This is a genomic window from Prochlorococcus sp. MIT2308 (assembly GCF_059772345.1).
Genome location: NZ_CM186283.1, coordinates 452,757 through 665,038 on the forward strand (window position 1 = coordinate 452,757; position 212,282 = coordinate 665,038).

Consider the following 212,282-nt stretch of genomic DNA (forward strand, 5'->3'; position numbering starts at 1 on the left):
TAGGAGGCCTTTTGATCAAAGGTGGCTCAGCTCCATACCCGATCCATATAAAACCAATTATTTCCTCCTCAGATGGACTTATTTCTACAATTTGATAAGTATTAGGGTCTTTTGTGATTTTACCTGTTGACCACTTGCAACCGACATAATCTGCAACAAGTGAGAGCGATAGGTTTTGGATTGCGCAAGCACAAGCAGCATAATCTTCAAGTTTTTGAACTTGATTATCTGTACATATTTGAGTGGCAATAAGCAAATGGGAGGGATTGAACATTTTGTCCCTTATTTTTTTTAAACTAGATTCATCTGTTGGCTTACAACCAAACTTCAGAGTTAGCTGTAGTTGATATAAAAGTTCTCGTTTTTTTATTCCAATGTTCGTAAAACGCCATGGAAAAGTTCTTCTATGGCAGGGCGCTTGATTGGCTGCATCTATTGATTTTTCAACAACTTCATTAGGAACACTTTTTTTAGAAAAAACATGAATTGTCCTTCGTTTTTGAATTGCTTGAGTTATTTCCATGATTTTTATTGACGTAATTAACTATGGTGTTCCAAGCATGAGCTTCTAAAAGGAAGCTGATTAGAGGCTTGAATAAATAAACGATGATTAGTCTTTCCACTTACTTGAATTTTACCTCGATAGAAAAACAAGATATGTAAAAATATCACCTGTTAAGCAACTTGATCAAAAAACACATTTGATGGTCTGGAGAACAAAGAGACTACTTGGCCTTTAGGTGTCTTGAACACGCGTTCAACTATTTTCCCGTCATTGATAATCACTTTTGTATTCAGGGATCCAGCAGGTAAATTTTTAGCTCTATATTTTAAAATATTTTCGAGTTCTGGATAATGATCGTTAGGTTTCAGAGCCTCTATTAAATCAGGGTGCCTATCGAAGATTGCGTCATCAAAGGCCCTTAGTTTTTTGGTTAAAACCATTCTTGCAGATAGCTGTTACTTTGACTTTTAACCTACTAATCTCACGACGTAAAGAGTATTTAAACTAAGATCGAATAAAAAGTTAATAAGAAAACAACAAAATTATTCACGTAAGAAAAAATAAACTTAAATACTTTTCCAAGCTCAAAGCGGAAATGTAGTTATTATTTTTTAGAAGCATCAATCACTCGCTTTGTATGGTAAGAAATTGGCGTTACGTCGGTACTCCTGTCATTAAATACTGACTGTGTAAAAACAGTAATGGCAGCAATACTTGGTGTAATAGGTAAAAACATAAATAGAGCTAACAATGTACTGTTAGGTTTGAACGATTTTTTCATTGATTATTAAATTCCTATTTTCATTCTCAACAACTTTTTAGTGAGGTGCGTGTAGGGTTTTCCCAGAAAAAGCTGTTAATTTGACCTGTAATAAGACCTAAACACTTTTGGCCTCTTCCATAGCATTGAATAAATAGCTTCAAGTGCCTTTTGAGTTTTTGGAAGCTTACAACTTGGCCATGACTGTTCAGTAATCATTGTGATTATTTCGGAGTCAATACTATTTCTACATCGGAAACCACCCATAAAACCAGAGTAATAGAACTCAAGCAAAAATACATATTTGAAGACTACTATTAATTTAGATATTTACTGTAGAAATAAACATAAAAAAAGGGGGTGATTAAACCCCCTAAAAAACTCCCTTAATTTACTTTTGGTATGAGTTACCTCTGTAAGTCAAGGATTCTTGCATTTGCTTCTTAGCTTCTGCTTGCCTAGATGTGTAGACGTTACGTCTGTAACTAAGTTCTACAACTTTTTTTGGAGTAGCCTCTTTATGTTGAAGATACTCTTTTCCTCTGTAAGTAAGAACAGTCATCGTTCTTTCCCGTAGTGCTCAAGACCCCGTTCCATGTCTCGAGTCTTACTGCAGCTAAAAATAGCTGAACGTTGAACCAAAATAACAGAAATTATCCACTAATGATGTTCCTAGTGATACATAAAAGAAGGAATTTTGTAGTATTAACCGAAATAGTTGAGTTTCCAACTAAAAAGAACCATTTACTAAAAAAGAAAAAATAATTTTTCCTGATCATTTACTGTTTTAAATTTTAAATAACCTACCTCTTTGTTCCTATTCTTAAACAAGATATTCAATAAAAATCTGATCAGATAATGACCTGAATGTCAATGAAGTTGAAAGTTATTCCAAATAAAAAACTATTTTAAAAATCAAATAAAATGCTTCAGGAACACTTTATGAAGGTAAGCCATTTAGGAGCCACACAAAAGCTTCGTTATTTAAAATCCAGTTTCTGAGTACTGTTATCACTATTAGATTTATAAAGAGAAGAACTAAAAAACGAAACTTAGGATCATCCATACCGTTAGGTGAATGAGAATTTAATTTTTTTAGCAACACCTATTAAAAAATTTTAACAGTGATGCGTTTATGGGAAAATTGAAATTAGCTAAAAGAATTTGCTTGAAGTTATCACATTACCTATTGTTTTCAATCTCTTTTGAAAGGCTTACCACCTTTACTTAAATAATCTAGATACCTATCAGACTCTCTGAGGTAATAATTCCTGCTTTGACCTATATATTTTGCTTCAATTAATAGGTCGGTAACTTGAGGCCAAAAAGATTCCGGAACCAACTCGAGTGGGTTAATTGCCTTTGGGTTCCAATTTAACTCAGTCAAGAATAGAAACCAAATAGACTTGCACTTGTTGAAGTCAGACAAAGGATCTGAATGAATGTTATTCATTTATGAATTGTATTGATTGAGCTGCTTTATCCGCTTTGATTCTTGCTTCACCAATTGTTGAAGCCTTTGCTACAGCTACTCCCATTCGACGACCTTCGGTTGAGGTGGGTTTACCAAATATAAACACATTTGTATTCGCTTGACTTAAAGCTTCTTCAAGTCCCTTGTAACATATGTTTGTTGTTTTTTTTGAAGCCAAAATTACTCGGCTCGCAGAAGCTTCGGTACACACTATTTCTGGTATTGGTATACCTAAAACAGCTCTAAGGTGTAATTCAAACTCATTTAAATTTTGACTTATCAAAGTTACCAAGCCAGTATCATGTGGCCTTGGTGAAAGCTCTGAAAAAATCACTTCCTCACCCTTGATAAAGAATTCAACCCCAAACAAACCCACTCCTCCAAGATTATCAGTGACACATTTAGCAATCTGTTGAGCCTTCGCTAATACACTTTCAGCTAATTCAGCTGGTTGCCAACTACATTGATAATCTCCATTATTTTGCTCATGTCCTATGGGCGCACAGAATAATGTTTTACCGTTAAGTTGTCTAATAGTTAATAAAGTAATTTCCAAATCAAAATCAATAAATTCTTCTAATATAACTTTATTAGATTTACCTCTTGATTTTTCAATGGCCAAAGTCCAAGCCAGGTCAAGTTCATTTTTATTTTTAACTAAACTTTGTCCTTTTCCTGAAGAACTCATAACCGGCTTAATTAATAAAGGATAACCAATCTTCTCTGCATGAAAATCTAGCTCAGATTGATTCATCGCGTAACTGAATTTTGCAGTTCTTATATTTAATTCATTTGAAGCCAAATCCCTAATTTTGTCTCTGTTCATAGTTATTGCTGTAGCTCTAGCGTTAGGAATTACTGTTATCTTTTGTTCGATTTCCTTTAAGACATCGACTGCTAATGCCTCGATTTCAGGAATAATAATATCGGGTTTACAATTAGATATAGATTCTATTAGTTCATTATCGTTATTCATATTTAACACCTCGAATTGATCAGCTACCTGCATAGCAGGAGCATTATTATATCTATCACAGGCAATAACATAGCAACCTAATCTTTTCGCAGCTATTGCCACCTCTTTACCTAATTCTCCACTACCTAAAAGCATTATCTTCTTTGGGAAAAAATCCATAATCTTATTTATAGGTTAAGAAAATATATAAATATAATAAGCATAAAAATCTTAAATAGATTAAATTAATATAAAAAGAAGTAGAAGTTAACAAGTATTTTTAATTCAAGATAAACTTTTTTCTAGATAAAGAATTAAAAAGACTCCTAAGGAGTTGAATGTTCTCATTAAATAGAGCACTTTTAATTTTTGGTTAGGAGTAACTGGTTATCATAAGGTATCTCTTCTAATCAAGAAAACAGAAAAATGATATTTAAACTAGCTCAGTAGTTTTGATTACTACTTTTAGTAATTAAATGATGTTAATTGTTGACATTAGGTACAACCTATTTGACAACAACAATAATGAAACTATTAGAAGAAAACAAATTGATTCATTTTAATATCATCGCTATAGCTAGTTTAGATTATGTATTTTGGGAATAAGCCTACATATACAAACCATAAAGGCAACCTAAATAAAGACGTAAAAAAATGGCAAAATTTACAAGCACTTCTGCTGATTTTTAAAACTTGTAATTAGGATGGATGTGATTAGTCAAATATTTCACCTGAATACAATAATAATGTGATTAGCTTTGTAAGCTCTTTACGAGTGAAGCAAAGTTAGTTAAAAGAAAGAACAACTTCGACTCATTCATTAATGGTTTCCAAGAAAAAAGTTAAAGACTTCAAGAACTTGGATCAGTTCCCAAATTTAAAAGAAGCTGTTGTACCAGCTATCAAGACATTACCCTCAGGATCAATGAACACTAAAGTAATCATTAATGAAGGTGAAATTGTAGAGAGAGTGTATGAGACACCAAAAGGTGACATCATATCACTATTTCCAAATCAATCTTCAAAAGAAGCTGCGTAAAAATCTATTTTTTACGCAACTTCTTTTGTATTTTCAAGTTGGATGGATTTATTATTTTCAACACAGCAAGAAAAGATGTCCAAGTAAACATCTGATATTGTTGAAATATGTAATTCTTAATTTATTATTTTTAACCTGTTAATGTCTTCTAAAGAAGAAATCATCTCAATCCTAAAGGCATTTGCTTCTTCAGAGAGAATGGGATCATTCTTTATAGACAATGCAACTCCAGACTTTTTGTTTATTAAACCAAGTGGTAAACCTATTGATGCAAAAGGTTTTCAGGACATGTAGTCAACAGGTGATCTTGTATTAGAAAGCGCAGAAATCACAAAGGTAGATAATTTTAAAATCTAGAAACAAATGCTGCTATGTGCGATTTAACTCAGGATCAAAGTTTACTTACAAGTGGGCTCAAAATAACGACCTGCAAACAGTCACTTCGATTTAAAAAAAATTGACGAAAAATGGAAAGTAGCATGGATTCAAAGATCCTCAGGCCAATTAGATATGACTTTATGGAACGACTAATTTAAGTTTATTTATCAATGGTTAATTGATAAGTAAATTGATTATTTCTGCATACCTCTGAAGAATTATTCAACATAAGATGATTAAAAAAAGAAGCAAATAAATAAACATATAAATGTGATAATAATCAATATTACTAATCTATTTAAGAGCGTTTGTCATAAGGTTATTGACCAAAGAAACAAAAAAACCCCTACTGTAATGACAGAGAAGAGGCCTTTCTGATCAGATTTTTAAAATAGAATCAAACAATACCTGGAACGATCCAGCCTGTTATTCCATAGTTAATGACTGCTGCAAAAAAACCCATCATCGCTAGACGGCCATTCATTTGCTCTGCTGTTTTCCAGTAGCTAGTTTCCTTATTCATTAAACAAGACCTGGGATGATTTGACCGGTTGTTAGATAAGCGCCGACAAGGGCTAGGCAACCAATAGATGCAGCTAGACCATTGAGTCTTTCTGCAAAAAATTTGCCCTCTTCGAGCCTTGGAGTTTCAGCGGTTGAGTTTTTCATTAAACGACACCTGGGATAAGTTGACCGGTTGTTAGGTAAATACCTGTTAGTAGAACGAATGCCATCATGGCTGGTCTGCCGATGCTTCTTTCTAGGATTGTTTTATTAGATGGTTGCATTGTTATTAGTTGTTGTTGGTTTAGAAAATTCCAGGAATGATTTGACCTGTTGTGAAATAAGCACCTAGTAGAGCTATCATTCCGATCATTGCCCAACGGCCATTTGTCTTTTCTGCTTCTTCTGGATAGCTGGTGTAGTCCTCTACAAGCTGAGGTTGTGTTTCACGAGCAAAGATGTTTTGCTTACCGTACTCAGTGATTACCTGAGATGAAGATGACGATGTCATTACTGAAGTTACATTGATGTGAAGTAATGTAAAGTATAGATTTTCTAAAGGATAGATACGGTTAGGTACGGCTTGCTCACTTTATTGACAAATTTATATTGAGACTTGTCAAAAAAACCACGAGGTGAGGTTAGAGAATTAAATATAGAATTGCTAAATCCTGATTAGATTCTGCAACTTTTCTTCTTAAAAAAATCAATGCCTCATCGTTCATATGTGACTCGGCAATCATTTTTTCTGCTTCATTAATACCATGCTCAAGATTTTTTATTTTTAATTGAAGAATTTCCCTATCTTTTTTGCACTGCTCAAGTGTGAAGTCGTCAATCATTTTTGTAAATATTCAAACCGCTAAAATTTTTACCTAGTTTAATAAGTCAAACAAAACGTTTAAAAATTTTAATCTGGATTGTAGCGTTTTACTAGCAAATTCTTTTTGTTGTTGTTTGATAATGGCTTGCCCGTCTACCCCTAATGCTGAAGAAATAAATTTCTGATCTTCTGAAATCCACGTTTTAACCATTTCATCGACTATCTCAACATGAAATTGTATCCCATATGCTAACGAACCAATACTAAATAATTGCTCCTTACATCTACTACTACTAGCAATGAGCTCTGCAATATTAGGCAATATAATTCTGTCTCCATGCCAATGCAAAACAGGGAAAGGTTGACTTAAAAATGCTGTCAGTTTGCTTTTATTTTCTAGTGATTGCGGAAAAATACAGTCCCACCCTATTTCAGCTAATGGTTGACGAGATGTCTCCTCCTGAAGCAGTTCGACATCACCACCAGCTGCATAAGCCAAGAGCTGAGCTCCCAAGCATACTCCGATTAATCCAACACCTTGATTTAACGCTTCTTTTATTAAGCGAACTTCTTCGATAAGCCATGGATAAGTTGGAGTTCCAATGTCTCTAATACCCATAGGTCCACCCAATACCAAAAGTAAATCTCCATTTCTAAGTTCAGGAAGAGAGTCTCCTAAATCCAAACGGAAAATGGAGACACTAAGACCTCTTTCCTTAGCAATATTTACAAAAAGTCCAGGCCCCTCGCGTTCTAAATGCTGAAGAACAAGTAAACGACTCATAAATAAATTAAAATTCTACATTTTCATTTGGAGTAAAAACAGAACAATACAATTTGATGAATAGCTCTGCCTCCTTCTTATCTTTACCATCATATTTAAGTTTTAGGTCTTCTATTGCGACTAATGCAGTTTTCTCTTTCAACCTATATCTTGCACAAGTATCTAGAACTTTAAACATTCGAGTAGTAACTGCTACCGATGGAGTGCTTATACCCAACAAGAAAGTAACAAGTAATAGATATTTCATATAAATAATTCAATCATCTTTTTTAGATTAAGCCATAGAGCTATGGAATCATTTATTAGATTTATACAAAAGGACAAAAATCCTAGAAAAAAGAAAAGAAGTAAGAGCTTCTAAATAAATAAAGAAATGATCATTCAAATACATATTTTTTTCTTGAGATTTGATTAAATTTGCTTTAATTCCTCATCTGTTAATGAGCAAAAACCTCTTGAACATCTCTCAGGTTTATTTAAATCTGCAACAGACTCCGACCCACCGATAATTAAATTATGTTTTGATATTTTATAAAACTTCTCGTGAACAGAATCAGTAAACTTGTTTTCCTTCTCATACTCTAACTCGCATGGATCTATGTTGTTATCAAACCATTCATCATATTGAATATAATTTGGCTTTGCATAATATGTCATATGACTAGAGTAGTACGACATAGGAATAAATACCACCAATTAAGGTCAAGGCTCTTTGGGTTGTTTATCAAGAATTTTCTTAAGATATTTCTTTTTGAGTAGCTTTTTTCTTTCGTTCAAGAATTTTTTTAATTGTTGCAACTTCAAATCAGCAGTAACTATATTCAGTACTGATTAAATGTACCTCAAAGTTAGCTTGATGGGGTGCATTTTGGAGAACCATTATTTCCATCGAGCTTTTGAATTTTGGATATGTCTAAATCGGATATCTCCAGCCCATAAAGTTCAGCGATCTTAGCCATCGCCAAACCCTCTGCACCTGTCCATGCTTCAGCTAATACCGACCAAGTCTTTTGACTAAATTCAACTCCGAGATTTTCGTTGATAGCTCTTTTTTTATCTATCTCCACTACTTTCTCTAGCCCCTGCTTAGATAGGTGACTTTTAATCCTTAAGAAAACAACCTCCAACATAGAATAATAGAACTTTTCCATTGCTTTGTTATATGCCCATTCAGCTTCTTTCTGTGCCTTTTTTGCACATTCGGTTGTAATCTCCATATCCATTTATTGTTTTAGAAAGTGTTTTTATATATTATAGTTTTAGAAATAAACCATTAAAGATGGAATCTGAAAGTCAGCTCATAAATAAATAATTTAAATAGATGCTATCGTCCTAATCAAATAACTTTTTTACAGAAAGCCTTTTTCATTAAACCCACGGATTTGTCCATTAGAGTAAATTAAAAATGTCTTTAGAACTTACAGAATTAGTCAAGGATTTTATAGCAACGAAACTCCTCTCGAAAGTTGAACTGGATTTCTTAGAGAGTGAACTATGGGAAACCCTCGAACATATAGATGAAATAACTTCCTTAACAGCAGCTCCAGTAGATGTTTCTAAAGAATTGAAATTAAAAGATGGTTCCTCATGGCAATTATGTTGTGCAGTAGTACTTGATGAGGCCAGACCACAAAAAACCCCTCGTTCAGAAAATCTTATCAAATTAATAGAAAAATTTTCTCTCCAATGACACTACTCATATAGTTTTGAGATTCTAATTTTAAAATAATTCAACAAAAATTTAGATCTCACTTATTTAATAAAAATATCTTTCTAAATTTATAAAAAAACATTCCCGTTTTCTCATAAAGATGATTTGGTTCTTTTTTTAGCTCTAATTCATATGGATTAATAAAAATAGTCAACAATATTCTAAAGGCAGTATAAAAATTTTTACTAGACTTAATATCCTGGTATTTTTCGGTTCTCAATTTAGAAATTAAATGCTTATCTAACAAAGCTTCAAGAGAGTGAAGGACTATATCTTTCTCCTTTTGACTGATTGTAGATAATAAAACCATCAACGCTTTTATTGATGATTCATCTCCACTGATAACATTCCTAAGAACGCTTTGATAGAGATTCTCCCATTTGTAGGGTTCATTCCTAAAAAGATTAGAAGCAGGTTCATCTGGATTAAGCTTTAAAAGTCGTTTATATTCATCATTCTCTTCTTGCGCAGAATTCCAATATTCATACAATGGTGATGATTGAGCGATATTCATATGTATTTATTGAAAAAAATAGATTAAAGGAAAACTGCAATCACACAATTCTTGGTAACCATCTTAGAGTAGATATTAATGCTTTGACTTCTCTGCTATTTGTTCCACTTACAGCTGAGAAGATTGCTTTAAAAGAAAACAACATACCAAACATTTTTGAGGTTAATCTTGATAGTATAAAGAGGTTGCTATCACAAGTAAAAATTTACTGAGCCTAATATAAAGAATTATTTAGTTGTGGTAGATATAAAAAAGTAAAAACGAATCAAAAACTAAGCGCAAAATATTTTTGCGGTATTAGTTAACCCTATTGAATAATCATCAATACTTAAATCTAAGGCCTCTAGGGTTTTGAGGGCATCTATTTTTCCAGCGGCAAAACTTTCACAAACAGAATTAAGTTTATAAGTTCTTGATGCTTGCGTTTTTGTAGGAAATAAAAAACACAAGGATAGAGGTAAAACAAAAAAGAATTTCATTTCGATCCTAACTATTTTGAAAAGCTTTTTCCAATGAACTGATATGAGCTCGATATGCATCACCTTCAGAACCGCACAACTTCTCATGTTCCGTTAACGGAATCCAAGACCAATCAAGTCTTAGAGCTAAAGACCAAAACATTACGACGTGACCAATTAAAAGGATTGGCCAATCAAGGCCTATGACATCAGAATGAAAAATAGGGTGCATTGATCGTTAAAAATTAGATTACTAACTTGACTTAAGTCATCAAGGGTGGAAAGACCCGAAGCCTTCATGTGTACGAACAACGCTCGTGGGGGAAGACGATAAGACCAAAATCATACTCAAATGAATATAACTACTAATACTCTTGCCAATTTGATGGCTAAGGTGGGGACAACCAGTAAGAGTGATGTAAAGCAAAAAGAAAAAAAACCTTAAAAACTTATGCTTATGCTCGATTTCATCCTAAATAAATAAAAATAAAAATTTTATTGAATTAATGAGCGGAGACAATTTGCTCGGAGAGCAACCTCTAAAGTTTTACTCTGAAGAGGTAACTAAAACCAAAATCGAACTAGTTCATCGTTTACTAATACTTAATGCTCAAAAAAATTCCATAGTAGATTTAGATAGAAAGCACAAAGAATGGGGAAATGAATTAGCAAGTTAAAAAAATAATAAAAAAATGCTTTGATAGCTTTAATTTGTATATTTTATCCATAATTCTTTTTTTACCTTGATATTGATAAATTTCAAAAAAACCTATGGGTACAGAACATTAATTTTTTAGCTAAAATAGATTTATTTTAATTGTATTTAAATTAATTTAACTAGATCTTTTTGATAAATGATTAACCGATTTCTAACTTTCTTCTTTTCAATTCTATTTGTTGTCACCATCGTCCCCCATAGAGCAAATGCAACAACAACTGAACTGCCAGATTGTATTGTCATTACTCACTGCGTGAGAGAAGACTTTAAAGTAAATGACTTAGAAAATGCATTTAAGAAAGCAACCAAAATAGTCTCTGAAACAGCAAGAACAAAAATAGTTGAAAAGACTGATTCATTCATTCATGCTGAAGCAAAGACCAAATGGAGGAGATACACCGATGATCTTCTATTAAAAGCAATTCCAGAAAAAGGTATTATTCAAGTCAGATCTGAATCAAGAGTAGGAGTTGGAGATAATGGAGTGAATCAGAAGAGGGTTGATGACTTTGCTTATCGTCTAATGACAGAGACAGTCATCGCTAATTAACCCTCAAGAAAAAATTCAATCTTAACTACCCTGTAAAGTCATTGATTTTGAACAAACTAAATTTTTCGATTAAGTTTGTTTGCGAAAGTATGGCTTAGGGATAAAAAGTAAGTGATTTTTTATACAAATTGCTTTTCTTTTTATGCTTCTATCAGCATTTGAACCTGGTAGAGAAATGGCCATCGCCAACTTTTTCCTAGCCATTTTTTGTCTGTTTACCGTTGCATTACCTTTCCTACTTATCACCCGTGGGGACAAAACAGAGGCTAATCGGGACTTCATTGCAGCAACGGTTAACCCATGGTCTCAAGTTGTTAAAGAAGCTAAGTTGGCTCAAGTAGTTCTATCTGAGATCAAATCATCAGTAGAAATGGATCCCAATCTGGAAACAGCATCCGAGCAAAATGTCGAAGCGGATTATGAATCAAAAGGTATTATATCTCTTGAAATCAAGGCAAGTGATGATCTAGATGAGACAACAACTCAAACATTCCCCACCGAAGATGAAATATTAGTTGCCTGAGAGATCTAAACACAATAAATGATCCGATTATTAAATGAATATCTAGGAAAATTAAAAAGCACCTAGATATTCATTTAACTTTTGTACTTGATCAGATTCACATAAAGAACATGGGGATGTTTATTTCCAACTTCATTTGCTTCTAACCATTCTTTATATTCCGCTCTTAATGCCTCACTGTCTTTGTTACCTAATTCTTCAATCTTTAGGTAAATTTCTTTCATGGTCACGTCAAGTGATCTTTTTAGACTTATTGAAGGGCTCCTCATACTAAATTTCCCACAATAGAATTAGAAATGAAAGTACAAGCCACAAATGCAAATGTCATTGCCAATGGTTTTTGAAATAATTCATTAGGTGTTTTCATATAAATAATATTCAGCAAGTGAAGCATGCTAATGAAGAACAATAAATAAAAAGCAAAATCATCTCTAATGGTTTGCGTGTGAAAATCGAGAGGTAAAATTGAGAAGATTTCATTCATAAATGATCTAAACATTTGATACGTTTTGCGTGTTCGGGTTCCCCATATGACATTGCAAAAAAAATAGTTGTGAAAATTAGGAAGATCGCCATTATAAAAACATGAAAAGTTTATTTCTTTTATTACTGATACCTCTTATTCTCTTATTTTTTTCTGTTATACCAGTTAATGCTGAGTCAGAATTCGAGATGTATCTAAGTGATTTTTATCAAAAACAAGAGAAGGCAAGCAAAATACTTGAAGAAATTGAGATAGATCTAAAAGATGGATCAAGAGACAGAATTTGTGCAAAGCAAAGAGAAGCTGCAACTTATGGAATAGAAGCTACAAATTCTTTGATTAAAGCATTTAAAATAAATGGTACTACAAGTCAAATGAAGAATCTTCAAGCAGGACTAGATAAGTGGAGAGAGTTGCGAGACTATTGCTAACAATTTATTGCATACCAAATAAATGAATCTATTAGTTATTGTATTTTTTATTGCCACAATTTGTTTAATAAGAAAATTGGCATGGAATCTAGAAGAGGGAACCAATGAACAAAGAGAACGGAATCCAGAGTTAAACACAAAAAACTTCGATATGCATGAAAGAAGACTTGAACAATTTTCAAAGTCTAAGTACAAAAATCGTATGTTCTATATCGGAGCTGATGGTACTTACTACTATTACTCAGCTACTGGAAGGAAAATTTTTTGCTAATCGATAAAATATCTAAAAGGGTATTGCTGCTTTAATTGGAACATCTATTGGCAACTTGTTGGCTTGGTTTAATACATCCGGTTCTGACTTCAAAAAAGGGTTTGAACCAAAAAGCAAAAGGAGGAAAAAGAAAAAATAAATTGCATCCTTTAGAAAATCAAAAAGCTTTGCGCAGATACCTGGTAGAACTCAAGTAAACGAGAAGCAAGAAGCATTTGGCATATTACCAAAAAAATAACAATGAAAATAATCAATCTACAAAAAAAATAAATAGGTAAATTATTAAAACGAATAAGCACTTAAAATATTCTTTAATGGTGGATTTTTAGCATTTTTACTTACCAACTCCAGTAAAAACAAACCCATTTTGAATACAAAAATCATAAGCGAAAATCTTGAGATGTTCAGGGATCTCAGTCCATTTCATCTCCTCAACTTTATTTACTTGCTCTAAACATAAGTTCTCTGCTTTAGCATAGGCCTCAATCATCTTTGACCAACTGTCAGAATAAATATCTACGTAAAATGCCTTTTGGTTTTGATCAAAGAAATTAATTTTGTCTTGCTTAGTACTAACCTTTTTAGAAAGCTGCTTATAGTATTCAATGTCTGATGTCATGATTACGTGCTTCTTTGAAAATCTAACTTAATAAATTTACTTTTAAATAGTGAAGTGATGTTCAAATCTATACATTAAGTAGTCTGTGAATCAAACGACTTGATTACTTTTTTGTAGAGTAAAGATAAAATACAAGAACTAAATTAATTTGGACTGCATAAATACTTTCTTATTTTGTTCGTCAATCCCATTGCGGATCAACACGTCTCCATCCAGTTGATAATAATTGCTTCCAAAGTTTAATTGCAATTGTTCGTCTCATCTTCTTGCGATTCTTTAGAAGTGGAGGTCCATTTACTTCAAGCCTTCCTTTCTCTATCAAAACTTTTGGGTTTTGATCCCAACTATGCCAGTCATACCGAAACCTCAGTATCCATAAACCATTTACGTCAGTAACCCAACCATCTCGCTTCATACAATCCTATACTTGGATAATACAAGAGTACCACTAATAGTTGTTGGCTTTATCAATGTGTATTTTTTGATGTAGCTTTAATTTTTCGTTTTGGAAGAGCTGTCATATCTGCTTTTGGAATGCTGAATGGAGTAAACAACTTCATTATGTTAAAAAATCTATTAACTGTATGTGTTCTAGGTCATGTGAAAGTTCAATGCATGGGTGAAACTACTCTAAAACATTCTCATTGAACTATAAAATGGGATATTTGGGAGTAGCTAATTTTTACATAAGATAAGACAAACTAGATTTAAAAGTTATAAAATTATTTTTGACTAGAAAACTTTTTAAGCAAAGCAAGTCCAGTCAAGATTTCGATGATTTGTTAAAAATGGAGCTGGGGTACAAACCTTCTCACCATCTGGTGTTACGTAGCATCTCTCAATGCCCCAACTTCGTTCAATGATTTTCACCTCAGTTGAGCCTTTTAGTAAAGGAGGTGCCGTAATTTGAACCCTCGTCATATGAATATGCAACTACACATTTTTAGCTAATGAAAAAGCTTTATCAATCGGCAAATAAATCCATTGACATTGAATCAAGTACAAAACATACAAACTTAATAAAGATAAACATGAAAGCTTTAAGGTCGCTCAAGCTTTTATTTTCTATTGATTAGACAGAAAGTTGACGTTGTAATCGAGATATCAAACTTTAAAACCGACTCAAAGAAAGCGTATAAAAGTAATGCTTCTCATGAAGACATTCACTAAGCAACTAATTCATCAATTTAAATGCAAATGTTCCAACTACAATAAAATTCCCAAAACAACCAAAGAATTGGCTTTTGCTTAAATCGCGAAGAATCGAAGTCTATTCAAAAGAAAACTTCATGTTATGAGGTGAAAGTAACATGTCACTTCACCTCCTGTAGCATTAGTCAGAGAGTGAATCAGAAGTTTTTTTACAAAGAAACGAAATGAAAAGAATAAACCTCAATCAAGAATCTAAGGAAATTGGAAATATTTATAAAGTGGCCGCAACATCTTTAACAGTTTGACCAAATACAATTGTCCATACTTGATTCTTTCTCTTTTCAGGGATGACGAAATAAATTATCTAAAAAACATATAGTTCAAACAAGAAGTAATCAGAGTATCAACAAACCAATGGAAGCGAACTAATAAAACTTATGTCACACAAAGTAATAACTTTATTTACTTTACTGAGTATATTTTTTACATACAAATCACAAAGAAGTTAGCAGAAAGAAAATATGCGTTTTTTTTTTATATGGTTCAGAAATAAATCACGAAGTAAAAATGCAAGTAGATCTAAATGAACTAGCAAATTCATACGAGGTCGTTCCCGTATCTCTTAGTGATCCTTTTAAATCTTTAGTTGCAGAACCTTCCACGATGGAAGTACTTAAATTCTTACCCATCATTGCTTTCATTGCTTTAATAATTACAGCCATATGGAGACAGGGCAAGAAGTTCCCAGTAAAAGCTATTGGCAATTTAAACAAAGATAGAAAACAAGATTAAATGAATTAAGGGATTTAAAAGATTTTCTAGTAATTCTTAATTGGTCCAGGAATAATTAAATATAATTAAGGTCAAATAACAGCTACAGAAAATTAGAGGTTAGATGAGGAATTAGCTAATTTATTCGTCAACTCAATTAATTTTTTAGATATTCCAATCTCTTTCATTGAGTGTCCTGCACTATCGATTACATAAAGTTTTGAAGAGGGCAATGATTTATTAAGATCCCATGCACTTCGCATCGGACAAACCACGTCATATCTTCCCTGAACAATTGAAACTGGAATATCTTTTAGCTTATTAATGTTATTTAAAATATAATTTTCCTCTAAAAAAATGTTATTAACAAAATAATGACATTCTATACGAGCAAAAGAATCTGAGAAATTATCATTTGCAGCTTTTTTAATGGATAATTTTTTTTGAATAAGAAAGCTTGTTGACATTTCCCATCTCGTCCAAGCATGTGCCGCTTTGGATCTTTCAGACCTATTTTGACTGGTTAATCTCTTATAGAAAGCATTAATCAAATCACCTCTCTCATTTTCCGGAATAACAGACTGATAAAGTTCAAATTCTTCAGGGAAAATCTCACTTGCACCTTTTTGATAGAACCAACTTAATTCGGTTTTTCTGCACAAAAATATACCCCTAAGAGTAAGACTTAAAACTTTTTTTGTGTGTTGAATGGCATAAATCAAGCTTAATGTTGAGCCCCACGAGCCCCCAAAGACATGCCATGATTTAATTTTTAAGAGTTGTCTTAGTTTTTCAATATCATCAATTAAATGATGTGTCGTATTTTCTTTTAACTCAGAATGAGGAGAAGATCTACCACATCCTCTTTGATCAAATTGAACAATATTGAATTTCTTTGGGTCAAAATATCTTCTATAAGAAGGACTACTCCCACCACCTGGACCGCCATGAACAATTAGAACAGAAGATCCATTTGGATTGCCGCTTCTTTCCCAGTAGATTGTGTGTAGAGGGCTCACTTTTAATATCCCTTGTTCCTTAGGTTCTATTTCTGGAAATAACATTTTTAATTAAATTTTCGTCTTTTGCCTTTGAGACATTCAACCAACCCAAGCATACATACCAAAATTAGCTATAAATTATTAAAAAAGAAATTACCTATGCCTAAGAAAAACTGGCTAAAAAGCTCACGATTAAATATTCATGCACCTAAAACAGGTTTTGCCTTAATGATCTTGGCTTTAACTCAGGTACCAGTAGGAATAAAAAATGCAGCCGAAGTTGCTTGTATTGGTCAAACATCAAATAAGATTTGGAAATCAGAAAAGAATCATGCGGATGCAAATATGCTTGCAGTTCAAAGATGCAATGGAAAAAATTAACTAGAATTATGTTTTCGTCTACAAGCAAAATAAGATAAAAAAGCCAAAAAATGTAACGTTGGCCTAGAACTTAATTTTTAACACGATAAAAAGGTGAATATTTGAATATTCTTCTTTTTTATGACTTCAACGCTAAAAATAATCGATCAAGAACTAGCTCAGTTTGGGTGGGTTGAGCCAATAGCAATTAATTCAATAAGTGAATTCACGTCACTCAAGACAAGTGTTGAAGAACAAACAACTAATGAAAAAGAATCTGATCTCATAGACACATTCATATGTCATCTTATTTTCTATATGGTTTTTTGCTATTCCCTATTTCTATATATTTTTATTGATTTGGGTTTTGGTTCCTTTTTAAAGAATAAAGTAAATACATTATTTAAACTCCAAAAAAAGTTTGAACCGCCTTCCTTTATCATTGCTCACTCCAATTAATACAGACTAAGCTTTTCCTTAAACAAATTATTTGGGTATTCCTTACTATCGCACTAACTAAAATAATGTATTTAGATAGGAAAGAAGTAATTCACTAACGGTCTGAGTCTGCACAGACCGTTTTTTTTATTTAAATGCAAAATTTTTTAGCCAAACTATCAAAATATTTTTATGGAATTGAAGTTGGTCAATTCTATGAAGAGCCCATAGGAGACGATTACTTATATCCAGATTGGTAAATAGACGTCAAATGCTTTTATTATCGTTCAATCCAAGATTATTCATTACTAAACAACCATTTAGAAAATGAGACAATCAATTGATTTTTAACTAATAATAACCACTGACTATATTTTTAACTTGGTAAGGCTTTAAGCATAGCCTCTAATCCTATAATTCATATCTTTGATTCGTTAATTAACTAATAGTTAATTCTACTTAAGTAAAAGACGAGGTGTATAAATTTAACAAGATCGATTAGAACATCTATATACCGATACGGAGGATTATGAAACTAAAAACTCCTTTGAACATAATCAAAAATGCATTAAGTGATATTCGAACAATGCATGACTTCTCTTATACGGTTCCCAATGAAACTAGAGATGAGTTTTGGGAAAAAGAATGTAGTAATCATCCAACAGCATCTACTTGCAAAGTTTATGAGGGCTAACAAAAATAAACTTTGTAGGAGTTAATATCTGTTTAACCAAACAGGAATTATCTAAGTAAAAAAAAGGCCCTGCCAAGCAGGGCCTCATAAAAAGAGTTAACAAACTAATGTTGATAGCGATGACCGCGATAAGCCAATTGAGAATTTAGCTCAGACTTAGCTTCGCTTCTGCATGTGTTGTAGTGATTACGCCTGTAAGTCAGCTCAACACAATCCTTTTGAGCTTTTTGCTCTTTGTGTTGGACATAGCTTTGTCCACGATATAGAAGAGTTGTCATCATCCATACTCCGAATGTTGATTTAAGTCCCCGTTCCTTGGCTTAAATCGAAATGCGGCTCGCTTTGTAACGAGTTGAACGTTTTGGTAGCGGTTGCTACAAAAACTATTATGTTATGAATTGATGGCACATGTAGTTCATCTGGATACAAAATTATCTAGTGATATATACTCAAATTTCATAATCTTTTATTCTTAAATATCAACTTAAAAAGGATCGTGGTAATTTTTTTTAAGCTTTAAGAGGTTTCCCATAAAGGTTTCTCAGAGACTTCCCATTCTGTTTCCACTGACGACCTCCATAGGTCTCTTGCTTTTTCATAAGTTAGCTTTTCACTTTCATGTAATTGAACATGAGGAGTAATGCCGTGTAGGAATCCGAGCCTGCAGCTAGCGTAGTGAACCCTTATGTATGTAGTTCCGTCTTCATCAGGGTGATTATCTTTTAAAAACCTCATTGCCCAGACTCGATCTTTTTTCACAAGCCAACTTTCATTTCGCATTTTCAGTAGTAGCTTGGATTATCTCTTTTATGTTGCCTAGCCTTAGAATGACAACTATCTGGTGACCAACGATTTTTAACAACTTCAAGGAAATCACATATGAATTCATCTGGGCAATCAAGCTCATCCTGCAATTCAGCTAACTCATCAATAAAAAATTCGAATGTTCTACTTATTAAACCTGACTTTTGCTTTTGGGACGGAATCCATTTGGCCATAACTAGAAACAATAATTAGCTAAAATAATAACTAAACTATTACTGCAGAACCTATTTGGTAAACACCTGCTATTACAAGCAAAACAGGAAGGTTTATTAAAATTAAAAGCTTAGCGGCAGTAATTTTATTAATTGCTGTCATTGCTAAATGTTTTTAAAATTTGAGTCAATCATTGGGAATATAACCAGGAATAATCTATCCCTAAAGGTCGGTTCAGGTAGGGCTAACCAGTTCGGGTACAAAAAGAGAAAATACCCCCAAAAACGTGAATTAATTCTGGATAGAGTTGGACATTAGAAGAAGATCTATGAAACGCAATTTATTATTTTTGTCATCGGCTATGTTTTTGACAAGCATGAATGCACAAGCCGAAATTTTTTGGTTGATCCTTCAAAACAGTACTTACGGAATAGAAAAAATAGAAATGAAAAACATGTCTCAATGCGAGGAGCAAGGCAAGCAGTACACAAAAAGTTCGAGTATTCCTCGTTACTTATGCTTAATAGGCAAATAAAAAAGTATCAAACAAAGTACCTTATTGGTACAAATGGATAGTTACTTGCTGACTTTTAATTAGTAGACGAATTGAAGGTGGTTTAACAACAATCACAATTTTGTCTCCTATTAATGAACTTTCTTCAAAAGTATCAACAATATCTCCAAGCATTAGTGCGATAAATGAAGGAGTATATTGGATTCTACTGAAATACTTATCTTATTGCTGTGCAGTTCCCTGCATTGCTGGAATAATGATGTTATCGATTTGTCTTCAGTGGATGACCACTTAATTTCACATTTTTCAGTCAGAGTTTACAGTCACCTAACAACAAAAATATAAATGTGTTTTGCATGGAGTTAATATTGTAAATCCATTTACCACTTGCTTAAGCATTTGATCAAACGACACCCAATTTCATTCCACTTTTCACCTTCGCAAGAATCTTATCGTCTAAATCATTGTCTGTTTGAAGAACTAGCCACTCAATTGCACTGATAATAAAAGCTTTCATTTGCTTCTTGAAAAATTTTTTTAACATCAAAAAGAGTACTGGCTTTAGTATTAAGAAAAGGAAACTAACCATTTCATTCCATTTATTCAATATGGTTTTACCTCATACTCTCAAATATTGGTGTAACCACCCCAAAAATCTTCGCATTGCACTACAACATCGGCTTAATTAGTTGGTTATTTTAGTAAGGAGTTTTTTTTTTAACATGCTTACTCCATATCACATAATTTTATTTGGGATACTTTTAGTTGCTAGTTCTGCTTCAATTTTTCAAATGTCCACTGCAGAGCAAAGTTGATGACATCATTTTTTATAATTGCAATGGCTGGTTATTTCTATTTGATGGCCTGCTTATGGAGAGATTTAAGAAGAACCAAAACAAGTTGAAATTCACTTAATATTTTTATTTTTAAAATTGCTTGTTAACTTCAAGAAGAACCAAACAAATCTTCTTCATTATCTAGCAAAAGAATGCAAAGCCTTACAAGATTTTCAATATTTGGTATACCCGCAACCATAGCAATAGGAATTGCCTGGATTGGTAATCGAATTGTTAAAAATGAAAAAGGTCTCAAAGATCGTGAATTAGAACTTAAGCTTCAACTAAACAATAAATTTCATTGGACATCTCTAATCAGAAGAAAAACTCAATGATGAATAATATTGGCCTAATTTTATTTGATATAGATGGGGTTATTCGTGACGTAACAAACAGCTATCGATTGGCTATCCAGGAAACTGTAAATTTTTTTAGTGGGTGGAGGCCCTCAATAGAAGATATTGACTCTATAAAAAGTGAAGGCTGTTGGAACAATGATTGGGATTTGAGCCTAGAAATGATTAATAGACATGTACAAACAAACAATCTTTCTTTTTCAGCTCCGTCTAGAAAAATATTAATTGAATGCTTTAAAAACTTTTATTTTGGTGGAGATCCAAACCATGACTCTAGTGAATGGTCAGGTTTTATTAAAGATGAAACGTTATTAGTCAAACAAACACTTTTTAAGGAATTAACTCAGCGAAGAATTGGTTGGGGTTTCGTAAGTGGAGCTGAATTACCATCAGCTAAATTCGTCTTAGAGCAGAGGCTTGGCTTAGCCTATGCTCCATTAATTGCAATGGGTGAAGCTCCTGAAAAACCTGATCCAACAGGTTTTATTTCACTATCCTCTAAACTTTCAAAAAAACCTTTAGGCCTTTCCAACACTCCAATTGCTTATATTGGAGATACTGTTGCAGATGTTAAAACAGTAATAAATGCTCGAATTAAGATCCCAGATCAGAAATTTATCAGTATTGCTATTGCCCCCCCACATTTACATGTAGATTCAAGTCGAGAGAAACGTCTAAGTTATGAGGCAGAGTTGAGAAAAGCAGGTGCAGACCTGATTATTAAATCGATGGACAATTTAAAAAATGAGATTCTAAATTTGTTTATAAACCAATAAATAATCCGATAATCTAATTTTTATTTCTCATAATTATTCAGTTGAATAATAAAAAATATACATAAGATAATTTGTTAGAAGGGTGCTTAAACAATTGGAAATATAAGTAATTAACCATCTTTAGCACGTAACTGCAAAACGAAATCAAACTGAAACTGCTTCAGCATTAATTACATCATCGTTGGACATGTTTACTTCATCATCCTTTGATTTCTTATTTTGAAGAATGTAGTAAGCAGCTCCACCCGCAACTGTTGATGAGACAATTAATCCAGAAATAAGTGTAAGTGCAACGAGTCCGCCTATCAGTCCACCTTTCAAACGAAGAAGGTTTGATTTAATTAAAAGAAGTAAAAGTAACGTTGAAGTTGCTTTTAATGAAGCGATTCTTAAAGCTGTTAAAGGCCAAAATGGATTAAAGAAAAACATTTAAAAATTTCTTTCTTCAAATGTAGAGGCTTTTTTGTCTTATTGAGGAAAAAAAAATTGAAAATGGTGAAATTGCTTATAGTTCCTTTAGGTGTAACAAAGTCTTGTACAACTTTTTCGCTCATAGATTCAGTTGGATAGGAGATCACATTCTTTGCTGTGAATGCTTCATAAATGGAAACCAAACCAATCACAAAAATCCATTTAGATCTTTCACTTGAAATAAGTCTGTTAATCATTTACGAAAAATGATTAATTTTTATTCTGTCAAGCAGTCTGAGAATTGGGTCAAAAAGATATTGATCGAGAGTTTTATCAGCGTTTTGAGAAGTCATTACCCAATAAATAAAAGCCCCAATACAGTGAAGAGTTAATATTTCAGGTCAAAAGTTTTCTGGTAATTCGAATCGGAGTTGAAGTGATTTTCTTTTCTCATTACCTCCAACATATACGTTCTGGATGATCTTTTTCAATTTTCCTAACTAGCAAAACCAAACCCACAAGACTCAATGGTCCAATGACATGTGCAACTTGCATAAAGGTTTATTAAAGGATCTAAAACCGCAAAAAAATTCATTATCTCAACAACTGTCGCCACCATTACAACCAATAATCTTGAAAGTGAGTCTGGAGGAATTAAGAACATATCCTCTTACTGATTTACTTGTTGCTTTTATCTTAGTATTAGCTTGAATTTAGAAATTCATTTTAATTATTTTTGGAATGTGCGGTCAATGTCCAAATATTCGCCTAATCCGTCCTCGGGTTTCCTCTGTTAAACAACTAACCGGTTTCAATCATTGGTAAGTTTCTTTAAAAAATATTAGTTCTTGTATTAGGAAGTTTTCAATAAAGTTGCTAATTTCGTATTAGCTCCAAATTAACTTAATTGACCTTCATATCATTATTGTTATTAGCACATCTACAAGCATTTCTCATCCCTATCCTTATTGGAATTAAGTCCATAAACAGATTCAAGCAAATTAGATTTCCTCTGCTACCCCCTTTTGCCTTTATCTCACTAGGCCTTGCTTCAATGTTTGAGATGTTCGATCATACGACTACGGATTGGATATATGTAGATCACTCTTCAATATATAATTGGCTGTTTTATTCATTTCTTTCTATTGGATTATCGTTCTTTACTATTTCAGTAGCTAAAAAAAAGTCGATCATAACTAGCAATATTTTGTTATTAATTGCCGCGGTTTTTTCTTATTGGTTACTAGACAAGTCAACAACTCTTTTAATTCAAGTATTAATAAGTGTTCTACTTATATCGCAATGGTGGAACCGATTTAAAGATTGGGTCTTCTTGATTTATCCCATCACAGGAGTAATCTTTACTACATTCTTTGGGATTCTACTTTCAAGTTCAGGCGAACAAATATGGCATGTATTTATAGGTCCATCTGGAACGATAAGTGTCTTAGCTTTTTACGCAGTTTTAAATAGATCAAGAAAAAAAGAAATCATTTCTGCTTAATAAGATATTGATCAACTTCAAGATCGCTATGACTAATTAAAATTACATCTGCAGTTATCATCTTAGGCAAGATGATTCATCCCATTACGTTGATTAATGTTTAAAAGCTAATGACTCTGAGTTCTCATAGACAACACAAAATTTATATTGCTGCAAAGATGGAGTATGGACTTGGTTCTGAAGATCCAGAAGAATTAGCGCTTTATGAGTTGATCAAAAAAGAAATAGAAAAAGACTGCAAAAACAGAAATATGGGCATTAAAAGAATTGATTAGACTCTCATTTCATAAAGTGTCTAAAGATAGAGTAAACATTTAACTTCGCTAACTTAAAGATCTGCGGGTGTAGTTCAGTGGTAGAACGTCAGCTTCCCAAGCTGAATGTCGCCAGTTCGAGTCTGGTCATCCGCTTGAAAAAAATCGAAACTAAATTTTAATTGTGTGGTGTAACTCACAACAGCAAGTTCAGTCCACAGAAAACCACTGATGTCGAGATAATTTGATTTTAGATATTTACATGGATAACCCCTCTAAGGAACAAATTCTTGCTGCATCCAGTGGATGGGTTGCTACAACATTAAATTTCCTTCCTGGCTTAGGCGCTGGATACCTTTACCAACGTCGCTGGATTCCTTACTTTGCAACTGCAGGAGCAGCTACAGCTTGGTTCGTTCTAGGAGCCATCTTAAATGGTGATACAGAGCCAACAAAAGCCGAACAATTAATTGGAATAGGAGGCTTATTTTTGATATCAATCACAACAATGGTTGAATCTAAAATTGCTCATAAGAAAGCAAGATTAGTCGTAGAAGAACAACAGCTTCAGGCAAAGACTCCAAAGAAAAAAGGAGGTCTTTTTAGATAATCAGTCATTTATGAAATTAATAATCATGACAGTAAAAAATCATAATTTTGTTAGGAGAGGTTGAAGATATGATTAATGAGACAGATTTTTATATAAATATAGTAGTGCTCTTTTTGCTTCATAATCATCTAATCAAATAAGTGGCTATAGAAAAAACGTATTCAGCTTTAAGATTACTATTCCGTTTGAACAATTGGCAGCTGTATATGACAGTGTAGAAAACAAACAACTTGTGAAAGAAGAAAAAATTGTTTGTCTTTATGGAGGGATAAATAAAGAGTATCGAAGTAGTGCCGTTGTTATAGAGCAAGCTGAAGAAGATAAATCAATCGCAATGTTTTCCAATCCTAAAGTAAGACCTTTAATTGAGGAAGCTGGACAAATTAATGTTTCAACCGTCATCACTAGTTACTTACAAAGTTAATTAAAAGATGAATTACTTTCTTTGTCTTGTTGTATTTGCTGTATTTATAAGTGGCATTCCAAGAACACTTCTCGAGTCAGTTCCTTAAAACCAAATATAATCTCTGAGAATCAGAGACAAAGAGATCTTTGCCTAGATTAGTATCCTTACATAATTCAAACTGCTAAAGCAATTTCAGACCTAATTCTCAAAAAAGAAAAAGAGTCGGATTTAATTGTTTATTGTGAGATCTTTAAAAATATAGCTGATACAAATTAACTTTTTACATGGAATTGAATTAGCCCTGTAGTTTTATATCTTGAAACTTTCTCAAGGATACAGCCCAATAAAAATATTTTATTCTCCATTTCTAGACTTATCGGCAAGTTCTATACAAAAATTTAAGAACATTAAAGCTTCGAATCTATGCTAGAAATATAAATGAAAGAATCATCAAATTAAAGACTTGACCAACTACAAAAAGATCTAAATGAGCAGTACTAAAGCTATGCAGAAAACTAGAACTTTTTCTGAGTTTGCAAAACAAGCTGACTACTCATTCATGGATTCTCTTAAACCTGATCCTCAGGCAACAGATGATGGTGATGACCACCTAACAAGAGAGGTCTTTTCTGGTCACTATGTACCTGTCACTCCAACAGCAATTCCAAAACCAGAATATGTCGCTCACAGTAAAATATTATTTAACGAATTAGGCTTGAATCAGGAACTTGCTCTAGATGAGCTTTTTCGTCGTCTATTCTCCGGTGACATAAGTGTTGCAACAACACCGATGCGACCATTTGGTTGGGCTACCGGTTACGCATTATCTATCTATGGAACTGAATATACTCAGCAGTGTCCATTTGGGACAGGCAACGGCTATGGAGATGGGAGAGCTATTTCAGTATTTGAAGGTCTCTTTAATGGCAAAAGATGGGAGATGCAACTTAAAGGAGGAGGGCCAACACCTTACTGTAGAGGAGCTGATGGACGAGCAGTGCTTCGTTCAAGTGTTCGTGAGTTTTTAGCGCAGGAATATATGCAGTCAGTCGGAGTACCAACATCACGATCTCTCACACTATATGTCTCTAAATCTGAAACAGTCCGCAGGCCTTGGTATACAAAAGACTCCAATACAATTGATCCAGACATATTAGTAGAAACACCAGCGGCAATCTCAACACGAGTCGCACCTTCATTTTTACGGGTAGGTCAGATAGAACTCTTTGCACGTCGAGTACGCAACTATGAGCATCAGGATGCAATGAAAGAGCTCGAGATGATTGTGAAGCACTTAATAATAAGAAATTACAAGGAAGAAATTGATCCTAATCTTAGCTTTAGCAATCAAATCGTTGAACTAGCAAATTCATTCCGAGAACGACTCACATCATTAGTAGCTAATTGGATGCGGATCGGCTATTGCCAAGGAAATTTTAACAGTGACAACTGCGCTGCAGGAGGTTTCACTCTCGATTATGGTCCATTTGGATTTTGCGAACTCTTCGATCCTAGATTCCAACCGTGGACAGGAGGTGGTGAACATTTTTCATTCTTTAATCAACAAGTTGCTGCCGAGGCAAATTATCATATGTTCTTGAGAGCGCTTCAACCAATGCTTACCGGCCACGCAGAGGCTCTGGACAGGCTAGATAGCATCCGTGATGGATTTACTACAGTAATGAATCAGAAAATGGAGAACATGTGGACAAAGAAACTAGGCCTAGTCACCTATGACGCACCTCTAGTTGATGAAATGCTTAAGCTCATGATTCACACAAAGGTAGATTACACAATCTTTTTCCGAAAACTTTCTAGTATTCCAAAAACACTTAACGTCTTAAAAGATAGTTTTTATCAACCAATTTCAGAAGAGATTGAGACAAAATGGATCAGTTGGCTACAAAGGTGGCGGAAGCAAGTAATTAACAAAGGTGATCAAATTGAAATATCAGCAAAAATGAAACGCGTTAATCCAAAATACACATGGCGGGAATGGCTCATCACACCTGCATACGAAATGGCAGAAAAAGGAGACTATGGTCTCATAAAGGAACTACAAGCAGTTTTAGAAAACCCTTACGAAGAGCAATCAATAGAGGTACAAAAAAAATACGACAGACTCAAGCCCAAGAAATTCTTTGGAGCCGGTGGGGTTTCGCATTACAGTTGTTCATCTTGAATCAAGATGAACATTTAAATTTAGTGATATTGGGACTAGCAATTTAAAAATAACCGCTCAAAAAAAATAAAAAATAAAATAAAAAGACTTTTTTCCCTTTTTTGTATACAGGTAACCGAACTAAATATTCTCTCGATATTCTAAGAATTTGAGGATGATTTAAAGACATATCTAAATCCATGTCAGAAGAAACAAAATCTAAAATTAGAATTTTTCTTCCATTTAGTTGGTTCATTCCCGCAGTAATTTCTTTTGGAGTGATTAATTATCATCAATTATCTGCTGGCATTCCACCCATAGCTATTTGATTAATGTCATCACACACCCCCGAATACTACGAAGCTATCGTTGAAGCTTCAAAAAGAGGTGAGTTGTGGGGACTAGATCAATTTACTAACAACTCAAAGCAACTTGAGATTAATTTTGACGACTCTGTTTATAAATAATGGCAGATTTCGACAAGATAAATTCTCTAAACATTGAAGGTAGAAAGTTAACTTTGAGTTGAATTCCATGTACGATCTCTGAGATTTAGTGACAAAACTTACTCAAGATTGAAAGTATTAATTTTTTTTAAACCCTAGATATACAATTAGCCAATATATCATTCCTCTTAGACGATCAAACTTAAACCATTTCAACTATTAATTTTATTCCAAATAATCTCAGCATCTCTAAGAAGGTAGAGAGCTTCTTTTCTACCTACAGCTCTTTCAGCATCATCCATCAACTTAATGTATCTTTCCCTCAAGGCCTGCTTTTCCAGAACTATTTTAGTGAACATGTGAAGCTTTTCTGCTCGATCTTCAACATTGCAATTCTGAACTGTCTTGATAAGTCCATGCGGAAGCCTCGCTCTGACACGAACGTTGTGCCTACTCATTACTGAATTTTTTTCATAAATTTTATTCAAATATTCTGTGAAGGCCTTTAGTTAACTGCGTGTAGGGTTAACCTCCAATCCTTTGTTTTCCACTATGAAATTTTCGGTAATTCAATTCCATAGTCTCTTGCTAGTTGAATCAACTCATTCATTGATAAGTCAACGAGGTAACTTCGTATACATTGATAAGCATGAAAACTCTCAACACTTTTTCTCTCATTGAACATTGAACGAGAGATTCTTAGAGCTAATGCTTCTTTAGTGAAAATTGGACAAGTGTGATTATTTAAATATTATTCAACTCTTAGGGATATTTGTGTATGTGGCTTCTTAAAAAAAACAAAAAAATGCATCAAAACTCTCACCCATAAAGTCACAATCTCAAAATTGACCTTTTAGTATTTTTATTTATTTAAATAACCATGGGTGAATCTAAAAAAGGTAAAAAAAATGGATTTCTCCCCAAAACGTTAAAGACTTCAGAAAAAAAAGAGGTAATTAGAGAACCCAAAGGAAGACTAATCTCATGGTCTCCCTGGCCTCCTGCTAATTTCAAAACTCGTTACCCAGCATTCCCTTTAGTTACGACTGTTTTGATATTAATAATTTTACGCTGGCTAACCTCGGCTAATTAACTTAATTAAGTACTAGTAAATAGTTGAACTTATATAATGAAAGTTGTTTTTTAAAAATGAAAATAAGGTATTTCTCTTGGGGGGGCTGAACCCGTAGAACAAATACCAAATTGCAAGCACTCCATCACATCATCATCATATTTTGGCTTGTAATTAGCAAACAAATCAGACATTTCATTTCCTTGAATAGAAACCCCAGAAAAATTTCGAAATAATTGCTTTGAGAATGGCATGGTTAGATACCTAAACAACCTGCTTAATTTCTACTCATATTGGTTTAAGAAAGCTATGGGGAGGAACACTCAAGTATTTATACATTAAGAGAAAACAATTCAATACATAGAGACAATTTCCAAGGCTCAACTAGTGCATTTCTTGAAAGACATTTTTTTAAGAGGCAATTTTTCTCAAAGCTTTATTTTGCGTTGCTCGATAATAAAGTTCCATTATTTTGATTTTTATCTCTGACTAAAGCCATCCGGAGACTGAAGATAGGAAGTTTGGCCTAAATAGGGATCTTCGCCAAAAAGATCGTTCATTTGCTTTTCTGTCATTTGATTAGGACCTTGAACGGTTTCAATAGGATCTGATTCTATAAGCGATGCATCTATTTCATCAGCATTAACAGACGCAGGATAAAGATTCAGGAGAAGACAAAGAGAGAAAGAAACAAGTCGAATTAGCAATGTGCTAGTCATTTTCTTGAAATTAACTATCGGTAGAATCGGAACCATCAACTTGCTCAACCGTCTCATCTTGACTTGTTTTGTTCTCATTAGATAAAGAGCATCCACCTTCACCCCATGCAAAAACAGGAGCTATCGTAAAAGAAAAGGCGAATACTAAAGGTAGAATTTTATTCATAAGAAAAATTGGAAGCAAAGCAATATTAAAGCCTTTTAAGAAAGTTCGTTTAACTGACTTAATTCATATCCATTCCTGTTTCCATTTCATTAATAGACAACTCCCTTTGATCACTATCTAATGGTCCTAAAGTAATTTCATGGGAAGTTTCTTCGATTACTTCAGGCAAGGATGGTTCAATAAATATCCCGAGAGGATTTTCACCATTGTCTTCCAGAATTGACAGGTCATCAAATAGAGACATCTCTTCTTGATCTGTCAGTAATTCTGATTCTGATTCTGATTCTGTTAAAAGGTTATTATCCTCACTAGATATTCTTTGACTTGTATCGTTTATTAGTAATTTCGAAAGATCGACAATATCTATAATTACCGACTTCTGATTTTTAATCATATCTTGAATCACATTAATTATTTCATCAGATTTTGTAGGTTGAGAAATAAAAGCGAAACAAGTCCAACCAGTCAGAATAATTGAAATTAAGACAATAGAAATAAATGCAGAATAGATTGCTTTTATTATTGTTTTAATCATTCGAAAACCTTAGATATTGATAAATCTAGGCACATCATTTAATACTTAAAACGGGCTCTTCACACCCTGTAAACGCGTATAAATACTTTGGGGGTTGTTCTCTATTTTTTCTACACGAACAGAGCAGAAGAGTAAAAGAGTATTTAGGGAGCTTAATTATGTCCTTTAATCAATTCAAACCTTTAATTAAAACTATAGAAAAGCATTCCTCACGTATGTTTCATGAAGCATCATAGAAACGTTGTGGATTTGAAATGCCTGCAGTATGGTGTTTGTTCTATTTAAACCAAATCAGTTAGAACAGAAGAGTTGCTTTTGGGATAAAACTAATCTTGAGTAACCAACTTCAGGAATTTATTCAATAAATTTATCTAATTCACTAAGTTTCGTTCTAAATATCTTTTTTGTTTCAGTCATTTCTCCTGAATAAAATTTTATTGGTAAATTAGAAATTGGATTCTCAGAACTCATAAAAAGGTCAACTGAATTTTTTCATCTATAAAAAAACAAATATTTAAAAGCTAATCAATAAAACTATAAAAATGTTGTATTTCTCGCTCTAAAAAATGTTTGAAAGGCTTGCACTGAAATAAGTATCTACATATCCAATATTAAAGTTACTAATCAGCTATTAATAGACAGTATAAATACTTGAGTGTTTACTCTCTAGGTTTCATTACCCCAATAGGAGTAGAAATGAAATATGGATCTTCACCTCCTATGTCTTACGGAAATCGCTTTGCTCAATTGACTACTGAAGCTGCTGAAAATGCGGCTCGACTAGTTCTTAGACAACTTTCTGAAAGACTTAATTTTTCAAAGCTCCAATCAAAAAATGATGAAGAAATGGAGTGCTTGCAATTTGGCATCTGTTCTTATCAAGCTCAACCACAAAGAGTAATTCAATAAGATTAATCAGATGAAATACATTGATCTAATTTTGATATTTTCTTCATTATCAATGACATTTTTAGGTTTCTCTTTTCTTACTATTTAGTGAATGAAGAAAAGGCTGAGAGAATTAGACAAAGCTGTCGCAAAGTTGGTAATTTAATAAACTCATTTGTTATCAGAGTCTTCTAAGAGATCTGAATATTCTGATGAATATGAAATTGGCAACTCAGACGCGCTATTTGTTGATCTCACTAACAAAGCAGTTAATTCAGCTGTCCGTTTATTGTTAATGACATTGCTACCGTGCGCTGATATCGCAGCTCCAGCAACAAGGGCAGAGATTGGCTTCCACAAAGATAAAGATTTTAAATCGTTCTTTTTAACTTCAGCCAATAAGAAACCAAGCCCAAATAAAATACCAAACAAAGCTCCTGACCATTGGCATATTTTGCCTGAAATAGATTTCGCGTTTTCGGCAGCATTAATTTGATCTTCCATTGTGTAAGTTTTTGAAAACTAAGTATGTAATTACTCAATCATTATAAAAGCATTCTCTAAACTTGATGCAAATAAGTAATTAATCCAGTAGAAGTAATCTAATCAGCAAGAAAAAAAAAAGATCTAATAAAAAATAAGTAAAGAGATGCCTAGGAACGAAAATGACAGTGAGAAAAATATCAAAAGTAATTCCGTCGTTTTCATAGCCACTCAGAATCTTCTAATAGGTTTGAATATTGTTCATAATTAAAGAAAATGTCTTCTTCTAATACTTCTTCCAGGCAAATTCTCTTAAAGTATGTCATTTTAATTAAATAAGAGGATTTTTTAATCATCTAAAAAAATAGTCAAAATCGTGAGTTATTGACATTCGGTTTACATGGTTCGGTATGTTTTCTTAATTAACCAACTAATTTCATACAAAGTTCAGGCTTGAAAAATCCCTGAATAAAAAAATATACTGATAAAAAACAGATAAAAAGTCTTCATCGAAGAAGTAATTATTGATAAACGCTACCTTATCAACTTAAGTGAAACACTTTATCGCTAAGTACAAAAATCAAAAGTCCTATGGAAGTCATAGCCAACAAAATTCCACCAAAAATTAAAGTATTGTTTTTTTCAGTTTTTTGCTCAAGAACTTTTTGAACTTTTAGAGAATTAGCTTTTCTTTCCTCTCTCTTACTCATGAGTTTCAAAGTTGAATGGATAATAGATTGACCTTATACACATAAAATCATTTTATAGCTTTAGAGGGTTTTGATAACATTTTCTCTACACTTTCATTGTGCAAGATAGATACTTTTAATTTTTAATGATTTTGACTTGACCCATTTTAAGACCACTGATTTGAGATAAATTCTTTTTAAGTTTTTTGGAGGTTTTCCTACTAAGCAATCTAAAACTTTGAGCAACCGTTCTTCCATTAGAGTTTTGACCAACAACTGAGAATAAGAAATTTTTTCCTTTGCCTACTTGAGAGCCCAAGCGTCCTCCTCCATATACGCCTCCAAGCAGAGCCGGAACACACAGAATCCCAGCACTTGCACCACATATTGCAAAACCCACAAATGCTCCTGTATATGTACCGCCAGCAGCACCGACAACACCAAGAAGAAGATTATCTTCTTGTCGAACCGAATACCACTGAGAAATATTATCTTTAGGGATAAAATCATTTGGTCCTGAGAACCCCTCCTCTGTAAGAGTTATTTGACAATTAGAAACCTCAATACTTTCGTCGTCGTCATTAGAGGAGGATTGAGTAACATCACAAAGAGCATTGTAAACTTCGGCTCTTGTAGCAACTGGATACAATAATCCTATTATTAGTAAAGGTGTAATTAACAATTTTGACATATAAGACGTGAGTCGAAGTCACGATGTTTTTTAGATTCTGTTTGATATTACCGAAAGTTGTTCATCCGACAAACAATAATCAAAGAAATATCAAAGTAGCATTTTGAAGTGTATCTCACTCTATAACTACAGGGTTTAGCACGAACAAGGCATAATTATTTATTCGTTCAATATCGCAAAAAAAAAGGAAGATGGAACCAATATAATGTTAAAGAAAAATCCCTACAAATTGGTTTAGATACATTCCTATTTTTTAACATTCTGGATTTAAAGTTCATACGTCACACTTATTTGAGATATTAACTTTCATTAAGACATCATAAACTTGCGTGTAAGTTGAAATCTATTTCAGGAGGAGACAGTCTAATTAGTAGCAAAAGCTCTAAAACCCCTCAATAATTTTTGCTAAGACAATATTACAAATTTAATAATCTCATATAGATTCTGGCTGCCCAAAGTAAAAAAAAATGCAGATTACAACATTAGCTTTAGCTTTCTCAGAGTGGGGTATTGGAAGATTTCCATTGGATTTAATTATTTTCCTTTGTGTAGTACTAATCTTTGCATTACCAGCAGGTATCAATAGAAAAAAGATTTTTGTTGAAGGTGATGCTTTTACGACTAGGTTGAAAAAACAATAAAAAGGCGGCTTTAAACCCCTTTAAATCTTTGGTGAGTATTCTATTTCTGTTTAGTAGCCATTTAAGCAAGGAAGCATTGGGAAAGCTAATAAATTTCCTTGTTTATGATCTTTTCCATCAGCAATAAAATACGTCATAATATTTCAATCAAATCAATTTTATCGGCTTTTAGTTGAAGTCATTATTTTTACGATTGAACATTATTGCGCCGACGAAAATAAAATAAAAGCTTATTTCCTCTGATGTGGTTTTTCTGTCTGGGGCTAAGCGTGAGAGACATAACTCTTTGTAGGATCTAAAAAGATGAACTTGGTATCAACTAGTAATAAGGTTTAGTTGTTTGTTTTTATTAACCATGACAAATACATTTACCTCCCTTCCAGGAAGAACATTTCTTTTTTTTGCATTTCTTCTTTTTTTTCTTATCTCCCATAAGAAATAAATTCTACATTTTGATTTTTATAGAGCGGAAATTGACTTGTTGGATGATCAACTTTAAAAATTTCCATCCACAAAATCATTTTTCAACTTTATCAGCCATAAGCAAACCATTATTATATTTAAGTTGAATTCAGTTTTTATTGGTTGTAATACCTAACCAAATCAACAATCAAAAAAATCACAAACCCGACAGCTAGAATGACTGGCAATATTTGATTCCTACGAAGCTTTTGAATGATATTAGGACTATCGTCCTTCTTTTCTTTTTTTATTGTCTTAGGAGGCAACCCCTGTTCTTTTCTCCTTTTAGCTTCACCCATATTTATGTAAAAGTTCCTCCACTTCAATAATGGCGTTTCTATTGCAAAATTTCTCATATCTTAAGATAAAAGAAATTATCTACATATTTAATAAAAGCTATAACAAGGCTTATGACTGAAAAAGTTCACATCGCGAAATTAAATAAAATCTATTCCGAATTTTTGAGGGATCATTTTATCCATCGACATAATGGTTATGAGCAAAAAACACACATATAGGTACGCATTTACTTTATTGAAAATGAAGAACGTTGAAGGTAGAAATGAATATATGGATTTAGCAAAAGAAGCAATCTCTTATGGCTTCAAATTTTAAGGCAAAAAGCTAAAAAAATTCACCGAATTAACTTTCAAGCATAATTCTTTATTACTTGGTTGTTGTTGATTAAGCGAAAGCAGGACTTTTCTCAACAAGATAATTCCTTGTCAACTTAATCAAATAAAAAATTGTCTTTTTAATCAAAGGACCAATACCTATATCAATAATTATGTGCAAAACAAGGGAAATGCAAAAGAAGGCATAAAAAATTAAATGGCAAATAAAAGTATTTATAAAATCATCTTTTTCTTTTTCAGTAATATCTTCTTTTTGAATGAGTTTTGATGGCAAGAAATCAGCAAATGAATTTACGCTTGCTGATTCAACTAGTCCAGATGAAATCAGTTCCTGTTTATTTACTGTTGGAGCAGCAGTGGAATTCATAACGGAAGCCTTAATTAAATCCACCCTACTTTCTTAGTGATAAGTTTGGCTTATGTCTTCATCTTTTCGTCTTAAATCTTGTTCAAATAAGCCATTGTTTCCAAATCTTTCTGTAACATGATTGGTACTTTCTGAACATCAAACCTGTTCTTTATTTTTAATATCTTTTTTTTAAAAAAATTAATCATAACCTTAAAGCTATATAAGTTTTTTTATTAAATCTATAATTTACAATAATTCAATCCGTAAGAATCACTAAAAGAAGGTGCTAGCGCACCTATTGAAGTTAGCTTTCAAGTTTTAAAGTCTACTTTTTAAAAAGAGAGCTCTTTACCCCAGCTTGTTCCCACTTTTTTATTGTTGGTCTTAAGAAAGACATGGGGAGGGCAGTCAAAACTGCAAATGAGACAACAAGTATCAGATCAGTAGTGAAATGATTAACCCCAAAATCAGTGCCAGCAAGCCATAGCCATGGGAAAGCAGTAGAAAATAAACCAGTCAGCATAAATTCTCTTTCAATTAAAGAAGAGCATATAAGAATATTGTGATCAATGATTCTTTTCTTAGTAAAAATTATTAGTCTCTTTTATTTTTTTTTTTTTTTTGAGTTAATTAACAATCACAAATTAGTTTGGAATTAATTAGATCTACTTTATGTACCTATCAAATATCAATGGGAATACAAAACTGGATTTGCTAGAAGAAAAATTCAAGAAAGAGGTCTTGAAGCAGCAGCAACAAAAATATTTGTATTTTTTGAGTTGAATACAGAAAAAATCTATAAGAATGGTATTAAAAACTAACTTGCCTAACAAATCTTTTCTATCAGATTCAAAAACTCATACGGAGTTCTAAATAAGATTAAAAAGCAAATACCGTATTTCATGCGTCAAAAACTTCGTCAACCCACTAGCAAAAAGCAAAATTTCCTATGAAACAGATGCAGTAATGATTCACTATGAATTTCAAGTAGCTATGAAGAATTTATCAAATATGAAGTGTAAAATCCTTAGATTTTAAGTATGGTCTTGATTCTTATTCCTTTGTATTATCCATCGCCTAGTTTGCCTGATAAATGAGATTTTTTGTTCTAGATCTAAATAAGGTTGAATAGTTATATCCTGTAATTTCCTCTAAGGGTGCCACAATTTCCATGTCGATTCTAACGAATCTGCCTAACGACACAGTGCCCTGAACTATCTTCAATCATAAACAAACCTCATATTAGGTTTCTGGCCTATTCTTGACTCCTTCTGATTCGTACCATTCGACTAACATCTTCCCACCAGCTTCTTGATCTTCTCCATCAATAAATTAATAAGAAATAGAATTACGCTATATAACTCTTAGAAAACTAATAAACAGAACTACATTGAATAAAATTATTATATTTAAAAAATATTGTCTTGCTAAAACTTTGTCATAGAGTAGCTAGAATTAAAAGAAAATATAATTATTGTATTTTTATTTAAAAGGTAATTAGTAAGAACAACTATTAATAATAGTTTTCTTGATTAACTTATCATTTAATGGAGTTTTCCAGTCTTTTACTTGCTTAATGTCTCCAGTTACAGGAAGTTTGCTATATAATCTATTTTCACAATCAATAGCCATTAAAAAAGAATCAGTATTAATAATTTTTTGATCCTCAGGATCAACTTCAGATTGTTTTGTTATAACTGAAAGAAAGCCTCTATTATCATAATTAATTGAACTAGGCTCTATAAATATTACTTCATTATTTGTCTTAGACACTTCTAGCCATTTGATCTCCTGAGCTGAAAGCACTATAGGAAAAAAGAACACTATTAAAACAATCGAAAAGGTAAACGATAATAGCTGTTTTATATAATTCTTATGAATTATCATTATTTATAGATTACAAATATGTACTTTATAGTAGAGTCGACAAATAAGAAAAAACATCTACATCTTATAGTAAATACACATAAATTATCTTTTCTTAAACAATGACATTATTACATTATCGCACACACCATAATTATTTTTAATCTATATACTGTGATTATGAAAGGTGGTATGTTAAAAAATTAGGCCCGCTGTATAAAAAAATAAAACTATTGGCTATTTACCTTGATATTAATGGTCACTTGTAAAGATGGTCATATGCTAAATGTTGCTCCATTTCTCTACCTAAAGAAAAAAGAATTTCATTAACTCGTTTCAACTTTTTCTCTAATTCACTTCTCTTAAATTGTAGATCAACAAATTTTCTCTGCAACTCAGCTTGATGCCTTTTTCTTAAATCATCATTTTGATTACTTGGAGTTGATGAAATTTGATTTTTCATAGTTATGACCATTGATATTTAGATAGGGAAACTAGAGAAAGAACATGAGTTTTAATAGTTTTGGTTTTACTTCAATAAATGATCTACTAGAAGTAGCCGCTAACTGTAAATCCGTCTTAATGCTGGAGTATTATGACCTCAGCTTTCTTACCTCAGCATTTATTACGTCTATAATCACAGAAGTATATTGTCTATAATTAAATACGAACGACACAAAAGATGATTCTGAGTACGGCAGATGAGCAATTATTTTTCAATTTACTAAACTGATATCCTCAGAAAGCCGTTATGTATATCTTCATATTGTTAATTTATGAGTAGTTATCAAAAGAAAATTAAAAAACCATTTTCAATAGTATAATATTTAAATTTGAGAATCAAAAAATTATCACTCTAAATATATTAATTGCTTATGTGATATATTTTTTCCTTAAAGCCGTAACATAATAGACGTAATAGCTTTAACCTAGATTAAATAGGTAGTTATGGGAGGGTTATTATTAGAAAATGTTCTTTTATTGGTGAGTTTATTGATTGAAATCAAGGCCAAGTCGTAAGAAGATAAACCAACTTCATATTCAAAAGAGAATTGTTTATCAATGGTATTTGGATTGGTAATTATGACTTTTGAACTATTCATTCTAATCTTTCATAGATATAAGCTCAGTAAAAGCTAGCCATATAAATTATCAAGTGAAGCAAAGACACTTTAATAAGTGTTCATTATGAGTAATTACAATTTCTAAATGATCTGGTTGAGTATTGGCAATTTATCACTCAACAAAAAGGAAAGTATCTAGTTGGATTCCTCAGAAATCGATTGAGGCTTTGGTCTCTTCTTCTTTGGTTTTTGAAGCTTATAACCAAATTCAATAAGTTGATGATATGTCAATTTAGCTTGTAAAGCACTTAAGGATAGACGTTTTTCATTATCTTTCTGAAGATAAAAATTTCCTTTATTATTATTATTAGTCTCAATAGTGATAAATTCCTTTCCTTTCTTAAGAATCCAAGGTTCTTTTAGATAATTATCGTCTCCAACATTTAAATCCCATGGAACTTGAACTGGCTTTTTCTTTGATGGCATTGTTTAAAATTTACATACCATAATTTTTATTTTACATATAATTCTTACGATAATCAATTTAATGCAACTAATGATCAAAACTGTTGTGATGATTAAGCGTATCGAGAAAAAATAGAATTTGAATTTTAATCAGGCTTAACTGGAGGCTTGCTTAAACTGCTCTTTTGCTTAGTTGCAATTAATTGAGATGCAATTGGGTTGACTCTGTTTTCATACTTCCTAGATCTATAGATTTTAAATTTGCAAATATCATCTCCACTAAGGAAACAATCATCAATAAAATCATCTAATACTCGTGACGTCATGGTACAAAATAAATAATAAGTTAATTAATGCGTCATTAGCGACAACAATCAAGTGCGTCTTAACACCTAATTCTTTCTTGAGGCTAATTAAGATTTCTCACATGAATTTATAAACTGAATCAAACAATATCTTTTTGGGGTAAATGAAGAGAGTCAACACATATATGTCATTTTCTCATTAGTGAAACAAAAGAAAATTAAGAACATAAGTCTTATTACATTCATACAACTAAACATTGAGATTTAATTCAATGATAAAAAAAGTTCCTAAAACCGAACAAACCCTAAGCGCACTAATAAAGAAGGCAAGTAAAATAATTAAAAGTGGTATTTTTCAACTTGAGACATTAGGGATTTCCAAATATCATCCTTTCTTTTTCTCGCCACCAATTCAATTAAATGGTTATCAATGAGTAGTCATCAAAACTTAAATCAAAATTTCTCAAACTCACCCTACAATAATAAAGTTTCTCTTAACGAGATCGATCGAGAGATAAAAATGGGAGAACTAAGACTTAGATATGTAAAGCTAATGAGAGATTTCCATACCTCTCTCAGTGAAGAAGATGCTAATGATTTAATAAAAGAATCTATTGATATTTGGGAAAAACTCAGTATGCAAAATAAGATTTAAAATGTCAAACTCAAATTAATCACTCATTATTTTAAATTATTCTATTCTGTTTAATAACATAGATTAATAAAACTGAATTATGTGATTATGAAACTCTTAGATTATCTCAGGCTTTTATTTTACAGGTATTTTAAGGAGAAAGAGCAAAAGAGAAGAGAAATGAAAAGAATTTTCCAATGGAGAAGGTATCTAGAATGGAATGATTTAAGCCATGAAGAGAAACTTTCAGCTAAAAGATTCTTATTAATTCCTGTATTTGCTTATCTAATTATTGGAATTCTTAACCAGAATTTGTTTTTGATAGTTCTACTCCTTATTGGCTCTGTGCTTTATAAGAAATTTGAGAGAGGAAGAATTGAAAAAAAATGATTTACATAGCTCATTTAAAGATCCTTTTGCCATTTTTACACTTACGAGGAGTACAAGAGAAAAATAGGTCTATTTTTAATCAGTGTTGACTATATAGTCATATTTATCTAACTATATATAAAAGACATTACAGGTTAATTAAGGAATAACTGCTACAAATGATCTTATTTAAAACTCAATTCTATGAATATAACTAATTTCCTGTTAATAGACTCAGTATTATTAATTGCAGCAATACCACTTTTGTTTTTGCTTCAAAGAGATAAAAAAAATATCACCCCACGAAAAAATTCAAATAAAGAAGAATTATTGAGACAGACTTCAATTAAACTCCCTGACAAAGAAAAGCTTATAAAACTGGAAAAACATGCAAAAAGTCAAGGAAGCGGAATTGGATTGAATTCGCTTATTGGAAACTGGAAGTTTGTATCAATATGGAAAAAAGATAAGGATGAAAAAGATTCTCTGTTCAGTTCAATGCTTAGACTCTTCTCTGCAAATATAGAGTTCAAAAAGGACACCTCAACCGAGGATTTATATAAATTTTCTATTATCACATCTATTAAATTTGGAATCTTGACAATAACGTTTTCAGGATCTGGTTTTTTAAATGGAGAACAACCTAAATTACTGTATTTTTTTAACGTAATTGAACTCAATTCTGGTTCAAATGTTTTGTTGAGAAAATCTCTTGGAGAACCTATAGAGGAGGAGAAGTCAGTTTTCGCCCTAATTGCATTAGAAGAAAGTGGTGAATGGCTTTCAGCAAGAAGCCAAGGAGGTGAGCTCGTACTCTGGTTGAAAGGTTGAGATCAAAAAATGGGAACCTCATATTTACCTTGATATAAATCAAATAATTTACATTAAGAACTAGCTAGCTATCGAAGGGAAAACTCAATATCAGTGAAGTTAAAAAAGCTAGCGATTTCGAGGAGGAGATTATTCATGGAATTTGCAAACCTTCTTGATGGCACATTTTAATTGAATAGAACCTATGATGTTATTTTTATATGCCTGAAGGACCAGAGATTAGACGCGCTGCAGATAGGATAAGTAAAGTTTTAGTTGGCAAAGAAATTATTGAAAGCAATTTTTACTACGAACGTATAAGAAAGAACGAGGAAATAGTCAAAAACACAAATATCAAAGACATAACAACTATAGGGAAGGCAATGCTTATCCGATTTAAGAATGATTGGTCAATGTATAGTCATAATCAACTATACGGAAGGTGGACAGTCAATTTAAATACGACAAAAATCACCTCAAGAAGAGCACTAAGAGTAGTTTTCAAAACAAATAAACATACTGTCAGATTGTGGTCAGCAACAGATATTGATTTATTACCAACATCTCAAGAAAATGAACATCCTTTCTTAAAGAAAATCGGGCCCGATGTCCTAAATGAATCTTGTAGTTTTGAGATAATAGAGAAAAGGTTAATGTCGAAAAGGTTCCAGAAAAAGAAAGCCTCAACTTTGATGCTTGATCAGGCAGTCTTCGCCGGTTTAGGGAACTATCTTCGTTCAGAAATTTTATTCGATGCAAAGATACATCCAGACGATAGACCATTTGACCTTGATAAAACGAGAATTTACCAATGGGCAAAATCAATCAAAAACATCTCACGTTTAGCTTATAGAACAGGAGGATTTACAGTCTCAAAATCATTAGCAGATATAAACAAAGCTAATGGAGAGCCAAGAAGATCTTATAGACATGCAGTATTCATGAGACACAAATATGAATGTTTAAATTGCAAGAGGGTTATAGAGAGAAAATGGTATGGAAAAAGGAAACTTGATTATTGCCCAAGTTGTCAAATTAAAAGGGGTATAATTAAATCTGCAAAATAAAAATTATATATTGTGAACCTGGATAACAATGCTAAATATAAGACAACATGGTTTTTGATAAACGCATAAAAAAGAGATGTATTTAATTATCGATTGACTTAAAAAAAGTTAGAAATTGATAGATCGTCTCTTGTTAATAATGCAAAAGTTGTCCCCTTATAACCTGTGCATACTTGCAATTTATTAGTTATTAATATTGTATCTAGCCAACCTTTTTGAGTGTTATTTATTTCTAAAAAAAGGCCTGTATCATTACCTAGTAACTGTGGGCCTATTATAACTACCTTTTTAAAGGCGACGTTTATACATTTCTGATCAATAATATCCAATTCAGCAAAAATATTGGTCGTGATAAATTTGCCCAAAAAACCTTTAGGGATCAAAAAATTAAGTCCTATAATCGTTTTTATAGACATCAAACTAATACAAAAACAGGGATCCTAGTTATCTTGAACAAAAGTATGATGCAACATTCCTGATTGTGTAATTAAACACCCTTTTTAGTTTAAGTGACAGGTAAAAAATATTCTTGAACTTTATGCTGCTTAACTTGAATACGTGCAAAATGAATGAAGGTTGTTTAAACAGCGTATGTCATTAATTTTCATCATTAGCGCTCTCCATTGAATATTATTTAAAAAATCGTTGTATTGGAAGACCACCTCATCAGGCTCTTCTAAAATAAGTATATTAACTTCTAAGAAAGCTCAGATTTTCAAGTAGAGGCCTTAAAAACAAAAAAATACAAGAACAAAAAGTTACTTTTCTATTGGATGTTGAAGGAGAAAGATATCTGACATATACGATTTAGAACCCTGGAATGGACATTTTCATTATCAACCGTACAGCGTTAATACTTAATTTTTTTTTTACATAGACAAAGTGTGTGTTTAGTTGCAATGATATTTATAAGTCCTTACTTCGACTATGGATTCTTATAAAAAAGATACTCATAGGTACGCTTTTGAACTCGTTAAAGCTGCAAGGTCAATGCCAGTCGATCTAGCCGAAAAGCTGCAACATATAAAGCAGTTGAGATTTAACTATCAACTAAAGGCTTTAAGAAAAAGAATAAATAAAAGAATCACATAAATAGCACTTATAGCTTTTTCATTATTGTTCCTGTAAAGGTTTTATGAAGTCCTATCTTTAAATTGATAGGGTATTGGAAAATCTTCTCGTATTTGTTTTAAACGTTTTCTGTAAATAGTTTCATAATTAGGATCACGACTTTTATAAGCATTGTAATTTTGCCCTTCAAAATCCTCTTCTTTGATTAATACTTCTACTTACTTAATAAGACCTCTATAAATATCTGCTCCTATAATCTGCTCTTTCGTAAGTTCATCTCCATGAGAATCAGCGTATTGAATAATCCCTTTGTAAGTAAAAAGCCATTGCCTCCTTGCTAGTGGATCTAATGAGATAACCTCTTTAACTATAAAGCCTTTACAAAGTTTCAACTTTAATTCTAAATCGTTAGTTTCAATCACAAAGGAAGGAGTATATCTCCCTTAAATTGTAGATAACTATTATGGAAATTATTCATAAGTTTGAATCCCTCGAGAGAAACGGTTTTGATTTAGTTATCAGTTGAGTAATTTTGTTTCATTTATTTTGCATCTCCGAATTATTCGCCAAGAGGAAACTCCGAAGTTAAGCAATAAATGGGAAAAGGGTTTTTATAGTTTTCATTATTTATTTCCAGTAGAAACTATCTTTTGAACTTCAAGTTGATTAACTTGTTCAATAAGATTAAGAAGATTAACAGTATTTTTGTAGTTATTTCTTTTTTCGAACTCTTTAGCTTTATCCCTTTCTAATGATACTCATACCTGCTGTCTTAAATACATGTCTTTGGATTGTTTAATTAATTTTTCATTGAATCTTCAATGATAGAAATCTCTCTGGTGTTTCTTCTATTCAGTCCACGAAGGTCTAATTGAAAGCGTATAACCTCCAATGCAAGCTTGTTAAATTTAAAGGTAGCTTGTACATATCCATGTGAGTAATCAGATTCAAAATACCCAAAACCTTTCAAGTCTTTTACGATTAGATAACTATCAAAGATTTTGCTATACCATCTAATCAGCATACTGTTATCCATAATGTCCGCTATAGCTATACGGGATATAGTCTTAGTCCTTACAGCAAAGTAATCATTAAGATCTTGGTAAATCGGTAAAAAGAATTTCATTAACCCTTTCTAGCTGATCTTTCTCAACTCAGCCTCTTGCTCTAAGCAAAGTAACTTTAAAAAAAGCAAAGGCAAAAAAAGGATACATATGAGTAAAAATAAATCGGGAAAATTCACACCATCAGTTAGATCTCCGTCCATTCTGATCTTTATCTCATGACAAACATAATGGGTAATCTCTTTTTTGAGGCTATAAAAATCATAGGAAGCTAATGAGCTTCAACTAATCACTAGGACTATTGATCGATGGTTTCATTTGCTAGGGCAAGAACAAGATCATTGCTATCAAGGCTGTGGCCAATAAAAGCAAAACCTCTAAACAATCAAAAAATTGAGTTGCAAAAGTCAGAAAATTTGATTGAGGGTATTAAGGAACAAAACAAGTGTTTCCTAGAAGCAAGCAAGGATGGTGGAATGTGGTTTTCTTAGTGCATTGACTTAAAGGCAGAATGGGAGATTTCCCTAAATGATCATAGTGTGAGTATTAAGACCTGAGATCAAATACTCCAAAATACTAGAAGTTAGTTATGGGGAAATATATTTAATTTGAAAAAAAAAAAAAAAAAAACTAGAAGATAAAAATAAAATACATATATTTAGGTCATTGTTTAAATTAAGACAAGAACTGAAACTAAAATTTTGGATTCATTAAAAGGCAATTAAATTATAAAAAAATATTGTTTATTTACATAGCTTGTTCTTCAATGTATTTCTTAAGGGTATAACCATGACAATCGAAAGGATATTCTGCCCTAGTCATCTCGCTTGCCTGAGTCTTATCAGCATCATTACCTCTAAATTTTCGACAATCACATATGAAATCCATCTTGGTACCATCTTTATAATCTTTCACTCTCGCATCGAGCCATTTCCTTGCTTGCGCTGGCATCTCATTACAAGCAATCCATGAGGCCCAGAACAACGCATCAAACATTTGTATTGCTTCTGCTCTTTTATTTGGCCCTGCCAAGTCCTCACAAAAATTTCTTACTGGACAGTCTTTTCTACTTATATAGAACTTTTTAGCTTGATTCTCATAACCTCTGACATATGTTTTTTTATTATTTACTGCATCTAAAGCAGCATTTAATTGATCTCCGTCAAATGTATTAGTTATTCGCACTTTATCAATTGAGATCGGACCGGTTTGTCCTTTTTCACTTTCAGTAGCGACATTACCTCTCCTGACATCAAATTGTCCAAGCACTTCAATTAGTTCTGTCATATGGATGCAACTCTTCTTCGATTAGATTCAATGATTTTAATCTAATTTATACAAAAAGTATCCACGGCTGAAAGAAAAAAGTCATTTAAATGTATTGCATCCAATTACTACCGAGATCATCTAATCCATGGTTGTTAAATTCTTTAACTTCAATTGAAATGTTGAAAAAACCAAGCAAAAAAAAGAATTCATATGGTGCCTTAAGTTAAGCGCAATTTAAAGTAAAACTTGTATATCGACTCATTTATTGAACAGATTGTTCTTTAAAATCCATCAAAATGCTGAATAATCGGCCTAAAAGTATTCAATTCCATTTTTTTAAAACCATTCCTGAATAGCCAACTTGGAATGCACTAGCCAAGAAAAGTAATGCTGGAAGATTCCAAATTACTAAGATTTTTAGGGCAGTTTTTTTTAAGTGGTAGTAGTCTTTGTACTTGTAGGAGTTTGCTATTTTTTTGTGATTGATTTTTTACGGATAAAAAAAAATCTGGTTTAACTGAAGTTCGGTTGAGGTAGGGCTAAACGCGAAATTATTTTTTTTTATAGATTTACAAAGTGATTAATCTGTGATCACATAAGATGTGTCATGAATCGTGTCTTTAAACTCATACATAAAAAATTTCTTGTTTCAAATTTGACTTTGGATTGAGATCATATGAGACCTAAACTCCCAAAAGTAAAACCAACTCCGCAGAAGAAAGCAAATTCAGCTAAATCTCTGCATCCTGATGGGATTGAATTTAATGCAACGTTGATTCGTTGAGCCATTTGACCTTGTACTCGCAGGTGAATGTGGAAAGATACATCAAAACTAAGGACAAATATTCAAACACGTGACAGTTTCGAGGTGGGGTTTTCAATAATTAGTTAAACTAATGAATCAGAGTCTCATTAACTTCAACGTAATCGGGAAGAAACTAGCAAAGAAAGCGTTCAAGAAATAATGAATCATAAAGCGACTCCTTTTAGGCTCTTTCCAGTTATTTTTCATTGATATAAATAAAAATCGAACGAGAATCAACTTTTAACCCAAATTATTCATCATAAATTTTTAGTTCTCATACCTTGTGAGTAGCTGTTACGGCTATAAGAATAGATCTCATACAAGTATTAATGCTCTAAAAGCTGTGAGGTGCTTAATTCAATGGATTTCTTTAGCTAAATATTCAATATAATTTTTCAAAGTAAAACCATGAGAATCATTATTCCCTTTTACAAAATCAATATCATCAATAAGATCTAAATTATGTCCAGCCATTAACTCCTTTACTCTGGCATTAAACCAATCCTTGAGAGGTTTTTCTATTGCATCTTTTTGATGTAGTGACCATAGATAAGTATCAAAAGCTTTTACGGCATCCTCTCTGCTCCACTTTGGTAGGCCAAGAAAATGATTTTTAACAGGACAATCTTTCCTATTGATGTAATGTTTTTTCGCATTCTTAGACATTCCTCTTACATACCGTTCTTTTGAATGTGCATTTTTAACTAACAACTGACCTGCCGTGTTTTCATCTTTAACTTGAACCTCTCTCCTAAGATCATTTTGGCCTAAGACTTGTATTGGATCCATAACTAGTTGTCTTTTTTAGGATCACTGAATTTCGACTTTAAATTATTGACTACATTTTTCCAATAATTAATCACAGAATCAGGAATTGGTTTATTTAGGGGCATTTATTAAGGAGAGGTTCAAACATTATTTTTAGCCGCGATTCACGTTTAGACAAAATTTGTTTCATTTACTGACCATGAAAAAACTTGATTTTGCCTGAATAAACGTTTTCGAGATGAAAGGTGGGTAGAAACTTGTTAACTTGCTTCTCAAAAAATGAGGTAAATATTGCAATCTCATTTTCGCCAATAAAAAAACAGAATCACAAGTATTAACTTATAGAATTTAAGATTCATTCAACTTTTTCTTTTTTCCCGTTTCTGATCAATGGGTTTTTTGGGAAAAAGAACGTGACTAATCGACCAAAGAAAAAACTTCCCAATAAAATGAAACCACCTCCACCAACATAGATTAGAAGGTTAGATTGTGTAGAGGATGCGATGATTTGAATCATTTTTTTTCCTTGTGTTTAAGAGAAATATAGTGCCCCTGATTCAAGAATATTATCAACAAGCAAGTGAAAGTAGATATACATTCTTATTTAAGAAAAGTTAGAAATTTGCTGAAGGTTGCAGGAAATTATCCAATGACCATAGCAACGCACCAACAAAAAACAGCCATAATCGCACCATCTAATAAAAGATCTTTTCAGTTATATTTCATAAACCAATCATATAAATCTTACTATTGGATTTTTATAAAATTAAAGAACAGTTGTAACGACTGAAGAGAATCTTGCCTAAGTGTCAAACTCACCCTCGATTCTGCAAGCTATGGTGATTTCTTAAAGCAAGAACCTATGGTGATCACCCATACCATCAAGTGGGTAGTCGTTAGAAGACTGTGCAACAACTTTAGTTGAAATATTAAATTTACTAATTAAGTTAGAGATCCTTTTGTTAATCAAACGAGAAATGAAAGCCATAAAACTTTTCAAGTTGTGCTAGTTATACCTACAGTCCAGACACTTTCAAGTAATAAATACGGAAAAGAACGTTTATTGAATTACAAGAAAAAGAAGAAGGTGAGAGGATTTACAGCTATTATTGGGTAATGATCTTTTCGTTAGACGAGCATTCATGTATGGACTAGCATCTAGACTCTTGCCTAGATTATTATTCTCCCTCTGAAAGTGTTACGGAGATGTTCAACTTATTGAACGGTGGAGATAATTTTGCATCTGATTGGAATACATTTTTTCTTAGTCAGCCAGGAATTCTCATTACTGGTAGTTTTTATGGCCAAATAGTGAGTAGTATTGCTGGACAATTGAACCCAAAAAATGTGTAATTACTAGAGAGTGTTCTAAGACTTAATTAATTGATAACCTTTAACGAGAATATATAGCCCCCAAACAAAAGCTCCAAGTACAAGGCCATAAAAAACAAATGGAACAATTGGATTCTTATACAAAAAAGACCTAACTTTTTTTTGAATATTTTCTTTATCAAGCACAGGCAACTTTAACTCAACTTTTTTCTGTCTTGGAGGGAGTCCCAATTCTTTTCTTCTTTTAGCTTCTCCCATAAAAAAAGAGGACGTAATACTCTAAAGATAAATCGGAGTTGGTCTTGGGCTTAAAAAGATATAGACGGTTTAATAAAAAAAATAATTCATTGCGCATGACTGAAAAAGTAGACCCAAAAGAATATGAGGTGCATGGGAAACTGTTTTAGATTGCGTAGATGGGATGAAAGAAGAGTTCATTTGAGCAAAAGACGTAATTGCCAAATGCTTAGAGAACTTGCTGAGAAAATATAAAGTGAAGAGGACTAAAAAAAATAGACCATACTCAGCAAATCAAGTTAATGACTTAGCACAGCTAGCAACTGCTAGCTAAGGTCTAAGAAGCAAAAGAACCTACTTTGAAAGAAGGTTTTTATGCGGATACTGCTCTGATTGCTTATGTAAGTTGACAATCTCTGTAATTTCCGCAGCATGAACCAAACCTTTTTCTCCCGTATCCAAATATGAATCATATGGATATTTAGAGACACAAATTCATTTAATTAGAAAATTTGATACATTCTAAATACATTATGTGAATACTATTGAAGTCAAACAAATAATTAATTCTAGAAAGGAATAAATAATTTATGAACAAATGGGACAGGAGCTTAATCATCAAGAGATAGCAAGAAATTTAGCAAAGGCTATGGCAAATAAAGCAAATGAGAAGGAGCTTAGAAGGTTGTACGAAGAGACAATGTTTCAACAGTTCATCTCTATGGAAAAAAACGAATTATCTGAGCTTTTATGGCATGGATAATCAATCGCACACCTCTAAGTTTTAAAATTTGAATAAAAGAATTTTCACTTTCAAATCATGCAATATTTTTTTAGTCTTACTCTTTCTGAAATGGGAATAAACCCTCTTTTACTCACCATAATAATTTCATTTAGTATTTTATTTATCGTTGCCTTTGGCTTGAGCTCAAGGAATATGGATAGTGACGGAATTATGAATTGGATGATGAAAAAGCCTGAAGACTGGATAGGGAATAAAAAGTCATAAATCATCATTCAAATTAAAAGGTAATCATTAACCTCTGTTCCGGTTTAATTATTTATCAACATCTTTAAATAAGTAGATGATGAAATAAAAATCAATTGCAAATTGCAAGCAAATTTCTAGAAATTTAAGAAGTTCATAAAAAAATCTAGAAACTTCACATCCAACGCTATGAATAAGCTAGCAAATTAATGTTTTGACATTCCATAATGTAAAGTCAACGACCTTATCTTTAATTCCTTCTCTAGATGAAAATATTATCCATTCAAATTCTTCAACAATAAGGAAGAAAAAAATAAAGGTCAAAATAAAATTAACAACTATAAATCTTACTGCCTCTAATAAAATCTTAAGATCAAAAATACTTCTATCTCTATATCTGTATGACGTCGCAATGGTCATCCTATAAAAAAATGATTAGTTATACACCAAGAATAAGAACTTCTTATTACGAGTCAAGAAAAACACTTCAACTTAAAACACTACGTTTCATTATTAACAAGCTTGGTTAAAGAATAAAAAGAAATTCTTTAACCAATGATTAGAGCTTAAAAAAAACGACTTTTAATCTAATGGAAGTAAATTTCTTTCTTTACGTTCTACCAGAGTTGCTTCAGTAGCAGAAATCCAGGCTCTGCGAAAAGCATCGCTTCTCTCTTTCGCTCCAAAACAATCAGAAATACCAGAGGATACTACGTAGTCAGTAAGTTTGGTCATCATATTTAAGTTTGCATGAGCGACGATTTCTTCGTAAACCGACGACGAATGTAGTGCAAAGGGCATTCCTGCATCAAAAAGTACACTAAATGTAGTGGACTGAGCCAAAAATACTATTCAGCGTTACATAGAGAATCATGAATTGCTAACAGGTATCAGAGACAGTTAGAAGAAATTATGCATACCCAAAAACAATAGGAATTAAAAAAGAAATATATACTTACCTAAGAGGTTGAAAAGAGTTATTAATTATTAGTTAAAGTTCTTGATGATCGAAGCTTTGAACAGTAAGAAAAAGTCTTGATTTTGTTATTTTGCTGTGCATGTGATCAATTCATAAGAGAGTAATTAGCCCCCTGATTGAAAAACCGTCAAATTTAGCCTGTTGAGATCAATGAAACAGACTTGCCGCAAATCCAAATCAGAATAATTCATTCTTTTCTGGTAGCTTTATAAGTGTTAATTGTAACGAGTACGGCAGCTAATTTGAATTAAACCTCTATCTAATAGTCTACCCAGTTTCAAAGCTGTTGCTTCTTCAACTCGTGAAAAATTAGGTTGATTTGATGCCACCCAATTCATCTCATCTGAAGTGATAACTCCAGTTGAAATCGATTTAAGAAAAAGAAATCCAAGATTCATAGAAATTGTTTAAGAATTAAAAATCAAGCATCAATTTGAATACCGATGCTTGAACATTTATCAAAAAAAGACTGAGACCCATCACCCAGTCAATGAAACATTAGGAAGAACTCAGGAAATTTCAAATTCTTATAACGCCATATACAGATTTATTTTACAAAACTTTAATAATAGACCCTAGATATGGAGGAGGGTGATGCATTAAAAAGCAAGAGGTAAAACTAAATTCACCATCACCTAGATAAACAGGGCACCATCCCTAGGGTCTTTTTTATTAAAAAAGACGTGCATTGGCAAGGTTTAATCAATATTTTTTCTTCTGTGGATAACACTTAATTTTTAACTGGAAATTAATAAAAAAATCTCATTCTCGCTTTCATTATCCCAATACTGATAAATGGTTACCTATTTGTCATTAATGCAAGGGGTAATAGCTTCCCGCTTGCTCCATAACGTATCTAAGAACACAGTTCTGTTTGGACATACCTAACAAACACTATGACACTTTTCTAATTATTTAAAGCTTGTCTTCTAGTTAGATCGGATCTTTAACTTATTTTTGCTCTCAACACTTAAACCACATAACTCCATCAAAGCTCTTTTATTACATTAGACCAAACTGTTAACTCAAAATTCATAACAGGTACATAAATAAATGGATATTGAAGGAGGTTATTGCAACTTTTTATAATGTCTACCCGACAACGATCAGAAAGTTACCTATATCTAAATAAATACTTTTTCAAAAATGGAAAAAACATTTCGTGTTAATGCCGGATTTGATAATCCTGATGTAAGCCGGACATTTTTGTGGATTCAATTTGGGGTCTTTACTGGGTTAAATGTCCTTTTCTTAGTTATTTTCCTTCTCTATAGATTTAATCCTGCTATACACAGCTTAATAACGGGCAGATCTATATAGATTCTCCTCTAAAAGGGTACGAGTGAACCTAATAATGAAAGAACACACAAAAATTTAAGTTCGTAATAGAGGCAGAAAGATTGCTGATGTATTCATTTATTAAAAGTAAGATGAAATATTCTGGCATAAAAAATTCAACGAAAGAAAAACAGTTCAAAGGCTTTCGAAGAAAATCAAACGTTAAATTTAAACTGTAGTTGATTTCTTTAAGAGATCCTAATTCACGACAAAATTAACTGTTAGAAATCAATCAGAGTGAATAGACAAGATGAAAAATTACAGTGCAGAAGATTCAATCTGGCGTATCAAATATCACTCTGTCTTTAAGAACGTAATCAAGGCTAGTAGTAAAGTTCTTTTGCACCTTTAAATGGTTCAGCATCTTGCAAGGTTCAATTGAAGTAATGGCAACAAGGAAGAATAAAAAAAAGACATATTCGTCTAGTCCATTTTGGGTCTCTTCGATTTTGTGTTCTGGAACATCAATTCGAGTCCATGTCATTGCCCCCAACCGTAACAAATAAATATTTAGTTAGCACTAAAAATTAATTGGTTACCTATTAATAAATTAACGGAAAGTTCAATCATAAGATTCAATACTTTGAGTTAAAATTGAAAAAAATGAAGTTTTTCTCTAAAAAATATTTGACTGTTTATGGCACAGGATATGAGGCTATACGAATAGCCCAAACCGCCATCCTGGTCAAGAAATTTGGAATAATGACCAATATCTAGACATATATAATTTTGCTGGCATGACATTAATACAATCTAAAAGAATGATTAGCCATTGGCGAATAAGAAAGTATAAAACAAAAACAAATAGCCAACTGGGTAAAGTGGAAAATGCTGGCGATGCCCAAAGAACTAAATTAAGTCGCAGAAATGTTATTGACAGAATAAAAAGAATTTTCCATAGAAAAAACGAACTAAATGCCTACTGCGTATCCAATCAAACTAATGGTGATAGAAGTTATAAAGTACCTAAACAAATTGCAGATAAGATTTTTCGAAAATTAGATGTTCTTGTATTGAGCTATTAAAAATTCCAATCATAAGATCTAACTAGGGCTTATTAAGAAACCTCACTATTAATCAAAGGGACATTTTGATTCGTAAGAAATGTTAAATTCACAATTTGGGTAAGCACTACTCTAATCTGATCACAAAAAAAGTAGGTGCCTTTTGTTATAAAAAATGTTATTGGAACCTCATCAAATAAATTGTTCAATTCAATTCAATTCAATTTTTAAAAACTAATAAAAAATAAACTATGGTTCATGAATTTCGGCTTTTTATTCTTTTGATGTTGCATTTGTAAATAGTTCTCCTGTAATTAACTAAACATTATGAAATCAATCTTAAAAATATTTCGCTCTAGATGGTTTAGATCTACACCAGTAATTGTATCAATATTTTTGTCGTTTACTGCTACAAACATCATTGTGTAATTATTTTTTCCAAGATCCTCATTCCACCCAATGACATATAAGTGAATAAATCTATTCAATTCTTTTTTACATTAAAGATAACCATATTTTTTATCATTTCTTATTAAGGTGTTATTGCTTAAATCAAAAATCGTCTCTTATAGATATTTTCGTTGGTTTAATTAAGTGAAGATGTCTAACATGTATGTAGCGTAAAAATTATTTAGTACTAACTGTGAAAAACATTCTCAATAATGCCTTGCTAATTTCAATTATATTAATTACAGTTACAATCAAAGTTTATGCGACCGAAGAGGAGTCTATCCCAAATGGATCACAAATAACAATTGCGAACAAATATGCAGAGAGATTTTGCAATGCTAAAGAAGATCATTTTTTTGATGGATTAGACAACGAAAAAACTCTTAAATATTCATACTTTAAATATATAGGTTTACAAAGTGAAGAAATCACTCCAACGAATATATACCAAACCTTACTTAAACAAATAAAAGAAAAGTGCATTATCACAATTGAAGAGGAGAATGAGCTAAATAAATTTCTACTAAATGGTAACTAGTAAAAGCTAAATTTGATAGGTAGATTTCCATTTATAAAAATAAGAATTTAAATGTATTTGCTTACTTTAGTTGTTTAAGAAGTAATTAATCTGGAGACGTAGTAGAAATTGCTATTTTCAAACTGTTAATACTTCTAAGCTCATCTAAAACATTAATAACATCGCCGTGTGATGCATTCTTATCAGCATGGAGTACAACAAGATTCTTACTTTCTACAGTCAAATTGGGAATCAAATCAGAGATCTCATCTATCACTATTTTCTTTTGATTTAAATAAATAACACCAGTTTTATCAATAAAAATATTAATAAATTTCTTATCTTGTCTTAAAGATGATTTCGCTTCTGGCAAATCTATAGAAATAGTGTCAACTTTCGAAAGATAAAGACTAGAAATAATTAAAAAAGATAAAATAGCAAATATGATGTCAATCATTGGTAAGATATCAATTTTGTTATTACTGCTAATATCATTTTTATAATAAATCATAATTATTATTTAAGTAGATTATTTTTGTAAAGCATCTCAAACTTTCCGCAGTACTGATTTAATATTGAGTTTTGTTTTTTCCATAAACTATTAAAATAGTTAGAGAAAATTAATGTAACTATAGCAATAATTAAGCCGCTTGCTGTTGAAATCAAAGCCTCGCTTATTCCACCAGTTACTTCGAGAGCATTAACTCCAGAATCTCCAAGTCTTATAAAAGTAAAAGATTCTATAAGTCCTAATACTGTACCCAAAAGTCCAAGTAAGGGAGATACAGAAATTATTGTAGAAAACAAATTACTAAACTTACCAAACTCCGATTGGATTGACTGAATTGATATCTCTAAAGCTAATTTAATATCAAGACCACTACTTCCATCTAAATGACTTTGGTCAATAATTTTTAATGAATCAAACAAAACCTTTTCAAGATGAGTCGAATTAGTATTGATTTTTAAAAGTTGATTCATAGAATTAATCCTTGAAAAATTTTCTACTACTCTATTGAGTTGACTATGTTTTATTAATGTTGATTTTTTCCAATATGCTAGTCTTTCAAATATGCATGCTAAAGAAGTAATTGAAAGAACTAATAATGGCCACATAACAATGCCACCAGATTGAAAAAGATCGAACAAGAAAACTTACGATAAATACTATAATCATAATACTAATTGAAAAAGATTCATAAATTTGATATTCGCATAAAAATGAAAAAATTAAGAAGAAAAATGCATAGTATAAAAAAGTTAAATTATTACATTATATTGTCATTATTGCTTCATTTATCGTTACTTGCAGTTTCATATAAAAAGCAAGAAACAGCACTTGGAGACAAGCTAATTCCAGTAGAAGTATTAGATATTAGTTCAATAATTGGCAAAGGTGACTATATTTTCAAGCCAGTAAGAGGAAATACAAAGCCTAGTAATCAAAAGAAGGAACAAATAATAAATAAAAAGACTCAAGATGAAATTTTAAAAAAAGAGAGCCCAAACAAAATTCAAAAAATAAAGAAAGCAAAAGGAAAAAAGAGGTTAGCTTTTCCAATTAGTGATCCTAAAAAAAATAGAGTTGTTGGGAATGAAGGTGAAGAAATAACAAATCAAGTAGAGAAAGGAAGTCTAAAAGGGAAAGGAAAAGAAAAAATAATTTGTTTATCTTGTGTAAAGCCTGAATATCCTAAAATTGCTTTAAGAGGAGGATTTGAAGGTATCCTGAAACTTAAAATATGGATTGCTACAAATGGAGAGGTTATTGAGGCAAAAATTATAAAATCTTCAGGTTACGAAATTATAGACAAAACTGGAATTAAAGCAGCTCTAAATTCAAAGTTTTATCCACTTACTCAGAAAAGAACGATAAATATAGAATATAATCTGAAGCTAAATAGATGATAATTTCTTGCATGCAGAATTTATGCTTTTTAAACTTCCTGGATTAATTAAACCGTAATACTCAAAGTTATAAATCTTTTCTTCTTCAATTGCTTTTAGATTTCTCCAAAATGGAAGGGTCTGCAAACTTGTTTTACTTCGAGAAGGATAATTTACTATTATTATTTTTGAAGGATTTTTGGTTATAAGCCATTCAGGAGAGAGATTTACATATCCTCTAAATGCGCTTTTTGAATCAAGATCAGCGGTTAAATTATTAAAGTTAAATCTTTTTAGCAGACTGCCTGACCAACTCTTGGAATTAGGGGAAACAAGAGGTTTTAAAGTTGCAAGAACAACAATTTCATCACTACTTCTCTTAATTTTAGGATAACAATAATCCAGTAAGGTATTCAATTTATTTGAATCTTTACCAACAAAGTTAGTCAGTTTATTATTCAAATTTTCTAAATCATCCCAATTTCTAATCTCTGTATAAATAGTTTTAATGCCTAGGGAATTTAATTTATTTAAGGCTTTATCATGAAAACCTTTAGCACCGATTACTAATGTTGGATTAAGAGAAAGTATTTTTTCAAGGTCTGGCGGGTTTCTGCCCTCAGTTACAAATTCTTTATTCTCAAAATCTTTATTGTTTTTAATTAACTTACTACCTGATACTCCAATTAATGATTCAGGTGAAATTTCATTAACCAGATCTGTACTAAGTGAAGTCAGCGTGACTATTCTTTGTTGTGTATCCGCTTTGGATTTTATGTTTATTAATAAAAAAGAGAGGATAAATATTTGAAACCAAATATAATGTTTTATTGAATTCATGAGAAAGAAATTGAACCTATTAAATATAAGGAATTAAAGTTGATTTAATTTAAAAACTAAATTTGAATCCTGCCTTTAAATTTCTTCCAGGTTGAGAATAAGAGTCAATAAAATCAGCAGATGAAGATGCTGAAACTGTTCTCACGTCTGAATATTCAAAATATTTATTATCAATTAGGTTGTAGATCCCAAGATTAACATCAAAATAATCATTAAATTTATATTTATTAACTAAATCAAGCACTGTTTGCGCCTTAGGTACATACGTTGTTGAGGAGGAACTTACTCGCGCCTTGCCTGTGTGTGTTGCTGTTAGTTCAGATCTCCATTTTTTATTATTTGATAAGTACTTCAATCCCGTGACCAATTTAAACGGGTTAATTGAAGCAAGGGGTACATCCTTTGTGTCATCATCTCCTTGAGATAAAGCAGCACTATAAATAACACTCAAACCGGTTGCCTCAGGAAGTCTGTATTCTCCACCTAATTCAATTCCATAAATCGTAGCCTTGCTGGTATTTGTATATTGTAATTGCGTGACACTATTTGTACTGAAACCGCCAATAAAACTTGGCGGACACCCAGGTACAAAAGTTAAGCATCTAGAACCAGTAGTTTCAAAAGAGATGAAATCCTCATACTTATTGTAATAGGCACTTAAATTAACATCCCATTTTGGAGAGGATTTTTTAATTCCTATTTCATAGCTATTGCTTGTTTCTGCCTCTAGATCAGCATTTGGTAAAGTTTCATATTTAAAAAATCTACCAGCAATATTTGTAAAACCATTATTTATTTCGTTGTAATTTGGTGGTCTAAAGCCTCTGGAATATTGTCCATAAATTGAAGTTTCATCATTAATATTGTATATCAATGCGACTTTTGGACTAAGTGCTGTTGAATCATATGAGGCACTTTGACTTGGGAAAAGACTACTTGCCTCAGGTTCCAAGTCATAAGAGTCATACCTTAAGCCAGCAATAAGTTCAAAATTACTGCCAAAAGTAATCTCATCTTGTAAGAAAATACCTAGTCTTTTTGTATCAGAATCTGGAAAATCAAGGGTTGGAGTTGAACTAATTCCAGCAGTCCTTACTCCTGTATCAAGATCAGTTTCAAACTTTGATCTCGGTCTTTCATTTTTTGTTTTTGAATAACTTCCGCCATATGAAAATCTGTGGTTTGCGTTTGATATTTCATTATTTTTAACTAACTGAAAATCAAATCCAGTTACTTTTTCATTAAATTCATATATGTCTTCCCTAAAATAATTTGTAATTCCCGAAGGTCTTGTGCCATATTCAAATCTATTATCATCTACCTCTGCATTTTGATGATAAATTCTCGCTGAAGCACCATCAAAAAAATCAGAGTTATTTATATTTTCATGCTCATATTTAAAAACCAACTTTGATTTATCAACATCATTATCGTAAACATATTTTGACTGAGTTCTTCCACTTACAACTCCTAAATTTCCAGAACCCTCTGTTGTTTCTGACTCTCTGTAGAGATTTTCAACCGATAAACTTATAGATTTATTGTCATCAAAATCATAACTGAAATTTCCATAGATTATTTGCCCTTCATTTTCTTGGTCGTTTGTAAATGCTTCTGAGGCTTTTGTATCCGATTCACTACTTTTTTCCGTTGTATACGATAACAGCAATTTAGCTCTTCCAGCATCTTCCGCCCACCTAATAGTTCCAGTGCTTCCATCATTGCTTCCATCAAATGCCATGGGGAACTCAAACCTTCTTGTCTCTCCTTCTTTAAGTAAATCACTAGCTTCTAGTGACCTGAAAGAAACAACACCTCCCAAGGCATCACTTCCATAAAGACTTGAAGCCGGGCCTCGCAAAACCTCTAAATTATTGATCGACGAGGAATCTATATATTGCCCCCTGCCAACGTTGTAAGGGCCAAAAGTATAAAGAGTCGGAACTCTTACACCGTCATGTTCGATAAGAACTCTGTTACCCTCCATTCCTCTAATATTTATTTCTTGCAATCCATGGAAAATATTATTCTTAGTAGAAACACCAGTTTCATATTTCAACAAATCTCTAATATCACTTCCTTGGTCATCCTGAACATTTTCAAAAACAGAAACAGTTGCAGGCAAATCTTCAACTCTTCTGGGAGTTTTCGTACCAGAAACAGTTATTTTTATAGTTTGAGAATCTTCAATGTCTTGATTGTTTGTTGACAATTCTCCCGATACGTCAGCAAAGCCTGGATTAGCTAACAAAGTAGCAGTAGCTGCTGGTACTACCAACAACTTCTTAAAAAATTTCACTCTTGCCTCACACAACAAGATATTTACTCTCTTTTTATAAAGCAAATAATAAATTTCAACTTTTAAATGCCGTATAAATCTATACAGATGAACTAGCAAAAATACTCAACAAGAAGGTACATCCAGAAAAAAGTATTTATTTGGTTATGGCCTGGTATAAAAAATGACAAGATTTAAGAGCTACTCTGTTTAGCTTTTATTGTGCAGCCTTAATTGTGCAAATTTGAAGACCAATAGGTGTCTCTATTTGACATGTCTCAACTTGGAATGCTTTTTTAATTAGGTGGTTATTAAGTGCTTTCTTTGGTGAATCAATAGCTAATAATTTTCCCTCTTTAAGTACTGCAATCCGATCGCAGTATCTTGCTGCTAAGTTCAAGTCATGTATAACAGTTATAATTGAAATTTCTTGTTCTTGATTAATTTTCTTTAGTAGATCTAAGAATTGAAGTTGATATCGAAGATCTAAAAAAGTCGTCGGTTCATCCAATAAAAGTGTTTTTGCATTTTGAGCGAGAGCTAAGGAAAGGAAAGCCCTTTGCCTTTGCCCTCCAGATAACATATCAATAGGTTTATCCTTAAAATCAGTCATATCAGTTAATTCGATGGATCTTACAACTTTAGAATGATCATTTTCATTAAGATCTAATTCCCACCATTTCTTATGGGGTGAACGTCCAAGGCAAACCAATTCATAGACAGTTAGAGTTAAATTAGATCTTTGATGCTGAGGTAAGATAGAAATCTTTTTTGCAATTTCTTTTGTGGAAGAATGATGAATATCATGCCCGTCTAAATATGCAGTACCTGAATGTGCATCAAGTATACGACTAATCCCTTTTAAGAAAGTGGATTTACCTGATCCATTAGCTCCAACAATTCCTAGCCATTCTGACTTCTGCAATGAAAGACTGATAGATTTAATAATATTATTTTCTTCATAACCGGTAGAGAAATCATTTGTTATAAGTGTCATTACGTCTATCTCAAAGTAGATAAAGATTTTTGTCTTTTATACAATAAGACTATAAAAATCGGAGCACCTAATAGTGATGTAATGATTCCCACAGGCAATTCAATAGTCCCTGATCTTGCAATTAAATCAGCTGAGCTGAGTGTTAAAGCACCTAACAATGCAGAGAATGGAAGAACGACTCTATAGTCTGTTCCAAATAAAAATCGTACGGCATGGGGGACAATCAGACCTACAAAACCTATCAACCCACCAACACTAACTGAACTTGCAGCCAAAAGAGTTGCCGATGCACCAATCAAACATCTTGAACGAAATAAAGAATTCCCCAACCCTACTGACAATTCATCTCCCAAACCTAATAAATTTAATGGCCTAGAGAGTAACAAACCCACAACTAAAGCAAATGCAATTGGTGGAGCAGCCAACTTAATTTCAGCCCAACCTCTTGAATTAAGACTACCTATCAACCAAGTTAAAGCAGCTTGAACTCGTCCATCTTCAGTTTGTAGAAGTAGCATTGACTGAATAGACCCAAAAAGGCTACTTAGAGCAACCCCTCCAAGAATCAATCTTTCCACCGATATAGAAGTACCTGATTTTGCTAAAAAATAGACAATCAATGTAGTAAAAATAGCTCCAATCCAAGCAGCAATTGGGATCCAAGAGAGCCATAAACCCATGCTAATCAACAAAACAATTACTAAACCAGAACCTGCAGAAATCCCAAGCAAATAAGGACTTGCCAAGCCATTTCTAAGCATTCCCTGCAAGAGAGCACCCGACATGCCTAACGCAGAGCCAACTAATAATGAGGCTATTAATCTAGGTAGCCGAAGTTCCCAAAAAATGATCTGATTAGTTATGTCGCCTTGTCGTAAAAAAGCCTTGAAAATTTCTTCACTAGTAAGGTCAATGGAACCTCTACTTAAGGACAAGACTATGACTAAACCAATAAATGCTAAAAGAACTGTGCCGTTCAACCAATTCTTTTCTTTAAATAAATTTAAAAGCTTTTTATAAAACACCTGAAAAATTTATTACAATTATACGATAGGCATTAAGATATTTATGCAATGTACAAATATTACATATTCAATAAATATAGCTTAAAGGACTTAATGAAAATGAACCTAGTGCAAGAATTTAAAGGCAAATATTTTTTAGTATATTCTTACTATATGGAATATTAAATTAATGCTTAAAAAAACAATAAGTATTAGAAAAATCCGTTCTGATCAATACTTCCTTTTAGATTATCAAAAGGATCTTCTGTTAGAGCTGCAACACAAATTCTTTTGGCAGTCTCCAATTGCTCATGTATGTGGCAATACTCCAAGCATTTAAAATATCTATCTTAGGCTGATTTCGTTTTATAAATATGTTTAAGCTAAATTTATCCTTGATGGAATCAATTATAAGTTTATTAAATAATGATTCAAATTAATCAATCAAAGAGTAAAATATGATAGGTATAAACTTATTAAATAAAACTATTAAAGAACAAAATATTATTGATACAGAATTAATGCTAAAATTTAAAAGATTGTAAACTAAAATAAAAAAATAAAATAAAAATAATTTCATGAACCCGCAAATTTTATTTAATTTTTCTCTAACACTCGTAACTGCAGGTTTGATTTTATTATTTAAAGGATTATTTATATTAGGTTTTGGTAGTTTAATAATTGCGATTGGGACTGCAATAATTTGGCTTATGTCTGGTTTCTTTGGAAAGTTTGAATATAACCCTATGGAATCCAATACAGCAGAGGAAAAAGATGAGGAAGGAAAAGGAGTCTTAAAACCGTTCTAAATCAGTTTTACAAATCACATTTTTAGTGATTTGTAAAATAATGTACAATCAAAGAAATCAATACACCGGTCCAAATACCTTTAAAGAAAATTCTATACTCCCCTGTGTTTAAAGAGTTATTAGTTGTTTGTGGATTTATTAATTCATCCATGTCAGTATTTTTTAATTTAATATACTTGATATCAATATGTTTTCTCGAACAATTTATACCCTACAAGTTTCAGTTTATACAAATTCAACAAAAACAGCTGTTTCTTTATTTCTACATATTTAACTTGCATAGCGTTTATGTACAAAAGCACTCGACATAAAGGGGGAAGAAATAGCTAGAAATATATTTAAATTTTGTATTACATCAGCCTTATCTATTGTTTTATCATCTAAATCAATATAATAATTTTGTAATTTACAATTTCATTAAACTCAAAATACACTTAATAAATAAACCAAATTTCTGTATCATCGCTTAAAGAAAATTTTGGAATATTTTTATATATAATTTAAGTCGAAAAATGATACATTAGAATTTCTTTCTTGTAAATTTCTATTTTTTTATCCTTGCATAAAAAATGTAGGAAATTAACTTTTAATATATTTTTCGGTGAAAAGATTAATTTTATTAAAGTGTTTTGGCAATTTTTGCTAATGAATTTATAGTCAAATACTTTTTATTATGAATAGCTGAAATAGTTTGTTCTTTTATCATTGATAGAAATTTTTTATTTTCACAATTAAATTGACTGCATTCGAGGCCCTGTAAAAGGTTTTTATCAATATCTTTAAAATCAGTCTCGCTTTTTATCCTTGAGAAGATCTCGTATGCTTTCATCAATTCAAAGATTAAAAAATAATATTGTCATCATCAAGTAAATATCTACTAGAGTGAAATCACCTAATTCAAAATCAAAACATGCTTTATGTATTAAATTTACTCCTCAAATGAATCTTTTTTTATGGGTTTATCTGAGTTTTTTTATAATATTTTAATAGGTGATTATTTAATTGATGTATTTAGCTGAAACTTTGGGATTACAATTTCTTGCTCCGCAGAGTGTATTAGGAATCCTGATCTTAGTAACAGGGTTCATTTTCTCAATGATGATGTTCTATGTAGGATATATCTCAATTCGAGAGATGTATTCAAATAAATCTCTTTCGTCAACAGATAAAAAATTTAAGGAGCAAAAAGAAAAGATAGCTAGGCTTTACCCGCAATCATAAAATTAACTTATAGAAAGTCTCTATCAGGAAATTTAATGTCATATTTTTTCGACAAACAAACCTGATAAAAAGCAAACCATTAACATTTTTATTGAATTAACATGCTATGTATTTACGGCTTGATTCAGTAGTAATGAGTCTGCTGCCAGCACTTAATGAAAAGAACCTACCTTGGATCGATGTAATTCATCCAATAATTGTTCACTTTGTTATTGCAATGACTTTAATAGCAGTTGTTTTTGATATTATTGGCATTCTTACGAAAAGATCTAATCTTTTTGAGGTTAGTTTTCTTAATTTAATAGTTGCTACGATAGCAATTTTTATTGCTATAATTTTCGGTCAAATTGAAGCTGGATTGGCAAATCCTTATGGATCTTCAAAAGATATTTTGAACTATCACAGTACGATTGGTTGGTCATTAGCAGCTATTCTCTCAATAATAACTGGCTGGCGTTATGTCTCACGGCAAAATAACCCTAATAATCTATCAATAGGTTTTTTATTTGTAGACATAATGCTTGGTTTTCTTGTATGTATTCAAGTTTATTTAGGTGATAAACTTGTTTGGATTTATGGATTACATACTGTTCCAGTAGTTAATGCAATAAGAGATGGAATAATATAATGATTATTAATAATGTTTTAATTAAAATTACATCACCAATCACAGAGATACAGAGTTCATTAGGTCCTAATGACCTTCCCTATAAAATACCAATTCATCCCAACTTGGTTCATTTAACTATTGGATTATTTGCTATTGCTATAGCTTTTGATTTCGCAGGAGCATTTTATCCTTTTGAGAAGAGAATACTGAGATTTCTAGCTTTTCCGGTTACTAGAGTGGGGTTTCATGATGTTGGTTGGTATAACATACTTGCAGCTTCCTTTATTACATTTTTTACAGTTGCTACAGGCTTCTTTGAAATGCTTTTAGCTGTGCCTATAGGGGGGATAAAAAGTATTATTGGACAAGGAGCTATTACTACTATGCTTTGGCATGGGGTAGGAGGAGTTTTAATATTATTTATTTTAATTACTATGACAGTTTGGAGAGGTTATCAGAGATTTGTTTTTAGAAAAGATTTTGGAAGACAGGTATCATGGTCTTATTTATTTTCAGGTACTATCATTTTATTAATTATGGGATTACATGGTAGTTTAGGTGCATGGTTGGCAAGTGATTTTGGTGTCCATATTACAGCGGATCAACTTTTAGTTAAAGGAATTGATCTTACAAGTATTTTATAATGAATACGTTAGTAAAAAAAATTTTTAATCCGAAGTTTATATCTATTGTTGGCATATCAATAGCAATATTTATAGATTTGCTTATTAGTAAATTAATGGCAAATTGGTCATATTCTTGGCTTCCAGTACAAGCATCAGCAGCAGCTCCATATGTAGATAATCTTTTTGCCTTTGAGACAGGAATTGGAACTTTTATTTTTCTTGGCTGCTCAGGTGTAATTGGTTGGGTATTAATATTTAATAGAGCTCCAAAATATGATGAAAGTTTTGGAGAGCCCATAGAGGGAAATACAAATTTAGAAATTGTTTGGACAGTAATTCCTCTTTTGCTTGTTATTGCAATTGCAATTTACTCAACTAATGTTAATAGCACCCTTAAGAATTTAGGATCCAAATCAAAATATGATCCACAAAAGAATTTAATTGAAAATTCTGAACTTGGACTAAAACTTAATGATGCTCCCATTGATGTAATAGCAAGACAATGGAACTGGGAGTTTGTATATCCTGAAGGCTTTTCCAGCTCAGAGTTACATTTACCAATCAATAAAAAGATTAACTTTAGATTAATTTCTAAGGACGTACTACATGGTTTCTATATTCCTGCTTTTCGATTAAAACAGGATATTATTCCAGGCAGTGTAATCGAATATAGCCTCACACCAACAAGATCTGGTGTTTATCGTCTTAGAGATTCGATGTTTAGTGGAACATATTTTTCTGAAAATCAAACTAATGTAATTGTTGAATCAAAAGATTCTTACCAAAAATGGATAAATAAGACTGTAAAAAAAGTACCTGTTAGTGGTTTAAATCAAGCTGGTATTCTTTACAAAAAACGATTAGAAAAAGGAAATAGAGGCTGGGCAACTGTACCTCCAAAATCAGCACCTCTAGTTAATGAGCCTGGAGATTATCAGCAACAACATGAAGGATAGATTTGATTTATGACAATAACTAATTACGACGAACGTGTTTTAAAAGCTACCCATCCAGTACCTGGAGCTCCAAATAATTGGAAAAGATTTTTTGGATTTAATACAGATGCGAAGGTTATTGGAATCCAATACATAGTAACCGCTCTTTTCTTCTTGTTATTAGGTGGGTTACTCGGAATGTTAGTAAGAGGTGAATTGATCACACCACCATCAGATCTTTTTGATCCAAGTGTTTATAACGGTCTGTACACAATGCACGGAACAGTAATGCTCTTTCTGTTCTTGTTTCCAGTACTTAGTGGACTAACAAATCTATTGGTACCACCAATGATTGGAGCACCGGATATGGCATTTCCAAAATTAAATGCGCTTGCCTTTTGGCTAGTGCCAGTTTTCTCAATTGTATTACTTGCAAGCTTTTTTGTTCCCGGAGGTCCAGCTTCCTCTGGGTGGTGGTCTTACCCACCAGTAAGCATTCAAAATCCGCTTGGTATTTTCTTTAATGGTGAGATGTTATGGATAACAGCAATTGGTTTGTCGGGCGTTTCCTCAATTATTGGTGCCCTTAATTTTGTGACAACGATTATTCGAATGAGAGCACCAGGAATGTCGTTTTTTCGAATGCCTATTTTTATTTGGACTGTATTGGCTGCACAAATTCTTCAACTACTTGGGCTACCAGCACTTACAGGTGCAGCAATAATGCTCTTTTTTGATCTTAATTTTGGAACAAGCTTTTTTAATCCTGAAACAGGTGGGGATCCAGTTTTATTTCAACATTTTTTTTGGTTCTATTCTCATCCCGCTGTATACGTAATGGTTTTACCAGTATTTGGTATATTTTCAGAATTGTTCCCAGTTTATTCTCGTAAACCATTATTTGGCTATAAATTTGTAGCCGTAGCTTCCTTTGGCATAACGATATTATCTCTAGTCGTTTGGGTACATCATATGTTTTATACCGGTACACCAATGTGGATGAGAAATATTTTTATGTTTACAACAATGTTAATTGCTGTACCTACTGGGGTTAAAGTTTTTGCATGGATAGCAACTCTTTGGGGTGGCAATTTAAGATTGAATACACCTATGCTGTTCTGTTTAGGGGGACTTTTTAATTTTATATTTGGAGGCATTACTGGTGTAATGCTTGCAACAGTACCAATTGACATACACGTTGGGAACACATACTTTGTTGTTGCTCATTTTCATTACATAATTTTCAATACAATTGCATTTGGAATATTTGCAGGAATATATCACTGGTTCCCAAAATTTACTGGTCGTATGTTTTATGAAGGGCTGGGCAAGGTTCACTTTACTTTAACTTTTATTGGAGCAACACTTAATTGGTTGCCATTGCATTGGGCTGGCTTACTAGGTATGCCAAGAAGAGTTGCTTCTTATGATCCAGAGTTTGCTATTTGGAATGTTATTGCGAGTATCGGAGCCTTCATGCTTGGTGTCGCGTCTATTCCATTTATTTTAAATATGGTTAGTTCATGGTCTAGAGGTAAAAAAGCACCTCCAAATCCTTGGAATGCTATTGGACTTGAATGGTTATTACCATCACCACCTGCTCATGAGAACTTTGAAGAAGATATTCCAACTGTACTTAATGAACCTTACTGTTATGGGTTAAACAAACCTTTTGTTGTTGATGAGGAATTTTATGTTAAAAAAGCCCTAGATGAAACCTAAATGACTTCAACAGAATCGGAATCACTACTTCACACACCTGGTCATGTTAAACATGATGGACATAATTTGACAGGTTTTATTATTTTTCTGTGCTCAGAAAGTATTATTTTCTTTGCTTTTTTTGTTGGCTATGCTGTCTTAAAAATTTCAGCACCGACTTGGTATCCTGACGGCGTAAGAGGTATAGCGGTAAGAGAACCATTAATCAACACAGTCGTTTTAGTTGGCTCAAGTTTCGTTATATATTTTGCTGAAAGATACTTACATAAAAAGAATTATTGGGGATTTAGGATCGTTTGGTTAATTACAATGTTAATGGGATCATATTTTGTCTATGGTCAATATGTTGAATGGTCTGAATTGACATTCAGCCTTAGTAGTGGTGTATTTGGTAGTTTATTTTATTTACTAACTGGTTTCCATGGTTTACATGTTATTACAGGAATATTACTAATGGGTTTAATGTTATTTCGTTCATTTATTCCTGGAAATTATGAAAAGGGTGAAATGGGAGTTGAATCAATAAGTTTATTTTGGCACTTCGTAGATGTAATTTGGATTATATTATTTGTATTAATTTATGTGTGGCAATAATTTTCATTTGTATATGCAGATTCAAAAAAAATATCGAAAATAATGTTTATAGATGATCATCATTATGACTGTATAATTGTTGGGAGTGGGGCGGGAGGCTCTACTCTTGCCAGTGAGTTAAGTAGACAAGGTAAATGGGTACTACTACTTGAACGTGGAGGTCAATTGCCTCTTGAAGATCAAAATATAAAAGGTACTGATTTATTTAGAAAAACAAAATATCACCCTTTAGGAGAAAAGTGGTTTGGTCCAGATGGCGATCCTTTCGCTCCTCAAACTGCCTATTCACTTGGAGGTAATACAAAGATTTGGGGTGCAGTTCTACAACGAATGAGGGAAAAAGATTTTATTTCATCGCCTTTACAAGAGGGAATATCTCCATCTTGGCCTTTTAGCTATGAAGACCTTGAACCATACTACGAATATGCCGAAAAATTATTTAATGTTCATGGTAAAGAAGGTTTAGACCCAACAGATCCCCCTCGGAAAAGAAAATACAATAATGCTCCAAGAAAATTAGAAGATTTTTTAGAGTCACTCAGAGAGTCACTTATTAGGAATGGATGCCACCCATATGACTTGCCAATAAGCTGGCCTGACTCATTAAAAGAGGATAATGATAATTATGAAAATTGTTCTTTTTTCCCTAGAGGAGATGCTCAATTATTTGGTTTATATGCTTCCGATAAGAACAGACTAGAAGTAAAAACTAATGCCAATGTCTTAAAATTGCATGTCAATCCAAGTGGTAAAGCAATTAAAGGTGTAGAGGTAAAATTAGAAGAAGATGTATGGTTGTTTTCATCAGATATTGTTGTCTTGGCTGCTGGTGCTATAAATACACCAGTGATAATGTTGAACTCTAGGACAGCAAATCATCCTAATGGATTAAGTAATAGCTCAGGTCAAGTAGGACGAAATTTGATGAATCTTCAACTAACTTGTATTTTGCAAAGAGCTAGTGAGCCAAATAATGGTCTTTTCAACAGATCATTTGGTATTAATGACTATTACTGGGGAGACAAAAATGTAAATTTCCCTCTTGGGCATATTCAATCTGGTGGCGGAGTCTTGAAAGATGCATTGTTTGCCGAATCTCCACCAGTACTATCATTGATTACAAAATTAATACCAGATTTTGGGCTTAAACGGCTAGCTTCTAGGTCTATTACTTGGTGGGCAATGACGGAGGTATTACCGGACCCTGAAAATAGAGTATGGGTTGACGATAATAAGATCAGAATTAACTATTTACATAATAATCTTGAAGCACATGATCGACTTGTTTATAGATGGTTAGATACTTTAAATAAGGTCGAGCGGGACACAAAAACAGCTGTAGTAACAAGAACCCCTACTCACCCAAGAGGCGCAGCCCCTCTAAGTGTTGTTGGATATGCATGTGGTACTTGTCGAATGGGAACATCACCCAATTCCTCGGTTGTAGATCTAAATGGCAAATGCCATGATCTAGAAAATTTATATATTGTTGATTCAAGTATTTTCCCAAGCTGTCCAAGTGTTGGTCATGGCCTGACGATTATTGCTTTAGCACTACGTATGGCAGATAAATTAACGACAGGTATCAATCCCCAGATCACATGCTGGGGTGGATCGTGATTTCCTCTAAATCAATAGGAAGGAACTAAATGTACAAAATTTTGTTCTCATGGTTAAATTCTACTACTATAGTTGTATCTTATAAGTTAATTAAATCCGAATAATAGGATATACTCCAAAAAATTTTTTCTAATCATGTGGGAATCAATTATTTATCTGCTAATTGGAAAAAATGAAAAATCAAATACACAGTCAAATTATAATTATCAGATTAAGGATTAAAACTATTTATCTAGATTTTCTTGTTCTATTTTCCTTAACTTTTGGTTTATATCATTCAATCTATTCTCAGCCATAGCAATATATTCTTCTGCACCGTACCTACCTTCAAAAGTTTTAGTATCTCCTTTAAGAAAATCTTTGTACATGTTTATATCACTCTGCCATTGATTTCTGGCATCGATTAAAGATTGATATTGACTACTCATTTTAATATTCTTGAACTATTTTGATCAACGTTAGAAACGAAAAAATATGAAATAAAAGAAATTATATTTGCACTCAAGCGACCCATAGGGTTTGAGATTGATAAGGATCTTTCAAAATTCTTAATGAGATCTGACCTTGACTGCCTAATACTCTTTTCGCCTCTACTATTTAAAATATTCTCAATTATTTCATGAATTTGCTGGTGCATAGGGTGTGAATTGTTAATACTCCAATATTGATCTAAGGCATGAAGCTTACTATTGCTAAAACATTCCGCTCGATTCTTAAAGAATATAGAATCGGCCGATGATAAAAACATATGTTTTCTTAGACTTCTAATATATGTTTTAGATTTTCGCTCCTATAGCCCAAAAAAGTCTAGAAGAAATGAAACAAAATATTGTTTCATATTTACCTTACAGTATCTCAAATCTATAAGCCAAGGGGATCAAAGCAATTGCTGTTAAAATCAATTAATTTGATTATTTACAACCCAAATATCCTCCTCTTTGGCCACACCATGAATCCATTCTTTAAACTCTTGAGAAATTGCAATTTGATCTTCTCTCTCTAGAGATAATGATCTTTTTAAAACTTCCTTCAGAGAACGAGTAATTAAATCTTCAATATTCTTTCTATTTTTCATTATAGAAAAGTTCATCTACTAACAATTTATTAAAACAACAAGATAAGAACAAAAAATAAACATATTCTCTTCATTATTAAAGTAAGATTTTAAAGATGGTTTTGTATCAATTATTTCTACTATATAGTAGAGTCTAAATCTTAGCTATCAATCCAGTAAGAATATCTTTCACATCACTCTGAATGATCTCTTTTGTTAAATAAATCAAAGAGCTCGTTTTAAAAATTACTAGTGGTATTGCAATAATCAAAATTAACCCTAACGAAATTATCATAGAAGAAGAAATTCGGATTAACCATTTAGTAATTGGATCTAATTCCATATCATGAAAACAAATTAATACTATAGTTTTTTTTAATCTCTTTGTTTGATTAATTGCTACATATTAAGTGTATTTATGTTCTTAATTTATATGTCTTTAGGCAATATTCAGATAAGCAAAGAAAAAATATTATTTAAATTACCCCAATCTCATTCCAATGATTTATTCAGCCATTCTTCAACTTTATTTTTAGAGCCATACCAATCTTTACCAAAAGCTTTTCCATGTGCTGTTTCTTTCATCACTATCTGTTTTGAGCCAATTAGCAATGCTGAATCTCTAGGAACTAGTCCATCTCCAATAACGTCTCCATTCCCATTCAATGCTCTATAGGATGACCTACTCAACCTTAGTGAGGTTTTTGTAGCAATAGGTCCGTTCAAGTCTAATTCACCAGCAACAGATACATAACAAACATCAGCGCTGTAGAAACTACCTGGCAATTTAGAGCTTACAAAATTACGCAGATGCGTAGCTCTTTTAGCTTGGTTAGGACTTCCTAGGGTAATTAGGCAATTAGCGTAATCCTTCCCATTGTATATCTTTCCACTAAATAAAAGATCTGATAAATATAATCTTAGGATCATTCCTCCAGAGCTATGACCGATTAAAGTGACTTTGTTTTTTGGTGATTCTTTCGATAATTCTTTAACAATTTTATCAACTTTATCAAGAATAATCTTCCAACCAAATGACCAATTAGTGCTAAGCCATTCTATTTTATTTACTGGAACTATTACTACCTTGTTATTTGATCGACTTTTAATATATTCTGTCATATCCCCATAAGAACTCCCCTCGATCAAGAAACCACCAAGGATAATTATTGGCTGTTCAATATATTTATTCATGATTTAGTAGAAAACCTGAAAAGAATTAATTTAAAAACTATTTTAATGATTAAATCATTTATATTTTTAAAATACATAATTTTAGTCACCTAACTAATTGACATGAATTCTTAGATCATTCCTACTAGTAATAGCGATTACATGTCGATGTATTTAATATCTTCACAAAAGACTCTCTCATGAAGGCATCTAAAATAAAAACAAAGTAATTGGAAAATGTTGCAATCCATTGTTAACGGTGTTGGCGAAAAAATTATTCCAGAAAAAAGGGCGTATAAAAAGTAATGATGTTGAAGGAGGAGGGTTTATTTCAGATTTAATAATCCTGACGCATTTTTGTCAGATAATTTCATGAAAAATCAAGGAATGTATTTAAATACGAAAAAGGGAGAATAACTACTCGATTTCTAAATATTGCTGTTTCAAAAAAAATGGTAAATCTACTTCTATAGAGTCTGTTTACTCTTGAGGATCACAAAGGGATTTTTATAGATTCATGCGTTTCGCAAATAAACATGCCAAACCCTTGCTTATAAAGCGAATAATGACAAGTCATTAAAAACAAAGATTATAATCTAAACCTTCAGTTTTCTAATCACCATTGATTGTTCTTTCTCTCATAAACATAAAAGCACCAAATGAGAAAGCTAATGAAATCAGAAAAGTAAGAGGGAAGTAAATACCCCACAATTTCATTTGCAGTCTTTTCCCCTCGGCAGCATAGAACGCAAATATTGCAATTAATAAAACTGCTGTATCAGCAGAAACGAATCCAGATGTTGGTGTTGCCCAGGCACCATCAATGAAAGTATTAGCTATTTCGATAACTGAGCTTCCAACAGAACCACTTTGTACTTGACTGACAAATTTCGCTATAAAGTAAAAAGGCCAAATCAATCCAGCTAGTGTCGTTACGCCATAAATAGAAAGACGAATGTTAGACCACATTAGGTTTAAAATAAAAATCATTTATAGCTAAAAAGGATAATCTCTTGATGTATAAAAAATCAACAAAATACAGAAGTCACTGTTTTCTTAAAGTTATCGCTAAATATAGAAGGTAAAAAGTTAAGTTGAATACCAATTAATCTTGTTATTAATATCAGCCATTAGCTAGTTAGGAGCTGAAATAAATAGACAATTATTGATCAGCCAAGGTTGTTATGAAAATGATCAGTATATTTAGTGATTATTTTCCCATCTTTATTGGAGTGGATTAAATCCAAGCAAGTCGCTACTACTAAGAACCAATTAGCCCCTTCTTCCAAGTCAATCTCCCGACAAATCCATGCTGGGGCATAAACTATCACACTTACAACGCCTCTCATATCATCTCTTAGATTTTGATAATGTTGTTCTTTTAGGATTTCAATCTTTTCTTCTGAAAGGGTTCTGCTTGGATAGCAATAAATCCACTCTTCAATAATTTGCTCAATAATTTTTAGCTTTGACAGTTGAAACACAATGAAGAACAAGACAAATCAAAAAAATACTAACTAAGCACGTGTAAAAGGGTTAGCCAATAACGTACACAACCTGGTAATAATATGCACTAACCTTAGTTTTTTTAATTGCTAAAAAGGTTTAGGACTTAATTCATAAATTTGAGCAATCTTTTCGAAATCCACTTATTACTCTGGTTTGTATAAATAATTAGCCATTTAAGCGAATTACTCTTTATGCTCTTACGAACAAAAAATTTTCTTTTACAGCGTGACTGAAATCAACTCTGAAGAAGTTACTCATTCAGAAAAATCTATAGAGCTTAAACCTACAAAAACACAAGAAGGTTTTTTATCTAGAATATTTTCTCTTATGAATAAGAACCCAAACTACAAAATGTTGGGAGCACTTGGAATGATGCTAGTGAATTTTTCTGTCTGTGTGACAATCGCCAATTGGTTAAAACATTCAACTCTAGTTTCCTAAGGGTAAAGGTACAGGCTTCGTCATAATGAGCGTATGACTATAGATCAACTAAAGGCTTTTCTTTCAGAGCTTCAAAGAAATAAAGAGTTACTCAATGCCATAAGAGTTGCTGCTACTGCAAATGAAATTGCAGAAATAGCCTCAGAATTTGGTTATAAATTCACTGGCGATGAATTAAAAGCAGCATCAAAAGTGAATATTGCTGGTGTAAAAATCAAAAAACAAGATACATCTCCATCCTATAGCTTCGGTGAAAGTGGAATAGACCCAAATGAGACAAATTATAAAAGTACTAACTAATGGGATTTGTAATAACCAAACCATTAAAAAACTTTGCGATCCAAAACACCAAATCGAGCGACGTAATTTTAGAGAACATACATCATTATTATTATCATATCGATGTCTTATTACGTAGGCATAATCAATTAGAGTATGGAATAGTAGGTAAAATCCTGTCCTTAGTTCGCCAAGTTAGTGAAAGGAAGTCTATCCTCATACTGCATAACTAAAGATTTGAGATATTGAACCTCTTTTCTTCGAAAAAATCCTCGAAATATATTTAGTGAACTCTCCATAACAAAAGAGTTTTCTTTTGTCTTATATTCTTCTTAACAAGAGGAATGAAATAATTTATTTTTACATGTTTTTTTTACTTTCTGCTGATGAATGAACTTGGAATAATCAAAAACGAGATGGATGATAGATACCAAGAAAAATCAATGCTTACAGATCTTTTTACTAAGCATAAGTTTTTGGGATGGGGTGGACTTCTTTTAATCTTCGTGACGATTTGCGCAATCTTATATTTCCAATTTCAAGTATGGGAACAAGAAAACCAAGATCAAAAATAAAATGACTATTTAGCCATAGACCAGATGCGCTTAGCAGTTGTACTTCCCCCATATATTCCAATAATCATTTCATTAGCTCAAACCTTGTCTACTATGATTGTTGATTTTAGTCCTCTTGGTATCCAACTCCCAGATAAACAGCCTTTGTTAAAAATGAAAATTTAAACTTTTTTAACGCTAGTTATACAAATCCTTTTGTCACTCATAAGTTAAAAATTGTTATTCATAACTTTGTTTATCATTTTGTCTTCACGAACTGATTCTTCATTAACTTCAGGAATCACCTCAGGCCCCGTAAGCACAGTCCATAAAAACAAAATAGTTACAGGGCAGAGGGCTAGCTGAACTAGAGGAGCAAAATATTTGAGCGAGTTGAGTTTCTTTTTCACATTTAGTTGCCCCTCGCATTGCGCTTGGCATATATATAGGTTATACCGAATGGGATGGATCTTTCATAACTTTGATAATGCACTTCTCTGGTGTAATTCATAGCAGCGATAGATGTTAGTCAATGGAATATCAGCTACATGAGAAGGCTTTGCATAACGATGCTTAAGGGTATAAGTTACAACACCTGAATTATCATTTTTGCCAGTAAAATAGATCATTCCATACATTTTTTTTAGTTACGTCTTAGATGTCGTTAAAAGTAAGAGAAACAATCAGAACAACAACCTCAGACTCTTATCAGAAAAGTTTATATATCCACAATGATGATTTTAAAAGAGCATTGAGAAGTTGACATCTCCAGATTCAATCACACAGAGATAAGACAATGTACTTTAAGCAAATCCAATACTGAAGAAACATCAAAAAAAAAAAAAAAAAAAATGGAGGTATCATCATTACTCCTCATCATAAAAAGGGTGATATTTAAACAAGCCTCGAAAATGAACATAACCAGCGGCGAAGAGAGGTTGTACTGACAAAGGTAGATGAGGCTAAAAATATTGCGAAAGATGGATTTTCAGGATTAAAGATCAGCTCAAGAAAAGATGTAATGCCCCAAAGAACTTAAGCTGCCAGGAATAAAAAATCTGTATATTTTTGATAAAATTATCTAATGACTCTTAATAAAGGGAAAGTTCTAGTAACTGGTGCTTCAGGCTTTATTGCTCTGCACTGCATCCTAGAATTATTAAATAATGGATATGAAGTAAAAGGATCTCTAAGAGATCCTAATCGTGAGGAAGAAGTAAGAAAATCCCTAGGAACAAAAATTAGCATTAACAATCTTGAATTTTGTAAGTTAAATTTACTTAATGATGAGGGCTGGGACGATGCGGCCTCAGATTGTGATTATCTTTTTCATATCGCTTCTCCGTGCATTGTCGAAGAGCCAAAGAATGAAAATGATTTAATTACTCCTGCATTGGAGGGAACACTAAGGGCATTAAAAGCTGCGTATAAATCAAAAGTTAAAAAGGTAGTGCTAACTTCATCAATAGGTGCAATAGCCTACGGACATAACAAGAGTTACTGCAACCCTAATGATTGGACTGATACATCAAAGAACATAGGGGCTTATATAAAAAGCAAAACCATCGCAGAAAAAGCAGCTTGGGATTTTGTTGACAGCTATAGAGACGACTCGTTTTCAATGACTACTATTCATCCTGGAATGGTTTTTGGACCCTTACTTAGCAATGATATAGAGGGTATATCAGCAAGTTTAATTACAAAAATGATTACTGGTAAATTCCCTGCTTTGCCAGATATTTATTTTACTGTGGTGGATGTTAGAGATGTCGCGAAATTACATGTTCAAGCATTAACGAATCGCCATAGTGATCATAAAAGGATAATTGCAACGTCTCAAAAAAGTATACCGTTTCTAGAAATTTCAGAAATATTAAGAGAACTTGGATTTAATAAATCTCCAAAGAGCTTAGTTCCTACTCAATTAATAAACACTCTTGGAATTTTCAATAGAGAGATGAGAAACACTTCCAGTATGATAAAAAGGGGGCGATATGGAGCAGATATATCCGAAACCATTTCAATTTTCGATTGGGAGCCAACCCACTTTAAAAAAACATTAGAAGATATGACTGTTTCTCTAATGACAATTTTAAATTAAAACTTTTTATATGAATTTTTATTAATTGATTAAATGATTAATTGATTTTGAATTTTAGTCCTCAATATTATATTTTAATTAACATAAGGAAATAAGTTAAATGTCAATCTATCTTTTACTGATAATGCCCAAGAGGTCCAGGACCAGATCCTATCTTGTAGGATTTTTCTAAAGATTTCTCAATAAAATACTTTGCCTTTTTAATTGACTCAATTAGGTTAAATCCTAAAGCAACATAACTACAAATAGCAGCACTTAGTGTACATCCACTACCATGTGTATTTGAGGTATTAATAAATTTATTGATTAACCAATCTCTATTGCCATCTTTATCAATGTAAAAATCTTTACCTTTCAAGGAATTTAATCCTCCTCCTTTTATTAATACAGCTTTAGGACCAATTTTTAAAATTTCTTGGGCTGATTTTTCTATATCTTCTTCATTTTTAATCTGTACACATGAAAGTAAATTAGCTTCATAAATATTTGGAGTTACTATTTCTGCTACGGGAAAAAGGAACTTCTTATAAGCATTAATTGCACTGTCTTCGATTAATTTCGCACCAGTCCTTGAAACCATCACCGGGTCAATAATTTTAGGTATGGAGTATTCCTGCAGTTTTGTCCCAGTATTTGTAATTATTCTCTCGTTTAATAGCATTCCAGTTTTCAAAGACTGTATCTCGAAATCTGAGAACAAAGTATCAATCTGATTGATTAACATATGACTTTCAACAGCTGCTACACCAGTTACTCCCATACTATTTTGTGCTGTAATACATGTAATGGCTGTGCAACCATGGACTTTAATAGACATAAAAGTCCTTAGATCTGCCTGAATTCCTGCACCACCACTAGAATCACTACCACCGATGGAAAGAACAATTTTAGAATACATAATTACTCCTTAAAAGATAAATCTGTGAAAATTTAAGAGAAAGAAGAATAGGCATTGAAAAATTCTAGTTCCAATTCCATAGCTCTTTTATATAGAAAATTAACTTGGTGAATATCATAATCATCATTATATTCATCTATTAGATATTCTAGTGATTTTGAAAGATAGTCAAAACTTTTATCAGAGTAAGTTAAGATCCATTCTTTATAAGGATTACCGGAAATCATATTTAATAAATTTTTTCCAAGCCAAGAATATAGCCGCATACATGGTGTCATTGCACTCATTATTTCAATTAAACTTAAGTTTAAGGAGACTTCTTCTAAAAAATCAGTATATTTTTTGGTGGCATGTTCTATTAGATTAGTAGTCAAATCTATATCCCATTCCTTTGCATATGTTTCATGCAGAATCAACTCATCAGATACTCCTGATAATAGTACGCTCAAAGTTTTGATATTTTTTTTATTTCTTGACTTGGAAACTGCTAATCCATATGCACGAGCGAAACTTTCTAAAAAAAAATAATCTTGAGCTAAATATTCTTGGAATTTTGTTTTAGGAAGATCTCCATTTTTTATCCCCTGGACGAATTTAGTATTAAGGCTTAGTAATGCAAGATCATAATTGCTTTCCCATAATTTTTGTGTTAAAGACATTGATTTTATATTTTATGTATACACATCATGCCTCATTTCCTGCTTATAACACTAGAAATCAAATCTAGAACAATAGAGAGGAGTCAGTCGAAATCTATCATATAGCAATCTTCTTAAGAGAACCAAGTCTTATTATTTTTCTTGGGTCCCTCAATAAACTCAAATGAAAAATTTAACTCTTTCCTCCTGTTGGAAGTTGTCGTTGGGACTCCTTCGAAGAATAGAAGAAAACAATGATCAAAAGTAACCATATCCCTCCTGCTAAGAGGCAAATAGGGGCATCGTTGAACTACTCAAGGAAAAAAATGCTTCTTGCTGTTGGTATTAAAACTACAGAGACAAAGGTGATTACTTAAAGGTATGCAAGTTGAGATTTATTCATCTTACCCGTCTATTATAAATAGATTATTTTTCTGTTAATTGATTTGAAGTTGATATTTCTGTCTTTTATAGAAGTATTACTTTGATCCTCTTTTAATCTGGTAATACCAAAATCATCTTTACCAAAAGCAAAAAATGCAATTCCTAGAATGAAGAATGCGGCAATGGCTATTAATGGAAACATTTAATTTTTTAAAATATCTATTATTTATATAAAGACTTTCTTTTTAAGTTAGTCCTTTATTCTTATAACTTTATATTGATGCAATTTATAATTATATTTTTGCACTTTATTTACATTTCTCGTTTTCATAAATAATCTAAGAGGTGTCGAATTATAACAATCTCGTGATCCCATAATTACTTATCTTGTGATTGATATTATATATATAGTAATCATACAAAAAGCATTTATTTCCTATTAAACACGAATAGCTCGTTAAAACAATTTATTATATTCATAGAATTTAGACTATAGTCATCATATTTAGTTAAGTTTTTACATGTCATGTCCAATATCTTTTTAATTAAAGTTTGGTATAACAAGAGTTTTTTTCATAACGTTTTTAATTTTAAAAAGCATCTTTTTTTACATTGACCTTAATCTTTCCACCCTTCTCAAATTGTTAAACTATTATAAATTGCAAGTAAATTATTAAAACGAAATCTATTCCTATGTCTTTAGCGATTTTTTATTGCTTATCAACTTTGCTTTTATTTCTGACCTTTTTTAGTTATACATCAACTTATTTTGCAAGAAGGAAGCAAAAGTTTGTTCATATGATTCAAGTAGAGATGGTCAAGACAAATTTAGAGAATGCATACAATTTGAATACTTTTAAAGACTCAGTGCATCAATAAAAAAAGCTATAAATACTTAAAATCAAGATATATTTTACATAATAATACAGTTTAGTTAAACTTTCATTTTCAGGATTTTTTCTAGCCTCTCTTTCTGTTCTGTTAGGGAGACTTCTTTTTCTATGATTTCTGTTTTATTAATATAGAGTTGATTATTTGAGGCATTATGTTCTTCTATATTTTTTTTTAAAAATAATCTTCGAGAGATCAATATCTGATTACCAAAAAAATAAAATAATTTACTGAGTCCATGAAACATTCCTTCACTGAAAATCAAAATCAATAAACCTACCCCTGCGAATGATAAGAGAGCTCCTATCATTGCGATTGATGTGGACGTTGAAGTGAGATTATAATAAAGTCCCATTTTTTAAATCTAGCAGAATCAACAAAACCATAATGATAATTTTTTACTCAAGAAGAATATTTTTGAACTCTAATTGGTAGTCAATGCCTCTTTCTCAACTCCTAATTGATTAATCATATAAGGTGTAATCTTTGGGACATTAAAAAAACTAATAATGCTTGAGATTTTTTTTTGAATTACTTTAGAAATAAACACCATAAATAATTTTTCTTGTCGTTAGTTGTGATGACAACAGTAAGAGTTCTTGTTGTTCTCAGACTTACTGGTGAGTTGTCGTAAGCGAAGAAGCTCTTTACTCTATATATTTTTTAGCATTTCTTTAATCTAATAACATCCCTCTCGAGCACGACAGTGATTCTTTGTGGCGAAGATTGTAACTCTTGATTATATTTGCCTGTGCATTAGATACAAAAATAAAAGGATCCAAAGTATTTAAATTGTCGATTAAATTGAAAAAGATTGATTCTCTTCATACATAAATCTGATTATGCAAGGGAGCATTGTGCTAAGGCTTAGAAATTTTGTGGATAGTCTTAGCAGATTTTTTTAAAATTTTTTGTGCCTCTTTTCTTGAAATACAAGCTTCTGCTTTAGCTTGAAGTTTTAAAAGCTTGGCATGGTGCTTTTCTAAATTCATGCAACACCAGGAATAATTTGCCCAGTTACCAAATAGCTGCTTGCCATAAAAACGAAAGCCAACATTGAAGTTCTTCCAAGAAAAGTCATAGTCGTACAAGAAAAACAGGATCTACTTTAACAACCAAATTCTTTACCTGAGAGATTAATGCTCGAAAGGTTTCCAACTTTGTATATTTTGAAGCCTCCCTTTAAAAAAAGTTATCTAGTTCATCGAAATCGCCAATTCAGACAATTTTTTAACAGATGAAAATGTCTATCTAGTCTTGCAAGAAATACCGGTTAATATTCCGATCAATTGAGAGACTTTCGAAAAAAAGCTTTATAGGTTTTTAATATCACTATTTCATAATTAATTGATCCATATGTTTCATAAGCTACAAAACAGTTAAACCCAGTTAGATTTTTATTACAAATGATCCTGGTAAAACCTTTAGACTTCTAGCCAAATGACTCAAAGCATTAACACTTAATATTGCAAAAAGATTTAGTATCAAAAAAACCGATCTAGAAATTTTTAACTGATTATCAGTTTAAGACAATCTAAGTATCATTTTAAATTCAAATGAATACTTAGATTGTGTTTATTAGGTGACTATTTAGCCAAAATCACCTATTCATTGAAATAAGTTGAGCCAAATGAAGCCTTTTCTCGTGCTCCCGTTTTTTTGCCAAGTGGATGTTTAGCTGCGATGAACTGGAGGTCCCTTTAGAAGCTAGATTCAATTCGGACTGATGTATTGCTTTTCTTTTGGACTTTTGCCTGAGGTATCGAACATTTAATTCCTTTGGACTTGAGTGACTTGGTCTGGAAGATAAAAACAACTCAGCTTTGTGGAGTGAGTTTTTCTTACAGATGCTTTTTCTGATTAAAGGAAGGTGATTCATCACGTTTCTCAGCAGAGGCAACCCCGTTCCATGTTGCCCAAACATGCATTCCCCTAAGGAAATCGAACGTATTCGAATTGTAGCGGTTGATACCATTTTTTGAGAATAGAAGAAATTACTCAATTACAAAAATTACAAATCTAAGCTAATTTTCATCCATTAATTACTTTTGCATAAAGCAAAGACAAGTAAAAAGGAGATTAATCACTGATTGATCACTAAGTCTCATTAAAAAGACAGGCAAGAACAACTGTCTTAGACGAATCTAATTATATAAGGATTCTAAAGAGCGAACCTAGGGCTCTAAAGCAAAAAAAGAATTTACTCAATGGCAAAGAGGAGGCAATCTACTTAGATTTGAAAGTTAGGACTTTACGTTAATGAATGATCCAACTTGTTAAGTAGTAATAAATTACTACAGGAAAGAACCCTGTCATCACGGTGCGAATGTTTTTTTATTCTTTATTTGAACAGTAGCTAGTTTCTCTAGAAAAGAAAGTGACAAACAAATTAAAAACTTCAATTGCACCAACCCAATTGCTACCACAAAAATTAGATTGAATAACTTGGTACGTAGAGATTACGAAGATCGGAATAATGGCAAAACAATTTCAAATAAAAAAGGCAGTAGGTTCACTCAATTAGAGTTTAAAAAACAAAAGTCGAAAAGAAATATTTTAAAATTTGTCGGATAACTTTCCCAAGTCAATTTCAATAGTTTGTCCAATTCGCTTTCGGACATTCTTTTCATATTTGCATATATGTAAAAAGCATCATCAATATCCTTCGGTACATCTTTATCTAATGATAGATTTTCAACTGCTATGCCAGGAAAAAAAGCAGCTTGATATCTGTCGAAGAAATCTACTTTTTGTTCGTCAGTAATACATTCTTTGATTAATTTATCAAAATTAGACCTCTTGGTTGATCGAATCACTAGTTGGAGCTATGTGAAAGAATTAAATGAATCTCTAAAGGCGTTAAATCAGTATTATCGATTCCCCAAAGTTCACCTTTAGCTGAAGCTTCTAGTATTGCTTTGTAGAATTCATCGGAAAATTTTGGCATTGGTTGGTTAAAAAAATGCGAAAGATTTGGGGAGAAGAGTTATTGTGAAAAAGAAATGGATTAATTAATACAAAACATTTCCGAACCAGTTGAAAAGGCTTTTACGAGCTAATTATATTTAAAGTTTCAAACAAAAGTAGTCGGTATAGGTAGGGCTAACTAGTTACGGTCAGGTACGGCTTCTTCTAATACTCAAGACCTTTAAGGCTTAAACACCAACGATAACAAATAATACAAGAGATATCTATTAAATGATTAGATCTGTTGATGACTCTAATAAGTATAAATAGCCCGAACTGGTTAGCCCTACTTCAACCGTCCTAAAGGAATTGAGGAAATCTATCTATAATTTTGTAAACTTTTGAGGGTCTAACTTTCAGTAATGCTTGCAATTAACAAATCTATTGCCGCAAAACTAATTGTTCTATGGAATCTCCCTGCATTGCTTCTATTAGCTAGTGCTTATAAAGTTGGTAATTTCGTATTTACTTGATTAAAAATGACATCATCAAATAAGAGCCCAAAGAATTGGTCCGAGTGGAACAACAAAAAACACTTCACTGATTATTCAAGAGACTCAGGTACGGGAAAGCTTGTACGTTTTACTATTGCTACCTTGCTCTTTGTTCCAGTTGGCTTCCTTGCTTACATGACTACTATCTAAGAATTAAATGATTTCAACAAACACTTTGAAAACACCAATAGATTTAGGAAAGTTATTGCCTTCGGCCTAACTGCAAAATTATTGATCTTTTCGATTTTCTCTTTACATGATGAGGTGGTAACCATGACAAGACAAGAAAAAATCAAAGCAGCTGAAGAAAGAATCAAAGAACTAGAAACTCTCATAAAACATTTTAAAAAGTAAAACTTAATCTTTTTAAGGATTTGTAGTGGCTATCGCTAAATTACTTTTTCTAAATTCTTCAATCTTTCAGTTACTTCTAAATGAGGTTGAGATATTTATATAGATGAAAGTTGTAACCCAAGTAGTATTTATAATAGGGTCTAGTGGTGAAAACTTTAACTATATTTATTTAAGTAGTGCTATGTAATGAAATTGGTAAGGCAAAGTTGTAGCGACACTAAATACGATCAAAAACATACTGGTTTTAGTCAATCGTTTCATGACTTGATTTGAATAAATACTCTTGATCAACTTAATTGTCATAAATAAAAACCGTGATATTCAAAATAATGATTGTATAAATTGATTTTTAATTTAACCAGAAAAACCTTGTGCAATGCCGCCTACTAATCCATTCAATAAAACCAGAACAAACCAAACGCCACCTAGAGCTTCTATTTTTCTTATATTTGCGTTTCTATTGTCCTCCGGACTATCTTGAGTCATGTAAAAGACCGGAACACCTACCACTAACAGCAACGATGAGAACAAAAGTGCATTAGCAAGTATGCCTGCAAAAATAAACATTTTTGGATAATCTAAAGGTCAATTTCTGAAGCCGAAGTATCTCTAACAATTAACACGAAGGGCGAACTATCTACAACAGGCTTAGAGGAAAAAAATTCAACTAAACTTATTACATTGATTTTCAACGAATCTACTGTTCATCCTTAATGGTTATTTATCTCTATAAAGTTGAACTGCTAGAGTCCTTTTTTATCCTAGTTAGTAGGTATACTTTTTCCGCAAGCTTCAAAAAATGGTTGTCCAATGAATTATTCGGGAACATTCCTAAACTTTGGATAGTCGAAAATTAATTTTGGCTTGTGTAAGCTAGAAAAAGATTTAAATTCAAACTAAATAAACTGCACATTGCCGTAAAGATAATTCTATGTGAGATTGATAAGTGAAAAAATCTAGAGGGATATTCAATATAATTTAGATGCCAGACTAGAAAGAAGTAGCAACCGATCTTGGTAGTAGAGACCGTATATAATTTTCAGTTCATAATAATGTTTAATTAAAAACGTCGAGCCAAAATAGATATACTCGTAAGAATGACTGTAATGAATTACACATTACTTGAAGCAGTATTCGTTGATTACTTCTTCTGTCCTATGAGAACAGTTTACCTTGTCTCTAATAGTCAGTTATAAGAAATCAAGCCAAACCAAAGAGAAGAAGAACTTGAAAGCATCAAAGATTCTCTCAAAAGGTTGGGAAAGGATTATCAATCTCAAGTAAAAGTACTAGATGAGGGTAGGCAAGAGCTCCAAGAAGAGTTCAAAACTTTAACTCCAGTGAAAAGAGAAAAGTAACTGAAAAATCAATTCTTAGATCTATTATTTAAATTCCTTTACAGGGATAGGTTTGATATGGTTTTCGACTGACGGCTTTTGATTCATTTGTTTCCAGATTATCGAATTACTAGCCAAGAAGAAAACTCCAATAGCAGCGATAATAGGGAATAGATTTTTAAAATGCTTCATTGTTGCTGTTGTTATATCTGCTGTATTTTTCATAAACAGTAGAAGGCTTTTTAATTGTTGTCCAATATTTACAAACTATCTCGCTAACTTCCTCACAATGAACCCAGCGGATTTTTCCAGAATCTAAATTTACGATTTGAGAGAGTGTGGGTGCATCTTGATCTCTTGAACCACCCATAAATGTTAGAACTTTTCCTATTTGATCCGCTTCATATAGAAAGGCATCACCCGGTCTAACTTTTAAAAATAAAGGATGATTCATAAGTCATTTTGTCAATATATATCAAGTAAGAGAAGTATCCTTTTTGACCAATTTCTAATTCCGTTAAATCCCTTTTTCTGAATTATTTATGGGTACTTTTTGGGCAACCCTGAAAATTGAGATTAATATAAACAGGCTAAATAATCTTCCTCAGATTGATCGGGACGAAAGTATGAAGTGTTTTTCTTGACTAGAAAAGTAGCAAGTCAGATTCTTGATTAGGACCCTACACTTTGGAACTCAGAAAAAGTCATCCCATCGTCATCATCAAAACCAGAGATTAAAACCCATATACCTCCCAGTATAGGCAAACCTGCTATGCAAATCACAATTACTTGGCTTGACATGACAGATTTTCAGATTTTGTTTAATAGGTGTTCAAAGTCGGATTTTGATTCACTATGCTTAACTGGAATTGGACTATTTGCTGAAGAATTATCTATTGAGGAAGCTTGAAAGATAACACCAGCCCCACCTGTTAATAAAACTGCGAACATAATTGCGTGACAAGAACCAAACATTTACCAACTATATATATTTATAAAATCTAATAAATTGTGATAAGGCGGTGATGTAGTACAAAGCGAAAGATTCTGGGGTTTTTTTCTAATACTTCTAAGAGGTAGTCTATGGCTTGAAGACTAGGCAAAGGAAACCACTCTTTTTGCAGAGGATTAACTAAAAACTGTGTGAGAATGATTTTGAAGGAAAGAGATTGAACAATTAGCCCCTTCGATTTCTCAAAAAAAGTGCAAACATAATGAACTTTTAATGAATTCGCGAAGAGAGAACATGATTTCGACTACCGTCCTCCGACCATGATTGATGATGCTTCCGTATTACGACATCAATTGGGACATACTCCAAAAGACTTATCTAATCATGATGTTCCGTTCATTAAATGGAAGCCTATCTTTTTTTCTTTTTCTTATTGTAATCTCTTTTAGTTGAAACCTTGTTACCACGCCAGTCAGTTTCTCCTACATACATTTCCTCTCCAAATAAATCGTTTAGTTGCTTTTCCGTCATTGGCTCAAGGGCAGGTGCCTCAGATATTTCATCTTGGGGCATTAATTCAACCTCTTCTGCTTTTACTGTTAAAGGACTGAAAAATAATAGAAGGCCAAGAACAAACGAAAAGAGCTTTTTCATCTCCCTGAATTGTCTGCTTCTGTCTATTAAAAACCAATACTCTCTTTTGAAGCTATCAGCATTAATGCCTTTTCAAAAGAGTTTTTGGTATGAATATGTCTAAAATAAAATTGATGATGTTTTTCTAGTCAACGCAAATATGAAAAATATTGACCGAAGACGAACTTATTGTTTTCTATATTTAGAAATAAGATTTGGATGTAACTATAATTAAAATATCATCACTTTCAGAAGAAACTTTATGAGACTTATAATATCCCTTTCCATCAAAACTATTTAAATAAGCATTATTGTCTTGAACAATAAAAAATGTGTATATCCCAGGCTTAAGGCGAAAAGTAAATATTCCATCGGAATTTGTGTGAGTAATTAATTTCTTATTAGATAATCTTTTTATAGGTATCAAACCATTAGTTGATTTTGCCTTTACTTTGCCATTTACAATAATAATTTTGGATTCTTTTATAGGTACCGAGGTAAAACTATTTAAACCAAATTCTTGTGTATTAGAAACTAAATATTCTGCACGACCTTGAACTTTAATTAATAAATGACTCTCAAACAAATCAATTTTAAAAAAAATAAATAGAACAATAGATATGCTTAATAATAAAGATAAACTTTCTTTTGTTCTCATCTAAAATCCAGTCATTTCAGAAAATAATATTTTATTCTCTGTAGACTCTGCAAATCCTAAAAGGAGTTCATATTTGGTTTCGAGTCCATTATTTAATTGGCCCATCCAATAATCTAAGCCTGATTGATCTGGTAATCTACCAAGAATATTATTATATAAAGTTTCTACAAATTGTTGATTTGTAACTGATTCACCATACAAGGATTTAAACTCTTCGGATATTAAAAATGATTCAGCAATTACTCTTTTACTATTCTCTCCAGAACTATTTTTTGATATCCAATATTCCAAACCATCAGCATCAGGAAATCTCTTAAATGCTGCATTATATAAGCGAAACATTTCACCTGTTACATTATCTTTCCCTGTAACTTGATCAAACGTCCCCTTGATATCTGCAATAGCACTTATAGTTTGATCGGAGAACTGTAATGTAGGCAATCCAGTAATATCATCAACTCCATTTTCAGTAAGAATCTGATAATCACCATTTTGTAAGTTATAAAATTTATAGTCTCTAAAATCACCATCATATATTCTTATTAAATCAACTTTAGATTCCTCAACTATTTGATCAGCAAACTGTAGATATTCTATATTTTCTAAGCTATCAATTCCATCATTAAAACCTGAACGATTATCTACAACTTCTAATTCATTTAAACTTACATTATTTCCATTACCGAAAGTAATAAGCCTAACTATTGAATAATCTTCGAAATCTCCTGAGAATATAACTGTATCTGAGCCATTACCTCCATCAATCTCGTCATAACCACCATTACCAGTTATTAAATCATCACCACTGCCTCCATTAATTTCATTATCATCATTTCCTCCAGATAAAATATCATTTTGAGTAGTCCCCTGAATCAAATTATTTGTAGATGATATTGTGAGGGAAGTTATGTTCTGATTAGTATTAGCTGTGAAACTTTGATTACTTGCAGTAGAAGTTAAAAGATTTTTTATCTCATCAACTGTTAATGTTGAGTCATAACTTCTCAACAAAGCAACAATCCCAGCGACATGTGGTGCAGCCATTGATGTCCCAGGGGAATATTTATATCCCCCATCATTCCAAGCAGAGAAAATACCTTGGGAAAATGTACCTCCAGGTGCAGTCACGTAATTAAGAGTTGTATTTCCTGCTTTATCTGAATAGTCTGTAATTGCTTTATATATACTATCTGCGCCTACAGCCACTCCATAATCTGTTGCGTATCTAGCAGGGTAGCCAGGGCTTGTTCTATACCCATTACCTGCTGCCATTACACAAACTACATTATTTTGTTCTGCATACTGTAAGGCACTTAAATATTGTGTATCAGGAGAAGAACTACCAAGAGATAAATTAATTACATCTGCACCATTATCAGTGGCATATCTAATTGCTTCACAAACATAAGAAGTTCTAGCACCCCAATCCCATTGACCTAGCAAAGAATCCCAATGTTTTTCAAATACATCTAAAGGCATTATATTTGCATCATAAGCCACACCAGTTACACCAATATTGTCAGCAGCAGCTGCTGCTGTACCAGCAACATGGGTTCCATGTCCCATATCATCTTCAACATCTGAATTATTATCTACAAAATCCCAAGGATTAACGATTCTTCCTACAAATTCTCTATGGTCAGTATCAATACCTGAATCTATAATTGCAATGGTTGTATTACTACCAGTAACACCAGAAAAATTTCCAGTCCCCATCCAAACTTCTCTGGCTCCTATATGATCTAAATTCCATAAATCCCCACCAAAATCTGGTCTTGATAGTAAATCAATTCCTAAAAGTTGTTCAAATGCATGTTCCGCATTAACAGCTCCATATCCATTTTGTGAAGAAAATGTTGCTGATGAAGATGATATCTGCTGTGCATAAAGTTGATATGAACCTGTATTATTATTTCCGACGTCTCCAACCTCTAAAAAGTATTTACCTGAATTTGTTGCATCAAAACTCAGCCTGGGGTCATCACCTATTCCACCATTGTCATCATAATCAAGACTGATACCATTAATATCTCTTATACGTAAATATGAATCAATTTCGTTTGATTCTATACAGTCAAACTGATATCTATTACCACTCTGAAGTGTAATTGCAAACCAATCACTATCACCAGTAAATTCTAAATTAGCAGATATAGAACCTCCAAGTGATGCATTCCCATTAGTAAATATATTTCCACTAAAATCATCAACAGAAGAATCAAAGCGTACCGTAGTATTAATTTCATAAGAACCGATATCATTATTACCAACATCACTCATCTCAATAAAGTATGTATCAGTAGAGCTGGCTGTATATATTATTTTTGCGTTGCTATTATCTCCACTATTATCATCTGAAGTTAAGAGATTACCTTGACTATCACGAAGTGAAATAAATGGATCAATTGAATTAAATGAAATCGCATCAAAAATATATGTAGTCCCTTGAATTAGTGAAAGACTAAACCAGTCATGATCAGAATTAGAATCTAAAGCTGCTGTAATTTTCCCTCCAATATTTATATTCCCAGTGGTATTAATATCCTCGCTATAATCATCTGTAGATGTAATGGATGAGAAATGAACATCATAGTCTCCAGTATGATTATCTCCTAAATCTCCGATATCTAAAAAATAAATTCCTGTATTATTAGCAGAAAAGGTTATACGAGGGTCATCATAGTCACTTCCTCCATCATCATTATAATCAATATAATTTCCTTGATCATCCAGTAAATACATGTATGTATCCAGAGAATTATTTTCAGTACAATCAAATTGATAGGTTTGTCCCTGAACTAATAAAACTTTAAACCAATCTCTATCTGATAGATAGTCAATTTTGCCTGAGGTTTTACCTCCTAAAGATATTGTTCCAATAGTATTTATATCTGCACTAAAATCATCCGTATTTAGTAATTTAGCCTTAACTGTATAGTAACCAATGTTGGTATCACTATAATCACTTACATCAAGAAAATAATTACCGGTGCTATTAGCAGTATAAATTATCTTCGCATCATCACCACTTCCACTATCATCATCGTAGCCAATAATACTACCTTGACTATTTCTTAGATATAAATAAGGATCGATAACTCCTGAATCAATGCAATCAAATTGATAGGTCTGTCCCTGTACTAAAGAAATTTTAAACCAATCACTATCTGCCACGAAATCTAAAAATGCCGAAGTCTCTGAACCTACAGATAATATGCCTGCTGTATTTATATCAGAACTATAGTCATCAGAATTTAATAACGCTGCTTTTAATGTATATTCACCAATATCATTATTTCCATAATCACTTACATCAAGAAAGTAATTTCCTGTGCTTGTAGCAGTATAAATTATTCTTGAATCATCACCACTTCCACTATCATTATCATAACTAATAGCATTTCCTTGACTATCTCTTAAGACAAGATATGGATCTATTAAATTATAGTCAATATAATCAAATTGATAGGTTTGTCCTTTAATTAGAGAAATTTCAAACCAGTCGCTATCTGAATTAAAGTTAAGCTGTGCAACTACTTGCCCTCCTATAGCAATTGTCCCCAATGTGTTTATATTTCCTTGATAATCATCATTAGCAGTTAACAAGATTGCGGATAAACTATAGCTTCCAATATTGCTATCAGTGTAATCACTTACATCTAGAAAATAATTTCCAGTATGAGATGCTGTATAAGATATTTTAGAGTCATCACTATCACTACCCCCATCATCATCGTAGGTAATAATATTCCCTTGGCTATCTCTTAAGTACAGGTATGGATCAATTGGTCCCGATTCAGTACAATCAAATTGATATGTATAACCCTGAACAAGAGAAACCTTGAACCAATCATAATCTGAAATAAAATCTATATTTGCATTTATTGATGAATCAATTGGGACAACACCTGAAGTATTTATATTGGCACTATAGTCATCTAATGCTGTTAAAGATTTAGCAGATATCAAATACTGGCCAATATCATTATCTCCATAATCACCTACATCTAGATAGTATATTCCAGTGCTACTAGCTGTATAAATTATTCTTGCATCATCACCGTCGCTTCCCCCATCATCATCATAAATAAGACTATTTCCTTGACTATCTCTTAAATAAAGATATGGATCAACTAAATTAGATTCCGTACAATCAAATTGATATGTATAGCCTTGAATTAGAGAAATTTTAAACCAGTCGCTATCTCCAGCAAAATCGAGCTCTGCAGATGTACTTCCATTAATTAATACGGCGCCAGATGTATAAACACTTGCACTATAATCATCTGTATTAAATTGTTTGGCTTCAACTTTATATTGACCTGTTTCATATAACCAATAATCAGCAATATCTAAATAATGATACCCTGTATATGTTGCTGTGTATCTAATCCTTGGATCGTCAGTAGTTCCATAATCATCTCCATATGCAAGCGAGAGACCATTGGTATCTCTTAAATACATATCTAAATCTAAACTATTCGATTCAGTTGCATCAAACTGATAGGTATTGCCTCTAGTAAGATAAACTTTGAACCAATCAATATCACCCACTGTCTCAATATTTCCATTAATAGATCCACCTAATGAGACTATTCCAGTAGTATTTACATCATCGCTAAAATCATCAACTATTAGTGCTTTTGCTTCAACCACATAAGAACCTGTATCGATACCCAAATAATCTGAAACATCTAAATAATAACAACCTGTATAGGATGCTGTATGTGTAATTCTTGGGTCATCAGAAGCTCCAACATTTTCTCCATAAGCAAGATAATATCCGTAATTATCTCTTAGATACATCTCCAAATCTAAGGAATAATCATGTTCGGTAGCGTCAAACTCATAAGTATTTCCACTAGTCAAATAAACACGAAACCAATCACTATCATAAAAGTTTCCAATATTACCGCTAATGGAACCACATATCGCTACAGATCCAGTTGTAAATGCATCGGCCCTATGGTCATCAAGAAACAATGTATTACTGTGGTCTAAAGATTTAAGCAAAAAAGATAAGTTATCTGAAACCATTTTATAATTACGAAGATGTATTTTTAAAATCTATATATTCGTAACAACTCAGGAATCTATGATAGACATTAAGAACAAAAGCCAAGAATTTCATATTTCCTCTTAAGTAAAATATCCAACCGCTCCAATAAACTAAACACAAGAGATTAGATTTGGAGCTATTCCACCAATGATCTGATCTTCTCAAAAAGTCAGAAAAGCAATCACAACACATGCCCTTGCCAAATCATATGGGAAGTTCATCCCTCCATCATGACTCACTTTAGGTAAGACCTGAGAAGAAGAAATACCAAATAAAAACAATGGCATTCAAGCCAAAAGTCAATGAAATTCCAATGATCTTGAATTTCATCCCCACATCATCTGACCCAGAATTTAATTTCACATCAGGCATCGTTTCTCTCCTTTGATTGATTTGAGGGATTTTCAAAAAATTCGAAGAATTCGTTTTGTTTGGCTTAAGTTCCTCGTTCTCTTACTTTCCTCTGCTCGACATTTTCTGAAGTTTTTTTACCATGCCAGTAATCTTCAAGCATGCCAATGGAACAAATATGAGAACTGAAAATAGTAAGGCTATTTGATAATCATCCACAACCTATAAACGCTCAACACCATTAGCAATAATATCTCCAAAGACAGGATCAGCAACTCCAAGCTCAGGCGATAGCTCCTTCATAAATCCTCTGACTTCATCCAAGTGTGTAGTGTATCTGTCGGATAAACCTTCGCAAAGGAATTTCCCGTGAACTTCAAAATATTAATCTACGCATTCAGGCTTCAACTTAAAACGAAGAACGTTCATGAATTTAGGTAATGTCATTTGGTTAATTAATATCCTTTGAAGAATGACATAAGTTTTGGTGGCTTCTGAAGAGAGGTCCATCTCGTTGGACTCTGCTGACAAAAGAAAACGCAGACCATCGAGAATTAACTAAAAAATTATGCGTGGAAATTTTTGAAAGGGAATTACCATTTATCTATTCGGATTTCAAAAAAGTGCTGACCTACTTTTTATGAGTTAGGGAGTAAAGACATAGGTTTCGACGACTGTCCACTTCTCTCTCTGGAGCTTAATCGGGAAATAGCTTTGAGCACAGATACTTGATTTAGCAATGAAACAATAAAAGTAAATTCTCTAAAACTTAAGTTCGGTTGAGGTAAGGCTAATCATTTCGGCTTCTTTCGCCCTCGTCTCTGAGCATTGGGAATGGAGTAAGACAAAATTGCTTGATTGAACACAACTTAAAATGTTCCTCAAAAAAGGGGAGGAAAGCTCTTGCTTCAATCTTCATGTTGTTAATTAGTTGGCCTGTTGAATTAGATCAATTTGTCGAAGGCAATAATGTAAAAAGTATTTCTGCAATTATTGGTTCGACGGTGACAGCCATATTGTTTTTATTTGATTTGGGTTTAAAAGGTTCTTACACCGGCGTTGTTCTGATAATTAGCGTATTTTAATATTCGCGGGTAGTTTCCAAGCTTGTAAAAAACTACTTAAAATCACACGAACTTTCGTTAATGCATATGATTAAATTAAACGCCTACTAGTCGCATAGATAATAATTAGAATTACTACTCCTGTTAATGCTGCAATCTACTACTACCACTCTGATCAGGACGACGGTATAGGGCTCCCTTCAAAAAAGGTAATCATAGCCAATATATAGAAATCACTACGTCTGGTAGAGAGCAAAAATTCAAAGGACAAGGAGAAGATCAATAATCTTGGCCTATATCTTATTTATTCCCAGAAGTCCAAATGTATTGCTTAGAGTGGAATTGGATGAAACATTTTCTACTCGCACATTTACAAAAGCTAAAAATTTGAGGCTTATGGAATCCGTCCATGAGCCTGAAGCTCTTCCGTAAATCCAAAACCTAGTGGACTGATAAGACGGTCAGGGAACAGTACACCATTCAAGTGATCATTTTCATGCTGAGCGACTCGTGCTTGGAAATCTTGCAACTCTTCTGAGTGGAAAGCACCTTCTCGATCTTGCCATTTTATCTGAATACGTTTCCAACGATTCACCTGACCGCGCAAACCAGGAACACTAAGGCAACCCTCCCAACCAGTGATTAAATCATTTCCAATTGATTTGATGACAGGATTGATAAGTACACGCTCTGGCAAAGGATCTGCATCAGGGTATCGAGGGTTATGGTCCATGCCAATCACGAAAATCCTCCAGGGTTCATTGATCTGCGGTGACGCTAGACCTGCTCCAGAACAATACAATTTTGTATCGAACAGATCGTCTATTATCTGCTGTAGACGTTGACTGCCGAACCAGGAATCAGGGACCTTTGCCGCGCATGTGCGCAATGCTGGATCCCCAATTCGAAGAACATTCCTAATCCCCATATACCAATCATGATGTCATTAATAGCTTACATCGACCCAACGCAGGAGAATGGCATTTGTTTAAAAAATGACTGATCTAACAGAAGACCCCCAATTTTATTTGAATATTTTTGAGACCTTGAAAAAGGTGACTTCATGAAGAACCACTCTAAGAGGAGTATCCAGAATCGTAGATTCAAAGCTCAGTTGACAGTCGATCTATCTTGGGGTAATTGGCCAGCATTTTTATGGATCAAATTACTGATTCAACAACTACAGTCTTGGATCCAAAGACAACAAAAAGAAAATATCCAGAAGCAAGGATAAAAGTTCTTGATGACAATTTTAATTCGTTTGAACATGTAGCAAATTGTCTTGTGCTAATTATCCCAGGAATGAGTAAAAAAAGATCTTGGGAACTTGCTGTCGAAGTAGATAGAGAGGGGGCTGCAGAAGTTTGGAGGGGCCCCCTTGAACAGGCAGAGCTATATCATCATCAGCTGGTCAGTAAAGGATTAACAATGGCACCAATTGAAAAAACATAAAATTTCTTATCCATATAGAAATTATCAGGAAAACAATGAAAAACTTCTTTTCTTTTTTTCTTTGTCTTCTTTTATTTATTTGCCCTCTTGCCGCTCAAGTAGATCATGTCGAGCCAATTCCTCAAGAGGAAATTATTGAAGCACCTTCACCTGATCCAATGTCGAATTAGGCAATTAGATATTTACAAGTTGAGGACATGTATCAAGGCACTCTTAGTTGGCAAGGCAACCAAGCTTCTACCAAATTTAATTACAATATGAAAAAAAAAGATGGCAATATTCGCAGTTATTGTTCTCATTGGATTTGTCCTGTCTTGGTACTTCCGGAGCTGGGGAGTTTTCACTCGGATTCTTGGCTATGGGGTAATTCTTACCGCAATTCCTTTAGGACTGAAATTTGCTTCGGCAGCTGGTTTAAATCCAATAGCAGTTTTCTTTATTTACCTGACTGTCTTTTGGATTGTTTATTTCTTTATTTACAGAAGGAACCGTTAAATATCCAAAACTCTTTAGGGTGAGTTAATTAGTAATTTATTTTTGAATGCCTAGTCCTTTTTTTGCAGTACCGCTCAATATGGGAACAGGTACTTGGATTGTGACGATTGTTGCTGGTTTAAGTTTTATCGTGATGTTTGGTATTGCCTCTGCCTTTGGCGACTTCCAAGGCTTGATTAATACAACATTAGAAAACGATTCAAATTCTAGAGAAAGAAGGAAGAGACAATAGCCAATCGCACCAAGGAATAGTACAAAAGCAATAAGGTTAGGAACTATTCCACTAATTTTTTTGAGCTATTGCAAATAGAATCATTTTTATTGGTGTGGAGGTACTTTTTCTCCTCGTCTAACTTTTGCTTTTCTGGTTTGATCGAAATAAATAACCACCCACAAAAAAATGCTAATCTAATCAAGTTAAGAATAATCTCATCTATTGTTTCAAACTCATCAATAACTCCATTTGTATTTTATCGACTACGATTTATCATATTTAAATTTGAGTCTAAAAAAGCAATTTCTTAGTCTTGCTCATTTTCTTCGTTGTTGAATTTGAAACAACATTCTTCTGTCATTCCTCTTCAGTTTATTGCTGAAATAACGGACTTCTAAAATGGATACATAACTTATCTAGAAATAGCAATTCTTTTTTCTCTTTGCTTCTCCCACCGATTATTTGGATAAAAACAATTAATAAGAGTTCCTCAATCAGATTGATAGAAAACAACGTTGATTCGAGATTATTTTGATGTGGCGGCCCCTATATGAAGGCTTTAACTTTCAGGCGGTGGCTATTGCTTAGTAACGTGCGTAAAAAACAAACAAAAGTAAACCAATTAATTCACCAAGGTCAAATTTGGATTTTTTCTTCGTTACGGTTTGAGAAGCAGTCATTTATTTTTGATCTTCAAATAAAGTCGTTTCCATCACCCATTTACCAAAGAGAAGCTCCACCAGAAATGAGCATTATTCCAAACATTACTTCGTGATAGAGAGTGAACAAACAACTGACCAATTATATAAAACCTAACTAATTTCCCAAAAATCTGTTGTAGCAAAAGTATTCAGCGATACTAGAAAACCCTCTTTTTAGGGAGGGTTTGCCAGCCTTAATAGTTACTCAAAGCTCCTAATCTAAGATTGAAGAGGGTTATGCCTGGTAAGTAGGAAATGCAAGGCTAACCATGAGTTTTTGTTTACCCAAAAAAGTGCAGACCAAATGAACTTTTAATGAGTTAAAGAGCTAAGGGACAGGATTTCGACAACTGTCCCCTTCTCTGACTAGAGCTTGAACGCAACACAGCCTTGAACCCAGTTACTCGCTCTTGCTTTTGTAATTGTAAAAGCAAATTCTTTGAAACTGAAGTTCGGTTGAGGTAGGGCTTTCCAATCTTTGCTTAACCTCTTGTTCGTATGTGGAAACTATTTCTCTTACTTCCTCTCCATGCACAAATTTAATTTCACCTGTATCGACATTTGCGACTTGAAAAAGTGTGGGAGCAAGTGGATCTCTTGCACCTCCAACAAATGAGAGAACTTTGCAAATTTCATCCTCACCAACTAAAACGGTATCTCTGGATTTGACCTTGAGAAATACAGGCTCTTCTTCTATTTCGTGAATCATTCGTTGCTATCAGAAAAATTTGTAAGGCAACTACCCATTTTACTTTTTGCCCAGTTATGTTCTTTGAGTAATGACTCGGCAAGCTCTTTCATGGATTCCAAAGCATCTTCAATATTATCAATTCTTTTTGAGAAAGGTTGACTGAATTTTTTCCCATAACAGAAATTACTAATTATTAATTACTCACTACAAGTCAGTCGAAGTGCTGTATTTCATATATACCCAAAAAAATAGAGGGCAGTTAGCCCCCTAAAAAATCGACTGTCAACCGAGATATAAATCTACCAATCGGGATAATCCCCTTGAACTGGTTCCTCGTAGAAATCACCTTTTTTTATACCAGCAAAATATTCAGTTAAAAATTCTTCCTGGTTGGCTTGGTCTTCCAACTTAAGCGTCAGTTTTTTTATTTGCTCAGTTTTTGTTTCTTGGTTTGTTTTGTCTTTTGAATAAGACCAGCCACCTTCACCCCAACCCCATGAAAGAGATGGACTTCCAATAACTGAAACAGCAAAAACCAATGAAATAACCTTTTTCTTAATGAGTTACTCCGCCATCAATGATGGTGATATTGGTATCTGTTGAATTTGCCCAACGTAATTTGCTTAGTTCTTGATATTCCGAACTATGGAAAGCATCAAGTGCTGCTTGCTTTGATGGGAACTCAATAATCACACCTAATTTTCCACCTTTCCCTTCAACAGTTTCAGCCTCCATATCTTTTGCATAAACTGAACCACCTACTGATTGAACCCATCGTTGAAAGGCTTCAACATATTCAGCAAAAGCTGGACTCGTAACTGTTGTAGTAACAAGCCAAAGACCCTTAGCCATCAAAAAAAATCAATTCCAAAGAGTTTCACATACACCATCTACTTTGTATAGAAATATTAGAGAACCCAATAACTTCCCTTACTTCATCTGAATTTTGAGTTTAGCTTTGATCTCATTCCTGACACATATCTACCACAAACAGCTATGCCTGGCCAAAGCTATTAACAAAACAGGATGGGAAACCTGTTTCTGACTGAATATTTAATAACTAATTTTAGAGTGACTAGCTAAAAATTCAATATATTTTTTCAATGTATAGCCATGACAATCACAAGGGTACTTAGCTTGTAGACCTAAAGCGTCATCTTGACCTCTAAATCTTCGACAATTGCAAACAAGATCAATATTTGTTCCAGATTCAAACTCTTTCACTCTTGCTTCAAACCACTTTTTAGCTGCTTTTGGAATAATTCCATCTTCATGCCAACTCTGCCAAACCAAATTATCAAACATTTTAATTCCCTCTTCTCTTACAACTCCATCGATTCTATCGAAGGGGTTTCTTACAGGACATTTTGGTTCATTAATAAAGAATCTCTTTGATGAGTTTGGACCATGGATCCATGAACGCTTCTCCATGGAACCAAACACCTCTATTTGGTCAAAATATTTCTTTGGATGGACTTCAGGTTCACACATAATGGAAAGACTAGCGAATCACTAGCCCTAAATATTCTCTACATTTTTTTTCGATTACGTAGTTTTAATTGGTGGTGGCTGGTGATACTGTTTCCAAATTGGCGGCCATAAATGGAGAGTAGGCGCCCTCCATTATTTGCAGTTGCACGATTCAAGCTGTTTATATTTTGTAGTTTTTTTTTTCTAGTGAAATTAGAAAGCTCTTATATGGACTGTGAGATCTATCTCTTGTCCTATTGCCGCATAACTTATAGATAATTGAAAGCCTTCCAATGATAATTTGGAAGCAGTTAGCAGTTGGTCCTAAAAATCAATAAATTGGCAGCTTTACTCTCGTCGAAATCAAACGGCCTATTAGAGAACATATAAAAAAGAGCGTCTAGTCCACTTTTTTATTGCTTTCCCTCTGTAATACGGAAGTTCCAATCTGTATGTGAAGCTCGAATAGCTTTTTAACCTTTGATACCCATCAGATTCATAGCATTTGATAGCTGCATCCTTACCCTTTGGATGTCTTGCAATAACTGTTATATAACCACCATCTTCTATTTTATTACCTTCTAGAATATTTGTATTTCGATCAAGCACCAGGGTAGTAAATCCACATTCTTTTGAGAATTCATTAATGCTTTAGAAATACTCTTTAGCTGCCTCTCTATTTTTTGTCGTCCCTGTAATGACTGCATGACCCGCAGTTCCAGATTTAGGAAGTTGTGAACATACTAATAGACCTATTGCAGAAGTACCAATTCCAACAATCGCAGTTATTTTCATATTGAATTTTTTAAAATCTTTTTGAGGTTAACTGGTAGCTAATTAACTGCCTAACCAATAATTGTTCTTGCCAACTCAGATGGTACTCGAGGCTATCTAATAATAAAGAGATATGAGCTAGCCATTGATTTTAAAAAATGCTTATATGTCTAATGAGAACTAACAATCACTTTTACTTCGACAAAGAATTTTTATTTATGGATTTTAAAAAAGCACTAAATCTTAACAGCTATGAATGGTGGAGAAACCATAGAAGAGTAGTTACTTTTGGTGGATTCTTAGTTCTATTCGGATGTTGGTTCAATCCTGTTATTCAAGAATCAAGGAATAAGAATTCCTGCATACGTACTTATTCAGAGCTATATACCGTGCCTGAAGTTCTTGAAAAATTTAATGCTAAACAATTAGAAGAATTTGGACTCGATACAAAGGATTTTGCCAAGGCTTTGGCATATCAAACTTGTACGAGTCAAAAAGCTATTGGCAAATAAATAAAATAAAAACAATCCTAAAAGCTGTTGAATCTCTCCACTTGTTATTGGGCGTAGTTCAAATAATAATGTTTATTTTTTCTGTTAATACCATTGACCCCAGTCTCATCAGAAACATTGTTATTTGTGAGAGGCTTTGCTGAAGTTGCTGCAGGTCAGTCAAAAATAAAATCAAATCTTTGCTTATGAGTGTTTTTTTAAAAGGTTATCTAAAAAGTGTTTTTAAACTGCTTTTTCTCTTCTTGTTGTTAATTCTGCAAAAGTAGCAGTTTTCCTTTTTAGGAATGGTGAAGGGAGTGAATAGTCTCATAAAGACCTCCTCTTGCTGCATCTTTGATTTACTCCTTCTGCTTTTAATCAGGGAGTGGGAAAGCCCTACCTCAACCGAACATCAGGACTTAACAAGTTTTTTTTATTGTAGACAGATATTGATGATGTGATACAAAGCATCATCAAACTAGATCGGGGGACGGTAGTCGAAATCCCAGTCCCCTCTTCGCTAATTCATAAAAAGTTCATCAGGTCTGCACTTTTTTTGTAATCAAAACCATTAGTTAACCCTTCAACGTGGGGGGTTCTTTATCAGTAATCGTTTAGTATTAAAAAAATGGACATGAATCCTTTCAAGCCTTTACTCCAACATTGTGAAGAGTTCTACGTAAAAGTACTTTCAATGAAAGAGTCATTAAATAATTTCTATTTAAAACTACGATTAAGCAAAGCTAACGCCAACGCTTAAAATCATGTACGGAATAAACGAAGCAACAATCATTGCCAGCGTGGCTATTCCTGCGGGTCTGTTCATTGGTTTTTCAACTATCCTTGTTAACAGACTTCGCCAGTGCATGTAATGACCACATCTACTCCAGTTCAACCAAAGAATAAATCATGGTTCGGACTAGGTGAGTTTATTGGTAGAATTCTGTTTGATCTTTATGCTCGTTACTAAGCAATAGACCACCACCAAACATTGGTAGGTCTTACTCCATAGATTTTGCAATCTTGCTCCATGTCCAGCCGTAACATCTACATTTGTTAATCCTGGTTCTATTGATACTTAACGCCCAGAGAAAGAGTATTACAGGAGCAACAGTGCGACACAAAGCCACACTAATTCGTATGTAAAGTCATTCATTTTAATTTTTAAAATTCTTGGCTAACGTCGAGTGAAAACCAATAACTTCTGCGCCTACGTCTAACAGATTTTATATATGAAAATAAAAACGATTCTAAAAAACTCTTGGATCTCTTCAAATTGTATTGGGTGTAATACTGATCCCTATGTTGATTTTCTCAGTTGATACAATTGCCCCATCAGTCTCAGCTAAACAATGTTATTTATGTGAGACTTTGTCGATATTGTCGCTGCAAGCAATATAGGTATTGGATTTTTATTGATAGTTGCAAGTTCCATAAGAGAACATGAATCTGCTCGGAAAGTTTATTAGGTGAGACGAGCTTAATGTTTTGCTTATGGATTCATTTACCACCATTACATTGAATAATCGCCACGACTGCAGAATTATATTTCTGACCTAGCTTTTCCATACAATAAATTTCCGCTGTGGTTTTAATAGCTACTGGCACTTGAGTTAGAGCTAATAACATCAGTGCAAATCCCGTTCCTGGTGCATGAATATTTAATTTAAAACCACTCATCCATGTTCTTTTAGGCATGCGTATCAATCATTTACTCTTTTTTTATAGCTATGCCTGGGCGATAGTTAATGCTTGTATTAATTTTTACCTTTATCAAAATCAAAGTCATGAAAGCAGGATGAATTAACTCAACAATCATTTTTTAAGTTAAAAATATCCTGCAAAATAAATTCACAATGGCCTCTAACTTTTATATCGTTCATCACGAATTCAGAGCTGGTACTTCCGCCAAGTGGTGGGAAACTGCTTATGCAGCAATGGCTCCTGGTGGAGGATGGGATGAAGCTGTAGCAGCCAACAAAGAAAAAGGGTTTTTCAACCATTCAGCTAATGCTATTACTGCAAATGGTCCTATCTACTGTATTTGGGAAACAAAAGAAGGGATTTCTATAGAAAAATTCCAGGAATTCATTGATGGTCCTACAGGGCCTGGTTTTGGACTGAGTGCATTAATGAATATCTGCAAGCCAATAGACACAACATTAATGAACGGACAAACTCCATACCCAAGAGTTTTTTCCTAAACCTGTCAAAATAAAAAAGCTCGACAGCCGATTTCTATCGGAACCTTGGGACTGACTCAGGTCAGTCCGTTCTTATTTACTAGCCAAGTTAACAATTGAGTTCGAAACCCCACATTAGAAATATCAAACCTAGGGCCATAGTCACAATTGGAGAATAAGGATATCGACTCATTTGATATTTAGTAGGCCAAGGTGACCAAGAGAAAACCCTTTCTTCTCTATTTATATTTTTCTGCTTTGAAGATTTTGGTGGTAATCCAAATACTTTTCTTCTCTTTGCTTCTCCCATCGATTATTTAGATAAAAACAAAAATAATAAGAGTTCTTCAATTAATTTGATGAAAAAATTCTTTTTTCGAGATTATGAGGCGTTCTCGTTTGAGGTTTTAGCCTTCAGGCGATAGTCTTTGGTTTAGTTTTTATCCTTTGATTGATTAGAGGCCTTCTCAAGAAACTCCACAAACTCTTTTTGTTTAGCAGTAAGTTTCTCTTGTTCTTGATCTTCTTGCTCCCACGCTTGAAATTGAAAATAAAATATTGCTGCTAACGCTACGAAAATCAAAAGAAGTCCAGTCCAACCCCAAAATTTATGTTCAGTAAAAAGATTGGTCAAGGATGACTGTTCTACATATCTTGCATCCATCTCGCTTTGAATACGCCCAATCCATGGGTCAGCAGTAATTATAAAATTTCCAATTAAATTACTCATAGCTGCTACATTCGGTTGAAAAAAGTTAGAGTTGCCCCAAGTGCGAAATAAACAAAGCAGCAAATGTTATTTTTCCCGAGATTAGAAAAGGAAGGAACTTAAAAGCCTTCTTTTCGAATGCTGTTTTATTTGTTGAAGTCATACAAGAAAGAAGACCCTAAGGAAGAAAATTCTTTATGAGAAAAGGGAAGAAATCTCGAAACTTTCGATCCTCAAATTTGAACTTTACTCGCAACAGTTCAATAAAAGTCGTTACTCGATCTAGCGAAAGTAGAGACTGCTATGCAATAGAGTCCCAATTCTAACTAATGGTGTTTCGCATAACACAACTAATACAACAATCATAGAGAGTAATTATATAAATCATGGATCGGTTGATGTAGGGGTTTCCAATCTTTGCTTGTTTTATAGCCTGATTTCACCTAAATAAATGAATGGGGACAAACCCATCAAGACATAATTGACTTTATATAGTTCGAGTCGATTAATAACCCCTTTAGTTATTGGAATTTCTAGAGGGGTTTCTTGTTGGTTATTGGTACTGCTGAATTTGATCGTAAAGAGAGGAAGGCCTTTTGATTGTTGTCCGATATTCGCAAACTATGTCAGTAACTTCTTGACGATGAATCCAGCGGATTTCGACAGAATCTACGTTAGCGATTTGAGAGAGTGAGGGTGCATCAGGATCACGAGAGCCGCCAACAAAAGTAAGAACTTTTCCAATTTGGTCCTTTTCATATAGAACAGTGTCACCCGGTCTGACGTTTAAAAATAGATACTCATCCATAATTACATTTTGTCCAAATTCATCAACCAAGAGAAGTATCCTTTTAGACCAATTTTAAATTCGTTGGTATTGACCTTATTGTTTAACTCTTTCAATTTTATTTCCTTGTCATTCGATACGTGATGTAGAAAAACAATCCAAGTATTGCAAGATTTGCTATGGCATATGTGATTGCTATTACCATTAGCTATCAGCCTTATTTTTTCTAAGAAAATAAACCCAAGTAAAAAAGCCAATTAATAAGGTCGCATCAAGCGCAAGATGCCAAGGGGTTAAAAGGTTATAGACAAGTTCGTTCATTATTAGTTATCTATATCAATGAAAACTCGTGTGACTTTAATTAGTTTTTTACAAGCTTGAAAACTACCTGCCAAGGTCAAAAGCACCGCAATTATTAGAACAACTCCAGTGTAATAACCTTTTAAACCCAAACCATACAAAAACAATAAGGCTGTCACCGTCCAACCAATAATTGTAGAAATACCTTTTTCATTCTTTCCTTCAAAAAATTGATCTAGTCCAACAGGCCAACCAATTATCAACATGAGTATTGAAGCAAGAGCCTTTTTCTCTTTTTTTCTGAGCATTTTTATAAGAGTTTTAAACCATATTGCCTGTTTTTTTTAAGCCCTACAACTGATAGGCGAGCCTACAGAAATGAGTAAAATTAAACGATAAAAGAAAAGCTTTGAAAACAAGTATTTATAAACAGTGTAGGAAATCATTGGCTCATATTATTTATCCAAGGTGAGATGACTAATCTTTAGTTGGTAGCGAAATAACCTTGTCGAACTAGTTCATCAAATACAATTGCACGTTTTGCTTTTTTATCAATCAATTGTGGCGAGCACTTATATAAAACATCCGCTAAACAAGTGATCCAAGCACTGCCTTCGCAAACATGTGCAGCCTGGCAAATGTGTTTCGATGAAATTTTTAGACAATCTTGAGTACGAGAAACTTTAATACTTTCTATCTGAGTATCTAGCTCTATCTCCAGCATCTGTAATTCATCCTTTGTCATCTCTGAGCCTGATGAATAGCATTCAAGTAATAATTGATAATTCATTTATTTTTTTCTTCTCTGTTTTCTGCTCAAAGCCATCCTTAAAATCAGAGCCTGATTTGTTTAACCAAGCGAATAATGATGCTTTTGGAAGCCCTATTAAGAGAGCTACTAGCCATTGAGAAGTATCTTCTATTAAGTAATTTTAAACTCTACCGACTGAAGTAATACTTTCTTTCATTACTATAAATTTACTAGGAAGTAGTACTTGAGTAAATGCCGAGGTGTTAAAAGCAAAGGGAATCAAGTAGAACAGATTAATACGAATAGGAGGTTTATGAAACTAAGAACTCCACTTTCTATGATCAAAAATGCACTAAATGATATTCGAGTAATGCATGATTTTAATTACGAAATCCCAGCTGAAACTAGAGAGGAGTTTTGGGAAGAAGAATATGAAATCCATCCAACTTCGTCAACATGTAAAGTTTATGACGACTAATAAAAAAAAGATTTAATGGATCCTTTCGATCCTGCTCTTCAAAGTACAGCTGTAACAGGAGTTAAGCCTTTATTAACTCTGGCAATTTTTGCTGGAGTAGGCTCTTTTTTCCTTGGAGCACTTGTCACTGCTATCAGAAGAGGAATGAAAGAAGACGGTTGGTTCAAGTTCAACAAAGAACAAAAAGAGCAAGACTAAGCAATTTCATTTTTAAGTCTAAAATCTGAACAAAACAAAATGTAGCAGCTGTTAAATAAACTTATGCTCTCCTTTTTAATAGAGCAATACCTTCTTAAAAGAGCCAAATAGTTAATCTCCTTTTTTATTATACTCACCTGAATAAGTTTGAGTCCCTATATCTGGTGGTGGATTATTACCAAAGTCATCAACCAAAGCATCTGCTTCGCTGGTGAATAATTTGCTGAACCATTGCTTGGTTGCAATGATGGCAGTCCAAATTTTGTCTCTTTTTCTACTCATGAAAATATTCTTTTTATAGTTTCTTCATTATAAGACAGATGTTTTTTCTTATTCTCACCTGTTCCAACAGGGTTTAAAAATAGATTAAGAGACAGGGCACGGTAGGTAGAAAAAATATGTGCCTGTCTCAAAGGGGGCGACAAAAATCTCGTCCCCTTCTTTATGTCTTTTTTTCTTTGAATTAGTAAAAAGCAAACTTGCCAATAATGAGTTCTTCGCGCTAACTAGATATGAAATATCTATCCATTATCTGCTATGAGATTTGCAGTCACAATGGTTAATTCAAAAGGAAAGACACACGAAGAGACCGTCATTGCCAACAATAAACAATAGGCAATGTGGCAGGCACAGGATTGCAATCCATTCTCAAAAATTATTGAAGCCAATTGGGTTTACAATTAAGAGAATTCCTTAAAGGAAATCTTCCTCGCATGTTGAATCATTCAACCATGTCGACATGATCAAAAACAGCTAGAGAATCTTTTAATGACTTTAACTTTTTAATTTTATTTGTTATGGTATGCCATACGTTCGTCTGGTTATAACTGGACGCATTACATGGAAATAGGGAACGGGATTTCCATTAACAGATAAGGGTTATGAACAACCTAGCTTTAACTAAAAAGCGTATTGAGAAAGCAGAAAGGCTTCACGCCGCTCAACTTGTCGCGACGCAAAATGGAATGCTTATTTCTTATAGGCGTTCTGCTTTTGAAGAAAGGCAAAAACAAGCTCGTAGAGAAGTCGCAGCGATGGATTTTTAATTGAGAATCCATTGCTGAAAATGATAGCTAGGGGGCAATTAGCTCCCTTTTTTATTTACACCTCTAACCTTTATTACCCAATTCAGATAAGCATATATCCGATTTAGTGGATAAATAGATAGACCAAAAGCTATAAAGGCTCAAACTTTCATATCTAGGATTTTTTCTAGCCTCTCTTTTTGTTCTGTTAGAGAGAGTTCTTTGTGGGTGATATCTGTTTGTTTTATATAAAGTTGATTATTTGAGGCTTTATTTTCTTCTATATATTTTATAGAAAACAATCTTCGAGATCGAAGTATCTGATTGCCAAAAAAGTAAATTAGTTTGCTAAGTCCATGGAACATTCTTTCACTAAGAATTAAAATCAACAAGCCAACTCCTGCGAATGAGAAGAGAGCTCCTATCATTGCAATTGATGTTGACGTTGAAGCAAAATTAAAATAAAATTCCATTTTTTAAACTTAGAAAAATCAAGAAGGCCAGAGTAATTTTTTTTACTTAAAGATGAATAGTTTTAAACTCTAATTGGTAGACGTTGCTTCTTTCTTTACTCCTAATTGGTTAATCATATGAGGTGGAATCTTTGGGACATCAAATCTGCTTATTAATTTTGAAATTCTTTTTTTAATTGTTTTAGAAATAAAAGCCATAAATCTTTTAGTCGTGGTTATTTTAACGACACTCCAAGTACTTTCTATTCTCAGCTAACTGTTGAATTGTCATAAATTTATGGTGTGTCTTTTTGACTTTTTAGCATTTTTATAGATGAATGACACACATTACATTCTTAATAGCAGGGCTTTGTATCACAATATTGTTACCAGTGATGTTATTTATCTGAGCATTAGATACAAAAACGAAGGCTGATAGATATGAAAGTTATGCCTAGATTTAGAGTTTGATGAGTTTACTTTACTTTGTCCTACTGGATAATTCCTTTTGCCTTAAGCATTGGTGTATAGGGGCAATCATCTCTACTGAGCAATTCAAGTACTGAGGTTATAGAGCTTCTAGATCCATCTCTTAAAACTTTTTCTAAGTAGTCACATATTTCAAGAAGTTCAACTTCTGTAGGAGATTGTCTAGACATCTATCTGAAATCCTAAGTGATTAAAACTAACATATACTTAAATAAATTCTAACTATTTCTTCTTGTTGGAAATTGTCGTTGGGACTCCTTCGAGGAATATAAGAAAATAATGATCAATAGTAACCATATACCTCCTGCTAAAAAGAAAATAGGCGCATCATTAAACGACTCAACAGAAAAAATGCTTCTTGCAGTTGGTATTAAGCCCATAAAGACAAAGGTGATTCCTGAAAGGTAGGCAAGTTGAGATTTAGTCACGATTTAATCAGAAGTATTACTATCTGAGTCAATCTCCGATGAACTTTCTGCACTTACTAATTCCTTCTTCTCTTCTATTGACTCATCGTTTGGAGCTGACTCAGGATTTACAACCTCCTTTCTTTTGACAGAGGTATCATTAGAAACTTCTTTTACTCGTTTAATTCCAAAATCATCCTTACCAATAACAAAGAATGCTATGCCTAAGATAAAAAATGCTGCAATAGCTATTAATGGAAACATGTCATTTATAATTATGAGTTATGTATATATATATATATTGATTTTTAATTTCCTTACCCGCTGGGATTTAAATATTTATATTGATGTTCATTCGAAAGGCATATTAATTACTTTCATTACAATTCTATGTTAAAAAAATAGCGGAAATGCATCAATGAGTAAGTCAGAGCTTTTTTAGCATTTCATTAATTTGAGCTTAGAGACAATCAAATCAAAAACCTTTGGTTTCTCCTCATCGGATATAGATTGAACTTGAAAAAAGTCCTATTACAATAAAATGTCATACCAATATCTTTTTAATTTGTTGAGTTCCTGCTAATCGGATATTATCTCTTTTTCAAACATAATTGTAATTTCATTAGGTATTATTTTGTAGCCTTTTTACTTAAAAAAAGCTCTCGCTATACACACCACTTAATTCTTCAATCCATTTAAAATTATTCAAGTAATATTATTTTCAAAAAAAATTCATAAGAATAAACTTTATTTCAATGCCATTAGCTTTATTTTACTGCTTATCAATTATACTTTTTTTTGTGATATTTTTTACTTATACTTCAGCTTTTCTAGCAAAAAGGAAGCCAAAATTTATTCATAATATTCAGGTAGAAATGATCAAAACCCATTTAGAGCAGGCTTATAAATTAAATCCTTATCAAGACTCATTCCATAAATAATTAACTTTCTTAGGTCTACTAACTTGTCAATTTTAGAAATACTATGAAAAAGTTTTTTTTTCAATTCAAATAGATTAGACATTGATTTAATTCTTGCTATTTTTTACTTACTCTTAAAAAAAAAGGATTTTGTTTTATCTGATTTTACGCTACACCTACAAGCAATCAAAGTACCATTGAAAAGATTATTTTTTATCTCTAATTCGTATTCCCTTGCTTGACTTTTATTATCAGAATCTCTAGAGGAATTGAATTTTCAATCAGACTTCAATTATATGAATCAATTAATCAGAGAATCATTGCCAATTCCGACAGGCTGGCTAGTCTCACCGACCAGAGACTTATGTATGTTTTTTATTCGTGATCCGAAATCACTCTTGAGTTATCCAAGCGTGATGACTCAACTTTGGCACTGTACAGAAGAAGGAATACCTACCAAATTTAAAAGCACAAGAAGATTGGAATATAAAAATGCACTAGAAACATGGCATGAGCTTCAATCGGACGGTTGGCAATTAATAGAACGTCAAATCAATGATGATGCTGCCTAATTCTTCACTTTTCATTTATTCCATCAACACTTTTCGGCTGACTTGTCTGCAAAATTAATTTCTAGACTTTGCTGCTTTTTCGGCATATTAAAATTTATCTACATGAACAATTTCTTTGATATCCATCCCTCCAATGAAACAAGAAACCTCGACTTTCATTGTTGACCCCCTCATGGTTAGGAATAAAGGGTTCATTTTTAAGAATTATCCATATGAAAACTTATTTAACAATCTCAAGCAAAAGCAATAAATGGGTTAAAGGCTGTGTTGCGTTCAACAAGCTCAAGCTAGATCAGGGGACAGTTGGTGAAATCCTGTCGTCTCTTCGCAAAACATCCTCACTAAGTTTTTGAAACCCATCCTCAGAGTGGCGTTTCTTTTGACTATTTATAAGCAACCCTCTTCTCAAGGGAGAAAGTAAACCACTACATCAACCGAAATGCAGGATTAAATATTTTTTTTCTTAGACTTTTATATTTGTGTCTATCCGAATTTCTACTAATCAGAGTTAAGGGGCTGTACTAGGTAGCAGTTCCCTCTCCTCGCAATATCGAGGATGGGGCGGAATGTTAAAACTATTCACTTCAAAAATTGAGCAAACCCCCTTTTGGGCTCATTAGATGGTTTTTTTTATTTATGGAGTACTTTTGCTACAACAGAAGCTTGGAAAATTAGTTAGGTTCACAAAGATTGCTTATTGGTTTGTTCACTCCCTATCACGCAATAGTTTTTGGAATAATGCTCATTTCCGGTGGAGCTGTACTGTGGCAAATGGGTGATGTAAACGACTTTATTAAAGATTAAAAATAATGACTGACTCGCAACCCAAAACAAAAAAAAAATACAGGTTCAACTTCGGTGAATTAATCGGTCAACTTTTGTTCGATTTTTACGCTCGTTATTAAGCTGTAGTATATCGTCTAACAGTTGTAGGTCTCTTACCATAAGATTAAGAGGAGAAAATTTACTCCTATTATTATTTTCTGTAAATCCTTTCAAGCTGATTTTATTCTTAGGTTTGAACTTTTTTATCCGATGAATTGTTTTGTCTAACAATTGGAATGATCCACCATGCCTGTAGACCGTTAAAAATAAGTCCGAAAATTATTAGATCAACTATTCCAGGCTGCATTTTTCACTAGATTGTAGTCATGTAAGCAAGTAGTCCAACGGGATTAAAAAGCAAAGTAGCAATCGTAAAGCGAACGAATTTACCTTTCCCAGAGTATCTTGAATAATCACTATAGTGCTTTGTTTTGTTCCACTCGGACCAATTCTTTGGACTGTTATTAGAAGATGCCATTGTTAGCTAAGTGAATAAGGTAGTACCAAATTCATAAGCACTAATGAATAGAAGTAGTGCAGGAAGATTCCAGAGAAAGATAAGTTTTGCAGCAGTTGTTTTATTTATTGCAAACATGCCTTTAGTTTGTTCTGACAATTTTAAAAGGAAGGAAAAACAAAGGTAGCACTCAATAGGAGTAGGACGGTTGAGGTAGGGCTAACCAGTTCGGGCTATTCATACTTATTAGAGTGATCAATTGATCTAATCATTGGATCAATATCTCTCTGATTAGTTGCTGTCGTTGGTGTTTGAGACTTATTTCTGTTGATTATTAGAAGAAGCCGTACCCGACCGTATCTTTGATTAACTAATTTAATACTTTATGTTTATCACATCAAAGAAATTTCAGTAATGACAACTTCTACCAACACAGCTTCATCTCAAGTTATCACTGAGTACGGCAAACAAAACATCTTTGGCCGCGAAACACAGCCTCAGCTTGTAGAGGACTACACCAGCTATCCAGAAGAAGCAGAAAAGACAAATGGCCGTTGGGCAATGATCGGCATGGTCAGCCTTTTAGTCTCTTACTTCTCAACCGGGCAAATCGTCCCAGGAATCTTTTGAGTTCTGAATCACCTTCAGCATCTGGCAACTATGTCAATGTAGTTGAGAAGTTCAAACCAGAAGACGCTGAGAAAACGAATGGCCGTTGGGCAATGATCGGAATGATAGCTCTACTAGGTGCTTATTTCACAACAGGTCAAATCATTCCTGGAATTTTCTAAACCAACAACAACTAATAACAATGCAACCATCTAATAAAACAATCCTAGAAAGAAGCATCGGCAGACCAGCCATGATGGCATTCGTTCTACTAACAGGTATTTACCTAACAACCGGTCAACTTATCCCAGGTGTCGTTTGATGACTGCTCAGAACAATAGCAACAACAGCAGAAACATTGATCCTGAAAAGGTAACCGCTGAAAGACTTAACGGTTATGCAGCATTGTTTGGATGCATTGCTCTTGTAGGGGCTTATGCAACAACAGGTCAAATCATTCCAGGTTTCGTGTAATGAACAAATCAACTAATTATTGGAAAACAGCAGAGCAAATGAATGGTCGTCTAGCAATGATGGGTTTTTTTGCAGCTGTTATTAACTACGGAATAACAGGCTGGATCATCCCAGGGATTGTGTAGATCAAACTATCAAATCTTAAAAAGGCCTCTTCTCTGTCATTACGGAAGAAGCCTTTTTTTAGTGCGTTATAGATTATGAGTAACTAAAACCGGAGATATCTGCTTGTAAAACACTTCTTCTACAATTGTTTTAATTAGCAAAACTACAGAATAGTCATATAAAAGGAATTACCTGACCCCCCTAGTTGTTTAGATGAGTAATTAGCTAGCAACTAATATTACTTTCTTTCATAGGAGTCGAGTTTATATTGGATTCTAAATTTGCTCTTAGATTTCCCTAAAGTTTACTAAGAACTTTTTCCTTAGATTGAAATGGATATAACTTAATCCTTTTAATCTGATCTTTTTCCCAAACCCAGTAGACAGGATTTTTCTTTTGAGCTTTTTGCAGATCTTTTCTGTCTCTTAAACTAACTGGTATAAATTCATTTTCAGGATTAAATTTTTCATCTCTTACGGCTTGGTTTAGAACAATACTTCCTTCTTTATTAGAGATTGATCGATGATATGTTCCGACAGGAATTTGAAGTGCGCCCATGGCTCGATTTAAATAAATAATGTGATGAGGTTCCTCCCATTCAGGATTGATCAAAGTAAAAACACGACTACCTTCAATGACTAAATTGTGATCAATTTGATGTCGATGTACGTAATACTGTTCAAAATCGCCATCGTTTGGAGGTGAGATGGCATTGCCATGATGAATGACGACATCAGAGCCATTACATCCTTTTACTCCTGCATCGAAGAAAGATACTTGAGGTGTCTCACGGAAAACATGAGTAGGAACAAAATTTAAACGCATTTCAAATCCTCCTTTACTGTTGTGTTCAAGGTCAGTCAAAAACGAAATCAAACCTATCCCTGTAAAGGAATTTAAATAATTGATCTAAAAATCGATTTTCAGTTGCTTCTCTTTTATTAGTTTTAATCCTGCAAAGGTCGCAGTTTTCCTTTTTGGGGATAGTGAAGGGAGTGAATAGTCTCATAAGACCTCCTTCTTCTTACACCTTTGTTCTACTTCTTCTTTTGGCCTGTAGGAAGTAGGAAAACACTACAGAAATGTAAATAAAAAGTTAAAGTAAGAGATTGGTTGACAGTCGATTTATTCTGAGGCCATTAGGCCCTCTTTTTTGTGCCAAACTCTACCTCTTAACAGTTGTAGGACTGCCGAAAGTGAGTTAAAACAAAGTTAGTCAGCATTAACTGATGATGGATATTAAAGAATATGATTGGATTTTTGTTTATAAGATTCGTGATTCAGGTGACGTAATTTATAAAGTCACTATTCCAGCAAAACGAAAACAAGATGCAGTTGACATATTTAATAGAGAACATCCAGATGGATTAATCTGTAGTGGTATCAGGAGAGGTGATTTTAAATTGATACCATTCAAGGAACTAACTTCACATGATCCTTGGGAAGAGATTGCTTCGTAATAAAGTAAATGCACGGTTGACAGTCGATTTGTTAGGGGAGCAAATGCTCCCTTTTTTTTATTCAAGCGTATGTTTCAACTAAGCCATTACGAAATAGTAACGGCAATTTTTCGATCAATAACATTAATCCTCTAATTTTTTACGTGGATTTACTTTGGATGAAAACAAAGACCTACTCTCAAGGGGGGTTCATTACATGCAAAGCAATCAAAAGATTCCTAGAAGTCCATATCGATGGAATTACTCAAAAGTGGGAAAAACTTTTATGGCTGTCAATAAAATTTTTAAGCCATAGACCACCTCCTATCTATTGTTGAACTTACTTCATAAATACTGGAGTGATCTCCCTCATGTCTCTCAGCAAGCGGTAGGAGTAGACAGGGTCGGGAAGATTACCTGGGGACATTATTCTTAGAGGTGAGAACTCAACTTTCTATTTACCAGTCGTTAGCTGTATTGCAACTAGCCTGGTTCTTACAGTCTTTTTTAATTTGTTCCGATCGTCCTAGTATCTGCCATAACTAAAGTGACTAATTAAAATAAATCTTTTTCCATAACCAATTTGATAAATAGGGAGTAATACTTTAGTAAAAACCGAGCTATATAAATTAGAAAAAGTCAATTAGAACAATGGTATCCGAATGGGAGGCTTATGAAACTAAAAACTCCGTTCTCTATCATAAAAAATGTGTTGAGTGATATTCAAGTGATGCATGATTTCAATTACGAAATTCCTACTGAAACAAGAGAAGAGTTTTTGGTAAATGAATGTGATCTACACCCAACAAACTCAACTAGTAAGACATATGAAGTGTAAACAAAATCATTTGTACATATCTTGGAGATCTAAAAACAGAGTCTCTTCATCAACAATCTGGTTCAGTCTTACGAACTGATGCCCCCCAAGATCATGAAGGGAAAGGTCGAGATTTCTGTCCTACAGATCTAGTAGCGACAGCATTAGGGACTTGTCTACTAACAGTAATGGGTATCAAAGCGAAAAAGGAAAGGTGGTCATTAGATGGTCTTAAACTAGAAGTTCACAAACAGATGTCTAAGCTTGGTCCCAGGAAAATCGATACTTTGATTATTAATATTTTCACCCCATCAAATCTGACCACTGATCAATTGAATGGATTAAAAAAAGAAATAAAAGATTGCCCTGTATTGAGGAATATTGAAAGTTCTACAAATATTAATCTTCTATGGACACAACAGTAAAGGAGGATTTGAAATGCGTTTAAATTTTGTTCCTACTCATGTTTTCCGTGAGACACCTCAAGTATCTTTCTTCGATGCAGGAGTAAAAGGATGTAATGGCTCTGATGTCGTCATTCATCATGGCAATGCCATCTCACCTCCAAACGATGGCGATTTTGAACAGTATTACGTACATCGACATCAAATTGATCACAATTTAGTCATTGAAGGTAGTCGTGTTTTTACTTTGATCAATCCTGAATGGGAGGAACCTCATCACATTATTTATTTAAATCGAGCCATGGGCGCACTTCAAATTCCTGTCGGAACATATCATCGATCAATCTCTAATAAAGAAGGAAGTATTGTTCTAAACCAAGCCGTAAGAGATGAAAAATTTAATCCTGAAAATGAATTTATACCAGTTAGTTTAAGAGACAGAAAAGATCTGCAAAAAGCTCAAAAGAAAAATCCTGTCTACTGGGTTTGGGAAAAAGATCAGATTAAAAGGATTAAGTTATATCCATTTCAATCTAAGGAAAAAGTTCTTAGTAAACTTTAGGGAAATCTAAGAGCAAATTTAGAATCCAATATAAACTCGACTCCTATGAAAGAAAGTAATATTAGTTGCTAGCTAATTACTCATCTAATTGAAGATCCATATTCATTTCTACTCCCGAAGCTATTAAAATCTATATGGACACCACTAAAGTATTTACTATTGTCGTTGCTTATTGCTATCGAAGTTAGAGGGAGGGAGACTCATCAGCAAAGTCCTTAAAAAAAAGAGTGATCTATTAAAGTCACACTAAGAAAAAGCATCTTTTATTATCTTCTTTTTACTAGATCAGAATGGGAGAAGCGAAAAGACGAAGAGAACTTGGTTTACCTCCAAAAGCCAAAAAAGAAAAGAAAACAAGAACTAACAAAAGTCAGTTCTCATGGTCACAATTTTCGATTAACAAATTAAAGAGTCAATACCCGGCTGCACCCTTTGTAACCACTGCTTTGGTTTTAATAGTTTTACAATGGGGTTTCTCGATAAATAGCTGAATACCTAAATGGAATTCTTTGATGAGTTCGAAATAATTGGTGGAATCATCCCAAATTTTATTGGTTTAGCGGTTTTCTGCGGTGTGGTTATTTATTTTGATCAAACTAGAAAAGCAAAAATCAGACGCGGAGAGAAAGTACCTCCTCATCAATAAATGATTCTCTTCGCTAAAGCTCAAATTATTGGTGGAATCGTTCCCAATCTGATTGCTTTTTTTTCCCTTGGAGCGATTGGATACTTTACTTCAACTGGGAAAAAGGCTGAGATGTTCCGCTGGAAAAATAAGAATTAAAAGGTATAGAAAATACCGATGGAGTTAGAAAAAGATTGCTGGTATTTACGGCGTTAGTCCTACTACTTTCAGGCGGTGTTCTATGGCTCGAAGGAGTGAGCAAAAGAAAACCTCCTTTCTAGGGGAGGCTCTCTAATTCTTAACCTGAGCTAGCAGTTGCTAGCAGAGCTAAGCCTTGACTTGATTATATTATTATAACCTTCCCTTCAAAATTTTTGCGAGAAAGGGAACTGCTATGCAGTACAGCCTCCGACTCTGATTAGTAGAAATTCCGATAACTACCAACGTGATAAAAATCTAAGAAAAAAAAATATTTAATCCTGAAGTTCGGTTGAGGTAGGGCTTTCCAATCTTTGCTTAACCTCTTGTTCGTATGTGGAAACTATTTCTCTTACTTCCTCTCCATGCACAAATTTAATTTCACCTGTATCGACATTTGCGACTTGAAAAAGTGTGGGAGCAAGTGGATCTCTTGCACCTCCAACAAATGAGAGAACTTTGCAAATTTCATCCTCACCAACTAAAACGGTATCTCTGGATTTGACCTTGAGAAATACAGGCTCTTCTTCTATTTCGTGAATCATTCGTTGCTATCAGAAAAATTTGTAAGGCAACTACCCATTTTACTTTTTGCCCAGTTATGTTCTTTGAGTAATGACTCGGCAAGCTCTTTCATGGATTCCAAAGCATCTTCAATATTATCAATTCTTTTTGAGAAAGGTTGACTGAATTTTTTCCCATAACAGAAATTACTAATTATTAATTACTCACTACAAGTCAGTCGAAGTGCTGTATTTCATATATACCCAAAAAAATAGAGGGCAGTTAGCCCCCTAAAAAATCGACTGTCAACCGAGATATAAATCTACCAATCGGGATAATCCCCTTGAACTGGTTCCTCGTAGAAATCACCTTTTTTTATACCAGCAAAATATTCAGTTAAAAATTCTTCCTGGTTGGCTTGGTCTTCCAACTTAAGCGTCAGTTTTTTTATTTGCTCAGTTTTTGTTTCTTGGTTTGTTTTGTCTTTTGAATAAGACCAGCCACCTTCACCCCAACCCCATGAAAGAGATGGACTTCCAATAACTGAAACAGCAAAAACCAATGAAATAACCTTTTTCTTAATGAGTTACTCCGCCATCAATGATGGTGATATTGGTATCTGTTGAATTTGCCCAACGTAATTTGCTTAGTTCTTGATATTCCGAACTATGGAAAGCATCAAGTGCTGCTTGCTTTGATGGGAACTCAATAATCACACCTAATTTTCCACCTTTCCCTTCAACAGTTTCAGCCTCCATATCTTTTGCATAAACTGAACCACCTACTGATTGAACCCATCGTTGAAAGGCTTCAACATATTCAGCAAAAGCTGGACTCGTAACTGTTGTAGTAACAAGCCAAAGACCCTTAGCCATCAAAAAAAATCAATTCCAAAGAGTTTCACATACACCATCTACTTTGTATAGAAATATTAGAGAACCCAATAACTTCCCTTACTTCATCTGAATTTTGAGTTTAGCTTTGATCTCATTCCTGACACATATCTACCACAAACAGCTATGCCTGGCCAAAGCTATTAACAAAACAGGATGGGAAACCTGTTTCTGACTGATCGAGAGAACGCTGAGCAATTAAAAGAAATCAAAGAATCATTATCAGCATTAGAAGGTGGGAGAATTTTAGATATTTGATAGTTAAGGCTGTGATGATTAATTCAAAGAGGTTATCTTTTTAAACACTATGCCAAACTTTATTTACTCTTGGTTGTAGGCCCTATAAAAGCAAGCATGATGGAAGAGTAAATCCATTAATAAATAGATGACTGAAGAATGCCAAGTGAGGTGGGAAGCAACCGAAGAACAAATTGAGACCATTATTATTCCTGCAATGAAAAATATTGCTCAACAATGCGCTGGATACGGGGAAAAGCTTCAATGTCCTTCTGCTTTTATTGCTGTAATGCTTAGAGATATTGCAGATGCCTTTGATGAAAAACCACCAGAAGGCGAAAGTAGTTGTGGGTGTTGCTAACAATCAGCTCAATATGTAATTGAAGTTTTACACTCCAGTAGAAATTAATTAGTAAAAGCGAAATCATGATGGAAATAACTTTTTAGTAGAAATGGTATTAATGAGATTGATAAAGACTGATAAGCGATTAGCCGAGCGTATACAGAAAAAATTAAATTTCAGCAACTATCAAATACTTTGCCTAAGTTGGGAAATTGGCTTAGTAATGGGTGTAGCTATAGCTATTCTCTTTTTTTTAAATCAGCGTGGCCAAAAACAATACGTTCAAATGGTTCGTACTCACTTACTTAGCAATTCCAATCTTTCTGATAATTACTGTATACGGATATTTAATTCTTAAGTAATTGGATTTTTTATTTTTATACCTAGCAGCTTAAGTTCTCTGGGTCATAACCTCTCTTCTTCATTTGATCTTTAATCCTGGTAATCCGACTTTCGCAATATCTTTTAGTTTCTTTATCCTCATTTAGATCAAGCTCTCTTATCCACTGATTGAGTTCGTTTTCCAAGCTTGACCAACGATCTCCATGTTCAGTATCAGGAATATTGATAATACTTCCATCTTTATTTCTTCTTTGATGCTTTCTTAGCGTTGGGAGAGCTAGAAGAAGATTGTCATATCTCTGCGTTATTAAATCTAGTTGAATCATTTTTGCCAATGTATTCTTAAAACCATCATGATATAGAGATGAACTTTGCAGATAAACGGGCAAGCATTATCGTTTTGGTGATCCAAAAGTGATCGATAATGAAAAGTATCGGTTTATACACATATGCTAAAAATGTTCAATATGAACTTTTCTTGGTTGAAATAAATAGCGATTATGTTTCACATTGAACATTTTTTTATTTTGCTGCGAACTCGTATTGGAAGGTTTGGAATAGCGCTACTTGCTGTTCCTGCAATTCAGCTCATAAGTGCTGCATTTTTTCCTGCACATGCAACTGAATCAAATTTCTCAGCTGCAGACAATACTTTGATTTTGACTTCATCGGCTTTGGTTTTGTTAATGACACCAGGCTTAGCTTTTTTTTATGGAGGCTTTACTCAAGCTAAAAATGTGCTCAACACAATGGCAATGAGCTTTGTCATGATGGGAATAGCTACTATTGTGTGGACATCAGTAGGTTTTAGTCTGGCCTTCTCGGATGGAGGAACCTCTAATGCTTTTATAGGTAATCCACTAACATATGCATTTTTTGAAAATCTTCCAAGCAATTGGGAGGGTCTTAAAATACCAGGAATGAGTTTTGCACTTTTCCAAGGTATGTTCGCAATAATTACTCCGGCTTTAATTTCAGGAGCATTGGTAGAAAGAATTAGTTTTCGTTTTTGGTGTTTATTCACGCCTATATGGATTTTATTTGTTTACGCACCTCTTGCTCACATGGTTTGGGGTGGTGGGTTACTTGGCAAAGATTTGGATTTTGCTGGAGGAACAGTTGTTCACATCAGTTCAGGAGTATCAGCTCTAGTACTCGCAGGATTAATAGGTTCACGTAGTAATTGGCCTAAAGGTATCAAGCCTCCCCACGACATTACTCAGATTCTTATAGGAACAGGTTTATTATGGTTTGGCTGGTTTGGATTTAATGGAGGAAGTCAACTAAGTGTTGGAGGTGCAGAACTTCCCTTTACTACAACTCATGTTTCAGCAGCAGCTGGATTGGTAACTTGGGCGTTGATTGAAACATTTAGAGATGGGAAAGCAACTGCGGTAGGAATGGCTACTGGAGCTGTTGCTGGCTTGGTAGGTATCACGCCAGCAGCTGGCTTCGTAAGTCCAGCTAGTGGAATTTTGATTGGTGCTATTACATCTTCTTTATGCTACATCTCAGTTAGGGTTAAAATTAAATTATCTTTTGACGACTCATTAGATACCTTTGCTGTCCACGGTGTCGGTGGAACTGTGGGAGCTCTCCTTACGGGATTATTTGCTAAACCAGAATTAATTTCATCTCATCCTGCTGGATTAGTTCTTGCAGAGCAAGGTCGTATTGGATTGGTTTTAGGACAATTTCAAGCAGTTTTAATTGCATATGGAATTGCCGCATTTGGAACTTTGATAATCGCTTTTTTATTGAAATCACTTGGCTGTAATTATAGAGTTGAAAAAGCCGAAGAAGATACTGGCTTAGATATTTCTGAGCATGGTGAAGAGGCTTATGTGGAGAGAACTGGTTCTCCTAACGCCATATATTAGAAAATCCAGGATCTTATTCCTTCCATGATTTTTGTTAACCCTCCTTAAAAAGAGGGTTTTCTTTTTGTTTTTTTCTTTTTAATTGAACAGCTTATTCATTTGGAGGATGAGAAAGTTGGCGAGAAATCTAACAATTAGGGCAAGTATTAATCCAGCAAGTAATAGTCGTTGGTTCATAAATATGCCCCGAAGCCTCTACTATTGGTTTTGTCTCTGGCTTGGTAAAGATGTCATATAAAAAATTTTCAGGTCTCTCAACCATAACGGTTGCTCTTTTTGGATCGTCTTTGCATTGGCCTATATAAAAAGTCTTCACACCCATTTCCTTGAACATTGCTTGTTGTTCAGGATCCTTCAAATGAGTGCAGTATTCTTCAAATGTATTGCTCAACTTGAAGTCTAAAACGGTGATTTCAGTTGTCATTAAATCCAAAATTTTTGAGCTTAAAGCACAGAGCCTATCTACTTTACTGTTGAAGAAATAACAAAAAGAAGCATGATTTAGTTATGAACTTTTCTGATAACTGGGCTAGGGTTTTTGTTGTGATTACTTTTCTTACTTTTGGAGAAGCTCAAATCATTGGTGGAATCGTTCCCAATCTCATTGCTTTTGTTCTATTCCTTGGAGCAATTGGATACTTTGCTTCAACCGGCAAAATGGCTGAGATGTTTGGCTGGAAAAATAAGAAATAACAGATATAAAAGTTATGGCTGGAGTTAAAAAGATTGCCGAAATTTATGGAGTATGTCCAATTACTGCTAGGCGGTGGTCCATGAGTCGAAGACTAAGCAAAAGAAAATATTGTTACTATTTTTAGCTAAAAATTCAATATATTTTTTCAATGTATAGCCATGACAATCACAAGGGTACTTAGCTTGTAGACCTAAAGCGTCATCTTGACCTCTAAATCTTCGACAATTGCAAACAAGATCAATATTTGTTCCAGATTCAAACTCTTTCACTCTTGCTTCAAACCACTTTTTAGCTGCTTTTGGAATAATTCCATCTTCATGCCAACTCTGCCAAACCAAATTATCAAACATTTTAATTCCCTCTTCTCTTACAACTCCATCGATTCTATCGAAGGGGTTTCTTACAGGACATTTTGGTTCATTAATAAAGAATCTCTTTGATGAGTTTGGACCATGGATCCATGAACGCTTCTCCATGGAGCAGAAACACCTCTGTGCGGTTAAAGTATTTCTTACGGTGGACTTTAGGTTCAGTCATATTGCGCTTTTATCAGTATTTTGATCCATAAAAATGGGGGCCAATGCCCCCAAAATTAATCTACTGTCAACAATTCAATTCTGGATTAAGAATCCATTGCTGCAACTTCTTCACGAGCTTGGTTTTGTCTATCTTCAAAAACTGAAAGTTTGTAAGAAGTAAATACTCCTTTCTTAAATGTTGCAAGTTGAGCTGCGTGAAGCCTTTCTGCTTTTTCTATACGCTTTTTTGTTAAAGCTAGGTTGTTCATGACCTGTTGAATTACTGGAAATCCCGTTCCCTACTTCCATCTCATGCACCCCATAGTGTTTGAGGCGAACGTTTATAAATACTAACAAATAAGAATAAGTAATTAAGCCGGCATTACGACAATTTTAGTAGTGTTTTCCCACTCCCATGGAAATAGGGTTGCTTAAAAAAAGGCAAAAGAAAACGCTCGCTGTGGAGGGTTTCAAAACTTAATTGAGAAGAGACGACAGGGTTTCATCAACTGTCCTCCGATTTAGCTTGAGCTTGTTTAACGAAACACAGCCTTCAACCCAGTTACTCGTTCTTACTTGGTACTTAATAAAAGTAAGTTCTTTAAAACTAAAGTTGGGTTGGGTTGGGGCTTTCCAATCTATGCATAACCTCAGCAATAAAAAGAGAGGCTATTTTCCCCTCTTCTGATTATTCCTTTTAATCCTGCAAAGGTCGCAGTTTTCCTTTTGGGGACAGTGAAGGGAGTGAATAGTCTCATAAGACATCCTTTCTATCAACTCTGTGATAATCAACATTTTTATGGGTCGGGAGGAAGAGAGCACTACGTTTCTTTTCCTTAAACCGAACCTTTTTAATCCTTTTTTTCAGACAGGACTAACAGCGAAATGTATGGGACAAAGTGTTGGTGAGCATGTAAAAACTTATCTTCGTTATCTAAAGCAAAAAAGATATTGCTGAAATCGCTGCAATATTAAGTTGAAAAATGTAAAGCCAAGAGCAATAAGCATTAGTTAATAATTGATTAATGTTCTTTGCAGAATATCTTAATAAGCAATGAACACAGTATTGACAGCTTTTTAATAGATTACAAAGTGTTAAGCCAAAAGTAATTCTTTGAAGAAACCAAGTGAAATTTTGCTGCTTTTTATGACGATGCCTTTGGCAATGTTAGGAACTTTTATTGGTTGTTTTGCTATTGCTACTTTAATTAATTTTTAAATCTCTGAAACCATTCAAAGACAAAACCATTGTTCAAATAAAAAAATTTAGCTATTGGTATATATGATCCAAGCTTCGACCAATGGATTTCCTAAATAGATTACTTATTCGCAAGGACACTCATAAATACGCAATTGAGCTGCTCAAAGCGGCAAAGAAGATGCCTATGGATGTAGCAGAAAGGTTGCCCCACATAAAAAAAATTAGATCTAATTATCAAAAAAGTTTTTTAAAAAATAGATCTAATCAAATATTCAACTAGACAAAAGAAAACCCTCTTTTTAAGGAGGGTTAAATAATTTCTTAGTAAATTAACCAGAGAATGGGCAAGCTCCAGACATTGCACTTGCAAGGAAATTCTTGAAGATCGATGCTTGGCCTAATCCATACAGGAAGAAGGTAGAGAAAGTCAAAGTAAGAGCCATCTTGGATACTCTGTTTAACTTGATGCCTTCGCCTCCTCTAGTAAGAGATGAATTCATTTTCTTTGTGAAAAGTCCTAGAAACTTAATGGGTTATAAAGTTTCTGTAGTAAAAGAAGATACGTTGACATATAAAAAAGTGGAAGCTAACAGTCCGTCAGCTATAGATATTTAGACAAAAGAGAACCCTCACGATGGTGGGTTAACTAAAATTAGTGGAAAAACTTTATTTTTCAGTCTTTCAACGCAACAGTTGGAATTATATTTGGATTATCAATTTCTAAGTTGGGAATAATGTAAAGCATCGGCCAAACAACTGCATTAAAGCCAATAACAACAGACCAAAATCTTGAGACTTTGTTCTGAAGATTTCTTATCTTCCTGTATTTTTGCAGATCTGAGAGTGAATTATCTTCAAAGATTCTTTTGTATTCTGATTTCTTTTTACTCATAGACAGAATGTGTGAGGAAGTTTTTAGAAGGGAAAAATGTGAACATTTCACAACTCAGGTTCTCAAAGAAAATTGCAGACCTAAGGACCTTTTTAATTTGCGAAGAGGGACTGGATTTCGACGACCTTAACCTGATCTGGCTTGATGATACTTCCGTTTAAGTCATCAACCTGAAGTAATTTAAGAAGAACTGTTCCAGAATTGATGTTCGGTTGGGGTAGTGCTTCCCTACTCCCATCCAATCAAAAGAAGGATTAGACCAATGTGTTAGTAAAGTTGGTTCTAAAAAACTCCTATCGCTTCATTCATATTTTTACAAAAACTCCATAAACTCAAAAACTTCCAAACAAGAGGATAATATTTTTTGGAATTATTCTTGAAATTTGATTTATCCAAAGACATTACAACTTGAATCTGGAAGTGATCTTCTTAATAGTCTCCAGACTCTGGCAATAAAAGAGAATAAATTTGGATATGTTTTGAGTGTAGTAGGTAATTTATCTATAGCTAAATTTCAATGTCCAGGGAAAAGAGAAGCAACTACAGTTGAGAATCATCTAGAAATAATAGCTTTAAATGGAACAATATCTCCAAACAAATGTCATCTTCATATAAGTCTTTCAGATGCAGAATGCAAGGTATGGGCCGGTCACCTAGAGGAGGGAACGATAATACTTAAAGGCGCTGACTTATTAATAGGATTTCTTGATGAGGCTATAAATGTAAAAGAAGCCAATACTAATCAACAAACAGTTGAAATTTTTATACTTCCAGATTGTCCATGGTCCTCGAGAGCTGTTCGGATGCTGAGAACATTACAAATACCACATGAAATAACAGTGATCGAAAATGATGATGATTTTAATACCCTTCGTAAAAGAAGTAATTATTCGAGCTTTCCTCAGATTTTTATAGATGAAGAATTTATCGGTGGTTACTCAGAATTAGCTGAACTGCACGCTTCTGGCAAATTAAGCAGTTAGTCAGTTATTAAACTCATTATCTACTTTTAAGTAATTCGATATGTGACATAAAAGAACAATCCAAGTATTGCAGGATTTGTTATGGCATAAGTGATTGCTATTCCCATGACCTAAAAAGAATTACCTTCCTCGTACTTAAGAAATAGCTCGCATTCATATCCCAGAGCTTGCATCCTCTCCACCCAAGCAAGTTCATCTAAAGGACCATAATCATCCCCCTTTTGTTCATTTAATCTTTTCCATAAAGGCCTAAAATTCCTCCAATTAAAAGCTACTCTTTGTTGCTCCTCCTCTTCCATATTGAAACTGCTGCATGACCTGATGTTATCAATATCCCATTCGTTTCGATTCTCCCAAATCATACCATCCAAAAAATTTGCCTCAATATGAGAACTTAAATCTTTCCAATCTTCCATTCCCAATAATTCTTTAGTCTTACCTTCCTTAGGAATTGAACGTCTACGAAATAAATTTTTTTGATTCTATTTTTAATTCTCTCTGCAAGAAGAAATCTATGATAAGTTTCTCTACGAGATTTGATTATTAGGGAATAATTCTTTTTTTGGCTCAAGAGGATAATTTCTTTGTGGATTCATTGGCTGTAAATCCCGTGGAAAACCATAATTAAAAAATTCTCTTATGTTTAATTGATCTAAAGATTCTCTTTCAGGAATAACAAATGTATCTCGAATCAAGTTCACCTCAATTTTTTTTCTTTTACCTTTTTCGTTAGTTCTACCAATGACTAATTTAATTGGCTTATCTTTAGGACCTTTGATTAATTTAATTGCCTCCTTTAAACCCATTCCTTTCGTAGACTTTCCATCTATCTTTAGGATTACATCACCCGATTCTATATTGGCATCACTGGCAGGAGAGCTATTAATAACTGATTGAATTGTTAATTCTGCTGTATCACCATTCAGAAAAAGCGTTATACCAATACCAGTCATTTCCTTTTTGTTTTTTTTGGTTGTCCTCTCGTTAGTTTTTACACACCCAGAGTAATCTCTAGCTTCTAGGCAACGTTTGTGAATCTCTTCTGAGACTTCAGCCTTTACAGTGATCGGTAATACGAAAGCAGAAACAAGGGCAAGTAGTAAGTGTTTCATTCTTGAATGCTCCCTACACTAAAATTAAGCGATATTCGCTATCAATTTCTAATATATCTCGTCCATTTGATTTATAGCTACTCCTATTTTCAAAAGCTCTCTGAAATTTAAATATGACTCGTTAAAAATGAAAATACGGAATATCTTTCAGCCGAGGAGGATTAGAGGAGCAAATACCAAATTGCATGCATTCAATCACATCATCATCATATTTGGGTTTGGAAGTAGAAAACAACTCATGATCTAAAAAAGAACCTTTGACATTCTTTAATAGATGATTAAATGGATTTCCACAAGACATAATGAGTCCTCCTGAAATTGTTGGGGAGGCATTCCATCCAATATGACTTTGAATGCCTTCCCCTCTACTATCAGAACCGAGTCTTAAGATAAAAGTTCTGATAATTCTTTTCTAATCAAAGTGATCTAAAAATCAAATCAGTATAAATTACTGTTTTTTCTTGTTTTTTTTTTGCGGGAGGCATCTAAACCTCCCTAAAGCCTGAGCCATTAATCAAAGTGTAGGCAGAGACCCTGGGAAAGGTTTAATTGAAAACGTAATAATTGAAAAGGGTGCTATCACCCAAGTATTAGTACAGTTGGGTGAATTAATAACTAATAATGCAAAGGATACTAATTTCACTTGGACTTGTAATCGCTTCGATTGGCGTTCTATATCCTTACTTAAAACAAATAGGCTTGGGAAAGTTACCTGGGGACATCATCCTTCGAGGTGAGAATTCAACTTTTTATTTCCCAGTCGTTAGCTGTATTGCCATTAGTCTGCTTCTTACAGTCATTTTTAATTTATTTCGAACTTCCTAGTATTTGCCATGACTCAAAAGGCTGATTCAAATCAATCTTTTCTATGACTAATCTGATGAGAAGAGAGTAGGAAAGCACTACTTAAATTGTCGTAATGGCGGCTTTTCCTTCTTATTGTTATTTGTTATGGTTAACAGACGTTTGCTCTAAATTATGGGGTGCATGAGATGAAAGTAGGGAACGGGTTTCCAGTAATTGAATAGGTCATGAACAACCTAGTTTTAACTAAAAAGCGTATTAAGCAAGCAAAAAAGCTTCACGCTGCTCAACTTGCAACATTCAAGAAAGGAGTATTTACTTCTTACAAACCTTCAGTTTTTGAAGAGAGACAAAAGCAAGCTTGTGAAGAAGTTGCTGCAAAGGATTCTTAATTCAGAATCTTATCGTTGCCAGTCGATAGCTAGAGGGCAATTAGCCCCCTTTTTTTAGGCCATAGACTACTGTCTAGAAGGTGTAGGACTATCGCTGTAAATATCAGCGTAACTTTGTTTACAGCAAGAAGATGAGTTGAACTAGATCTGGAATATTTAAAAGCTTGTTCCTACTTTTAATTTGTATGCATTCTCAGGTTCTGGATCAGACAAATCGTGATAGATATTCTCATAACCCAAAGCTGTAAATAGTTTTGAATTTACATCCGGATAAAACTTTAATTCTAATTCTAATCGATTGCTAGATATAGCTCTATCTCCTTCGCCGTTTGCATTTGTATAGGTATTATTTAAATCAAATTCGAGATGTTTAGTTATTAACCATCCAAATGTTGCACCTAGATTAGTTGCATAGATCAAGTCCCCACAACTTGTAGTAATTGAACAGTCTTCTCCTCCTTCTGTCCAAATCAATGCGGGACCTAATGAAATTTGCAATTCTGAACTTTCATTTTTTAAAAGATAATAACCTAATCCAACAGATCCTTCTATATCATGCTTGCCGGCGTGACTTTGAGAATCAAAATAATAATCAGATGATGTATATACTGAAAATTTATCAGTTAAAAGATAGTCATTTCTAGCAATTAAAGCGGCGTCATAACTACTAAGTTTTTCTCCAGTTCCTTTATCTTTTTCACTTCCGTAATTAAATTCTACCTCAAAATATGATAAATTCCTTTCTCCTTCATATTCAACCTCAGATTCAATTGAAAAGTCGGAATTTTTATAATAATCATTATGATTACCATCTAAGCCAATGAGGACATCTCCAGACCATAACTTCTGATCTGTCGGTAATTCATCTTCATAAATACTATCAACATCAATCTCTAATCTTCCTAATATTGGATGATATATAATTTTTTTACTATTAGTACTCTCTTCCTCTATTAATTCACCACTAATTGTATCTCCATTTTTTAGCTCAAAAAAAACTTCTTCTGCTTTTATAGAAGGTCCTGTCGTTAAAACTATTGAATTACAAATTAAAAGGAATTGTAAAAGTTTTTTTTTCACTTAATTATCAACTAAGAGTGCTCATTGAATTAATAAAAGCACTTCTTTTAAAAAGATCAACATATCAATGTAACGGTTGTCCAGCTGTTTTTGAATTTTCTACTAAAGTCGATATTGAATCAGATTGTTGTAACTTCGACTTAATTATTTCATGCGCAGTTTAGCATCCCTTGCTGCTGCTTCTCTTGCTTTTATCGCAATATCTGAGTCAACCTATGCTAAAGAAGCCTTACCGTCAAGGCCGGACTTTGATCGTAGGAATGATAAGACTCCAGAAAATCGTTGGTGATATGTGAAACGGGAAATCAAATGCGCACTCGGCCTGTGCCAAGACAAGTGTAAAAGAAAGACAGAAGATAGTCGCAATTGCGGCAACACTAGAAGGGGGCGGGGTGGGGTGGTTGGCGTTCGAAAGCCATAATTAATATCTGCCTGAGAGATAAGTAGGTTCTTTTTGGGGCTGCCCATGTGGGTCATCCAAAGGTTGGTTTGTTGTTTAGCGTCAACCTCTCAAACTAGTAGACAATTTACTTTCGCGTCCATATATTTCATCTTTCTGATTGGGTTACTTGGTCGCCATTGCAAGATTCCTTTGAGATATTGATCTAATGGTGAGTGACCTCGTGGATGAAATCAAGATATTTTCTACCGTCAATACTGACTTCATAGTGCTTCAACCAGCCATCGTTACGAACCTTATACAAAGTCGATCGACTGGAATATCCAAGGATTCGTTCGGATTCGCTATGAGTGCAATAAGGCATAGATTTGAAAGTTTTGGACAGTTAAGTGGATTAAGACTTGACTTCTTTGATCCAATGTCAATACAAGACTAATAGCGTTAAATAGTCCTCTTTAACCGTTAACTGTCCACACTTTCAGGAGTAGACCCTACAAGTAATTTGAGCAAAGAATCTACCCATGTGTTCATCGCTAGGAAGGACCCAAATGATTCACTTTTGTTTCTTTAAATTCATTCATTAATAATTGCCAGCCAAGTGTGGAGGCTTTGGGGCTAAAGCTTGCTCGTTGTTCACACATAAATCCATGATCAGCATCTTCGATTTCTACATAACTCAATCTGATTTCAGAAGGATCTTCTTCTATTAAAGCCTGTTGGATAGATGTTCGATCAGTCTCAGGTATTAATGGATCACCAGTTCCACAAATACAAGTTAATTTCCCTGAGGTTTTGCCTAATAATTCCAAACTCGGAGGGCCTCCTCCTGGGCTAGTTGTTGCTACACCAGCGCCATAAAAATCAAAAGTTCTATCGACGTCTGGGAGTGTTGATGTAATTAAAGCTGCATGACCACCAAAGCAAAATCCAACAACCGTTATCTTTGATTGGCTGTATTGCTGTTTTAACCAATTCAAAGCAGTAGACGCATCATCGAGGATTTGCTGTGTTGTCGTTTGTTCTTTATGCCGACGTCCTTCGACCAAGTCATCTTCGTTATATCCAAGATCTAATTCGGGGGCTGTTCTTGCAAAAAGTGGCATTGCTAAAGCGGGAATCCCTTTTTCAGCAAGTCGATCAACAACACTCTTTACCCAACTATTAATACCAAAGACTTCTGGTAGAACAAGAACGACATGCGTACTTTCTTTCTGAGGATTATTCCACCAGCAACGTAATGGCACTGGACCTTGTTCTATATGTACCCAACGTCCCTTCATATCTCAAATAAATAAAATTCTTACTTGAGCATGAATGAAAGTAGAGAAATAACAAGTATTCAAAAAGCAATTGCTACAGGTTCAATCCCGATCAGCATCGGGTAACTGAAAAAGACGATCTAGCTGACCCCTTTTGCGATTCAAAGCAAACATTCAACTTGCCGGATTAGCTAACGTTCTTAATACAGCTCAAGAGGAAAGAGTACTATTTAATAGAGTGCGTTGATTATTAATTAAGCACTTTTGTTTTTAGCTGAAACTTTTCGGGCTTCGGTTCGTTCAAGAGTAGCCTCAACTTGAGCAAGTAATTTATCTAGCTCATCATTTTTTATTAATGTTTTTTCAGCCATTAATCTGAGTTTTTTAAGTTCTTCAGAAGCTGATTTCATATCATCTCTTTGCAATAAGTTTTGATGTTAAAGGGGTGTCAATAAATAAATAAGTAAAAGTTAAGGTAAAAAAGGCTAGCAATGCACTTAAAAATAAAAAAAGTATGAATAAACCTGTGCTTGATTGAATATGTAAAAAATCAGCAGCCTTTATTAGTTCGTTGCCAGTAAAACCCATTACAAAATAATCTAACTTCTTATAAGAATAATCATTTTAAAAATATACGAAGTAATTAAAAGTTGATTAGACAGACTAAAAATACATATTTCAATGTGACTTATAATCCAGTTCTAACTTCCAAATGCTCATTGAATAGAAAGTCTAGTTATTTATATTCAAAAAACGTCCTCTCTATGGGCTAGAGAGAACGAAAAATATTTATTAATCTCATTATAAATATGATTAGAATAAGAGCTCCTTTTCATATGGAATGAACATATCAAAATATACATAATAAATAAATTTTAAATACTTAATTATGTAAGCATTAAAAATTCAGTTGATTAAATTTTTAGATTAATCATCTTTCTTTGGTTGGCTTTTCCCAATCGCTGGAGCATTTACAACATTAAAATTAGGACCAACTATTACTCCCACAATCGCAAAAAGTGCTATCGAAACAACACCCGCCAAGACTGCCGTCGGAGCAGGTGTGCCAACTAATGAAGCAATAATCATAAGTCAATAAAATAATTAGAAAGAAGCTATTTAGCAAAAGCTTTTTAGTACTAGAAACAAGAGTTAGGTAATTAATATGTATTAAAATGATTTTAAAAATGTAACCAATAATAGATTGATGACTCTTTTTTGTATAGATAAATCTATTAGAAATGGATTTAGATCAATTTTATAGGAGCCATTATTCAAGAGCCGAACTAATGAATATAAATACTTAAGAGTAAGCCGATCTATTATTTTTTATTTAGTTAATTTACCTTTAATCAAATTTTTTCATTTATTGATGGGTCAAATTCAAACATTTCAAGAAAGCTTATCCGTTTTTCATTTGCTTCTATTATGTTTTAGTCCTTTGCTTCCTTTTTTATATTTTGAATTAGTTTCCAAATTACTAAAGAAAGACGATGACGATGATGATGATAGAGGTAGTGGAATCAATGTCTTAGCTTATCAAGCTTAAATAAACTAAGTAAAATCATTCTTATCTTTATCACCATTCTCCAAGAGCAATAGGTATATTTGCTGTGATCTTTCTTTCTCTCTAGTTGACAATTTGATACCAAATAATATGTTATAAAAACACAAGTATTAATTAAGTAAAGGTTCAACCTAGCAATAGTAATTCATAAGATAAGATTTCGATTCATCTAATCTATATTAATGAAATCAGCTCAAGATAGATATTTTTACTGCTTGGAAAATTGTCACCACCATGAGCAAATTGAGACTCCAAAAAGGATTTGTTTAGCAGTGTTAACAGATGATCCTTTTGACAATCCAAAAGTAAGTATTGTTCAACCTTAAATTTATCAAACCTAAATATATGGCTTTTGAATTAAAAACTGTAATTGAAGATTATTGTGGAACAGGAAAACTCTCAGAAGAACAAGTTGACTTCTTAGAGAGGGAGCACATTAAAACAATGAGTACAATTAGTGAAATAATATCTCCTTCAATTGCCCATTGGAATATTTGCGAAGCTTGTAATCTTGAACAAGGAAGTTACTGGATTACTTGCAATGCCTCAATCCTTGATAGGATTCGTCCAGTTAGGATGGGAAAGCCAAGAGCTTACAAATTATTTGATGCTCTTTGTCAATATAAGCTTTATGGACAAAATACATAATTCAATTAATAAGAAAGTGTTAATGGTTGAAAATGATTTTTAATTAACCTATACATGCTTAGTACAGGATGAAGTAGATAATCTAAAGAAAAAATAATCACTTACATTTTTGATGAAAATATGAACTATTCAAATTTTCAAATGGATGTAGTTTGTTAAAAATACAAGTTTAATAATTATGCTTTCTAGAGAAAATGCTCATGAAGCAGTAGTAATTATGTTCGAACAAGCAGTAAAGCGTATGGAAGAACTAAATGAACCTGGCAGAAGGTGCCTTTACGAAGAATATAAAGAATGGATAGAAGGTCTTGGAGATAAAGGGGAAGAACAAGATGCGATGATCTTTAAATATATCGGCAAACCCCAAATCAACTAAACATTTATTTCACCCAAGCAATTTGAATTAAGGAATGAATCCTATAAATTCTTTCAAAAAATGGTTGCTAAATATATTAATTCCTTATATAGAGGGAAAAAGGAAGCAAAAAGGAAGGGATAAAGAATGAATGATCCTTGGAAAAAATTAGAAGGCTGAAATATATGCATGACTAAGATCAATTTTTTAGAAGTTTGAGGCGGTAACTTTAGAAAGTAAATAGGTTTTCGAATGACCTGCCTGAATTACTAGGCAAAGAACATAGCTTGGTTTAATATTTTTATTAGAAGATGACAACCCTGAAGCTTTTTAAGCATTCCTGCAATTTTGAAGATTCCTAAGGGAAATAAAACAAAAATCGAAAAATACTGCAAATTTATAGTCATCCATGGAGAAGAAATTCTAGTTAGCCATCATAAAAAATATAAAAGCAACACCAATAATTATTTTTGCGGCGATACCAAAAGCAATTATTTTCCCAAATCTATTTTTTAATTTAAGTTTGGTGGTATTAGTTTTGGCTGGATTGGTGGCATTTATTTTAGAGGTTTTTCCAAAAAGTGTTTGCATGATTATCGATCGAAACTATCTAAAAAAACTAACAACTTTTTAACTTGGTTGAGATAAAGGTAACTAGCATCGAACTACTTTTATCTAATTTTGTAAAATAATGTAGTCTTATTTAGTAGTTTTTTTATTTGCATAGGTCTCTCTTTTTACAGGTAAAGTAATTCATCAACCCATTCCAATTGTTTTTACTATATTTAACTATAAAAATTCTTCTAGACTTTACTCACATGTCATTTATATTCTTTTACTTCTTATCAATTTCACTTCTATTTATAATAGTTTTTACTTTTATATCAACTTTTATCGCAAAAAGAAAACCTACATTTGTTCATCACATTCAAGTAGAAATAGTTAAAAATAATTTAGAACAAATATACAATCTGAATACCCTTAGAGACTCAGTGCAACAATAATCGAATTTTAGCAGAGGCAAGTCTAAAGTTCACTTTTTTTATACTAATATGGATAAATAATATCTAATAAGTATTTATATAAAATTCCTGGATTATTTGATAAGCTTAAAAAACATCTTTAATTGTAAATTTAATCCATTTTAAAAAAGAAAGTGGATTTAATAAGTATTTAATTTCTCTATTACCGGTCAATACAAAGTCTATTTTAAGAAAATCTTTAATACGTTTAAGTAGTCCTGAAGAAATTGTATCATCAGAAAAATAATAATTTTTTGTACATTCAGAAAGTTCATTTTCAGAAACTTTTATTTCAATATTAGAACGCAGTTTTATAATCAGAAATTCACCTGAAAGTTCACTAATATAATCAGTAACTATACCCTCGGGCATCAATGCTATTTCTCTATTTGACTCATCTTTTAAATTATATTTACTTTTAACAGTATCAATAATCACTGGAGAACCTAACGGTATTTTCTTTTTTTCAGTCAATTTATCTTAAAATATATATTCGAAATCTTAAGAAGAATAACTAGCTCTTGTAGCACTGTTAATTACAAATGATCGTAGAAATAATCACCAAGATCTTGAGTATAAGATCACTTTAATATGGTTCATTTAGGCAATAGATGCCAAGAAAATAAAAATTAATAAGTATATAAAACACTTGTGGAGCTGGAGAAAGATTGCTGATATTTATGGGGTGAGTCCTACTACTATCAGGTGGTTGAGTATGACTTAGCTCCCCTCATATGAAAGACCATATTTCTTTGCATATCTATTAGCAAATCTCATGAATCTATTGAAATCTCTTTCTGTCCTCCAGCTGTAAATAGCCTCAATAGCCGTATATTTCCCATTTTTTCTAGATACAGCTATATGTATTTCTCTAATAGTAATTTGTCCTTCCTCATCTAGTAAATACATTCCCTGTATTTCTTTGAAATCATCTGATAACAATGCTTCTGGATTCTCAAATCTAAAATAAGCTTGACCTGCTTGCCCTGAATTGCTTTTGATAAGTCTTATTTGAGGTACAACTTTTTCGTCAATGCCATTAAAAAATTGTATTGCAACAGCCGCCATGTTCATATTCTGCTAGTGATTTTTACTTTATTAATTATTTGCAATAAGGATTTTTAAAGCCTCATTTCATACTTCGATATGTAGCTGATATACACTTCGTTAGCGCCTCAAAAGTTAGGCGGTGGTATTTGGGTTAAGTCCTAACAAAGAGGAAATTCATTAGTTATCTAATCCTTCTTTCCATACTTAATCATTGCAACAGGAAGTCCAACAGTAAAAGCAACCCCGATAACAAGAATTAAAATTCCTAATGGAGAAAAGATTTCAACACCAAGTCCATTTTGAGCAAAAAGCATTACTTAAATACTCCTGCAGTAATTAGAGACATTCCCTTCTTCGTTACGAATAAACTTTTTTTGAATCTTTTCGCTAGCAAGTAATTCCTTTTTTGAGTCTTTTAGCGAATAATATTCAGCACATAAAAGTTTTGCTTTATTTACTTTGAATTGAGGAATTAATCCGACAACAATCGCAACCAAAGCTGCAGTTGAGGTTATGACGCAATACCTAATTATTTGAGGACCTTTATGTGGTGACATAAAAAAGTAGTTAACTCCCTCCAAAATATATCGATTTCAACCGAGAATATATAATGTGTTAATAGATAATAATGAAATTTGTATTTATATCCTTTGTAAAATAGGAATCATTTTCCCCCCATCAAAATCATCATCATCATTATCATTATCATTAAAAAATCTCATTCCAAAATCCCAACCTAGATAGCCTAAGAATGTGAAAAATAAGATTTTCAAAAGTATTCCATGAGAAATATATGTCGCTAGTCCAATAATTATTCCAAAACAGATTATTAATATTTCCAAGCGTTTTATTAAAAATTGGATGCTAACAAAGCAATTTTATTTTTGATGTCTCTTATTTTTATATAAGTATTGATATTAAAGACATAAAAATAGTTCATTTAATCCTGGCATAACCATTATTTGTCAGACGAGGTCTATTTCTTCTGAATGATTCCTTTTGCTTTAAGAATAGGTGTGTATGGGCAATTATCTGCTAAGCAATTCAAGAGCGGATGCAATATAGCTTCTTGATCCATCTCTTAAACTTTTTCAAAATATTCACACATTTCAAGAAGTTCAACTTCAGTGGGGGCTTCTCTCGACATCTATCTGAAATCTTCAGTGAACTCAATAACGTCTCTGCTTATTCCAAGCTTCATCGCTTCTTCTTCCAAAGTTAAATGACTTTGTTCGATGTCTTTTCTATAATTCATCACTCTTTTACTTTCGTTCCCTGAAGGAGGGATTCCATCAATGACATCAAAAAAAATACTTTTTCTTAGTTTTAATTCCATAAAAAAGTAATCTCTTTTTTATTTATGACTAATAATTCGTCTTCGGGAAATGATTTTTTAAACCATTCTTTGTATCAAATGGATAGTTAAATCGATTGTTGAAATATACGGTCTTAGTCCTACAGCTATTAGGAGGTGGAATGCAGCTTAATCCCTCCACTCGGCCTCCCAAGATGTTTCATTTTTTTATCTTTTTAAATTTAAAGATACCCATTATTCGTTCACCGAATGAACTCCAAAATATGACAACAAATGGGCTTAATGCTATTAGTACAGTGACGAAACGAAAGCTTTCACCAATTCCAAATACTATTAAACATAAGACTAAGGCCCCAACGATTAAGGCGCTTTTTCTTTTCTTAAATAAGTCTCTAAATCTTTGCTCTTTAGATAAATCCTTCTTTCTCTTGTTAGGGCCTTCGAGGTATGGCATTCCTTCTATGTAAGGCACCAAGATATTTAATAACCATCTCTTGGAAGCATTTATAGGATTCATTTCAAAGCCAAAGCCCAATTAGGTGTTTTTGAATTTACGCCAAGCTTCCCCTTGACTTCACATGAGTTAATCTTGACGACTAATCCGTCACAAGGAAGATTCTCAAATAATTCACCAGCCAACCATTCCTTATGCCATCTCTTCACTTGGCGAGGATCAGCAGTTCTGTTTGTAGGAGGAATTTCAAAGAACCAACTTTCTAGCTTTTTTATATCTTCAATTTCATTTCTAGTTGATCCAAGAATTTCATAAGCCACAAAACTAAGTCCAGCCCCAGTTGGATTTTTCTTCCTTAAATGTCCAGAAGCTAATGCTTGAGATTTAGTTCTACTTAAATTTGGACCATATAATTCTCCACGGATCTCAAGTGGTTCTTCTGAAACTGCAATTCCATCTTCTGGAAGTTCTACAGGAAGATTGCAAACAGTTCTAGCAGCTTCAAGTACATCTTTCCCCGAACGAGTAAAGGCTCCTACTAATCTTCCCGATTGGTATCTCAAACCCAAAGCACAACCATCAAATTTTGGTTGAACAATCATGGTTTCATTTCTGGCTTTATCCGCCCACCATTCGCTAAAGCAATAATTGTCTAAACTGAGCAACTTCATTTTCTGCTGGAAATGTGAGTTCTGAGGATCTATTTCCTTAAGCCTATTTTCTAATTGATCAAATTGCATATCACTTACTTGGGCATTACCCGATCTGTGAGCTACATCTAGCTTTTCAACCAAGATCAAAAGATCTTTTTATGCATCTACAAACATGTTTTATTTATGAGCTGGCAGAGCTGGAGACATTAACGACTAAAAAGGCCGTAGGAGAAGTAAAAGGGTTGTTATCAAGTTCAATCGATACATTTAGCCCCGCTTATGGTCGCAATGTAATTAGGGCCCCACGACCCAGTGTGATGGTTGGGACAGTGAATGAAGATTTTTTTCTTATTGACTCAACTGGTAGCCGTAGATTCTGGGTTATTCCTCTACCTCAAATTGAAGGTCAAAAGATTGATATTCAAAAAGTCAAATTGCAATTTCTCAAGAGTTTAAAGAATGGATTAATGGATAAAACCATTGGAAGATATATTGGTAATAGGTAATCTAATCAAATATTTAGTCCTCTAAGTGAAGTTTTTTTAGGTGGTTTTTAAAGCGTTTTATAAATAAATTATGAGTCTTTTGTTGTTTTTATTGTTTTTAGATTGTTTTTATAGGCTTTATAAGCCAACAGTGGTGCGGTGTATAAAGTTGTTAATAGAATGGGAGTTACAGGGATTGCCGTTAAAATAATGAATGACTGTAATGCATCAATACTGGTTTGCCCACTGCTATCTGCTCCAATTCTTAAAAGTGATATTGTCAACAAACCGATTAAAATAGCCCAAAACAACCTTTGTTTCTTGGGAGGGACTTCTTCACCACTTAAGACAATTGCTGCTGCGTAGCTAATCGAATCAGCACTTGTCGACATAAACAAAATGATCAACAGTAGTCCAACAAAAATAAGAAACCTGGATATTGGCAAATTGTTCAAAATAGCAAAAAATACTGCAGCAGAACCCCCAGCATTAAATTCAGAAGTTATGAGACCGGGATTATTTAACTCTAAATAGATACCATTTCCACCCAGAATCATGAACCATAAATTTGTTATTAATGGACAAGCAATGGCTACCACTATTACAAGTTCCCTTATACTTCTACCTTTACTTATTCCTGCAGTGAACAAACCCATCAAGGGTGCATAACCTAAAAACCATCCCCAATAAAATATTGTCCACCCTTGAACCCAAGAATCATTTTGGTCAGGAAGCGACATAATAGGAAAGTTTTTAAGATATAAACTCATACTTGAAGCAAAATGTTTGAAAATCCAAAGTGTTGGACCTAATAATGTCAATGAAAGTGCCAAAATTATTGTCAGCCAAATGTTTAATTTTGAGAGGAATTTGATACCTCTTTGTATACCGCTAAAAGTGGAGATAGAGAAAATGATTGTCAAAGAAATTACTATGCCTACCTGTAAAAGCAAAGAATCTGAAACCCATGTCAATCGTCCTGCAGCATTACTGAGTTGCAAGCTCAAGAATCCAAGTGGTCCAACAGTACCGGCAATGGCTGCGACAACACATAATCCATCTGCAAAGTCTCCTATTAAACCGTTGGAGAATTTTTCTGAACTTAAAGGAATTAATAAACTTCTGGGTCTTAGTGAAAAACCTTTTTGAGATAAAAGAGAAAAAGTTATTGCGATTGTTGAACCTACTAAAGCCCAAGCCAGAAAACCCCAGTGTAGAAAGCTTACTGCAAAAGCTTGATCGATTGCAGAATTCGTATTCCCCTCATAATTTGAGAAATATGTTGCGGGTGTCAGGAAGTGAATTAGAGGCTCAGCTGCGGACCAAAAGACACCGCCGCCGGCAAGTAAAGTACAAATTAAAACTGAGCACCATTCAAAAATACCTAATGAGGGTCTAGAATTTTCTCCACCAAGTTTTATTAATCCAATTGGACTTATTGCTAAACAAATAGCTACTACGAATATACTTACTACCATCCATAACCAGATTCCACCAAGCCTGTTAAGAGCAAATTGCTTAGCAACTTCTGTTATGTTTTTAGCTATGTTTAAGTCTATTTGAGCAAGAATAATAAATATCAGCAAGGGTAAGGCTGCAACAATTAGAGACATATTTTTCTTGAATAACAAAAATATGGCGTTGTTTTGATGATGATTCATTTGTTTAATCAGGAAAAACTCAAGGTAAAATATATTGATTTAATTGATCGTTGAGCGGTCTTTCCCCCAACAACTAATGTCGGCTAAGGGAGGATTTTTGATTGCTAAATTCGCAAGCGATTCACCTATGAGTGGAGCAAACTTGTAAGCCTGTCCAGAACCACCGCTAAAAATACAAATATTCTCAGATAGGCGGTCAAGAATAAAATTTACATCTTTAGTCATAGAATATGGACTCATAAATTTGTCAAAACGTTTCTTTATACCCTTTATATTCTCATAAATGAAGTCGTCCAGAAAATTAATGAGTTTATCAGGTGGTATTGATGGAAATGAGTCAGAATTATTCAAAATTAATTCTGGTAATGTCCAATCCAATCCGACTTTTATTAAAGGAGCACCGCTAGGAGTATAACTTAATACTGGAAATCCATAATAAAGACCACCGTCAACACCTCTAGACTTCTGAAAACAAAACCACTGAGGATAATCTGCAGCATATTTCTCTTCAACTACGTAATGTCCCCATAGCATAGGCCATATTTTGTAATTGAGAGAATAACCAATAGATTCTAATAGTTTATTAGTCCACATGCCAGCTGTAATTATAATTTGATCACATCTTATTGATCTATCTTTAATATTAACCAAAACTCTCTTTGAATCTATGGATTCAACTTTAATATTTTCAACTATTTGATGACCATTATTTAAGGCATTTTTCACCCAGAAATCAATTGCATCTTCACAATTAATTGAACCTGCCATGGGTTCAAATAGTCCTGTAAAGTTTTCTTTTGCTTTCAGAGGAAATCTATTATTTATTTTCTGATGGTCTAATTCTTCAAAAGGTATATTTTGCTCTTCCATTACTTTTTTTGCTCCTGGGATTGATCCTTCAATTGTTTCTTCATCCCAGCTTTCACCATAAAATAGTAGTCCATGATGAGTCTGTAATTTTTTACCTGAGAGAGATTCATCCTCTCTCCACAATCTGTTCGAGTGCTTTGACAATTGACATAGTTGCGAATCAGAATACATTTCTCTAAACATTCTAGATCGACCGTAGCTACTAGATTTTTTATGACTAATAGTATTAGCTTCTATAACCAGAACGTCTTCTATTCCGATTTTTGCTAACGCGGAGGCACAGCTCAAGCCAGCCATGCCGGCACCAATAATTATGATTTGATATTTATCTTTAATAGACATGGTTTCTCTCATTTTCACCTCTCAGAAAAACTTAAGCCAATAGGTTGACTCGATTTCGTTTCTATTATTTTTTCAATGATGTTCTCAACAGATAGACCTTTTTCCATAAGGTTCAAAAAAATTGAGGTGTGGTCGAACACGCATCCTCTTACAAACTTGTATATTTCACTAGGATCAGAGTCATTCCATGAGTCTGGATCAAACAATTCAATAGAATCTGCGATAACAGCACCAGCATTGACTATTGGATCTGGAATCACGACAATATTTTTTTTCCTCAAAATATCTATATTTGAAGGATTTGAAAAAGGTGCATTTGCTGCAGGAATTACTGCACGAGCTCCAAGCGACTTTACGATGTTTTCAGTAAGTAAGCCAGATATTGAACAGGGGATTAAAACGTCAAAATTCTCATTCCACCATTCTGAAGATGCATCTAAAGCTAATGCTCCATCAATATGGCTTTTAAATGGATCTATATCAACAGTCAAAACCTTCCATGACATTTTGATCAATAATTCAGCAACAACTCGCCCAACAGCACCACAGCCATGAACTAAAGCTGTTTTCTGTTTTCTCTTCAGAGGTTTTAAACTTTTTTGGTATGCATCTAATGCACCAATAACACCGTATGCAGTTGCTGTACTAGCGTCAACATCACTTCCAACAGCAGCCAAAACATGAGGGGTTAGTTGTTGAAGTTGCTCCATATCATTAATGGTCGTATTTAAATCACACCCTGTAATCATTTTTCCATCAAGAGACTCAAGTAATTCAGCAGTAATTGTTATTAATTTTCGTTTTATTGATAGGGGATTATTTGCTCTTGCAACAACTTTGCCTCCAGAAAAACCAGTCGAGTAGATATCGTGTTTATATTTCATAAGATTCGCCAACCTTAATCCGTCATTAATGCATTCCTCATCAGATGGATAACATAACAACCTCAGACCACCATTTGCTGGTTTGTTTTCTTGAATTTTTTCACCAACAATAAAAACTGATAAATCATCTGATTTATGCTCAGCAAGAATACATAATTCTTTACTTGAAGATATCTTATTGACCATGACTATACCTTCTCTATGATTAGATGATGCTCTACATAATCAAGACTCCAATTCTCAGGATTTTTATGAATTCTTTCTTTAAGTCTTTGATATAAAAGATCAACAGGATTTAAATCAGAAATATTTGTTTTTTTTATTGCAGATTTAAAGCTATGCATACTCCAACTTCGTATTGTCTCCATTAGTTGTGTCGAAAATAATTCATCATCTTTGTTTTTTAGCCATCTATCTCTATATGGACAATCAATATAGACAGTTCTCTCTTTTACCAACCTTAATCCAGATTTATACACACGTGACTCTTTGTTTATCAAAGGCGTAATAAATTCATCTGGTGATTTATAAAAATTCTGAACAGTACCTGCTTCGTATTCTTGAGAATCAATTATTTTTTCTTCCAAAAGTTCATACCATATTTCATGTATTTGATCGTGAACATTTAATGTTTTACCACCATTATTCCCAAGGTAATTATTATTTGAATCTCTTGATAAATTAACAGCCAAAAATTTTCCACCTTTAATTATTTCATTACTTCTTTGCATCAAAATTAATTCCCAGTCTGCTAATGCCTGGTCACGGAATTTTTCGAAATTTTCATTATCACTACTTGCTTGAATATGAGTGTGATTTTTTAATTCCAAATGTCGACTAAGCCAATGCATCGCTGTAGCTGAGAAACCAAAACTAATACTGCCTGAGGCCGATAATTGATCGTAAAAGCTTCTAGCACAAAGGTATGTATTGATACTTTTATCAATTTCATATTGATAATTTAAAGAATTTACTAATGCTTGATTATCATTTGTGGGAAGATCATTCCCAATAAGAGTCAATTCCGATCTAGGAAATAAAATCTTAGCTTTTGAAAGGAGCGCACTCCAGAAATTCCTAGCAGTTCCTCCATCTGCAGCACCGTAATCAATAAAAACATGTTGGTCTATCCCTGGAAGGGAGGAAACGCAATCAAGCGCCCAGTCTTTGGCAGCTTCAATACACAACATAGCCCCCTCTGTCTGCTCGCTATAACCCGCAGCCATGGATATGGACATAAAATATAAAGAAAATATAAAGAAAATATAGTGAAACTTTTTTACGGGTGTGAGTCTTTGGCTTGTAAGCACCTTTGAAGCTGAATTAAAGAATTCTTGTATAGCTCTCTTAGCCCCCCCACTAGCCCTTATCTATAGGGGCTTTTAATATAAAAATTTGTTTTTCACAGGAGAACTTCAAAGTGATTTTTGAAAGGGTATTTGATAAAAATGATTAATCTGGCTGGTCTTATTTGATATGAGCCAAAAAACGCAGACAAGTTGGAAAGCCCTACTTCAACCGAACTTCAGTCTTTAGGAGCTAACTTTTACCCTTAACGTCTCTAGACCGAGTAACTGGGCTCAAGGCTGTGTTGCTTTGAGCTCTAGAAAGAGAAGGGGACAGTCGCCGAAATCCTGTCCCTTAGCTCTACATCTAAAAAAAAGTAGGTCTGCACTTTTTTAGTAAGAGAAGAGGTGGAATGTTCAACCTTTTCCCTTCAAAACTTCCTCACACAATTTTTATTTAACCCTCCGCTGCGAGGGTTTTCTTATTTAGTGAGACTTAAAATATGTTTTCCTGATACAACGACTCAAGAAGAAATATGTAAAGCTTGATTCAATTGAATTAAATTAATCTAATAAAGACAAATACTCCATTATCATTATTGCTCGTATCCAAGTTAAACCAGACAAAGTTCAGGAATATCTTTTACTTGCCGCCAAAACTGATACAGGAGTTGACTCCTTAGAGCCAGAGATGTTGCACCATACTTTCGATCAAGATCCTGAGAATCCACTACGTTTTGTTTGGTCTGAAGTTTAAAAAAATGATGAAGCATTTATTGCTCATATAGCTAATCCAGCAGTAGGCGAATATTTACAAGAGCATCCAAGCAACAAAGGGTTCCTCAAGATCAATTACAACGTCTACCGCAATCTGCATGGCAATAAGAATTAAATCCATTAACTCTAATCGACTCAACAGATCTTTAGGGCAAAAGCAACTCGTCATCGAGTTGCTGCAACGATATGATCTGCTTTGCTAAGCATTGAGAAAGGCCCCCTCCCCCGTTGTTCGAGGAAAGAGGCCAAGGAAGAAATCATTGCTTTAAAGAACGCTCTAACGATACTTATCAAGCAGTGACTTTCTCTTTCTCCTTCTTGGCTGGAGCAAGAGCTTTGATCTCTTCTTGTAGTTCGTGCTCACGCTCATCAAGAACTTTGACTCTAGCTTGATAACTCTCCTCTAGTCTCTTACGAGAAGCCTCGATATTATCAAGTTCTTCTTGTCGTTGATTACGCTTGATTTCTTCTAGCTGACTATCAGAAACGACATAAACTGTTCTCATAGGAGAGAAGAAAGAGTCAGCGAATACTGCATCAAATAAAGAGGAATACATTACATTCATCTCAAAGGACATATCTACTTTGACTCGACTATATTGAATTGAAAATGTTGTAAACCGAAAAATCATATACGGCCTCTACGACCAAGATCGGTTGCTAATACTTATGTTTCGTAGAAACCGATAAATGCTAAAGAAATACAATCATTTTCTTTTTGCATTTAATCAAGTAGAAAAATAGATATTTCCAAAAAGTTTATACACCAGATTCTTGAACCCCAGTTGTCGCATTAATTAGATAAGTTGTGTTGTAGAATCTCTGATTTAAATTTGACTAAAGCGAAGCTTACGTTACCTGTTAATGTTGGTTGCCCTCTTTGCTTAAGAGAGGTCAAATTCCTAAGCTCTAGAGATACAAATAAATATTAGCTTTGTAGATATTGATTCATCAGATTATGAGCCAGATCTTTATTCAGGAATAAGTTACAAAGATGCAATGGGTAGAATTCATGCAATTAATGAATCAGTTGAAATTCTTAGAGATGTCACTGTTTTCAGAGAAGCATATCAATTAGTTGGACTGGGGTGGATATACGCTCGAACAATATGGCCAGTATTAGGTCAAATGATAAATCAATTTTATAAAGTATGATCAGAATGACTTCTACTTCTGACTAAACGTCCATATCTAGAGCAACTTTGTAAAAAAAAGAATTTTGCAAAAGGAATTAGACGAATATCGACAGTTCCTCATGGGGATCAGTTTAAAAAACATAAAAAAGGCTACTTTCCATAATTACAGATAAGGAGCCTTTATTTTGATTTTAAAAATCTGATTTAGACAATTCCTGGAATGATCCAGCCTGTTATTCCGTAATTAATGACAGCTGCAAAGAAACCCATCATCGCAAGGCGACCATTCATTTGCTCTGCAGTTTTCCAGTAGTTCGTTTCTTTACTCATTACACAAATCCTGGAATGATTTGACCGGTAGTTAGGTATGCGCCAATAAGAGCTAAACAGCCAACAGAAGCAGCTAGACCATTGAGTCGTTCAGCAAACACTTTGCCTTCTTCGACTCTTGATGTTTCAGTGGTTTGATTCTTCATTACACAAAACCTGGAATAATTTGACCGGTTGTTGCATAGGCACCGACTAGAGCAATGCATCCAAATAATGCTGCATAGCCGTTAAGTCTTTCAGCAGTTACTTTTTCAGGATCAATTTTCCTACTGTTGCTATCGTTTCGAGTAGTCATTAAACGATACCAGGGATAATTTGACCAGTTGTAAGATAAGCACCGATGAGTGCCCAGCATCCAACAAATGCTGCGTAGCCGTTGAGTCTTTCAGCAATTACTTTGCCTTCTTCGACCCTTGGAGTTTCAACAGTTGAATTTTTCACTAAACGACACCTGGGATAAGTTGGCCTGTTGTTAGGTAGATACCTGTTAATAGAACGAATGCCATCATGGCTGGTCTGCCGATGCTTCTTTCTAGGATTGTTTTGTTAGATGGTTGCATTGTTATGAATGTGTTATTGGGTTAGAAAATACCAGGAATGATTTGACCTGTTGTTGCGTATGCACCGAAGGCTGCAACGAAGCCAAGCATTGCTGCCCAACCGTTAAACTTTTCCGCTTCTGGAGTCATGAATTGAATTGCGTTGTTGTGAATAAATGTAAAATATCAATTTTCTAAATGGAAGATATGCCCGGGTACGGCTTCTTCTAATCCTTAATAGCTTTAAACTTCAAACACCAACTACATCAACTAATTAGAGAGATATTGATCCAATGATTAGATCTATTGATAACCCTCATAAGTATAAATAGCCCGAACTGGTTAGCCCTACTTCAACCGTCCTACTTCTAATGAGAGCTTCCTATACAATTGTTGTATTTTTTTGAATCATCCAGACCAAGCCCTTAGACATGCTTGCAATCAAGAAAACCACTGTTGCAAAATTAATCGTTCTCTGGAATCTTCCTGCACTTCTATTATTAGCTGTTGCTTCTGAAGTCGATTCAACAGTATTTTCTTAATCAACAATGATATCAACGAACAATATTAAAAACAACAAAAGATTCGGGAAGGTGATTGCCTACGGCATAGCTGCTAAATTATCAATCTTTTCTGTATTTCTTATTTATATGATGAGGGGTTAAATCATGAAAATACAAGAAAAAATAAAAGCCGCTGAAGAGGGGATTAAAGAATTAAAGCCAAATACCGACGACTGTGAAGAAAACAATGATTGCTTTATTCAATTTCAAAAGCTTGATATTGCAAAAACCGAACTTAAGCTTAATTACAAAAATAGGCAGGAGCAAATAACACTACTAACCCAATCTCTTACTTCTTCATCACGAATGGACAGATGGATTTCGAGTATTAAAGCAATATTTAAATAATTTCAAAATATCTAGTTAATGATTTTTACCAATTGACTATACTAATACAATTTACTTATATTGTGATGGCTTCTGAGCTAGCAAATTTATAAAACAATGAAAATATTGTTTAACTTTGCTCTGCCGTAGAAATTTGAAAAATCGAAGCAGATCTGACTATCAAAAGGATTCCAAACAATAATACGAGATAAGGAGTAAACACAGTGACAGAACATCAATTGCATTAGGCAGATTTGATGATCAAATATTGTAGTGCAACTACTACTTTTATTAGGGGTTTCTACACGTCTAGAGGAGCATGTAAATGCTTTAGAACTTTAGTGTTCTACAGGAGAATTTATGAAATTGTTTACTCCTTTCAGCATTCCAAAACCAGAGATGAATGAGCTTTGCCGAATTCAAAAAGCAGCAAAGAAAAAAACAATCAGACATTTTAGCTAACACAATGAAATCACCAAGTTTCTACCTTTCATTTTTTAGTCGTAGACCACTAGAAATGAGTTTATTTTTTATTTATTGCGGAGCTCTAGCTTGTTTCGTTACCTCAATTGGTCACTACTAATAAAATCCAATGAACTCCTCTAATGATTTATTTCAAAAACCACTGGCGATGACTTTCGCTTTTGTTGTTTGCACTTTTTTAGCTGACTCTCTGATTGGTAGCTTTGTATGAAAATTCCAACTATCAGCTTAAAAAGAATTCTTGAAGTAACTATGAATAATGCATCAAAGAGAATAATGGAACTTGATGGGCTTGATAAAAAAGCTCTAAAAGAAGAGTACAAAGAATGGATTCAAGCAAGTGAGGGTAGTAAAGATCAGCCACACGTTCTTTATACCAACCAGATAAATATTGAACAACTGTAGGTTTTAATCAAATAATAATCATGAATGCAATTACAAAATTGATAGATGTTCTTGAACATACCCCTAAATCAAATCAGATCGCAAAGCTCATAAAACTAGCTGAAAGAGAGACCTCTGTAGACATAACAAGGCACATTGATCTGCTCACAGGTGTATGGGAACTCAAATGGAGTACTTCTAATTCTCCTTTTTTAAATTATTCACCGCTATTAGATAACTTACAGATACTTGAGCCAAAGAGAAATAGAGGACTGAATTTATTAAGGCCCAAAGGTTTCGCAGGAAAGCTATTTTCTACTAATATTCTTGCGAGCTTAGAAATTGTTGATCAGAAACGTATAAACGTTAGGTTTAAAAAAGCAGGAATAACAGGTCCAAAGTTTCTAGGTAAAAAGATTAGTTTCTTATCAGAAATAAAAAAGACTCAAAAAGGTTGGCTAGATACAACTGTATTATCTCCCGACTTACGTATATGCAAAGGTTACAAGGGTACAACTTTTGCTTTGTTAAAAAGAAATGATTTATCACTTAGTGAGTTTTTTAATCCTTAGCCTTTGTCGTATTAAGCGTAAAAAATTGTCGTACAAGCCTCAATCAGTAAGTATGCAGATGCAATAGAACATAATAGTCACCTTTAATATCATTATGACTTCAATTCCTACTTATGATTTTCCTTCATTCTCGCCAATCCTAGTTGTAGGTTTTTTAGGGATCGCTGTATCTCTTTACACACTTTATACAGTCAACAAGGCTTATTACAACTCACCTTTTCGAAGTGAAGCATGACTTATTTCCACAGAATCACTCTGGAAGAAGTATTAGAGGAAGACCTATTCTTTGATTACAATGAGTATTCTAGTATTCTAGAAGACTCTGATTGGTAAAAAAATAATCGACTACGTTCATATTTTTTTATTGAAAAAATAACTAGAAAAATTGTTAAAAGCTGAATATTTTTAGATATCTTATCGACTTGTAATTGGTTATAAATAGTCACTATCTATTGTAGTAGTCAAAAACTATGTCATTAGATATTGCTTTCAAAGATTTCGATTAAAAAAATATATAGCTACATCCAGCGTTAAAACTAGTATTTAATAAATGGTTCTAATAAAAAAAGTCCTACTTACAATTAAGCTCTTGGATGTAAATCAGGGTACCTTGTCGTTTCATCTTTAACTCTGTTTGGATTTTCACGATCAGAGTTTCTAGCTGCATTAAAAATTATTAGGAATGGAATAGCTATTGCAAAGAAATAAAAATGCAATAAAAGAAGGTCCCAAGGAACTCCTGAATTTCCATAATCGGGAAAAAACAAGGCAGTCAATAACAGGTTCATATGAAGGAACACTTTATTTATAAAGACTAAAAGAATTCTGAACAATTCGTGGGATATTTTGCTTATTAATCCTACAGAATTGAGAAGGCATTGAATAATTATAAAACCAGACTTACTAGTCAAACAGAATTAATACTCATTTATTTTCTATTAATAGACAAATGCTACTGAGCGTGTCCAATATGTACATGCATATCCTTACTTCGACTATGGATTCTCACAATGAAACTCATAAATATGCTTTCGATCTAGTAAAGGCTTCAAGAAAAATGCCAATTGATCGTGCAGAAAAGCAACCTCACATTCAAGAAATAAGAAAGGACTGTCTACAAAAATCTTTGAGACTAAGAACTAATAAACAGTTTAGATAGAGAGGCTTAAATTTAAAATTTGTTCTAAACTAAGTTTTTAAAAAATAATATTTTGGATTATTATTTAAGTCTCTCCACAGGCACGCCATTACATATAAAAAAGCAGCAGAAGCAATTAGAAAAAATATAGAAGTCATATTAATCCCAAGCTCCCAGCAGTAAAACCAACTGCACAGAAAAAATAAATTCAACTAAATCTCTACTTGCTGTTGGAATTAAATTTAGTGCGGCGTTAATACGTTGAGCCATTTTACCTTGTATTCATATAGTTTTAATTTAGAAGAAAAAACTTAAGGGCGTACCTACTTAAATGTAGGGTTTACGGGTATTAGTTAGACTTATAAGATGGATTCTTTAAGTTTCAAAGAATTGCCATATTTAATTAGATAGCAAAAAGGTTATGCATAAATTTGACCTAGCTAAGATTACTTAGGTAATGAAATTGATATGGAAGAGTGCTAGCGATACTAAACACGATCAAGAACATTCCTGTTTTATCTAAACGCTTCATTTCTATTTTTTTTTATATTTTAAAATTTAAAAATAAGAACTGTGATGTTCTAGGAAACTATTTTTTGTATAAATTGATTGTGAAGTTAACCAGCAAAACCTTGAACGATTCCTCCTGCCAATCCATTCAGTAATACCAATACGAACCACACACCGCCAAGAGCTTCTATTTTCCTTATGTTTGAATTTCTATTATCCTCCGGACTATCTTGAGTCATGTAAAAGACTGGAACACCTACAACAAGAAGTAAAGATGAGAACAAAAGTGCATTAGCGAGAATGCCTGCAAGGATGGACATTTGTCAATCATATAAAGGTTATTTGGGAAGCCGAAGTAATTTTATTTCTAGCACGAAGAATAACCCAATGAAAACCATACGGGATGAACACATAATCACACTTATGATATGGATACTAAATTTGATGAGTTTTGATTTAATGATTTTTAAATAACTACTAAATCTATCCCACCAACCCAAAATAAAAACTAGATAGAGCTCAACAACTATTTTCTTATTTTATTTCAAAATTTACTCCGTTGCAGTTTAAGCCGCTGCACTGAAGCTTGAACAAGAGAGATAAAACGAAATGATGAAATCCTGGGATAGCTTTATATAAACAAATAAAGAATATCAACATGGACACCATAGTCATTGATAGATATTGCATCCAATGGATCCCAATAGCATCTAAACCATCGTTATTAAACTCTTTTAGTTCCATTGTTTTTTTATCTGACCCTAACCCAAGGGCAATTAAACAGTGGCTTTGGTTAGGCGTAATTTTAAATAAAGCTTATTTAGTGGATCTTTCAAAGCAAGCATTTTTCCATAAAATTCTTCACAATGCTGAATAAAAGGCTTGAAGGGATTCATATCCATTGCTAAGTCCTATGCGATTACTGAAGTTCCGATTTCAAAAGCACCTGCCAAAAGAAGTAAAGCTGGAAGATTCCAAAGAACCAGAACTTTTATAGCAGTTGATTTATAAGTTGCAGTAGTCATGTTTAATTAGAGGCTGAATGGTTTTTCAGTAGTACAATCACTTGGATTTCTTTCACTTTTAAAGATATAGAAACAAGCCGTGAAGCCGTTGTTCGGTCTAGGTAGGGCTAACCAGTTCGGGTGGTGAGGGAATAATTACTGAGGACTATCTAAGAAACCGTACTTGAAGTTCATTTCACTTGTTTTGCAAGGCTAGCTAAGTTAAAATTTTCTCTCTCCATCTTTTTGGGGTGCATGAAATGAAGGTATGGAAGGGGATTTCAAGTAATCGTAAAGAGCATGAACGGTTTAGTTCTAACTAAAAAGCGAATCAAAAAAACAGAGAAGCTTCATGCTGCTCAACTTGCAACCTTTAAAAAAGGAGTATTTACTTCTTACAAACCTTCTGTTTTTGAGGATAGACAAAAGAAACTAGCGAAGAAGTCGCAGCGATCAATCCTTAATTCAGAATCCATTGCTGATAGTTCAAAGCAAGGGGGCAATTAGCTCCCTTTTTTTATTGCTTTCTTTGTGTGCTTGCTCTGAACGGACCCATAACGATCGAAAGGTCTGCAGATCAATTATTGATTCATTAATAAGCCCTAATCATTTGATATAAAAAGGATTTGGCTCGAGACGAAGTTAAAGAGCCTTATTTTTTAGGCATTAAGACTCATTGATATTCTGTAGCCGTTGATACAAAAATAAGCATCCTTCTAGAAATGGAGCATTTGCGATGCCCCTTAGTAAACCATTCCACATAACACCTCAGGGTGGATCAATTCTTTGCTTAGAGGGCTTGACTGGAAGAATTTTTAGAGCGTGTTCTGTGAATCAATGCACTTATACAGGTAATCTTCACAGCGCAAAATCGTTTTTAGACTTTATCGAAAACAAAACTGATAAACTTCTTCCTTCTGGAAAAAAGAACGAAAAGATCCCATCGCAACGTAAAACAACTCTTAAATGGAATGAAGACGGAAGTCTATCTTCTATTGATATGGCAAGAATATTGAATCGTCTTGAAAAAACACATTTGACCGAATGTGATCTTTCTTGCGAATGGGGAACTTCGAATTTGTAGGTAATTAACCTCTCTTTCTCAATTAATCAATTAAAAGAATTTTAGTAGTAACTTCTAGTCATCATCATTGAGGTGCAAGTTATGTCCGTCAGAGACCCTTTCCCAACACGTTTCATTGTCGTAGGCAAGGAGGCGATAGCTCGAATTTATACTGCATGTTCAATAGGCAATGATGGCTTGCGATGCATCTTTCATACCGTTGAAACGAACCTACAAAGGAGGCGTTATGAAGATTTCCCAGAAGCTCGTTAAAAATCTGAAAAAAAATAAAGTGAGATTAAAAGCAAGTTTACTTTTATACAAGGTATTGATCTTAGAATTTTTTGGTAGAAATATCTGAGAACTAACTTTTGTACGAAAACTATGTCTCTTTTGATAAAGGATAGTTATTAGTCATTTTTCTATTACTTAACTTGGTATTCGTGTCTGTGTATAAGATTAGATGCTTTCGCCTTAAGCTATGACGCCTGAATAAGCAATGGCTGTGAATATTGTTATCTTTGAAATCAAAAAGAATTGTATACGCTTATTCACTTTTAGGACATTGGATGGAATAAAAGATCTGGAAATAGGTAATTAAAAACAATGATGTTGGTAGCTGTGATCGACATAAAAATTGTTGCGACAACTGGGGCTGATCTAAACCATTTAGTTCGAAATATTTTAAAAAATGATTTCATGATCTTTTAAACAATTACAGATGAACCAACTTGAAATGCACCAGCAAGTAAAAGTAATGCGGGCAAATTCCAAAGAATCAAAACTTTCAAAGCAGTAGATTTATAACTTGCAGCAGTCATTTCTGAGTAGTGGAGTGAATGTTTTTGAGTGAAACGAAAATCAGAATCACTAATACAATTGAATTTAAAAGCTGCCTTCTTTTTCTGTGATTAGATCGGGGTAGGGCTAACCGTGGAATAAATTTTTCTTATGAATCAAAATGTTCCTTGGAACTCAGGAAAAGTCATCCCATCTCCATCATTGTCATCATCGTCAAAACCAGAGATTAAAACCCATATACCACCAAGAGCGAGCAAACCTGCTGCACAAATTACAATTACTTGGCTTGTCATTTTTAGTTTTTGTTTAATAGGTGTTTAAGTCAAATTTTGATTCAATAGACTTAACTGGAATTGGATTATTCGCTGGTGACTCATCTCCTGAGGAAGCTTTAAAAATGACTCCAGTCCCAGCTAACAATAAAACTGTGAACATGATTGCGTGATATGCCGTAAACATTTCAATATTTTGAGTTTCTAAAAATCTAATGTGTTGAGATATGGTAATGATGTAGTAAAAGGCGAATGTTTTGGGAGTGTTTCTCCTACTACTGCTAGGCGTTGGTCTATTGATTAGTAACGAGCGCACAGATCAAACAAAATCCCAACAATAAACTCATCTAGTCCGAACCAAGATTTCTTCTTTGGTTGTGCTGGTAGAGCTTTAGGGACTATTGGAACTAAAGAAAGTGTCAACGAATTATCTTCATTATCTCGACATCTAATAAAGGAATCTCACAGGCAAATGGCTCATAAGCAAATATCACATCAATACCAAAACCTGTCAAAATAAAAAAGGTTGAAAGCCGATTGCTATCGGAACAAAATGAATTTAACAGTTAATTCTAAGCTTGAAATACCGGTTAACGAAATACAGTGGAGATTCTCTAGATCATCAGGAGCAGGTGGACAGAACGTCAATAAGACAGACAGTCGCGTTGAAATTGTATTTAACGTATTTGAATCAAAAACTTTAACTCCTTACCAGAAACATAGAATCTCAATTCAGACTGAAATTAAACTCATCAATGGTTGTATTTATATAGCTGTTCAGGATAAGAGAACTCAATATCAGAACAGACAATTGGCTTTAAGTAGACTTGCGTCAATCTTACGAGAGCTCTTAAAGCCACCTTCAAAGAGGAGAAGGGAGACAAAACCAACACGTTCATCTCAAAGGAAGAGGGTTGAATCAAAGAAGAAACGAGGTGAATTAAAGAAGAGCAGACAATCAAAAATAGATTATTGAATGTGTCATCTTATTTAATCAAAAAGTCGATTAAATTCTTTTTTTATCGTTTTATATTGCTGATTGAAATCATTCATTAAATCGTTTATATCATTTCTTAAAATTATTCCATATTCATCATAAAAGTCTTCAACTTTTTCTTTACTAGATTCATAAACGATTGACTCAAATGTCCCTGGTCTAAACTTCTCGATCCAATATCCTGATAAACAATAAATTTTAGTAGGAACGAAACTGACCAATACAGATTCATCAGAAGTTTTATATTGATCAATTACTTTCTTTGTTAAATCACCTCTAGAATTATCCATTCCGACCGATGCTAATGCTTTTGAGATAATCTGAATTTCACCAGAAACATTCTTTCTAGTTTCCAGAGAACTTCTAACAAGTATCTTTTCAAGTGAAAAGCAGTAATCAAAAAGTTGTGTATTTTCTTTCTCTGTAGGGTAGATAGAACCAATTAAACCAATCAAGAAAAAAGAAGGTACTAATAATTTTTTAAACATGAATCGAAGATTGATTATAAATATTTTTTGTTGAGGTCTACATCAATTATATAGGTTGTCGTTATTGCATAAGTTAGAAGAATTTCTCACTTGTCAGAGGTTTACGCCGCCTCAGGACACCATCCAATTTTTTTTCTCTAGTCGATCTAGCTTTCTAAGGCATTTAATTGGGATTTCCAGTTATCATATTTTCTAAGCAATATTTGCGATGGCTGAAATAAGTCCTACTAGCATTGAGTTCTTTGAAAGCTTTCAAGCACAGCTTGAAGGTCAACTAGATCACAAGAGAGAAACAGATATTTCTAGTGCAATTAAAAGTTCAATACTTCGACTATTAATTTTATTTGATGCTGAAAATATCAAGAGTAATACTGATGGGTTTGAAGAGGAAGAACTAAAAGAAGAATTAGAGGAAGATATCGATATCCTAAAAAGCCTCCAAGATGCAAAAGGTTTTAAGAATGGATTAAAGATCAACTTGGATACCAATCAGAATTATCACCTGAAGATTCAGACTTGGCTTCAACTTTCTTCATAGGAGAAAGTGAGAGCAGCGAATATAAAACTACAGAAGAATTTTTAGCCGATTTGGATCATGAGAGAGCAAGCAAAATAATCAAAAATTGCTTTGAGAACGCTATGAACTCCTGAGGATAAAACGAACAACCTTACAACTCTTCATCCTCATACTTAACAAACTCACATGTCATATACCTTTGAACATACAAACAAACAAGATGAAGCCAAAGAAATAACAATTCTTGATAGGGATGAATTTTTAAAACTTAGTGATGAAGAAAAAGTTGACTATCAACTTGGCCCAATTATTCCTGATAAAAATGAAGAGGATGTCATATAGGCTACATTACAAGTTCAGTCATTTATTTATGACCTAATCAATGAAGAAGATTTATTTAACGGAATACCAGGAATGCTCGATGAGTTCATAGAAAAAATTACAGAGAGGTATGGAACGAGGCCAGCGAAAAATCAAAAATGGATAGGGAAGATTTTTTTTGGGAATTCATTGATCAAGAAGGAGACGAAGCACTTAATGGGATTGACTTACACATAATCAATAGGGTCTATAAGAGTGATTTTTGGTATTCACTTCTAATTAATGCATGCAAGACAAAATTATGAACCGCTTCTTAGTACTCGACCTAAATTTCAGTGATCTTTTTCCAACTACTGCTAGGCGGTGGTCAATGGCTTAAAATTTAGAGTTTCACCAGGTAGGAAATAAACCAAGCGGCAAAAATAACTTTTCCCAAAATGATATATGGAACAAACTTAAAAGCCTTCTTTTCGAATGCTGCTTTATCAAATGCTGGTTTATCAGTTGAAGTCATATAAAAAAGAAAACCCTCTTAGTGGAGGGTTAACTAAAACTGTGTGAGGAAATTTTTGAAGGGAAAAGAGTGAACATTCCACCCCTTCAGGTTCTCAAAAAAAAGTGCAGACCAAATGAACTTTTTTGAGTTAGCGAAGAGAGGACAGGATTTCGACGACTGTCCCCTGATCTAGCTTGATGATGCTTCCGTATCACGCCATCAACTTGTAACTAATCTAGGGAGAAGTTTTCCAGAACTGATGTTCGGTTGGGGTAGTGCTTCCCTACTCCCATCAAATAAAAAGAAGGATTAGACCAAAGGTGTAAGAAAGGAGGCTTTATGAAACTCTTTACTCCCTTCACCAACCCCAAAAAAGACAACTGCGATCTTTGCAGAATTAAAAGGAATAATCAGAAGAGGGGCAAATAGCCTCTCTTTTTACAGCTGCTTGATTTCCTCGTAAAGCGAAGAAGGCTTTTTGATTGTTGTCCTATATTCGCAAACTATTTCAGTAACTTCTTCCCCATGAATCCAACGGATTTCGCCGGAATCTACGTTGGCAATTTGAAAGAGTGAGGGTGCATCAGGATCACGAGAGCCGCCAACAAAAGTAAGAACTTTTCCAATTTGGTCCTTTTCATATAGAACAGCGTCCCCAGGTCTGACTTTTAAAAATAAAGGTTCATCCATAAGTTCATTCTGTCCAAATCCATCAAGCAAGGGAAGTATCCTTTTAGACCAAATTTCTAAGTCTGTTAGTTAAGTCAAGTAGTTTCAAACAGTATTTGCCTAGGAAATAAAGCTATCAATAGTGAGTAAAGACTAAGAAGATCCCGCTGAGATCCCAGCCTCATTTCCCCATTAAAAAAGACAGGCTGGGAAACCTGTCTATGACTGATCGGGGCGACAGGATTCGAACCTGCGACCTAGTGCTCCCAAAACACTTTCTTACCCCTTTGAGACACTTGGTCAACAGCCATACCAATTGATATGACAGGGTCTGTCTTTTTCTGTCTAGTCCAATTATGCTGTATTTGTTGGCTCTTTGTTGGCTCTTTTGAGTAAAGATTGGGAACCGATTGCAAGAAAACAAATCAAAGGACTGAGTCCTGAAAGTGGTCTGACGACTAATAAATCCAAGCGTGGAATGGTCGAATTGCGTAGAAGAAGACCAGGTCATAAACCAGAATCCGTCATCCTGCCTTTCAAATGGGAAGAAGAAAAATGGGGTGATGCTTATTCAAGAGCAAGAAATATTTTTGTCTTCCTCAAAAAAGGTCACTCGCTCAAAGCCGCAGCTGAAATGGCTGCGGGGAAAGCACCAAGGAAACCAAAAGATTGGAGGAATATCCTAGAGAGCTTTAAAGATCAAAAGATTAATTTTGGAACTGCCATCAGTGAAGCAACATTCATCAAGCAATATCAACCACCGTGCCAAATGGTGGTTGAAGTGATGAGCCAAAAAAATCCACCAAACAATCCAAGAGATCTCATCGATATTTGCGTCAAAGATTGGAAGCCTGAAAGTGTCTCTAGAAAACAAAGAACAAGAGCCATCAAACAATTCTTAGATCATGCAGTCAATCGAGAAGGCATTGCCGACGTATGGACACCTCCAACTGATTTAAAGCAACACATTGGCAAAGCCAAGCCAAAAGATATTGTCAATCAAAAAGCTGCAGCATTTGAAAGTGATGTCCAAATATTAGATTTCCTAGAAACATTGCCGACTGATAGTCCCTATCAAAAAGATTCAGAGGCAGCGACGAATTGGTTTAATTGTTTTTGCCTAATGGCAGAACTTGGTCTTAGACCAATTGAAGTGAATTATTTGCAAGTATTATTTGACCCTATTACTAAAGAGCACTACTGGCATTGCACATATATTAAAAAAGCTGGTAATGGAGCAACCGAACCAAGACGTATCGAACCACTACCTTTGATTAATCGAGAGGGAAAGGAAGTTCAATGGAATCTTCTTGAAAGATTTAGAAGTAATCTTTTACCCTTACCCGAAAAGGTTGATGGTGAAACGGCAGGGACATATTTAAAACGCCGACAGAGTTGGAAAGATTTAAAAGAAGTCATGAGAAAAACACAGGGAGCCAATATCACCTGTTATTCATTTCGGCATTATTACGCTCTTCGTTGCCATCTCAAGTTGATTGACTCTGGAAGTGCCTCACTAAGTATGGGACATTCAATCGAGGCTCACCATAGAAACTATCCTTACTCTAAAAAATCAACGACAACAAATGCTTTTAAGAAAGCAAGAGAGAGATCATTAAGATAAAAAATTAAGCTATGAGACATTTGAATTTCTTTTAAAGTTCTATTTCTTTTCTGTTTTATTTCAAGGGAGTTATCTAATAAGAATTACCTTCCTCGTACTTAAGAAATAGCTCTCCTTTATAACCAAGTTTTATCATTCTCTCAGTCCAAGCCACTTCATTTAGAGGAGAATAATTATCCTTTTTGATAGCTGAATTTTCTGTCCCATCCAAAGGTTGAAGATTCCTCCAGTTAAAACAAACAGTTTGTTGCTCTTTTATTAACAAATCAAAACTGGCACAAGGTCTTATATGGTCAATATGCCATACGAGGCCATGATTTTTCCATGTCATATTTTTTGTAAATTGAGACTCAATATGTTCTTTTACTTCTTTGAAAGAGCATCCCACTAATTTTTGTGTGGTTTTATCTTTTGTTACACCCTGTTGTTTTAGTGCAAGTAAAATCCTTCGCTGCAAGTTTTTCCTTGTTTTATAAGCTGGATCTATTTTGTGTCTTCTGATTAATCTTTCAGTATGTTCTTTAACCACTCTATCTCGGTTGGAAGCATAGAATTTTTTATAACTATCTTTTAATTTTTTTTTACCCTTATCCGTCTGAGCCCAACGTCTTCTTGTTTCTTGAGCTTTTTGTTTTTGTCTAGGATCAGCCCATCGTTTCTTGGCAGCTTCAGCTGAATATCTTTTCCCCTCTGGAGTCTCTCTTCTTTTGGCTACATCAATACGTCGGCATTCTCGACAACTACTATTACTGGTAGATCTAAGATCAACATGGCCTTTAGGGCATGGAATACCAGAAAAATAACTTGATTCATTTCGTTCAATTGCCTCTTGCTTTGTAGAAGGAAGTTCAAACCATTCATCAGGAACTTTACCTAAATATTTTTGTCTTTCCTTATTATTAAATTCTCTACGTTCAATCTCTCTCTTTTTAGAATTTTTCTTTGTTATTTGTGCTCTTTCATGTTTTACACATTCCAAGCAAGCATAAACTGATTTTCTAGAATCCCTCTCGTTATGAAAAAGATGTGAAGCCTCAACTACTCTTTCTTTTCCGCAATCACAAAGGCATTTCCAAAAAACACCACCATTTTTACTCTTTCGATCGGAAAGCTCGATGACTACTAGTTTTCCAAATCGTTGACTAATAAGATTTATAGGGATACCAGCCATTTAAATCACCTCCTGATCTTTTAAAGCTCTCTGCCATTCTTCTATTCCTCCCTTCTCTACAAGTGAAGCAACTTTGACGGCTGGCATTCCTAGACGTGCACCTAAAATCTTGTATTTTGTTATTTCATGATTATTAACCCTTTCTCCATCATAAATTTGTTGGGTATTAATTCCAGTCGCTGACTTACATTCAACAACTGTAAAGCTTGTTCTATCTCCATTTGTGCGATTTGCATTCCTATTATCATCGTTATTATTACCTCTTACAGTCTGAGAAAGAGCTCTTTCCTCCATCAATGTCTCTGCATAAAGTTTGATATTTACGCTTTCAGGTGAAAGATTTCCTTCCTCATCCTCAACAAGCTCCATACCATCGTCGTATTGAAAGAAATGAGCAGTTTGTAGATCCCAATCTAATTCTGTCTCTGTTCTTAGAATCCTTCCAATAATTTGAGTCCAACGTAATGATGCTTGTATTGACGTTAAATAAACAGCAACTCTTAAGTGCTTAATATCAACACCTTCACTGATTTTACCAACAGCTATAATCCATTTTTTCCTATCAGCTGTTTTATTTACTCTAAACGCCTTGATGGCTCTGTTATCGTTCCCATTATCTGAATGAACAACAACTGCTTCCTCACCAGTCCAGTGTTTTAAAGCCTTTGCTACGGAATTGGCGTGATCTATTCCATCACAAATAATTAAACCACCAGCCCATTTATGTGCACGTCTACATTCTTTTAATTGATCATTAGCCGCTATTAATTGCTCTCTTACATAATCAGTTCCAAAAGGATGTCGATCAGTTCCACATTCAATACAAGCTAATCTTCTCTTGGATTTAATAGACTTTCTAAGTCTTCTATTATCAACAATACGATGTCCCTCATCATCGAACTCACAGGGATAAAGCTCATCAATATTGTCACTTAAGCGATGAGTGAAATCTCTTGTAGATATATCACCATCATTATTTTGAATAATAGTAAATTCAACATTTCCATCCCATGGATGAATAACAACATCACGAACGACGCGGTCACCAAGGGCACAATAGGATCTGTTCCAGACAGATAATCCATAGCCATATGAATAAGCATGAGGAGGTGATAAGTCTATTTTATTTTGGCGATACCTTACCCAAGGAAGTCTTTGATTGTCACTACGAAAAGGCGTTCCACTTGTCATCAATCTTGCGACGGAACTAGAGAAAGCGAGTTGAAATGCCTCTCCCCAATTTCTTCGTTCTCCTAAGTGATGACATTCATCACTTATAACCAATGTTTTTTTCTCACAACACATCAGACGAAGTCTCTCAGCATTGACCATCATTTGTGAGTCAGAGTCAACATGACCTATTTGGGCATAGGTTGTAACTAATCCATCAAACTTAAAATCATCTAATTTCTTTTGGTTTAAAAATAAACCAACTTGCCTCGCATCATCTTCCATTTGCCCCCTTAAGAAGGTACTTGGAACACAAATAATTACTCGTTCAATAAAGCCATGAGTAATAAGTAAGCGGGCTATCAAAGTAGAAACCAACGTTTTTCCAGATCCTGGAAAAGCATGTAGCATAAATGCTTGGATCTCTGCTGGAGGCAAATTTATTTGCTGAATCATTGATTTATAACATCTATTTATTGCTTCATCTTGCCAAGCTCTCAATGAAAATCCTGGGGGGATATGATTCGAGCAATCAACATGCATTTGTGAGGATTTTTTTAAATTGCAAGTACTACAAAGTGCCTGCCCATTACTCAATTCCGTTTTACCTCCAAGACTGAAGGGAATGATATGGTCTGCATGAAATTCTCCAAGTGAAATATCCTTACCACAGTCTTGGCATTTACCTTCAGACTTCATGAAAAGCTGTAGACGTTGAGAATCGTTAAAAAATCTAGCGTTTGTCATTACTGCACCTCCTTGAGAATTTCATATGCGATGAGAGCAGCTGATTCTTTACCGACAGTCATCAGAATCTTCTTCGCAACATCTTTTGGAATACCGCGAAGACTAATACCAGATTTGATCCTGCTGGTATAAACCAATCCAGCCTCTCGTTTCGCTTCAGCAACAGTTGTTAATCCTCTAAGTAGACGATTTAGTGCTTTATCAACTCTTTCAGTTGTTGTGTTTCTTGATTTACAAAGTAAAGGGCTTTTCTTCAATTTGGTAAGACAACGAATCAAGCAAGATCTACTGTCCTTGGGAAGATACGTTCTATTATTCCTACCACCTGAATTATTATTTAAATCATCATTAGAGTCATTAAAAGTATTGTCTAAAGAATCATTATTTTGAACGCTAATAAGATCATCAAGACGATTCTTTGCTTTTGTCCATGCAGGATCAATCTCTTGAAGTTTTTCTAATAATCTTTGCCAACCAATCATATTGGCATCTCCAAATTTATAGTCGTCACATAATTCTTTTAGTGTTGAAGGCTCCTCAGTTCCTATTAACTCAAGTAAAATAGTTACTGCCTCACTTGCATCTTTTGCATTTGGCTGATAACCAGCGATAATTCTCATCAACTGATCAAGCTCAACATCAAGCTCAACGCGTAGCCATTCAATCGCACTCTTATATTCAAGGACTTTTCTTTTACTTTTGACTGAGGGCATATAGGCGACTTTTTCCCATGCTTTCTGCTTAATACAATCAGCAAAGGCAATAGAAAGCTCCGTAGGATTTCTGGCAATAAGCTGCTCTTTTAAGGCCTGAGTACTCAAGGTCTTTATTTGAGTTTCTGTAGGTAAAGAAGCCAACCATTCCTCTGCTTCTAATAGTGCGGATTGTTCGTGCTGAGTAGTCACAGGCATCACCAAAAATTATTTATGTGAGCTTTTCTATCGCTCACGAATTAATTATTTAGGAATTAATCAATTAAATATCTTTTTTCGTGCGAAAGACCAAAAAAGCAGTCTCTGACTTAAAAATTTGGTTATTCGCATGAAAAAAAAAACTGTATAAAAAGATTCCTTATATCTTCGAGTTACTGAATTCCGTTACAAGATCTGATGCGAACCCTTTCTATAAGCGATAGTCATAGAACAATTAATGATTCTTGGAAAAAAATGTCCAATGAACTAAATACAACAATACTGAATAACAACAAAGCTCTATTCGATTACTGGCATAAAGAAGTAAGGCTTAAGAATCTAAAAACCATCTCAGCTGAGGGGCATGTAACAACACCAGAGTTAAGACACGAATGTACAAACTATGATGAACTTTGCAGAAGACCAGGCGTAATAGAACTCGATGATGCACAAAAGAATCGTGTCATCACAATTATTAAATATGAATGTACAGCTAAAGTTTTACAAAGACGGGCAGGAATTTTAGGAAAGCGAGCACAAGAGTTAGAAGAACGTTTCTCAGAGCAAAAAGTTTATAAAAATAAGCTCGAGAAATTCATACGGATACTTCAACAAAAACTCTTTAGGAAAGATGATCTAATTAAAAGTCTAGAAGCAAAAATAAAAGTTCTTGAGACAAAGGTCGAAGCCCTTGAAACAGGTCAAGAGCTAGCGATAATAAAGCAAAACTTTGCTGAAGAAAAAGCTCGACGAGAAAGATTAGCTACAAACAATAAAAAAATGGGAGGTCGCCTCTCATGGGCTAAGCGATGGAAAAACCAAAGAGATCAATATCTTCTTGAACTAGAGCAAACTAAAGCTATAGTTGCTGAGCTCCAACAAGAATTGGTAAAATATAAAAAACAAAAAGACAACCAAATAGAACAAAAAGATTATAAATAGAGCTATATAAAAATGAATAGAGAAGGATCTGCACAAACAAAAAATATAGGTGATAAAAAACACAGCCTTAAAGATTTAAAAAATATTGTCTATAAGCTTGCAGGTGTAAGTACAACAAAAAGCCTGAAGCTTCTTCAAAGCGAGTTCAAGTCACTTGATTTCAGACGAAGAAGCAGTTGGGATATAGCGCTTAAAACTATTTCGAAGACTAATTCAGGTAAGCAATTTGAAGATTGGCGTCAGAACCCACCAGAGGAATATAAAGACTTATTTTCTGAGATTGCGAATGTATCAAAGTCATATAATCAAAGTATTGAAGCAGGCTTAGAAATTAGTAAAAGTATTAAAGAGGACGCAAAAAATCTCCAAAAGCTTAGTGATGATTTATCCGATGAAGCAAGAGAACTCAATGATGATGCAACTACAGTTGAAATTAAAAAAAGAAGAAGATAAGAATACTAATGTCTAAATTACGTTGTCATCTACTTATAGGTCCTCCTGCTAGTGGGAAAACATCAATAGCAAAGATATTAGCACCCATTTTAAAAGCGGAAATCATATCGACAGATGCGATTAGAGAGGAACTATGGGGAGATGAGTTTTATCAAGGTCCCTGGGAAGAAATTGAAGAGATCTTGCATGCTCGGTTAAAAAAATTTGTAGCAGATGATCAACCTGTTCTCATAGATGCCACTCACGCCATGAGGCCATGGAGATTGGCTCTAACTCAAGGAATCAAGTTCAACAAACGTATTGAATGGATTGGCTGGTGGATTAAGACACCAAAAGAAGTATGTCTTAAATGGAATCAACAAAGAGATCGAACAATTGAAGAAGAAGTTATTCATCAATACTCTGCAGCCCTATCTCATAAAGATTTTTCTCCAAATCGTTCAGAAGGCTTTACAAGCTTTATTTACTTTGATCCATCTATTGGAAAAGAAACAAAGTCACGTTTAGAAGAAGAGATAAATCGTTTACCTAAAAGAATTGCGGCGGCGCGTAATAAAGAGAAGAGCAAAGAGTTACATGGTTATTCGCGACTAATAGATCTAGAGAGACTCTTGTTTCTTATACAACTTCTAATTTTTTACCCAGGGTTGTCTGCAACAGACCTAAAAACAAATAATGAATTAAAACAGATTTGCAACCCATTACCAGAAGGCTCAATGAGTGATCGTGCATCTTTATTTTTAAAAGCAAAATATGGGGAATGTTATTCAGATAAAGATAAATTAGAAAAAGATCTTAAATGGTTAGAATCTCAAGGTTTCAAAAAAGGAAGTTCAACCCAAGAGCCTATAAATCCTCCCTTACAGACAGAAACAACAAATGAAAACATGGGTGGCTGGCCTCCATTAGCAGATAAGGAAGTCTTTATAAGAGTAATGACTTTGTTGCGTTACATACTTCAAAATCCTTTTGATGGAAAGAAAGAAAAAGGCACCTCTCTTTTTAATCACTACATAAACAAACTTGATAATATTTATATGGCCGGAGAAGCAAATACTTTAAGAGAAGATATAAACAAACTTTTGACACCATATGGTTTTAGAAGAAGCAATGACAATGTCCGTCACGGTTATGGGCTCGGTACAGCGGTTTTATCTACTCAACGTCTCAAAGATTTAAGTCATATACTCAATGAATCAGTCAATAAATTAGGTGACCCCACAGCATCAATTATTCAAGAAGAATTAAATGAAAGACTTCAATGGGCCTCAATAGAAACAAATGAACCATCAACACGCGTATTCGGAAATCGATCTATTATAAACACTGGACTATTGAGAGCAGACTCACTCGCCAATCCAGAAAAAGCTGAGAAATTAGAACATGCCATTAGCCATAACCAAAGAATATACATAGAGAGATTTAAGTCATCTGGAGGCTCTGGCGAGAGAATTAAAACTCCAAAATATGTTTGGCCATTACAACTAATATTTCACAACATCGGTTGGTACATAGCCTACGAAGAAGATAGAGTAGGCAATGGGAAAAGGCTTATATCAACAGAACGTTTAGATCGACTTGCCTTAAGACAAGTCGATACAAATACAAAGAGAAATCCAGAAGAGAAAAACAAATCCATACGTCGATTAGAAAAATTAATGGAAATCTCAGGAGGGATTTATTTTGGCGAAGACGAAAATCTCCAGTATTTACTAACAAGTTCAGAATCAAATGAACTTAAAAAGTATTTGCTAACGGTTAGATTTCGTTCTACTCCAGATCTATATAAATACTTGAGAGAAGGACTACAAAGATACCCAGTTGATCAACTCAGGCTCTCAAAACCAATCAAAAATGATATGTGGAAGCCAAGCAAAGAAGGACCCTTTTCTCTTGAACCATTAGAGGGTACAACTCATCCATTTCCAATGGAAATTGACTTACCAAGATGGACGATTGAAAATGATTATGACTTTATGAAATGGCTGCTTGGCTTTGGAGAGGGAATAATCATTGAAAAGCCAAAGTCATTAGTCAAAAAATATACGGAAAGGATTAGAGACATTAACAAGTTATATAGCTAAGAAGATATTTAGTCTTTCGCACGAAAAAAGCAAGATAAAACAATAACTGGAAGACAATTTAAAAAGTTAATAAAAAAAAAAATGAAAAATCAAAAGAATCAAAATGACTCTAATAACAAGAGGTCAAAGAAAAAGGAATTCGTGCATCCTGAATGTAAAGGTGAAAAATTAAATATAAGTCCAGAAGTTCCAAATAATTTAAAAGAGCTGATTGATAGACAGGTAATAAAAAAAGTAAGAAGGACAGTTAACTCAGAGATTTCAGATACAACGAAAGAGGTGTTAAAACTACTTTCAGAAAACCAAGCAGGTCCAAAAGAAGATATTGAAATAGCAGGAATATTAACAAGTAGGTTATGTAGATTCTATAGTAATTTAGTTAGTAAATTAGTGGATTTTGAAATTGGAGAAAAGGAAGTACTTGTAAGTTTAACGAAAGATACTGACCGTCTCTCATTAGCTAATATGATTTTATCTAATATAGAATTTTGCTCTATACAAGAAGAAGAAGAAGAAGAAGAAGAAGAAGAAGAAGAAGAAGAAATTGATGAACTTGATTATGAAGACTAAATAAAATATTTTTAATTTAATTATTTTGTTGGACTAGAAAAGTTTTGTGAAAATAATTTTCATTAATAATAAGAGAAGATGGCGAAATGTATTCTAGGTTAGAATTAAACTCATCAACTGATATTGAATCACAAGTAAGCTTACAATCGTTTTTAAAATTAATATCAAAAGGCTCATCTCCTTTATCTGATCTAATCGCCATATGGATATTGTGATTTAATTTGCTTGGCGTTAAATATTCATAATTAGAATCGCCCATTGAAGCCCATCCATAAAACCTAGAATGTATTGTTTTCATTTTATTAGGATCAACAAGAAAGAATGTTACGGGAATACGTGAATTAAAAATATTATTTAATTTTGAATACCAGGAAAATAGACTTTTTTTAATTTCATCATCATACAACAACCCACGACTAGTTTTATTACCAAAAAAAGTTGATCTCGAAGGCTGAATAAAGGGATTATCTGTAATAATCACAAAATTTTTCAAATTGTAAAAGCGTGAAGCTAATTCTGCGGTTAATAATCCACCAAATTTCCTGTCAATGATATACCTGTCCCAAATAACAAAAGTATCATAGAAGCAGAAATAAGCAGCAAGATATTCATAAAAAAGATTAGCTTTTTTAGCCTTTAAAGAGATAAAATCATCCTCAAATTTAACGAATCTAGATTTTCTTGATAAATTAAAAAATTCATCAATTTTATTGATTGTGAAATCATCTGTCTTGCCAAAAATAGGAATATCAAAAAGACTATCCTTAGTCTTATGGTCTTTATAAGAAAATGAATAAACTCTTTTCCTAAGGCTCTGAGATAAATTAGAATCACTAATAAGATTATTTTTAGGCTTGCAAGACTCAAGAAGGTTAGAGTCTAAAACTTTTATAAGTCTTTTCCTTTGAGATAAAAGAAGCAGAACAGATTCCCATGCTTTTATTTTCGTACCACTAATATTGCGATTAGTTTGTAGTTCATTTATAAGCTTTTTAAGATCAAGATTAGGACTATAAAAGACCATCAGGTGGTCCTTATTGATAAATATAGTAGACAAAAAATTTCTTAAGGAGTCAACATCCTTTTTAAAACTTTTTAAAATAAAATCCTTAGTAAGACAAGTAACTAATAACATATAAAATTATTTTTAAAAGATTTCATCAATATCAGTAGAGAAGAATCCGTCTGGCCATTGACTAAGTAATTCTCCTTGACTGGAAACCCTCATTTGATTAATTTTAGAAATACCATTGGAATTTTGATCTATATAATAAACTCGAAGTAAATCAGACTTAAACTGACCGTCTCTAATCAACTTTAATATTCTTAAAAGAATTGTTTCACTATGAGTTTCAACAATCCAGCTTTTTCCAGGCATATAGTCTTTTTTATAAACACTTTCAGCCATCACTGATCCAATTTCAGCTTGAAGTCTTGGATGTAAATGAGTTTCCGGTTGCTCAACTAAAATAGTATTATTAATATTTGATGTTGCATTAAAAATAATAGGTAATAACTGTGATAAGCCATAACCAGTATCTGCCAAATTTACCCATTTTTCACTTCCTATTTGTTGGATTTCAATATTCTTAAGTTGAACAGTTTTATCTCCTACAGATCCTCTTCGAATAGATTTAATTAATTGCCTTGAATTTAAGTACTCACTAATAACATTAATATCAATATTATATATATTATCATTTTCTGAAAATAGATAAGCGACATCACCTGGTTTAACAGATGCAATATCATTTGCTTTATAAAATCGTCTGGCACCAGATCTCGCTGGACCAAGATGAATAACCTCTCTACAAAAAAGATTTGGAATTATTTTAAGTGAATTGAAAGGATTAGGATATTGTGAAAGAATTCGCTCTTTCAAAATATTTCGGGAGGCCGAATTATGACTTTGGCGAATTGATTTATTCTGTCGCAGGGAAGTAAGCTTTCGAGCAAAGTTCTTACCAGATCTTCTTACACCTGGTTCAAACTTCTCCTTAGAAATAAATGCATCTCCTGATAACCAGGAAATACACTCATAGAGGTATTTACTATCGAAAGTATCGGTAAAATTATTTTGATTAATAAATTCCCATAATCTAATATTATAAACAATAGAAGAAAAATCTAACTTAAACTTTATAGATTCTTCGTTTATAGATTCGCTGATCATTCTTAGATCAAAACTATAATCTATTATCGTACTAATAAATTGATTTAAATAATCACTAAAATCATCGTCTGAATCAAAATCTATAATATCAAAAATTTCTAATATCTGCATAGAATAATGTGATCTACGTACCAAATAAAGTTCTAATAAATCCTCAATATTATCTAATGAAGTTGTATCATTCAATATATACTTAGTAAGTACATTCCTATAATCTTTAGAAGCTTTAAATATAGTATCTTTATATAATAGTTTTATCTCTTGACTCGACTTAATATCTGGATATGGAACATTTTCCGGAGAATTGAATTCCACAAATCTCTTAAAACATGATTTGAGTTCTTCCTCTGAGACTTGGATATCTCTAAAACCAGATGGACTTTTATTTACTTTCGCTCGTTTCTCGTCATCAGTTAATATTTCAGGTAAACAATTAAATATTATATCGGAATGGTTAGATATAGCCTGAATATCTAAATCGGTTCTTTCGGATTCTTTGAAAAAAATATCAGCATTTTTCACAAATTCATCGTATTGAGAACTACTGTCTTCTTGCTTATTTAGTTTTTCTATATTTTTTCTAAAGTCAAGGATATCAGACTTTTTCTTTTTATAATCACCAGATAAATGATACGAATCAAAATAGAAATTAGCGTTAATAGTGCTATTACGATATAAGGGTGTATTCAAACTATAAATAGACATATTCAACCTAACTTTCCGCTTATTTATATCATCAAGGAAGTCTTCTACTGCTGAGTTACTAAATTTTTTTATTATATTAATTAATTTATTATTTGTAGGCTCATCAAATTTAAAGAATCGTATACTCCTATCAAAATCAATCCATCCTCCTGCTTCTATTCCTGCATATCTTAATAAGTTTAGGACCTGATTTTGAGCAGCCATATTTTTGCCTAAATTGGAAAAAATAGTAGGCACAGATTGAATCATGATTTCAGTAGAATTATCTTTCTTACGGGTGCGAATAGATTTATTTTCAAGAGCAAATTTAATTTCTTTAGTTATATTTTTAAGAATCCTATTAATTATCTCACTTAAATTATCATAGCTTTTTGAATCTAATTCATAGATATTTGAATCATTAAAGTTTCTAGCCCTACCAGGGAAAGGATTCATCAAATATTTATCATTATTTTTTTTATTTGTATTTATAAAAAGTAATTCCAAACCTTCCAAATAATCTCCAAAAATAATTTTTATTTTTTTAACTTCACCCTTTATATTATCCTTACCTTCAAAAACATTTAATCTTACTTTTGCGTTATTTAAAACATCTAATGAGTCTATAGAAATAAAAGTATTCTTGTGACTTATCGATGGCTCTTTCTTGATAGAGGTTTCAAAAGATATACCTTCATCATTATTTTCAAGTAATTGATTATTTAGTATTGTTCTGTATGTTCCAGCTTCAACATGCTCCCCACTAAAATTGAATTCGCCAGAACGCAAAGTTTTACAGCTTTGTGCAAGAGTTAAAATTGATTGTAAAAATGATGACTTGCCGCCAGAGTTCTGTCCGTATATTAAAGTGATAGGAGCAATTTCTATATTCTGAAGATCTTTAAAAGATTTATAGTTTTTAACTCCATATCTAGGTAATGATGATTTTTTATTTATATTAGATTTCTCTTTCATTTTACAAACGCGATCCACTTGATTTTTTCTAATTATATCTCCTATAGAGAAAGTGTTATTATGTATTATCCTTTTATAACTTTCGATAAGCATTAGTCTCTCGCTCGGAACAATAAAGATTCCAAACAACTCAGAAACGTCGCATTAACTAAAAATCTTTTTGCGCGAAAGATTACTTGTAACAACTCTGAAACCTTCAACTTCGAAGAAGAAGCTCATTTAGCTTCACACATTCAATCCATGTGAAAACTCGACTAATTCGTTTTAACCATCGAAGAAATTACAAGTGTCAACTTAAGAAATGAGCATATATATAAAATATTTATCATCAATAATTTCAGCTCTTATTTATTTTATAGAGGAAAAAATAAAGCAAAAAACTCAAAATAACTAGACGACATAATTTTTGTTGGCTTTATTTACACAGCTCTTGCAACAAATACATATCAATCGCATGATGAGCAACCAACAAAAAAATTGGCAAGCTTGATACAAGTGTGCCGTTGCGGGCAGCGGAATCCGAGTAACCTCGTCAGTCAAGAGAAGCCAGAACTTAGGCAGTTGTATTGATTTGATTTTCGCTAATTACTACTCCTCACACCCTCACGACAAGTGCAATGAAAGCTTTGTCTCTTCTTAAAACCTTTTCGAAAAATTCAATTCATTTAGTTCGAAAAACACCACCTCTTGTTTTTGCAATGGCAGTTTTATCAGCAGGTGGATTTATCGGAGCATCAACAGTCTTAGTCTCTGGACTTCGTACTGTCGAAAGCTCAATCACAGTAACTGGTGCAAGTACGGAACGTATCGTTAGCGATATGGCTAAATGGGATGTCAAAATCCAAACGACAGGCTCTACTCAAATAGATTCCTATAAAAAACACCAAGATTCGATTAGTGAAACAATTAAATTCCTAAAAGCTAATCAGATAGAGAATGGTAATGGAGAATTGATCGATATTGGTCCGGCTTCAACCTCAAAAAATGAAGTCCGAAATCCAGAAACTGGTGAGCTTGTTTCAACTAAATGGATTACCAGTCAATGGATTGAAATAGAAAGTAGAGACGTCTCAAAAATCTTTAAGACTCATAGAAAGATCAGTGAACTCCTCGGTAAAGGTATTTTAGTTAGTCCCAGCAGTCCAGAATTTACCTATACAAAACTTGCAGAGAAACGAGTAGACATGCTTGCAAAGGCTACAAAAGATGCCCGCATCAGAGCCGAGGCTATTGCTCGTGAAGCAGGTTCAAAAGTAGGTGCAGTCAAAAGGGTAAATACTGGGGTTTTCCAAATAACAGTCCCCAACTCAACACGGGTAAGCAGCTGGGGTTCCTATGACACAAGCACAGTCAAAAAAGACATCACTGCTGTGATGGGAGTAACCTTCGGAGTTAAAGAATGAACGAACATAACGGCTCCTCAAGGATTATCAATTTATCCCAGAGCATTAAAAAAGGTCATGAACAAATTGAAAAAATCGATGATCTTATTATAAAAATCACCAATCAAAGAAAAGATCTTATTAAATCTATTATTGACGATTTGACAGCTATTCAAAAACTTTCTTTTGAAGAAGTTAAGGAGTCCGATGAAGGCACTCGAAGATTATTTGATGAATCAGTATCAAGACCAATTAATCAATTAATAACAGAAATCATCAGGAGTCTAAAGTTATCTATTGATCCGAAAGAAAACAGTCTGACTTCTGGGAAGGTTTCTAAGCAGATGATAGAAACCTTAAGAAAAGTAAAAGGGTTTAAGGCATATCTTTCTGAAATTCAGAGAGCTCAGCTAGATCAACTTTTTTATTTACCGGACGCTCATAAAGAGTCTATTTGAATTAACTGTCAAAATTTTTCACCCAAAACTCAAATCTTAAAGTCATGTGTTTAGAACCAGAAGACCATATGGAATGGTACGAAAGGACAAAAGCTCTTTCAACTGAAAGACTCCACAATTTAGATCTCTACTGGAGAGACAACTTTGAAAACTCCGTTCATCAAGAACTCCATTCAATTGTTCAAATGATTTTGATAGAACGAGGCGAGAAAACCTTAGAGATGAAAAGACAAGAACAAATCCAAGAACTTAATCGATCTCTAAGTCTATCCAATCCTTTTGGTCGAGTTCTATCAGGAGTCAAAAGTGTATTCACAACGAGAACAAAATCATGAGTATAAAAAAACACAACGAGAAGGAACAAAGACAAATCGAGATAGATCAACTTGGTGAAATGCTTTGGCGTTCTACTCCTCTGGGAAAATTTCTTTCATCAAAAAAAGCTTCTAAAGTTTTACGTTCAAGACCGACAACAGCTAAAAGAGGAAAGCGAGCTTGGGTCGTTCGTATACCTGCTTCTTTTATTTTTACTGGTTCTAAAACTGGAGGTTTTCAAACAATTGTTATGGCTGAGACTAGAGATCAAGCATGGGAAGAGGCAGCAAAATGCGAGGAATGGGAAATTCTAAATTTCTTCATTAGTCATATGAAGGTATTTCCAAAAGAACCTCTTTAGATCCAGAAGTTTAAAGAAAAAATTAAGTTGACTCGTCAAATCAGGAAAAGCTACTAAGTTATCGTCATCTGATGAGCAAAGCGGCTCACTTGTTGAGCAAACTTACTCGTCACTCGGATAAGCAGAAGGGCATCTGCGGATAGCTGAGGTCAGTGTTGCTAGTTACTTCCAACCCTTATCTCGTACTATTCCTATGCCTTGTCGTTTCAGCAAGAAATCAAATATCACTCTTAAGAAACAATCTCAATTTCTTAAGGGTAATGAGGCTCCTGCAGCTAAAGGCATGGAAAGTTACTTGAATTATATTTTTCCTATATGGAAACAACTGTTTAAGGATCGCAGAGCAAATTTCCTAGATCTTAGGGGTGAACCCCCTGAGTTCAGGCACGCTGTTTTTACGAGAATAAGGAGAGGAGAACTAGACCACCGCTAACTCATACTCACAACTAATTATCAATGTTCTCGAAACCTGAAGATTGGGTGAAAACTCGTGATGCGGAGGGGATTCTTTGTATCTCAGAAAGATCCCTATTACGTTTACGAAAAAACAAAACTCTTACCGCGGGTAAATGCTGGAGAAGAACTATCCCTGACAACCTCAACTCACACGTTATTTACAATATTCCCTCTTGCCAGGAGGTTTTAAGTGGCATAACCGCTGCATTGGAAATGGAGGAGGATTGTCTTTCCAATTCAATAGAAAAGGAGACGACTATCTAATGAAAAGAAATTATGTAGGGCAAGAAGATTGTCATGATGAAATCCTAGAAAAATTAAACTTATCAGGTTTTGATTTGATTCTTTATGACGTAGACAGATTCATAAGACCAAGATTTTATGAATTAGTTATCCTTGTTGCCATCAAGGCAATAGCTCAAAAGAATGATTTCTCATTAAGAGAACAATTACATATTTGGAGGCCATTTGATGTTTGATGAACAAACTGAGGCCTTTGAGAGATTGGTTTGTCTAGGAAGTCTTGCCAATGACCACAAACAAGTAAAAGGATATGACTATAAAACTGATTTAAAAATAGAATTACGAAACAAAGAACAGAGAGGAACACATGTAGGGAAACATATAGATAAAGAGGTAGGAAATAGAACAGTTAAATCACAACCAGTAAAACCACGTACTCTCCAAGTAGGAAAAGTCCCAACACCAGTAGATCTGCTTTTACAAAACAAGAAGCCTACAGAATGGATTGTTGATTCTTTTGGTGCAAAGGGCGCAGCTGTATTGCTGGCAGGTGATAAAGGAAGTGGAAAATCTGCATTTTGTTATCGCTTAGCAGAATCAGTATCCAAAGGTGAGGCATTTCTTGGACGAATAGAAACAGTTAAGTCAAAAGTATTGGTGTGGCAAGCGGATGAAAGCAAAACAAATGCATTAGACAAGATTGATCACATGGGTATTACAGATGGCTTTGATTTCGTCTTTGAAGAAGACGAAGGATGGGACGAATTACAAATACCAAGATTAAGAGAACATCTCCAAAATGGTTGCTATGGAGTCCTTTTGATTGACAGCGTTACAGGCTTGTTGATGAGTAAAGGAATCAGTATTAAAGATCCAGAGTTCTCAACTCCTATAAAACAGTTAAATGATCTAGCTAGTGAATTGGGTATATTGATTGTCCTTAATTGTCATCTCACGAAAGAGGATAGAAATGAAGTTAATGCCAAAGATATTTTAGGTGCTGGTACTCAATCGGCCGCAGCCAGTGATATATGGGGAATTTGGATCACCAATGAAAAAGATTTAGAGAGTTTCACAATGAAATGCCTAGGCAAAAGAAACTGCGATAAAAACACGATGTGGTATCTGAAGGGAAATATTGAAGATTTTTCCTTTCAACTTGAGAACGTCGGAGAACATGATTTGTTGCCAGACAAGCAGAAGCAATATAGTTTTCAATTCTTAGACCATCTCCATAAAACTAATAAAGGGATGACAGTGAAAGAACTATCAAATCAATTTAGTTGTACTGAAGAACATGCCAGAAGAGTATGCATAAGGCTTAAAAGACAAGGCCAGATTGAGAGAATAAAACATTCAATAAAGTTTGGTCGACCACTCTATGTCTATACCGCTAAGACTTTTCCTACTTCTGGGGTATAGATCACACCAAGAAAATGATGGCATCAGAAGCCAAAAATGACTGAATTGGTTTTTCGCACGTAAAAGAGAAAGTTAATCGATAAATCAGTGATGCTTGTATCAACTCAAGCACTTCCAATGACATCATCTAAAGAAATCCAGTGTCCTCATTGTGAAAAAATGTTTAAAATAGACGAATCAAATTATCTCGCGATTCAAAGCCAAATAAGAGATCATTTATTTGAAGAGCAACTTAAAAATGGAATTGCGACCGCAGTAAAACTTTCAGAACAAAAACTAATTAATGAACATAATATATATATCAATGAAAAAAATAAAAACATACAAAAATTAGAAAGTGAAAAATCCACTTTTGATAAAGAGAAGAAATTAGCAATTGCAGAAGCTATACAACCTATTTTAAAAGAAAAAAGTGAGTTAGAAGTAAAAAATAAAGATTATAAAGAAAAATTATCTTCTATAGATAAAGATATGAAAATAGCAATTTCAGAAGCTATTAAGCCTATAGAAGAGGAAAGAAATACATTAAAAATTCAGATAAGTAAATCTAAATCAGAATCAGAATTAGCAGAAAATAATTTAAAGACTCAGCATAGATTAGAAATCAAGGATAAAGAAGATGAGATAAAGAGACTAAGAGAAAATAAAAGCAAGTTATCAGTCAAAATGGTTGGCGAATCACTAGAAGAATCTTGTAATATAGATTATGAAAGATATATAAGAATAGCAAGACCGTTAGCAAGCTTTAAAAAGGATAATCAAGCAGTAAACAATTCAAAAGGTGACTATATTTTTAGAGATTATGACGAGGAAGGAAATGAAATTGTGTCGATCATGTTTGAGATGAAAAATGAGAATGAAGACTCGAAAATAAAAAGTAAAAATAAAGATTTTTACAAGAAGCTTGACCAAGATCGTAGGAATAAAAATTGCGAATATGCAGTTTTAATATCACTTCTTGAGCCAGAGAACGAACAATTTAATGCTGGTTTAACTACTGTTTATCATGAATATCCAAAAATGATTGTAATTCGTCCTAATTGCTTTATATCCTTAATTTATACACTTATAGTAATAGAATCGGAAATTTTAAAATACAAATTATTACTGCAAGATGAAAAGAATAAAACTATTGATATTAGTAATTTCAAAGATAATCTTGATCAACTGCAAAAAGCCTCGGCTATAAATTTGAAAAGAATATTTTCTTCCATAAAAAAAATTGTAGACTTACAGGATAAAATAATATCTAATGCAAAAGAATCAAAAGAAATTGCCTTACAAGGCTTAAGTAAAAACTGGACAATTCTGGATAAAAAAATACAAGGCATTTCAGTTAATAAATTAATCAAAGATAATCCAACAATGACAAGGTTGTTTGATGAACAATCTCATCAAGAAATAGTTAAGGAGGTGTAAAATGACTCCTACCCATAACAACTCTGAAGATTTAATTCTCCCACCCAAAGTTGAATACCTAATAAAAGAAGTCAATATTAATTGCGAACAAACCAAAGAGAATATGGATAAAATAAAGAAGTTCACATTGACGAGAGATATCAAACTCAAGCTTCTTCTTTCAAGCCTGAATGAATTACAAAGGATTTGTCATGAGGATTTGAGAGATGCTGATAATTGGAATCTTAAGAGCTTCGATGAATTAGTAACAAAGCCCATCAATGAATTAAAAGAAATAGCTATCTCTCTTCGAGACGACTCATCTACTAGTAGCCCTATAACTTTTGAAAAGATTTATGAGCTTACTCAAAAAATAATAAATAGAATTAGAGCTTTTAAATTCTCATCCCTGAAGCATAAAAGAGATCTTCTAAACAGCCTCTTTCGTTTACCTAATGCTGAAAAAGAATGACTAATCCTATTGGAAAACTTCAAAGAGTTCCCTTAAGAACTGTATGGAAGCATGAGGCTCGTGACTTCACTCAATGGCTTCATGAAAACTTGGATTTTCTAAATGATTCTCTTGATCTTGAACTTATCTCTGCAGAAAGAGAACAATCAGCTGGATCTTTTAGTATTGATTTGGTTGCTGAGAGTAGTGATAGTGAAAGTTATATTATTGAGAATCAGCTAGAGAAAAGTAATCATGATCATTTAGGGAAAGTCATTACTTATCTAACTTCAAGAGAAGCAAAAGGAGCCATATGGATTGTTTCTGAACCAAGGCAAGAACATATCAATGCGATGGCATGGCTAAATGAATCAAGTAGTAGCGATTTTTATCTTGTAAAAGTTGAAGCTGTAAAAATAGGAGCTTCGGAGCCTGCACCATTGCTTACTTTAATTGTCGGACCTTCTATTGAGGCCAAAGAAATTGGAAGGGTTAAACAAGACAAAGTAGAGAGACACTTTATTCGTAAAAAGTGGTGGACAAAACTAGTTGCAAATTCTGCCGCGAAATCTCATGCTCACATTTCTCCAAGTACGAATAGTTGGATCACAACTTCATCAGGGATAAGAGGATTGGATTTAGTGTACATAGCAAATAAGAGTAAATCTGGCGCGGAGTTATACATCGATCGAGGTAAAGACTCTCAAGAGGAGAACAAAATGATTTTCGATCAATTAAAAACTTATCAAGCCCAGATTGACAAAAATATTGATTCATTTGTTGATTGGCAGCGATTAGATTCTCGACGAGCTTGCAGGATACGTATTGATATTGATGGAGGTTATCGATCTCCTGATGATGAGTGGCCTCAAATACAGGAGAAAATGATTAAAGCAATGAATCAACTAGAGGTTGCTTTAAAGCCTGCTTTAAAAACTTTAAAATAAAATACATGAGTTCAACAGAGATAAAAGAGATAATTGGAGTTTGCTTTCTTTAAGTTGGATCTTGTTTATTTTCTATCTGTAGGCATTATTAAAACCCGACTATGTTCAAATGCATCAGACGTTAAAAACTACTGCTTTAGCGATACCCTCAATTTTATTAGCTCTGCTATTAGGCAGACTCGTGGCCATTGAAATTTATGCAGCTAAATTTCCTGATTCTCCAACGGTAAAAGCATTAAGAGTAAATCCTTTGATGTCTTTAAGAAGTAACTAAAGATTGAGAAATTAATTCTGACTACTTTCTACGAGCAAATACAGCAGCAGCAATAACCAACAAGAAACCCCTCTAGAAATTCCAATAACTAAAGGGGTTATTAATCGACTCGTACTATATAAAGTCAATTATGTCTTGATGAGGTTTGGCCTCAATTCATTTATAGGTGAAAATCAACCCAGAAAACAAGCAAAGTTTGGAAAGCCCTACCTCAACCGAACATCATTTTTAGAGAACCTCTTTTTATATTCTTATCACGCAAGAGCGAGTATCGAAAGGATGCGATAGCTCTAGTCAGAGAAGGGGACAGTCGTCGAAATCCTGTCCCTTTGCTCGCAAATCATAAAAAGTTCATTAGGTCTGCACTTTTTTTGGTAAACAAAAACTCAGGTTAAGCCTTGCATTTCCTACATACCAGGCATAGCCAGTCTCTTTAAGACATTGATTAGGCGCTTTGAGTAACTATTAAAGTTAGTTGGCCCCCTCTTAAAAAAGGGGGTTTTCTATTTCCAATAAATTAATACTCAGTTTCTATGCTTGTTTTTTCGATCAGCGCCTAAGCCACACAACTCGATCAATCCTCTTGCATTACTAGCAACAGAAGCTGTTCGCCCTAAAACAAGACTTTTTTGAATAGCACTTTGCAGGTTCGCAACCAATTGAGCTGTCATTTGAGGTCTACTTAAGTCCACATTTTCAAGGTCTTGAACAAGTAACTCATAAGCTGCTGCAGTAATTCTTCGTGCTTGCCTTCGGCTTAATCGATAAGTTTCGGCCACATGGGACGTAACGACAGTTGCGCCATTACCTTTTGCGAGCATGGTTGCAGCTTCACCAATACGTAATTCAAGTTCAGCTTTAGAGGCTCTGGCCATAGTTCTAAATTCGCCCCAGACCCAGTGCTCAAGGCACTTCTGCCATAGCAATAGATTCAAGCATTTGTTGGCGATTTGTTGGCTCGTTTGGGCCAACAAAAATGGGTTCAGCTAGATATTAGCCAAAACCATTGCAAATAGTAAGTTTTTAGAATCGGGGCGACAGGATTCGAACCTGCGACCTAGTGCTCCCAAAGCACCCGCGCTACCAAGCTGCGCCACGCCCCGCCAAATAGAATTGTAGACCCTGATAGCTGCTTAGAGAATATAAATTTTCTAAAGCTTGACTCAAAAATAATCAAATAGACTCATTTGAAGGGTTTTGTCACTCGTTTGTCACTCGCTTAAGCTAAGAAAATACCTTAAAGAAAGAAGTCTGATAATTGTGTAATAGCTCTCAGAAAACTACTCCGTTAAAGATGAGGTTGAAAATATCGTTTTGATGCAAAAGTAGAGAAAGTGGAAAAAGTTTTTTTAATTGTTAAAAACCTGTGGAGAATAACAAATTTGTTATCTTGACTCCAAAAGATTCAAGTAAAAAAATTTATTTTGATCTAAGTTTCCGATGCAAATTAATTAGGAGTAAACCATGCCGAATTGGGTAAACATGTCTGAACAGGAAAAGTATTATTACCGTAAAAACAGAGAGAATGCTGCTGAGGACATGGTTGGTCTATCAATTTTAGGCATCCCAGTATTGATCTTATTAATTATTTTTATTTAGAGTCACCATAAAGCTCGAAATATCTTTTCTTTTTTAACTCCATTTTTTTCCAACAGTTATCTAATCAGATTTATTATTTCTGATTTAAATCACTGAATAAACAACCAAACTAAATTTATTATGTTACAAAAACTCGGTAATTGTTTTACTATTCTAATTTTCGCATCCTTAGTTGGCACTTTCCTTGACAAGGTAAGTGAGAGGAATAATGAATATTCGATTAATTTAGAATCAATAGAATTTCAGTCAGTTAAAGAAACATATGATCTTTAATCTACAGAGATTTTATAATCCAATCATAAATGAGTTAATACGCAACTCGAACGAATTACAAACCAAAATAAAAGCTCAGAGAAGTAACGCAGAAGTGCGGGTGTTTAAAAAGCAGACGCGTGTTTAATAGGCACCCCGTTCTAATAATCCCTTGTCACTCGCTGTCACTAATTAAAAATTTGTTGCATTAAAAAAGCCCTGTTATCACAAGACTATTGCTTATCTCAAGTTCTGCTCCCAAAGCACCCGTGCTACCAAGCTGCGCCACGCCCCGTAACCAGCTAATCTTAATGCTTCATAGGCAATTAATTACGTGGAATCAAAAAATATATTCATTTTACCGTTATTTTCAAAAAATCTGTTTAATTAATTTGACAATTTGATTATTTAGATTAAAAATCGAAAACAAACATTCACGATCAAAAAAAAAAAAAAAAAAAAAAAAAAAAAAAAAAAAAAAAAAAAAAAAAAAAAAAAAAAAAAAAAAAAAAAAAAAAAAAAATTATTATTAATTGGTTAAATATTATTTAGATTAATTATGAATTACTCACCTTATTCAGAAAAGTCAAAACTTAAGAATTCTCTTTTGGAAAACACCAACTATTAAGTTCACGACTAATAAATATTTCTAAACTTATATTCATACATAAATAAAAATATAGAAGAACGAAGCATAATTAGCAAAAAAATAGTTAAAGATAAAGATCTAAAAAATACAACTTACTTACTCTATTGAAATTCTAAAATTGCAAAAGTCTTTGAAAAGAACAACGATTGAAATTTTAGTAAATGAATATTGTTTTCAAATCAAAAGATACATGGAACAATTTGGACTGTCATTGCATGTGCACCAAAAAGATCAAAGGAGCCAATCATTACAACTCAACCATTGAACTTTTTACATCCAGAACATGATCGCTTACAGATGTTGCAAAATTTTTTCTTAAGTATTTAGTTTTGTAAAGTTTGCAATCCCCTGCAAGCCTAATGGAGTGGTGATTATCAGGCTAATCTTTCAGATTCAATCCATGAACTCGTGGGAATCCTTCCAGTTGATTAAAGTATAAAAAAATTCAAACCATTGGCTCCTCATTTAGAACATCCTTTTTTAATATTAATCTGGCACTTACTTGTTGGATATCTGCTTACTGTAAGCTGCGACTGGAACTGGATTCCATTGACAAAGGATGAGAAAAAAAGAGGTCCTTCTCTTGACCAAATCAGAGGTAGAATCTTTGGCTAATAAATATGAGATAGGAAAACAAGGTTTGTTGGCCAAAAAATTCCACACAAGCTAATTGATTTTTCCATGAGTTAACTCATAAATCAATTTGACTGTAAAACCAATTAAAGACTATTTAATTAAACAAATATAAATTTAAAATAAGTAGAAATTATAAAGGTACGGTTAGGCACCAAAAAATACTCACAACTAAGAACTTTTTCTATTATCTTTTTCTTTTAACCTGCGAGTACAAGGTCAAATGGCTCAACGAATTAACGTTGCATTGAATTCAATCCCCTCTGGATGTAGAGATTTAGCTGAGTTTGCTTTCTTCTGCGGTGTCGGTTTTACATTTGGTAGCCTGGGCCTGATATGACCAATTATTTCAATGGCAGCATCATTCTTTTTTTCCTTAATCTTTTTATTAAGTAAAATACGAAGCAACTTTCCTCAACTACGAAGGGTAACTTAGAGATTTAGTGTTAATTTTTTTAGACTGAAAAAGATATACTAATAGGAATTATTAAATTTTTTTAGAAAATTATTGAAAAAGTATTTATAAAGTACAGAGAACTTTTTTAAGCAATTCCGCCTCCATAAAACGAAGATTGAGGAAGTTTTTTTTATTTTATGTAAAGCCGCAGCTTTTTATTCTTTTTACCATATGAAAATTTTATGAAATTTTAGATATACATTTAAAATAATAGATAACCAGCATACAATTCTCTTCACGAAAAGAATAAAATTCTTTCATAATCAATATATGCATTCAGGTCAGTCAGTGAAGCTGATACCAAATTTTGCTGAGTTACTTCATGAGATTAAATTACCATCGCCAGAAAAATGCTTTTTAATTGAGGATGGCGATGAAAAATATATAGGAAAATGGATAAGGGATGGAGAACTCACATGTGAACTTGAAAAACTCTTCGAGTGGATAAATATGAGGTACAAACTCAAAAAAAGTAACCTAAGCCACAAAGAGAGAAAAATTGCTGAAGATGTAAAAAAAAGATTTCCTTTAGAACAATGGCGTGTGATAAAAATTTTTAGTGACCACCAACGAAAATATCGATATTACAAAAAAGCCATAGAAGACGTAAAAAGTAGAACAACTCCTCGAATGAACGAACAAGCAATCATGACTATATTTAGACCAGGCTGGAGTATAAATACTTAGTATGGTATAATTACCTATAAGACTTCAAGGCTTTAAATTCGCATGATTAAAAAGTACCCCTTGCTTCCTTTCATTATTTTTGCTGGAGCATTATTAAGCACCGCTACAATTGGTTTGCCTGTATTTGCAGGATAATTTGAATGCAAATTCAAATTACTTAAGCTAATCTACCTTTAGCCCTTCTTATAAAATATAGTTTAAAATAATATTACAATCTCATAAACAACTAAAAAAAATAAACACATAAATTGAATTCAATTTAAAATTTCAAAACTTATTATTATTTTGATAAAATAGCAGACCAATAATTAAACAAGAAATATGATGAATATAAAAATATTGAAAGGTAAATCCAGTTAAGCCAGGCCGGACGCTTATTATCATTATTCATTGAATCTAATAAAAATATGGACAACATAATATACTTTCTAAATTGTTATTTGACTATAAGCTTATAATGCTTAACGTAAATTCTAAAAGTTGAAAACCAAAAGTAATTAGATAAGAAGAGGTATCTATGAAAAAACGATACAAGTTTCTAGAAAAACACGTAAATGAATTTATCAAAACTTTCGAAAGCTTAAGGGGAAACGAATGGTCTTTGAATTTTCCAGTTTTTATTTTTGATAGAGATTGGTTTAAACTTAAAAAAGTAAAACTCTATGATTTAGCTAGAGAACTTAAGCCAGACAACTCACAAGAAGCCCCAGAACTAATTCAATATCAAAAATTACTCAAGGATGGACACGATCATTTGCTTGCCATTCAAGAATGTTGGAATGAATTTGGAATTGAAGACTTTCATAGATCTCTAAGAAACTCATCAGAATGGAAATCAAAAGGGAATAACGGGTGGACTTTTAAAAAATACACTGCACTCCTAATAGGATATAGAAATATTATTGAAAATAAAGAAGTTCGCATACCTATTATTATCCTCGGAAGAAATTCAAGCGAAGATCACAAACTTGAATGGATAAGCTATGAATTCATTACAGAATTAACTATCCAAGACTAAAACATCTAAATTTTATTCCTTCTCAAGACTTTCAAGCAATAGTTAAATCGTCAGATCTAGTCCCCCACTCAGTGTCTTCGAGAAGATCAGAGTAACAAGAAGCATTTACCAAGTTATATTTCTGAAATTTCCAATCTGAATCTTCAAGGTAATCTGAATACTCGAATGTTTTGGCAAGAAGAGAGAATTCCTTACTAAAAGGGCACATAAATCTTATGCATTTTTTCAATCATTCACACTCCTAAAGATAAAAGCAACTAAAAATTATAATTCCTAAATATTTAAAAAGAAGAATTAAGTCCCAATACAACAAAGGAATTCAACACAGCATCTGTTATACGATGTTTGACTGAGAAAAACCTTTTTCAAAAAGAATGGATAACGTAAGAAATGAAAGAGATGGGGAAATTGATTTCGAAAACCTTCCAGAAGGTGTTTATTTTTTTACAGGTCAAGAGGGATTTGTGAAAGTTGAGGTAGATAATCAAGGTAATCAAACTTGGGATCTAAATAATTGGTTTGACTCATTAGACCCAGACATACATGAGGCTCAACATCAAAAAATAATTCAAGACCTCAAAAAAAGAATAAATGCTGAAACAGGAAGAATCAATCCACCTGAAAATTTAGGAAAAAGAATTTTCTCTAATCCTTTTAAAAATAAATAAAAGAGAACAACTTATTTAAAATAGAAAAATATTTGATTCACTGCTAATCCAATTAGCAAATATCTCAATAATGTACACCATGCATACAAATAAACACATTCATAATCTGACTTAGAAATTTCATCACCTTTTCGTCTTAACAAAAGATTAAAACGATAGTTTGAATTGTTTTTAATAATAAATAAAACAGATAATATAAATGTTTTTAAAACACTTGTGTTTATACATAAAGCCAGAGCCGCAAAAAAAGAAACATTTGATATGAAATCAAAAAAAGGAATAATGACAGCAGGCAAAACAAACAAATTAGATAAAGTATAAACAACTCTGTTTTGCTTAATCGAAAAGAACATCGTTTATACGAATACAAATATTTATATCTTTAGCAAACAATTAAAGGAATGGCCATTTTCAAATAAAAATTAATAGAAAAAAAATTCCATTCTGATAAACAATTAAATTAAGGCGCCTAAAGATTGGCATTATTAAATTAATCAAATAAGATTATCAGAATTATGATTCGAAGATCTTATAAATAATTATATATTTTTTTTTCATATTCGAAAACGGGATTTCTAAGAAGTTATAATTATGTTATTACAAAAGACAAAATGAGAATATTACTTCTCCTTTCTATATTTATATTAGCTGTTTTATTCATTGGGAAGAAAATTCTTTATTCTGCAAAAAGGAATCTATTCAAAGATCAAGCCGCATGGTCTGGTAAAGATATAACAATTACATATAACAAGTCAAAAGAAGTTTCACAGAAAAAAGAAATTGATAACTATTTAAAAATCATTGCTGATGAATCAAAAATCTATTTAGAAGACCAGTCTAAAAAAGAGGAAGAATAATAGCAAAAAAATCAAAATAGAAGAAAGAATCAAGAGAGATTAAATAAAAAAAATTATTCATACTTTAAACTATAATAGGATTAATAATTTTATAAAAATGTATTATCACTTGTTTTCCATAAATAATTTATATTTCATGTTAATAAAGACAACTCTACTAAATATGACTATTAATAATCCTCTTTTTATTTTAGCAGTAATAACAGTGATTTGGTTCATTCCTGGAATTATAGTTAGACGGTATAATGAATCAAAGCAGATAAAGAAAAAGGAAAAGAATCAGGCTGATGCCATAAGAAAGCTATACCCTGAGTCCAAAGATTAATTGAATATATAAACCACTAACAGGTTTATATATTAATACAAAGTTAGAGCCTTCGTTATTCTCTGAAAAAGTAATATCAGTTACTTCAAATTCAAAAAGTCAAAAAACAAATACCTTTTTGTATTAGTTGTACGATTTTAGATAGAATGAATTAGTCTTAACAAAAAGAAGTTGATGATGATAAGGAAACTAGGACAATATGGTGGTTATTTACTAAGTGGAATATTAATAGCATGGCTAATAAATCCAACAGCAGCTCTAGGATTCCTTGAGATTTTTGTAAAAATGACTTTATTAGTAACTATTCCAATTGGTGGAGCTTATCTTTTAGATAAAATTATCCTTTTAAAGCATCAAAAGTTATGGAATATAATTTTTCCAATATGGGTAATAGTTAGTGTCTATTTTAGTTTCAGGCTAGTTAAATTAATAGAAAGGCTTATTAATTAAATATTCAAGGTTATTAAAAAAATTTATAGATTTTAAAAAATATTATTACTAATTATTCTTTTTTAAGGGTAAGTTCAAATAATAATCGATTCATAACTCAAGTTAAAAGCTTAAGAGGTAAGACCTCAAAGTATGCTTTTGCAAAGTACATAGCATTTCTAGAAGTTAAAATATCCACCTTTATCGAAAAAATTAATGCTTTATGGATAATGATTAATACAGTTGAAATTCGAACATCATGGTCCTCCCTTTCCTTACCGCAATATTTTTCCCTGATTATGGTTACCAAGGTATCCCTTGGGATTTATATTTACTTCATTTTTTCTTCTTTGCAATTGTGATTCCATTTCATGTAATTATTTTTGCAGCTCGTAGTGCTCAAAAGGTCAAGCCTAATGGGGTGAAAGACTGGCTCAAGTGGGAAACCAATGCAACTAAAGACGACTTGACTTCAAGATTTCCAAACAATTTCCCTACCGCTTGAGTAACTCTAGACCCTCCTAAAAATGTCTGAATTTATCAAGGTGCTACAACTTCATTAAATTTGGGCAATTTTAGGTTTATATATATATCTGCATCTAAAAAAAAATGCTTCATTTGCCATTATTAACCTTTGCTTTGGGAGGAGGAAGCCTCTCAGCAACAATTGTCGGTGTTCTATCCGTTGTTCTTTTTGGACTAGTTGGTGTAATTGCTGGTCCTAATCTATCTAAATTTGATTCTGAAGCCTAAGGAACACAGCTCATAGGCTAAATCTATGAGCTAATTTCCCAAATTAACAATTTTCAGATTTCCAAAATCTATCTAACGAATCAAACTCTCAAATAAAAAGATCTTTATCCATCAAGTGTTTTTACTCTTGATGGATTTTCATTTTTTAACTCAATTGCAATTGAAAAAATAAATAAACAAAATCACCAAAATTAATGTCTAAAGTCAAAAAAACATCTAGAAAAAATTAAATTCAAACAAAGCCTAGCCTATATATAAGTAAATCTTATAGCCAGTATGACCATAAAAAATGAGGGTTGATTAGTTGCAGCGCTGGCTTATACATTTATATGTACAAAATTTACAAAACTGAGTCAAATGGAAATGAATCCTTATAAGCCTTTGATACAAGCTTTTCAAAAAGTCTGCAGAAACTTCAAGTAAAAGATTAGAAGAATTTAATGAGCAGATTTAAATTCACCTCCTCTTCCTCCAGCTTCAGAGGCTTGTCCTATTCGAGAGAATAAATTCAAGCTTTCATCATTTAAATTAATCACTTCGACTTCAGATCCGCCTAATTTTATTCTCCTAATTACTTGGTCAAGCACCGTTACGCCGCTTTGATCCCATATATGGGCTTCTGCCATATCGATAGTAATTTTTTTAGGATGTTCGTGAAGTTCAAACCCTTGCCTAAAGTAAATACTACTAACAAAAAATAATTGGCCTTTAACTTTATAAACCCTGTGGTCTTCGCTATTTAAAGAAGACTCAACCTTAATAACTTTTGCAACCTTTCGACTAAATAATATTGCGGCAAGCCCAACCCCTGAAAGCAGTCCTAGGGCTAAATTATGTGTAATAACAGTTACGAATACAGTTAACACCATAACTGAACTATCACTTCGAGGGATACGGCGTATATCTTTAATTGAGATCCAATTAGCAGTATTTATTGCAATCATTATCATTACACCAACCAATGTCGCCATTGGTATTTGATTCACCCAATCTTTAGCAGCAAGAATCATTGCTATTAAACAAACTCCGGAACTCAATGTTGAAAGGCGAGTTCTTCCCCCATATCCAACGTTCATAACCGATTGTCCTACCAAAGCGCATCCGGCCATACCTCCGAAGAGAGAACTAACAATATTACCTATACCCTGTCCTCGAGCCTCAACATTTTTATTTGTAGTTTTATCAGTCATATCATCAAGAATATCTTGAGTAAGAAATGTCTCCATAAGACCTACTAAGGAAATTGCTAAAGCTGTTGGAAGTATCAAACCGAGAGTTTCAAAATTAAGAGGGACTTTTGGAAAACCAAAGCCAGGTAATCCATTTGGAAGGATTCCTAAATTCGATACAGTTGGAACATTTAATTTAAATCCAATAGAAATTGCAGTACAAATAAAAATGGCTACCAATGCTGAAGGCAAAAGCTTTGAAATTCTTGGTAGCAAATAGATAATTAACAACGTAAGTATGGTCAAACCCCAAACCGCAGGTAGTTGAACTGCAGTGACTACTTTTTCAGAATGTGCCATCTCAATACCCAAATGAGGCAATTGAGCAAGGAAGATTAATATAGCCAAACCATTTACAAAGCCATCCATGACAGGTTGAGGTACAAATCTCATCTGATGAGCAAGTCTCAAATACCCCCAAGCGATTTGAAGAATTCCCGTGAGCAATCCAGCAGCCAAAAGATATTGCAGGCCAAGGCCAGGGCTAATGTTTTCTCCTTGTTGAACAATCCCAGTCATCAAAAGAGCAGTTGAACCAGTTACTGAGGTAATCATGGCCATTCTGCCCCCAAAAATTGCCAGAGTTACAGAGAGCAAAAAGGCACCAAACAACCCAACCCTTGGATCAACACCTGCAATCCCAGAAAAAGCTATCGCCTCTGGAATCATCGCGAATGCAACAACTAGTCCAGCAAGCACATCGCGAGAAGGAGAGACTATTCTCTCCTTGGCTAAAAAATTGTTCAATTTCAAAACAACGCTTTTACCATCCTGCCTCATTAGACATGGGTATTCAGATTAGTAAGAAGATCTTCTTACTAATCTGAATAAATAATCAATCGGATTCCTCTTTTCTTTCAATAAATGAATCCATCAATTTTTTATATTCATTCTCTCTTGAACTTTTTGCAAAGCCGACAATAAAAACGACAGACGATACTACAATCAAGGTTAGTATTGTCGGACTAAGACCCATTTCACTAGCAGTCAAAGCAAAGAAAAAATGAGCTATCATTAAATAAGTAAAGACTTTAAAAAGACTAAGTTGAATAGCACAATCTTTAAAGTTTTTTAGACAGAAGTTTATTTTTTAGATAAACAAAAATAATTAATACGAAAGTTTATAACTATTTTTCTTTTATTAAACTAACAAACTCTTCAGTAGTTAAGGCAGGTTTATACTCCCAAGTCATTCCGAATTTATCTCTCCAGGAGCCAAAAACCTTAAATAAAACTGATGCACTTGAAGCTTTACAAATGATCACTCCAGTACCATCTTGTGGAGTATGAGCCCATTCAATTCTCTCATAGCCATCAATAAGATCCTCGGATTTTCCACTTTCGACATAATCTACAAATGCTTCAGATGAATAATTTTGATCCTCAGATGATTCGAATTTCCAAGTGACTATATAAAGCTGCATTTTTTTTTAGTAAAGAATTTATTCTATCTGAAAATTATTTTTTATTCCTAAAACCAGGCTCAAATTGCCTTCGTGCTGCCTGCGTTCTTAGAATTAACTGCCTTCCAGAACTTGATAGTGTAAACCTTAAAGCTTTGCCAGACTTAAACATCGCCTCTCCGATTGCCTTTGTTCTGGATAATTCAATTTGATAAGCACGAGAGACTGCTCTTTCAGCATCTACATTTGCTAACTTTGCTTGTTGAGCTAAACGTTTAGTTTTTGATTTAGGAATGACGGAGAGTTCACTTTCTGGTTCTGCCCACCTCCATAGCCAATTAGAATTCGATTTTGTGATAGAAGAAGATTTCTTAACCATACTTCCATTTTCATAAGAAAAAAAGGCAATTTTCGCCTCACAAAGACCCTAACCGGTACTGGTAAAAAAAAATGATTGAGAATGCAAAAAAAAATGAAAGTTTAAAAAGTTCTTAAAAATACTAAAAAAATTAAAAACTCTAAACCAAGAAATTTTTTATTTCAAATGATCAAATTAAGATATCAAAAAAATTTCAAGCGATTTAATAAGTCATCCACCATAGAAAAAAATTTATGATTTATGGATTGATTAAAATTTTAAGGGTAGATCCATTAAAGCCCAAATATACAAAGATATATTTAATGCAATGGCAGCTCCTACTGTAAGTTTCTTCATGCAAAAGTAAATCATCGCATTTTTAATTCAGCAAAAAAATCTCTTTTGAGAAAGTATTTATACCCTCATCAACACATAAGTATTTTAAGAGCTTTATGGAGTTTCAGGAAGGAAAAGAAGTCCTGATCTGCAATCATCAAGAAGTCCTTTGATCTTAACTAATTTTGAATCAAGCACTTGGTCAGCTTTAACAGGAATCCAAATAGGTTTTATCAATTCATCATTGGGTCCAAGTCTTACCCGAGCTCCAAACCAATTTGCATGTGAAGGTATTGAAGCTCTGCATTTTGTCTCATTGAGAGTTAAATCAACTTTCCTCTCGATAAGCCAATCTTCAATAAAAATCAAATTAGTAAAACTATTAACCCCAGCATGTACGCATAAAAAGCTTGAAATCAAAAGAGACAGAAAAAAATAATTCTTCAAAAATTCAGAAGTAGTTATAACTTCAGTTTATTTAGTAACAGTTTTATGAAATGGGTCGCCTGAGATTCGAACTCAGGACCAGCCGGTTAAAAGCCGGATGCTCTACCACTGAGCTAGCGACCCCTAATAAACCAATAGTAATAGTCCAATATGAAAAATATCACGTTGTCGAAGCATTAACCGCTTTAATGTTCCTTTTTGAGGACTAAAAAACAATTTCAAAATCATTTTTTTCCATCCTCATTGATTTTTCAGATATTTTTGAAGTCTTAATAAAAAGTTGAGGGATATGAGAATACTATGTAATTAGGCTTTTAATAGAAAAAAAAACGACAGTTTGACAGAAATTCCATCGGTAACCGTAATAGGCGCTGGTCTAGCAGGCTCAGAAGCAGCATGGCAAATAGCTAGTGCAGGAGTCAAAGTAACTCTCTTTGAAATGCGGCCAAAGAAGAAATCTCCAGCTCACCACTCACCCGAATTTGCAGAACTTGTTTGCAGCAATAGCTTTGGAGCGATTAGTAGTGATAGAGCAGCAGGGCTTTTACAAGAAGAGTTAAGAAATTTAAAATCTATTGTCATAGCAAAAGCTGATCAACACTCTGTTCCTGCAGGAGGAGCACTTGCAGTGGATAGAAGTCAATTCAGCCTATCAATCACAAATAAACTTTCTTCTCACCCCCTAATAAAAATCATTAGGGATGAATGTCCTTGCCTCCCAAATGCTAAAGAAATAACAATTTTAGCCACAGGTCCATTAACAAGCGAATCGTTAGCTAACGACATTAAACAATTTACAGGAGAAAATGAATGTCATTTTTTTGATGCTGCTAGCCCAATAATTACTGGTGAAAGCATTGATTTTTCAAAAGCATTTCGGGCAAGTAGATACGACAAAGGTGACGCTGATTACATCAACTGCCCAATGAATCAAGAGTCATATTTGAAATTTCACTCTGAGTTAATTAAAGCTGAACAAGCTGAATTAAAGGATTTTGAAAAAGAATCAGCTCTTTTTTTTGAAGGATGCCTTCCCATAGAGGAGCTTGCAAAAAGAGGTCTTGAGACAATGCGTTTTGGTCCATTAAAGCCAATAGGGCTGTGGGATCCAAGATGGGGGGATGTAAACGACAAAAGTCTCCGAAGGCTGAAAAGAGCTCATGCTGTCGTTCAATTAAGACAAGAAGATAAGGCAGGTCAATTATGGAATTTGGTAGGTTTTCAAACAAATTTAAAATGGGGAGAACAAAAACGTATATTCAGGATGATTCCTGGCTTGTCAAAGGCAGAATTTGTCCGGTTAGGAGTAATGCATAGAAATACTTTTCTCGAATCTCCAAAGTTATTAGAGCCAACACTTCAGTTTATTAATAGAAAAACTTTATTTGCTGCTGGACAACTCACTGGGACAGAAGGGTATGCTGCTGCTATAGCTGGAGGTTGGTTAGCAGGAACTAACGCAGCATTGTTAGCAAAGGGATTAAATACAATCACTTTGCCATCGTCAACCATGATTGGAGCCTTAACAAACTTTGTCAGCAATAGTCAAGCAAGCTTACGAGGTCAAAATAAAAAAAACTTTCAACCCATGCCAGCTAATTTCGGATTACTACCTGAACTAGATAATAGAGTTCACAACAAACGTGAAAGATACAAAAAATATAGAGATAGAGCTCTGAGTCATATAAAAAAAATAAGAGAAAAATTATTAGTCAAAAACCCCTCTTACACGACCCTCTAAAATTTCTTGTATCTCATGACTAAATTAACAAATAAAACTAAACCTTCTTCTCACTGGGATTCGATAGTTATTGGTTCAGGCCTTGGTGGATTAGTGACTGCAAGTCAACTAGCAAGCAAGGGTGCTAAAGTTCTCGTCCTTGAGCAGTATAAAATCCCTGGTGGTAGTGGTGGTTCATTTAAAAGGAAAGGATACACATTTGATGTTGGAGCATCAATGATCTTTGGATTTGGTAAAAAGGGGTACACAAATTTACTAACGCGAGCTCTCAAAGATGTTGAACAAGAATGTGAAACAGTTCCTGACCCAACACAATTGGCCTATCATCTACCTAATGACTTAGAAATTACAGTAGACAGAGACTATAAAAAATTCATTACCAAGCTAATTGATTTATTTCCTCATGAAGAAAAAGGAATAAATCATTTCTACGAAACATGTTGGGAAGTATTTAATTGTCTGAATTCGATGCCTTTACTTTCAATAGAAGATCCGGGATATCTAATGAAAGTTTTCTTTAAATCACCTTTATCATGCCTAGGATTGGCAAGATGGTTACCAGTTAATGCCGGAGATGTTGCGAGAAGACATATCAAAGATCCCGCTCTTTTAAAATTTATAGATATTGAATGTTTTTGCTGGTCAGTCATGCCCTCCGACTTAACGCCTATGATTAACGCAGGGATGGTCTTTTCTGATAGACATTATGGAGGCATAAACTATCCAAAAGGAGGTGTTGGAATTATTGCAGAAAAATTAGTGCAAGGAATTAAAAATTTCAAAGGAGAAATTAAATACAAATCTAAAGTAAAAAAAATAATTTTTGAGAACGGAAAGGCAATTGGTGTCTCATTAGATAATGGCGAAGAATTTTTTGGTAAAACGATAGTCTCCAATGCAACAAGATGGGATACATTTGGTGGCCAAGGAATCAATGATCCACTTGTGGAACTAGATAAAGCCCCTCAGGCCGAGACAAAATGGAGTAACAGGTACATCCCTTCTCCTTCATTTTTATCTTTACATTTGGGTGTAAGTAAAGACTCCATTCCTCCGAATACAGATTGCCACCACTTACTTCTCGACGCATGGGAAGAAATGGAAAAGGAACAAGGAGTTACTTTTCTATCAATCCCGACTTTACTAGATCCATCATTAGCACCTTCAGATAGCCATATTGTTCATGCCTTTACTCCTTCTTCAATGGATTACTGGGAGGGATTAAGCAATACAGAATATCTTGAGAAAAAGAAGAGAGATGGAGATAAACTTATATCTAAGTTGGAAAAATTATTTCCAAATCTTAGTCAAAGAATTTTACACAAGGAGATAGGTAGTCCAAGAACACATAAAAGGTTTCTTTCTAGAGCCAAAGGTAGTTATGGGCCAATTCCTTCAATGAGATTACCTGGCCTACTCCCTATGCCATTTAATACTACAAAGATAAAAGGACTTTATTGTGTAGGTGATTCTTCGTTCCCCGGACAAGGGTTAAATGCGGTGGCGTTTAGCGGGTACGCTTGTGCTCATAAGATTGGCACCCTGCTAGGAATTAACGAATGGGAGCTTCCAGAATAATTTTCATACTAATAAAAGTTATGAAGGCAAATTATCAAGACTAAACCTATACCCCTGCTGACGAACAGTTGTAATTCCTCCACCATCACCAAGACCAGCTTGCTCTAGTTTTCTTCTAAGCGTCAAAACCTGTGTATCAACAGAGCGAGGTCCACCACTAAATGGAGGCCAAGCCATTCGAAGCAACTCATGTCGGCTCCTTACCATTCCTGGTGGCATCAACAAAGCACACAACAAAGCAAATTCCCTTGGGCTGAGTTCCACAGGTTTTTCTCTCAATGTGACCTGTCTAAGAAGAAGATGGACCTCAAGGGGACCAACCGCGACGCGTTCTTGTAAACCAATTCTTCCTCTTTTGAGTAAAGTCCTGCATCTAGCAGCTAATTCTTCAAGGCCAAAAGGTTTCCTTAAAACATCATCAGCTCCCTCATCTAAAAGACCAACAACAGGTTCAACTCCTGTTCTTGCAGTTAAAACAATCACTGAACAGCCCAATTGTTGTGCAAGTCGAAGGGCTGAACTTTTTTCCAATATCTCTGCACTAACTAATAAATCTGGTGATTGATCCCGACAAAGATCAACTGCCTCCTCAGCAGAACCTACTGCTGCGGCTAGCTGCCCATCTTGCCTAAGCCTCTGAACCAAAACAGTTCTGAGAGTTGGATGGGGTTCGACAACAAGCACCTTAGAAGGTGATTGTGTGGTTGCTTGAATAGGAGAAGAACCTGATGAGGATCCTTGAATTTGCTCAGTACCGAGCTGATCTGCAGGTATTAATGTCACAAGTCGGAAATGTAGACCCTTAGACTAGAGAAGATATTAAAGCAAACTGTTCGCTGACTAACAAGAATAGTCTGTGTCTTAGCAAACCATGACATCTTTTGATAATCCAGAAGCGATAAAACACTTCCAATCAATTTGTGATGCCTGTCAGGAGCTAACAAGTCGATACCACAGTCCTTCTGAGCTTCGGATCTATGCAGACGGATATTTGCATTCCCTAAGGAATTGCAAGAGATTAGGCTCAAAGGATCAAGAAAAGTTAGAAGCATTAATTGATAGATGGATAATTGATCCTTCAAGCTTTATTGGGCCTGATGGCGATATTAATAACCTGTTTTTTCAAAAAGAAGCCTAGAGATGAATCACAAAAGTAACAAGTTATGAAGCAAGCGCGATTTCTAATTTTTCTTTCAATTCCCCAGAGTTATACATGCTTATCAAGATATCGGAGCCTCCAATAAATTCGCCCTTAACATAAACTTGAGGGATTGTTGGCCAATTTGAATATTCCTTTATTCCCTCTCGAATTTCCATATCGGAAAGCACATCAAAAGTATCAAAGCTCATTCCCAAGGAATTAAGAATTTGAACAACATTGTTGGAAAAACCACATTGTGGCATCAACTTATTTCCTTTCATGAAAACAAATATTGGTTTTGAATTAATTAAGAGTTCAATTTTTGAACGAGTTGTAGAATCCATGTCTGAAAAGTTATTGAGGAGTTGAGGTTTTCAAGGCCAAAGCATGAATTGTTTCTGTTTTCAATTCATTTTTTAATGCACCATAAACAAGTTGATGTTGTTGTACAAGAGATAGCCCAGAGAATTGTTCAGATACAACATTGACTTCAAGATGATCACCACCGCCCATATCTTTCACATCAATTTGAGCATCGGGAAGTGTTTGCTTAATTAAAATAATAACTTCTTGGGCTGTAATCATTTTCGAATAAGGAATTAAAGTGAATTTGGAGAAAATAAAGTCAATGTGGGTGCTAAAGATTCAACTAAGTAAAATCATATTATCTTCTACCAACAGCTAACAAAGCGGATTGTTCAGCACTTCTCATACTTTTGGAAAGTTCAATATTAAAGTCATTTGTAGATTGCTTAAAATCCCTCGAAATAATTATTGGTTTAGAGAAACAAATTGATGCCGATCCATAAAACCTCGGAACAACATCGCTATAGGCCAAACCGACTGGAACAATTTTAATTTCCAAGCCTTTGTTAGACGCAAGTTGAGCTAAGCGAATCAATCCTTTTTTCAATTTCACAGGCTCGCCAAGTCGATTTATCTTTCCTTCTGGGAAAACAACTAATTGCTGACGTGAAATCAACAAATCAACTGCATATCTAAGAGTGGTTAAAGAAGGTCTCCCTTGATCAATTGGAAAACAACCCAACCTGTTTAAGAACCAACCTTGCAACCCTCTCATTTCTGATCGGGTGACCATGTATCTACAATCTCTATTTGTAATCCTTCTCCCGGCAGCCATAGTCAACATCAAAGCATCCCATCTAGACCTATGAGTGGGAGCAAGTACGACAGAACCACTTAAAGGTAAATTTTCTCCGCCAATAACAATTCTTCTTCGAAAAAAATTGTTCAACGCAAAATCTTGTGTAACGAACATAGCTAATCGACTCCAGAAGGGATGAACCCCAAGGCATATTTTTTTTTCTCTATGAAGAAGGGGCAAAAAAACCCTCTTAAACAAACTATCTTATGAAGTTAACTCCGAAAGCTTTACTATTACTGGTCAGATTGGGCAGTTACTACAGCGGCTAAACCTTATTTGCTTTTGATGAATACAATCAAAGTATATTTAAGATACCTAATGGCAAGTCTTGGCGTAAACATTGATCACATAGCAAATGTCCGAGAAGCTCGTAAGACATTTGAACCTGACCCAGTAAAAATGGTTCTTTTAGCGGAATTAGGTGGTGCCGACGGTATAACAGTTCATCTAAGAGAGGATAGAAGGCATATCCAAGATAGAGATCTAAATCTTCTAAAAGAAACTGTACACACTCGACTAAATCTGGAAATGGCAGCAACTGAAGAAATGGCTTCAATTGCACTTAATCTCAAGCCAGATATGGTTACATTGGTTCCTGAAAAAAGGGAAGAGGTCACTACAGAAGGGGGACTTGATGTTATTAAACACAAAAACAAATTAAAGGAAATAATCCAACGTCTTTCAGATGTGGATATTCCAGTTAGTCTTTTTGTTGATCCAGTCCAAGCTCAATTAGAAAATTGTGCTGAAGTAAAGGCCGCCTGGATTGAACTTCATACGGGTAAATATGCAATCACAAAAACCAAGGCAAGAAGTTTTGAATTATCAATTCTTAAAGAAAGCACAGCCCAAGCAAAATCCTATGGTTTGAGAGTAAACGCAGGGCATGGATTGACCTATCAAAACGTTGAACCGATTGCCGCTATTGAAGGGATTGAAGAATTAAATATTGGCCATACAATTATTTCTAGAGCACTTTCAGTAGGTCTAACTGAGGCAGTAAAAGAAATGAAAAGCCTAATTATCAATCCAAGAAAAGACAACTTCTTTCTTTAAAAAATATCTTTAAATCGCATTTTGACTCTTGCTAACAATTTATCGAAGTAATAAAGCTGAATGGTTAGCAGAGATACTGGGGCAGGAACTCCGATTAAACCCTCCTGAAATAACAGAGGAAGTTAATATTATTGTAAGTACATGGCCAACAAGCAGATGGTTAAGTGAAAAACATTCAATAATTAATAATATCAACGCATTAGTCAAATACCCTTTTCCTGGTACATATTTAAAAAGTTTAGTTAAGAGAATTATTGGTATTGATCCTAATGAAAAAGATCCATGGGAAAAAAATCAACTTGTATGGAATATTCTAGAATTATTACCAGAATTAATGAAAGAGGACGAAGCACAGGTAATTCGATCCTGGCTAAAAATAAGCAATAAAGATAATGAGCAAATCAATCTTAATTTATGGGATTTAGCAAACAATATTGCAGAGACATTTGATGATTACATATTTTATAGACCTGAAATTATCAAGCAATGGCTAAGCAAAAAAACGAAGAAAGATTCTAGAGGAATTAGTGTTAATAAAAATATCCTTTGGCAAGAAATATTATTTAATTTACTATATACAAAGATAAACAAAGATCCCTTCTGCATCCAAGTCGAAAAAGCCATTAAACGTCTAAAGAAAGATGATATACCTAAACTAGATTATCCAAAAAATCTATATGTCTATGGAATAAGTAGTTTGGCACCATTGCAAATAGATTTAATTCAAGCATTATCAAAAGTAATAAATATAAAAATTTATCTGATTTCTCCTTGCAATGATCTTTGGCAAAGATGTGGAGCGAGAAGACTACAATTTAGAAACACATGGAATACTCCTCTCGACAGGCAATGGTTACTAGAATCTCCAAGACTTGAAGCCTTCCTTGGACGCATGGGAGCTGAATTTCAACAGTTGCTAGAAGGGAGTGGTGAATATCAATTGGGAGAAAGAAATGAGGAAGATATTTTTTCTCTTACAGCAGATATCGCCACTAATAAAGGGAACAAACCAAATTTATTAGAGCAACTACAACAAGAATTGTTATCTATCAAAAGTGAGAGTGTCTTAACTAAAGAAAAATCTGACAAATCACTCCTTTTCCTGAAATCTCCAGGGAAGTATCGACAAGTTGAATTGATACGAGACCATATATTACAGCTCTTCAGTAATGATAAGAAACTTCAACCAAGAGACATTTTAATAATGACACCACAAGTTGATAGCTATGCGCCAATAATTACCTCAGTTTTCAACAATATAGATCACAATACTACTCAGCTACCCTGGGTAATTACAGACAAGAGTCAAGAAGATAAAGTAGGTTTAACACATTTTGTGTTAAACCTATTAGAGATTTCTGCATCTCGTCTAACAGCATCAATATTTGAGAACTTATTAACTAATCCAGCATTAATAACACAACAGAATATAACTATTGACGATGCGATTGAAATTACTAAAAGCCTTCAATCTGCTGGCTTTACTTGGGGACTTGATTCCTCAGAAAGATTTGGGGAAGAAACTCATAGCCTATGCTGGTGTCTAGAAAGGTTTCTACTTGGTCTTGTTTTACCAGATGATCCAATTAATGGAATAAGCAATATCTCCCCTTATTCTGAGAATATTTCAAGTACAGAGTTTATAAAAGCTTGGGGTATACTTTCAAAACTTTGCAATTATATCGATGCGATTCGCAGTAAACGTTCATGTAAAGAATGGATAAAACTTATAACATCGCTCGTAAAGGATTTATTTGGAGATGGTGGGGTATGGGCATGGGAAAAGCAACAACTACTAACTATTGTCAATAATTGGGGTCTCGTAACAGATAATTGTGAGCTAGAAATTGATTGCCTAGTAGTCAAAGATATTATCAACAAAGCAATAAGTTCTACAAATGGCAAATTTGGTCATAGGACTGGGAAAATCACGATCAGTGCATTGGAACCAATGAGAGCAATCCCTCATCAAATCATCATCATCATGGGATTAGACAGTAGAACTTTCCCAAGAATAGATAATAGAAGGAGTTTTAATCTCCTAGACAGAAGAAGAGAGCTTGGAGACCCAAACCAATATGATAAAGACCGATATTCATTGTTAGAAGCTTTAATCTCAACTCGTCAAAATCTTTTAGTTTCCTGGAATTCCAAAGATGAAAAGACAGGAGAAGATCTTGAACCTCCGAGTCCAATTCAACAATGGCTGAATTACTTAAAAATCAAATTAGGAGCCAATACCTTTGAAGAGATTCTCATTGAGCCACCAGCAAGCCCTCTTGATCATTTCAACTTTATAAAAACCGAAAGTCCACAAATCATGAGTTGTGATAGGAAGAATCTAGAGGCCAGAGAATGGCTTGAAAAAGCAATGCCAACAAAAAATATTTCACTAGCATTACCGATAAAGTGGAAAGAAATAAACATAAACGAAATAAAGTCTTATACTTTCGAGAAAACAAAAGAATGGTTACTCAATCCACAAATAACATGGTTAAAAGAGCATGAAATCCAATCAAAAGAATTTGTCAATATTATTGAAGACAATGATTTACTCGAGCTTTCAGAATTAGAACGATATAAAATTATTAAACATCGACTAGAGAATAGTGATCTCAGAAAGATTGACGATACAAAAAATAATTTAAACTACTGGAGAGAAACCTATTATGGCAAAGGTATTTTCCCTCCAAAAGGTTCAGGATTATTAGAAGAGGCTCTTCTTGAGGAGCGATGGAATGATTTAATATCCTCAATATATGCTACCGGTCGAATCACGAAAAAGAGCATTGAGATGAAAGAGTTAGAGGGTGAATTTTACTTTGGAGGGAAGAATTTGTTACAGATTGAAGTTGGAAGTTTAAAATATAAAGCTCTTATGAATGGATGGCTAAATCATTTATATTTATCTGCCAATAGTTCATTTAATTATAAAACACTAATTATTTCAAAAAAAACAGATTTTGCCAAAAAGATTAATTTCGAAATAAGCAAGGAGTTTTTACCAATCAATACCAAAGAAGCAACTGAAACTCTAAGACAATTGCATCAATTAGCAGCCGCAGGAAGAACTGACTGTTGGCCCATACCACCAGAAAGTGGGCTGACATATGCACTAGCTACCAAAGACAAGAATAAGAATGAGCAAGATTTATTTCAAAAGAGATGGGAAGGTGATTTATATACGAAAGGAGAGCGAGAAACTCTATCAATGGAACTTTGCTTTGGTAAAAAATGCAAAGCCTCTACTTTTTTAGAATTTGAATCATTTAAAGATGTATTAATGAGTCTCTATGAACCACTCCTAAAAAACAGCAACTAATCTAGCAAATAAAATGAAGCCAAATAAAAGCAATCTCTTTAAAAATATTAAAACTCTCTTATCAAAATGGGGATTTAGTAAAAAGGGGTTATTTGATAATTCAAAAGGAGAGTGGTATTTATTTTCACAAATATTTTTAATCCTCCTACATTTAATACCTCCCTATCCAAAAATAAAGCATATAGCATTTTCAATAGATACATTTTGTACAATTCTTGGAGTAGCAATTTCGATTTTAGGTCTATTCACTATCGTTAAAGCATTTATAGATTTAGGAGAAAACCTTACACCACTTCCTTATCCAATGAATGAATCAAGTCTGATAAAAAATAACTCATACAAAAATGCTCGTCACCCTCTTTATAAAGGATTAATATTTACTTCTTTAGGAATATGTATTTCGTCATTGAGTCTAATACATTTTACTCTACTCATATCATTAACTTACATTTTAAAAATGAAAGCCTTGAAAGAAGAAGAAAAACTGAAAATTAAATTCCCTGAATACAAAGAATATATAAAAGAAGTACCGGCTATTATAAAAAATATAAAATATTTAGATTGGAGGTCCTGAATGTTAATCATAATAAATTTAATCAAACTTTACCAAGGCATAAAAGATACCAAAATACTTAAATATTTTTTTATAATCCCTATTAAATAAATATGGCTAATATCAAATTATTTGAAGCAAATAAATATCCTTTAGCCAATGGAATGCGGCTAATAGAAGCTAGTGCTGGAACAGGTAAAACATTTTCTCTATCTCATATTGTATTAAGGTTATTGACTGAAAGAGAATATTCAATAAATGAGATACTAGTTGTTAGCTTTACAGAAGCGACAGCGTCAGAAATAAAAGCAAGAATCATTGAAAGATTAATTTTAGCATTAAAAATAATTGAATCAATAAATACAAATCTGAAACCATATAAAATTGACAACGTATTAAATGAATGGGTGAAATTAAATATAACATCTAAAGAACGAGCTTTATATATATCTTCGTTACTCTTAGAGGCATTAGAGAGAATTGACAGCGCTGATATTACAACAATTCATGGATTTTGTAGTAAGTCACTTCGTAGAGAGGCTATTGAAAATAGGAATAGTTTAAACCCAACCATTGAAAAAGATTCAAAATTACTAATAATTGAAATTGTTGAAGAGTATTGGAAAAAAGAAATATTAGGAATAGAAATTTCTGAATTAAAAGGGATATTTAAAACTAATTTCAATCGTAAGAATTTAATAGAAGTTCTTAATTCTTTGGATAATGATCCAAATAATACTTTCAAAAAAACATTTAATGACTTAAAAATAGAAGAAAGACTTTCAAATCAGTTAAACAACTATATTGATTCATTATGGAATGAATTTACCACTGTATGGAAAGAAAAGGGCAAAGAGCTTGAAGATAGATTCATACAGATTGCTGAGGATTTAAAGTCTCAAGGTATTACAGATACAAAGCCATACTCAAACAAGCCTAGAAAAAATCGTTATGATCTTTTAAGTAGCTGGATTGAAGGATATAAAAAGAAAAAGCGGCCATCATATGAGGATATTCAAAGTCAAAGCCTTATAAATAAATATTTTCATCCGAAACATATTTACCAATTAGAGAGAAAGTATAAAATTGATTCTTCTTCAAAAGAAATTAAACCTATTCTTGATATTATAGGAGATTTATATGATAGTCCAGCCGAATTAGTTTGGGAACATGCTTTGTTGTGGACTAAGAGAGAGCTTGAAAAAAGAAAATCAAAAAAGGGTTTGATAAATTATTCAGATCTACTTAAATTATTAGATCCTAAAAATTTAAACAGCAATGAAACTAAAGATGAAATTAATACTAATAATATCTATAAAAACTTAAAAAATAGATATAAAGTAGCCTTAATCGATGAGTTCCAAGATACTGATCCAGTCCAGTTAAGATTACTAAAAGAAGCCTTTGGCAATAGATCATCACATCTATTACTAATGATTGGAGATCCAAAACAAGCAATCTACAGTTTCAGAGGTGGAAGCTTAAATACATATATGAAAGCCAGAGAAACTTGTGATCAAATTCATTTAATGAATGCTAATTATAGAAGTACAAAACCTCTAATTCTAATACTAAATAAATTATTTATTGATGGATTAAAAAGATCAAATCTATCAACTCAAGAACTTAATCCATGTTCACAAGAAGATCTACTAAACTTGAATGGAATAAAAGAACCATTAAAGATAATAAATCTAATAGATAATCGTCATATAGAAAACTTACAAAGATTAAAATTAGAATCAAAAAGCAAAATAGAGAATAAAATCCCAAAAGTTATTGGATATTATTTGTTAGAACTTTTAAGCAATAATCCCAAAGATTTAAACCCCTCAGATATTTGCATACTAGTCAATAGACACGATCAAGCTACAAACATCCATAGGTATTTATCAAAAATAAAGATTCCTGCACAAACCCTAAGTAATGAAAACATATTTACTAAAGAAGGTGCTCAAATCCTACAGTTTTTTATTAACTGTATCGTCAGTCCACATAATCAAGAAAAGCTTGCACTATTAGCTTGTTCCGAGCTAATGCAATGGAAAAAGAAAAAACTTATTGAATCAAAAATTAATGGTGATTTTGATTCATTATCTTCGAAGTTCGATGAACTTGCAAAATCATTTCCTAAGATTGGATTATTAGGCTGTTTATCAAACTTTTTAGAAGGAAAATCAATAGCCGATCTTTCTCATAGAGGAACTTTATTGAGTGATCTTTATCAAAGCTCTCAGTTAGTAGACGAACAGATTCATCGTCAGAAATTTAATGCTTTAAGAGCATCAAAATGGCTTAGTAGTCAACGGTTCCAGTCATTTGAGTCAATACCTGAAGAATATCAACCTAATAGCGCCATTAGTAATAGCTCAGTAAATATAATTACAATCCACAAGAGTAAAGGACTTCAATTTAAAATAGTAATCTGTCCATATTTGTGGCAAAAACCTCCAGATAAAAAAAGTCACTTATGGAAAGACAATCAAAATCTATTAATTTCTAAAAAGTACAAATGGCATAAAAAATATATTACATATCAAGATTTTATTAGAAAAGAATCATTAAATGAAGCAGAGCGGTTAGCTTACGTTGCTTTTACAAGAGCTAAAAAACAATTAATAGTCCTTTGGGCAAAGGCTGCTGGTCAAGAAGGGAACCCTCTTTCAGGATTTTTATTTGGATCTGAATCAATAAATCTAGATATTGAAGATCATACAAGAGAAATGATGGAACAGTCATTCAAGGAAAGAAATCTAAAAGTTGATATTCAAGATATGAAAGCAGTTGAAACTAATAAAGTATGGACTCAAACTAAAAGTGAAGTTAAATTATCACTTGGAGAAATTCCTAACCATCAGTTTGAGAATAGTTGGGGAAGGTATAGTTTTTCAAAATGGATAACACAAAAAAATGACGAATTGATTCTAAAAGACTTATCAGATGAATTAAATGAAGATCATACATTTAAAAATGAAATTGAAGATGACTCTCTACAAGAAATTGATCAAGTATTTAAAGATAAAGATCAAAGAAATAAAAGATTAGAAGCTCAGGTATGGTCAGAAAGTCCTATTAGTAATTTCCCTCGAGGACCTATAGCAGGAACTTGTCTTCATAAAATACTTGAAAGAGTAGATTTCAATGATATTGAAAATCAACTACAAATTTCAACCATAATAGAAGAAGAATTAAATATAGTTAATATAAGTAATTCATTTGTTGAACCAATTAAGATTTTATTAAAGAGAATTGCAAATATCCCTTTAGGAGGCCCTTTAGGTAAATTTAAAATGAAAAATTTAAATTCTAAAAGCTCTCTCAAAGAATTAAAATTTGATATTCCAATTTGTCATGAAACCAATCCTATTAATACTCACACATTATCATCAATATTTAGAGAAGATATTAAAAATAAATATGGCTCAGACTATATCAATAAATTGATGAATCTAAATATATATAGCAGCGGTTTCCTAACCGGATCCATAGACCAAGTTTTTGCAGAAAACTCAAATCATGAAACTGCTAAATGGTGGGTTTTAGATTGGAAAAGTAACTGGATAGGCACTCCGCGATCAAAAGGGGATGGCTTTTCTTGTGGTCCCTCAAATTATTCAATTTCCAGAATGGATGAAGAAATGTGCCATCACCACTATCCACTACAAGCCCATATTTATTTACTTGCTTTACATAGATTTTTAAATTGGAGGCTCCCCGATTATTCACCTAAAAAACATCTTGGAGGTTACATTTATGTGTTTTTGAGAGGACTCCCAGATAGTGGAGATTTAGAAGAAAGAAATTTCACTAAAAGCACTCCAGGCTTAATCGTCGAAGCGGCTCCTATTGAAAGAATTAAGAAATTAGATTTATTGTTTAAAGGACAACATAAATGAAAGAATCCCTGAAAAATAAATTTTCAACTGATTTAAATAAAGCATTATTAGCTACTCTAATTCGCTATTTTCCACCTGTAGAGTTTAATGAGGCTTTAACTGATGTCGTAAATGTATTAATGGATGGATTTTCAAGAGGTGATGTTTATATAAACATGAAAGAAATCCCTAAACGTCTTGAACTTAAATACTCAGGTTGGCCTAGCTGTCATGTGAAAGCTTTGTTAAATAGTGGCTGGACTAAAGGAGATAACTCTCCGATAGTGTTAAGAGGGGATTTAATAAGTTGGCGTCGAACACATAATGAGATAGTTGAGACCATTAATAAAATACTAGTAAGGAATCAACCTATTAATAATCTTAAGGAATTACCTGATCGAATTTATACTAAGAATCTAGAACATCTAAATATTCAACAAATAGAAGCTGTTAACCTTGTACAAAGTAAAAAAATCATCTTATTGAGTGGAGGCCCAGGCACAGGTAAAACCAGTACCATCCTTCAAATGCTTTTACAAGCACTAACAAGAAATCCGACTCTTGATATTGCATTGGCTGCTCCAACAGGGAAAGCCGCAAAGAAACTAAAAGACACTATTCAAGCAGGTATTGAAGATTTTGAAGATCCTATAAAAGATAGGCTTTCAAATATTCCCTCTAAAACATTGCATAAATGGTTAGAGGCAGGACCAAATGGGTTCAGAAGAAACTCTCGACGTCTATTAAATTTAGATCTAATAGTCATAGACGAGATGTCAATGGTTGACTTGTCAACCATTAATGGAATACTCGATGCATTATCAAAGTCCTGTCAAATAATTTTAGTAGGTGATCCTGACCAATTATTACCAATAGGAAGTGGTGGCATATGGAGAATCTTGCAAGAGAAAGAAACGAAAACAAACTTTCAATCAAACTCGGTTAAACTTACAAAGTCATACCGAAACAAAGGAGATATTGCTTTATTAAGAAATACACTTAAAGGTAAAGGAGTAGATGCCTTTTGGCACCTGCTTTCAATGACAGAAGATTCATCAAATACAAGTCAGTATCTTTCATCCCTAAAAAGTATTCCAGATCCCGTAGTCAGGACTCTTTTCAACTATAAAAAGAAACTTAAAAAGCTAACAGCTAATTGTATTAATTATATTCCTAAAGAAGCATGGCAATCAAGCATGATAGAGGTAGAGCAATCAGTTGAGATACTAAAACTATTTAAATTTATAGATAATCTTCTCATACTTTGTCCGCAAAGATATGGGCCCTGGGGTGTAAAAAAAATCCACGAGTTCCTGTTAGGAAAAAGATTTGAGAAGGACTTACACAAGTGGGAGGAGGGAACACCAATCATGGCAAAAAGTAATCAACCAGAATTAGGTATAGCTAATGGAGACGTAGGGATAATTATTGGCAATGGTATGAAAAGACGTTTTTTATTTAATGTTTTTTCTGAGGAACAAAGACTAGTAACTCGATTAATAAACCCTTCAAGGTTAAATAGCTATGATGCAGCATATGCAATGACAATTCATAAAGCACAGGGGAGTGAAGCTGATCAAGTCCTTTTACTTTGGCCAGACACCTCAAAAGTTTCAAAAGAGAATAGTCTCAAAAATTTTTATTCTGATGATTATGAAAAACGAATGCTTTATACAGCAATAACTAGAGCAAAAAAACAATTACTTGTAATAACTAATAAAGAAGAAGACTTTTAAAGATGTGATCAACTTATTCCTAAAAGGATTTTTAAGATGATAAAATTAAAATTACAATCCCTTTAACAAGGCGAGTCAGCAAAGCACGGTTATATACCGATCGGAAGTTGTCTGCCTAATTTGAAGGACAAAAAGGCAACCATTATTAGATGACGACTAAAAATCTACATGAGGATTCCTCATGTCCAGTAGATCAAGATGTTCTTGAAGAGTCTAGTGAGGTGATAGTGGATGAAAGCGAACAAAATCAAGAAAATGGATTTTCTGCGTTCAATTTTAGTGAAGAACTAGTTCAAACACTTACAGAAAAAGGCTACTCATCGCCAACTCCAATTCAAAAAGCTGCTATTCCTGAATTACTTCTAGGTAGAGATTTAGTTGGACAAGCTCAAACCGGCACAGGGAAAACAGCTGCTTTTGCTTTGCCAATTCTAGAAAGACTGAAAAAAAACTTTAAACATCCACAAGTTTTAGTTCTAGCTCCAACTCGTGAGTTGGCGATGCAGGTGGCCGAATCATTTCGCTCCTACGCTGCTGGTCACCCTCATTTAAAAGTACTTGCAATATATGGAGGCTCAGACTTCCGAAATCAAATTAACACCCTTAGAAGAGGAGTTGATGTGGTCGTAGGGACACCTGGGCGAGTCATGGATCACATGCGCCAAGGGACACTAAATACTAGTCATCTGGGTTGCTTAGTTTTGGACGAAGCCGATGAAATGTTAAGGATGGGTTTCATTGATGATGTTGAGTGGATTTTAGAACAATTGCCTGATGAGAGACAACTAGTTTTATTCTCCGCGACAATGCCAACTGAGATAAGAAGATTATCAAAAAAATATTTAAATAGTCCTGCGGAAATAACAATAAAAGCAACTGAATTGAAAGAAAGGCTTATCAGGCAAAGATATATAACCGTTCAAAATGTTTATAAAGTAAATGCACTTCAGAGAGTACTTGAAGCTGTATCTGAAGAAGGTGTAATAATATTTGCAAGGACCAAGGCTATTACTATTATCGTAGCTGAAAAATTAGAATCATATGGATATAACGTGGCTATTTTAAATGGAGATATCCCTCAAAATCAAAGAGAACGAACTGTTGAAAGATTAAGACAAGGGTCTATAAATATTTTAGTTGCAACAGATGTGGCGGCCAGAGGTCTAGATGTCGATCGAATAGGTTTAGTGATTAATTATGATATGCCATTTGATCGCGAAGCATATGTGCATAGAATTGGTAGAACTGGTCGAGCTGGAAGGAATGGTGAGGCAATTCTTTTTGTTAATCCAAGAGAAAGATCATTTTTAAGTAATCTTGAAAGAGCTGTAGGTCAACCAATTGAGAGAATGGATATTCCAGACAATGAACTTATTAACAGTAACCGAATTAAAAAACTTCAAGCAAAATTAGTAAAAGCCGCATCAACTGAGAGAGATAACCCAGAAGAGATCAATATTTTACAAGAGTTAATAGGCAATGTTGAGAAAGAGCTAGATATAGATCCAAAAGACTTAACACTTGCTGCATTAAATTTAGCAGTTGGTTTTAATGCACTCCTTGAAAAAGGAAATGAGGATTGGATCAAGCAATCAGCTCAAAGGAATACAACAAATAATCGAAGAGATAATAAATTCAAACAACGCCGAAGAGGTGATTTTGATAACAACAGACTTGAGGATGAAATGGATAGATTCAGGGTTGAAGTTGGGCACCGAGATAGAGTTAAGCCTGGAAATTTAGTTGGGGCAATTGCCAACGAAGCAGGTTTAAAGGGAAGGTCTATAGGCAGAATAAGAATATTTGAGACTTACAGCCTTGTAGACTTGCCAAAGCAAATGCCAGATAATATTTTTCAGGCATTAAAAAAAGTCAAAGTAATGAATCGAGAATTACAAATTAATAGAGCTGACTAATAGAAAAAACGATAAATAAAATGCTAAATAAATTATTATTCAGCAGTATGATCATATTCTATATTTTAGATATGAGTATCACCCTAAAAGCTCAGGAAAGAATAATTAGTACTAAAAATAGACTTATCAATAAAATCTGTATTGCAACATTAAAATCAAAACTTGACATGAAAAATAAGCAAAATTTAAAAGAAATTAGTAATTTTACATGTCAATGTTTTTTTGAAAAATATAATTCTGGATATTCGCTAAAAAGTTCTCGTGTTTATTGTAGAGATAAAGCTTCTGAGAAATATAATCTCTAAAAAAATAACATTCTAAATAAAATGTATAAATCAATTCCAAACAAAAAGAAAAAACCATTGGCCAGACTTTTAAGTAATCTTAGGAGTCAAAAGCGTCTAATTTATTCAGCTATTATATGCTCAACATTAAATAAATTTTTTGATCTTGCACCACCTGTATTAATTGGTATATCTGTTGATGTAGTCGTAAGAAAAGAAAGTTCTTGGCTTGGTTCAATTGGATTAAGTACTGTCCCAGAGCAGTTAATTGCACTTGCAATAATTTCTTTTTTGATCTGGACAGCTGAATCATTCTTTGAATATTTATATGGATTAATGTGGAGAAATTTGGCTCAGCGAACACAGCACTATTTAAGAATAAAGGCATATGACCATTTACAAAAACTAGAGATGACATTTTTCGAATCAGATAATACAGGAAGGCTTATGACTGTGCTTAATGACGACATCAATCAACTTGAAAGATTCCTGGATGAGGGAGCTAATAAAATAATTCAATTAATAATTACTGTCATTATTGTTGGAGGGGCAATGATTTTATTAGCTCCTGGCATTGCATTGCTTGCCTTCATCCCTATTCCATTTATTCTCTGGGGTTCGGTTAATTTTCAAAAAAGCCTAGCCCCTCGTTACCTAGAAGTTAGAGAGAAAGCTGGAGATCTTGCCTCAAGACTTAATAATAATCTCAGTGGAATGCTTACAATTAAAAGTTTTGCTACTGAGGATTGTGAACTTGAGAGGCTAAGAATCGATAGCAATTCATATCAAGAAAGCAATAGAAAAGCGATTAAGTTATCAGCCGCATTTATCCCCTTAATTAGATTTGCAATCTTATTTGCATTCCTTGCAATATTAATTGCTGGTGGCTTCCAAGCATGGAAAGGAGTAATGCCTGTTGGAACTTATAGTTTTTTAGTATTTATAACTCAAAGATTGTTATGGCCCTTAACGACATTAGGGCATATTTTGGATGATTATCAAAGATCAATGGCATCAACAAATAGAGTTTTAGATTTAATAGATACTCCAATAAAAATTAAAACTGGGAAAATAAAATTAGATCCCAAGAGTGTTCAAGGTGCAATAACATTTAAAGATGTTGATTTTACATATGAAGGCCGGTCTAAAGTTATCCAAAAGTTTAATTTAGATATTATACCTGGCAAAAAAATAGGTATTGTAGGAGCGACCGGATCTGGTAAAAGTACTCTTGTAAAACTGTTGTTAAGGCTATACGAAATCAGTAAAGGTTCAATAGAAATTGATGGAAACTCAATTGAATCATTAGATTTAAAAAGTCTAAGACGATGTGTTGCATTGGTAAGCCAGGAAACATATTTATTCCAGGGCACAATTGAAGAAAATATTTCTTATGGATCACAAATTATTGATAAGTCAGAAATAAAAAATGCTGCAGATATTGCAGAAGCAACTGAATTTATTAATCAGCTACCCCAGGGGCTAAACACAATAGTGGGAGAAAGAGGACAAAAATTATCTGGTGGACAAAGGCAAAGGATTGCCATAGCGAGGGCAATATTAAAAAAAGCACCGATACTTATTTTGGATGAGGCAACAGCATCTGTTGACAATGACACTGAAGCTGCGATTCAAAGGTCTTTGAAAAAGATAACAAATAATTGTACTTCAATTGTTATTGCACATCGTCTAAGCACAGTAATAGATGCTGACGAAATTATCGTATTAGATAAAGGTAAAATCATTGAGAAAGGAACACATTATTCTCTGTTAAAAAATAAAGATTTTTATTACTATCTTTGGAAAATCCAAGCTGGTGAAAATAATACTTAAATTAGATAAATAGAGTAAAAGAAGTAATTACTCTTTTAAAAGTATCTTTCATTTTTGGCCAGCGTTGTTCATTCGTACTAGCAGCAAGTGTATATAAATAGCCTCTATCTACAACGACAGTTGCAATTTCATGCCTACTTTTTTCTTCAAAATCTATAAAGTATTCAAGATCGTAAAATTTATGATTATTGACTTCTCTCTCTGAAGCTTCGATCAACTTTATAGGATTGTTCATATCTTTTTCACCAAAGAGTCTTTCACCTACTGCATCAGCCCCACCCAAATCATCTAAGTCAACTTCATTTTCCAATTTAGAAATAACTAGACTAAGAGTTTCATCAGAATTAATTAGATCATGGTAAACAACCTCTGGGCCATTATCGACAGCCACTCTTGTCCAACCTGTAGGGAAAAGAAAACCATACTGTCCATTTTGACTTTTGAATGGTTCCAATCCAGAGGCTCCACCTGTAGAGCATGCTCCCAGTGTCAAAACTAGAGCTATTGCCAAAAGGGCTTTAAAAGATGTTCGAAAAAATTTGATCATTTTGGAGGGCTCACCTTCAATATTTTGCTATATTTCCAATTTAACTGACGGTAATCTTCTTTAAATTAGTGCAACCAAGATAAAACTATGACTAAATTCAAGTTAATTGCTTCTGAACTCTGAGCGGCTTTACAAAACCATTATCAAAATTAATTGATCAATTTGAGCAATTGCCGGGTATCGGTCCCAGAACTGCTCAAAGATTAGCTTTGCATCTTTTGCGTCAACCAGAGGATAAAATTAGACTGTTTTCTGAAGCCTTGGTGAATGCCAAGAGTCAGGTAGGTCAATGTCAGACGTGTTTTCATTTAACGGCAGGAGAACAATGTGAAATTTGTTTAAATAAACAAAGGAATCAAGATCTCATATGCGTTGTGGCCGAGTCAAAAGATTTACTTGCTCTTGAGCGAACTCGCGAGTACAAAGGGCTTTACCATGTAATTGGTGGTCTGATTTCTCCGATGGATGGTATTGGCCCTGAAATGCTTGAAATATCAAGTCTTATAAAAAGAGTAGATAAAGAAAGCATCAAAGAAGTAATACTTGCCTTAACACCAAGTATTGAGGGGGACACTACCAGTCTTTATGTTGGAAGATTATTAAAACCCTTCACAAAAGTCACCCGTATTGCCTATGGACTTCCTGTTGGAAGTGAGTTGGAATATGCCGACGAGGTAACACTTTCGCGTGCTTTAGAAGGACGTAGAGATCTAGATTAACCATCAAAGAAAAATGACCACAACTACAAGAAAAACAACAAAATATAGCAACATCATCCCAGAACAACGTTTACCTGATTGGATCAAGCCATCAATGGGTAACGCCTCTCAACTAGAAAAAGTTCAAAAACTCGTAAAGGAAAACAAATTACATACAATCTGCGAGGAAGGCAGATGCCCGAACAGAGGGGAATGTTATGCCGCTGGTACGGCTACTTTTTTATTAGGCGGCTCGATCTGTACAAGAAGCTGTGCATTTTGCCAGGTAGAGAAAGGGAAGTCACCAGAGAAAGTAAATATTTTTGAAGCTGAAAAAGTAGCAAATGCTGTTCAGATATTAAATCTTAAATATGTAGTACTAACCGCAGTCGCAAGAGATGATTTACCTGATCACGGTGCAAGTCTATTTACGACAACAATGGATGCAATCAGATCATTGAACCCTACTGTCAAAATAGAGGTACTAACACCCGATTTCTGGGGTGGAAAAAACAAGGACAATATACAAAAGCAAAAAGAGCGACTTAAGCTAGTTCTCTCAGCTAATCCTATTTGCTTCAACCATAATCTTGAAACTGTCAAGAGACTTCAAAGAGAAGTCAGGCGAGGAGCTACTTACGAACATTCGCTCAATCTTCTCAAATTTGCCAGAGAAATTGATCCAGAAATTCCGACAAAGTCGGGAATAATGCTTGGGTTGGGAGAGAAATTTCATGAAATAATTCAAACTCTTAAAGACCTTAGAAAAGTTGACTGTCAATATCTGACTATCGGTCAATATTTACGACCTTCACTTGCTCACATTCCAGTCTCTCATTATTGGTCACCAGCAAAGTTCAATGATTTTGCAGAAATAGCAAAAGAATTAGGTTTTAAAAAAGTTAACAGCGGTCCATTAGTCAGAAGCAGTTACCATGCAAATAACACTTTGGATTAATCTATAAAAATCTGTAGCTACTCCGACCAACTCCTATAACTTCTCTCAAAAACTGTCTCACAATTACCTACCATAAACGCGCCTGCACCTCCCCAAACAAGTCTTAGAGGTAAATCCAAAGGAGAAGATCCAACTTTACGGACAAGATAAAAACCACGCCGACGAAAATAACGTTGCAAGATTTCATGCTGATTGTTTTCATCATAAATAGCCAATAACCTCGCACTTCGACATGGGGTTTCTTCTAAAGCCCAGGCCATAGTTGCCGCCCAGATTAAATCACCTACATCAGAGTTAACATTCTTACCAACCTTCATAGTGTCCAGCTGAAGTCCTTTAGTATTTTGATATGCCCATCCTTTCATTTCACCTAGTAATTGAATTTTTTCATTACTAGTTATTTCGCCAACGACCAGCTTAAAAGACCAAAGGCTGAGTGGTCTTCTAACTTGTATTCGCAACAATAAACCTCTATCAGATGCTTCTTTTTCTAATAAAGTTAAATTAGGTTTAGTCATGAAGAAGGCCATATAGAATTCTCAGGTAGACGTTTCATTATCTCATCAATTTGTCGTTGTCTTTCTGCAAATCTAGCTCGATCGCTATCTGTAAATTTATCAACACAAGCATCACATTGTAAGCCTTTAATATACGTTGGTTTTTTCAAGTCCTCAGGAGAAATAGGCAATCCACAAGCATGACACATCCGGTGTGAACCTGGTAATAGCTTATGATCTAGAGAAACACGTTGATCAAAAACAAAGCATTCACCACTCCATAAACTCTTTTCAGGAGAGACATCTTCTAAATATTTTAGTATTCCACCCTCTAGATGATGTACGTCGGGGAAGCCTTCTTCTATCAAATAAGAGGTGGCTTTTTCGCATCTTATTCCACCCGTACAATACATTCCTATTTTTATCGATGGATTCTCTTCAATTAAAGGTTTTAAATATTTTTGCACCCATGCAGGAAATTCACGAAATGAACTGGTATGAGGATTCAGAGCACCTTGAAAATTTCCAATTTTTATTTCATACTCATTGCGAGTATCAATAACGACACTATCGGGATCTTTTAAAAAATCATTCCATTCATCAGCTTTTATATATTTACCAACAGATTTAGTAGGATTGATTTGTTTTAGCCCAATCGTTACGATTTCTTTTTTCTTGCGAGCCTTAAAGCGTCTAAATGCCTGTTTCCCAGTCCAACTATATTTAATATTGATATCCGAAACATTTAAAAGTTTTTTTAATGTCTCAATGAATTGAACAATAGTATCCTCATTTCCACAAACCGTACCGTTAACTCCCTCAGAAGCTAATAAGATTGTTCCTTTTATTTCTTCACTCGTTGCTAAATTTGTTAATTCTTCTTTAATTAATAAAATTTCTTGATCAAGAATCGATATAAATTTGTAAAACGCAGCCACTTTATATTTTAATTTCTTGAGGCTATTCTCTTTTTTCATACCTAATTATTATCAAGAAAAGTTAGCAGTAATCCCAGCATCAGCCAAAAGCTTGCGGTCTGCCTCTACCTCCGGATTGCAGGTAGTAAGAAGCGTATCTCCATAAAAAATAGAATCAGCTCCTGATTGTAGACATAAAATCTGAGCTTCCCTACCTAACTGCTGTCTTCCTGCACTAAGTCTAATTCGACTTTTAGGCATAATGATCCTTGCCGTCGCGACCATCCTAACCATCTCTAATGGATCAATAGAAGATAAATCCTCCATAGGTGTACCCTCTACGGCAACCAAAGCATTTATGGGCACACTCTCAGGATGAGGATCTAAAGTTGCCAAAACTTTAAGTAAAGATGCTCTATCGGAAACAGATTCTCCCATACCAATAATTCCACCACAGCACACTGTAATTCCAGCCATTCGTATTCTTTTCAATGTTTCAAGTCGATCTTGGTATGTTCTTGTTGAAATGATATTGGAATAATGTTCAGGACTAGTATCTAAATTATGGTTGTAGGCTGTTAAACCTGCTTCTGCCAACCTAGAGGCTTGAGAATCAGTAATCATTCCAGCAGTAACACAGGCCTCGAGGCCAAGTTCTCTAACACCTCTTACCATTTCAAGCATTGAATCAAATGCGCTCCCATCTTTGATCTCACGCCAGGCCCAACCCATACAAAATCTATCTGCTCCTGCATCTTTAGCAGCTCTTGCTTTGTCAAGAACTGACTTAACTTGAAGAGAAGGGAGAGGTTGAACTCTTGTTTCGTTGTGAACGGATTGAGGACAATATGAGCAATCTTCTGAGCATCCTCCTGTCTTTACACTTAGCAGAGAGGCAAGTTGGACTTTATAACCTGGATTATAAGATCTGTGAACTATTTGAGCTCTCCACAACAAGTCCATTAATGGCAATTCATGTATCTCTTTGACCTCTTCTAAAGACCAATCATGCCTAATATCTCCTCCTTTTATTGAATTAAAATCTAAAAATAAGTCATCTTCAATATCGAATTTATCAGATTCCTGAATATTAGGATTAATAAGAGTCATAAAAGAATTTAAATATAAAAAAATATAATTCCTATTTAGTTTTAGCTAATAATCTATAAAAAAACATATAAAGCAATATATTCAATTATTCTGGTCATACACCACCAAATCGCCTTCTTCGAGACTGATAGTCAAGCAAAGCCTTCGTAAGAGTATCAGCGTTGAAGTCTGGCCATAATACATCTGTAACATGAATTTCAGCATAAGCTAATTGCCACAATAGAAAATTACTTATTCTTTTTTCACCACTAGTTCGAATAAGCAAGTCTGGATCGACCTCGCTTGCTGTAAATAATTCAGAGGCGAATAAATTTTCATCAATCGAAGAAGGATCTAATTCACCTTTAACTGAACGTTCAGCCAACTTCTGTGCAGCTCTTACCAATTCACGTCGTCCCCCATAGTTAGTGCAAACATTAAAGTGAATGCCTTTGTTATGAGAAGTTGATTCAACTGATTCTTTTATTAAGTCCTTTAATGCGTTGGGTAAAGGGTCAAGGTCACCCAAGAAATTAATTTTTACTTCTTCTAGTTTTAAATTAGTCAATTCACGCTTGAGAACACTTTCAAAAAGTGTCATTAGAAAATTCACTTCTTCCATAGGCCTAGACCAATTTTCAGT

307 protein-coding genes, 3 tRNA genes and 1 pseudogene (2 of these 311 cut by a window edge) are annotated in these 212,282 nt (G+C 33.5%); 141 read left to right on the top strand and 170 right to left on the bottom strand.

The window, feature by feature from the left end; genetic code table 11:
• From AC6EIW_RS02645 to purT, 5 genes are all read right to left on the bottom strand, one after another.
• A protein-coding gene (locus tag AC6EIW_RS02645; RefSeq protein ID WP_498521054.1) for a nitroreductase family protein crosses the window boundary here: on the bottom strand, nt 1-523 show its 5' portion. It extends 29 nt beyond the left edge of the window; only the first 523 of its 552 coding nucleotides appear in the window; it begins with the start codon at nt 521-523; its stop codon lies beyond the left edge, outside the window.
• A gap of 152 nt (nt 524-675) precedes the next feature.
• Nucleotides 676-945: a hypothetical protein gene (locus AC6EIW_RS02650; protein ID WP_498521055.1), complete on the bottom strand. Its 270-nt coding sequence runs from the start codon at nt 943-945 to the stop codon at nt 676-678.
• A 711-nt stretch (nt 946-1,656) separates the two neighbouring features.
• Entirely contained in the window at nt 1,657-1,827 is a 171-nt protein-coding gene (locus tag AC6EIW_RS02655; RefSeq protein ID WP_498521056.1) for a DUF4278 domain-containing protein, read from the bottom strand.
• Nucleotides 1,828-2,460: 633 nt separating this feature from the next.
• A complete protein-coding gene (locus AC6EIW_RS02660) occupies nt 2,461-2,718 on the bottom strand; it encodes a hypothetical protein (RefSeq protein WP_498521057.1) in 258 nt (85 codons plus the stop codon).
• A complete protein-coding gene (purT, locus tag AC6EIW_RS02665; RefSeq protein WP_498521058.1) occupies nt 2,711-3,874 on the bottom strand; it encodes a formate-dependent phosphoribosylglycinamide formyltransferase in 1,164 nt (387 codons plus the stop codon). The genes AC6EIW_RS02660 and purT overlap by 8 nt, the downstream gene beginning before the upstream one ends.
• Before the next feature lie 643 nt (nt 3,875-4,517).
• Between purT and AC6EIW_RS02670 the strand changes: the two genes are divergently transcribed.
• The 3 genes from AC6EIW_RS02670 (at nt 4,518) to AC6EIW_RS02680 (ending at nt 5,264) form a co-directional block, all read left to right on the top strand.
• Entirely contained in the window at nt 4,518-4,733 is a 216-nt protein-coding gene (locus AC6EIW_RS02670; protein ID WP_498521059.1) for a hypothetical protein, read from the top strand.
• Between the two features lie 141 nt (nt 4,734-4,874).
• Nucleotides 4,875-5,027, top strand: a complete 153-nt coding sequence (locus tag AC6EIW_RS02675; protein ID WP_498521060.1) for a DUF3804 family protein — start codon at nt 4,875-4,877, stop codon at nt 5,025-5,027.
• 189 nt (nt 5,028-5,216) lie between these two features.
• Nucleotides 5,217-5,264 carry a hypothetical protein gene (locus AC6EIW_RS02680; RefSeq protein WP_498521604.1) on the top strand — a complete coding sequence of 16 codons (48 nt, stop codon included), beginning with the start codon at nt 5,217-5,219 and terminating at the stop codon, nt 5,262-5,264.
• Nucleotides 5,265-5,508: 244 nt separating this feature from the next.
• Here AC6EIW_RS02680 and AC6EIW_RS02685 read toward each other — a convergent pair whose 3' ends face one another.
• The 9 genes from AC6EIW_RS02685 to AC6EIW_RS02725 form a co-directional block, all read right to left on the bottom strand.
• Entirely contained in the window at nt 5,509-5,634 is a 126-nt protein-coding gene (locus AC6EIW_RS02685; RefSeq protein ID WP_498506751.1) for a high light inducible protein, read from the bottom strand.
• The gene (locus AC6EIW_RS02690; RefSeq protein WP_498521061.1) at nt 5,634-5,780 is read right to left on the bottom strand and encodes a high light inducible protein; all 147 of its coding nucleotides are present in this window, start codon (nt 5,778-5,780) and stop codon (nt 5,634-5,636) included. The genes AC6EIW_RS02685 and AC6EIW_RS02690 overlap by 1 nt, the downstream gene beginning before the upstream one ends.
• Nucleotides 5,780-5,899, bottom strand: coding sequence for a high light inducible protein (locus tag AC6EIW_RS02695; RefSeq protein WP_011294968.1), 120 nt, complete (start codon nt 5,897-5,899; stop codon nt 5,780-5,782). Before AC6EIW_RS02695 ends, AC6EIW_RS02690 begins: the two co-directional genes overlap by 1 nt.
• A gap of 20 nt (nt 5,900-5,919) precedes the next feature.
• Nucleotides 5,920-6,126: a high light inducible protein gene (locus AC6EIW_RS02700; protein WP_498520455.1), complete on the bottom strand. Its 207-nt coding sequence runs from the start codon at nt 6,124-6,126 to the stop codon at nt 5,920-5,922.
• A gap of 130 nt (nt 6,127-6,256) precedes the next feature.
• Nucleotides 6,257-6,457, bottom strand: coding sequence for a hypothetical protein (locus AC6EIW_RS02705; protein WP_498521062.1), 201 nt, complete (start codon nt 6,455-6,457; stop codon nt 6,257-6,259).
• Between the two features lie 33 nt (nt 6,458-6,490).
• The gene (locus AC6EIW_RS02710; protein WP_498521063.1) at nt 6,491-7,222 is read right to left on the bottom strand and encodes a type 1 glutamine amidotransferase; all 732 of its coding nucleotides are present in this window, start codon (nt 7,220-7,222) and stop codon (nt 6,491-6,493) included.
• Between the two features lie 7 nt (nt 7,223-7,229).
• A complete protein-coding gene (locus tag AC6EIW_RS02715; protein WP_498521064.1) occupies nt 7,230-7,469 on the bottom strand; it encodes a non-structural protein (NS2)-like protein in 240 nt (79 codons plus the stop codon).
• Nucleotides 7,470-7,633: 164 nt separating this feature from the next.
• Nucleotides 7,634-7,900, bottom strand: a complete 267-nt coding sequence (locus AC6EIW_RS02720) for a hypothetical protein (protein WP_498521065.1) — start codon at nt 7,898-7,900, stop codon at nt 7,634-7,636.
• 170 nt (nt 7,901-8,070) lie between these two features.
• A complete protein-coding gene (locus tag AC6EIW_RS02725; protein ID WP_498521066.1) occupies nt 8,071-8,445 on the bottom strand; it encodes a hypothetical protein in 375 nt (124 codons plus the stop codon).
• Between the two features lie 182 nt (nt 8,446-8,627).
• Between AC6EIW_RS02725 and AC6EIW_RS02730 the strand changes: the two genes are divergently transcribed.
• The gene (locus AC6EIW_RS02730; RefSeq protein ID WP_498521067.1) at nt 8,628-8,912 is read left to right on the top strand and encodes an inward rectifier potassium channel; all 285 of its coding nucleotides are present in this window, start codon (nt 8,628-8,630) and stop codon (nt 8,910-8,912) included.
• Between the two features lie 58 nt (nt 8,913-8,970).
• Here AC6EIW_RS02730 and AC6EIW_RS02735 read toward each other — a convergent pair whose 3' ends face one another.
• The 3 genes from AC6EIW_RS02735 to AC6EIW_RS02745 all read right to left on the bottom strand — a co-directional run bounded on the left by AC6EIW_RS02735 (nt 8,971) and on the right by AC6EIW_RS02745 (nt 10,137).
• Nucleotides 8,971-9,447 carry a hypothetical protein gene (locus AC6EIW_RS02735; protein WP_498521068.1) on the bottom strand — a complete coding sequence of 159 codons (477 nt, stop codon included), beginning with the start codon at nt 9,445-9,447 and terminating at the stop codon, nt 8,971-8,973.
• A gap of 272 nt (nt 9,448-9,719) precedes the next feature.
• Nucleotides 9,720-9,926, bottom strand: coding sequence for a hypothetical protein (locus tag AC6EIW_RS02740; protein WP_498521069.1), 207 nt, complete (start codon nt 9,924-9,926; stop codon nt 9,720-9,722).
• 7 nt (nt 9,927-9,933) lie between these two features.
• Nucleotides 9,934-10,137, bottom strand: a complete 204-nt coding sequence (locus AC6EIW_RS02745) for a hypothetical protein (RefSeq protein ID WP_498521070.1) — start codon at nt 10,135-10,137, stop codon at nt 9,934-9,936.
• A 274-nt stretch (nt 10,138-10,411) separates the two neighbouring features.
• On the opposite strand from AC6EIW_RS02745, the gene AC6EIW_RS02750 reads away from it, so the two are divergent.
• The 3 genes from AC6EIW_RS02750 to AC6EIW_RS02760 all read left to right on the top strand — a co-directional run bounded on the left by AC6EIW_RS02750 (nt 10,412) and on the right by AC6EIW_RS02760 (nt 11,696).
• On the top strand, nt 10,412-10,582 hold the full coding sequence (locus AC6EIW_RS02750; RefSeq protein ID WP_498521071.1) for a hypothetical protein: 171 nt from the start codon (nt 10,412-10,414) through the stop codon (nt 10,580-10,582).
• A gap of 177 nt (nt 10,583-10,759) precedes the next feature.
• Nucleotides 10,760-11,173 (top strand): DUF1499 domain-containing protein, encoded by a 414-nt coding sequence (locus AC6EIW_RS02755; protein WP_498521072.1) that lies wholly within the window; start codon nt 10,760-10,762, stop codon nt 11,171-11,173.
• 142 nt (nt 11,174-11,315) lie between these two features.
• Nucleotides 11,316-11,696, top strand: coding sequence for a hypothetical protein (locus AC6EIW_RS02760; protein WP_498521073.1), 381 nt, complete (start codon nt 11,316-11,318; stop codon nt 11,694-11,696).
• A gap of 74 nt (nt 11,697-11,770) precedes the next feature.
• Here the strand turns inward: AC6EIW_RS02760 and AC6EIW_RS02765 are convergent, their stop codons facing one another.
• Nucleotides 11,771-11,965: a hypothetical protein gene (locus AC6EIW_RS02765; RefSeq protein WP_498521074.1), complete on the bottom strand. Its 195-nt coding sequence runs from the start codon at nt 11,963-11,965 to the stop codon at nt 11,771-11,773.
• Between the two features lie 316 nt (nt 11,966-12,281).
• Here AC6EIW_RS02765 and AC6EIW_RS02770 point away from each other — a divergent pair, with 316 nt between their 5' ends.
• Nucleotides 12,282-12,611 (top strand): hypothetical protein, encoded by a 330-nt coding sequence (locus AC6EIW_RS02770; RefSeq protein ID WP_498521075.1) that lies wholly within the window; start codon nt 12,282-12,284, stop codon nt 12,609-12,611.
• 22 nt (nt 12,612-12,633) lie between these two features.
• Complete coding sequence (locus AC6EIW_RS02775; protein WP_498521076.1) at nt 12,634-12,882, top strand: hypothetical protein; 249 nt, start codon at nt 12,634-12,636, stop codon at nt 12,880-12,882.
• 334 nt (nt 12,883-13,216) lie between these two features.
• Here the strand turns inward: AC6EIW_RS02775 and AC6EIW_RS02780 are convergent, their stop codons facing one another.
• The 3 genes from AC6EIW_RS02780 to AC6EIW_RS02790 all read right to left on the bottom strand — a co-directional run bounded on the left by AC6EIW_RS02780 (nt 13,217) and on the right by AC6EIW_RS02790 (nt 14,422).
• Nucleotides 13,217-13,501, bottom strand: a complete 285-nt coding sequence (locus tag AC6EIW_RS02780; RefSeq protein WP_498521077.1) for a hypothetical protein — start codon at nt 13,499-13,501, stop codon at nt 13,217-13,219.
• 181 nt (nt 13,502-13,682) lie between these two features.
• The gene (locus AC6EIW_RS02785) at nt 13,683-13,916 is read right to left on the bottom strand and encodes a DUF1651 domain-containing protein (protein WP_498521078.1); all 234 of its coding nucleotides are present in this window, start codon (nt 13,914-13,916) and stop codon (nt 13,683-13,685) included.
• A gap of 329 nt (nt 13,917-14,245) precedes the next feature.
• Entirely contained in the window at nt 14,246-14,422 is a 177-nt protein-coding gene (locus AC6EIW_RS02790) for a hypothetical protein (RefSeq protein ID WP_498521079.1), read from the bottom strand.
• A gap of 798 nt (nt 14,423-15,220) precedes the next feature.
• On the opposite strand from AC6EIW_RS02790, the gene AC6EIW_RS02795 reads away from it, so the two are divergent.
• Nucleotides 15,221-15,445, top strand: coding sequence for a hypothetical protein (locus AC6EIW_RS02795; RefSeq protein ID WP_498521080.1), 225 nt, complete (start codon nt 15,221-15,223; stop codon nt 15,443-15,445).
• A 92-nt stretch (nt 15,446-15,537) separates the two neighbouring features.
• Here AC6EIW_RS02795 and pip read toward each other — a convergent pair whose 3' ends face one another.
• Nucleotides 15,538-16,488 (bottom strand): prolyl aminopeptidase, encoded by a 951-nt coding sequence (gene pip / locus AC6EIW_RS02800; RefSeq protein WP_498521081.1) that lies wholly within the window; start codon nt 16,486-16,488, stop codon nt 15,538-15,540.
• Nucleotides 16,489-16,584: 96 nt separating this feature from the next.
• Between pip and AC6EIW_RS02805 the strand changes: the two genes are divergently transcribed.
• The 3 genes from AC6EIW_RS02805 to AC6EIW_RS02815 all read left to right on the top strand — a co-directional run bounded on the left by AC6EIW_RS02805 (nt 16,585) and on the right by AC6EIW_RS02815 (nt 17,917).
• Nucleotides 16,585-16,806: a hypothetical protein gene (locus tag AC6EIW_RS02805; RefSeq protein ID WP_498521082.1), complete on the top strand. Its 222-nt coding sequence runs from the start codon at nt 16,585-16,587 to the stop codon at nt 16,804-16,806.
• Nucleotides 16,807-16,926: 120 nt separating this feature from the next.
• Nucleotides 16,927-17,244 carry a hypothetical protein gene (locus AC6EIW_RS02810; RefSeq protein ID WP_498521083.1) on the top strand — a complete coding sequence of 106 codons (318 nt, stop codon included), beginning with the start codon at nt 16,927-16,929 and terminating at the stop codon, nt 17,242-17,244.
• A 508-nt stretch (nt 17,245-17,752) separates the two neighbouring features.
• Nucleotides 17,753-17,917, top strand: a complete 165-nt coding sequence (locus AC6EIW_RS02815; protein ID WP_269610566.1) for a hypothetical protein — start codon at nt 17,753-17,755, stop codon at nt 17,915-17,917.
• Nucleotides 17,918-18,021: 104 nt separating this feature from the next.
• On the opposite strand, the gene AC6EIW_RS02820 is transcribed toward AC6EIW_RS02815, so the two are convergent.
• From AC6EIW_RS02820 to AC6EIW_RS02835, 4 genes are all read right to left on the bottom strand, one after another.
• Nucleotides 18,022-18,198 carry a DUF4278 domain-containing protein gene (locus AC6EIW_RS02820; protein ID WP_498521084.1) on the bottom strand — a complete coding sequence of 59 codons (177 nt, stop codon included), beginning with the start codon at nt 18,196-18,198 and terminating at the stop codon, nt 18,022-18,024.
• A gap of 235 nt (nt 18,199-18,433) precedes the next feature.
• Nucleotides 18,434-18,697, bottom strand: coding sequence for a DUF1651 domain-containing protein (locus tag AC6EIW_RS02825; RefSeq protein ID WP_498521085.1), 264 nt, complete (start codon nt 18,695-18,697; stop codon nt 18,434-18,436).
• Between the two features lie 2 nt (nt 18,698-18,699).
• Nucleotides 18,700-18,915, bottom strand: a complete 216-nt coding sequence (locus AC6EIW_RS02830; RefSeq protein WP_498521086.1) for a hypothetical protein — start codon at nt 18,913-18,915, stop codon at nt 18,700-18,702.
• 536 nt (nt 18,916-19,451) lie between these two features.
• Complete coding sequence (locus AC6EIW_RS02835) at nt 19,452-19,583, bottom strand: hypothetical protein (protein WP_498521087.1); 132 nt, start codon at nt 19,581-19,583, stop codon at nt 19,452-19,454.
• Between the two features lie 814 nt (nt 19,584-20,397).
• On the opposite strand from AC6EIW_RS02835, the gene AC6EIW_RS02840 reads away from it, so the two are divergent.
• Complete coding sequence (locus AC6EIW_RS02840; protein ID WP_498521088.1) at nt 20,398-20,580, top strand: hypothetical protein; 183 nt, start codon at nt 20,398-20,400, stop codon at nt 20,578-20,580.
• Nucleotides 20,577-21,377, top strand: a complete 801-nt coding sequence (locus tag AC6EIW_RS02845; RefSeq protein ID WP_498521089.1) for a TIGR01548 family HAD-type hydrolase — start codon at nt 20,577-20,579, stop codon at nt 21,375-21,377. The genes AC6EIW_RS02840 and AC6EIW_RS02845 overlap by 4 nt, the downstream gene beginning before the upstream one ends.
• A gap of 144 nt (nt 21,378-21,521) precedes the next feature.
• On the opposite strand, the gene AC6EIW_RS02850 is transcribed toward AC6EIW_RS02845, so the two are convergent.
• Both AC6EIW_RS02850 and AC6EIW_RS02855 read right to left on the bottom strand, forming a co-directional pair.
• Entirely contained in the window at nt 21,522-21,806 is a 285-nt protein-coding gene (locus AC6EIW_RS02850; protein ID WP_498521090.1) for a hypothetical protein, read from the bottom strand.
• A 478-nt stretch (nt 21,807-22,284) separates the two neighbouring features.
• A complete protein-coding gene (locus tag AC6EIW_RS02855; RefSeq protein WP_498521091.1) occupies nt 22,285-22,452 on the bottom strand; it encodes a hypothetical protein in 168 nt (55 codons plus the stop codon).
• 243 nt (nt 22,453-22,695) lie between these two features.
• Here AC6EIW_RS02855 and AC6EIW_RS02860 point away from each other — a divergent pair, with 243 nt between their 5' ends.
• From AC6EIW_RS02860 to AC6EIW_RS02895, 8 genes are all read left to right on the top strand, one after another.
• On the top strand, nt 22,696-23,292 hold the full coding sequence (locus AC6EIW_RS02860) for a hypothetical protein (protein ID WP_498521092.1): 597 nt from the start codon (nt 22,696-22,698) through the stop codon (nt 23,290-23,292).
• Nucleotides 23,293-23,402: 110 nt separating this feature from the next.
• Entirely contained in the window at nt 23,403-23,567 is a 165-nt protein-coding gene (locus AC6EIW_RS02865) for a hypothetical protein (RefSeq protein ID WP_498521093.1), read from the top strand.
• A 63-nt stretch (nt 23,568-23,630) separates the two neighbouring features.
• Nucleotides 23,631-23,702, top strand: a tRNA-Gly gene (locus AC6EIW_RS02870).
• Between the two features lie 106 nt (nt 23,703-23,808).
• Complete coding sequence (locus tag AC6EIW_RS02875; RefSeq protein WP_498521605.1) at nt 23,809-24,156, top strand: DUF8646 family protein; 348 nt, start codon at nt 23,809-23,811, stop codon at nt 24,154-24,156.
• 136 nt (nt 24,157-24,292) lie between these two features.
• Entirely contained in the window at nt 24,293-24,580 is a 288-nt protein-coding gene (locus tag AC6EIW_RS02880; protein WP_498521606.1) for a DUF3764 family protein, read from the top strand.
• Nucleotides 24,581-25,049: 469 nt separating this feature from the next.
• Nucleotides 25,050-26,744, top strand: a complete 1,695-nt coding sequence (locus AC6EIW_RS02885; RefSeq protein ID WP_498521094.1) for a protein adenylyltransferase SelO — start codon at nt 25,050-25,052, stop codon at nt 26,742-26,744.
• A gap of 179 nt (nt 26,745-26,923) precedes the next feature.
• Nucleotides 26,924-27,052: a hypothetical protein gene (locus tag AC6EIW_RS02890; protein ID WP_498462905.1), complete on the top strand. Its 129-nt coding sequence runs from the start codon at nt 26,924-26,926 to the stop codon at nt 27,050-27,052.
• Between the two features lie 3 nt (nt 27,053-27,055).
• A complete protein-coding gene (locus AC6EIW_RS02895; protein WP_498521095.1) occupies nt 27,056-27,190 on the top strand; it encodes a hypothetical protein in 135 nt (44 codons plus the stop codon).
• A gap of 191 nt (nt 27,191-27,381) precedes the next feature.
• Here AC6EIW_RS02895 and AC6EIW_RS02900 read toward each other — a convergent pair whose 3' ends face one another.
• Nucleotides 27,382-27,627 carry a hypothetical protein gene (locus AC6EIW_RS02900; protein WP_498521096.1) on the bottom strand — a complete coding sequence of 82 codons (246 nt, stop codon included), beginning with the start codon at nt 27,625-27,627 and terminating at the stop codon, nt 27,382-27,384.
• 92 nt (nt 27,628-27,719) lie between these two features.
• Complete coding sequence (locus AC6EIW_RS02905; protein WP_498521097.1) at nt 27,720-27,854, bottom strand: hypothetical protein; 135 nt, start codon at nt 27,852-27,854, stop codon at nt 27,720-27,722.
• 195 nt (nt 27,855-28,049) lie between these two features.
• Between AC6EIW_RS02905 and AC6EIW_RS02910 the strand changes: the two genes are divergently transcribed.
• Nucleotides 28,050-28,262, top strand: coding sequence for a hypothetical protein (locus AC6EIW_RS02910; protein ID WP_498521098.1), 213 nt, complete (start codon nt 28,050-28,052; stop codon nt 28,260-28,262).
• 50 nt (nt 28,263-28,312) lie between these two features.
• On the opposite strand, the gene AC6EIW_RS02915 is transcribed toward AC6EIW_RS02910, so the two are convergent.
• The 4 genes from AC6EIW_RS02915 to AC6EIW_RS02930 form a co-directional block, all read right to left on the bottom strand.
• Nucleotides 28,313-28,495 (bottom strand): hypothetical protein, encoded by a 183-nt coding sequence (locus AC6EIW_RS02915; RefSeq protein WP_498521099.1) that lies wholly within the window; start codon nt 28,493-28,495, stop codon nt 28,313-28,315.
• Between the two features lie 225 nt (nt 28,496-28,720).
• A complete protein-coding gene (locus AC6EIW_RS02920; protein ID WP_498521100.1) occupies nt 28,721-28,960 on the bottom strand; it encodes a hypothetical protein in 240 nt (79 codons plus the stop codon).
• Between the two features lie 10 nt (nt 28,961-28,970).
• Entirely contained in the window at nt 28,971-29,126 is a 156-nt protein-coding gene (locus AC6EIW_RS02925) for a hypothetical protein (RefSeq protein WP_498521101.1), read from the bottom strand.
• A gap of 58 nt (nt 29,127-29,184) precedes the next feature.
• The gene (locus tag AC6EIW_RS02930; protein ID WP_498521102.1) at nt 29,185-29,661 is read right to left on the bottom strand and encodes a hypothetical protein; all 477 of its coding nucleotides are present in this window, start codon (nt 29,659-29,661) and stop codon (nt 29,185-29,187) included.
• Nucleotides 29,662-30,312: 651 nt separating this feature from the next.
• On the opposite strand from AC6EIW_RS02930, the gene AC6EIW_RS02935 reads away from it, so the two are divergent.
• Nucleotides 30,313-30,570: a hypothetical protein gene (locus AC6EIW_RS02935; protein ID WP_498521103.1), complete on the top strand. Its 258-nt coding sequence runs from the start codon at nt 30,313-30,315 to the stop codon at nt 30,568-30,570.
• 150 nt (nt 30,571-30,720) lie between these two features.
• On the opposite strand, the gene AC6EIW_RS02940 is transcribed toward AC6EIW_RS02935, so the two are convergent.
• The 3 genes from AC6EIW_RS02940 to AC6EIW_RS02950 form a co-directional block, all read right to left on the bottom strand.
• Nucleotides 30,721-31,053, bottom strand: coding sequence for a hypothetical protein (locus tag AC6EIW_RS02940; RefSeq protein ID WP_498521104.1), 333 nt, complete (start codon nt 31,051-31,053; stop codon nt 30,721-30,723).
• Between the two features lie 521 nt (nt 31,054-31,574).
• Nucleotides 31,575-31,742 carry a hypothetical protein gene (locus tag AC6EIW_RS02945; RefSeq protein ID WP_498521105.1) on the bottom strand — a complete coding sequence of 56 codons (168 nt, stop codon included), beginning with the start codon at nt 31,740-31,742 and terminating at the stop codon, nt 31,575-31,577.
• 115 nt (nt 31,743-31,857) lie between these two features.
• Nucleotides 31,858-32,412, bottom strand: coding sequence for a hypothetical protein (locus tag AC6EIW_RS02950; protein ID WP_498521106.1), 555 nt, complete (start codon nt 32,410-32,412; stop codon nt 31,858-31,860).
• 467 nt (nt 32,413-32,879) lie between these two features.
• Between AC6EIW_RS02950 and AC6EIW_RS02955 the strand changes: the two genes are divergently transcribed.
• Nucleotides 32,880-33,053 (top strand): hypothetical protein, encoded by a 174-nt coding sequence (locus AC6EIW_RS02955; protein ID WP_498521107.1) that lies wholly within the window; start codon nt 32,880-32,882, stop codon nt 33,051-33,053.
• A 578-nt stretch (nt 33,054-33,631) separates the two neighbouring features.
• Here AC6EIW_RS02955 and AC6EIW_RS02960 read toward each other — a convergent pair.
• The 8 genes from AC6EIW_RS02960 to AC6EIW_RS02995 form a co-directional block, all read right to left on the bottom strand.
• Complete coding sequence (locus AC6EIW_RS02960; protein WP_498521108.1) at nt 33,632-33,871, bottom strand: hypothetical protein; 240 nt, start codon at nt 33,869-33,871, stop codon at nt 33,632-33,634.
• Between the two features lie 328 nt (nt 33,872-34,199).
• Complete coding sequence (locus AC6EIW_RS02965) at nt 34,200-34,517, bottom strand: hypothetical protein (RefSeq protein WP_498521109.1); 318 nt, start codon at nt 34,515-34,517, stop codon at nt 34,200-34,202.
• A gap of 307 nt (nt 34,518-34,824) precedes the next feature.
• The gene (locus tag AC6EIW_RS02970; RefSeq protein WP_498521110.1) at nt 34,825-35,022 is read right to left on the bottom strand and encodes a hypothetical protein; all 198 of its coding nucleotides are present in this window, start codon (nt 35,020-35,022) and stop codon (nt 34,825-34,827) included.
• 974 nt (nt 35,023-35,996) lie between these two features.
• Nucleotides 35,997-36,305 (bottom strand): hypothetical protein, encoded by a 309-nt coding sequence (locus AC6EIW_RS02975; RefSeq protein ID WP_498521111.1) that lies wholly within the window; start codon nt 36,303-36,305, stop codon nt 35,997-35,999.
• 319 nt (nt 36,306-36,624) lie between these two features.
• Nucleotides 36,625-36,828 (bottom strand): hypothetical protein, encoded by a 204-nt coding sequence (locus AC6EIW_RS02980; protein WP_498521112.1) that lies wholly within the window; start codon nt 36,826-36,828, stop codon nt 36,625-36,627.
• A gap of 466 nt (nt 36,829-37,294) precedes the next feature.
• Nucleotides 37,295-37,468: a hypothetical protein gene (locus AC6EIW_RS02985; protein WP_498521113.1), complete on the bottom strand. Its 174-nt coding sequence runs from the start codon at nt 37,466-37,468 to the stop codon at nt 37,295-37,297.
• A 156-nt stretch (nt 37,469-37,624) separates the two neighbouring features.
• Nucleotides 37,625-37,915, bottom strand: a complete 291-nt coding sequence (locus AC6EIW_RS02990; protein WP_498521114.1) for a cytochrome oxidase — start codon at nt 37,913-37,915, stop codon at nt 37,625-37,627.
• Nucleotides 37,916-38,040: 125 nt separating this feature from the next.
• Nucleotides 38,041-38,220: a hypothetical protein gene (locus tag AC6EIW_RS02995; RefSeq protein ID WP_498521115.1), complete on the bottom strand. Its 180-nt coding sequence runs from the start codon at nt 38,218-38,220 to the stop codon at nt 38,041-38,043.
• A 409-nt stretch (nt 38,221-38,629) separates the two neighbouring features.
• Between AC6EIW_RS02995 and AC6EIW_RS03000 the strand changes: the two genes are divergently transcribed.
• The 4 genes from AC6EIW_RS03000 to nei all read left to right on the top strand — a co-directional run bounded on the left by AC6EIW_RS03000 (nt 38,630) and on the right by nei (nt 41,079).
• The gene (locus AC6EIW_RS03000; protein ID WP_498521116.1) at nt 38,630-38,854 is read left to right on the top strand and encodes a hypothetical protein; all 225 of its coding nucleotides are present in this window, start codon (nt 38,630-38,632) and stop codon (nt 38,852-38,854) included.
• A 159-nt stretch (nt 38,855-39,013) separates the two neighbouring features.
• Nucleotides 39,014-39,223: a hypothetical protein gene (locus AC6EIW_RS03005; RefSeq protein WP_498521117.1), complete on the top strand. Its 210-nt coding sequence runs from the start codon at nt 39,014-39,016 to the stop codon at nt 39,221-39,223.
• Between the two features lie 183 nt (nt 39,224-39,406).
• Nucleotides 39,407-40,033, top strand: coding sequence for a hypothetical protein (locus tag AC6EIW_RS03010; RefSeq protein WP_498521118.1), 627 nt, complete (start codon nt 39,407-39,409; stop codon nt 40,031-40,033).
• A gap of 200 nt (nt 40,034-40,233) precedes the next feature.
• Nucleotides 40,234-41,079: an endonuclease VIII gene (gene nei, locus AC6EIW_RS03015; protein ID WP_498521119.1), complete on the top strand. Its 846-nt coding sequence runs from the start codon at nt 40,234-40,236 to the stop codon at nt 41,077-41,079.
• A gap of 98 nt (nt 41,080-41,177) precedes the next feature.
• Here nei and AC6EIW_RS03020 read toward each other — a convergent pair whose 3' ends face one another.
• Nucleotides 41,178-41,495, bottom strand: coding sequence for a hypothetical protein (locus AC6EIW_RS03020; protein ID WP_498521120.1), 318 nt, complete (start codon nt 41,493-41,495; stop codon nt 41,178-41,180).
• 511 nt (nt 41,496-42,006) lie between these two features.
• Between AC6EIW_RS03020 and AC6EIW_RS03025 the strand changes: the two genes are divergently transcribed.
• On the top strand, nt 42,007-42,171 hold the full coding sequence (locus AC6EIW_RS03025) for a hypothetical protein (protein WP_498521121.1): 165 nt from the start codon (nt 42,007-42,009) through the stop codon (nt 42,169-42,171).
• Between the two features lie 197 nt (nt 42,172-42,368).
• Here the strand turns inward: AC6EIW_RS03025 and AC6EIW_RS03030 are convergent, their stop codons facing one another.
• On the bottom strand, nt 42,369-42,572 hold the full coding sequence (locus tag AC6EIW_RS03030) for a hypothetical protein (protein ID WP_498521122.1): 204 nt from the start codon (nt 42,570-42,572) through the stop codon (nt 42,369-42,371).
• A 377-nt stretch (nt 42,573-42,949) separates the two neighbouring features.
• The gene (locus tag AC6EIW_RS03035; protein WP_498521123.1) at nt 42,950-43,186 is read right to left on the bottom strand and encodes a hypothetical protein; all 237 of its coding nucleotides are present in this window, start codon (nt 43,184-43,186) and stop codon (nt 42,950-42,952) included.
• Nucleotides 43,187-43,522: 336 nt separating this feature from the next.
• Here AC6EIW_RS03035 and AC6EIW_RS03040 point away from each other — a divergent pair, with 336 nt between their 5' ends.
• Nucleotides 43,523-43,705 carry a hypothetical protein gene (locus tag AC6EIW_RS03040; protein ID WP_498521124.1) on the top strand — a complete coding sequence of 61 codons (183 nt, stop codon included), beginning with the start codon at nt 43,523-43,525 and terminating at the stop codon, nt 43,703-43,705.
• A gap of 256 nt (nt 43,706-43,961) precedes the next feature.
• Here the strand turns inward: AC6EIW_RS03040 and AC6EIW_RS03045 are convergent, their stop codons facing one another.
• The 3 genes from AC6EIW_RS03045 to AC6EIW_RS03055 form a co-directional block, all read right to left on the bottom strand.
• Nucleotides 43,962-44,501: a hypothetical protein gene (locus AC6EIW_RS03045; RefSeq protein WP_498521125.1), complete on the bottom strand. Its 540-nt coding sequence runs from the start codon at nt 44,499-44,501 to the stop codon at nt 43,962-43,964.
• A gap of 1,144 nt (nt 44,502-45,645) precedes the next feature.
• Nucleotides 45,646-46,077, bottom strand: a complete 432-nt coding sequence (locus tag AC6EIW_RS03050) for a hypothetical protein (protein ID WP_498521126.1) — start codon at nt 46,075-46,077, stop codon at nt 45,646-45,648.
• Between the two features lie 334 nt (nt 46,078-46,411).
• Complete coding sequence (locus AC6EIW_RS03055) at nt 46,412-46,573, bottom strand: hypothetical protein (RefSeq protein WP_498521127.1); 162 nt, start codon at nt 46,571-46,573, stop codon at nt 46,412-46,414.
• Nucleotides 46,574-47,262: 689 nt separating this feature from the next.
• Between AC6EIW_RS03055 and AC6EIW_RS03060 the strand changes: the two genes are divergently transcribed.
• A complete protein-coding gene (locus AC6EIW_RS03060) occupies nt 47,263-47,409 on the top strand; it encodes a hypothetical protein (protein ID WP_498521129.1) in 147 nt (48 codons plus the stop codon).
• A 15-nt stretch (nt 47,410-47,424) separates the two neighbouring features.
• On the opposite strand, the gene AC6EIW_RS03065 is transcribed toward AC6EIW_RS03060, so the two are convergent.
• Entirely contained in the window at nt 47,425-47,646 is a 222-nt protein-coding gene (locus AC6EIW_RS03065; protein WP_498521130.1) for a DUF2839 domain-containing protein, read from the bottom strand.
• 577 nt (nt 47,647-48,223) lie between these two features.
• On the opposite strand from AC6EIW_RS03065, the gene AC6EIW_RS03070 reads away from it, so the two are divergent.
• Nucleotides 48,224-48,388, top strand: coding sequence for a hypothetical protein (locus AC6EIW_RS03070; protein WP_498507525.1), 165 nt, complete (start codon nt 48,224-48,226; stop codon nt 48,386-48,388).
• A 57-nt stretch (nt 48,389-48,445) separates the two neighbouring features.
• A complete protein-coding gene (locus AC6EIW_RS03075; RefSeq protein ID WP_498521131.1) occupies nt 48,446-48,634 on the top strand; it encodes a hypothetical protein in 189 nt (62 codons plus the stop codon).
• 177 nt (nt 48,635-48,811) lie between these two features.
• Here the strand turns inward: AC6EIW_RS03075 and AC6EIW_RS03080 are convergent, their stop codons facing one another.
• From AC6EIW_RS03080 to AC6EIW_RS03090, 3 genes are all read right to left on the bottom strand, one after another.
• Nucleotides 48,812-49,033 (bottom strand): hypothetical protein, encoded by a 222-nt coding sequence (locus AC6EIW_RS03080; RefSeq protein ID WP_498521132.1) that lies wholly within the window; start codon nt 49,031-49,033, stop codon nt 48,812-48,814.
• Between the two features lie 162 nt (nt 49,034-49,195).
• The gene (locus AC6EIW_RS03085) at nt 49,196-49,456 is read right to left on the bottom strand and encodes a hypothetical protein (RefSeq protein ID WP_498521133.1); all 261 of its coding nucleotides are present in this window, start codon (nt 49,454-49,456) and stop codon (nt 49,196-49,198) included.
• A gap of 351 nt (nt 49,457-49,807) precedes the next feature.
• On the bottom strand, nt 49,808-49,990 hold the full coding sequence (locus AC6EIW_RS03090) for a PM-15 family protein (RefSeq protein ID WP_498521134.1): 183 nt from the start codon (nt 49,988-49,990) through the stop codon (nt 49,808-49,810).
• 1,677 nt (nt 49,991-51,667) lie between these two features.
• On the opposite strand from AC6EIW_RS03090, the gene AC6EIW_RS03095 reads away from it, so the two are divergent.
• Complete coding sequence (locus AC6EIW_RS03095) at nt 51,668-51,955, top strand: hypothetical protein (RefSeq protein WP_498521135.1); 288 nt, start codon at nt 51,668-51,670, stop codon at nt 51,953-51,955.
• 622 nt (nt 51,956-52,577) lie between these two features.
• On the top strand, nt 52,578-52,922 hold the full coding sequence (locus AC6EIW_RS03100) for a hypothetical protein (RefSeq protein ID WP_498521136.1): 345 nt from the start codon (nt 52,578-52,580) through the stop codon (nt 52,920-52,922).
• Nucleotides 52,923-53,007: 85 nt separating this feature from the next.
• On the opposite strand, the gene AC6EIW_RS03105 is transcribed toward AC6EIW_RS03100, so the two are convergent.
• Entirely contained in the window at nt 53,008-53,358 is a 351-nt protein-coding gene (locus tag AC6EIW_RS03105) for an ExbD/TolR family protein (RefSeq protein WP_498521137.1), read from the bottom strand.
• 59 nt (nt 53,359-53,417) lie between these two features.
• Nucleotides 53,418-54,050 carry a MotA/TolQ/ExbB proton channel family protein gene (locus AC6EIW_RS03110; protein WP_498521138.1) on the bottom strand — a complete coding sequence of 211 codons (633 nt, stop codon included), beginning with the start codon at nt 54,048-54,050 and terminating at the stop codon, nt 53,418-53,420.
• Nucleotides 54,051-54,122: 72 nt separating this feature from the next.
• On the opposite strand from AC6EIW_RS03110, the gene AC6EIW_RS03115 reads away from it, so the two are divergent.
• Nucleotides 54,123-54,809 (top strand): energy transducer TonB, encoded by a 687-nt coding sequence (locus tag AC6EIW_RS03115; RefSeq protein ID WP_498521139.1) that lies wholly within the window; start codon nt 54,123-54,125, stop codon nt 54,807-54,809.
• Here the strand turns inward: AC6EIW_RS03115 and AC6EIW_RS03120 are convergent.
• The 4 genes from AC6EIW_RS03120 to AC6EIW_RS03135 all read right to left on the bottom strand — a co-directional run bounded on the left by AC6EIW_RS03120 (nt 54,798) and on the right by AC6EIW_RS03135 (nt 59,928).
• On the bottom strand, nt 54,798-55,628 hold the full coding sequence (locus tag AC6EIW_RS03120) for an ABC transporter substrate-binding protein (protein WP_498521140.1): 831 nt from the start codon (nt 55,626-55,628) through the stop codon (nt 54,798-54,800). The genes AC6EIW_RS03115 and AC6EIW_RS03120 overlap by 12 nt on opposite strands.
• Before the next feature lie 49 nt (nt 55,629-55,677).
• A complete protein-coding gene (locus AC6EIW_RS03125) occupies nt 55,678-57,909 on the bottom strand; it encodes a TonB-dependent hemoglobin/transferrin/lactoferrin family receptor (protein ID WP_498521141.1) in 2,232 nt (743 codons plus the stop codon).
• A 214-nt stretch (nt 57,910-58,123) separates the two neighbouring features.
• A complete protein-coding gene (locus tag AC6EIW_RS03130) occupies nt 58,124-58,903 on the bottom strand; it encodes an ABC transporter ATP-binding protein (RefSeq protein WP_498521142.1) in 780 nt (259 codons plus the stop codon).
• 5 nt (nt 58,904-58,908) lie between these two features.
• Nucleotides 58,909-59,928, bottom strand: a complete 1,020-nt coding sequence (locus tag AC6EIW_RS03135; protein ID WP_498521143.1) for a FecCD family ABC transporter permease — start codon at nt 59,926-59,928, stop codon at nt 58,909-58,911.
• Between the two features lie 557 nt (nt 59,929-60,485).
• Between AC6EIW_RS03135 and AC6EIW_RS03140 the strand changes: the two genes are divergently transcribed.
• From AC6EIW_RS03140 to AC6EIW_RS03170, 7 genes are all read left to right on the top strand, one after another.
• A complete protein-coding gene (locus AC6EIW_RS03140; protein WP_498521144.1) occupies nt 60,486-60,716 on the top strand; it encodes a hypothetical protein in 231 nt (76 codons plus the stop codon).
• A gap of 1,327 nt (nt 60,717-62,043) precedes the next feature.
• On the top strand, nt 62,044-62,565 hold the full coding sequence (locus AC6EIW_RS03145) for a DUF2231 domain-containing protein (protein ID WP_498521145.1): 522 nt from the start codon (nt 62,044-62,046) through the stop codon (nt 62,563-62,565).
• Nucleotides 62,565-63,191 carry a DUF2231 domain-containing protein gene (locus tag AC6EIW_RS03150; RefSeq protein ID WP_498521146.1) on the top strand — a complete coding sequence of 209 codons (627 nt, stop codon included), beginning with the start codon at nt 62,565-62,567 and terminating at the stop codon, nt 63,189-63,191. The genes AC6EIW_RS03145 and AC6EIW_RS03150 overlap by 1 nt, the downstream gene beginning before the upstream one ends.
• Nucleotides 63,191-64,129, top strand: a complete 939-nt coding sequence (locus AC6EIW_RS03155; RefSeq protein WP_498521147.1) for a cytochrome c oxidase subunit II — start codon at nt 63,191-63,193, stop codon at nt 64,127-64,129. The genes AC6EIW_RS03150 and AC6EIW_RS03155 overlap by 1 nt, the downstream gene beginning before the upstream one ends.
• Nucleotides 64,130-64,138: 9 nt before the next feature.
• Nucleotides 64,139-65,830, top strand: a complete 1,692-nt coding sequence (locus tag AC6EIW_RS03160; protein ID WP_498521148.1) for a cytochrome c oxidase subunit I — start codon at nt 64,139-64,141, stop codon at nt 65,828-65,830.
• On the top strand, nt 65,831-66,424 hold the full coding sequence (locus tag AC6EIW_RS03165) for a cytochrome c oxidase subunit 3 (RefSeq protein WP_498521149.1): 594 nt from the start codon (nt 65,831-65,833) through the stop codon (nt 66,422-66,424).
• Between the two features lie 42 nt (nt 66,425-66,466).
• Nucleotides 66,467-68,044: a GMC oxidoreductase gene (locus tag AC6EIW_RS03170; protein WP_498521150.1), complete on the top strand. Its 1,578-nt coding sequence runs from the start codon at nt 66,467-66,469 to the stop codon at nt 68,042-68,044.
• Nucleotides 68,045-68,268: 224 nt separating this feature from the next.
• On the opposite strand, the gene AC6EIW_RS03175 is transcribed toward AC6EIW_RS03170, so the two are convergent.
• From AC6EIW_RS03175 to AC6EIW_RS03195, 5 genes are all read right to left on the bottom strand, one after another.
• Nucleotides 68,269-68,472, bottom strand: coding sequence for a hypothetical protein (locus AC6EIW_RS03175; RefSeq protein WP_498521151.1), 204 nt, complete (start codon nt 68,470-68,472; stop codon nt 68,269-68,271).
• 470 nt (nt 68,473-68,942) lie between these two features.
• A complete protein-coding gene (locus tag AC6EIW_RS03180) occupies nt 68,943-69,119 on the bottom strand; it encodes a hypothetical protein (RefSeq protein WP_498521152.1) in 177 nt (58 codons plus the stop codon).
• A 471-nt stretch (nt 69,120-69,590) separates the two neighbouring features.
• Nucleotides 69,591-70,292, bottom strand: a complete 702-nt coding sequence (locus tag AC6EIW_RS03185) for an esterase/lipase family protein (RefSeq protein ID WP_498521153.1) — start codon at nt 70,290-70,292, stop codon at nt 69,591-69,593.
• 591 nt (nt 70,293-70,883) lie between these two features.
• On the bottom strand, nt 70,884-71,261 hold the full coding sequence (locus tag AC6EIW_RS03190) for a DUF2834 domain-containing protein (protein WP_498521154.1): 378 nt from the start codon (nt 71,259-71,261) through the stop codon (nt 70,884-70,886).
• Between the two features lie 179 nt (nt 71,262-71,440).
• Nucleotides 71,441-71,755, bottom strand: a complete 315-nt coding sequence (locus AC6EIW_RS03195; protein WP_498521155.1) for a hypothetical protein — start codon at nt 71,753-71,755, stop codon at nt 71,441-71,443.
• Nucleotides 71,756-72,005: 250 nt separating this feature from the next.
• Between AC6EIW_RS03195 and AC6EIW_RS03200 the strand changes: the two genes are divergently transcribed.
• The 4 genes from AC6EIW_RS03200 to AC6EIW_RS03215 all read left to right on the top strand — a co-directional run bounded on the left by AC6EIW_RS03200 (nt 72,006) and on the right by AC6EIW_RS03215 (nt 75,155).
• A complete protein-coding gene (locus tag AC6EIW_RS03200; protein WP_498521156.1) occupies nt 72,006-72,221 on the top strand; it encodes a hypothetical protein in 216 nt (71 codons plus the stop codon).
• A gap of 33 nt (nt 72,222-72,254) precedes the next feature.
• Nucleotides 72,255-72,521: a Nif11-like leader peptide family natural product precursor gene (locus AC6EIW_RS03205; protein WP_498521157.1), complete on the top strand. Its 267-nt coding sequence runs from the start codon at nt 72,255-72,257 to the stop codon at nt 72,519-72,521.
• Nucleotides 72,522-72,886: 365 nt separating this feature from the next.
• Complete coding sequence (locus AC6EIW_RS03210; RefSeq protein ID WP_498521158.1) at nt 72,887-73,075, top strand: hypothetical protein; 189 nt, start codon at nt 72,887-72,889, stop codon at nt 73,073-73,075.
• A gap of 1,063 nt (nt 73,076-74,138) precedes the next feature.
• Nucleotides 74,139-75,155: an SDR family oxidoreductase gene (locus tag AC6EIW_RS03215; RefSeq protein WP_498521159.1), complete on the top strand. Its 1,017-nt coding sequence runs from the start codon at nt 74,139-74,141 to the stop codon at nt 75,153-75,155.
• Between the two features lie 115 nt (nt 75,156-75,270).
• Here AC6EIW_RS03215 and thiD read toward each other — a convergent pair whose 3' ends face one another.
• Together thiD and AC6EIW_RS03225 are read right to left on the bottom strand one after the other, a co-directional pair.
• The gene (gene thiD, locus AC6EIW_RS03220) at nt 75,271-76,053 is read right to left on the bottom strand and encodes a bifunctional hydroxymethylpyrimidine kinase/phosphomethylpyrimidine kinase (RefSeq protein WP_498521160.1); all 783 of its coding nucleotides are present in this window, start codon (nt 76,051-76,053) and stop codon (nt 75,271-75,273) included.
• A gap of 32 nt (nt 76,054-76,085) precedes the next feature.
• The gene (locus AC6EIW_RS03225) at nt 76,086-76,712 is read right to left on the bottom strand and encodes a TenA family protein (protein ID WP_498521161.1); all 627 of its coding nucleotides are present in this window, start codon (nt 76,710-76,712) and stop codon (nt 76,086-76,088) included.
• A 233-nt stretch (nt 76,713-76,945) separates the two neighbouring features.
• Between AC6EIW_RS03225 and AC6EIW_RS03230 the strand changes: the two genes are divergently transcribed.
• Nucleotides 76,946-77,068, top strand: coding sequence for a hypothetical protein (locus tag AC6EIW_RS03230; protein WP_498521162.1), 123 nt, complete (start codon nt 76,946-76,948; stop codon nt 77,066-77,068).
• 38 nt (nt 77,069-77,106) lie between these two features.
• Here AC6EIW_RS03230 and AC6EIW_RS03235 read toward each other — a convergent pair whose 3' ends face one another.
• The 5 genes from AC6EIW_RS03235 to AC6EIW_RS03255 all read right to left on the bottom strand — a co-directional run bounded on the left by AC6EIW_RS03235 (nt 77,107) and on the right by AC6EIW_RS03255 (nt 80,913).
• Nucleotides 77,107-77,277 carry a hypothetical protein gene (locus tag AC6EIW_RS03235; RefSeq protein ID WP_498521163.1) on the bottom strand — a complete coding sequence of 57 codons (171 nt, stop codon included), beginning with the start codon at nt 77,275-77,277 and terminating at the stop codon, nt 77,107-77,109.
• Between the two features lie 732 nt (nt 77,278-78,009).
• Nucleotides 78,010-78,321, bottom strand: coding sequence for a hypothetical protein (locus tag AC6EIW_RS03240; RefSeq protein ID WP_498521164.1), 312 nt, complete (start codon nt 78,319-78,321; stop codon nt 78,010-78,012).
• A gap of 505 nt (nt 78,322-78,826) precedes the next feature.
• Nucleotides 78,827-78,958: a hypothetical protein gene (locus AC6EIW_RS03245; protein ID WP_498521165.1), complete on the bottom strand. Its 132-nt coding sequence runs from the start codon at nt 78,956-78,958 to the stop codon at nt 78,827-78,829.
• Nucleotides 78,959-80,482: 1,524 nt separating this feature from the next.
• Nucleotides 80,483-80,782 (bottom strand): hypothetical protein, encoded by a 300-nt coding sequence (locus AC6EIW_RS03250; RefSeq protein ID WP_498521166.1) that lies wholly within the window; start codon nt 80,780-80,782, stop codon nt 80,483-80,485.
• Nucleotides 80,782-80,913 carry a hypothetical protein gene (locus AC6EIW_RS03255; protein WP_498521167.1) on the bottom strand — a complete coding sequence of 44 codons (132 nt, stop codon included), beginning with the start codon at nt 80,911-80,913 and terminating at the stop codon, nt 80,782-80,784. The genes AC6EIW_RS03250 and AC6EIW_RS03255 overlap by 1 nt, the downstream gene beginning before the upstream one ends.
• A 499-nt stretch (nt 80,914-81,412) precedes the next feature.
• Here AC6EIW_RS03255 and AC6EIW_RS03260 point away from each other — a divergent pair, with 499 nt between their 5' ends.
• Nucleotides 81,413-81,577 carry a hypothetical protein gene (locus tag AC6EIW_RS03260; RefSeq protein WP_498521168.1) on the top strand — a complete coding sequence of 55 codons (165 nt, stop codon included), beginning with the start codon at nt 81,413-81,415 and terminating at the stop codon, nt 81,575-81,577.
• Between the two features lie 558 nt (nt 81,578-82,135).
• On the opposite strand, the gene psbZ (AC6EIW_RS03265) is transcribed toward AC6EIW_RS03260, so the two are convergent.
• The 8 genes from psbZ (AC6EIW_RS03265) to AC6EIW_RS03300 all read right to left on the bottom strand — a co-directional run bounded on the left by psbZ (AC6EIW_RS03265) (nt 82,136) and on the right by AC6EIW_RS03300 (nt 90,828).
• A complete protein-coding gene (gene psbZ, locus AC6EIW_RS03265; RefSeq protein ID WP_498521169.1) occupies nt 82,136-82,348 on the bottom strand; it encodes a photosystem II reaction center protein PsbZ in 213 nt (70 codons plus the stop codon).
• A 948-nt stretch (nt 82,349-83,296) separates the two neighbouring features.
• Entirely contained in the window at nt 83,297-83,572 is a 276-nt protein-coding gene (locus AC6EIW_RS03270; RefSeq protein ID WP_498521170.1) for a DUF3104 domain-containing protein, read from the bottom strand.
• Between the two features lie 218 nt (nt 83,573-83,790).
• Entirely contained in the window at nt 83,791-83,919 is a 129-nt protein-coding gene (locus AC6EIW_RS03275; RefSeq protein WP_498521171.1) for a hypothetical protein, read from the bottom strand.
• 9 nt (nt 83,920-83,928) lie between these two features.
• The gene (locus AC6EIW_RS03280) at nt 83,929-84,069 is read right to left on the bottom strand and encodes a hypothetical protein (RefSeq protein ID WP_498521172.1); all 141 of its coding nucleotides are present in this window, start codon (nt 84,067-84,069) and stop codon (nt 83,929-83,931) included.
• A gap of 412 nt (nt 84,070-84,481) precedes the next feature.
• A complete protein-coding gene (locus AC6EIW_RS03285) occupies nt 84,482-84,724 on the bottom strand; it encodes a hypothetical protein (RefSeq protein ID WP_498521173.1) in 243 nt (80 codons plus the stop codon).
• Nucleotides 84,725-84,905: 181 nt separating this feature from the next.
• Nucleotides 84,906-85,361, bottom strand: a complete 456-nt coding sequence (locus tag AC6EIW_RS03290) for a hypothetical protein (protein ID WP_498521174.1) — start codon at nt 85,359-85,361, stop codon at nt 84,906-84,908.
• Nucleotides 85,362-90,398 (bottom strand): S8 family serine peptidase, encoded by a 5,037-nt coding sequence (locus AC6EIW_RS03295; protein WP_498521175.1) that lies wholly within the window; start codon nt 90,396-90,398, stop codon nt 85,362-85,364.
• 262 nt (nt 90,399-90,660) lie between these two features.
• Nucleotides 90,661-90,828, bottom strand: a complete 168-nt coding sequence (locus AC6EIW_RS03300) for a hypothetical protein (protein WP_498521176.1) — start codon at nt 90,826-90,828, stop codon at nt 90,661-90,663.
• A gap of 797 nt (nt 90,829-91,625) precedes the next feature.
• On the opposite strand from AC6EIW_RS03300, the gene AC6EIW_RS03305 reads away from it, so the two are divergent.
• The gene (locus tag AC6EIW_RS03305; RefSeq protein WP_498521177.1) at nt 91,626-91,856 is read left to right on the top strand and encodes a hypothetical protein; all 231 of its coding nucleotides are present in this window, start codon (nt 91,626-91,628) and stop codon (nt 91,854-91,856) included.
• Between the two features lie 373 nt (nt 91,857-92,229).
• Here the strand turns inward: AC6EIW_RS03305 and def are convergent, their stop codons facing one another.
• Nucleotides 92,230-92,763, bottom strand: a complete 534-nt coding sequence (gene def, locus AC6EIW_RS03310; protein ID WP_498521178.1) for a peptide deformylase — start codon at nt 92,761-92,763, stop codon at nt 92,230-92,232.
• Between the two features lie 227 nt (nt 92,764-92,990).
• Here def and clpS point away from each other — a divergent pair, with 227 nt between their 5' ends.
• The 4 genes from clpS (at nt 92,991) to AC6EIW_RS03330 (ending at nt 94,014) form a co-directional block, all read left to right on the top strand.
• Nucleotides 92,991-93,287 carry an ATP-dependent Clp protease adapter ClpS gene (gene clpS / locus AC6EIW_RS03315; protein ID WP_498521179.1) on the top strand — a complete coding sequence of 99 codons (297 nt, stop codon included), beginning with the start codon at nt 92,991-92,993 and terminating at the stop codon, nt 93,285-93,287.
• 35 nt (nt 93,288-93,322) lie between these two features.
• Nucleotides 93,323-93,457, top strand: coding sequence for a hypothetical protein (locus AC6EIW_RS03320; RefSeq protein ID WP_498521180.1), 135 nt, complete (start codon nt 93,323-93,325; stop codon nt 93,455-93,457).
• Between the two features lie 100 nt (nt 93,458-93,557).
• On the top strand, nt 93,558-93,782 hold the full coding sequence (locus tag AC6EIW_RS03325; RefSeq protein ID WP_498521181.1) for a hypothetical protein: 225 nt from the start codon (nt 93,558-93,560) through the stop codon (nt 93,780-93,782).
• A 46-nt stretch (nt 93,783-93,828) separates the two neighbouring features.
• Entirely contained in the window at nt 93,829-94,014 is a 186-nt protein-coding gene (locus AC6EIW_RS03330) for a hypothetical protein (RefSeq protein ID WP_498521182.1), read from the top strand.
• A 1,083-nt stretch (nt 94,015-95,097) separates the two neighbouring features.
• Here the strand turns inward: AC6EIW_RS03330 and AC6EIW_RS03335 are convergent.
• The 6 genes from AC6EIW_RS03335 to AC6EIW_RS03360 all read right to left on the bottom strand — a co-directional run bounded on the left by AC6EIW_RS03335 (nt 95,098) and on the right by AC6EIW_RS03360 (nt 97,653).
• Entirely contained in the window at nt 95,098-95,406 is a 309-nt protein-coding gene (locus AC6EIW_RS03335; RefSeq protein ID WP_498521183.1) for a DUF3104 domain-containing protein, read from the bottom strand.
• A 281-nt stretch (nt 95,407-95,687) separates the two neighbouring features.
• Nucleotides 95,688-95,927, bottom strand: a complete 240-nt coding sequence (locus AC6EIW_RS03340; RefSeq protein ID WP_498521184.1) for a hypothetical protein — start codon at nt 95,925-95,927, stop codon at nt 95,688-95,690.
• 16 nt (nt 95,928-95,943) lie between these two features.
• Nucleotides 95,944-96,240, bottom strand: a complete 297-nt coding sequence (locus AC6EIW_RS03345; RefSeq protein ID WP_498521185.1) for a DUF1330 domain-containing protein — start codon at nt 96,238-96,240, stop codon at nt 95,944-95,946.
• Nucleotides 96,241-96,441: 201 nt separating this feature from the next.
• The gene (locus AC6EIW_RS03350) at nt 96,442-96,879 is read right to left on the bottom strand and encodes a hypothetical protein (RefSeq protein WP_498521186.1); all 438 of its coding nucleotides are present in this window, start codon (nt 96,877-96,879) and stop codon (nt 96,442-96,444) included.
• 354 nt (nt 96,880-97,233) lie between these two features.
• Entirely contained in the window at nt 97,234-97,467 is a 234-nt protein-coding gene (locus AC6EIW_RS03355; protein ID WP_498521187.1) for a hypothetical protein, read from the bottom strand.
• A gap of 42 nt (nt 97,468-97,509) precedes the next feature.
• Nucleotides 97,510-97,653 carry a hypothetical protein gene (locus tag AC6EIW_RS03360; RefSeq protein ID WP_498521188.1) on the bottom strand — a complete coding sequence of 48 codons (144 nt, stop codon included), beginning with the start codon at nt 97,651-97,653 and terminating at the stop codon, nt 97,510-97,512.
• A 197-nt stretch (nt 97,654-97,850) separates the two neighbouring features.
• On the opposite strand from AC6EIW_RS03360, the gene AC6EIW_RS03365 reads away from it, so the two are divergent.
• Nucleotides 97,851-98,144, top strand: a complete 294-nt coding sequence (locus AC6EIW_RS03365; RefSeq protein WP_498521189.1) for a Notch domain-containing protein — start codon at nt 97,851-97,853, stop codon at nt 98,142-98,144.
• A gap of 1,479 nt (nt 98,145-99,623) precedes the next feature.
• Here the strand turns inward: AC6EIW_RS03365 and AC6EIW_RS03370 are convergent.
• Complete coding sequence (locus AC6EIW_RS03370; RefSeq protein ID WP_498521190.1) at nt 99,624-99,821, bottom strand: hypothetical protein; 198 nt, start codon at nt 99,819-99,821, stop codon at nt 99,624-99,626.
• 158 nt (nt 99,822-99,979) lie between these two features.
• Here AC6EIW_RS03370 and AC6EIW_RS03375 point away from each other — a divergent pair, with 158 nt between their 5' ends.
• Nucleotides 99,980-100,327 carry a hypothetical protein gene (locus AC6EIW_RS03375; protein WP_498521191.1) on the top strand — a complete coding sequence of 116 codons (348 nt, stop codon included), beginning with the start codon at nt 99,980-99,982 and terminating at the stop codon, nt 100,325-100,327.
• Nucleotides 100,328-100,415: 88 nt separating this feature from the next.
• Here the strand turns inward: AC6EIW_RS03375 and AC6EIW_RS03380 are convergent, their stop codons facing one another.
• The 5 genes from AC6EIW_RS03380 to AC6EIW_RS03400 all read right to left on the bottom strand — a co-directional run bounded on the left by AC6EIW_RS03380 (nt 100,416) and on the right by AC6EIW_RS03400 (nt 102,892).
• Entirely contained in the window at nt 100,416-100,616 is a 201-nt protein-coding gene (locus AC6EIW_RS03380) for a DUF2839 family protein (protein WP_498521192.1), read from the bottom strand.
• A 123-nt stretch (nt 100,617-100,739) separates the two neighbouring features.
• Nucleotides 100,740-101,036, bottom strand: a complete 297-nt coding sequence (locus AC6EIW_RS03385; protein WP_498521193.1) for a hypothetical protein — start codon at nt 101,034-101,036, stop codon at nt 100,740-100,742.
• Nucleotides 101,037-101,568: 532 nt separating this feature from the next.
• The gene (locus tag AC6EIW_RS03390) at nt 101,569-101,823 is read right to left on the bottom strand and encodes a DUF3104 domain-containing protein (protein WP_498521194.1); all 255 of its coding nucleotides are present in this window, start codon (nt 101,821-101,823) and stop codon (nt 101,569-101,571) included.
• A gap of 302 nt (nt 101,824-102,125) precedes the next feature.
• Nucleotides 102,126-102,410 carry a hypothetical protein gene (locus tag AC6EIW_RS03395; protein WP_498521195.1) on the bottom strand — a complete coding sequence of 95 codons (285 nt, stop codon included), beginning with the start codon at nt 102,408-102,410 and terminating at the stop codon, nt 102,126-102,128.
• A gap of 176 nt (nt 102,411-102,586) precedes the next feature.
• Nucleotides 102,587-102,892, bottom strand: coding sequence for a hypothetical protein (locus AC6EIW_RS03400; RefSeq protein ID WP_498521196.1), 306 nt, complete (start codon nt 102,890-102,892; stop codon nt 102,587-102,589).
• 274 nt (nt 102,893-103,166) lie between these two features.
• Between AC6EIW_RS03400 and AC6EIW_RS03405 the strand changes: the two genes are divergently transcribed.
• Nucleotides 103,167-103,331: a hypothetical protein gene (locus AC6EIW_RS03405; RefSeq protein ID WP_498521197.1), complete on the top strand. Its 165-nt coding sequence runs from the start codon at nt 103,167-103,169 to the stop codon at nt 103,329-103,331.
• Between the two features lie 15 nt (nt 103,332-103,346).
• Complete coding sequence (locus AC6EIW_RS03410; protein WP_498521198.1) at nt 103,347-103,529, top strand: hypothetical protein; 183 nt, start codon at nt 103,347-103,349, stop codon at nt 103,527-103,529.
• Nucleotides 103,530-103,640: 111 nt separating this feature from the next.
• Here AC6EIW_RS03410 and AC6EIW_RS03415 read toward each other — a convergent pair whose 3' ends face one another.
• Nucleotides 103,641-103,811, bottom strand: coding sequence for a hypothetical protein (locus AC6EIW_RS03415; RefSeq protein ID WP_498521199.1), 171 nt, complete (start codon nt 103,809-103,811; stop codon nt 103,641-103,643).
• A 599-nt stretch (nt 103,812-104,410) separates the two neighbouring features.
• On the opposite strand from AC6EIW_RS03415, the gene AC6EIW_RS03420 reads away from it, so the two are divergent.
• A complete protein-coding gene (locus tag AC6EIW_RS03420) occupies nt 104,411-104,575 on the top strand; it encodes a hypothetical protein (protein WP_498521200.1) in 165 nt (54 codons plus the stop codon).
• A gap of 140 nt (nt 104,576-104,715) precedes the next feature.
• Here the strand turns inward: AC6EIW_RS03420 and AC6EIW_RS03425 are convergent, their stop codons facing one another.
• From AC6EIW_RS03425 to AC6EIW_RS03435, 3 genes are all read right to left on the bottom strand, one after another.
• Entirely contained in the window at nt 104,716-105,027 is a 312-nt protein-coding gene (locus tag AC6EIW_RS03425; RefSeq protein ID WP_498521201.1) for a hypothetical protein, read from the bottom strand.
• A gap of 69 nt (nt 105,028-105,096) precedes the next feature.
• On the bottom strand, nt 105,097-105,225 hold the full coding sequence (locus AC6EIW_RS03430; protein WP_498521202.1) for a hypothetical protein: 129 nt from the start codon (nt 105,223-105,225) through the stop codon (nt 105,097-105,099).
• Nucleotides 105,226-105,497: 272 nt separating this feature from the next.
• Nucleotides 105,498-105,665, bottom strand: coding sequence for a hypothetical protein (locus AC6EIW_RS03435; protein ID WP_498492384.1), 168 nt, complete (start codon nt 105,663-105,665; stop codon nt 105,498-105,500).
• Nucleotides 105,666-105,774: 109 nt separating this feature from the next.
• Here AC6EIW_RS03435 and AC6EIW_RS03440 point away from each other — a divergent pair, with 109 nt between their 5' ends.
• Nucleotides 105,775-105,903 (top strand): hypothetical protein, encoded by a 129-nt coding sequence (locus AC6EIW_RS03440; RefSeq protein WP_498521203.1) that lies wholly within the window; start codon nt 105,775-105,777, stop codon nt 105,901-105,903.
• A gap of 23 nt (nt 105,904-105,926) precedes the next feature.
• Here AC6EIW_RS03440 and AC6EIW_RS03445 read toward each other — a convergent pair whose 3' ends face one another.
• Nucleotides 105,927-106,166 (bottom strand): hypothetical protein, encoded by a 240-nt coding sequence (locus AC6EIW_RS03445; protein WP_498521204.1) that lies wholly within the window; start codon nt 106,164-106,166, stop codon nt 105,927-105,929.
• A gap of 615 nt (nt 106,167-106,781) precedes the next feature.
• Nucleotides 106,782-106,925 (bottom strand): hypothetical protein, encoded by a 144-nt coding sequence (locus AC6EIW_RS03450; RefSeq protein ID WP_498521205.1) that lies wholly within the window; start codon nt 106,923-106,925, stop codon nt 106,782-106,784.
• A gap of 193 nt (nt 106,926-107,118) precedes the next feature.
• Here AC6EIW_RS03450 and AC6EIW_RS03455 point away from each other — a divergent pair, with 193 nt between their 5' ends.
• Nucleotides 107,119-107,394, top strand: coding sequence for a DUF1651 domain-containing protein (locus tag AC6EIW_RS03455; protein WP_498521206.1), 276 nt, complete (start codon nt 107,119-107,121; stop codon nt 107,392-107,394).
• Between the two features lie 1,012 nt (nt 107,395-108,406).
• Here the strand turns inward: AC6EIW_RS03455 and AC6EIW_RS03460 are convergent.
• From AC6EIW_RS03460 to AC6EIW_RS03470, 3 genes are read right to left on the bottom strand one after another with little or no spacing between them, the layout of a single operon-like run.
• Nucleotides 108,407-108,526, bottom strand: coding sequence for a DUF8681 family protein (locus AC6EIW_RS03460; protein WP_498521207.1), 120 nt, complete (start codon nt 108,524-108,526; stop codon nt 108,407-108,409).
• Nucleotides 108,527-108,532: 6 nt separating this feature from the next.
• The gene (locus AC6EIW_RS03465; RefSeq protein WP_498521208.1) at nt 108,533-108,697 is read right to left on the bottom strand and encodes a hypothetical protein; all 165 of its coding nucleotides are present in this window, start codon (nt 108,695-108,697) and stop codon (nt 108,533-108,535) included.
• A 6-nt stretch (nt 108,698-108,703) separates the two neighbouring features.
• A complete protein-coding gene (locus AC6EIW_RS03470; protein WP_498521209.1) occupies nt 108,704-108,835 on the bottom strand; it encodes a hypothetical protein in 132 nt (43 codons plus the stop codon).
• 255 nt (nt 108,836-109,090) lie between these two features.
• On the opposite strand from AC6EIW_RS03470, the gene AC6EIW_RS03475 reads away from it, so the two are divergent.
• Genes AC6EIW_RS03475 through AC6EIW_RS03495 form a run of 5 tightly spaced genes read left to right on the top strand, consistent with a single transcriptional unit; the run spans nt 109,091 to nt 109,884 of the window.
• Nucleotides 109,091-109,306, top strand: coding sequence for a high light inducible protein (locus AC6EIW_RS03475; RefSeq protein WP_498521210.1), 216 nt, complete (start codon nt 109,091-109,093; stop codon nt 109,304-109,306).
• Nucleotides 109,303-109,467 carry a hypothetical protein gene (locus AC6EIW_RS03480; protein WP_498521211.1) on the top strand — a complete coding sequence of 55 codons (165 nt, stop codon included), beginning with the start codon at nt 109,303-109,305 and terminating at the stop codon, nt 109,465-109,467. The genes AC6EIW_RS03475 and AC6EIW_RS03480 overlap by 4 nt, the downstream gene beginning before the upstream one ends.
• Nucleotides 109,468-109,487: 20 nt before the next feature.
• Nucleotides 109,488-109,607: a high light inducible protein gene (locus AC6EIW_RS03485; RefSeq protein ID WP_011294968.1), complete on the top strand. Its 120-nt coding sequence runs from the start codon at nt 109,488-109,490 to the stop codon at nt 109,605-109,607.
• Complete coding sequence (locus tag AC6EIW_RS03490; protein ID WP_498520456.1) at nt 109,607-109,759, top strand: high light inducible protein; 153 nt, start codon at nt 109,607-109,609, stop codon at nt 109,757-109,759. Before AC6EIW_RS03485 ends, AC6EIW_RS03490 begins: the two co-directional genes overlap by 1 nt.
• Complete coding sequence (locus AC6EIW_RS03495) at nt 109,759-109,884, top strand: high light inducible protein (protein ID WP_498520457.1); 126 nt, start codon at nt 109,759-109,761, stop codon at nt 109,882-109,884. The genes AC6EIW_RS03490 and AC6EIW_RS03495 overlap by 1 nt, the downstream gene beginning before the upstream one ends.
• A 277-nt stretch (nt 109,885-110,161) precedes the next feature.
• Here the strand turns inward: AC6EIW_RS03495 and AC6EIW_RS03500 are convergent, their stop codons facing one another.
• Nucleotides 110,162-110,689: a hemagglutinin gene (locus tag AC6EIW_RS03500; RefSeq protein ID WP_498521213.1), complete on the bottom strand. Its 528-nt coding sequence runs from the start codon at nt 110,687-110,689 to the stop codon at nt 110,162-110,164.
• Between the two features lie 404 nt (nt 110,690-111,093).
• Here AC6EIW_RS03500 and AC6EIW_RS03505 point away from each other — a divergent pair, with 404 nt between their 5' ends.
• The 7 genes from AC6EIW_RS03505 to AC6EIW_RS03535 all read left to right on the top strand — a co-directional run bounded on the left by AC6EIW_RS03505 (nt 111,094) and on the right by AC6EIW_RS03535 (nt 113,870).
• Nucleotides 111,094-111,324: a hypothetical protein gene (locus AC6EIW_RS03505; RefSeq protein ID WP_498521212.1), complete on the top strand. Its 231-nt coding sequence runs from the start codon at nt 111,094-111,096 to the stop codon at nt 111,322-111,324.
• A 407-nt stretch (nt 111,325-111,731) separates the two neighbouring features.
• Nucleotides 111,732-111,833: a DUF2905 family protein gene (locus AC6EIW_RS03510; RefSeq protein WP_498521607.1), complete on the top strand. Its 102-nt coding sequence runs from the start codon at nt 111,732-111,734 to the stop codon at nt 111,831-111,833.
• Between the two features lie 316 nt (nt 111,834-112,149).
• Nucleotides 112,150-112,545, top strand: a complete 396-nt coding sequence (locus AC6EIW_RS03515; protein ID WP_498521608.1) for an OsmC family protein — start codon at nt 112,150-112,152, stop codon at nt 112,543-112,545.
• A gap of 13 nt (nt 112,546-112,558) precedes the next feature.
• A complete protein-coding gene (locus AC6EIW_RS03520) occupies nt 112,559-113,086 on the top strand; it encodes a hemagglutinin (RefSeq protein WP_498521213.1) in 528 nt (175 codons plus the stop codon).
• Between the two features lie 290 nt (nt 113,087-113,376).
• Nucleotides 113,377-113,577 (top strand): hypothetical protein, encoded by a 201-nt coding sequence (locus AC6EIW_RS03525; RefSeq protein ID WP_498521214.1) that lies wholly within the window; start codon nt 113,377-113,379, stop codon nt 113,575-113,577.
• An 8-nt stretch (nt 113,578-113,585) separates the two neighbouring features.
• Nucleotides 113,586-113,732, top strand: a complete 147-nt coding sequence (locus AC6EIW_RS03530) for a hypothetical protein (protein WP_498521215.1) — start codon at nt 113,586-113,588, stop codon at nt 113,730-113,732.
• Nucleotides 113,733-113,870, top strand: a complete 138-nt coding sequence (locus AC6EIW_RS03535; protein WP_498521216.1) for a hypothetical protein — start codon at nt 113,733-113,735, stop codon at nt 113,868-113,870.
• Nucleotides 113,871-114,184: 314 nt separating this feature from the next.
• Here AC6EIW_RS03535 and AC6EIW_RS03540 read toward each other — a convergent pair whose 3' ends face one another.
• The 3 genes from AC6EIW_RS03540 to AC6EIW_RS03550 form a co-directional block, all read right to left on the bottom strand.
• Nucleotides 114,185-114,454 (bottom strand): DUF3104 domain-containing protein, encoded by a 270-nt coding sequence (locus tag AC6EIW_RS03540; RefSeq protein WP_498521217.1) that lies wholly within the window; start codon nt 114,452-114,454, stop codon nt 114,185-114,187.
• Between the two features lie 281 nt (nt 114,455-114,735).
• The gene (locus AC6EIW_RS03545) at nt 114,736-114,975 is read right to left on the bottom strand and encodes a hypothetical protein (RefSeq protein WP_498521184.1); all 240 of its coding nucleotides are present in this window, start codon (nt 114,973-114,975) and stop codon (nt 114,736-114,738) included.
• Between the two features lie 16 nt (nt 114,976-114,991).
• On the bottom strand, nt 114,992-115,288 hold the full coding sequence (locus tag AC6EIW_RS03550; protein WP_498521185.1) for a DUF1330 domain-containing protein: 297 nt from the start codon (nt 115,286-115,288) through the stop codon (nt 114,992-114,994).
• A gap of 403 nt (nt 115,289-115,691) precedes the next feature.
• Here AC6EIW_RS03550 and AC6EIW_RS03555 point away from each other — a divergent pair, with 403 nt between their 5' ends.
• Entirely contained in the window at nt 115,692-115,904 is a 213-nt protein-coding gene (locus tag AC6EIW_RS03555) for a hypothetical protein (RefSeq protein WP_498521218.1), read from the top strand.
• A gap of 365 nt (nt 115,905-116,269) precedes the next feature.
• Here AC6EIW_RS03555 and AC6EIW_RS03560 read toward each other — a convergent pair whose 3' ends face one another.
• Entirely contained in the window at nt 116,270-116,554 is a 285-nt protein-coding gene (locus AC6EIW_RS03560; protein WP_498521219.1) for a hypothetical protein, read from the bottom strand.
• Between the two features lie 174 nt (nt 116,555-116,728).
• On the opposite strand from AC6EIW_RS03560, the gene AC6EIW_RS03565 reads away from it, so the two are divergent.
• Nucleotides 116,729-118,108, top strand: a complete 1,380-nt coding sequence (locus tag AC6EIW_RS03565) for an ammonium transporter (RefSeq protein WP_498521220.1) — start codon at nt 116,729-116,731, stop codon at nt 118,106-118,108.
• Between the two features lie 127 nt (nt 118,109-118,235).
• Here AC6EIW_RS03565 and AC6EIW_RS03570 read toward each other — a convergent pair whose 3' ends face one another.
• Complete coding sequence (locus AC6EIW_RS03570; protein WP_498521221.1) at nt 118,236-118,532, bottom strand: DUF3764 family protein; 297 nt, start codon at nt 118,530-118,532, stop codon at nt 118,236-118,238.
• Between the two features lie 83 nt (nt 118,533-118,615).
• Between AC6EIW_RS03570 and AC6EIW_RS03575 the strand changes: the two genes are divergently transcribed.
• The gene (locus AC6EIW_RS03575) at nt 118,616-118,801 is read left to right on the top strand and encodes a hypothetical protein (RefSeq protein WP_498521222.1); all 186 of its coding nucleotides are present in this window, start codon (nt 118,616-118,618) and stop codon (nt 118,799-118,801) included.
• 66 nt (nt 118,802-118,867) lie between these two features.
• Here AC6EIW_RS03575 and AC6EIW_RS03580 read toward each other — a convergent pair whose 3' ends face one another.
• Entirely contained in the window at nt 118,868-119,278 is a 411-nt protein-coding gene (locus AC6EIW_RS03580) for a hypothetical protein (protein ID WP_498521223.1), read from the bottom strand.
• A gap of 146 nt (nt 119,279-119,424) precedes the next feature.
• A complete protein-coding gene (locus AC6EIW_RS03585; RefSeq protein ID WP_498521224.1) occupies nt 119,425-119,589 on the bottom strand; it encodes a hypothetical protein in 165 nt (54 codons plus the stop codon).
• Between the two features lie 1,032 nt (nt 119,590-120,621).
• Here AC6EIW_RS03585 and AC6EIW_RS03590 point away from each other — a divergent pair.
• Nucleotides 120,622-120,801, top strand: coding sequence for a hypothetical protein (locus AC6EIW_RS03590; protein ID WP_498521225.1), 180 nt, complete (start codon nt 120,622-120,624; stop codon nt 120,799-120,801).
• 49 nt (nt 120,802-120,850) lie between these two features.
• Here the strand turns inward: AC6EIW_RS03590 and AC6EIW_RS03595 are convergent, their stop codons facing one another.
• The gene (locus AC6EIW_RS03595; RefSeq protein WP_498521226.1) at nt 120,851-121,021 is read right to left on the bottom strand and encodes a hypothetical protein; all 171 of its coding nucleotides are present in this window, start codon (nt 121,019-121,021) and stop codon (nt 120,851-120,853) included.
• Between the two features lie 173 nt (nt 121,022-121,194).
• The gene (locus tag AC6EIW_RS03600; protein ID WP_498521227.1) at nt 121,195-121,413 is read right to left on the bottom strand and encodes a hypothetical protein; all 219 of its coding nucleotides are present in this window, start codon (nt 121,411-121,413) and stop codon (nt 121,195-121,197) included.
• A gap of 383 nt (nt 121,414-121,796) precedes the next feature.
• Here AC6EIW_RS03600 and AC6EIW_RS03605 point away from each other — a divergent pair, with 383 nt between their 5' ends.
• Nucleotides 121,797-122,396: a PCC domain-containing protein gene (locus AC6EIW_RS03605; protein ID WP_498521228.1), complete on the top strand. Its 600-nt coding sequence runs from the start codon at nt 121,797-121,799 to the stop codon at nt 122,394-122,396.
• Between the two features lie 110 nt (nt 122,397-122,506).
• Here the strand turns inward: AC6EIW_RS03605 and AC6EIW_RS03610 are convergent, their stop codons facing one another.
• Nucleotides 122,507-122,812 carry a hypothetical protein gene (locus AC6EIW_RS03610; RefSeq protein WP_498521229.1) on the bottom strand — a complete coding sequence of 102 codons (306 nt, stop codon included), beginning with the start codon at nt 122,810-122,812 and terminating at the stop codon, nt 122,507-122,509.
• Nucleotides 122,813-122,923: 111 nt separating this feature from the next.
• Nucleotides 122,924-123,508: a S41 family peptidase gene (locus tag AC6EIW_RS03615; RefSeq protein ID WP_498521230.1), complete on the bottom strand. Its 585-nt coding sequence runs from the start codon at nt 123,506-123,508 to the stop codon at nt 122,924-122,926.
• 621 nt (nt 123,509-124,129) lie between these two features.
• On the opposite strand from AC6EIW_RS03615, the gene AC6EIW_RS03620 reads away from it, so the two are divergent.
• Together AC6EIW_RS03620 and AC6EIW_RS03625 are read left to right on the top strand one after the other, a co-directional pair.
• Nucleotides 124,130-124,333 carry a DUF2905 domain-containing protein gene (locus AC6EIW_RS03620; protein ID WP_498521231.1) on the top strand — a complete coding sequence of 68 codons (204 nt, stop codon included), beginning with the start codon at nt 124,130-124,132 and terminating at the stop codon, nt 124,331-124,333.
• A 206-nt stretch (nt 124,334-124,539) separates the two neighbouring features.
• Complete coding sequence (locus tag AC6EIW_RS03625) at nt 124,540-124,704, top strand: hypothetical protein (RefSeq protein ID WP_498521232.1); 165 nt, start codon at nt 124,540-124,542, stop codon at nt 124,702-124,704.
• 156 nt (nt 124,705-124,860) lie between these two features.
• Here AC6EIW_RS03625 and AC6EIW_RS03630 read toward each other — a convergent pair whose 3' ends face one another.
• Nucleotides 124,861-125,784 (bottom strand): DUF481 domain-containing protein, encoded by a 924-nt coding sequence (locus tag AC6EIW_RS03630; protein ID WP_498521233.1) that lies wholly within the window; start codon nt 125,782-125,784, stop codon nt 124,861-124,863.
• 151 nt (nt 125,785-125,935) lie between these two features.
• Between AC6EIW_RS03630 and AC6EIW_RS03635 the strand changes: the two genes are divergently transcribed.
• Nucleotides 125,936-126,073, top strand: a complete 138-nt coding sequence (locus AC6EIW_RS03635) for a hypothetical protein (protein WP_498521234.1) — start codon at nt 125,936-125,938, stop codon at nt 126,071-126,073.
• Between the two features lie 334 nt (nt 126,074-126,407).
• Complete coding sequence (locus tag AC6EIW_RS03640; protein ID WP_498521235.1) at nt 126,408-126,620, top strand: hypothetical protein; 213 nt, start codon at nt 126,408-126,410, stop codon at nt 126,618-126,620.
• Nucleotides 126,621-126,717: 97 nt separating this feature from the next.
• Here AC6EIW_RS03640 and AC6EIW_RS03645 read toward each other — a convergent pair whose 3' ends face one another.
• The 3 genes from AC6EIW_RS03645 to AC6EIW_RS03655 form a co-directional block, all read right to left on the bottom strand.
• Nucleotides 126,718-127,464, bottom strand: a complete 747-nt coding sequence (locus AC6EIW_RS03645) for a dienelactone hydrolase family protein (protein ID WP_498521236.1) — start codon at nt 127,462-127,464, stop codon at nt 126,718-126,720.
• A gap of 233 nt (nt 127,465-127,697) precedes the next feature.
• Nucleotides 127,698-127,853: a hypothetical protein gene (locus tag AC6EIW_RS03650; RefSeq protein ID WP_498521237.1), complete on the bottom strand. Its 156-nt coding sequence runs from the start codon at nt 127,851-127,853 to the stop codon at nt 127,698-127,700.
• A 517-nt stretch (nt 127,854-128,370) separates the two neighbouring features.
• Nucleotides 128,371-128,532, bottom strand: coding sequence for a hypothetical protein (locus AC6EIW_RS03655; RefSeq protein ID WP_498521238.1), 162 nt, complete (start codon nt 128,530-128,532; stop codon nt 128,371-128,373).
• A 283-nt stretch (nt 128,533-128,815) separates the two neighbouring features.
• Here AC6EIW_RS03655 and AC6EIW_RS03660 point away from each other — a divergent pair, with 283 nt between their 5' ends.
• The 4 genes from AC6EIW_RS03660 (at nt 128,816) to AC6EIW_RS03675 (ending at nt 130,034) form a co-directional block, all read left to right on the top strand.
• The gene (locus AC6EIW_RS03660; protein ID WP_498521239.1) at nt 128,816-128,992 is read left to right on the top strand and encodes a hypothetical protein; all 177 of its coding nucleotides are present in this window, start codon (nt 128,816-128,818) and stop codon (nt 128,990-128,992) included.
• 200 nt (nt 128,993-129,192) lie between these two features.
• Nucleotides 129,193-129,336, top strand: coding sequence for a hypothetical protein (locus AC6EIW_RS03665; protein ID WP_498521240.1), 144 nt, complete (start codon nt 129,193-129,195; stop codon nt 129,334-129,336).
• Between the two features lie 19 nt (nt 129,337-129,355).
• A complete protein-coding gene (locus tag AC6EIW_RS03670) occupies nt 129,356-129,658 on the top strand; it encodes a hypothetical protein (protein WP_498521241.1) in 303 nt (100 codons plus the stop codon).
• Between the two features lie 178 nt (nt 129,659-129,836).
• A complete protein-coding gene (locus AC6EIW_RS03675; protein ID WP_498521242.1) occupies nt 129,837-130,034 on the top strand; it encodes a hypothetical protein in 198 nt (65 codons plus the stop codon).
• 402 nt (nt 130,035-130,436) lie between these two features.
• Here AC6EIW_RS03675 and AC6EIW_RS03680 read toward each other — a convergent pair whose 3' ends face one another.
• The 9 genes from AC6EIW_RS03680 to AC6EIW_RS03720 form a co-directional block, all read right to left on the bottom strand.
• A complete protein-coding gene (locus AC6EIW_RS03680; protein WP_498521243.1) occupies nt 130,437-130,604 on the bottom strand; it encodes a hypothetical protein in 168 nt (55 codons plus the stop codon).
• A 518-nt stretch (nt 130,605-131,122) separates the two neighbouring features.
• Nucleotides 131,123-131,509: a hypothetical protein gene (locus tag AC6EIW_RS03685; RefSeq protein ID WP_498521244.1), complete on the bottom strand. Its 387-nt coding sequence runs from the start codon at nt 131,507-131,509 to the stop codon at nt 131,123-131,125.
• Nucleotides 131,510-131,755: 246 nt separating this feature from the next.
• Nucleotides 131,756-132,109, bottom strand: a complete 354-nt coding sequence (gene psb28 / locus AC6EIW_RS03690; protein ID WP_498521245.1) for a photosystem II reaction center protein Psb28 — start codon at nt 132,107-132,109, stop codon at nt 131,756-131,758.
• Nucleotides 132,110-132,270: 161 nt separating this feature from the next.
• On the bottom strand, nt 132,271-132,399 hold the full coding sequence (locus AC6EIW_RS03695; RefSeq protein ID WP_413682832.1) for a hypothetical protein: 129 nt from the start codon (nt 132,397-132,399) through the stop codon (nt 132,271-132,273).
• A 3-nt stretch (nt 132,400-132,402) separates the two neighbouring features.
• Complete coding sequence (locus AC6EIW_RS03700) at nt 132,403-132,642, bottom strand: hypothetical protein (protein ID WP_498521246.1); 240 nt, start codon at nt 132,640-132,642, stop codon at nt 132,403-132,405.
• Between the two features lie 84 nt (nt 132,643-132,726).
• Complete coding sequence (locus AC6EIW_RS03705; RefSeq protein WP_498521247.1) at nt 132,727-132,927, bottom strand: hypothetical protein; 201 nt, start codon at nt 132,925-132,927, stop codon at nt 132,727-132,729.
• Between the two features lie 305 nt (nt 132,928-133,232).
• The gene (locus AC6EIW_RS03710; RefSeq protein ID WP_498521248.1) at nt 133,233-133,421 is read right to left on the bottom strand and encodes a hypothetical protein; all 189 of its coding nucleotides are present in this window, start codon (nt 133,419-133,421) and stop codon (nt 133,233-133,235) included.
• Nucleotides 133,422-133,599: 178 nt separating this feature from the next.
• Complete coding sequence (locus tag AC6EIW_RS03715) at nt 133,600-133,917, bottom strand: hypothetical protein (RefSeq protein WP_498521249.1); 318 nt, start codon at nt 133,915-133,917, stop codon at nt 133,600-133,602.
• The gene (locus AC6EIW_RS03720) at nt 133,914-134,648 is read right to left on the bottom strand and encodes an NAD-dependent DNA ligase (protein ID WP_498521250.1); all 735 of its coding nucleotides are present in this window, start codon (nt 134,646-134,648) and stop codon (nt 133,914-133,916) included. The genes AC6EIW_RS03715 and AC6EIW_RS03720 overlap by 4 nt, the downstream gene beginning before the upstream one ends.
• Before the next feature lie 17 nt (nt 134,649-134,665).
• Between AC6EIW_RS03720 and AC6EIW_RS03725 the strand changes: the two genes are divergently transcribed.
• The gene (locus AC6EIW_RS03725; RefSeq protein ID WP_498521251.1) at nt 134,666-135,013 is read left to right on the top strand and encodes a VapE domain-containing protein; all 348 of its coding nucleotides are present in this window, start codon (nt 134,666-134,668) and stop codon (nt 135,011-135,013) included.
• 68 nt (nt 135,014-135,081) lie between these two features.
• Here the strand turns inward: AC6EIW_RS03725 and AC6EIW_RS03730 are convergent, their stop codons facing one another.
• From AC6EIW_RS03730 to AC6EIW_RS03745, 4 genes are all read right to left on the bottom strand, one after another.
• On the bottom strand, nt 135,082-136,605 hold the full coding sequence (locus tag AC6EIW_RS03730) for a BCCT family transporter (protein WP_498521252.1): 1,524 nt from the start codon (nt 136,603-136,605) through the stop codon (nt 135,082-135,084).
• 87 nt (nt 136,606-136,692) lie between these two features.
• The gene (locus tag AC6EIW_RS03735) at nt 136,693-137,877 is read right to left on the bottom strand and encodes an FAD-dependent oxidoreductase (protein WP_498521253.1); all 1,185 of its coding nucleotides are present in this window, start codon (nt 137,875-137,877) and stop codon (nt 136,693-136,695) included.
• Nucleotides 137,878-137,879: 2 nt separating this feature from the next.
• Entirely contained in the window at nt 137,880-138,935 is a 1,056-nt protein-coding gene (locus AC6EIW_RS03740) for a Glu/Leu/Phe/Val dehydrogenase dimerization domain-containing protein (RefSeq protein WP_498521254.1), read from the bottom strand.
• A gap of 2 nt (nt 138,936-138,937) precedes the next feature.
• Nucleotides 138,938-139,987, bottom strand: coding sequence for a class I SAM-dependent methyltransferase (locus AC6EIW_RS03745; protein ID WP_498521255.1), 1,050 nt, complete (start codon nt 139,985-139,987; stop codon nt 138,938-138,940).
• A gap of 637 nt (nt 139,988-140,624) precedes the next feature.
• Here AC6EIW_RS03745 and AC6EIW_RS03750 point away from each other — a divergent pair.
• A pseudogene (locus AC6EIW_RS03750) lies at nt 140,625-140,858 on the top strand (putative quinol monooxygenase); the annotation flags it as partial.
• Here the strand turns inward: AC6EIW_RS03750 and AC6EIW_RS03755 are convergent.
• Both AC6EIW_RS03755 and AC6EIW_RS03760 read right to left on the bottom strand, forming a co-directional pair.
• Nucleotides 140,847-140,981 carry a hypothetical protein gene (locus tag AC6EIW_RS03755; protein WP_498521256.1) on the bottom strand — a complete coding sequence of 45 codons (135 nt, stop codon included), beginning with the start codon at nt 140,979-140,981 and terminating at the stop codon, nt 140,847-140,849. The pseudogene AC6EIW_RS03750 and the gene AC6EIW_RS03755 sit on opposite strands and share 12 nt — an antisense overlap.
• A gap of 121 nt (nt 140,982-141,102) precedes the next feature.
• A complete protein-coding gene (locus AC6EIW_RS03760; RefSeq protein ID WP_498521257.1) occupies nt 141,103-141,369 on the bottom strand; it encodes a hypothetical protein in 267 nt (88 codons plus the stop codon).
• A 370-nt stretch (nt 141,370-141,739) separates the two neighbouring features.
• Here AC6EIW_RS03760 and AC6EIW_RS03765 point away from each other — a divergent pair, with 370 nt between their 5' ends.
• Entirely contained in the window at nt 141,740-141,967 is a 228-nt protein-coding gene (locus AC6EIW_RS03765; RefSeq protein ID WP_498521609.1) for a DCC1-like thiol-disulfide oxidoreductase family protein, read from the top strand.
• A 185-nt stretch (nt 141,968-142,152) separates the two neighbouring features.
• Here AC6EIW_RS03765 and AC6EIW_RS03770 read toward each other — a convergent pair whose 3' ends face one another.
• The 6 genes from AC6EIW_RS03770 to AC6EIW_RS03795 are packed head-to-tail and all read right to left on the bottom strand — an operon-like array spanning nt 142,153 to nt 142,967.
• Nucleotides 142,153-142,278: a high light inducible protein gene (locus AC6EIW_RS03770; RefSeq protein ID WP_498521258.1), complete on the bottom strand. Its 126-nt coding sequence runs from the start codon at nt 142,276-142,278 to the stop codon at nt 142,153-142,155.
• A complete protein-coding gene (locus AC6EIW_RS03775; RefSeq protein WP_498521259.1) occupies nt 142,278-142,424 on the bottom strand; it encodes a high light inducible protein in 147 nt (48 codons plus the stop codon). The genes AC6EIW_RS03770 and AC6EIW_RS03775 overlap by 1 nt, the downstream gene beginning before the upstream one ends.
• The gene (locus AC6EIW_RS03780) at nt 142,424-142,573 is read right to left on the bottom strand and encodes a high light inducible protein (RefSeq protein WP_498520989.1); all 150 of its coding nucleotides are present in this window, start codon (nt 142,571-142,573) and stop codon (nt 142,424-142,426) included. Before AC6EIW_RS03780 ends, AC6EIW_RS03775 begins: the two co-directional genes overlap by 1 nt.
• Nucleotides 142,573-142,719 (bottom strand): high light inducible protein, encoded by a 147-nt coding sequence (locus AC6EIW_RS03785; RefSeq protein ID WP_498520990.1) that lies wholly within the window; start codon nt 142,717-142,719, stop codon nt 142,573-142,575. The genes AC6EIW_RS03780 and AC6EIW_RS03785 overlap by 1 nt, the downstream gene beginning before the upstream one ends.
• The gene (locus tag AC6EIW_RS03790) at nt 142,719-142,838 is read right to left on the bottom strand and encodes a high light inducible protein (RefSeq protein WP_011294968.1); all 120 of its coding nucleotides are present in this window, start codon (nt 142,836-142,838) and stop codon (nt 142,719-142,721) included. The genes AC6EIW_RS03785 and AC6EIW_RS03790 overlap by 1 nt, the downstream gene beginning before the upstream one ends.
• Before the next feature lie 21 nt (nt 142,839-142,859).
• Nucleotides 142,860-142,967: a high light inducible protein gene (locus AC6EIW_RS03795; protein WP_011125327.1), complete on the bottom strand. Its 108-nt coding sequence runs from the start codon at nt 142,965-142,967 to the stop codon at nt 142,860-142,862.
• Nucleotides 142,968-143,485: 518 nt separating this feature from the next.
• On the opposite strand from AC6EIW_RS03795, the gene AC6EIW_RS03800 reads away from it, so the two are divergent.
• From AC6EIW_RS03800 to AC6EIW_RS03815, 4 genes are all read left to right on the top strand, one after another.
• Nucleotides 143,486-143,728, top strand: coding sequence for a hypothetical protein (locus AC6EIW_RS03800; protein WP_498521260.1), 243 nt, complete (start codon nt 143,486-143,488; stop codon nt 143,726-143,728).
• 669 nt (nt 143,729-144,397) lie between these two features.
• The gene (locus AC6EIW_RS03805) at nt 144,398-144,595 is read left to right on the top strand and encodes a hypothetical protein (RefSeq protein WP_498521261.1); all 198 of its coding nucleotides are present in this window, start codon (nt 144,398-144,400) and stop codon (nt 144,593-144,595) included.
• 20 nt (nt 144,596-144,615) lie between these two features.
• The gene (locus AC6EIW_RS03810) at nt 144,616-145,146 is read left to right on the top strand and encodes a PAP/fibrillin family protein (protein ID WP_498521262.1); all 531 of its coding nucleotides are present in this window, start codon (nt 144,616-144,618) and stop codon (nt 145,144-145,146) included.
• A gap of 94 nt (nt 145,147-145,240) precedes the next feature.
• On the top strand, nt 145,241-145,381 hold the full coding sequence (locus AC6EIW_RS03815; protein ID WP_269610789.1) for a hypothetical protein: 141 nt from the start codon (nt 145,241-145,243) through the stop codon (nt 145,379-145,381).
• 346 nt (nt 145,382-145,727) lie between these two features.
• On the opposite strand, the gene AC6EIW_RS03820 is transcribed toward AC6EIW_RS03815, so the two are convergent.
• Nucleotides 145,728-145,934, bottom strand: a complete 207-nt coding sequence (locus AC6EIW_RS03820; RefSeq protein ID WP_498521263.1) for a hypothetical protein — start codon at nt 145,932-145,934, stop codon at nt 145,728-145,730.
• Nucleotides 145,935-146,143: 209 nt separating this feature from the next.
• Here AC6EIW_RS03820 and AC6EIW_RS03825 point away from each other — a divergent pair, with 209 nt between their 5' ends.
• Nucleotides 146,144-146,305: a hypothetical protein gene (locus tag AC6EIW_RS03825; RefSeq protein ID WP_498521264.1), complete on the top strand. Its 162-nt coding sequence runs from the start codon at nt 146,144-146,146 to the stop codon at nt 146,303-146,305.
• Nucleotides 146,306-146,901: 596 nt separating this feature from the next.
• Here the strand turns inward: AC6EIW_RS03825 and psbZ (AC6EIW_RS03830) are convergent.
• Nucleotides 146,902-147,114, bottom strand: a complete 213-nt coding sequence (gene psbZ, locus AC6EIW_RS03830; protein ID WP_498507674.1) for a photosystem II reaction center protein PsbZ — start codon at nt 147,112-147,114, stop codon at nt 146,902-146,904.
• A 984-nt stretch (nt 147,115-148,098) separates the two neighbouring features.
• On the opposite strand from psbZ (AC6EIW_RS03830), the gene AC6EIW_RS03835 reads away from it, so the two are divergent.
• The 3 genes from AC6EIW_RS03835 to AC6EIW_RS03845 all read left to right on the top strand — a co-directional run bounded on the left by AC6EIW_RS03835 (nt 148,099) and on the right by AC6EIW_RS03845 (nt 149,134).
• Nucleotides 148,099-148,305, top strand: a complete 207-nt coding sequence (locus AC6EIW_RS03835) for a hypothetical protein (RefSeq protein WP_498521265.1) — start codon at nt 148,099-148,101, stop codon at nt 148,303-148,305.
• A 229-nt stretch (nt 148,306-148,534) separates the two neighbouring features.
• Entirely contained in the window at nt 148,535-148,882 is a 348-nt protein-coding gene (locus AC6EIW_RS03840; protein ID WP_498521266.1) for a DUF8633 family putative protein, read from the top strand.
• Between the two features lie 81 nt (nt 148,883-148,963).
• Nucleotides 148,964-149,134 carry a hypothetical protein gene (locus AC6EIW_RS03845; RefSeq protein ID WP_498521267.1) on the top strand — a complete coding sequence of 57 codons (171 nt, stop codon included), beginning with the start codon at nt 148,964-148,966 and terminating at the stop codon, nt 149,132-149,134.
• Between the two features lie 284 nt (nt 149,135-149,418).
• Here the strand turns inward: AC6EIW_RS03845 and AC6EIW_RS03850 are convergent, their stop codons facing one another.
• The 3 genes from AC6EIW_RS03850 to AC6EIW_RS03860 all read right to left on the bottom strand — a co-directional run bounded on the left by AC6EIW_RS03850 (nt 149,419) and on the right by AC6EIW_RS03860 (nt 150,250).
• On the bottom strand, nt 149,419-149,562 hold the full coding sequence (locus tag AC6EIW_RS03850) for a Photosystem I reaction center subunit IX (protein ID WP_498521268.1): 144 nt from the start codon (nt 149,560-149,562) through the stop codon (nt 149,419-149,421).
• A 255-nt stretch (nt 149,563-149,817) separates the two neighbouring features.
• A complete protein-coding gene (locus AC6EIW_RS03855) occupies nt 149,818-149,955 on the bottom strand; it encodes a hypothetical protein (protein WP_498521269.1) in 138 nt (45 codons plus the stop codon).
• Nucleotides 149,956-149,968: 13 nt separating this feature from the next.
• A complete protein-coding gene (locus tag AC6EIW_RS03860; protein WP_498521270.1) occupies nt 149,969-150,250 on the bottom strand; it encodes a hypothetical protein in 282 nt (93 codons plus the stop codon).
• Between the two features lie 237 nt (nt 150,251-150,487).
• On the opposite strand from AC6EIW_RS03860, the gene arfB reads away from it, so the two are divergent.
• Nucleotides 150,488-150,910: an alternative ribosome rescue aminoacyl-tRNA hydrolase ArfB gene (gene arfB, locus AC6EIW_RS03865; protein WP_498521271.1), complete on the top strand. Its 423-nt coding sequence runs from the start codon at nt 150,488-150,490 to the stop codon at nt 150,908-150,910.
• A gap of 14 nt (nt 150,911-150,924) precedes the next feature.
• Here the strand turns inward: arfB and AC6EIW_RS03870 are convergent, their stop codons facing one another.
• Nucleotides 150,925-151,419: a carbon storage regulator CsrA gene (locus AC6EIW_RS03870; protein WP_498521272.1), complete on the bottom strand. Its 495-nt coding sequence runs from the start codon at nt 151,417-151,419 to the stop codon at nt 150,925-150,927.
• Between the two features lie 208 nt (nt 151,420-151,627).
• On the opposite strand from AC6EIW_RS03870, the gene AC6EIW_RS03875 reads away from it, so the two are divergent.
• The 3 genes from AC6EIW_RS03875 (at nt 151,628) to AC6EIW_RS03885 (ending at nt 152,562) form a co-directional block, all read left to right on the top strand.
• Nucleotides 151,628-151,957, top strand: coding sequence for a hypothetical protein (locus tag AC6EIW_RS03875; RefSeq protein WP_498521273.1), 330 nt, complete (start codon nt 151,628-151,630; stop codon nt 151,955-151,957).
• A 165-nt stretch (nt 151,958-152,122) separates the two neighbouring features.
• Nucleotides 152,123-152,278: a hypothetical protein gene (locus tag AC6EIW_RS03880; RefSeq protein WP_498521274.1), complete on the top strand. Its 156-nt coding sequence runs from the start codon at nt 152,123-152,125 to the stop codon at nt 152,276-152,278.
• Between the two features lie 137 nt (nt 152,279-152,415).
• Complete coding sequence (locus AC6EIW_RS03885; RefSeq protein ID WP_498521275.1) at nt 152,416-152,562, top strand: hypothetical protein; 147 nt, start codon at nt 152,416-152,418, stop codon at nt 152,560-152,562.
• 629 nt (nt 152,563-153,191) lie between these two features.
• Here the strand turns inward: AC6EIW_RS03885 and AC6EIW_RS03890 are convergent.
• Complete coding sequence (locus AC6EIW_RS03890) at nt 153,192-153,473, bottom strand: DUF3104 domain-containing protein (protein WP_498521276.1); 282 nt, start codon at nt 153,471-153,473, stop codon at nt 153,192-153,194.
• A 337-nt stretch (nt 153,474-153,810) separates the two neighbouring features.
• Between AC6EIW_RS03890 and AC6EIW_RS03895 the strand changes: the two genes are divergently transcribed.
• Nucleotides 153,811-155,046 (top strand): site-specific integrase, encoded by a 1,236-nt coding sequence (locus AC6EIW_RS03895; RefSeq protein ID WP_498521277.1) that lies wholly within the window; start codon nt 153,811-153,813, stop codon nt 155,044-155,046.
• 73 nt (nt 155,047-155,119) lie between these two features.
• Here the strand turns inward: AC6EIW_RS03895 and AC6EIW_RS03900 are convergent, their stop codons facing one another.
• The 3 genes from AC6EIW_RS03900 to AC6EIW_RS03910 are packed head-to-tail and all read right to left on the bottom strand — an operon-like array spanning nt 155,120 to nt 159,045.
• Complete coding sequence (locus tag AC6EIW_RS03900; RefSeq protein ID WP_498521278.1) at nt 155,120-156,217, bottom strand: hypothetical protein; 1,098 nt, start codon at nt 156,215-156,217, stop codon at nt 155,120-155,122.
• A complete protein-coding gene (locus AC6EIW_RS03905) occupies nt 156,218-158,134 on the bottom strand; it encodes a DEAD/DEAH box helicase family protein (RefSeq protein ID WP_498521279.1) in 1,917 nt (638 codons plus the stop codon).
• Nucleotides 158,134-159,045, bottom strand: a complete 912-nt coding sequence (locus AC6EIW_RS03910) for a hypothetical protein (RefSeq protein WP_498521280.1) — start codon at nt 159,043-159,045, stop codon at nt 158,134-158,136. The genes AC6EIW_RS03905 and AC6EIW_RS03910 overlap by 1 nt, the downstream gene beginning before the upstream one ends.
• Before the next feature lie 198 nt (nt 159,046-159,243).
• On the opposite strand from AC6EIW_RS03910, the gene AC6EIW_RS03915 reads away from it, so the two are divergent.
• The 4 genes from AC6EIW_RS03915 to AC6EIW_RS03930 all read left to right on the top strand — a co-directional run bounded on the left by AC6EIW_RS03915 (nt 159,244) and on the right by AC6EIW_RS03930 (nt 163,094).
• Nucleotides 159,244-159,987: a hypothetical protein gene (locus AC6EIW_RS03915; RefSeq protein WP_498521281.1), complete on the top strand. Its 744-nt coding sequence runs from the start codon at nt 159,244-159,246 to the stop codon at nt 159,985-159,987.
• Nucleotides 159,988-159,999: 12 nt separating this feature from the next.
• On the top strand, nt 160,000-160,440 hold the full coding sequence (locus AC6EIW_RS03920; RefSeq protein WP_498521282.1) for a hypothetical protein: 441 nt from the start codon (nt 160,000-160,002) through the stop codon (nt 160,438-160,440).
• Nucleotides 160,441-160,448: 8 nt separating this feature from the next.
• Nucleotides 160,449-162,524, top strand: a complete 2,076-nt coding sequence (locus AC6EIW_RS03925) for an AAA family ATPase (protein ID WP_498521283.1) — start codon at nt 160,449-160,451, stop codon at nt 162,522-162,524.
• 81 nt (nt 162,525-162,605) lie between these two features.
• Nucleotides 162,606-163,094, top strand: a complete 489-nt coding sequence (locus AC6EIW_RS03930; RefSeq protein ID WP_498521284.1) for a hypothetical protein — start codon at nt 162,606-162,608, stop codon at nt 163,092-163,094.
• Nucleotides 163,095-163,110: 16 nt separating this feature from the next.
• Here the strand turns inward: AC6EIW_RS03930 and AC6EIW_RS03935 are convergent, their stop codons facing one another.
• On the bottom strand, nt 163,111-164,118 hold the full coding sequence (locus AC6EIW_RS03935) for a hypothetical protein (protein WP_498521285.1): 1,008 nt from the start codon (nt 164,116-164,118) through the stop codon (nt 163,111-163,113).
• A 123-nt stretch (nt 164,119-164,241) separates the two neighbouring features.
• Nucleotides 164,242-167,019: an AAA family ATPase gene (locus tag AC6EIW_RS03940; protein WP_498521286.1), complete on the bottom strand. Its 2,778-nt coding sequence runs from the start codon at nt 167,017-167,019 to the stop codon at nt 164,242-164,244.
• A gap of 524 nt (nt 167,020-167,543) precedes the next feature.
• Here AC6EIW_RS03940 and AC6EIW_RS03945 point away from each other — a divergent pair.
• The 11 genes from AC6EIW_RS03945 (at nt 167,544) to AC6EIW_RS03995 (ending at nt 174,633) form a co-directional block, all read left to right on the top strand.
• Nucleotides 167,544-168,329 (top strand): SIMPL domain-containing protein, encoded by a 786-nt coding sequence (locus tag AC6EIW_RS03945; protein ID WP_498521287.1) that lies wholly within the window; start codon nt 167,544-167,546, stop codon nt 168,327-168,329.
• Nucleotides 168,326-168,766: a hypothetical protein gene (locus AC6EIW_RS03950; RefSeq protein WP_498521288.1), complete on the top strand. Its 441-nt coding sequence runs from the start codon at nt 168,326-168,328 to the stop codon at nt 168,764-168,766. The genes AC6EIW_RS03945 and AC6EIW_RS03950 overlap by 4 nt, the downstream gene beginning before the upstream one ends.
• Before the next feature lie 44 nt (nt 168,767-168,810).
• The gene (locus AC6EIW_RS03955) at nt 168,811-169,101 is read left to right on the top strand and encodes a hypothetical protein (protein WP_498521289.1); all 291 of its coding nucleotides are present in this window, start codon (nt 168,811-168,813) and stop codon (nt 169,099-169,101) included.
• Nucleotides 169,098-169,442, top strand: coding sequence for a hypothetical protein (locus AC6EIW_RS03960; protein WP_498521290.1), 345 nt, complete (start codon nt 169,098-169,100; stop codon nt 169,440-169,442). The genes AC6EIW_RS03955 and AC6EIW_RS03960 overlap by 4 nt, the downstream gene beginning before the upstream one ends.
• Before the next feature lie 456 nt (nt 169,443-169,898).
• The gene (locus tag AC6EIW_RS03965) at nt 169,899-170,162 is read left to right on the top strand and encodes a hypothetical protein (RefSeq protein ID WP_498521291.1); all 264 of its coding nucleotides are present in this window, start codon (nt 169,899-169,901) and stop codon (nt 170,160-170,162) included.
• Nucleotides 170,162-170,377 carry a hypothetical protein gene (locus tag AC6EIW_RS03970; protein WP_498521292.1) on the top strand — a complete coding sequence of 72 codons (216 nt, stop codon included), beginning with the start codon at nt 170,162-170,164 and terminating at the stop codon, nt 170,375-170,377. Before AC6EIW_RS03965 ends, AC6EIW_RS03970 begins: the two co-directional genes overlap by 1 nt.
• Complete coding sequence (locus AC6EIW_RS03975; RefSeq protein ID WP_498521293.1) at nt 170,370-171,563, top strand: AAA family ATPase; 1,194 nt, start codon at nt 170,370-170,372, stop codon at nt 171,561-171,563. Before AC6EIW_RS03970 ends, AC6EIW_RS03975 begins: the two co-directional genes overlap by 8 nt.
• A 90-nt stretch (nt 171,564-171,653) precedes the next feature.
• A complete protein-coding gene (locus tag AC6EIW_RS03980) occupies nt 171,654-172,982 on the top strand; it encodes a DUF2130 domain-containing protein (protein ID WP_498521294.1) in 1,329 nt (442 codons plus the stop codon).
• A 1-nt stretch (nt 172,983) separates the two neighbouring features.
• Entirely contained in the window at nt 172,984-173,433 is a 450-nt protein-coding gene (locus tag AC6EIW_RS03985) for a hypothetical protein (protein WP_498521295.1), read from the top strand.
• Nucleotides 173,430-174,359, top strand: coding sequence for a DUF4268 domain-containing protein (locus AC6EIW_RS03990; RefSeq protein ID WP_498521296.1), 930 nt, complete (start codon nt 173,430-173,432; stop codon nt 174,357-174,359). Before AC6EIW_RS03985 ends, AC6EIW_RS03990 begins: the two co-directional genes overlap by 4 nt.
• A 109-nt stretch (nt 174,360-174,468) precedes the next feature.
• Nucleotides 174,469-174,633: a hypothetical protein gene (locus tag AC6EIW_RS03995; protein ID WP_498521297.1), complete on the top strand. Its 165-nt coding sequence runs from the start codon at nt 174,469-174,471 to the stop codon at nt 174,631-174,633.
• A gap of 524 nt (nt 174,634-175,157) precedes the next feature.
• On the opposite strand, the gene AC6EIW_RS04000 is transcribed toward AC6EIW_RS03995, so the two are convergent.
• Together AC6EIW_RS04000 and AC6EIW_RS04005 are read right to left on the bottom strand one after the other, a co-directional pair.
• The gene (locus AC6EIW_RS04000; protein ID WP_498521298.1) at nt 175,158-175,508 is read right to left on the bottom strand and encodes a hypothetical protein; all 351 of its coding nucleotides are present in this window, start codon (nt 175,506-175,508) and stop codon (nt 175,158-175,160) included.
• Nucleotides 175,509-175,662: 154 nt separating this feature from the next.
• A tRNA-Pro gene (locus tag AC6EIW_RS04005) sits at nt 175,663-175,736 on the bottom strand.
• A 361-nt stretch (nt 175,737-176,097) separates the two neighbouring features.
• On the opposite strand from AC6EIW_RS04005, the gene AC6EIW_RS04010 reads away from it, so the two are divergent.
• Together AC6EIW_RS04010 and AC6EIW_RS04015 are read left to right on the top strand one after the other, a co-directional pair.
• Nucleotides 176,098-176,232 carry a hypothetical protein gene (locus AC6EIW_RS04010; RefSeq protein WP_498521299.1) on the top strand — a complete coding sequence of 45 codons (135 nt, stop codon included), beginning with the start codon at nt 176,098-176,100 and terminating at the stop codon, nt 176,230-176,232.
• Nucleotides 176,233-177,586: 1,354 nt separating this feature from the next.
• On the top strand, nt 177,587-177,748 hold the full coding sequence (locus tag AC6EIW_RS04015; RefSeq protein ID WP_498521300.1) for a hypothetical protein: 162 nt from the start codon (nt 177,587-177,589) through the stop codon (nt 177,746-177,748).
• Between the two features lie 246 nt (nt 177,749-177,994).
• On the opposite strand, the gene AC6EIW_RS04020 is transcribed toward AC6EIW_RS04015, so the two are convergent.
• A complete protein-coding gene (locus tag AC6EIW_RS04020; RefSeq protein WP_498521301.1) occupies nt 177,995-178,174 on the bottom strand; it encodes a hypothetical protein in 180 nt (59 codons plus the stop codon).
• A 319-nt stretch (nt 178,175-178,493) separates the two neighbouring features.
• Between AC6EIW_RS04020 and AC6EIW_RS04025 the strand changes: the two genes are divergently transcribed.
• From AC6EIW_RS04025 to AC6EIW_RS04035, 3 genes are all read left to right on the top strand, one after another.
• Entirely contained in the window at nt 178,494-178,910 is a 417-nt protein-coding gene (locus tag AC6EIW_RS04025; protein WP_498521302.1) for a hypothetical protein, read from the top strand.
• A 517-nt stretch (nt 178,911-179,427) separates the two neighbouring features.
• Nucleotides 179,428-179,928 carry a hypothetical protein gene (locus AC6EIW_RS04030; protein WP_498521303.1) on the top strand — a complete coding sequence of 167 codons (501 nt, stop codon included), beginning with the start codon at nt 179,428-179,430 and terminating at the stop codon, nt 179,926-179,928.
• A 374-nt stretch (nt 179,929-180,302) separates the two neighbouring features.
• Nucleotides 180,303-180,596, top strand: a complete 294-nt coding sequence (locus AC6EIW_RS04035; RefSeq protein ID WP_498521304.1) for a hypothetical protein — start codon at nt 180,303-180,305, stop codon at nt 180,594-180,596.
• Nucleotides 180,597-180,607: 11 nt separating this feature from the next.
• Here AC6EIW_RS04035 and AC6EIW_RS04040 read toward each other — a convergent pair whose 3' ends face one another.
• The gene (locus AC6EIW_RS04040) at nt 180,608-180,949 is read right to left on the bottom strand and encodes a hypothetical protein (RefSeq protein ID WP_498521305.1); all 342 of its coding nucleotides are present in this window, start codon (nt 180,947-180,949) and stop codon (nt 180,608-180,610) included.
• Between the two features lie 258 nt (nt 180,950-181,207).
• Here AC6EIW_RS04040 and AC6EIW_RS04045 point away from each other — a divergent pair, with 258 nt between their 5' ends.
• From AC6EIW_RS04045 to AC6EIW_RS04065, 5 genes are all read left to right on the top strand, one after another.
• Nucleotides 181,208-181,453 (top strand): hypothetical protein, encoded by a 246-nt coding sequence (locus tag AC6EIW_RS04045; protein WP_498521306.1) that lies wholly within the window; start codon nt 181,208-181,210, stop codon nt 181,451-181,453.
• A 136-nt stretch (nt 181,454-181,589) separates the two neighbouring features.
• On the top strand, nt 181,590-181,778 hold the full coding sequence (locus AC6EIW_RS04050) for a hypothetical protein (RefSeq protein WP_498521307.1): 189 nt from the start codon (nt 181,590-181,592) through the stop codon (nt 181,776-181,778).
• 174 nt (nt 181,779-181,952) lie between these two features.
• Nucleotides 181,953-182,228, top strand: a complete 276-nt coding sequence (locus tag AC6EIW_RS04055; protein WP_498521308.1) for a hypothetical protein — start codon at nt 181,953-181,955, stop codon at nt 182,226-182,228.
• A 238-nt stretch (nt 182,229-182,466) separates the two neighbouring features.
• Nucleotides 182,467-182,712 carry a hypothetical protein gene (locus tag AC6EIW_RS04060; protein WP_498463096.1) on the top strand — a complete coding sequence of 82 codons (246 nt, stop codon included), beginning with the start codon at nt 182,467-182,469 and terminating at the stop codon, nt 182,710-182,712.
• Nucleotides 182,713-182,816: 104 nt separating this feature from the next.
• Complete coding sequence (locus tag AC6EIW_RS04065; RefSeq protein ID WP_498521309.1) at nt 182,817-182,960, top strand: hypothetical protein; 144 nt, start codon at nt 182,817-182,819, stop codon at nt 182,958-182,960.
• A gap of 437 nt (nt 182,961-183,397) precedes the next feature.
• Here the strand turns inward: AC6EIW_RS04065 and AC6EIW_RS04070 are convergent, their stop codons facing one another.
• The 5 genes from AC6EIW_RS04070 to AC6EIW_RS04090 form a co-directional block, all read right to left on the bottom strand.
• Nucleotides 183,398-184,969: a SulP family inorganic anion transporter gene (locus tag AC6EIW_RS04070; RefSeq protein WP_498521310.1), complete on the bottom strand. Its 1,572-nt coding sequence runs from the start codon at nt 184,967-184,969 to the stop codon at nt 183,398-183,400.
• A 347-nt stretch (nt 184,970-185,316) separates the two neighbouring features.
• Complete coding sequence (locus tag AC6EIW_RS04075; RefSeq protein WP_498463099.1) at nt 185,317-185,613, bottom strand: DUF3303 domain-containing protein; 297 nt, start codon at nt 185,611-185,613, stop codon at nt 185,317-185,319.
• 34 nt (nt 185,614-185,647) lie between these two features.
• Nucleotides 185,648-185,971 (bottom strand): hypothetical protein, encoded by a 324-nt coding sequence (locus tag AC6EIW_RS04080; protein WP_158466806.1) that lies wholly within the window; start codon nt 185,969-185,971, stop codon nt 185,648-185,650.
• A 429-nt stretch (nt 185,972-186,400) separates the two neighbouring features.
• On the bottom strand, nt 186,401-186,706 hold the full coding sequence (locus AC6EIW_RS04085) for a hypothetical protein (RefSeq protein WP_498521311.1): 306 nt from the start codon (nt 186,704-186,706) through the stop codon (nt 186,401-186,403).
• A gap of 78 nt (nt 186,707-186,784) precedes the next feature.
• Nucleotides 186,785-186,856 (bottom strand) — tRNA-Lys (locus AC6EIW_RS04090).
• A 214-nt stretch (nt 186,857-187,070) separates the two neighbouring features.
• Here AC6EIW_RS04090 and trmFO point away from each other — a divergent pair.
• Both trmFO and crtH read left to right on the top strand, forming a co-directional pair.
• Nucleotides 187,071-188,474 (top strand): FADH(2)-oxidizing methylenetetrahydrofolate--tRNA-(uracil(54)-C(5))-methyltransferase TrmFO, encoded by a 1,404-nt coding sequence (gene trmFO, locus AC6EIW_RS04095; RefSeq protein ID WP_498521312.1) that lies wholly within the window; start codon nt 187,071-187,073, stop codon nt 188,472-188,474.
• Nucleotides 188,475-188,489: 15 nt separating this feature from the next.
• Nucleotides 188,490-190,052, top strand: coding sequence for a carotenoid isomerase (crtH, locus tag AC6EIW_RS04100; protein WP_498521313.1), 1,563 nt, complete (start codon nt 188,490-188,492; stop codon nt 190,050-190,052).
• Between the two features lie 18 nt (nt 190,053-190,070).
• Here crtH and AC6EIW_RS04105 read toward each other — a convergent pair whose 3' ends face one another.
• Nucleotides 190,071-190,835: a response regulator transcription factor gene (locus AC6EIW_RS04105; RefSeq protein WP_498463103.1), complete on the bottom strand. Its 765-nt coding sequence runs from the start codon at nt 190,833-190,835 to the stop codon at nt 190,071-190,073.
• 88 nt (nt 190,836-190,923) lie between these two features.
• Between AC6EIW_RS04105 and AC6EIW_RS04110 the strand changes: the two genes are divergently transcribed.
• A complete protein-coding gene (locus tag AC6EIW_RS04110) occupies nt 190,924-191,190 on the top strand; it encodes a DUF6761 family protein (protein WP_498521314.1) in 267 nt (88 codons plus the stop codon).
• A 23-nt stretch (nt 191,191-191,213) separates the two neighbouring features.
• Here AC6EIW_RS04110 and grxD read toward each other — a convergent pair whose 3' ends face one another.
• The 3 genes from grxD to AC6EIW_RS04125 form a co-directional block, all read right to left on the bottom strand.
• Nucleotides 191,214-191,537 carry a Grx4 family monothiol glutaredoxin gene (grxD, locus tag AC6EIW_RS04115; protein ID WP_498521315.1) on the bottom strand — a complete coding sequence of 108 codons (324 nt, stop codon included), beginning with the start codon at nt 191,535-191,537 and terminating at the stop codon, nt 191,214-191,216.
• Nucleotides 191,538-191,547: 10 nt separating this feature from the next.
• Nucleotides 191,548-191,778 (bottom strand): BolA family protein, encoded by a 231-nt coding sequence (locus tag AC6EIW_RS04120; RefSeq protein ID WP_498463106.1) that lies wholly within the window; start codon nt 191,776-191,778, stop codon nt 191,548-191,550.
• A 79-nt stretch (nt 191,779-191,857) separates the two neighbouring features.
• Nucleotides 191,858-192,538 (bottom strand): lysophospholipid acyltransferase family protein, encoded by a 681-nt coding sequence (locus tag AC6EIW_RS04125; RefSeq protein ID WP_498521316.1) that lies wholly within the window; start codon nt 192,536-192,538, stop codon nt 191,858-191,860.
• A gap of 138 nt (nt 192,539-192,676) precedes the next feature.
• Between AC6EIW_RS04125 and AC6EIW_RS04130 the strand changes: the two genes are divergently transcribed.
• The 7 genes from AC6EIW_RS04130 (at nt 192,677) to AC6EIW_RS04160 (ending at nt 206,933) form a co-directional block, all read left to right on the top strand.
• Nucleotides 192,677-193,414, top strand: coding sequence for a pyridoxine 5'-phosphate synthase (locus AC6EIW_RS04130; protein ID WP_498521610.1), 738 nt, complete (start codon nt 192,677-192,679; stop codon nt 193,412-193,414).
• Between the two features lie 28 nt (nt 193,415-193,442).
• Nucleotides 193,443-196,736, top strand: coding sequence for an exodeoxyribonuclease V subunit gamma (locus AC6EIW_RS04135; protein WP_498521317.1), 3,294 nt, complete (start codon nt 193,443-193,445; stop codon nt 196,734-196,736).
• Between the two features lie 13 nt (nt 196,737-196,749).
• Nucleotides 196,750-197,310 carry a methyltransferase gene (locus AC6EIW_RS04140; RefSeq protein ID WP_498521318.1) on the top strand — a complete coding sequence of 187 codons (561 nt, stop codon included), beginning with the start codon at nt 196,750-196,752 and terminating at the stop codon, nt 197,308-197,310.
• A 92-nt stretch (nt 197,311-197,402) separates the two neighbouring features.
• Nucleotides 197,403-201,185, top strand: a complete 3,783-nt coding sequence (locus tag AC6EIW_RS04145) for a UvrD-helicase domain-containing protein (protein WP_498521319.1) — start codon at nt 197,403-197,405, stop codon at nt 201,183-201,185.
• Nucleotides 201,182-202,900 (top strand): AAA family ATPase, encoded by a 1,719-nt coding sequence (locus tag AC6EIW_RS04150; protein WP_498521320.1) that lies wholly within the window; start codon nt 201,182-201,184, stop codon nt 202,898-202,900. Before AC6EIW_RS04145 ends, AC6EIW_RS04150 begins: the two co-directional genes overlap by 4 nt.
• Nucleotides 202,901-203,049: 149 nt before the next feature.
• The gene (locus AC6EIW_RS04155) at nt 203,050-204,816 is read left to right on the top strand and encodes a DEAD/DEAH box helicase (protein ID WP_498521321.1); all 1,767 of its coding nucleotides are present in this window, start codon (nt 203,050-203,052) and stop codon (nt 204,814-204,816) included.
• Between the two features lie 326 nt (nt 204,817-205,142).
• Entirely contained in the window at nt 205,143-206,933 is a 1,791-nt protein-coding gene (locus AC6EIW_RS04160) for an ABC transporter ATP-binding protein (RefSeq protein WP_498521322.1), read from the top strand.
• 1 nt (nt 206,934) lies between these two features.
• Here the strand turns inward: AC6EIW_RS04160 and psbP are convergent, their stop codons facing one another.
• Complete coding sequence (psbP, locus tag AC6EIW_RS04165; protein ID WP_498521323.1) at nt 206,935-207,480, bottom strand: photosystem II reaction center PsbP; 546 nt, start codon at nt 207,478-207,480, stop codon at nt 206,935-206,937.
• A gap of 119 nt (nt 207,481-207,599) precedes the next feature.
• Between psbP and recR the strand changes: the two genes are divergently transcribed.
• Nucleotides 207,600-208,199, top strand: a complete 600-nt coding sequence (gene recR, locus AC6EIW_RS04170) for a recombination mediator RecR (RefSeq protein ID WP_498521611.1) — start codon at nt 207,600-207,602, stop codon at nt 208,197-208,199.
• A gap of 13 nt (nt 208,200-208,212) precedes the next feature.
• Nucleotides 208,213-209,136 carry a lipoyl synthase gene (gene lipA, locus AC6EIW_RS04175; protein WP_498521324.1) on the top strand — a complete coding sequence of 308 codons (924 nt, stop codon included), beginning with the start codon at nt 208,213-208,215 and terminating at the stop codon, nt 209,134-209,136.
• A 17-nt stretch (nt 209,137-209,153) separates the two neighbouring features.
• On the opposite strand, the gene AC6EIW_RS04180 is transcribed toward lipA, so the two are convergent.
• From AC6EIW_RS04180 to uppS, 4 genes are all read right to left on the bottom strand, one after another.
• A complete protein-coding gene (locus AC6EIW_RS04180; protein ID WP_498521325.1) occupies nt 209,154-209,654 on the bottom strand; it encodes a hypothetical protein in 501 nt (166 codons plus the stop codon).
• Entirely contained in the window at nt 209,651-210,610 is a 960-nt protein-coding gene (gene trhO, locus AC6EIW_RS04185) for an oxygen-dependent tRNA uridine(34) hydroxylase TrhO (protein WP_498521326.1), read from the bottom strand. Before trhO ends, AC6EIW_RS04180 begins: the two co-directional genes overlap by 4 nt.
• 12 nt (nt 210,611-210,622) lie before the next feature.
• Nucleotides 210,623-211,660, bottom strand: coding sequence for a biotin synthase BioB (bioB, locus tag AC6EIW_RS04190; RefSeq protein ID WP_498521327.1), 1,038 nt, complete (start codon nt 211,658-211,660; stop codon nt 210,623-210,625).
• Between the two features lie 94 nt (nt 211,661-211,754).
• On the bottom strand, nt 211,755-212,282 hold the 3' portion of the coding sequence (gene uppS, locus AC6EIW_RS04195) for an undecaprenyl pyrophosphate synthase (RefSeq protein ID WP_498521328.1). 243 nt of this gene lie beyond the right edge of the window; the window shows 528 of its 771 coding nt (coding positions 244-771); its start codon lies beyond the right edge, outside the window; it ends in the stop codon at nt 211,755-211,757.

Bases quoted from the DNA above. Each gene is read 5' to 3' on its own strand.
- AC6EIW_RS02650 (WP_498521055.1), bottom strand. From the start codon at position 945: ATGGTTTTAACCAAAAAACTAAGGGCCTTTGATGACGCAATCTTCGAT.
- AC6EIW_RS02655 (WP_498521056.1), bottom strand. From the start codon at position 1,827: ATGACTGTTCTTACTTACAGAGGAAAAGAGTATCTTCAACATAAAGAG.
- AC6EIW_RS02660 (WP_498521057.1), bottom strand. From the start codon at position 2,718: ATGAATAACATTCATTCAGATCCTTTGTCTGACTTCAACAAGTGCAAG.
- purT (WP_498521058.1), bottom strand. From the start codon at position 3,874: ATGGATTTTTTCCCAAAGAAGATAATGCTTTTAGGTAGTGGAGAATTA.
- AC6EIW_RS02670 (WP_498521059.1), top strand. From the start codon at position 4,518: ATGGTTTCCAAGAAAAAAGTTAAAGACTTCAAGAACTTGGATCAGTTC.
- AC6EIW_RS02675 (WP_498521060.1), top strand. From the start codon at position 4,875: ATGTCTTCTAAAGAAGAAATCATCTCAATCCTAAAGGCATTTGCTTCT.
- AC6EIW_RS02685 (WP_498506751.1), bottom strand. From the start codon at position 5,634: ATGAATAAGGAAACTAGCTACTGGAAAACAGCAGAGCAAATGAATGGC.
- AC6EIW_RS02690 (WP_498521061.1), bottom strand. From the start codon at position 5,780: ATGAAAAACTCAACCGCTGAAACTCCAAGGCTCGAAGAGGGCAAATTT.
- AC6EIW_RS02695 (WP_011294968.1), bottom strand. From the start codon at position 5,899: ATGCAACCATCTAATAAAACAATCCTAGAAAGAAGCATCGGCAGACCA.
- AC6EIW_RS02700 (WP_498520455.1), bottom strand. From the start codon at position 6,126: ATGACATCGTCATCTTCATCTCAGGTAATCACTGAGTACGGTAAGCAA.
- AC6EIW_RS02705 (WP_498521062.1), bottom strand. From the start codon at position 6,457: ATGATTGACGACTTCACACTTGAGCAGTGCAAAAAAGATAGGGAAATT.
- AC6EIW_RS02710 (WP_498521063.1), bottom strand. From the start codon at position 7,222: ATGAGTCGTTTACTTGTTCTTCAGCATTTAGAACGCGAGGGGCCTGGA.
- AC6EIW_RS02715 (WP_498521064.1), bottom strand. From the start codon at position 7,469: ATGAAATATCTATTACTTGTTACTTTCTTGTTGGGTATAAGCACTCCA.
- AC6EIW_RS02720 (WP_498521065.1), bottom strand. From the start codon at position 7,900: ATGTCGTACTACTCTAGTCATATGACATATTATGCAAAGCCAAATTAT.
- AC6EIW_RS02725 (WP_498521066.1), bottom strand. From the start codon at position 8,445: ATGGATATGGAGATTACAACCGAATGTGCAAAAAAGGCACAGAAAGAA.
- AC6EIW_RS02730 (WP_498521067.1), top strand. From the start codon at position 8,628: ATGTCTTTAGAACTTACAGAATTAGTCAAGGATTTTATAGCAACGAAA.
- AC6EIW_RS02735 (WP_498521068.1), bottom strand. From the start codon at position 9,447: ATGAATATCGCTCAATCATCACCATTGTATGAATATTGGAATTCTGCG.
- AC6EIW_RS02740 (WP_498521069.1), bottom strand. From the start codon at position 9,926: ATGAAATTCTTTTTTGTTTTACCTCTATCCTTGTGTTTTTTATTTCCT.
- AC6EIW_RS02745 (WP_498521070.1), bottom strand. From the start codon at position 10,137: ATGCACCCTATTTTTCATTCTGATGTCATAGGCCTTGATTGGCCAATC.
- AC6EIW_RS02750 (WP_498521071.1), top strand. From the start codon at position 10,412: ATGAGCGGAGACAATTTGCTCGGAGAGCAACCTCTAAAGTTTTACTCT.
- AC6EIW_RS02755 (WP_498521072.1), top strand. From the start codon at position 10,760: ATGATTAACCGATTTCTAACTTTCTTCTTTTCAATTCTATTTGTTGTC.
- AC6EIW_RS02760 (WP_498521073.1), top strand. From the start codon at position 11,316: ATGCTTCTATCAGCATTTGAACCTGGTAGAGAAATGGCCATCGCCAAC.
- AC6EIW_RS02765 (WP_498521074.1), bottom strand. From the start codon at position 11,965: ATGAGGAGCCCTTCAATAAGTCTAAAAAGATCACTTGACGTGACCATG.
- AC6EIW_RS02770 (WP_498521075.1), top strand. From the start codon at position 12,282: ATGAAAAGTTTATTTCTTTTATTACTGATACCTCTTATTCTCTTATTT.
- AC6EIW_RS02775 (WP_498521076.1), top strand. From the start codon at position 12,634: ATGAATCTATTAGTTATTGTATTTTTTATTGCCACAATTTGTTTAATA.
- AC6EIW_RS02780 (WP_498521077.1), bottom strand. From the start codon at position 13,501: ATGACATCAGACATTGAATACTATAAGCAGCTTTCTAAAAAGGTTAGT.
- AC6EIW_RS02785 (WP_498521078.1), bottom strand. From the start codon at position 13,916: ATGAAGCGAGATGGTTGGGTTACTGACGTAAATGGTTTATGGATACTG.
- AC6EIW_RS02790 (WP_498521079.1), bottom strand. From the start codon at position 14,422: ATGACGAGGGTTCAAATTACGGCACCTCCTTTACTAAAAGGCTCAACT.
- AC6EIW_RS02795 (WP_498521080.1), top strand. From the start codon at position 15,221: ATGCAAGTAGATCTAAATGAACTAGCAAATTCATACGAGGTCGTTCCC.
- pip (WP_498521081.1), bottom strand. From the start codon at position 16,488: ATGTTATTTCCAGAAATAGAACCTAAGGAACAAGGGATATTAAAAGTG.
- AC6EIW_RS02805 (WP_498521082.1), top strand. From the start codon at position 16,585: ATGCCTAAGAAAAACTGGCTAAAAAGCTCACGATTAAATATTCATGCA.
- AC6EIW_RS02810 (WP_498521083.1), top strand. From the start codon at position 16,927: ATGACTTCAACGCTAAAAATAATCGATCAAGAACTAGCTCAGTTTGGG.
- AC6EIW_RS02815 (WP_269610566.1), top strand. From the start codon at position 17,753: ATGAAACTAAAAACTCCTTTGAACATAATCAAAAATGCATTAAGTGAT.
- AC6EIW_RS02820 (WP_498521084.1), bottom strand. From the start codon at position 18,198: ATGATGACAACTCTTCTATATCGTGGACAAAGCTATGTCCAACACAAA.
- AC6EIW_RS02825 (WP_498521085.1), bottom strand. From the start codon at position 18,697: ATGCGAAATGAAAGTTGGCTTGTGAAAAAAGATCGAGTCTGGGCAATG.
- AC6EIW_RS02830 (WP_498521086.1), bottom strand. From the start codon at position 18,915: ATGGCCAAATGGATTCCGTCCCAAAAGCAAAAGTCAGGTTTAATAAGT.
- AC6EIW_RS02835 (WP_498521087.1), bottom strand. From the start codon at position 19,583: ATGCTTGGAGATATTGTTGATACTTTTGAAGAAAGTTCATTAATAGGA.
- AC6EIW_RS02840 (WP_498521088.1), top strand. From the start codon at position 20,398: ATGCAAAGCCTTACAAGATTTTCAATATTTGGTATACCCGCAACCATA.
- AC6EIW_RS02845 (WP_498521089.1), top strand. From the start codon at position 20,577: ATGATGAATAATATTGGCCTAATTTTATTTGATATAGATGGGGTTATT.
- AC6EIW_RS02850 (WP_498521090.1), bottom strand. From the start codon at position 21,806: ATGTTTTTCTTTAATCCATTTTGGCCTTTAACAGCTTTAAGAATCGCT.
- AC6EIW_RS02855 (WP_498521091.1), bottom strand. From the start codon at position 22,452: ATGTTCTTAATTCCTCCAGACTCACTTTCAAGATTATTGGTTGTAATG.
- AC6EIW_RS02865 (WP_498521093.1), top strand. From the start codon at position 23,403: ATGACTCTGAGTTCTCATAGACAACACAAAATTTATATTGCTGCAAAG.
- AC6EIW_RS02875 (WP_498521605.1), top strand. From the start codon at position 23,809: ATGGATAACCCCTCTAAGGAACAAATTCTTGCTGCATCCAGTGGATGG.
- AC6EIW_RS02885 (WP_498521094.1), top strand. From the start codon at position 25,050: ATGAGCAGTACTAAAGCTATGCAGAAAACTAGAACTTTTTCTGAGTTT.
- AC6EIW_RS02890 (WP_498462905.1), top strand. From the start codon at position 26,924: ATGTCAGAAGAAACAAAATCTAAAATTAGAATTTTTCTTCCATTTAGT.
- AC6EIW_RS02895 (WP_498521095.1), top strand. From the start codon at position 27,056: ATGTCATCACACACCCCCGAATACTACGAAGCTATCGTTGAAGCTTCA.
- AC6EIW_RS02900 (WP_498521096.1), bottom strand. From the start codon at position 27,627: ATGAGTAGGCACAACGTTCGTGTCAGAGCGAGGCTTCCGCATGGACTT.
- AC6EIW_RS02905 (WP_498521097.1), bottom strand. From the start codon at position 27,854: ATGTTCAATGAGAGAAAAAGTGTTGAGAGTTTTCATGCTTATCAATGT.
- AC6EIW_RS02910 (WP_498521098.1), top strand. From the start codon at position 28,050: ATGGGTGAATCTAAAAAAGGTAAAAAAAATGGATTTCTCCCCAAAACG.
- AC6EIW_RS02915 (WP_498521099.1), bottom strand. From the start codon at position 28,495: ATGCCATTCTCAAAGCAATTATTTCGAAATTTTTCTGGGGTTTCTATT.
- AC6EIW_RS02920 (WP_498521100.1), bottom strand. From the start codon at position 28,960: ATGACTAGCACATTGCTAATTCGACTTGTTTCTTTCTCTCTTTGTCTT.
- AC6EIW_RS02925 (WP_498521101.1), bottom strand. From the start codon at position 29,126: ATGAATAAAATTCTACCTTTAGTATTCGCCTTTTCTTTTACGATAGCT.
- AC6EIW_RS02930 (WP_498521102.1), bottom strand. From the start codon at position 29,661: ATGATTAAAACAATAATAAAAGCAATCTATTCTGCATTTATTTCTATT.
- AC6EIW_RS02940 (WP_498521104.1), bottom strand. From the start codon at position 31,053: ATGGAAGATCAAATTAATGCTGCCGAAAACGCGAAATCTATTTCAGGC.
- AC6EIW_RS02945 (WP_498521105.1), bottom strand. From the start codon at position 31,742: ATGAGTAAGAGAGAGGAAAGAAAAGCTAATTCTCTAAAAGTTCAAAAA.
- AC6EIW_RS02950 (WP_498521106.1), bottom strand. From the start codon at position 32,412: ATGTCAAAATTGTTAATTACACCTTTACTAATAATAGGATTATTGTAT.
- AC6EIW_RS02955 (WP_498521107.1), top strand. From the start codon at position 32,880: ATGCAGATTACAACATTAGCTTTAGCTTTCTCAGAGTGGGGTATTGGA.
- AC6EIW_RS02960 (WP_498521108.1), bottom strand. From the start codon at position 33,871: ATGAGAAATTTTGCAATAGAAACGCCATTATTGAAGTGGAGGAACTTT.
- AC6EIW_RS02965 (WP_498521109.1), bottom strand. From the start codon at position 34,517: ATGAATTCCACTGCTGCTCCAACAGTAAATAAACAGGAACTGATTTCA.
- AC6EIW_RS02970 (WP_498521110.1), bottom strand. From the start codon at position 35,022: ATGCTGACTGGTTTATTTTCTACTGCTTTCCCATGGCTATGGCTTGCT.
- AC6EIW_RS02980 (WP_498521112.1), bottom strand. From the start codon at position 36,828: ATGAAAAATCAAATTTCATCAACTCCAAGTAATCAAAATGATGATTTA.
- AC6EIW_RS02985 (WP_498521113.1), bottom strand. From the start codon at position 37,468: ATGAATAGTTCAAAAGTCATAATTACCAATCCAAATACCATTGATAAA.
- AC6EIW_RS02990 (WP_498521114.1), bottom strand. From the start codon at position 37,915: ATGCCATCAAAGAAAAAGCCAGTTCAAGTTCCATGGGATTTAAATGTT.
- AC6EIW_RS02995 (WP_498521115.1), bottom strand. From the start codon at position 38,220: ATGACGTCACGAGTATTAGATGATTTTATTGATGATTGTTTCCTTAGT.
- AC6EIW_RS03000 (WP_498521116.1), top strand. From the start codon at position 38,630: ATGAGTAGTCATCAAAACTTAAATCAAAATTTCTCAAACTCACCCTAC.
- AC6EIW_RS03005 (WP_498521117.1), top strand. From the start codon at position 39,014: ATGAAAAGAATTTTCCAATGGAGAAGGTATCTAGAATGGAATGATTTA.
- AC6EIW_RS03010 (WP_498521118.1), top strand. From the start codon at position 39,407: ATGAATATAACTAATTTCCTGTTAATAGACTCAGTATTATTAATTGCA.
- nei (WP_498521119.1), top strand. From the start codon at position 40,234: ATGCCTGAAGGACCAGAGATTAGACGCGCTGCAGATAGGATAAGTAAA.
- AC6EIW_RS03020 (WP_498521120.1), bottom strand. From the start codon at position 41,495: ATGTCTATAAAAACGATTATAGGACTTAATTTTTTGATCCCTAAAGGT.
- AC6EIW_RS03025 (WP_498521121.1), top strand. From the start codon at position 42,007: ATGGATTCTTATAAAAAAGATACTCATAGGTACGCTTTTGAACTCGTT.
- AC6EIW_RS03035 (WP_498521123.1), bottom strand. From the start codon at position 43,186: ATGGATAACAGTATGCTGATTAGATGGTATAGCAAAATCTTTGATAGT.
- AC6EIW_RS03040 (WP_498521124.1), top strand. From the start codon at position 43,523: ATGGTTTCATTTGCTAGGGCAAGAACAAGATCATTGCTATCAAGGCTG.
- AC6EIW_RS03045 (WP_498521125.1), bottom strand. From the start codon at position 44,501: ATGACAGAACTAATTGAAGTGCTTGGACAATTTGATGTCAGGAGAGGT.
- AC6EIW_RS03050 (WP_498521126.1), bottom strand. From the start codon at position 46,077: ATGGATCCAATACAAGTCTTAGGCCAAAATGATCTTAGGAGAGAGGTT.
- AC6EIW_RS03055 (WP_498521127.1), bottom strand. From the start codon at position 46,573: ATGATTCAAATCATCGCATCCTCTACACAATCTAACCTTCTAATCTAT.
- AC6EIW_RS03060 (WP_498521129.1), top strand. From the start codon at position 47,263: ATGTTCAACTTATTGAACGGTGGAGATAATTTTGCATCTGATTGGAAT.
- AC6EIW_RS03065 (WP_498521130.1), bottom strand. From the start codon at position 47,646: ATGGGAGAAGCTAAAAGAAGAAAAGAATTGGGACTCCCTCCAAGACAG.
- AC6EIW_RS03070 (WP_498507525.1), top strand. From the start codon at position 48,224: ATGGGACAGGAGCTTAATCATCAAGAGATAGCAAGAAATTTAGCAAAG.
- AC6EIW_RS03075 (WP_498521131.1), top strand. From the start codon at position 48,446: ATGCAATATTTTTTTAGTCTTACTCTTTCTGAAATGGGAATAAACCCT.
- AC6EIW_RS03080 (WP_498521132.1), bottom strand. From the start codon at position 49,033: ATGACCATTGCGACGTCATACAGATATAGAGATAGAAGTATTTTTGAT.
- AC6EIW_RS03090 (WP_498521134.1), bottom strand. From the start codon at position 49,990: ATGAATCTTGGATTTCTTTTTCTTAAATCGATTTCAACTGGAGTTATC.
- AC6EIW_RS03095 (WP_498521135.1), top strand. From the start codon at position 51,668: ATGACATTAATACAATCTAAAAGAATGATTAGCCATTGGCGAATAAGA.
- AC6EIW_RS03105 (WP_498521137.1), bottom strand. From the start codon at position 53,358: ATGATTGACATCATATTTGCTATTTTATCTTTTTTAATTATTTCTAGT.
- AC6EIW_RS03115 (WP_498521139.1), top strand. From the start codon at position 54,123: ATGAAAAAATTAAGAAGAAAAATGCATAGTATAAAAAAGTTAAATTAT.
- AC6EIW_RS03120 (WP_498521140.1), bottom strand. From the start codon at position 55,628: ATGAATTCAATAAAACATTATATTTGGTTTCAAATATTTATCCTCTCT.
- AC6EIW_RS03130 (WP_498521142.1), bottom strand. From the start codon at position 58,903: ATGACACTTATAACAAATGATTTCTCTACCGGTTATGAAGAAAATAAT.
- AC6EIW_RS03140 (WP_498521144.1), top strand. From the start codon at position 60,486: ATGAACCCGCAAATTTTATTTAATTTTTCTCTAACACTCGTAACTGCA.
- AC6EIW_RS03145 (WP_498521145.1), top strand. From the start codon at position 62,044: ATGTATTTACGGCTTGATTCAGTAGTAATGAGTCTGCTGCCAGCACTT.
- AC6EIW_RS03150 (WP_498521146.1), top strand. From the start codon at position 62,565: ATGATTATTAATAATGTTTTAATTAAAATTACATCACCAATCACAGAG.
- AC6EIW_RS03155 (WP_498521147.1), top strand. From the start codon at position 63,191: ATGAATACGTTAGTAAAAAAAATTTTTAATCCGAAGTTTATATCTATT.
- AC6EIW_RS03160 (WP_498521148.1), top strand. From the start codon at position 64,139: ATGACAATAACTAATTACGACGAACGTGTTTTAAAAGCTACCCATCCA.
- AC6EIW_RS03165 (WP_498521149.1), top strand. From the start codon at position 65,831: ATGACTTCAACAGAATCGGAATCACTACTTCACACACCTGGTCATGTT.
- AC6EIW_RS03170 (WP_498521150.1), top strand. From the start codon at position 66,467: ATGTTTATAGATGATCATCATTATGACTGTATAATTGTTGGGAGTGGG.
- AC6EIW_RS03175 (WP_498521151.1), bottom strand. From the start codon at position 68,472: ATGAGTAGTCAATATCAATCTTTAATCGATGCCAGAAATCAATGGCAG.
- AC6EIW_RS03180 (WP_498521152.1), bottom strand. From the start codon at position 69,119: ATGAAAAATAGAAAGAATATTGAAGATTTAATTACTCGTTCTCTGAAG.
- AC6EIW_RS03185 (WP_498521153.1), bottom strand. From the start codon at position 70,292: ATGAATAAATATATTGAACAGCCAATAATTATCCTTGGTGGTTTCTTG.
- AC6EIW_RS03190 (WP_498521154.1), bottom strand. From the start codon at position 71,261: ATGATTTTTATTTTAAACCTAATGTGGTCTAACATTCGTCTTTCTATT.
- AC6EIW_RS03205 (WP_498521157.1), top strand. From the start codon at position 72,255: ATGACTATAGATCAACTAAAGGCTTTTCTTTCAGAGCTTCAAAGAAAT.
- AC6EIW_RS03210 (WP_498521158.1), top strand. From the start codon at position 72,887: ATGAATGAACTTGGAATAATCAAAAACGAGATGGATGATAGATACCAA.
- AC6EIW_RS03215 (WP_498521159.1), top strand. From the start codon at position 74,139: ATGACTCTTAATAAAGGGAAAGTTCTAGTAACTGGTGCTTCAGGCTTT.
- thiD (WP_498521160.1), bottom strand. From the start codon at position 76,053: ATGTATTCTAAAATTGTTCTTTCCATCGGTGGTAGTGATTCTAGTGGT.
- AC6EIW_RS03225 (WP_498521161.1), bottom strand. From the start codon at position 76,712: ATGTCTTTAACACAAAAATTATGGGAAAGCAATTATGATCTTGCATTA.
- AC6EIW_RS03230 (WP_498521162.1), top strand. From the start codon at position 76,946: ATGATCAAAAGTAACCATATCCCTCCTGCTAAGAGGCAAATAGGGGCA.
- AC6EIW_RS03235 (WP_498521163.1), bottom strand. From the start codon at position 77,277: ATGTTTCCATTAATAGCCATTGCCGCATTCTTCATTCTAGGAATTGCA.
- AC6EIW_RS03240 (WP_498521164.1), bottom strand. From the start codon at position 78,321: ATGGGACTTTATTATAATCTCACTTCAACGTCCACATCAATCGCAATG.
- AC6EIW_RS03245 (WP_498521165.1), bottom strand. From the start codon at position 78,958: ATGAATTTAGAAAAGCACCATGCCAAGCTTTTAAAACTTCAAGCTAAA.
- AC6EIW_RS03255 (WP_498521167.1), bottom strand. From the start codon at position 80,913: ATGCCAAAATTTTCCGATGAATTCTACAAAGCAATACTAGAAGCTTCA.
- AC6EIW_RS03260 (WP_498521168.1), top strand. From the start codon at position 81,413: ATGACATCATCAAATAAGAGCCCAAAGAATTGGTCCGAGTGGAACAAC.
- psbZ (WP_498521169.1), bottom strand. From the start codon at position 82,348: ATGTTTATTTTTGCAGGCATACTTGCTAATGCACTTTTGTTCTCATCG.
- AC6EIW_RS03270 (WP_498521170.1), bottom strand. From the start codon at position 83,572: ATGAATCATCCTTTATTTTTAAAAGTTAGACCGGGTGATGCCTTTCTA.
- AC6EIW_RS03275 (WP_498521171.1), bottom strand. From the start codon at position 83,919: ATGTCAAGCCAAGTAATTGTGATTTGCATAGCAGGTTTGCCTATACTG.
- AC6EIW_RS03280 (WP_498521172.1), bottom strand. From the start codon at position 84,069: ATGTTCGCAGTTTTATTAACAGGTGGGGCTGGTGTTATCTTTCAAGCT.
- AC6EIW_RS03285 (WP_498521173.1), bottom strand. From the start codon at position 84,724: ATGAAAAAGCTCTTTTCGTTTGTTCTTGGCCTTCTATTATTTTTCAGT.
- AC6EIW_RS03290 (WP_498521174.1), bottom strand. From the start codon at position 85,361: ATGAGAACAAAAGAAAGTTTATCTTTATTATTAAGCATATCTATTGTT.
- AC6EIW_RS03295 (WP_498521175.1), bottom strand. From the start codon at position 90,398: ATGGTTTCAGATAACTTATCTTTTTTGCTTAAATCTTTAGACCACAGT.
- def (WP_498521178.1), bottom strand. From the start codon at position 92,763: ATGGGGATTAGGAATGTTCTTCGAATTGGGGATCCAGCATTGCGCACA.
- clpS (WP_498521179.1), top strand. From the start codon at position 92,991: ATGGATCAAATTACTGATTCAACAACTACAGTCTTGGATCCAAAGACA.
- AC6EIW_RS03320 (WP_498521180.1), top strand. From the start codon at position 93,323: ATGAAAAACTTCTTTTCTTTTTTTCTTTGTCTTCTTTTATTTATTTGC.
- AC6EIW_RS03325 (WP_498521181.1), top strand. From the start codon at position 93,558: ATGGCAATATTCGCAGTTATTGTTCTCATTGGATTTGTCCTGTCTTGG.
- AC6EIW_RS03330 (WP_498521182.1), top strand. From the start codon at position 93,829: ATGCCTAGTCCTTTTTTTGCAGTACCGCTCAATATGGGAACAGGTACT.
- AC6EIW_RS03335 (WP_498521183.1), bottom strand. From the start codon at position 95,406: ATGATTCACGAAATAGAAGAAGAGCCTGTATTTCTCAAGGTCAAATCC.
- AC6EIW_RS03345 (WP_498521185.1), bottom strand. From the start codon at position 96,240: ATGGCTAAGGGTCTTTGGCTTGTTACTACAACAGTTACGAGTCCAGCT.
- AC6EIW_RS03350 (WP_498521186.1), bottom strand. From the start codon at position 96,879: ATGTGTGAACCTGAAGTCCATCCAAAGAAATATTTTGACCAAATAGAG.
- AC6EIW_RS03360 (WP_498521188.1), bottom strand. From the start codon at position 97,653: ATGAAAATAACTGCGATTGTTGGAATTGGTACTTCTGCAATAGGTCTA.
- AC6EIW_RS03365 (WP_498521189.1), top strand. From the start codon at position 97,851: ATGGATTTTAAAAAAGCACTAAATCTTAACAGCTATGAATGGTGGAGA.
- AC6EIW_RS03370 (WP_498521190.1), bottom strand. From the start codon at position 99,821: ATGCCTAAAAGAACATGGATGAGTGGTTTTAAATTAAATATTCATGCA.
- AC6EIW_RS03375 (WP_498521191.1), top strand. From the start codon at position 99,980: ATGGCCTCTAACTTTTATATCGTTCATCACGAATTCAGAGCTGGTACT.
- AC6EIW_RS03380 (WP_498521192.1), bottom strand. From the start codon at position 100,616: ATGGGAGAAGCAAAGAGAAGAAAAGTATTTGGATTACCACCAAAATCT.
- AC6EIW_RS03385 (WP_498521193.1), bottom strand. From the start codon at position 101,036: ATGAGTAATTTAATTGGAAATTTTATAATTACTGCTGACCCATGGATT.
- AC6EIW_RS03390 (WP_498521194.1), bottom strand. From the start codon at position 101,823: ATGGATGAGTATCTATTTTTAAACGTCAGACCGGGTGACACTGTTCTA.
- AC6EIW_RS03395 (WP_498521195.1), bottom strand. From the start codon at position 102,410: ATGCTCAGAAAAAAAGAGAAAAAGGCTCTTGCTTCAATACTCATGTTG.
- AC6EIW_RS03400 (WP_498521196.1), bottom strand. From the start codon at position 102,892: ATGAATTATCAATTATTACTTGAATGCTATTCATCAGGCTCAGAGATG.
- AC6EIW_RS03405 (WP_498521197.1), top strand. From the start codon at position 103,167: ATGAAACTAAGAACTCCACTTTCTATGATCAAAAATGCACTAAATGAT.
- AC6EIW_RS03410 (WP_498521198.1), top strand. From the start codon at position 103,347: ATGGATCCTTTCGATCCTGCTCTTCAAAGTACAGCTGTAACAGGAGTT.
- AC6EIW_RS03415 (WP_498521199.1), bottom strand. From the start codon at position 103,811: ATGAGTAGAAAAAGAGACAAAATTTGGACTGCCATCATTGCAACCAAG.
- AC6EIW_RS03420 (WP_498521200.1), top strand. From the start codon at position 104,411: ATGAACAACCTAGCTTTAACTAAAAAGCGTATTGAGAAAGCAGAAAGG.
- AC6EIW_RS03425 (WP_498521201.1), bottom strand. From the start codon at position 105,027: ATGGAATTTTATTTTAATTTTGCTTCAACGTCAACATCAATTGCAATG.
- AC6EIW_RS03430 (WP_498521202.1), bottom strand. From the start codon at position 105,225: ATGGCTTTTATTTCTAAAACAATTAAAAAAAGAATTTCAAAATTAATA.
- AC6EIW_RS03435 (WP_498492384.1), bottom strand. From the start codon at position 105,665: ATGTCTAGACAATCTCCTACAGAAGTTGAACTTCTTGAAATATGTGAC.
- AC6EIW_RS03440 (WP_498521203.1), top strand. From the start codon at position 105,775: ATGATCAATAGTAACCATATACCTCCTGCTAAAAAGAAAATAGGCGCA.
- AC6EIW_RS03445 (WP_498521204.1), bottom strand. From the start codon at position 106,166: ATGTTTCCATTAATAGCTATTGCAGCATTTTTTATCTTAGGCATAGCA.
- AC6EIW_RS03450 (WP_498521205.1), bottom strand. From the start codon at position 106,925: ATGTCTAATCTATTTGAATTGAAAAAAAAACTTTTTCATAGTATTTCT.
- AC6EIW_RS03455 (WP_498521206.1), top strand. From the start codon at position 107,119: ATGAATCAATTAATCAGAGAATCATTGCCAATTCCGACAGGCTGGCTA.
- AC6EIW_RS03460 (WP_498521207.1), bottom strand. From the start codon at position 108,526: ATGCAGCCTGGAATAGTTGATCTAATAATTTTCGGACTTATTTTTAAC.
- AC6EIW_RS03465 (WP_498521208.1), bottom strand. From the start codon at position 108,697: ATGGCATCTTCTAATAACAGTCCAAAGAATTGGTCCGAGTGGAACAAA.
- AC6EIW_RS03475 (WP_498521210.1), top strand. From the start codon at position 109,091: ATGACAACTTCTACCAACACAGCTTCATCTCAAGTTATCACTGAGTAC.
- AC6EIW_RS03485 (WP_011294968.1), top strand. From the start codon at position 109,488: ATGCAACCATCTAATAAAACAATCCTAGAAAGAAGCATCGGCAGACCA.
- AC6EIW_RS03490 (WP_498520456.1), top strand. From the start codon at position 109,607: ATGACTGCTCAGAACAATAGCAACAACAGCAGAAACATTGATCCTGAA.
- AC6EIW_RS03495 (WP_498520457.1), top strand. From the start codon at position 109,759: ATGAACAAATCAACTAATTATTGGAAAACAGCAGAGCAAATGAATGGT.
- AC6EIW_RS03500 (WP_498521213.1), bottom strand. From the start codon at position 110,689: ATGCGTTTAAATTTTGTTCCTACTCATGTTTTCCGTGAGACACCTCAA.
- AC6EIW_RS03505 (WP_498521212.1), top strand. From the start codon at position 111,094: ATGATGGATATTAAAGAATATGATTGGATTTTTGTTTATAAGATTCGT.
- AC6EIW_RS03520 (WP_498521213.1), top strand. From the start codon at position 112,559: ATGCGTTTAAATTTTGTTCCTACTCATGTTTTCCGTGAGACACCTCAA.
- AC6EIW_RS03525 (WP_498521214.1), top strand. From the start codon at position 113,377: ATGGGAGAAGCGAAAAGACGAAGAGAACTTGGTTTACCTCCAAAAGCC.
- AC6EIW_RS03530 (WP_498521215.1), top strand. From the start codon at position 113,586: ATGGAATTCTTTGATGAGTTCGAAATAATTGGTGGAATCATCCCAAAT.
- AC6EIW_RS03535 (WP_498521216.1), top strand. From the start codon at position 113,733: ATGATTCTCTTCGCTAAAGCTCAAATTATTGGTGGAATCGTTCCCAAT.
- AC6EIW_RS03540 (WP_498521217.1), bottom strand. From the start codon at position 114,454: ATGATTCACGAAATAGAAGAAGAGCCTGTATTTCTCAAGGTCAAATCC.
- AC6EIW_RS03550 (WP_498521185.1), bottom strand. From the start codon at position 115,288: ATGGCTAAGGGTCTTTGGCTTGTTACTACAACAGTTACGAGTCCAGCT.
- AC6EIW_RS03555 (WP_498521218.1), top strand. From the start codon at position 115,692: ATGACTGAAGAATGCCAAGTGAGGTGGGAAGCAACCGAAGAACAAATT.
- AC6EIW_RS03560 (WP_498521219.1), bottom strand. From the start codon at position 116,554: ATGATTCAACTAGATTTAATAACGCAGAGATATGACAATCTTCTTCTA.
- AC6EIW_RS03565 (WP_498521220.1), top strand. From the start codon at position 116,729: ATGTTTCACATTGAACATTTTTTTATTTTGCTGCGAACTCGTATTGGA.
- AC6EIW_RS03570 (WP_498521221.1), bottom strand. From the start codon at position 118,532: ATGACAACTGAAATCACCGTTTTAGACTTCAAGTTGAGCAATACATTT.
- AC6EIW_RS03575 (WP_498521222.1), top strand. From the start codon at position 118,616: ATGAACTTTTCTGATAACTGGGCTAGGGTTTTTGTTGTGATTACTTTT.
- AC6EIW_RS03580 (WP_498521223.1), bottom strand. From the start codon at position 119,278: ATGGAGAAGCGTTCATGGATCCATGGTCCAAACTCATCAAAGAGATTC.
- AC6EIW_RS03585 (WP_498521224.1), bottom strand. From the start codon at position 119,589: ATGAACAACCTAGCTTTAACAAAAAAGCGTATAGAAAAAGCAGAAAGG.
- AC6EIW_RS03590 (WP_498521225.1), top strand. From the start codon at position 120,622: ATGGATTTCCTAAATAGATTACTTATTCGCAAGGACACTCATAAATAC.
- AC6EIW_RS03595 (WP_498521226.1), bottom strand. From the start codon at position 121,021: ATGAATTCATCTCTTACTAGAGGAGGCGAAGGCATCAAGTTAAACAGA.
- AC6EIW_RS03600 (WP_498521227.1), bottom strand. From the start codon at position 121,413: ATGAGTAAAAAGAAATCAGAATACAAAAGAATCTTTGAAGATAATTCA.
- AC6EIW_RS03610 (WP_498521229.1), bottom strand. From the start codon at position 122,812: ATGGAAGATTGGAAAGATTTAAGTTCTCATATTGAGGCAAATTTTTTG.
- AC6EIW_RS03615 (WP_498521230.1), bottom strand. From the start codon at position 123,508: ATGAAACACTTACTACTTGCCCTTGTTTCTGCTTTCGTATTACCGATC.
- AC6EIW_RS03620 (WP_498521231.1), top strand. From the start codon at position 124,130: ATGCAAAGGATACTAATTTCACTTGGACTTGTAATCGCTTCGATTGGC.
- AC6EIW_RS03625 (WP_498521232.1), top strand. From the start codon at position 124,540: ATGAACAACCTAGTTTTAACTAAAAAGCGTATTAAGCAAGCAAAAAAG.
- AC6EIW_RS03635 (WP_498521234.1), top strand. From the start codon at position 125,936: ATGCGCAGTTTAGCATCCCTTGCTGCTGCTTCTCTTGCTTTTATCGCA.
- AC6EIW_RS03645 (WP_498521236.1), bottom strand. From the start codon at position 127,464: ATGAAGGGACGTTGGGTACATATAGAACAAGGTCCAGTGCCATTACGT.
- AC6EIW_RS03650 (WP_498521237.1), bottom strand. From the start codon at position 127,853: ATGAAATCAGCTTCTGAAGAACTTAAAAAACTCAGATTAATGGCTGAA.
- AC6EIW_RS03655 (WP_498521238.1), bottom strand. From the start codon at position 128,532: ATGATTATTGCTTCATTAGTTGGCACACCTGCTCCGACGGCAGTCTTG.
- AC6EIW_RS03660 (WP_498521239.1), top strand. From the start codon at position 128,816: ATGGGTCAAATTCAAACATTTCAAGAAAGCTTATCCGTTTTTCATTTG.
- AC6EIW_RS03665 (WP_498521240.1), top strand. From the start codon at position 129,193: ATGAAATCAGCTCAAGATAGATATTTTTACTGCTTGGAAAATTGTCAC.
- AC6EIW_RS03670 (WP_498521241.1), top strand. From the start codon at position 129,356: ATGGCTTTTGAATTAAAAACTGTAATTGAAGATTATTGTGGAACAGGA.
- AC6EIW_RS03675 (WP_498521242.1), top strand. From the start codon at position 129,837: ATGCTTTCTAGAGAAAATGCTCATGAAGCAGTAGTAATTATGTTCGAA.
- AC6EIW_RS03680 (WP_498521243.1), bottom strand. From the start codon at position 130,604: ATGCAAACACTTTTTGGAAAAACCTCTAAAATAAATGCCACCAATCCA.
- psb28 (WP_498521245.1), bottom strand. From the start codon at position 132,109: ATGAACATGGCGGCTGTTGCAATACAATTTTTTAATGGCATTGACGAA.
- AC6EIW_RS03695 (WP_413682832.1), bottom strand. From the start codon at position 132,399: ATGCTTTTTGCTCAAAATGGACTTGGTGTTGAAATCTTTTCTCCATTA.
- AC6EIW_RS03700 (WP_498521246.1), bottom strand. From the start codon at position 132,642: ATGTCACCACATAAAGGTCCTCAAATAATTAGGTATTGCGTCATAACC.
- AC6EIW_RS03710 (WP_498521248.1), bottom strand. From the start codon at position 133,421: ATGGAATTAAAACTAAGAAAAAGTATTTTTTTTGATGTCATTGATGGA.
- AC6EIW_RS03715 (WP_498521249.1), bottom strand. From the start codon at position 133,917: ATGAATCCTATAAATGCTTCCAAGAGATGGTTATTAAATATCTTGGTG.
- AC6EIW_RS03725 (WP_498521251.1), top strand. From the start codon at position 134,666: ATGCATCTACAAACATGTTTTATTTATGAGCTGGCAGAGCTGGAGACA.
- AC6EIW_RS03730 (WP_498521252.1), bottom strand. From the start codon at position 136,605: ATGTCTCTAATTGTTGCAGCCTTACCCTTGCTGATATTTATTATTCTT.
- AC6EIW_RS03735 (WP_498521253.1), bottom strand. From the start codon at position 137,877: ATGAGAGAAACCATGTCTATTAAAGATAAATATCAAATCATAATTATT.
- AC6EIW_RS03740 (WP_498521254.1), bottom strand. From the start codon at position 138,935: ATGGTCAATAAGATATCTTCAAGTAAAGAATTATGTATTCTTGCTGAG.
- AC6EIW_RS03745 (WP_498521255.1), bottom strand. From the start codon at position 139,987: ATGTCCATATCCATGGCTGCGGGTTATAGCGAGCAGACAGAGGGGGCT.
- AC6EIW_RS03755 (WP_498521256.1), bottom strand. From the start codon at position 140,981: ATGACGAGTTGCTTTTGCCCTAAAGATCTGTTGAGTCGATTAGAGTTA.
- AC6EIW_RS03760 (WP_498521257.1), bottom strand. From the start codon at position 141,369: ATGTATTCCTCTTTATTTGATGCAGTATTCGCTGACTCTTTCTTCTCT.
- AC6EIW_RS03770 (WP_498521258.1), bottom strand. From the start codon at position 142,278: ATGAGTAAAGAAACGAACTACTGGAAAACTGCAGAGCAAATGAATGGT.
- AC6EIW_RS03775 (WP_498521259.1), bottom strand. From the start codon at position 142,424: ATGAAGAATCAAACCACTGAAACATCAAGAGTCGAAGAAGGCAAAGTG.
- AC6EIW_RS03780 (WP_498520989.1), bottom strand. From the start codon at position 142,573: ATGACTACTCGAAACGATAGCAACAGTAGGAAAATTGATCCTGAAAAA.
- AC6EIW_RS03790 (WP_011294968.1), bottom strand. From the start codon at position 142,838: ATGCAACCATCTAACAAAACAATCCTAGAAAGAAGCATCGGCAGACCA.
- AC6EIW_RS03795 (WP_011125327.1), bottom strand. From the start codon at position 142,967: ATGACTCCAGAAGCGGAAAAGTTTAACGGTTGGGCAGCAATGCTTGGC.
- AC6EIW_RS03800 (WP_498521260.1), top strand. From the start codon at position 143,486: ATGAAAATACAAGAAAAAATAAAAGCCGCTGAAGAGGGGATTAAAGAA.
- AC6EIW_RS03805 (WP_498521261.1), top strand. From the start codon at position 144,398: ATGAAAATTCCAACTATCAGCTTAAAAAGAATTCTTGAAGTAACTATG.
- AC6EIW_RS03810 (WP_498521262.1), top strand. From the start codon at position 144,616: ATGAATGCAATTACAAAATTGATAGATGTTCTTGAACATACCCCTAAA.
- AC6EIW_RS03815 (WP_269610789.1), top strand. From the start codon at position 145,241: ATGACTTCAATTCCTACTTATGATTTTCCTTCATTCTCGCCAATCCTA.
- AC6EIW_RS03820 (WP_498521263.1), bottom strand. From the start codon at position 145,934: ATGAACCTGTTATTGACTGCCTTGTTTTTTCCCGATTATGGAAATTCA.
- AC6EIW_RS03825 (WP_498521264.1), top strand. From the start codon at position 146,144: ATGGATTCTCACAATGAAACTCATAAATATGCTTTCGATCTAGTAAAG.
- psbZ (WP_498507674.1), bottom strand. From the start codon at position 147,114: ATGTCCATCCTTGCAGGCATTCTCGCTAATGCACTTTTGTTCTCATCT.
- AC6EIW_RS03835 (WP_498521265.1), top strand. From the start codon at position 148,099: ATGAACGGTTTAGTTCTAACTAAAAAGCGAATCAAAAAAACAGAGAAG.
- AC6EIW_RS03840 (WP_498521266.1), top strand. From the start codon at position 148,535: ATGCCCCTTAGTAAACCATTCCACATAACACCTCAGGGTGGATCAATT.
- AC6EIW_RS03845 (WP_498521267.1), top strand. From the start codon at position 148,964: ATGTCCGTCAGAGACCCTTTCCCAACACGTTTCATTGTCGTAGGCAAG.
- AC6EIW_RS03850 (WP_498521268.1), bottom strand. From the start codon at position 149,562: ATGAAATCATTTTTTAAAATATTTCGAACTAAATGGTTTAGATCAGCC.
- AC6EIW_RS03855 (WP_498521269.1), bottom strand. From the start codon at position 149,955: ATGACAAGCCAAGTAATTGTAATTTGTGCAGCAGGTTTGCTCGCTCTT.
- arfB (WP_498521271.1), top strand. From the start codon at position 150,488: ATGAATTTAACAGTTAATTCTAAGCTTGAAATACCGGTTAACGAAATA.
- AC6EIW_RS03870 (WP_498521272.1), bottom strand. From the start codon at position 151,419: ATGTTTAAAAAATTATTAGTACCTTCTTTTTTCTTGATTGGTTTAATT.
- AC6EIW_RS03875 (WP_498521273.1), top strand. From the start codon at position 151,628: ATGGCTGAAATAAGTCCTACTAGCATTGAGTTCTTTGAAAGCTTTCAA.
- AC6EIW_RS03880 (WP_498521274.1), top strand. From the start codon at position 152,123: ATGTCATATACCTTTGAACATACAAACAAACAAGATGAAGCCAAAGAA.
- AC6EIW_RS03885 (WP_498521275.1), top strand. From the start codon at position 152,416: ATGGATAGGGAAGATTTTTTTTGGGAATTCATTGATCAAGAAGGAGAC.
- AC6EIW_RS03900 (WP_498521278.1), bottom strand. From the start codon at position 156,217: ATGGCTGGTATCCCTATAAATCTTATTAGTCAACGATTTGGAAAACTA.
- AC6EIW_RS03905 (WP_498521279.1), bottom strand. From the start codon at position 158,134: ATGACAAACGCTAGATTTTTTAACGATTCTCAACGTCTACAGCTTTTC.
- AC6EIW_RS03910 (WP_498521280.1), bottom strand. From the start codon at position 159,045: ATGCCTGTGACTACTCAGCACGAACAATCCGCACTATTAGAAGCAGAG.
- AC6EIW_RS03915 (WP_498521281.1), top strand. From the start codon at position 159,244: ATGCGAACCCTTTCTATAAGCGATAGTCATAGAACAATTAATGATTCT.
- AC6EIW_RS03920 (WP_498521282.1), top strand. From the start codon at position 160,000: ATGAATAGAGAAGGATCTGCACAAACAAAAAATATAGGTGATAAAAAA.
- AC6EIW_RS03925 (WP_498521283.1), top strand. From the start codon at position 160,449: ATGTCTAAATTACGTTGTCATCTACTTATAGGTCCTCCTGCTAGTGGG.
- AC6EIW_RS03930 (WP_498521284.1), top strand. From the start codon at position 162,606: ATGAAAAATCAAAAGAATCAAAATGACTCTAATAACAAGAGGTCAAAG.
- AC6EIW_RS03935 (WP_498521285.1), bottom strand. From the start codon at position 164,118: ATGGTCTTTTATAGTCCTAATCTTGATCTTAAAAAGCTTATAAATGAA.
- AC6EIW_RS03940 (WP_498521286.1), bottom strand. From the start codon at position 167,019: ATGCTTATCGAAAGTTATAAAAGGATAATACATAATAACACTTTCTCT.
- AC6EIW_RS03945 (WP_498521287.1), top strand. From the start codon at position 167,544: ATGAAAGCTTTGTCTCTTCTTAAAACCTTTTCGAAAAATTCAATTCAT.
- AC6EIW_RS03950 (WP_498521288.1), top strand. From the start codon at position 168,326: ATGAACGAACATAACGGCTCCTCAAGGATTATCAATTTATCCCAGAGC.
- AC6EIW_RS03955 (WP_498521289.1), top strand. From the start codon at position 168,811: ATGTGTTTAGAACCAGAAGACCATATGGAATGGTACGAAAGGACAAAA.
- AC6EIW_RS03960 (WP_498521290.1), top strand. From the start codon at position 169,098: ATGAGTATAAAAAAACACAACGAGAAGGAACAAAGACAAATCGAGATA.
- AC6EIW_RS03965 (WP_498521291.1), top strand. From the start codon at position 169,899: ATGTTCTCGAAACCTGAAGATTGGGTGAAAACTCGTGATGCGGAGGGG.
- AC6EIW_RS03970 (WP_498521292.1), top strand. From the start codon at position 170,162: ATGAAAAGAAATTATGTAGGGCAAGAAGATTGTCATGATGAAATCCTA.
- AC6EIW_RS03975 (WP_498521293.1), top strand. From the start codon at position 170,370: ATGTTTGATGAACAAACTGAGGCCTTTGAGAGATTGGTTTGTCTAGGA.
- AC6EIW_RS03980 (WP_498521294.1), top strand. From the start codon at position 171,654: ATGCTTGTATCAACTCAAGCACTTCCAATGACATCATCTAAAGAAATC.
- AC6EIW_RS03985 (WP_498521295.1), top strand. From the start codon at position 172,984: ATGACTCCTACCCATAACAACTCTGAAGATTTAATTCTCCCACCCAAA.
- AC6EIW_RS03990 (WP_498521296.1), top strand. From the start codon at position 173,430: ATGACTAATCCTATTGGAAAACTTCAAAGAGTTCCCTTAAGAACTGTA.
- AC6EIW_RS03995 (WP_498521297.1), top strand. From the start codon at position 174,469: ATGCATCAGACGTTAAAAACTACTGCTTTAGCGATACCCTCAATTTTA.
- AC6EIW_RS04000 (WP_498521298.1), bottom strand. From the start codon at position 175,508: ATGGCCAGAGCCTCTAAAGCTGAACTTGAATTACGTATTGGTGAAGCT.
- AC6EIW_RS04010 (WP_498521299.1), top strand. From the start codon at position 176,098: ATGCCGAATTGGGTAAACATGTCTGAACAGGAAAAGTATTATTACCGT.
- AC6EIW_RS04025 (WP_498521302.1), top strand. From the start codon at position 178,494: ATGCATTCAGGTCAGTCAGTGAAGCTGATACCAAATTTTGCTGAGTTA.
- AC6EIW_RS04030 (WP_498521303.1), top strand. From the start codon at position 179,428: ATGAAAAAACGATACAAGTTTCTAGAAAAACACGTAAATGAATTTATC.
- AC6EIW_RS04035 (WP_498521304.1), top strand. From the start codon at position 180,303: ATGGATAACGTAAGAAATGAAAGAGATGGGGAAATTGATTTCGAAAAC.
- AC6EIW_RS04040 (WP_498521305.1), bottom strand. From the start codon at position 180,949: ATGTTCTTTTCGATTAAGCAAAACAGAGTTGTTTATACTTTATCTAAT.
- AC6EIW_RS04045 (WP_498521306.1), top strand. From the start codon at position 181,208: ATGAGAATATTACTTCTCCTTTCTATATTTATATTAGCTGTTTTATTC.
- AC6EIW_RS04050 (WP_498521307.1), top strand. From the start codon at position 181,590: ATGTTAATAAAGACAACTCTACTAAATATGACTATTAATAATCCTCTT.
- AC6EIW_RS04055 (WP_498521308.1), top strand. From the start codon at position 181,953: ATGATGATAAGGAAACTAGGACAATATGGTGGTTATTTACTAAGTGGA.
- AC6EIW_RS04060 (WP_498463096.1), top strand. From the start codon at position 182,467: ATGGTCCTCCCTTTCCTTACCGCAATATTTTTCCCTGATTATGGTTAC.
- AC6EIW_RS04065 (WP_498521309.1), top strand. From the start codon at position 182,817: ATGCTTCATTTGCCATTATTAACCTTTGCTTTGGGAGGAGGAAGCCTC.
- AC6EIW_RS04070 (WP_498521310.1), bottom strand. From the start codon at position 184,969: ATGAGGCAGGATGGTAAAAGCGTTGTTTTGAAATTGAACAATTTTTTA.
- AC6EIW_RS04075 (WP_498463099.1), bottom strand. From the start codon at position 185,613: ATGCAGCTTTATATAGTCACTTGGAAATTCGAATCATCTGAGGATCAA.
- AC6EIW_RS04080 (WP_158466806.1), bottom strand. From the start codon at position 185,971: ATGGTTAAGAAATCTTCTTCTATCACAAAATCGAATTCTAATTGGCTA.
- crtH (WP_498521313.1), top strand. From the start codon at position 188,490: ATGACTAAATTAACAAATAAAACTAAACCTTCTTCTCACTGGGATTCG.
- AC6EIW_RS04110 (WP_498521314.1), top strand. From the start codon at position 190,924: ATGACATCTTTTGATAATCCAGAAGCGATAAAACACTTCCAATCAATT.
- grxD (WP_498521315.1), bottom strand. From the start codon at position 191,537: ATGGATTCTACAACTCGTTCAAAAATTGAACTCTTAATTAATTCAAAA.
- AC6EIW_RS04120 (WP_498463106.1), bottom strand. From the start codon at position 191,778: ATGATTACAGCCCAAGAAGTTATTATTTTAATTAAGCAAACACTTCCC.
- AC6EIW_RS04130 (WP_498521610.1), top strand. From the start codon at position 192,677: ATGGCAAGTCTTGGCGTAAACATTGATCACATAGCAAATGTCCGAGAA.
- AC6EIW_RS04140 (WP_498521318.1), top strand. From the start codon at position 196,750: ATGAAGCCAAATAAAAGCAATCTCTTTAAAAATATTAAAACTCTCTTA.
- AC6EIW_RS04145 (WP_498521319.1), top strand. From the start codon at position 197,403: ATGGCTAATATCAAATTATTTGAAGCAAATAAATATCCTTTAGCCAAT.
- AC6EIW_RS04150 (WP_498521320.1), top strand. From the start codon at position 201,182: ATGAAAGAATCCCTGAAAAATAAATTTTCAACTGATTTAAATAAAGCA.
- AC6EIW_RS04155 (WP_498521321.1), top strand. From the start codon at position 203,050: ATGACGACTAAAAATCTACATGAGGATTCCTCATGTCCAGTAGATCAA.
- AC6EIW_RS04160 (WP_498521322.1), top strand. From the start codon at position 205,143: ATGTATAAATCAATTCCAAACAAAAAGAAAAAACCATTGGCCAGACTT.
- psbP (WP_498521323.1), bottom strand. From the start codon at position 207,480: ATGATCAAATTTTTTCGAACATCTTTTAAAGCCCTTTTGGCAATAGCT.
- lipA (WP_498521324.1), top strand. From the start codon at position 208,213: ATGACCACAACTACAAGAAAAACAACAAAATATAGCAACATCATCCCA.
- AC6EIW_RS04180 (WP_498521325.1), bottom strand. From the start codon at position 209,654: ATGACTAAACCTAATTTAACTTTATTAGAAAAAGAAGCATCTGATAGA.
- trhO (WP_498521326.1), bottom strand. From the start codon at position 210,610: ATGAAAAAAGAGAATAGCCTCAAGAAATTAAAATATAAAGTGGCTGCG.
- bioB (WP_498521327.1), bottom strand. From the start codon at position 211,660: ATGACTCTTATTAATCCTAATATTCAGGAATCTGATAAATTCGATATT.